This window comes from Cupriavidus sp. GW821-FHT07C08 (genome assembly GCF_059419025.1).
In genome coordinates this window covers 1-222,844 of sequence record NZ_JBWKQZ010000001.1, presented here as the reverse complement: position 1 = coordinate 222,844, position 222,844 = coordinate 1, and the positions used below count along the sequence as shown (strand labels likewise).

Sequence of the window (222,844 nt, the reverse complement as noted above, 5' to 3'; positions counted from 1 at the left end):
AGCGGTATCGCCTGTAGCGCGGACACGAAGGCGGCTTGATGCATGACAAATCCGGGGCGGGGTGGCGATATAGATTCAAGGAAAGCTCCGTCCGGGGCTGCCTGATGGAGTCAATCCATGGACTACGCAACGATCCTGGTTCATCTCGATGCCGGCCGCCGCGTTTACGACCGGCTGCACCTCGCCACCCAGCTGGCGCTGGAGTTTCATTCCACGCTGGTCGGCCTGCTTGCCGTCGGCAAGCCGGATCCCACCGCCGTGCGCTACCTGGTGGACGGTGACCGCTATCTTGCCTCTTACAACGAATGGCGGCATCAGGTCGGCGAGCGGGCCCACCATGCCCTGATGGGCGCAACGGACGAGGTAGCCATCATTACGGAATGGCGGGCGCCGGACTGGGCCACGGCGGCGACGGTCCAGGCGGAGGCGCATCGGGCGGACCTTGTCATTCTCGGACAGCACGATCCCACCGATGAAGCCGCCTACGCCGAGCCCGGCTTTGTTGAATCCATTGTGCTGGAATGCGGGCGGCCGGTGTTGGTGGTTCCGTATGCGGGCCGGTTCCCGAGCGTTGGCAAGAACATCATGGTGGCGTGGAACGGCAGCCGCGAGTCGGCGCGGGCCATCCGAGATGCGCTCCCGCTCCTGCAGCGCGCGGGCACTGTGGAAGTGGTCTCGTGGACACCGTCCGGGGTTTTGAAGGGAACATGGATTTCGCCGCCTCAGCATGCCGTGGACTGGCTGGGTCGGCATGGCGTGGCGGTGCAGCTGTGCACGTTCGGAGCGGAAGATGGCGAAGACGTCGGCCAGTTGTTGCTCTCACACGCCGCGGACCGAAATGCTGACCTGATCGTCATGGGGGCCTACGGGCACAGCCGGGTGCACGAGCTGGTCCTTGGCGGTGTCACCCGCACGCTGCTCGGGTCGATGACAGTGCCGGTCCTGATGTCGCACTGAGACCGACTGCACGTGCACTGGCACAGGACGTGACGGTGGCGCGGCCGTTGGCAAGGACAGGAAGAGGGGGGAAGGGAAGTCTCATGCAGCACATCACCATCGAACAGGTGCGGATCCATATCGGCGACATCGCGCTGCCAGGCGATCTAACCCTGCCGGAAGCGGCATCCGGCCTGGTCCTGTTCGCACATGGCAGCGGCAGTTCGCGCTACAGCGTACGCAGCCGCGGGGTCGCAGCGACGCTGAATCGGGTGGGCCTGGGCACGCTGCTGTTTGACCTGCTGGCGCCGGACGAGGACGTCGGGAGGTCGAAGCGATTCGACATCGCCCTGCTCGGGGAACGCCTCAAAGCTGCCACGGTCTCGGCCGCGCACCTGACGCGCGAGCGCCACCTGCGGCTCGGCTACTTCGCCGCCAGTATGGGTGCTGCCGCGGCCATCCGTGCCGCCGCTGAGCCGCCGCCGCGCATGCGGATCGACGCGGTGGTGGCGCGCGGCGGCCGCGTCGACCTGGCAGGCCACGAGGCGCTGTGCCAACTGCAGGCCCCGACGCTGATGATCGTAGGCGAAGCGGATCCGGTGGTGCTGAAGCTCAACGCGCGCGCCACCGCATGGATGCAATGCGAGAAGCGGCTGGAGGTGATTCCCGGCGCCACTCACCTGTTCGAGCAGCCGGGCGCGCTGGAACAGGTCGGCGAGCTCGCCGGCAAATGGTTCTGCCAGCATTTTGCAGCGGCTGGCGAGAACTTGTAGTTCGACAGGATTCCATGGTGCCGTGCGATGCACGGCGACGACTCAGTGAAAAGGAGGCTGACATGAACGATACTCGCGCCGCGCTCTTGCTGCACAAGGAAGCACTAGCCCGTGATGCCAACACGCTGCTGGCGGATGTACAGGCATTGTTGCGGGATGTTGCCGATGAAGCCGGCACAGAGACCACGCAGGCACGCGCGCAGCTGAGCGCACGCCTGCACGCGCTCCAGGGGCGCCTGGCCGAGCAACGTCAGGCGGCGCGGATGCGTGTCTCGCAATGGGCCGACACCACGGATCGCTACGTCCACGCGCATCCCTGGGAGAGCATGGGCTCCGTCGCCGCGGTCGCGGCCGTGGCTGGCGCCCTGGTCGCACTGGCCGTCACCCGCCGTCAGCGCGGGCACGGTAAGCCTGGATGCTAGCGTCAGCCGCAGCCGGGTGCGGCGGGGCCGATAAAGCTGCCCGGCGAGGCGACGCAGGCACGCTCGGCTTCTGTCAGCGGCTCCTGGACACGCATCTGCCACGCCAGCACGCCGTCGTCGGCATCCGACAGGTCCGCGCCCGCCCGTGCACGAGCGGCGATGCGGGCGCGCAGCGTCTCAGGGCTGGCTTCGCAGGTGACGATGGCGAAGGGCACGCCAAGGCGGCGCGCCTGGGCAGCAAAGCGTTCGCGCTCGGCGCGGACCAGGAAAGTCGCGTCGGCAATCATCGGGAACCCGGCGCAGCAGCCGAGCCGGCAGACGGCGAGCAGGCGTCGGTAGGTCCGTGCCGTTTCGCTCGCGGCATACCAGCCACCGGCGGGCATCACGCCGCGGTGCAGGCCCTTGCGTACCGCGTCGGAGCGCACGCGTACCATCGACCCGGTCTCGCTCAACTGTGCGGCAACCGTGGACTTGCCGCTGCCGGACAGGCCATGCATCAGCATCATCGGCCCGCGACGGCGGCTGAGGCATCGCCATGCCAACGCCAGCAGCCTGCCAGCCTCGGCCTGCGCCGGTGCCATGGGCGCGCCCGCGGCGTGCTTCTGGCAGGCGCACTCCAGCAGCACGCGCGCGCGCACCAGGGCCCGCATGGCGAGATAGAAGGGCAATACGGCCAGCGCGCCGTAGTCTCCCGATTGCTCCAGGTAGCCGTTGAGCAGCCGGTAGGCCAGCGCCGGTCGGCCATGGTGCAGCAGATCCATGACCGGGAAGGCCAGGTCGCTGATGGTGTCGGTCCAGCGCAGAGCGGCGTCGAACTCCAGGCAGTCGAATGGCGTCGGCACGCCGTTCAGCAGCACGATGTTGCTCAGGTGCAGGTCGCCATGGCACTCACGCACATGGCCGTTGCGCAGGCGTACCCGGAACGCGCCTGTTAGCCGCGTGGCCTCGCTGCGCGCCCGCAGCGCCACGCGGCTGGCCAGGTGGGAGGCCCACGCCAGCCGCCCGATGCCGCTCAGGCACTCCGCAAGGGTCGCGTCGATGCGGGCCGGCGTGCCAAAGCCATCGGCCTGGGACGCGGGCGGCTGCGCCTGGTGGAAGGCCGCAATGCTGCGCGCCAGCGCATCGATATGGCCCGGCTCCAGCCGGTCCGCAGCGATCCTTGCGCTGAGCAGGTCTTGTTGGTCGAAGCGCTGCATCCGGACCGCATGTTCGATCGGCATGCCGCTGCCGCAGACGCGCACCGAGCCGGGCGAGGGGCCTGCCACGATCGGCACCACATCCAGGTACAGGGCGGGGGCGAACCGGCGGTTCAGGCGCAGTTCGGTCTCACAGTCGTCGCGGCGCGCCTGCGCGGTGGAGAAGTCGACAAAGTCGAACCGCACCGGCTTGCGCACCTTGTAGGCAAAGTCCCCGGCCAGGAAGACACGGGAGATATGCGTCTCGATGACCTGTACTGCCGGCGCCGGGTGGGCGTAGGCATCCGGCTGCTGCAAGGCGGCCGTCAACGCCGCGTCGTCCCATTGGCTCTCCATGTCCCTTGCCGCCTGCTCCCTTCCGCTGTTGTGAGTGCCACCTCAACTGCAGCCTCGGCACGCAAACTCTGCCTGCCAGCTCGCCCCCGCTGCGCCCTAGGCCGTCACGCGTGCGGCCAGATCCTGGCCCAGGATGCTCGCCGCACTACAGAGTACGCCCATGATAGCCAGTAGCGCGCGCCACGGGTGGCTCAGCAGCGCCTCCACTTGCTCGCTGCGGCTCTCGCCAGACAGGCACCACATGCAGAAGTGCTCGCAGTTATTGGTAAGAAGGCGGTAATCGTCCTCTCCAAGCCGCGCAGTCGCGCGCCGTATGATCTCCGCCTCGATGTACCTGGCTTGCGTGCCCGGCTCGACGCGGAAGCCGTAGCCGTCGGCAAAGCCGGCGAGGGTGGTCTTTTCGACCGGGCCGCAACGCAGGAAGCCTTTGAACCCGACATAGTGCACCACCTCGCCGTTGCCGACATAGATGCCGTGATGGACATAGCCACGGCGGTCCGTCTTCAGATGCGCGCCAAGGGGGATCTTCGTGGTGATTGCCGCAAGGCGCTGTGCAGGTCCGATATGGTGATCGTCGCTCATCGCTTTCCCCTTGTTGCCCTTTTTGCCCTTGCTGCGCTGGTCGCTCCTGGTTCGGTCGGCCCCTGCTCCTCGCCTGCCGCTGGATCCGTGTGCCTCCGTTTATGCCTGCAGTATCGTTGTCGGCCGCCGATGCCGAAATCATCCAGCGCCGAAAAAGCTGTCGGCATGGCGCCATGCCGCTTGTACGTGCTTTGAGACGGCGCTTGTCCGTCATGCGCACCCGGCCTGTCAGCGGAATCTGACGGGGACGCGGCAGCATAACCCGGTATTTCCCGGCCATTGTTGTGAGAAGGAGCATTCCCCAACATCCGCAACTGGTCTCGCCCAACTTTGGTTCAGCCGGGGTATCGCGCACTGGGTAGGATGCGAGGTGCGGTCGCTGAAGCGCCATCCTCAATGAACCTGCTTAGCCAGGTCACATACGCACGGTGCCGTCGCGAGCTCACTCCATTGGTGCGTCTTCGCGCAGCGCATGGAACAGCTCGTCTTCCTGCGCGCAGTGCACCCGCAACACGGCGTCGAGCCCGTAGAGCAGCCGCTGGTACTCCCTGATGCGGCTTGCGTCCGGCCCGTCGGGCGGCGAATCGTCGGCCATGTGCTGCAGCAGCCGGATTACGCGGAAGAGCTCGCGGTGCATCGCGCTCATCGCGGCCAGCGGATCATCGCCTCCGACCAGCCGCGCAAGATGCGGATAGAGCTGCGCGTCATCGTGCTGTTCGTGCGGCAAAAGTGTCCCGCTGAGGGATGCGCACAAGCGGCGCAGTTCCGTGCCCGCGGCGTGGCGGGGCATGGCTGGCAACCTGTCCGCGAGGCTGCGGATCTGTTCCATCAGCGGCGCTAGCGCGGCGTGCTCCTGGTTCAGGCGCTCGGCGTCGGCCGTGGACAGGCGTTCTGCCGGCACTGACGGGTCGGCGCGCAGGGCGCGCAGCGCATTGGCAATGACCAGCACATCGATGACCTCCTGCAGCATGGCGCCGGCCAGTGGCCGCAGGTAGCCGAACGCGGCAACCGCCATCGCGACGAACGACAGGCCCATGCCGGCCATGGCGCTTTGCACGGCCAGCCGGCGCGACCGGCGGGCGATGCGCACCGCGTCCACCAGCCGGTCAAGCCGGTCCACCAGCAGCACGACATCGGCGGCTTCCGAGGATGCCGCGGCGCCGCGTGCGCCCATGGCCACGCCGACGTCCGCGGCGGCCAGCGCCGGTGCATCGTTCACGCCGTCGCCCACCATCAGCACGGTGCCGTCGTGGCGCGCCGCCTCGATCGCGGCAAGCTTCTGCGATGGGGTGAGGTTGGCATGGACCTCGGTCACGCCCAGCATCGCGCCGACCGTCTCGGCGACGTCGGGCCGGTCTCCCGTGAGCATGGCCAGCCGCCGTATGCCCGCCTTGCGCAGCAAGCGCAACGCGCGCGGGGTGTCCAGGCGAATCAGGTCCACGAACTGCAGTGCCCCGACCAGCACGCCGTCGACCGTGACCAGCGAGAGCGAGGCGCCCTCGTAGGCCGCGCGTTGCAGCATGGCCTGGCACCACGGTGGCCCGGCATCGCCGCCGCCGGCAAAGGCGGGCGATCCCACCGCCACCACGTGCTCGCCGACCCGCCCGGCAATGCCAGCACCGGCGGTCTCGGTCACGCCCGACGGTAGGTCCAGGGCCAGGCCTCGCTCGCGCGCCGCGGTCGTGATGGCTTCGGCGACAACATGCCCGGAGGCTTGGGACAGCGAAGCGGCGACGCGCAGCACGTCGGGCGCAGGCCATCCGGGCGCGCTCTCGATGGCCGCCAGGCGGGCCCTGCCGCCCGTCAGGGTTCCAGTCTTGTCGAAGAAGAGGATGCTCGCCTGCGACAACCTCTCAAGCGCGCCGCCGCCCTTGACCAGCACGCCGCGCCCGGCGCAACGCGACACCCCGGACACAATCGCCACCGGCACGGCCAGGATCAACGGACAGGGGGTGGCGACCACCAGCACCGCCAGCGCCCGTGCGAGCTCACCGCTGGCAAGCCAGGCAAGCCCGGCGACGAGCAGGGTGACAGGCACCAGCCACAGTGCATAACGGTCGGCCAGCCGCGCCGCGGGCGGGCGCTCCGCGCGGGCGGTGCGCACCAGCCTGGCGATGCCGGCGAAGGTGCTGTCCCCCGCGGTGGTTGCTGCCACCATCTCGAAGGGGGCGCCCGCGTTCAGCACACTGCTGCGCACGGTCTCGCCGGCGAGGCGCGGCCGTGGCAGCGACTCGCCAGTCAGGGCAGATTCGTCCAGCGTCGCCTGGCCCAGCAATGCGCCGTCGACGGGCACCACTTCGCCATGCCGGACCAACAGGCGATCCCCCGGACTGACCACATCGAGGGAAACCGCGCGCCATTCTCCGTCCTCGAAGCGGTTGGCGGACTGCGGGGCGCGGCTGAGCAGGGCGGACATCTCCCGCTCGGAACGGGCCTGCGCATAGTTCTCAATCGCCCTGCCGCTTTCGATCATCAGGGCCAACACGGCGGAAGCGAGGAATTCGCCAAGCGCCAGCGCCAGCCCGATAGCCAGCAGCGCCAGGACATCGACGCCCGCTTCCTTCCGGCGCAGCGACCGCACGATGGCGACGATCAGCGCGCCGGCGACGACCAGCGCGCCAACCGCCCATGCGAGCCTCGCGGCGACCGCTTCGCCGAAGGCAAAAAGCAGCAAGCCACCGCCCAGCGTGCCGGCCGCGACCGGCAGCAAACTGAGGTCAAACTTGCGTAATCCGATGTGCATGGCGAACCCGATCCCTGCGTAACTGGTGCCGGTTGCTGGGCGACTCCCGCAGACGCCTTCAGATGACCGCCGATCCTGCCGCGCTGGCGGCTGCGCAATCCCGGCTGCGCGCCGAATCAGGCCCTGTGTAATGGTGATGTTAGTCCAACAGGCACAGGGGCCGATAATAGCCTCGACAGCTGGCAGGCCGGGCCAGCCCTGGAGATGGTCGATGGCTGCAGCGGCCGCGGTTCGCGGTGCCGGCGGAGATGATTCTGTACGGCGCGGACCCGCAGTGGCTGTCGGCGGTACTGCGGCATTCGCTCACTCCTTGATGCACGCGGCGATTACGGCGCATTTTCGGATCAAATTGCGCTTTAGCGGTTGTCACCCTATATATTTGGGGGTCGAGAAGGATTCCCCGACAATCATTGTCCATTCCATGAGCAACCCTTTGGCGCCTGCGGGCAAGGTGCAGCCCTCGTCCGAACGTTCTCACGCCCTTGCCATGGCGATTGGCATTGTGACGGTTGTTCTCTTCCTCGCGGCGGGATGCTTTTTGATGGCTACCGTCGAATGGTATCGGCAGTTCCTGGCGCCGTTGGTGCTTTTGACGGGAGTGGGCATCGGGCTCGCCGCGGGACTTTACTGGAGCCGGCTGAAGAAGCTCACATGGAGTAGTGATATCCAACGTGTGGCGGATAGCGAAGCCCAATTGGCGGGGATCATCCGATCTTCGATGGAAGCGATCATCACCGTGGACAGTGATCAGCGCGTCGTACTGTTCAATCCCATGGCAGAAACGCTATTCGCCTGGCCGGCCGAACTCGCGATTGGCCGCCCCCTCAGCGACTTCATCCCCGAACGCTACCGGGCCGCTCATGAGGAGCACGTGCGTCAGTTTGGGATCACGGGCGTATCGGATCGTCAGATGGGGCGTCAACGGGCACTCTACGCTCTGCGTCGTGACGGCACTGAATTCCCAATCGAAGCATCCATCTCGCAAACGGCCCACGAAGGCACGAGGCTATTTACCGTGATGCTGCGTGATATCACGGAGCGGGCACGCGCGGAGGAGGCCCTGCGCCGCTCACGGGAAGAACTGCAACAGCTTTCAGATGGGATACTCGCTGCTCGCGAGGAGGAGAGGCGCCGCATTGCGCGCGAGCTGCACGATGACCTGGGCCAGCGTCTGAGCGCGCTTAAGATGGACATGGCTATGCTCGGCGCGGACGTTGACGAGGGCCGGGACACAGCAGGCCTGCTAGACGAGATTGGTGCCATAAACGGCGTCATCGACAATACTGTTGCCTCGGTCCGACGCATTGCGAGTGACCTACGGCCGGCCTTGCTGGACGAGTTGGGTATGATTCCTGCCATTGAGTGGTTGGCCGATGATTTTGCCAACCGGTACGGATTGGCGGTGAGCGTGGACGGTGCCGAGGCTGACGTCCCCGGGCAGACGGCAATCGCCATGTTCCGCATTGTCCAGGAGGCATTGAGCAATGTCGTCCGGCATGCCGACGCGACCACCGTGCATATTCAGCTCACCCAGTCAGAGGGCCAACTTGTGTTGCAGGTGCAAGACAATGGGGTGGGCTGGGACAAAGTCCCCTCCGCAAGCGGGCCACGCAAATCGCTGGGACTCCTTGGCATCCGGGAGCGGGCACGCCTTCTGGGTGGCAGCTTCACCATCGACAGCACTCCCGGCAAGGGCTTTTGCCTAATCGTGCAAATTCCCCACGAAAGGGTGGCCTGATGCGACATGCCTCATGATTGGGGATGGCATCGCAGTTGTCCGGAATCAGGCCCCCATGTGCCGGGGTAATTCTGGCGATTGTAATTGCGAACGCCGCGACCGGCTTCATTCAGGACGGCAAGGCGGAAAAAAGCCACGGACCGTTTCGGCACCGGCGACGCTACGCCGAAAGCTTTGCAGACACTCACTCCATTCTGCTGCTGCAGCGGAACTGCCGTCGCAAGCGCGCACGGCCGGACGGCAAGGGGCTGGCAGGTCTGCGGTCTGACGGGATTAGTCCGCACGAGGGCCAAACCTTACGGCTAGACCCATCATCCGCCTGGCGCCATCTTTCCACCCATGCCCGGACCCATCCCCGGCCCCATGCCCGGACCCATGCCCGGACCCATGCCCGGACCCATTCCCGGGCCCATTCCCGGGCCCATGCCCGGGCCCATGCCTTGGTCGTTGGCCATCGTCTGCATCATTTCCTGCATGAACGCCATGTGACTACCCGCCATGTCTTGGCACATCTGCATTTGATTTGATGGGGCGTTTCCCTTGGCGACTCTCTTGCCAGGAGCCATACGAGCAGGGCCGCCCATTTTCATCATGTCCTTTTGCATGATGGCCATTGCATCTTGCATGACCTGATGGCGTTCAGCCAAGAGGGCCTGACGCTCCTCCGGCGTTTTGGCACGCGAAAGCCGCTCTCTGATGGCACGCAGGTGGGCAACCTGGGCGTCCAGCTTTGCATCGCTGGAAACTCCGGGAGTTACGACCGGAGCCTTATCTTGCCGCTTTTCAGGATGGTGCTGCTCATGCTCAATGCCGGTAGCCGGCGACGCCGGGAAAGCTGCTGGCGCCCACGCTAGCACGGCGGCCGCAGTGATAAGGGTAGAGAGGCGATGATTGGTGGACATGGGAGATCCTCCTATGAAAACATGATAGTTCCTAGTCCAAGGTATGCGGCGGTCAGGGATTTGAGTTGATTGGGATCAACGAAGCGATGGGTGTACCGGGTGTTCAGTCCCATCGATGTGCTGGTCTGCGCAGGAGCAATCTGCGCAGACCATTTTGCGGATGCCCTCAGCAGCAATGCTCCGGTTGCCAGGAAACGGTTGGCCAGGAGCACATCCGGGGCGGAATACCTAGAATTTGACTTTGAGGGCGGCAAGTCAGGATGAATCGTGCAAAGCGCCACTTCGCCCGTCGGCGCCAGCCCTGCGGCGGATTGTTTGTTCCTCTGCCACGCCTCTATCCAACGGCACTTCGCTGCCAGTGCTGGCGTGTTTACGCCCGTTGCATGCTTGATTTGGCGCGCTCCGCGACCTCGAACACGAGCATGCCAGCCACCATTGCTGCCACAAAGCCAATGGCCTTCGGATGGCCAGCGCCCAGGGCAACCAGCGCGGGGCCGGGGCAGAAGCCGGCCAGACCCCAGCCGGTGCCGAAGGCGGCGCTGCCCAGTACCAGCCGCAGCGTTACGGCCGTGCTCGCCGGCAGTTGCACAGGCAGCCCCAGGAAGGAGCGCTTGCGGTGTTTGGCGATGAGGAAGGCGAGCGAGCCAATGGCAATGGCACCGGCCATCACAAAAGCGAGGGACGGGTCCCAGGTTCCTGCAAGGTCAAGAAAGCCCAGCACCTTGGCCGGGTTGGCCATGCCGGAGACCATCAGGCCAATGCCGAATAGCAGGCCTGCGACGAGTGCAGTCATGGCGGTCATATCAGCCTCCAATCAGGTGCCGTTGCACGAAGACAGTCAGGAATCCCGCCACCATGAAGGTGAGGGTGGCGACCAGCGAGCGGATGGAGCCGCGCGAGATGCCACACACGCCATGGCCGCTGGTGCAGCCGCTGGCGTAGCGGGTGCCAAGGCCGACCAGGAAGCCGGCGGCCAGGATTTCGCCCCAGCTTGCCTGGATATCCGCAATGGCGGGCTTGCCGAGCAGGCTCGCAATCACAGGAGCGCCAACCAGGCCAGCGAGGAAGGTCAGGCGCCAGGCCATGTCCTTTCGAGGCAGGCTGAGCAGGCCGCCGAAGATGCCGCTGATGCCGGCAATGCGGCCGTTGAGCAGCAGCAGCACGGCGGCCGCCGCACCGATGATGAGCCCTCCGACCAGTGACAGGCCGGGCGTGAAGTTAGCGAGGTCAATCAGCATGTCGCCTCCTGATCGGGGTTGGCACAGAACTGTTCATAAAGGACCGCCATGACGGCAAGCGCCTGGGGGCTCGCCACCGAATAGAAGATGTTCTTGCCGTCACGGCGCGTCGCCACCAGGCTGTTCTCGCGCAGCACACCGAGCTGTTGAGACAGCGTCGGCTGCCGGATGCCGAGCTGCTCCTCCAGCTCACCGACAGACAGCTCGCCTTGGGACAGGCGGCACATCAGCAGCAGGCGGTCCGGATTGGCAAGCACCTTGAGCAGGGTACAGGCCTGCGCCGCAGCAGCTTGCATGCTGGCGAGGTCGATGGCGGGCTGGGGCTGGTCCATAGGTCGTTTACATTTTGCTTGTTAATATTATATTGAAAAATAGAATGTTTGTGAATAGAATGTACTGCATCCAAGGAGGCGAGCATGCACCCGACTATCCAGCCGTTCTTCGACCCTGCGACCTGGACTGTGACGTACGTGGTCTTTCAGGTGGGGCGCCCCGAGTGCGCCATCATCGACTCGGTGCTGGACTACGACCCCAAGGCGGGTCGGACATCGACGGCAAGTGCTGATAAGGTTGTTGCGTTTGTGCGCGCGCATGGACTGAGAGTCGAGTGGATTCTCGAGACGCACGCGCATGCCGACCACCTGTCTGCCGCGCAGTACCTGAAGCGACACCTGGGTGGCCAGATAGCAATAGGCCAGAACATCCGCAACGTACAGGGGGTCTTCAAGACGCTCTTTAACCTGGAGCCTGAGTTCGGGCTCGACGGGTCGCAGTTCGACCACCTGTTTGACGACGGAGCGACGTTTGCCATCGGCGGCCTGACCGGCAGGGCGATTCATGTGCCAGGGCATACACCCGCCGACATGGCTTACCAGATTGGGGACGCGGTCTTTGTCGGCGATACGCTGTTCATGCCGGACGTCGGCACGGCTCGCTGCGATTTTCCGGGCGGCGACGCGCACGAGTTGTATCGCTCCATCCGCAAGCTGCTGGACCTGCCGAGCAATACACGGCTCTTTATGTGTCACGACTATCCGCCCGAGGGGCGCGGGCCTGCATGGGAAACGACGGTGCGCGCTCAGCGCGAAGGCAATATCCACGTGCATGACGGCGTGAGCGAGGGACAGTTCGTGGCCATGCGCCGGGCGCGCGATGCGACGCTGGCGATGCCCACGCTGCTTCTGCCGTCGGTGCAAGTCAATATACGAGCCGGGGAGTTGCCACCGCCCGATGCGAATGGCGTTCGCTATCTAAAAATCCCTCTGGACGTCATCTGAGGCAGGTTGTTTTCAATTGTTGTCTTGTATCAGCGTGCCAAGCGGTCCAGACCCAGCAGTGCCGAACAGCGGCCAGTGCGTTAAGAGGAAATTAGCGTGCCGGGTTGAGACGCGGATGCGTCTCCTCTCCCCAGTGATGCAGTACGAGGCCAGACAGTCCCATCGCGATGGCGACGAACCGGAATGCACTCTCGGCGCGGCCACCGAGCGCTGCAGCTGCGCCCAGGCAGAGCGCGCCGATGCCATACCCGAGGTCGCGCCAGAAGCGGTAGATGCCAATGGCGGACGCCCGCCAACTGGGGTGTGCGATGTCGGCTACCGCAGCGCTCAGATTGGGGTACAACATCGCCATGCCCAGCCCGGTCGGGCTTGTTACGGCTTCGTCATACTTCACCGTAGTGCTGCCAGCGACCCAATTAGCCTCCGCCCTAACGACGCCGGGTAGTCTGGCGAGGCGCTTCTCCACCGCGCGAGTGCTCAGAACGGACAGCAGGCCTCCAACTTCAATGATGCTGGTCTTCATCTCATCCATCCTCGCAGGTCACAAGTTCGTGCTGCGCTACTGACCTTGCCCCTGTTCCACGAATCCCATAACCGAGGGAATTAGGCAGCCCGGTGTTGCTGAGCTGCGGACCAGTTTTTCTCGAACGTCATGGGGCTGACGTAGCCCAGCGTCGAGTGGAGTCGGCTGGCATTATAAAAGCCAAGCCAGTCAATTACCTCGTCCATTGCGGCGCGGCGGGTAGCGAACTGGCGACCGTGCAGGCGAGCGACCTTCAACGACCCCCACAGACTCTCAGTCGGCGCGTTGTCCCAGCAATCGCCCCTGCGGCTCATTGACGAGCGCATGCCATACGCCTTCAGAGCGTCTTGAAACAGATGGCTGCAATACTGGGCGGATTCAACCGGTCGTCGCAACACTAGATTGTTGAACAGATTTTAGATATTCGTCCAGAGCTTCGGCAGGTGTCTTCCAACCAAGCGCTTTCCGGGGCCTGGTATTCAGGGCATTGGCAACGGCCTGGATCTCTCGAGCGCTCCAACGGGTTAGGTCTGTGCCCTTGGGAAAGTATTGTCGCAGAAGGCCGTTCGTATTCTCGTTCGTGCCGCGCTGCCATGGACTGTGCGGATCGGCGAAGAATACCTTTACCCCGGACTCGACGGTGAAGCGCGCGTGATCGGATAGTTCCTTGCCACGATCCCAAGTCAATGACCGCCACAACTGGGCAGGCATGTTGGTCACGGTCTTCTTGAGCGCATTGGCCATCGTGACAGCTCCGTAGCCAGCCAGCGCGGGGCCGTTCTTCGTCCGGGGAGTCAGCCCATAGCCTTTCTCCCGAGGCAGGTGTACGAGCATGGTGAAACGGCTTGATCTCTCCACCAGCGTCCCAATAGCAGATCGGTTCAGGCCGATGATCAGGTCACCCTCCCAATGCCCTGGCACAGCACGATCCTGCGCTTCTGCAGGCCGGCTAGATATCATCACATCCTCGCTAACGTGCGCCCAGGCCGTGGCTTGTGCCCTGGCCCTCGGTACGCGCAACGCCCGCCCAGTGCGCAGACAACTGACCAGCTCGCGCTTCAGAGCACCGCGGCCCTGGATATAGAGCGCTTGGTAAATGGCTTCGTGAGATATGCGCATGGATTCGTCATCCGGGAAGTCGATCTGCAGCCGGTTGGAAATCTGTTCGGGCGACCACCCATTAACCCATTTGCGGTCACCGCGATGCGGTTTGTTTCTTCCTTTGAATGGCGCTTGCCGAGGCCCAGAAATCTCGCGGCCATCAGCGTCGCGAATCTTGCCCTCCAAACGGTCTTGCACGTAGCGACCCAGCCGTGGGTTACTCACCAGTTTCGACGGTTTGGGTCTTTTGGCAACCAGCTCCGCCTTCCACTGCGCAACCGAAGCCCGATACACAAGCTGACCGCCACGAGTTGCAGCGTTACGTGTCAGTTCCCGCGAGACCGTTGACGGGCTGCGTCCGATACGGCGAGCGATCTCGCGTACTCCGACGCCTTGAAGCGAAAGTAGCCCAATCTCTTCTCGCTCCGCGAACGACAAGTACCTACCAGATATGGGGTTCGACATGAAAAGTGGCATGCCGCCACGATAGCGGAACCAGCGCGCGCCCACCGCTTGAGATACGCCAACCGCCTCTGCTGCTCTCTCGCTCGTGATACCGGTGGCGATCTGCTCCCAAAATAGACGCTCGATCTCACGCCGATGCGACGGCGCACCTGGCGAGCGCATCGCTCCTCGCCCTGTCAACTTCTGCATCCAACCTGCTGGTCGTCCCATAAACACCTCCTCGATTAAAGGTGTTGCGACGACCGGTTGAATCCGCCCTGGCTTCCCCGGTCGGTGTGCACAATCACACCGGCTTCCGGGCGGCGCCGGAACCAGGCCATGCGCAGCGCGTCCGTGACCAATTCGGCCTTCATGTGTGGTTGCATCGACCAGCCAACCACCTGCCGGCTGAACAGGTCGATGATGACCACCAGGTAGAGCCAGCCTTCGGCGGTCGCCACATAGGTTATGTCGCTCGTCCAGACTTGATTGGGTGCTGCTGGGCTAAAGTCGCGTTGCAGCAGATTGGGGGCCACCGGCAAATCGTGGTTCGAGTTGGTTGTCGCGATGTACTTGCGCTTGTGGCGGGCACGGATGCCGTGCAGCGCCATCAGCTTGCGAACACGCTCCTTGCCCACCCGCACCCCACGCGCCAGCAGTTCCTTCCACATGCGCGGCCAGCCGTACTCCCCCTTGACCCCGGCGTGAATCGCCCTGATGTGGGCCAACAAGGCATCGTCACTGAGTCGGCCTCTATCTGGCCTGTCGGTGCTTACTGTGCGTTGCTTGCGCTGGTGATAGCCGCTGGGGCTGACCCCTAACAGCTCACACAGGACCGAGACCGGCCAGTAACGTCGGTTTCGCTCGATGAACGCATACCTCACACCGACTCCTTCGCAAAGTATGCTGCGGCTTTTTTTAAAATATCGCGCTCCATCTTCAAGCGCGCCACCTCCGCCCGAAGCCGGGCCAGCTCCATCTGCTCCGGGCTGACCGGCTTCATACCCGCACCAGTCAGCTTGCCTTCCCGCTCCGCCTTGACCCAGTTATGCAGCGTCTGCGCTCTGATGCCCAGGGTCGCGCTAACCACTGCCATGCTCTGCCCGCTCTTCACCAGCCGTACCGCTTCCAGCTTGAATTCCAGCGTGTACTGCGCCCGCTTTGTCTTGCTTGTCATCACATCTCTCCTTGCTTCAGTTTAACCTCAGCAAGGGATTCGTTTTGCGGGGGCAAGCTCACTACCGTCTCACTTCGAAATCGCCCCGCTCAGAAGATGTTCCTCTGCATAAGGAAACACAACTTCCGGATTAGGGCGAATCAGCTCAGCGTCCTTGTGCGCATAGTGAAGGCGGGTCAGTAGATCCTTGATGACGCTGAGGCGTGCGACATGCTTGTCGTCGGCGCGCACGACGTTCCATGGCACGATGTCGCTGGTTCGAGCAAACATCTCGTTCCGTGCCTTACTGTATTTCTTCCAAAGCGATACCGCTTGTTCGTCAATGGGGCTGACTTTCCACTGTTTTAGCGGATCCCGGCGGCGCTCTTCGATGCGCTTCTTCTGTTCGGCCTTGCTGATGTCAAGGTAGTACTTGATAAGACGAATTCCGGAACGCACGAGCATCCGTTCGAACTCTGGGACACTTGCCATGAACTCCTCATGCTCGTCCTTGGTGCAGAAGCCCATCACATGTTCCACACCAGCCCGGTTGTACCAACTGCGATTGAAAAGGGTGAACTCGCCGGCCGCAGGCAGCTCGGCCGCATAGCGGCGGAAGTACCAGGAGCCTCGGTCACGGTCGGATGGCTTCCCCAGTGCGACGACGCGCGTTTCACGCGGACTGAGGTGTTCGACAATGCGCTTGATGGTCCCATCCTTCCCAGACGCATCCCTTCCCTCAAAAATCACCAGAATCCGGTCGCTGCAGGAAATGAAGTGCTTCTGTAGTTTGACCAGCTCGATTTGAAGCAGGTGGAGATTCTCCTCATAGCTGTCATGGGAGATGGCGCTTACCTCGGATGGAGCCGTCTTGCTACTTGCCTTCATTTTCATGGTTCACCTTCCTTGAGTCGGGCGCATCGGGCGGGAAAGGGTGGGGCTTGCCGGGTGAAAGCGGGGTAACTTTTTCGGAGAGCAACAGCTCCAGCGAAGGTCGGTCTACGACCTCCTGTTCGAGCAGTAGCTTTGCCAGCGCGTCTAGCTTGTGCCGGTTTGCCAGCAACGTTTGCTTCACCCGCTGACTGGCGTCGCCCAGAATCGTCCGCACTTCTGTATCAATGATTTGCGCAGTACTCTCGCTGTACTCTTTGCGTTGCCGAGGCATCAGTCCTGGCCCGGTAAAGAGCGGGTTCGGCATGTCCTCGTAAGCAGCAAGTCCAAGCTGCTCGCTCATGCCGAACTGCGTAATCATCTGGCGAGCCATGTCTGTTGCGCGTTGCAGGTCATTTTGCGCACCGGTCGAAACGTCTGCGTAGACAATCTGTTCGGCAATGCGACCTCCAAGCAATACATCAAGCCGGTCGAGCAGTTCGCTTTGCTTCAGGAGATAGCGGTCCTCTGTCGGGGTCTGCTGCGTGTACCCCAATGCTGCGACGCCTCTGGGAATGATGGAGATCTTGGAAACTCGGTCAGCATGTGGCCGCAATTCCGCCACGATGGCATGACCCGCCTCGTGGTAGGCGATGGTTTCCTTCTCCTGCTGATTCATCACGCGGCTCTTCTTCTCCAAGCCGCCTACGATGCGGTCCAGCGCCTCGTCAAAGTCTGGCATCTCTACCGCATCCTTGCCCTTGCGAGCCGCCAGCAGTGCGGCCTCGTTGACAAGGTTGGCGAGGTCGGCGCCCGCGAATCCGGGGGTGCGTCCGGCCAGCTTGGTCAGGTCGACGGTCGGGGCAAGAACGACATTTTTGACGTGTACCTTGAGAATCTGCTCGCGCCCTTTCAGGTCAGGGCGGTCCAGGGCGATATGGCGGTCGAAGCGGCCGGGGCGCAGTAGCGCTGGGTCCAGGATCTCGGGCCGGTTGGTGGCCGCCATAATGATGACCCCTTTGTTGGTGTCGAACCCGTCCATCTCAACCAACAACTGGTTCAGGGTCTGTTCGCGCTCGTCGTTGCCGGCTACGGCGTTGAGCGCGCGCGTCTTACCCAGCGCGTCCAGTTCGTCGATGAAGATGATGCAGGGCGCCTTGGTCTCGGCCTGGTCGAACAGGTCGCGCACCCGCGCCGCCCCCACGCCAACAAACATCTCAACGAACTCCGAGCCGCTCATGGTGAAGAACGGCACGCCGGCTTCCCCGGCTACTGCCTTTGCCAACAATGTCTTGCCGGTGCCAGGAGCCCCCAGGAGCAGTACGCCCTTGGGAATCTTGCCACCCAGACGCCGATAGCGCTGCGGGTCCTTCAGGAAGTTGACGATTTCGGCTAACTCCTCCTTTGCCTCATCGATGCCGGCGACGTCGGCAAACGTCACCCCCGTTTCTTTCTGCATGTAGACCTTTGCCTTGCTCTTGCCTATTTCCATCATCCCGCCGGCGGCGCTGCCCACCCGCTTGATGAGGAAGCTCCAGACGGCAAAGAAGAGCATTGCAGGAACAATCCACGACAGCAGCGTGCCAATCCACTTGCTGTCGGCCTGACCGACGAAGCGCACCTTGGCAGCTTCGAGGTCCTGGACCAGATTGGGGTCGTTGACTCGAAGCGTGGAGAAGGGGTGGTCTCCCTTTCCCTGGCGCAATATTTCTTCGACCTGTTGCTTGGGGAGCAGCGTCTCAATGCCAGTGGTGCTGAGCTTGCCGGTGATGGCTCCTTCTCCAAGCGTGATGTCCTTGAGCTTGCCGGCCTTGAGCAGGACCTTGAAGTCGCTGTACGGTAGCGTCTCGACATGGGACGAGAACAGGACGCTCTGAAGAATGAGCATCGCCGAGACTGCCAGGACCACATACCATAGGGAAAACTGCTGCTGACGCGGTTCCATAGAAACCTTTTAATCTTTCGGGTAAGCCAGGAAAATTCGACTGCCACCGCTATTCGAAGCCGGCCGCCGGTCTGGACAACACGAGCTCCCAAAGAGCTGTGGCGCTAAGCCTTGAAGTCATATCGGTAGGCGCCATTCTTGGTGTCAGGTCTCTCCCCGAAGGCTGTTGTATAACCATGCAAAGAAAGCTCCGGCAGCAAAGAACCACACTGCAAAAACGAAGGCCGGGTAGATGACCGACCACCAGGATATCGGTTCGCCCGTCTGAAGGCGCCGGAAATCGAGCCCGTGAAAGAGCGCGTTCATGAAATTCATGAAGGGCTCAGGAAGAACCATCCAGACGAGCGTGCATAGAACGTAGAACAGCACGACCGTGGCGGATAGAGTCACACCAGTCTTGAAGGGCTTCATGGCAGCCTCCAGGTGCAAGGAAGATACGGTTGAATTCAATGAGGATGCGTCCGCGGAACATCTCGGCCTGAGATGTGAGGAATGAATGCTGGCGTCTTTTGGCGATATTCCTCATAGGCCTGCCCGAACTCGGCCAGTGCGTCCTGCTCCTCTGCCTTGGCCAGCCGAACGTACATCCAGACCAAGATGGGGAACATCACCAGAGTGGCTATCGTCGGCCATTGCAGCAGGAAGCCGAACATAATCAGGACGAAAGCGACATACTGAGGATGCCTCATGCGCGCATAGAGACCAGTGGTCGCGAGGCGGTGCTGCCGCTGGGCCACATACAGAATGCGCCAGGCGGAAGACAGCATGATGAAGCCGCCAAAAATTAGAATATTGCTGGCGATGTGAAATGGCCCCAGGTGCGGGTTGCCGCTCCAACCGAAAATCATCTCGGGAAGATGACCGGCATCATGCGAGAGGAAGTCGATTCCCGGGAACTTCGCCGAAAGCCACGGCAGCAGGAGATAGATAGTCAGGGGGATGCCATACATCTCTGTAAAGAGCGCCACAATAAACGCGGAGAACGCGCCAAACGAGCGCCAGTCGCGCTGGGTCTTCGGCTTGGTGAAGCTGAAGGCGAAGATGATGAAGACAGCGGAGTTGATAATGACCAGCGACCAGAGGCCGTAGCTGGATGGTGTTTCGGGTTGCATCATCGCTCTCCTTTTGTGTTCGTGTCCTTTGTGGCGTCATCCGGTCCGTGACCGTGACCGTGACCGTGTCCACCGTGCATGAAGATGTGCATCAGGGGGCAGGCGGCCAGCAGAAGTAATGGCAGGAATTGAATGACGTGTGCCCGGTGTTCAGTCCATAGGAAGTAGGCAATCACCAGCAGAAAGCCAATCATGACCAGCTTGGACCTGGCCACGGCGCGCAGTGCGTCTCCAGGCCGCTCGTGACTGTTGTGGTCGTAGTTCATGTTTTCCTCCTATAAGGGGAAGACGGTATCGCCTGGCAGCAGCCGTGGTGCCGATGATGCCGGTGTAGCTGCCGCGAGTAGCATTGCAAGGGCAGCGCAAATCCATGCCACCGCGTGTTTCAGGCCCGTGGCGGCCGTTGGAACTGCCCGGGCGCCGGTGGCGCCGTAATTTCCCCCTTAGGGGTAATGGACCTGGTCGGCATTCCATCCTCTCCTTGGGGCGATTAGGAGAACCTGCAGCGCATAAACTACATTTTCATTTTGGGCGACCATTCGATTTGCTCTTTGATTTCAATCAAGCGTTCATGGGCGTTCATGGGCGCTCGCACTGGGTGCCGGTTCGGGATTGAATGTCGAACGCCACATGACGCACGTTCACGAACGTGCTGCTCCTGGGCGCTCGAGAGGCCGCGCTCGGCCACGACATCGATGGCAACCAGTCGGGGCTGGTCGATGGGGCGTCCAATTCCGGAGAGAAGCCGGACGATGACTTCATCCGCGTCATCCACGCTTGCCTGAATAGGAGTGGCTAACCGGTGGGCGAGCACGTTGCAGAGCTTGCCGACATGGGACGCCGGGTTCTTGCCCGCTGCGGCCTCCAGCGACATTGGCCGATAGGGGGTAATCAGCCCATTGACACGGTTTCAGCGGCCGACCTGGCCTTCATCACCATGCTCAGCGCTCAAGCCAGTGACCGTCAGGTAAATCCCGCTTTCGTCGCAGGCATCCCGGCTAGCGAGGGTATTGATTGCCATCTCACACTCCAATCACAGCCAATCCTATTACCCACGCGGGTTCAGACGGCTTGTTGATGATAGAGTGGGAGTGACGTGTAATTCGCTTTTAATCGAGAATACAGGGCGCCCTCGAGGCGCCTTGTCTTTTGGCTCCGCGTTTCGCGTAGCCGCGGCGGGGCTGGGCGATGGTGTCAACTCCCCCTCCGTTCCCGCTTTAGTTCCTCGGGCCTGTGTTGATTGCATTGCGATACGCAAACAACGCCGGCGCACCACCGGTATGCAGGAACAACACCGGGCCATCCGAAGCAAAACGCCCGCGCGCGACGCCATCGAGCAAACCAGCCATCGCCTTTCCCGTATAGACGGGATCGAGCAACACACCTTCGGTACCTGCCAGGATGCGGATGGCCTCCAGCCCCGCCTGGTTGGGTTCACCATAGCGAGGTGCGAAGTATTCGTCCCACAGCTCGATCTTCAGCCCTGCCGGCACCTCGACATCGAGCAGCGCAGCAGTCCCTTCGATCAGCCCGGCCACCTTCGGAACTTGCGCTGCGACGCTGCGCGACACGGTAACGCCGACGACCGGTGTATCCGGCATCGCGTGTGCGAGCGCCAACGCAAGCCCGCCGTGGGTTCCGGCACTGCCGGACGCCAGCACGACCGCCGAGAACGCAAGAGCCATCGCCTCGGCTTGCTGCGCCAGCTCCAGGCCGGCACGTACATACCCCAATGCCCCCAGCGGATTGGACCCGCCGATCGGGATGACATACGGCTTGTGCCCCTCGCCACGCAGTCGTTCCGCAAGGGCTTGCAACTGTGCGTCGGCGTTGTCGAGACTGGTAACCGGCTCGGCCTGTGCGTCGAACAAATCGAGCAGCAGGCGGTTGCCGCTGCGCAGGTAGTCGCCGTCTGCCGTGCCGGTCGGGTTTTCCAGCAACGCGCTGCAGCGTAGCCCAAGACGGGCCGCCAGCGCGGCCGTCTGCCGGACATGATTCGACTGTACGGCTCCGGCCGTTACCAGCGTATCGGCGCCCTGGCGCAAGGCGTCAGCCGCCAGGAACTCAAGCTTGCGCAGCTTGTTTCCGCCAAACGCAAGTGGCGTGGTGTCATCCCGCTTGACGTAGATATCGCGCCCGAGCATCCCGGACAGGCGATCCAGCTTTTGCAGGGGCGTGGCCGCGCCGACAAGATCGAGGCGGGAGAAAGCGGCAAGGCGATCCGAGATCTTCATGATTTCGATTTTTGGGGGAGGTAGACCAGGACGGGGCGGCGAAGGGCGTTGTCAGCGGGGACCTTGATCGCCCTCGGCTTCCCCCGCCTTCGTGCAAGCTGGTGTGAGTCAGTGCAGGATCTTTGCGAGGAATTCCTTCGCACGGGCCGACTTCGGGTCGCCGAAGAAGGCTTCCTTGCCGGCATCTTCGACGATGGCGCCGCCATCCATGAAAATTACGCGGCTGGCGACCTTCTTCGCGAACCCCATTTCATGGGTGACGCAGATCATCGTCATGCCCTCGCGTGCCAGTTCGATCATGACGTCCAGCACCTCATTGATCATTTCGGGATCGAGCGCTGATGTCGGTTCGTCGAACAGCATGGCGATCGGATCCATCGACAGCGCGCGTGCAATGGCAACGCGCTGTTGCTGCCCGCCCGAAAGCTGCCCGGGGTATTTCCGCGCATGCGCTTTCAGGCCGACGCGCTCGAGCAGCCGCATGCCGTTCTCCTGAGCTTCCTCTTTGCGGCGTTTCAACACTTTGACCTGCGCCAGGGACAGGTTGTCGAGAATGGACAGATGCGGGAACAGCTCAAAATGCTGAAACACCATGCCAACCCGCGCACGCAACTGGGCGAGCTTGATCTTCGGATCGCCGACCATCACCCCGTCCACACTGATCCGGCCCTGCTGAAACGGCTCAAGGCCGTTGACCGTTTTGATCAGCGTGGATTTTCCTGATCCGGAAGGGCCGCAGATGACCACGACCTCGCCTTTTTCTACCTGGGTGCTGCACGCATCAAGCACCTTGAACTGACCATACCACTTCGATACGCCTTCGAGCGCGATCATCGTTTTGTCTCCTGCTTGCAGATTGCTTTCTTCGGGTTTCCGACCCGTTGGATCAACGCGTCACAGGCAGTGTCAGACGCGCCTCGAGGCGACGCTGTGCCCATGACAATCCGGTGCTGAACAGCCAGTAGATCGCTGCTACCGACAGATACAAGGGAAGCGGCTGGAACGTTGATGCGATGATTTCCTGGGACGACCTGAGCAACTCGGTCACGGTGATGACTGACACCAGCGACGTATCCTTGATCAGGCTGATGAGCGTGTTGCCGAGGCTTGGCACGGCCAGCCGCAAGGCCTGCGGGCAGACGATGTAACGCAGCGTCTGCAGATGGCTCAGCCCGAGGCTGTGCGCGGCGCTCCATTGCCCTCTGCCGATACCGAGAATCGCGCCGCGCATGCTTTCCGACAGGTAAGCGCCGGCATTGGCCGTGAGGGTAAGAATGCCGGCGCTGGTGGGGTCCAGGGAAATGCCGAGGTCTGGCAGGCCATAGTAGACGACGAACATCTGCACCAGCAGCGGCGTGCCGCGCATGACGCTGACATAGGTGCGGGCAATGCCGCCGAGGATTGGGCTGGTGCTGATACCCATGATGGCGACCACGATCCCGACCAGCAGGCCGAACACCATCGACGCCAGGGCAAATTTCGCGGTGATCACCGCTCCGTGCAGGAGTACAGGCGATGCATGAATAACTAGATCAAGAGATTCCATGATTCGATCCGTAGAAGTGGCCGCGTGGCCGGCCAGGCCGATGCCTGCAGCGATGGCAGGAGCCGGCCGGCGTGGCAGCGATTACTGGGCGACGGCTCTGCTGGCGTCGGTACCCAACCACTGGATGGACAGCTTGCGCAACGTGCCATCCTGCTGCAACGCGTTCAGTGCGTCGTCAATGGCCTTGGCAAACTTGGGATTGCCCTTGCGGAAAGGGATGCCCATCTCAAGCTTCGTGCCGGCGAGTAGCGCGCCGGTGCGTAGCGGCATCTTGGAGTTCTTGATCAGGTATGGCAGCATCAGGCGGTCATTGAGGGCGGCATCGATGCGCCCGGCCGCCAGGTCACGCAGGTTTTCCGACGTACCCGGATAGGTCTGCACCAGGATACCCGGCACGGATTTCGCCAGTTCGGCATAGTTGCTGCCCAGCGTGACGCCGACGGATTTTCCCTTCAGCTCTTCAAGCGAATTGAACTCGCGCTTGTCATTGTTGCGCTGAAGTACCTGGACCGCGGAATAGACGTATGGCTGGGTAAAATCCAGAGCCTGGCGGCGCGCCGGCGTGATGCCCACCTGGTTGACGATGACGTCGAACTTGCCGGCTTGCAGGCCGGCAATGATGCCACTCCACTCGGTGGTGATGAACTGGACCTTGAGCCCCATCTTGTCGGCCACGGCTTTGGCTACGGCCACGTCAAAGCCGTCGAGCTGACCGTCGCCATTGCGATAGCCAAAGGGTGGGTAAGTGCCCTCCATGCCGACTTTCAGGACACCGCTGACTTTGACCGAATCCAGCAGATCTTCAGCGTGCACGGCGGGCGCCGTGAGATTCAGGAGGGTCGCGATGCACGCGCTTTGCAACTGCAACTTCAGGGATTTCATGTCTTGTCTCCAATGTAGGAATAGGTATTTTTTTTGAAGGGCAACGCTACTGCACGGCAAGTCCGCGGAACGCGGCTTCCAGATCGGCGATCAAATCTTCCTTGGCCTCAAGGCCCACGTGCAATCGAAATGCCTGGCCGGCATGCGGCCAGGCGGCTGCGGGGCGCTCCTCCCTGGGATCGAAGGGCATTACCAGACTCTCGAATCCGCCCCAGGAAAACCCCAGGCGGAACAGCTTCAGGTCGTCGATGAAGGCGCGGAACGCCTCACGCCCATATCCGGGCTTGAGTACGACGCTGAACAATCCTGAAGCCCCCGTGAAATCCCGGCGCCAGAGTGCGTGGCCCGGCGCACCAGGGAGCCCGGGGTGCAACACCTGGGCCACCTCCGGGCGGCCCGCGAGCCAATCGGCAATGGCCAGTCCGCTACGCTGATGCCGCTCAAGGCGCACGGCCATCGTGCGCAAGCCCCGCTGCGCGAGATAGACGTCGTCCGGGCCCGCGTGCTGGCCAGTGGCGAAGACATAGTCGCGCACGGTGTTCCATGACTCACGGTTGGTCGTGATCACACCCATCAAGGCGTCCGAATGCCCAACGATGTATTTCGTCCCCGCATGCACGGAGACGTCCACGCCGTGCTCGAATGGCTTGAAGAACAAGGGCGTGGCCCACGTGTTGTCGATGACGACGACCGCGCCATGCCGGTGTGCGACCTTCGCAATGGCTGGAATGTCCTGCATTTCGAACGTCTGCGAACCCGGTGACTCGGCGAACACGAGCGCCGTGGTCGGACGGAACAAGGCCGCGATGTCGGACCCAAGCGTGGGGTCGTAGAACGTCGCTGACACGTTGCAGCGGGCCAGTACCGTTTCGACGTAGTGGCGCGTCGGGCCATAGACACTGTCGCTCACCAGGATGTGATCGCCGGCTTTGACGAATGCCATGATGGCGCTCGTACACGCCGCCAGGCCGGACGACACCAACAGCGAACGGTGCCCGCCTTCGAGCTGCGCCAGGGCGTTCTGCAACGCGAAGGTGGTCGGCGTGCCTTTGCGGCCGTACCACATGACATCCGTGTCGGCGCCCGACATGGCGCGCCCGCGCGCTTCCATGTCGTCGAGATTGCGAAACGTCACGGTCGACGCATGGAAAACCGGCGGATTGACGACGCCGCCGAAATCGTCTGGATCGATCACGCCGTGCGAGAGATAGGTATCGGGAGACATCCGGATTACCCTCGCCTGGCGCTGTTGACCATGTCGCCCAGGCGCTCCAGTCCCATGCGGAGATTGGGCTCGGGCGGGCCGAAAGAAAAGCGCACCCAGCTTGCGTCGATGTATTCGGTCGCGCGCTGCTTGCCCGGATTGACGTCGAAGAACCTGCCGGGCACGGTCATGACCTTGCGCTTGAGACCCTCCGTAAAGAAGGTGTCCGCGGTGTTCAGCGGCGCGGGCAGCCGATGCACCCGGCCCCAGAGATAGAACGTGCCGTTGCCAGGGCATGGGATCTCGACACCCATGTCGGTCAGCGCGTCCAGCATGATGCGGCGCTTCCTGGCGAACATCTGCCGCAATGCGGACGTTTCCTGATCCGCACGATCGCTTTGCAGTGCTTGCACGGCAAGCCGTTGCACGATCGTCGGCGGGCCGCCGTCGATGGCGCTTGCGGCACGGCTGATCATGTCGATCACCTCGGTCGGCCCCACCACCCAGCCCACGCGCAGGCCGGGGTAACGGTGATTCTTCGTCAAGCCGTCGACGATGACGACCGGGTCCCTTTCCACGTCCTCGACGAACTCGGCGGCGGACACCGGCTTGTCCGCGGGGGCATGGCCATCTTCGAACACGAAGTGAGAATAGAACTCGTCGAGCAGCATCCAGCAGTCCGTGTTGCGCGCCGCCGCCACATACTGTGCCAGTGCTTCACCACGTACCACGGCGCCGGTGGGGTTGTTGGGATTGCTCCACAGCAGCGCGTCCAACTGTTCCCTTGCGATCAGTCCCTCAAGCGCCTGCGCCGGGATGGCAAAGCCGTCTTCGGGCCCCACGGGCAGCGTGACCGGCGTGAAGCGATGGCGATGGTAAGCGATCAGATCTTCGTAGGCGGTGTAGTCGGGCACGACGTGGCCCAGGCGAATTTCGCCCAGGGTGGCGAGCAGGCGCGACAGCGCAAGCCGCCCGCCGGACGCAATCGCGACATTGTCCCTCGTGTACTGCGATGCCTTGCCGCGACGATAGCGACGGTTGTAGTCGTCCGCGACCGCCTGACGCAGCGCATCGATGCCGCCGACCGGCCCGTAGGCGCAATCGGCCACGTCGAACTGCAGTGAAGCCAGCCGTTCCGGCGCGCCTGCCATGGGCCCGATTTCAGGCTGCCCCTGGCCGAGGTTGCACCAGTCGGGATGACCGTTGCGGAAGCCGAGCTTGACGGCTTCGTGAACGACGTGAATCACGCCCATATACGGAACCGGGCGTAGCAGGGAAGACGCTAGTGAGCTTGTCATGTTGTTGTCGAAGGGGGCTTGTTTATCGGTGACGCGACGCCACGCGGTTGCGATGGGTGACCATGCGCTCATGCAGCCGCGAGATCGTATTGCTGCCTGTGGCGACGAAGAGAAAAGGCAGCATGCCGTGCACGAGCGCCGCCATCGATGCGAACAGCATCGACGCGCCAAATGAAAACGACGACAACATATGCTGCAGATAGCTCTCGCCGACCGATGCCGGGTGCTCTTGGAAGAGCCGGAATATTGTTCTCATGGTGGGGGCGTAATCCGGTATCGCGCATCGTCCGATCCTGGATTGGAAAGCCGGCTTCGCGCTGTTTGTGAGAGAAATCATAGTGTTCGATTCCCGCAAAAGGCTTCCAAAAAGCACCCACCATCTCGCTTCTAATTAGAAGAATTTTCTACTGGGATGGTGCGATGTAGAAACTCAGGCTCCGGCGTACTTTCCAGATATCGCTGCGCGTCGAGCGCGGCCATGCAGCCCGTGCCGGCGCTGGTGATCGCCTGCCGATAGATGTGGTCCTGCACGTCGCCTGCCGCGAACACGCCCGGCACACTCGTGCCCGTGGCGTTGCCCGAGAGGCCGCCGTTGGTGACGATGTAGCCATTCTTCATCTCGAGCTGGCCCTTGAAGAGATCGGTGTTCGGCTTGTGGCCGATGGCGATGAAGACGCCTTGCAGTGCGAGTTCGGTGGTCTCGCCGGTTTGCGCATGCCTGATGCGCAGGCCGGTCACGCCGGCCCCGTCGCCATTCACTTGGTCGAGCACGTGGTTCCATTTGATCTCGACAACACCTTGCTTCGCCTTCTCGAGCAGACGGTCGACAAGAATCGGCTCGGCGCGGAACTTGTCGCGGCGGTGGATCACCGTGACCTTTTTCGCGATGCCAGCCAGATACAGCGCTTCCTCGACCGCCGTATTGCCGCCGCCAACCACGGCTACGTGCTGCTGCTGGTAGAAGAAGCCGTCGCAGGTCGCGCAGGCGGACACGCCGCGGCCCATGAAGGATTCCTCGGACAGCAGGCCGAGATACTGTGCGGACGCGCCTGTCGCGATGATCAGCGCGTCGCAGGTGTACTCGCCGGATTCGCCGATCAGGCGAATCGGCTTGCCGTCGAGCTTTGCCGTGTGGATGTGGTCGAACACGATCTCGGTGTTGAAGCGCTCCGCGTGGTCGAGAAAGCGCTGCATCAGCTCTGGACCCTGCACCCCCGTTGCATCCGCTGGCCAGTTTTCGACATCGGTCGTGGTCATCAGCTGGCCGCCTTGCGCCAGGCCCGTGACGAGCACCGGCGACAAGTTGGCGCGCGCTGCATAGACGGCGGCGGTATAGCCGGCAGGGCCGGAACCGAGAATCAGGACCTTGGCGTGCTTGGGCGAAGACATTGGAGAATCCATAGCTTATTCAAGAGACTTCAGGCGATTGCCTGAAGCGATTACTGAGCAGGTTCGAAGTCGAGGCCAGCCACGCATGGGCACCGCCAAAGTTGCGGCAGACGATGCCGCCAATCGCAATGGTCGCGATCGGCGCGCCGGGGCTGCATGGAAGGCCTCTTCACGCATGAGCCGGGTTGGCCTGTAGTCAGGAGGCGGGATGCGCCACACCGTACTGCGACGACAGGTATCGACGGATATGGTCGGGCGAATCGATAAAACGCGTCTGGCCGCTTACGTGAATCGCTACACCGTCATCGACCGGCGCGCGCCCGGCGCCGAGCACCAGGACGGGGGCGGACTGGTTCGCCTCGCCGATCAGTTCGACAATTGCCATGCGAGGGCGGGGCGCATCGATGTATTCGACATCCACTTCATTGCGCAACTGCGGGAAGAAGCCGAGCAGGCCTTCAACGGCAACGGAATCTCCACAATAGAACGGACCTTCCGAGCCTGAAAAAAAGCCGGGGCGAAGCATGAATAGTTTGTCTTTCACTTTCACTCTCTCTGCGGGTTGAAATTGCTGGCGGACGCGCGTCGCTTGCCGTATCGCGAACCACCGACCACAGGATATGCAGTGCAAATAGACCCCACCAGTGGCACGAACGACAATTTGCGTAAGGATCGTGCCAACTTGATGCGAGTGGCGGCGAGCAGGATCGCAGCACACGCAACAGACATGGGGGAGGGTCTTGCTAGACGCAGAGCAGATGGGGCAGAATCAATCGCTGGTGGCATCAATGCCAGCTTCCGTCCATATCGTGCCAAAGACCAAATCACAGTCGTCTGTCAATGCAGGACTGGTTGCCGTCGTCGTGTATGACGGCCTGAGCCTCTTTGAATATGGCTGCGCCGTTGAAGTGTTCGGTCTGCCAAGGCCTGAAATGGGCGACAGCTGGTATCGCTTCACGACCTGTTCCGCCGAATCGGGGAGGTTGCGCGGTTCGGGTGGGATCCAGGTACAGGCTGACGGTGGCCTCGAACTCCTGGCCAAGGCGAAGACCATCATCATTCCGGGGTGGCGCGGTATCGAAGCGGACGTCCCGCCGGAACTTTGCCGCGCGTTGAGGAAGGCGAACAAACGCGGGGCGCGCGTCATGTCGATCTGCACGGGCGCCTTTGTCCTGGCGGCAGCGGGGCTGCTCGACGGAAAGCGTGCGACTACGCACTGGCGCCATGCCGCAGCACTCGCGGCGCGATATCCGGACGTCCACGTGGAAGCGGACGTGCTCTACGTCGATGCCGGCGATGTCCTCACGTCCGCCGGCAGTGCGGCGGGAATCGACTTGTGCCTCCACCTGATTCGCCGGGACCTTGGCCCGCGCGCAGCCAATCAGGTCGCACGCCGACTGGTCATGCCACCCCACCGCGAAGGCGGGCAGGCCCAGTATATCGACGAGCCGGTCTCAAAGCGTAGCGGCTCTTCGCTGGCACCCTTGGTGGACGCGGTGCGTGCAACACTGGACGAGGGCTGGTCGATTGTCAGAATGGCAAAGCAAACGGCGATGAGTGCCCGAACCTTTCAGCGGCACTTTGTCAGTACGATGGGGATGCCGCCAGGGGAATGGCTGCTTACCGAGCGCCTGGGCCGGGCCAGGACGTTGCTCGAGGAGACCGATTTATCCGTGGATGAAATCGCGGTGCAAGTCGGCTTTGGTGCAGCAGCCACGTTGCGCAATCATTTCCGGACTCGGCTTGGAACCAGCCCGGGTTACTACAGGCGACGGTTCAGCGCATCCGAGGCACACTGATTACCCACGGGGCTTTGGACGACGCTTCCTGCGCCACGGTTGCCGACGGCCCTGGAAATGAACTCCCCGATCTGCGCTACCTTGCCGGCATCGATCCCGGTTTCGACGCCCAGGCTCTGCATCATCCGGAGAAGCGCTTCGGTGGCGACATTTCCGGTGGCGCCCTTGGCATAAGGGCAACCGCCAAGCCCGGCCACGGACGAATGGAAGATGCGAATGCCCACCTCAAGGCTGGCCCGGACATTGGAGAGGGCGTGGCCATAGGTGTCGTGGAAGTGTCCCGACAGCCGCTCTAATGGAAACTCCGTCGAAGCCGCTCGCATGACTTCCTGAACCTTGTCATGTGTACCCACGCCGATCGTATCGGCAATATCGATCTCGTCGCAGCCCAGCTCGCGCATGCGCCGCACCAGATCAACAACCGCTCCGACCGGCACGTCCCCTTGATAGGGACAGCCCAGCGAGCAAGACACGCTGGCACGCAGGCGTATGCCTCTCTCCTTCGCTGCAGCCGCGACAGGCTCAAAGCGGGCCATCGACTCGGCGATCGAGCAATTGATGTTCTTCTGCGAGAACGCTTCACTGGCAGCGCCGAAGATGACGACCTCATCGGCGCCGGCAGCCAGTGCCGCGTCCAGGCCCTTCATATTGGGGGTGAGTGCCGAGTAAAGCGTGCCAGGGCGCCGTCTGATACGCGCCATCACTTCCGCGCCGTCGGCCATCTGGGGTACCCACTTCGGCGACACAAATGATGCTGCCTCGATATTGGTGAAGCCTGCCTCGGTCAGCTGGTCGATCAATGCGACCTTGATCTCGGTCGGCACTAACGCCTTCTCGTTCTGGAGGCCATCGCGTGGGCCGACTTCCACGATCTTGACTTTGTCTGGTTGCATTGCCGGAAATCTCCCCACGATATCAGGCTTCAAACGCCAGGAGCTGCGACCCTTCAGCCACTTGCTCGCCAACCCCATAGAGCACTTCACTGACCACCCCATCCACCGGCGCGCTGATGGTGTGCTCCATCTTCATTGCCTCCATCACCAGCAGCGGGGCCCCGCGCGTCACGATGCTGCCCGCCTCGACCATCACGGCAATGACCTTGCCGGGCATCGGCGCGGTCAGCTTGCCGTCTTCGCTTTCAGCCTCGCCAGCGTGCGCCAGTGGGTCGAGCCAGGTCAGGCTTACGTGACGACCGGCATGGAAGGCATGAAACACCTCGCCGTCGGCATGCACTTGGCCGTGCGCGTGGCGCGTACCGAGGTCGACGCGGATCTCATCTCCCTGGCAGTTGCAGGCGAAGGACACAACCTGGTTTGCGTAGAGCAGCGTGCTGCCGCGTGCATCGGTGTTCAGCGTGACGTCGAGCACCTGCTCGCCATAGCCGAAGCGCAGCGTGCGCGACAGGCCGCCGTTCAGCCGCCACGCGCCGCCATGGGTCCACGGCGAATGCTGGTCGGCGGCGTCGACGCGGCGCTCGCGCGTCTCGCGGTCGAGCAGCGCGGCCACCGCCAGCGCAATGACTTCCAGGCCGACCGGCGCGGCGGGCGGGAACAGCGTGGCTTCGTTGCGCTCGATCAGCCCGGTATCGAGATCGGCCGTGCGGAACGCCTGCGACGACACCAGCCGCTGCAGGAAGGCCACGTTGGTCGACAGCCCCACCACGTGATACGACGCCAGCGCCTGGCGCATGCGCGCCAGCGCCTCGTCGCGGTCCTTGCCCCAGACGATCAGCTTGGCGATCATCGGGTCGTAGAACGGGCTGATGGTGTCGCCCTCGCGCACGCCGGCATCGATACGGATACCCGCCGGGCCGTGCGCATCCTCACCGCGCATGAACTGCACCGCCGGCGGCGTGCGCAGGTAGCGCAGCGTGCCGGTGGACGGCAGGAACTGCTTGTCGGGGTTCTCGGCGTAGATACGCGCTTCCAGCGCATGGCCGTCGATGCGCAGTTGCTCCTGCGTGAGCGGCAGCGGCTCGCCGGCGGCGACGCGCAGCTGCCATTCGACCAGGTCCTGCCCGGTGATCATTTCGGTGACGGGGTGCTCCACCTGCAGGCGCGTGTTCATCTCCATGAAGTAGAACGAACCGTCCTGGTTGGCGATGAACTCGACCGTGCCGGCGCCGACATAGCCGACCGCCTTGGCCGCGGCCACCGCCGCTTCGCCCATGGCGCGGCGGCGCGCCTCGGTCATGCCCGGCGCGGGGGCTTCTTCCAGCACCTTCTGGTGGCGGCGCTGCACCGAGCAGTCGCGCTCGAACAGGTAGATGCAGTTGCCGTGGGTATCGGCAAACACCTGGATCTCGATATGGCGCGGGCGGGTCAGGTACTTCTCCACCAGCACCTTGTCATCGCCAAAGCTGGCCGACGCCTCGCGCTTGACGGAGGTCAGCGCGGCCATGAAGCCGTCGCCCGACTCGACCACGCGCATGCCCTTGCCGCCGCCGCCGGCGCTGGCCTTGAGCAGCACCGGGTAGCCGATGCGGTCGGCCTCGTGGCGCAGCAGCACCGGATCCTGGTCCTCGCCGTGGTAGCCCGGCACCAGCGGCACCGCGGCCTTCTCCATCAATTGCTTGGCCGCGCTCTTGCTGCCCATCGCGTGGATGGCAGACGCCGGCGGGCCGATGAAGACCAGCCCCGCCGCGGCGCAGGCCCCGGCAAACGCCTCGTTCTCGGACAGGAAGCCGTAGCCCGGGTGGATGGCCTGGGCACCGGTCTCCTTCGCCATCTCGATGATGTGGTCCGCGCGCAGGTAGCTGTCGCGCGCAGCCGCGCCGCCGATATGCACGGCCTCGTCGCAGAAGGCGACGTGGCGTGCGTCGGCGTCGGCGTCCGAGTACACAGCAACGGTGCGGATGCCGAGCCGGCGGCAGGTGGCGGCGACGCGGCAGGCGATTTCACCGCGGTTGGCGATCAGGATCTTGTTGAACATCGGTCTTCCTTGTCGTGATTACATGCGGAACACGCCGAACTTCATGTTCTCGATCGGCGCATTCAGGCTCGCGGACAGTCCCAGGCCCAGCACGGTGCGGGTCTGCGCGGGATCGATCACGCCGTCGTCCCACAGGCGCGCACTGGCGTAGTACGGATGGCCCTGGTGCTCGTACTGGTCGCGGATCGGCTGCTTGAACGCCTCTTCCTCTTGCGCGCTCCACTTGCCGCCCTTGCCCTCGATGCCGTCGCGGCGCACCGTCGCCAGCACGCTCGCAGCCTGTTCGCCGCCCATCACCGAGATGCGCGCATTCGGCCACATCCACAGGAAGCGCGGCGAATACGCGCGCCCGCACATGCCGTAGTTGCCGGCGCCAAACGAGCCGCCGATGATCACGGTGAACTTGGGCACCTGCGCGGTGGCCACGGCGGTCACCATCTTGGCGCCGTTGCGGGCAATGCCTTCGTTCTCGTACTTGCGGCCCACCATGAAGCCGGTGATGTTCTGAAGGAACACCAGCGGGATCTTGCGCTGGCAGCACAGCTCGATAAAGTGCGCGCCCTTGAGGGCCGACTCGGAGAACAGGATGCCGTTGTTGGCGATGATGCCGACCGGGTAGCCCCAGATGCGCGCGAACCCGCACACCAGCGTGGTGCCGTAGCGCGCCTTGAACTCGTCGAACTCGGAGCCGTCGACCAGGCGCGCGATCACCTCGCGCACGTCATAGGGCTTGCGCGTGTCGGTGGGGATCACGCCGTACAGCTCTTGCACCGGGTACAGCGGCTCGACCGGCTCGTGCAGGCGGATCTGGTCCGGCTTGCGGCGGTTCAGGTGCTGCACGATATTGCGCGCCAGCGACAGTGCGTGATGGTCGTTCTGCGCAAAGTAGTCGGCCACGCCCGACAGGCGCGTATGCACGTCGGCGCCGCCCAGGTCCTCGGCGCTGACCTCCTCGCCGGTGGCGGCCTTCACCAGCGGCGGGCCGCCCAGGAAGATGGTGCCCTGGTTCTTGACGATGATGGACTCGTCGCTCATCGCGGGCACGTAGGCGCCGCCGGCGGTGCACGATCCCATCACCACCGCGATCTGCGGGATGCCCTGCTTGGACAGGTTGGCCTGGTTGTAGAAGATGCGGCCGAAGTGGTCGCGGTCGGGGAACACGTCGTCCTGGTTGGGCAGGTTGGCGCCACCGGAATCCACCAGGTAGATGCACGGCAGGTTGTTCTCCTCGGCGATCTCCTGCGCGCGCACATGCTTCTTGACCGTCATCGGGTAGTAGGTGCCGCCCTTGACGGTGGCGTCATTGCAGACGATCACGCACTCCTGCCCGGCCACGCGGCCGATGCCGGTGATGATGCCGGCGCCCGGCGCGGCATCGTCGTACATGTCGTAGGCCGCGAGCTGCGACAATTCCAGGAACGGCGTGCCCGGATCGAGCAGTTGCTGTACGCGGTCGCGCGGCAGCAGCTTGCCGCGCGACAGGTGCTTGTCGCGCGCGTCCTTGCCGCCGCCTTCGGCCAGCTTCGCGATCCTGGCCTCCAGGTCGGCTACCAGGGCCTGCATGGCTTCGGCGTTGGCCTTGAAGGACTCGGAGCGGGCGTTCAGTTTGGTTTCGATGATTGGCATATCGTGCTTCTGGGTGTGCCGCGAGATGGTGCTGTCGGTCGGCAGATGGCGAAGGTAGGCGCGCTTACATGGTTTCCGCGAACAGCTCGCGGCCGATCAGCATGCGGCGGATCTCCGAGGTGCCGGCGCCGATCTCGTACAGCTTGGCGTCGCGCCACAGGCGGCCGGCCGGGTATTCATTGATATAGCCGTTGCCGCCCAGGATCTGCACGGTCTCGCCCGCCATCCAGGTGGCCTTCTCGGCCGTGTACAGGATCACCGCGGCGCAGTCCTTGCGCACCTGGCGCACGTGGTCGCTGCCCAGCGCGTCCAGGTTCTTGCCGACCGTATACAGGTAGCTGCGCGCGGCCTGCAGCGTGGTGTACATGTCGGCCACCTTGCCCTGGATCAGCTGGAATTCGCCGATGCTCTGGCCGAACTGCTTGCGGTCGTGGATATACGGCGTGACCACGTCCATGCACGCCTGCATGATCCCGACCGGGCCGCCCGACAGTACCGCGCGCTCATAGTCCAGCCCGCTCATCAGCACCTTGGCGCCGCCGTTCTCGGCGCCGAGGATATTCTCGACCGGCACTTCCACGTCCTGGAACACCAGTTCGCCGGTGTGCGAGCCGCGCATGCCCAGCTTGTCCAGCTTCTGCGCCACCGAGAAGCCCTTCATGCCCTTCTCGACGATAAACGCGGTCATGCCGCGCGCGCCCAGCTCGGGCTCGGTCTTGGCGTAAACCACCAGCACGTCGCAATCCGGGCCGTTGGTGATCCACATCTTGGTGCCGTTGAGCACGTAGCGGTCGCCCTTGAGCTCCGCGCGCAGCTTCATGCTGACCACGTCGGAGCCGGCGTTGGGTTCGCTCATCGCCAGCGCGCCGATCCATTCGCCCGAGACCAGCTTGGGCAGGTACTTTGCCTTCTGCGCCGGCGTGCCGTTGCGATGGATCTGGTTCACGCACAGGTTGGAATGCGCGCCGTAAGACAGGCCCACCGAGGCCGAGGCGCGGCTGATTTCTTCCATCGCGATCATGTGCGCCAGGTAGCCCATGTTGGCGCCGCCGTATTCCTCGGCCACGGTGATGCCGAGCACGCCCAGGTCGCCCATCTTCTTCCAGGCGTCCATCGGGAACTGGTCGGTGCGGTCGATCTCGGCGGCGCGCGGGGCCAGTTCGGCCTGGGCCCAGTCGCGCACGGAATCGCGCAGCATTTCGATGTCTTCGCCAAGGTCGAACTTGAGGCCGGGGAGGGTGTTCATAGCGGTGTTGTCTCTGGTGTTGTCTGTGGGATCGGGGGAATGGCTGGCGCCGCGCACCGGCGCCGGCGCGTCAGGCCGTCCTGGATTCGCTGAGCTTCAGTTCCTGCGTCATATGCTCGCGCATCACGAATTTCTGTACCTTGCCGGTGATGGTCATGGGCATCTCGTCGACAAAGCGGATGTAGCGCGGGATCTTGTAGTGCGCGATCTGGTCGCGGCAGAAATCGCGGATTTCGTCCTCCGTGGCGCTCGCGCCAGGCTTGAGCACGATCCACGCGCAGACCTCTTCGCCGTACTTCTGGTCGGGAACGCCGAACACCTGGACCGCCTGGACTTTCGGGTGGCGGAACAGGAACTCCTCGATCTCGCGCGGGTAGATGTTCTCGCCGCCGCGAATCAGCATGTCCTTCACGCGGCCGACGATGTTGCAGTAGCCTTCTGCGTCGATGGTGGCGAGATCGCCGTTGTGCATCCAGCCGTCGCGGATGGCTTCGGCGGTACGCGCCTCGTCATCCCAGTAGCCCAGCATCACCGAATAGCCGCGGGTACACAGCTCGCCTGTTTCGCCTACCGGGACCATGGCACCTGTCGCGTCCACGATCCTGACTTCGAGGTGCGGCTGGATGCGGCCGACAGTGGTGGTGCGCTTGTCCAGCGGATCGGTGGTGCTGCTCTGGAAGGAAACCGGACTCGTCTCCGTCATGCCGTAGGCGATGGTCACCTCGGACATGTGCATCTGCGACACCACGCGCTTCATGGTTTCGATCGGGCAGGGTGACCCCGCCATGATGCCGGTGCGCAGGGAAGAGAAGTCGTAGCTCGCGAAGTTCGGGTGATCGAGTTGGGCAATGAACATGGTCGGCACGCCATGCAGTGCCGTGCAGCGCTCTTCGCTGACTGCCTGCATGGTGGCTTCCGGCTCGAAGGCCTGCCCGGGGAACACCATTGCCGCGCCGGAGGATACGCAGGCCAGCACCGCCAGGACCATGCCGAAGCAGTGATAGAAGGGCACCGGAATGCAGAGCTTGTCCTGCTCGGAGAAACGCATCGCCATGGCAATGAAGCGTGCGTTGTTGACGATATTGCGATGGGTCAGCGTGGCGCCCTTGGGCGCACCGGTAGTGCCGCTGGTGAACTGCACGTTGATCGGGTCATGGCGATCCAGCTGTGCCGTGATGGCATCCAGCGTCGACCGCGCCACGCCCGTGCCGCGCGCAATCACATCGGCATAGCGGAGCATCCCGGGCGTATGGTCGTCGCCCATCCGGATGACGCAGCGCAGTGCCGGCAGGCGCGCCGCCTGCAGTTCGCCCGGCGCGCAGGTGGCCAGTTCGGGGGCGAGTACCTGGAGCATCTCCAGGTACCGTGAGGTCTTGAAGGCTTCCGCCGCGACGATGGCCTTGACGCCCACCTTGTTCAGCGCGTATTCAAGCTCGGACAGGCGGTAGGCGGGATTGATGTTCACCAGCACCAGCCCCAGCCGCGCCGTGGCGAACTGGGTGACCAGCCACTCGACCCGGTTGGGAGACCAGATACCAACCCGGTCGCCTCTCTCCAGCCCCAGCGTGTGCAGGCCTGCCGCCAGCGCGTCCACGGCGTCGCAGAATTCGCGCCAGTTCCAGCGCACCCCTTGCTCGCGAAAGGCAACGGCTTCCCGCTCGGGGTAGCGCGCCACCGCTTGCGCCAGCAACTCCGGCACGGTCTGCTCCGACAGCGGAATGGTGGTGTCCCCCCTCACATGCGAAAGCCCGCCAATCGGCAGGATGGTGGGAGAGGACTCGGCCTGCATCGTCATACTTGTCTCCAAAGCCCGGTTGTGGTTCGTCACGTTGGATATTTGTGAGTGGTACTCAATAAACAGCGTATCGATGGATTCTGGGGTGGCGTCTCCGGGTTTTCCCGAATATTTGCGGCGTAGTTGCTTTATTTTGAGCTATTCCTTCGAGGCTCGCCTGACGCACCGTTGGTGCGATGATCGAAAAATACATGGTGCCAATCGAAATGGCAACCTAAAGTTGAGTAAAGCTCAAGTCAGGGTTGAGCCGGCCCTATAATCTCGCCTTCGGGCAAGCAAGGACTCAATCAAGATGGAAGACGTCACATCGCCCCGCCGTGTGCCGGCGGGCGCCAAGGCGGAACAACGCATCCGGGACATCCTGCGCGTCAGCCGCGAGGTATTCGCCGAGCTCGGCTATGAGCGGACCACGACCACCGAGATCGCCCAGCGCCTGGGCATCTCCGAGGGCACGGTGTTCACCTACTTCCATGGCAAGCGCGAGCTATGCGCACGCGTGATCGAGGACTGGTATGACGAGATCATCGGCACCGTGGAACAAGGCATGCCGCACGGGCAGAGCACAAAGGTGCAGCTGGAGTTCTATGTCAGGACACACCTGAGATTGTTCCTGATCCAGGGGACGGGCTTGTGTGCGCTGGTGTTGTCGGAGGGGCGTGCAAAAGGGCCGGGGCTGGGAGAGGTGTTCGTACCGCTGCAGCGCCGCTATACGGCACCGTTGATGGACTTGCTGGCGCGGGCGCGGGACAACGGCGAGATCCGGGATGACCTGCCGTTGAGCCTGCTGCGCTCGGCAATCCTCGGCCCGATGGAGCACATCCTGTGGGACGCGATCGCCCGGCAGCGGCAAGTGGATATCGAGAAGACGGCCAGGGATATGGTGGCGTTGTTGTGGCCCGCCTTGCTGCCTGTAGACGTCGAGGTGGAGAAATTGCGCGCATTCTATGGAGAAGTCGGCGCGGCATTGAGAAGGGCGGGCAACGGTTGACGTGCGGCGCGCCTTGAAGCACCGGTCCACTAATCCACTGATCTAGTTCTTGCGAGGGACCCTTGCCGGATTCATGCACCGCCATGCGCGATCGCCTGCTGGCGGCCCTGCACGTCTTCGAATAGGCCTTAATCTACCAGGGCGAACGTCCGTCGATTTCCATTGATGGCAGCCCCAGCAGCGCGCGCGCCTGGGCCACTGTCGCCACGGGGCGCCCATATTCCTCGCACAAGGCCGCTACCTGGCTGACCAGCGCGGCGTTGGAGGGCGCCAGTGTCTGCTTGTCAAGCCGCACATTGTCTTCCAGGCCGGTGCGGCAATGGCCGCCCAGTTCGAGCGACCAGCGCGCCATCGTCAGCTGGTCCCGGCCGATACCAGCGCCGGTCCAGGTCGCATCGGGTGCCAGGCGCCGCAGGGTGTGCACGTAGAAGGCGAGCACCTCGCGATCGACCGGCATCGCATTCTTGATCCCCATCACGAACTGGATATGCAGCGCGCCGTCGATCTTGCCGGCCTGTTGCATGGCCACCGCCTGGAAGATCATCGACAGGTCGAAGGCCTCTATCTCGGGCTTGATGGCGTAGGCCTTCATTTCCGCGGCGAGCCAGTCCACCAGGTCTGGCGGATTGTCATAGACGCGTGTCGGGAAATTGACCGATCCGGTGGCAAGCGACGCCATGTCCGGCCGCAGCGACAGCATCCCCCCTCGCTCCCTTCCCGCGCCTGAGCGGCCGCCGGTGGAGACCTGCGTGATGATGCCAGGCGCATGCTTGCGGATGCCCTCCAGCACGCGGGCAAAGCGGTCGGGCTCGGAGGAGGGCGTCTCGTCGTCATTGCGCACGTGCAGGTGGACGAGCGTGGCGCCCGCCTCGAAGGCGGCCTGAGTGGATTCGACCTGCTCGCTGACAGTGATCGGCACGGCAGGGTTGTCACGCTTGCGCGGCAGCGAGCCGGTGATGGCGACGGAGATGATGCAGGGCTGGGTCATGTCGGCTCCGGTAAGGATGTATGGCATCACGCCTGTGACAGGAAGCGGATCACCGCGTGCGAAAACGCCTCGGGCAACTCCCAGTTGGACAAATGCGCGGCGTTGAGCGCGAGGTATTCGGCGTCGGCAATGCCTTGCGCCAGCTCGCGGCCCTGTTCCGGCGTGGTGGCGGCATCCTGCACGCCCGCGATCACCAGCACGCGCGAGCGGATGCCTGGCAGCAGGCCGCGCAGGTCGGCATCGCGCACGGCGGCGCAGCTGGCGATATAGCCGTCGGCATCCGTGGTTGCGAGCATGTCGAGGACGGGTGCCATGCGCGCCGGATCGCCTGCCAGCGCGGCCGGCGTAAACCAGCGGGCCAGCACGCCCCCGGCAATCTCCGCCATGCCCTCGTTGCGGACGCGCTCGATACGCGTGTTCCAGCCGGACGCCGGGCCGATCAGCGCCGCGGTATTCGCCAGCACGAAGCGGCCGAAGCGCGCGGGATGATGGCGTGCCAGCCAGATGCCGGTCATTCCGCCCATCGACAGGCCGCAGAAGTGGGCCTGCTCGACAGCAGCATGGTCCATCACGGCCAGCACGTCGGCACCGAGCTCGGCCATGCCGAACGGCGCTGTCGGCACGCCTGAGGCGCCATGGCCGCGCGTGTCGTAGCGCAGCACGCGGAAGCGCTCCAGCAGCGCCGGCATCTGCGGATCCCACATCGACAGGGTGGTGCCCAGCGAGTTGGACAGGACCAGCACCGGCGCGCCGGCCGGACCGTTAAGTTCATAGTGAAGGCGAAGCCCGTCGCGGGTGGCAAAGCGCATGACGTGGGCTTCCTCAGCGGATCGATGAAGGATGCGGCGCCAGCGGCGTGACGGCGATCTTCATGTACGGGAACAGCGGCAGCCCCGATAGCAGCGTGTGCAGCGCCTCGTTGGACTCGACGTCGAACACGCTGTAGTTGGCATACTCGCCGACCACGCGGTAGAGCTGCTGCCACTTGCCCTGGCGCTGCAGGTCCTGCGCATAGGCTTTCTCGCGCGCCTTGATGTCCTCCGCCTGCGCGGCGGGCATGTCGTGCGGCAGGTTTACGTCCATTCGTACCAGATACAGCATTGGTGTCTCCTCGCTTCGATTCTGATGGGGTCTGATTGCAGGGATTCAGGCGCGGTCGCGCCGGTAGTGGGCGAGCTTGTCCTCGTCCAGCGCCATGCCCAGGCCGGGGCCCTGCGGCAGGTGCAACGCGAAGTCGCGGTAGACGGGGCGCTCGGCCACGATGTCGTCCTTCAGCAGCAGCGGGCCGAACAGTTCGGTGCCCCACGCCAGTTGCGGCAGGGTCGCAAAGCCGTGGGCGGCGGCAATGGTGCCGATGCTGCCTTCGAGCATGGTGCCGCCATACAGCGCAATGCCGGCCGCATCGCCCACCGCGGCAGTGCGCAGCATGCCGAAGATGCCGCCCGACTTGGCGATCTTCAGTGCGAACACGTCGGCGCCGCCGATGCGGGCCAGTTCCATTGCGTCCTCGGGCCCGCACACGGCTTCGTCGGCCATGATGGGCACGACGAAGCGCGCCGCCAGACGCGCCAGCGCGGCGCGTTGCTCGCGTGGCGTGGGCTGCTCGATTAGGTCGATGCCGGCGGCCTCCAGCATGGCAATGCCGGTGGCGGCATCCGCTTCGTTCCAGGCCTGGTTGACGTCCACCGTGACGCGCGCCCGCTCGCCCAGCGCGCGCTTGATCGCGGAGACGTGTGCCACGTCCTCGCGCACGCTGCGCCGGCCGATCTTGAGCTTGAAGGTGTCGTGGCGGCGCTCGGCAAGCAGGCGCTCGGCCTCGTCGATGTCCCGCGCCGTGTCGCCGCTGGCCAGCGTCCACAGCACCGGCAGGGTGTCGCGCACGGCGCCGCCCAGCAGTGTCGCCAGCGGCACGCCGAGACGCTTGCCCTGCGCGTCCAGCAGCGCGGTCTCAAGCGCCGACTTGGCGAAGCGGTTACCGCGTGCGACCTTGCCGAGGCGCGCCATGGCGCCATGCACGTTGGCCGCATCCTGGCCCAGCAGCGCGGGTGCAAGGTAGCTGTCGATGGTCAGCTTGATGCCCTCGGGGCTCTCGTCGCCATAGGAAAGACCGCCGATGGTGGTCGCCTCGCCGAGGCCTTCGATGCCGTCGGCACAGCGCAGGCGGACGATCACCAGCGTCTGCCGCTGCATGGTCGCCATGGCGAGCTGGTGCGGCCGGATGGTCGGAAGATCGACCAGGATGGCCTCGATGGACTCGATGGCCGTGATGCTTTGCTGCGTCGCCACTTTCATACCTTCCTGATGCAGTTGAACGTTGCACCGGAGTATGGAGGGCTATTTTTGGGGTGTCCAAGACCGTTGGCGTCTGATTCCATACCTACAGAGTATGAACCGCCTGTTGCGCCTTATTCCTTCGGCGGCGGCAGGTAGGCCATGCCCTCATCCTCGTAGAGCTGGTAGATCATGTCCCGCAGCGAGCGCAGGTCGGCCGACTCGTCCAGCATGCGCGTGCTCATGATAATGGGCGACACCAGCTTGGGATCGTCCAGTTCCTTGTAGGTCACGTCGCCCCGCTTGAGCCCGTAGACGCTGCTCGGGACCACCGAGATGCCTTCGCCCATCGCCACCAGCCCGAGCGCGATCTGCAGCTCGCGCACCTCGTGCAGGCGGCGCGGCTTCAGGGCGCGGTCGTGGAAGGCGGCCAGCACCTGGTCGGCAAAGCTCGGGCGCGGCGCCTTGGGGAAGATGATGAGCGGCTCGCCGACCAGGTCGTGCAGCGCGAGCTCGGGCTTGGCGTCAGCCAGCGGATGGCCGACCGGCAGCGCCACGATCATGCGCTCCTCACGCAGCACCACGCGCCGCACCGACGGGTCTTCGTGGCGAATGCGCCCGAAGCCCACATCGATGCGCCCCTCCTTGAGCGCCTTGATCTGGTCCATGGTCGACATCTCGTGCAGGCTCAGTTCGAGATCGGCGTGCATCTGCCGGAAGCGCCGGATGATCCGCGGCAGCATCCCATACAACGTGGAGCCGACAAAGCCGACCGACATCTTGTGCTCGATCTTGCCGACCCGCTTGGTCATCGCCTGCAGTTCCGCGGTCTGGGCCAGCAGTTGCAGCGCGTGGGTATAGAAGAAGCGCCCGGTGTCGGTCAGTTTCAGCGGGCGCGAGTGGCGCTCGAAGAGTTGCACACCCAGGTCGTCCTCCAGTTGCTGGATCTGGCGCGACAGCGGCGGCTGTGCGATATGCAGCCGCTCGGCCGCCCGGGTGAAGTTGCGTTCCTCTGCCACCGCCACGAAGTAACGCAGGTGCCGCAATTCCAAGACTATACCTCCTGAGTATCGAGGGGATACTAAATCAGTGTTGGACTGCCAAAACTGCCGTTGACTATGCTCCATCCGTGCCCGGAAGACAAGCTCGATACCTGCAAAGCATGAACCGGGACCCAACCACAACTATGGAGACCCCCATGACTCACTCGGAAATCGACGCCCTGGTCCACAGCTTTATCGTCGCCACCGGCACGCAAGGCACCCCCGACCCGCGCGTGCAGCAGGTGGTAGTCCGCCTGACCGCGGACCTGTTCAAGGCGATCGAGGACCTCGACCTGAGCGCCAGCGAAGTCTGGAAGGGCATCGAGTACTTCGCCGAGGCGGGCGCCACCCAGGAGTTGGGCCTGCTCGCCGCCGGCCTGGGGCTGGAGCGATTCCTCGACGTCCGCGCCGACGAGGCCGAAGCCCGCGCCGGCCTGACCGGCGGCACGCCGCGCACCATCGAAGGCCCGCTCTACGTGGCCGGCGCCCCGGAAAGCACCGGCTTTGCCCGGCTTGACGACGGTAGCGACGACGGCAAGGGCGAGGCCCTGTTCATGCAAGGCACGGTGTACGGTGCCGACGGCAAGCCGCTGCCCGGCGCCAGGGTCGAGGTGTGGCATGCCAACCTGATGGGCAACTACTCGTTCTTCGACAAGACCCAGTCGCACTTCAACCTGCGCCGCACCATCGTCACCGATGCCAATGGCCGCTACCAGTTCCGCAGCAACGTGCCCAACGGCTACGGCTGCCCGCCGCAAGGCACTACCCAGCGCCTGCTGGACCAGCTCGCGCGCCACGGCCGGCGCCCGGCCCACATCCACTTCTTCGTGTCGGCGGACGGCCACCGCAAGCTGACCACGCAGATCAACATCGACGGCGACGAATACCTTTGGGACGACTTCGCCTTCGCCAGCCGCGAGGGGCTGGTGCCGGCGGTGACCCGCGTCACCGAAGCCGCCGCGCTCGACAAACACGGCGTGGACAAGCCGTTCGCCTCGATCGACTTCGATTTCCGGCTGCTGCCGGAACAGGCCGGCGCCCCCGCCGCCGAGGTGGAGCGCCAGCGCGCCGCCGCCTGATTTTCCGCAATGCCGCCCGCCGCGCGGGCCGGCAGATCCAGTCCGGGCGGCAGCGCCATGCGCAGCGCCGTCCAGCAGACAAGACATCGGCAGGAGACAACTCCATGATCCCCATCTATCCGGAGGGCAAGGCCCCCGTTCGCCCCAGCGCCGGGCGCCTCGACCTCGATGCCTTCCTGGTGGAAGACAAGGCAAGCGGCGACTACCGGCTGCACCGCCAGGCCTTCACCGACGAAGACCTGTTCGAACTCGAGATGAAGCATATCTTCGAGGGCAACTGGATCTACCTGGCGCACGAAAGCCAGATCCCGAACAACAACGACTACTACACCACCCATATCGGCCGCCAGCCAGTGGTGATCGCGCGCAATCGCCAGGGCGAGCTGAACGCTTTCATCAACGCCTGCAGCCACCGCGGCGCCATGCTGTGCCGCCACAAGCGCGGCAACAAAGCCACCTACACCTGCCCGTTCCACGGCTGGACCTTCAACAACAGCGGCAAGCTGCTGAAGGTGAAGGATCCCGAGAACGCCGGCTACCCTGACTGCTTCAACAAGGAAGGCTCGCACGACCTGAAGAAGGTGGCGCGCTTCGAGAACTACCGCGGCTTCCTCTTCGGCAGCCTGAACGCAGACGTGCCGCCACTGAAGGATTTCCTCGGCGAAGCGGCGCGCGTCATCGACATGATCGTCGACCAGTCGGCCGACGGGCTCGAGGTGCTGCGCGGCTCATCCACCTACACATTCGAGGGCAACTGGAAGCTGCAGGCCGAGAACGGCGCTGACGGCTACCATGTGTCGGCGGTGCACTGGAACTACGCCGCGACCACCAGCCAGCGCAAGCAGAAGAACGCGCAGGAAGACAAGATCCGCGCCATGGACGCTGGCAAGTGGGGCCAGCAGGGCGGCGGCTTCTACGCCTTCGAGCATGGCCACATGCTGCTGTGGACGCGCTGGGCCAACCCGGAGGACCGCCCCAACTTCAGCCGCCGCGAGGAATTCGCCGAGCGTTGCGGCGCGGAGACCGCGGACTGGATGATCCAGAACTCGCGCAACCTGTGCCTCTATCCCAACGTCTACCTGATGGACCAGTTCGGCTCGCAGATCCGCCTGCTGCGTCCGCTGGCCGTCGACAAGACCGAGGTCACCATCTACTGCATCGCGCCGAAGGGCGAATCCGACGAGGCGCGCGCGCGCCGCATCCGCCAGTACGAGGACTTCTTCAACGTCAGCGGCATGGCCACCCCCGACGACCTCGAGGAGTTCCGCGCCTGCCAGCAGGGCTACGCCGGGCAGGCACTGGCCTGGAACGACATGTGCCGCGGCGCGAAGCACTGGATCGACGGTGCCGACGAGGCCGCGCAGCGCATCGGACTCAAGCCCGTGATGAGCGGGGTGCGTACCGAGGACGAGGGCCTGTACACGGTGCAGCACCGTTACTGGCTGGACGTGATGAAGAAGGCCGTGGCAGAGCAATCCGCCGAAGCCGCGAATGAAGCCACCGACGCCACCGACGCCACCGACGCCGCCGCAGGGAGCGCAGCATGAGCACCGCCGACATCACCCTCGACAAACCGGTCGACGTGGCCGCCATCCAGTCCTTCCTGTACCGCGAGGCACGGCTGCTGGATGACGAAGAGTGGGACGCATGGCTTGCGTGCTACCACCCCGACGCAAAGTTCTGGATGCCCTGCTGGGATGACGACGGCAAGCTGATTACCGACCCGCAGCGCGAGATCTCGCTGATCTATTACCCGACCCGCCAGGGCCTGGAGGATCGCGTGTTCCGCATCAAGACCGAGCGCTCCAGTGCCACCATTCCGGACACGCGCACCAGCCACAACCTGAGCAACGTCGAAGTGCTCGGTGTGGCGGGCGACACCTGCACCGTGCGTTTCAACTGGCACACGCTCAGCCATCGCTACCAGACCACTTACAGCTACTTCGGCATGTCGCGCTACACGCTCGACCTCTCCGGCGGGCAGCCGCGCATCCTGGACAAGTACGTCGTGCTCAAGAACGACTACATCAACCAGGTCATCGACATCTATCACATCTGATCCAGGCTGGAGGAACGCGCCATGGAACACACCATCGCCCTGCAATTCGAGGACGGCGTCACCAGGTTCATTACCTGCGGCGAGAACGAGACCCTGTCCGATGCCGCCTACCGGCAGCAGATCAATATCCCGCTGGACTGCCGTGACGGCGCCTGCGGCACCTGCCGCGGGCTGTGCGAGTCGGGCAGCTATGACCTGCCCGAATCCAGCTATATCGAAGATGCACTGACCGCGGAGGAAGCTGGCCAGGGCTACGTGCTGGCCTGCCAGACCCGCCCGCGTTCGGACTGCGTGATTCGCGTGCCCGCCTCGTCGGCCGCGTGCAAGACCGGCGTCACCACCTACCAGGGGACGCTGGCCGAGCTGGAACAGCTCTCCGATTCGACCATCGGCTTTTCCATCGACCTGGACGAGGCCGCCGGCCTGGACTTCCTGCCCGGCCAGTATGTCAATGTCGAGATCCCGGGCACCGGCCAGACGCGCTCATACTCCTTCAGCTCCGCGCCCGGCAGCGCGCGCACCGGCTTCGTGGTGCGCAACGTGCCGGAAGGCCGGATGAGCACGTGGCTGACCAGCCAGGCCAGATCAGGCGAGCGCGTGGCGTTTTCGGGTCCCTACGGCAGCTTCTACCTGCGCGAGGTGGCGCGGCCGGTGCTGTTCCTGGCCGGCGGCACCGGCATCGCCCCGTTCCTGTCGATGCTCGATGTGCTGGCCGCCAGCGGCTGTGCGCAGCCGGTGCGCATGGTCTACGGGGTTACCAACGACATCGACCTGGTGGCGCTGTCACGCATCGATGCGGCCCAGGGTGCCTTGCCCGGCTTCGAATACCGTACCTGCGTTGCTGACGCTGCCAGCAACCACGCCCGCAAGGGCTATGTCACAGCCCATGTGGAGCCGGAATGGCTCAACGGCGGCGATGTCGACATCTACCTGTGTGGCCCCGTGGCGATGGTGGAGGCCGTGCGCGGCTGGCTGCAGCAGAGCGGCATCACGCCCGCCGGCTTCTACTATGAGAAGTTCTCGGCCAGCAACGCGGCATGAGCAAGGAGCACGACAACATGAGAATTGCTACACGCTTTGCCGGCAAAGCCATGATCGTGACCGGGGCCGCGCAAGGCATCGGCCGCGGCGTCGCACTGGCCGCCGCCGCCGAGGGCGCCTCGGTGGCGCTGGTCGACCGCTCGGCGCTGGTCGATGAAGTCGCGGCGCAGATCGTTGCTACTGGCGGGCAGGCCATCGCAGTGCACGCCGACCTGGAGCGCTATGCCGGCGCCACGCAAATGGCGCAGGCGGCCGAAGCAGCCTTCGGCCGCATCGACATCCTCGTCAACAACGTGGGCGGCACAATCTGGGCCAAGCCCTTCCAGGCCTATGAGGAGGACCAGATCGAAGCCGAGATCCGGCGCTCGCTGTTCCCCACGCTGTGGTGCTGCCGGGCGGTGCTGCCCGGCATGGTCGCGCGCCGGCAGGGCGTCATCGTCAACGTGTCGTCGATTGCCACGCGCAGCATCCACCGCGTGCCCTACGCGGCGGCCAAGGGCGGCGTCAATGCACTGACGGCCAGCCTCGCCTTCGAGCATGCGCACGAAGGCGTGCGCGTCAACGCCGTGGCCACCGGCGGCACCGAGGCGCCGCCGCGCAGGATTCCGCGCAACATGGCCGCGCAGAGCGAGCAGGAGGCCATCTGGTACCAGGCCATTGTCGACCAGACCAGGGCCTCGAGCCTGATGCGCCGCTATGGCACGATCGACGAGCAGGTCCATGCCATCCTGTTTCTCGCATCGGACGAGGCTTCGTACATTACCGGCACGGTCCTGCCAGTTGGCGGCGGGGATCAGGGCTGATGAGCGAGCGTCTGGGTGGCATCGATTGGAGCGCAGTCCAACCGCCGAGGGACTGCAGCGTGTTGCATTGTTCGGCTTACAGCCTTCATTGGCAGATAGGAGTCAGATCATGAGCAAGCCCTCGATCATTCTGGTGCATGGCTTCTGGGGAGGTGCCGCGCATTGGGGAAAAGTCATCGTTGAACTGGCGCGAAAGGGGTATACGAGCGTCCGCGCCGTTGAAATGCCGCTGACATCACTTGCTGACGATGTCGAGCGTACCCGCAAGATGATTGCCCAGCAGAAGGGGCCGGTCCTCCTGGTGGGGCATTCGTACGGTGGTGCGGTGATTACCCAGGCGGGTGACCAGCCCAATGTGGTGGGGCTTGTGTATATCGCGGCGTTTGCGCCAGATGCGGGGGAGAGCCCCGGTGGCATTACGCAGCAGCATCTTCCGGTTGCGGCTCCCAATCTCGAACCCGACAGCGACGGCTACTTGTGGCTCAAGTCCGATAAGTTCCATGAGAGCTTCTGCCAGGATCTTTCGCCCGACGACACGCTGGTGATGGCGGTGACGCAGAAGGCGCCGCTTGCAAGCACCTTCGGCGACGTCATCACGACGCCGGCCTGGAAAAAGAAGCCGTCCTGGTACCAGATTTCCAGCGAAGACAGAATGATCGCCCCCGAAAACCAACTGAAGATGTCGGCCCGGCTCAATCCCCGGAAGGTCGTGACTCTGGCGGCAAGCCATGCTTCGCTGGCTTCGAAGCCAGCCGAGGTTGCAGCGTTGATCGACGAAGCCGCGACGGAGTCGGTCAAGGGATAGCGCCCTGAACGCCGGCGCCCGCCGGACCAGTGCGCCGAACAGCGGAAAGCTGCGCGGTCAAGGGGAGCCCCCCGGCTACAGCATCGCTGAATGCAAGTGATGCGGATTGTCGAGCGTTTCCGCGATGATCCGCAGCGACTCCTCGATCTCATCGCGCTCGCCCGGGCCGCCCAGGCAGACACGAATCGCATCGGGCGGGTTGCCGTCGGTCGAGAAGGCGGCGGCCGATACCGCGCTGATGCCGCGCGAGCGCAGGTGCAGCGCCAGTTCCGACGGGCTCCACGCTGAAGCCGCCGGGATCGGCAGCCACAGGTGAAAGCCTTCCGGGTCCGCGTCATAGGCCAGGCCCTCGAGCACATGGCGCGCAATCAACTGCCGCGCCGCGCTTTCGGCGCGGATGGCCTTGAGCATGTCGTCCACCGTTCCGTCCTTGATCCATGAAGTAGCGAGCAGTGTGTTGATGGGGCTCGCCATCACCGTCGTTGCCCGCAGGGTGCCAGCCAGGCGCTGCGCCTGCCGGGCGGTGGGGGCTTGCAGGAACGCTATGCGCAGCCCGGCGCCCAGGCATTTGGACAGGCCGGTGACGTAATACGTGAGTTCCGGGGCGAGCGCGGCAAACGTCTGCGGTGCCCGCAGCGGCAGCATGCCGTAGGCATCGTCCTCGATGATCGGCACGCTGTAGCGCAGCGCGACTTCGGCGAGCTGCTCGCGGCGTGCCTGCGGCATGGTGCGCGTGCTCGGGTTCTGGATGGTCGGATTGCAATAGAGCGCCGCTGGCTTCTGTGTCTTGCACATGGCTTCGAAGGCGTGGGCGAACGGGCCATCCTCGTCGCCGGGCAGCGCCTGTAGCTGGATATTGAGCTGCGCGGCGATGGCCTTGATGCCGGGGTAGGCCAGCGCGTCGGCACAGATGGTCTGCGCCGGGCGCGCGAGCTGCGACAGCAGCGCGACCAGCGCGCTGTGGATGCCGGGCGTGACCAGCACGGTGTCCGCGCTGCATGCCGGCACCCAGCGGCGCAGCCATTTCGCGGCGACCGAGCGATCGGCCGGGGTTCCGCCGAAGTCCTGGTAGCGCAGCAGCGTGTAGGGATCGGCAGCCTCCAGCAGTTGCGCCATGGCGGCACGAAGCCGCGCTGTCATCGCGCTCGGCTCCGGCGGCATGTTCATGGTCATCTCCGCACCGGTGCCGCCGCGCAACGGCATCGCGGGCGCACGTCCGCGCACGTAAGTGCCACTTCCTGTCTTGGTGTCGATCAATCCCCGCTTCCTCGCTTCGCTGTAGCCGCGCGCCACGGTGGTGTAGTTCAGTTGCAGCGCTTCGGCCAGGTCGCGCAGCGGCGGCAGCCGGTCGCGCGCGCGCAGCTGGCCGTCGGCCAGTGCCTCCTCGATCAGGTCCGGAATCAGCAAATAGGCCGGCTTGGCACTGCCGGCGATACGTTTTACCCAATGGCTGGTCAGGTTGGACACCGTGGTCTCCCGCTGCGCGATGCGATGGAATTCAGTGCCCTGAGGGTAGCACCCGAATGATCGCTTACCAAGCTGCACAAGCGATTGCATCAGAAGTTCTCAATGATGGTGCGATATCAGCGCGGATGCACCACGCGTGCGCACCAGGCGGCTGGTTCCCGTTCAAAAACGTGCATTGTGGCGAAGCCGTCATGGCGTGCGCTGTGCGCCTTTGGTGGCATCCATGGCCAAAGCCGTTGCAATCATTGGGCCGATCATTTGGTCGGCTTCGGCTTGATTGGAGATTGATCGCATGACTGCGGGCATTGCGTGGCACATCGGTTGCGGATGTTGGCGTGTTCGGCCTGGCGCCGAACGGTCGATCGGCAAGGGATCGGTCGGCCGCACTGCCCCATCAACGCAACGGAGAGAAGCATGCCTGCTGTCAGCAAACCGGCCCACAAGAAGGGCGATTTCCTGGTCGACTATGAAGAGAAGGTATTCGAGGACGTAAAGGCCGAAGCCGGCGAGAAGGCGCTGGTGACCTTCCACACCGTCGCTTTCGAAGGCTCGATCGGCTTCGTCAACATGCTGCAGGCCACACGCCTGCTGCGCAAGGGCTTCGAGACTTCGATCCTGCTGTACGGCCCCGGCGTCAACCTTGGCGTTCAGCGCGGCTTCCCGACGCTTGGCGACGAGGCATTCCCCGGGCATATGAACTTCAATAAGCAGCTCACCAAGTTCATGGAAGAGGGCGGCAAGGTCTACGCCTGCCGCTTCGCCCTGCAGGCCCTGTACGGCCATGGGGAGGCCTCGCTGATCGAGGGCATCCGCCCGATCAATCCGCTCGATGTGCTCGACCTCAAGCTGCTGCACCGCAAGGAGAACGCGCTGATCATCGATACCTGGACGGTCTGAGCAAAAGGGCAGGTGCCACCATGTCACAGAAACGCATTGTGCGCGCGGCCGCGGTCCAGATCGCGCCCGACCTCGAGAGCGGCGCAGGCACGCTGGCCAAGGTCTGCGAGGCGATCGACGAGGCCGCCGGAAAGGGCGTGCAGCTGATCGTCTTCCCGGAGACCTTCGTGCCGTACTACCCGTACTTCTCCTTCGTACGGCCGCCGGTGCACTCCGGCAGCGACCACATGCGGCTGTACGAGCAGGCCGTGGTGGTGCCCGGCCCGGTCACCGATGCCGTCGCCGGGCGCGCACGCCGGCACGGCATGGTCGTGGTGCTCGGCGTGAACGAGCGCGACCACGGCAGCCTGTACAACACGCAGCTTATCTTCGACACCGAGGGCAACCTCGCGGTCAAGCGCCGCAAGATCACGCCCACCTTCCACGAACGGATGATCTGGGGGCAGGGCGATGCGGCCGGCCTGAAGGTCGCGGACACGGCGATCGGCCGCGTCGGCGCGCTGGCGTGCTGGGAGCACTACAACCCGCTGGCCCGTTATGCGCTGATGACCCAGCACGAGGAAATCCACTGCAGCCAGTTCCCGGGCTCGCTGGTCGGGCCGATCTTTGCCGAGCAGATCGAAGTCACTATCCGGCATCACGCGCTGGAATCCGGCTGCTTCGTCGTCAACGCCACCGGCTGGCTGACTGAAGAGCAGATTGCCTCCGTGACCACCGATCCGGCGCTGCAGAAGGCGCTGCGCGGCGGCTGCAACACCGCAATCATCTCGCCGGAGGGCCAGCACCTGGCGCCGCCGTTGCGCGAGGGCGAGGGCATGGTCATTGCCGACCTCGACATGTCGCTCATCACCAAGCGCAAGCGAATGATGGATTCGGTGGGCCACTACGCGCGCCCGGAACTGCTAAGCCTGGCCATCAATGAGCGGCCGGCGGCGACGGCAGTGCCGATGGCAGGCGCCTTCTCCAACTTCCATGGGAGTATCCGCGATGACATCCAGCGCGACCGTGCCGGCTTCGAGCCGGCAATTGATGACTGAGTTGCAGTCCGTCGGGCTGCGCCTGGAAGACCCGAATGCCGGCGCGGCCAGCCGGCGCGGCGGGGCGGGTCCGTCCGACCACAAGGCGGTCACCATCGACGGCGTGACCATCATGGTGCCGGTGCATACCAGCACCGCGTGGCACTCGCCGTTCGTGGCGCAGGCGCCCGACGGAACGGGGCGCAGCGCGCTGATGCGCGGCACCATCCCGATTGCCAGCATCAGCTTTCCGAAGGCGCCGCGTTTCCATGCGCTGCAGACCCTGGAGGGCATCCCGTATTCGCATATCGCCACGCTGCATGGCGCCGATGTGCTGGCCACCACGGTGCTGCAGACTTGCATCCGCTACGAGAGCCGCAAGAAGACCTGCAAGTTCTGCTCGATCGGCCAGTCGCTGGCGGCGGGCCGCACGATCGCGCGCAAGACACCGGAGCAACTGGCCGAAGTGGCGCGCGCCGCGGTGCTGCTCGACGGCGTCCGGCATATGGTGCTGACCACCGGCACGCCGCCCACGCCGGACCGGGGCGCGGCCATTCTTTGCGAGAGCGCCTTCGCCATCAAGGCCGCGGTCGACCTGCCGATCCAGGCGCAGTGCGAGCCGCCCGACGACGACCGCTGGTTTGAGCGCATGAAGGCCGCCGGCATCGACACGCTCGGCATGCATCTCGAGGTCGTCACGCCGGCGGTGCGCGAACGCATCATGCCGGGCAAGGCGTCGGTGCCGCCGAGCCGCTACATGGAAGCCTTCAAGGCCGCCGTTACCGTGTTCGGCAGGGGGCAGGTCAGCACGTACATCCTCGCGGGACTCGGCGACACCGCGGAAGCCATCCTGTCGATCTCGCGCGAGTTGATCGAACTCGGGGTGTATCCGTTCGTGGTGCCTTTCGTGCCGATCTCCGGCACGCCGCTGGAGGACCACCCGGCACCCTCGCCGGCCTTCATGCAGTCGATCCTGCAACCGCTCGGCGCCATGCTGAGCGCCGCCGGCATGCGCTCGTCGGATATCAAGGCGGGTTGCGGCAAGTGCGGCGCGTGCTCGTCGCTGGCCACCTACGAGCGCGAGGCGGCACTGGCGACCGACGGAGCGACATCATGAAAAGCGATCTCTGCGTCGAGGTGCCGGGCAGCCCGATGTTCCGCATCCGCTGGGCGGAGCACGCCTGGGAGCCGGAGCAGGCCTATCGCCTGCGCCAGGCCGTGTTCTGCGAGGAGCAGGGCATCTTCGCGGGCGACGACCGGGACGCGGTGGACGACGTGGCGCAACTGCTGGTGGCGGTGCGCTTCGAGCCGGAGTTGCCGGGCCATCCCGGGACCGTGGTCGGCACCGTGCGCATCCATGAAAGCGAGCCGGGCGTGTGGTTCGGCTCGCGGCTTGCGGTGGATGCGGCATACCGAAGCCAGGGCAAGATCGGTGCGACGCTGATACGCCTGGCGGTGAGCAGCGCCCACGCGATCGGCTGCCAGCGCTTCCTTGCGCACGTGCAGAGCCAGAACGTGCCCTTGTTCAGGCGCTTGCATTGGCACGTCCTGGCAGAGGAGACGCTGCTCGGGCGGCCTCACCACCTGATGCAGGCAGACCTGAACCATTACCCGCCTTGCCACACCCCGCACGCGGGCCTGATTGCCGAAGGCAGGGCCGTGCGATGAACCTCGACGATCTCGTACGTACCCTGCGCAACAGCCGCGGTTTTGCGCATAAGACCGATATCCCGGCCATGCTGTCGCCACTCGGCGCCGCGGCCACCGGACGCAACGCGGCCATGGCTGTCGATGTCGGCGACGACTGCGCGGCATGGCGGGATGGCGACGGCTACCTTTTGTTCGCCATCGAAGGACTGGTCAGCGATTTCATCCGCACCATGCCGTGGTTCGCCGGCTACAGCGCGGTCATGGTGAACATCAGCGATATCTATGCGATGGGCGGCAGGCCGACGGCCGTGGTCGATGCGCTATGGAGCCATGGCGCCGCCGACGCCGCCGAAGTGCTCCAGGGCATGGCAGCGGCGTCTGCCGCTTATGGCGTGCCGATCGTCGGCGGTCACAGCAACGCGCGCAGCGAGGAAAGCCAGCTTGCCGTGGCGATCGTTGGCCGGGCGCGCAAGCTGCTGTCGAGTTTCGCGGCGCGTCCCGGGCAGCGCCTGTTGATGGCGGTGGACCTGCGCGGCGCGTTCGCGGAGCCGTACCCGTTCTGGAACGCATCGACGGGCGCACCGGGCGAACGACTGCGCGCGGATCTCGAACTCTTGCCGGTGCTGGCCGAAGACGGCCTTTGCACCGCGGCCAAGGACATCAGCATGGCGGGTGCGCTCGGCACCGCGCTGATGCTGCTCGAATGCTCCGGGGTGGGCGCCAGCATCGCGCTGGAGCGCATTCCGCGGCCCGATGGCGTGCCGCTGGAGCGATGGCTGACGGCATTCCCCAGCTATGGCTTCCTGCTGGCCGTCGATGACGACGATGCGCAGGCGGTCGAACGCCGCTTCCTCGATCGCGGCATTGCCTGCGCCCAGATCGGCGCCATCGACGATTCCCGTGTCGCCACGCTCACGCACGCCGGCGAACGGGCCACGTTGTGGGACTTCCGCGAGGCAGGGTTCATCCTGCCGACGCGCCTGGCCACGCCGATCGATTCCCCAACCTGAGACCTGCCATGCCGGTTACCCATTTCCGCATCCGCTGGCCTGACCAGACCGAGATGGCCTGCTATTCCCCATCCTCCGTCGTCACGGAGCACTTTGTCGAAGGCGCGGCGTATCCGCTGGACGAGTTCGTCGAGCGGGCGCGTACCGCGCTGGGCGCCGCTTCCGAGCGGGTGCGTGCCAGGTATGGCTACGCCTGTTCCTCCGCAATGGACCAGCTCCGCATCCTGGAAGTCGCCGCGCAGCGGTTCCAGGCTCGGGACGACGCCACCGTCCAGTTTCTCGGCTTTGGCAGCTAGCCGATTTCCAAACTCCTCGCCTTAAAGGATCCAACATGTCCCACGTCATCAACACCAATCCGGGCCAGGCCGCAGAACCCAGGCACTACGGCGTCATCATTGTCGGCGGCGGCCAGGCCGGACTATCGATGAGCTACTTCCTGAAGCAGGCCGGCATCGATCATCTCATGATCGAGAAGCACACCGTCACGCACACCTGGCGCACGCAACGCTGGGATGCGTTCTGCCTGGTGACGCCGAACTGGCAATGCGCGCTGCCGGGCTATCCCTACCGGGGTGACGATCCGCACGGCTTCATGAAGAAGGATGAAATCACGGCCTATCTCGATGGCTTTATCCGGACCGTCGGCGCGCCGGTGCTCGAGCATACCGAGGTGCGGCAAGTGAAGGCGCGCGCGCAGGGGGGATTTTCCGTGGTGACGAGCCAGGGTGCATTCACCGCGGACCAGGTGGTGGTGGCTTCGGGCGGTTATCACACGCCGATCGTGCCGCGCATGGCCGAGCGCCTGCCGGCGTCGATCCGGCAGCTGCAATCGTCCGAATACAGGAATCCCGAGTCGCTGCCCGACGGTGCGGTGCTTGTGGTCGGCTCGGGCCAGTCGGGCGCGCAGATTGCCGAAGACCTGCACCTGGCCGGGCGCAAGGTGTATCTGGCCGTCGGCGAGGCGCCGCGTTGCGCGCGCTTCTATCGCGGGCGGGACGTCGTGGACTGGCTCGCGGACATGAAGTACTACGACCTGCCGGTCACCGAGCATCCGCTGCGCGAGGGCGTTCGCGACAACACCAATCACTATGTCACCGGCCGCGACGGCGGGCGCGATATCGACCTGCGCAGGTTTGCCACTGAGGGCATGGAGCTCTACGGCTTGCTCGACGACTACCTCGACGGCCAACTGCGTTTTGCGCCGGACCTGCGTCGCAACCTGGACGATGCCGATGCGACCTACAACCGCATCAACGCGAGCATCGACAAGTTCATCGCGGAGCGAGGCATCGAGGCGCCGCCGCCGAGCGTCTATGCGCCTGTATGGACGCCGCCGGCCGAGCGCACCGAACTCGATCCCCAGGCAGCCGGCATTGGTTCGATCATCTGGTGCATCGGCTTCCGACCGGACTTCAGCTGGCTCGAAGTGCCGGTGTTCAACGGCCGCGGCTATCCGGGTCACGAACGCGGTGTGACCGCACACGCCGGCCTGTACTTCCTTGGCCTGCCGTGGTTGCACACGTGGGGATCTGGGCGATTCTCCGGCATCGCCCGCGACGCCGAGTACCTGGCCGCCCTGATCGCCGCAGGCCGGGGCGACACCGCGCTGGCCGCCTGACATGGAAGCCCTTGTCTCGCGCCATGTCGCCGGCATGCCCCAGTTGGCATACACCGGCCTGTCAGAGAACTGGCTGCTGAAGACCTGCGGCGACCTGCACTGGCGCCTGCTGGCCGCCGGCGTCGGCCTGGCGGTGCCGGACTTCCGCGATGCCGAGGGCAATCCGGTGTATGCGGCGTTCACCGCGATCCGCGTGCGCGATGCCGCGCCGCAAACGGTCGGCGAGCACGCCGAGTTCAGCATCGGTTCGCGCATCGTGCCAGCGGGTGGCGTGAAGCACCTCAGCGAACATGTGGTCGACATGCAGGGGGACCGCCGCGCCAGCGTGACGATGCTGTCCACCTTCATTCGCCGCACGCGTGAGCGGGACAACCGCTCGGTCGTGCGCACCATGCCGACCGTGGCCGCGCAGTGGGCCGGCGCCGGCCCGTCGGCGCCGGCGGCGGAACTGTCGCTGCTGGCACGGCGTTTTCGCTGCGGGGACTGGCGCACGCATCTCGGGCTCGACCAGGCCCGGCATCGCGTCTGCCACACCGCCGAATACCTGCCGTGCCCCTGCAACGACTTCAACGGCGCCGACCTGCTGTACTTCGCTAGCTTCCAGGCCATGGTCGATCGCGCGGAATGGCAATGGCGCCGCGACGCGGATCCGCCCACGGTGTTCGCGCGGGACCTGTTCTTCCATGGCAACGTCAATGTCGGAGAGTCGCTGGAGCTGACCTTCTCCGCGCTGCGCGAGGACGAGGAGGGATTGACGCACTGGTGTGAGATCCGGCGCAGCCGCGACGGCGAGAAGATCGCCGATGTGGTCACGCAGAAACGGTGGAGGCAACGATGAACGCGAAGCGGGACGACCCGGCAGGTGCCCTGGAGCTGAAGCCGGTCTATGGACCCGACGACCTGACTGGCCTTGGCCACCTGGGCGGCATGCCCGGCGAGGCCCCGTTCGTTCGTGGCCCCTATCCCTCCATGTACCGCGGCAGGCCATGGACCATCCGCCAGTACGGGGGATACGGCGACGCCGCAACCTCGAACCTCGCCTATCGCGAGGCCCTGAAGCAGGGCACTCAGGGCTTGTCGGTGGCCTTCGACCTGCCGACCCATCGCGGCTACGATTCCGATGACCCTCAGGCGCACGCCGATGTCGGCATGGCCGGCGTGGCCATCGACTCGGTCGACGATATGCGGCGCCTGTTCGATGGCATTGCGCTGGATCGTGTGTCGGTATCGATGACCATGAGTGGTGCGGTGCTCCCCGTACTGGCAGCGTTCCTGGTCGCGGCCGAGGAATCGGGCGTCCCGTTCGAACAGCTGCGCGGCACCATCCAGAACGACATCCTCAAGGAGTTCATGGTCCGGAACACCTGGATCCATGCGCCGCAGCCGTCGCTGCGCATCGCCACTGACGTGGTCGAATGGCTGGCCGCGCATGCGCCGAAGTTCAACGGCATGTCGATCTCGGGCTATCACTTCCAGGAAGCGGGCGCCGATCCGGTGCTGGAACTGGCGCTGACACTGGCCAATGCCAGGACCTATGTCGGCCTGCTGCGCGAGCGCGGCCTTGATGTCGACGCGTTCTGCGGCGGACTGAGCTTCTTCTTCGGCGTCGGCAAGCCATTCTTCGTCGAGATCGCCAAGCTGCGCGCCGCGCGGCTGCTGTGGCACGACATCGTGTGCGAGCTGGGTGGCACCAGCGCGCGCGCCACGGCGATGCGCATGCATTGCCAGACTTCGGGCTGGACGCTCGCCGCACAGCAGCCGCTCAACAATATCGCGCGCACCACGATCGAGGCGATGGCTGCGATCTTTGGCGGTACGCAGTCGCTGCATACCAACGGCTTTGACGAGGCATTGGCATTGCCGGGCGCGCAGGCCTCGCGGCTGGCTCGCGATACGCAACTGATCCTCCAGCATGAATTTGGCCTGTGCGAGGTGGCGGACCCGTGGGCGGGCTCCTACCTGATCGAGTCGCTGACCGGCCGCATGGTGACGGAGGTGCGCGCGGTGCTGGCGCACATCGATGCCCAGGGTGGCATTCTGGCAGCCCTCGAATCCGGCTGGGTGCAGCGGCGCATCCATCAGGCCGCGCTGCGGACGCAGGCTCGGCTCGATGCGCAGGAAGAGGTCGTGGTGGGTGTCAACCGCTACCAGGAGCCCGACGACAATGGCCAGGAATGCCTGGAGATTGACGGTACCCAGGTGCGCGTGCAACAGGCACGCCGCCTGGACGCGCTGCGCAGCCGCCGCGATGACGCCGCGGTCAGGCATGCGCTGGCGGCGCTGACCGAGGCCGCCACGCGCGGCGGCCCCAACCTGCTCGCCTGTGCGATCGACGCCATGCGTTGCCGCGCCACGGTCGGGGAATGTACCCGGGCGCTGCTCCAGGTCTGGCCGCGCCATACGGTTCGGGCGTCCTACGACGCAGCGCTGTATGGCACGGCTCGCGCCGGAAACACCGAATGGCTGGCGGCCTGCGAGTGCGTCAGTGCGCTGCACGAGCGGCTCGGCCGCGCGCCCCGGATCCTCGTGGCCAAGCTGGGCCAGGACGGCCACGACCGCGGTGCGAAAGCGGTGGCGGCCGGGCTTGCCGATGCCGGGTTCGTGGTCGAACTGACACCGCTGTTTCAGTCCGCCGAGGCGGTTGCGTCTTCTGCTTGCGATGGCGAGTTCGATGCCATCGGCATCTCCACGCTGGGCGGCGCGCATCTGGATCTGCTGCCGGTGCTGCTACACGCCTTGCGGCAGCGCGCGCTCGAAGTGCCGGTCTTCGTCGGCGGCATTGTTCCGGCAGACCACAGGCGCTTGCTGTGCCAGTGCGGCGTGCGCGAGATTTTCGGACCGGGCACGCCAATGGAGATCATCGTGAGCACCATCGTGGCTGCGCTCACGTTGTCGAGGATACCTACGGCGTAAGCGTGACGTCCTCGATCGCCACGTCGCCCACCAGCATGTAGCCGGGCGCATGCGTGATGCACAGCGGCAGCCGCGCCTGCACGGCCGCGGCCTGAGGCGTCACGCCGCAGCCCCAGAATACCGGGATCTCGCCTGGCAGGATGGCGGTGGGCTCGCCTTCGTCGGGACGGTTGACGTCTGCAATGCCGATCGCTGACGGATCGCCGGCGTGCACCGGTTTGCCATGCGCTGCCGGCAACGCGGCGCAGATCTCGCTGGCGCGCGCGGCCTGTGCCGGCGTATAGGGGCGCGTCGACACCACCATCGGTCCGCGGAATGGCCCCACCGGCGTGGTTTCGATGCTGGTGCGGTACATCGGCACCACCTTGCCTTCATCGACATGCCGCACCGCCAGCCCGGCGCGCTGGAGCGCATCTTCGAAGGACAGCGAGCAGCCCAGCACGAAGCCGACAAAGTCGTCGCGCCACAATGCGCCAATGTCGCCGCATTCTCCGGCCAGCTTGCCATCGCGCCAGACCCGGTAGCGCGGCAGGTCTGTGCGCAGGTCGATGTCCTCGCCCAGCGCCGGCACCAGCGGCGAGCCAGGCTCGGTCATGCCGATCAGCGGGCAGGGCACAGGGTTGGCACGGCAGTAGCCGAGAAAGTCGTCGGCCCACTGGCGTGGCAGGATCATGAGGTTGCCCTGCACGCGGCCGGGCGCCATGCCGGCAGTGTGCCCGCGCCAGGCGCCGCTGCGGATGGCGGCGCGCGCGGTGGCGGGGCTGGCCGCCCAGCCGGGCAGCGCAACGGTAGCGTCATTCATGTCGAGTAGCTCCAGGTCGGTGTCGCTTTAGCGCAGCGCCTCGCGCGCGGTTTCCCTGACGCTCAGCAGCCCGAGCAATGCGATGGCCGAGCCGCCCATCAGCAGGTACGCGGGCGAAAGCAGATTGCCGGTGGCGCCGATCAGCGCGGTAGCCACGTATGGCGTTACGCCGCCGCCGAGGATGGCGCCAAGGTTGAAGCTGAACGCCATGCCGGAATAGCGCACGCGGGTCGGGAACTGCTCGGCGTAGGTGGGATAGCCGACGGACTGCACGATCGGCATCGGCAGCGCCACGATCAGCATGGCGAGGAAGGCGAGGCCGATGCTCTGCTGGTCCATCAGCATCATCATCGGCACCACCAGCACGGTGTAGCCGACAAAGCCGATCGCGAGCACCTTGCGCCGGCCCAGGCGGTCGGAAAGGCCGCCCCAGAACGGCATCAGCACTGCCATGGTGAGGCTGACGAAGGCCATGATCCAGTAGACGCTGGCCTTGTCATACTTGAGGTAGGTGGTCATGTAGATGTTCATGAATACCAGGCCCACCCAGTAGCCCACGTTCTGCCCGAAGGACAGCACCAGCACCTTGAGCACCGCGGGCGTGTGCTGGCTGAACACTTCCTTCAGCGGTGCCTTGGGCGGTTCATTGTGTTGCTGGAAATGCTGGAACGCCACCGACTCTTCCACGCGCTTGCGCACCATGAACGAGATCATCACCATCGGGATGGCGCTCAGGAACGGGATGCGCCAGCCCCATGCCGTCATGGCTTCGCTGCCCAGCATGGAGGTGGTCAGGCCGCACACGGTTGCCGCCAGGGCGCCGCCGATGGCCACGCCCACTGGTGTGAACGCACCAAAGAAGCCGCGCCTGCCGGATGGTGCCGACTCGGCCACGTACGCCGCCGCGCCCGTGACTTCGCCGCCGGCGAAGAACCCTTGCACCAGCCGGATCAGCAGCAGCAACAGCGGGGCCGCAATGCCCGCGCTCGCGGCAATGGGCAGCACGCCGATGGCGGCGGTGGCAACGCCCATGCCGATCACGGTGACCAGCAGCACGGCTCGGCGGCCGATGCGGTCGCCGAGCCGGCCCAGCACGATGCCGCCGATCGGGCGCATCAGGAAGGCACTGCCGAACACCGCCAGGATTGCCAGCAGCGACGCGGTGGCGTTGTCGCCCGGAAAGAACAGCGGCCCGATGGTGGCGGCCAGGTAGCCATAGATGCCGAACTCGTAGTACTCAATGGCTGTGCCGGCGGCGGCGGCCACCGCGGCCTTGCGGGCCACGGCGACATCGCCGGTCTGTGAGGCCGAGGTGGGGGCCGAAGCAGAGGCATCCGCCAGCGGCAGCGTGGAAGTGGGGGCGTTGGACATATCACGTTTCCAGAAGCAGGGTGAACGAAGCCGCGCAGGCTGCCGGTGGCAGCCTGCGGGTCCCGGGGTCTGAGCATGAATACCGGTACGCTGCGCCGCTGTAATCGCGGCTGCCTACCTGTTGTTGTTAATGGACTGCCTGCTTTGTCAGGTCAATCCTTGCTGCATTCACAGCGTTAATGCACGCCTGCAAGCTCTGGTTTTTATTCAGCAACAAGCGTGCCAGTCAAAATCAACTGTGAAAATCCGTGGGAATAAGCGCGACTTGTCCTGGTCGGTGATGACCATGCATTTTTCTGTCTCCTTTTATTCGGCTGCGCCAGAATGAACTGACTGGGTGCATGCCGTGTTCCCTTGCGGGGCACGCCATGCACTACTGCCGTGTATTACTGCCTGTCCATCTCGCCAAAGCACGGGCAGCTCATTAATTGCCAGGTATTTCGCGGTCTTTGCCGCCGGCGATGATTGTGCCTTGGAATAATCACAAGCCATTGCCGGGCAAGGGCTTGTCTTGAAAATCAGCCTGCCGGAATGAAAGCGCCCAGTACCTGGCTTTCTTCGACCGGCTCGCCTTCATTGACCAGGTATTCGGCCACATAACCGTCGGCGGGCGCTTCCACGGGAATTTCCATTTTCATCGATTCAATAATCACCAGCGTGGCATCGCGCGCTTGCGCAACATTTGGCGCGGCCACGATCTTCCACAACGTACCGGTGGTCTCCGCGACGATGGGCAAGGCGTTCGGTTGGTCTGGCATGGGGGCTCTTGTCTTGTTGATCTGGATGGGGAGGCAGTCAGCGAACCGCCGTGGTACGCGGGGCGCGGACCGTGATGCCTTCGGCCTCGAGCGCGGCGCGAATATCGCGCGCGAAGCCGGCGGCGCCGGGCTGGTCGCCATGGATGCACAGCGTGTCGGCGCGCACCGGCACGTCGGTGCCCTGCTGCGAGCGCACCACGCGGTCGCGGACCATGCGCAGCACCTGCGCCACCGCGGTGCCGACGTCCGTGATCATGGCGCCGGGCTGTCCGCGCGGCGTCAGCGAGCCGTCCGCCTGGTAGCTGCGGTCGGCAAATACTTCCTCGGCGACCGCCAGGCCGGCCTCTCGCGCGGCGCGCACCAGCGCGGACCCGGCCAGGCCAAAGAACACCAGGGCAGGGTCCACGTCGCGCACGGCGTCAGCAAGGGCTCGTGCCATGCCGTCGTCGCGCGCCGCCATGTTGTACAGCGCGCCGTGCGGTTTGACATGGGCCAGGTGGCTGCCGGCGGCGCGGGCAAAGGCCTGCACCGCGCCGACCTGATAGACGGTCAGGTTGTAGATCTCGCCTGCCGACAGCGTCACGGCGCGGCGGCCGAAGCCCTGCAGGTCGGCAAAGCCGGGATGCGCGCCCACCGCCACGCCCCGGGCCACGGCAGCCCGCACCGTTGCGGCGATGGTCTGCGGGTCGCCGGCGTGCAGGCCGCAGGCGATGTTGGCGGAGCTGATATGGGGCAGCACCGCCGCGTCATCGCCAAGCCGGTAGATGCCAAAGCTCTCGCCAAGGTCGCTGTTGAAATCGATCTCAGCCATGGCCGCGCTCCAGCGCCGCGAAGGCCGCATCCTGCAACTGCGCGAGCCGTTGCGCTTCCTCCAGTTCGACCACGGTGAAGCGCACGCTCTCACCGGGCATGCGCTGCGCCAGCCGCGGCAGGTCCACGGCGCAGATGTGGGCGATCTTGGGATAGCCGCCCGTGGTCTGGCGGTCGGCCATCAGCACGATCGGCTGGCCGTCGGGCGGCACCTGGATCGTGCCGAATGCCACCGCCTCGGACCACATCTCGCGCGGCGAGGACAGGGCCAGCGCCGGCCCTTCGAGGCGGTAGCCCATCCGGTCGGACTGCGCGCCGATACGGAACGCCGCGCTGGTGAATGCCGCCTGCGCGGTGGCGCTGAAGGCATGCCACTCGCGCCCGCGCACAACCCGCAACGGCGCCTCGGGCACTGCCATGATGCCGGCGGCGAAGCGCGCCTGCGGCAGAACCTCGGGCAGCGCGGCGCGCGGGGCGCGCAAGCCGATCACATCGGCCTTGCGCAGCGGCTTGCCCTGCATGCCGCCATATCCGCCACGCACGAAGGTGCTGTGGCTGTTCATGACCGGATCCAGCGCAAAGCCGCCTGCCACCGCGAGGTAGGCGCGCAGCCCGCTCTTGCGCTTGCCGAAGCTCAGCGTCGCGCCAGCCGGCACCACGCATGCCTGCGCGGTGGGCAGCGGCGTGCCGTCGATGCTGGCGTCGAGATCGGCGCCGCAGACCGCCACGGCAGTGGCCGCGTCGAAGCGCAGCGTGGGGCCCATCAGTGTGATCTCCAGGGTCGCGGTGTCCTGCGTATTGCCGACCAGCGCATTGGCCAGCCGATGCGCACGCTCGTCCATCACGCCGTTGGCAGGCACGCCGAGCTGCTGGTAGCCGACGCGGCCGAGGTCCTGGAACGTGCTCAGCGCACCGGGCTTGATCACCTCGATGGCGGCGCCGATTGGTTGTACCGGTGTAGTGGTCATCGAATCGCTCCATGGGCCGGTGAGGGAGTGCCTTGCGACGCGGCAATGTCGTCGAACTGTGCGGCCGAGACCGGCACGAAGCGCACCTGGTCGCCTGCATTGAGCAGGCACGGCGCATCGCGGTGCGGATCGAACAAGGCCAGCGGCGTGCGTCCGATCAGGTTCCAGCCGCCGGGCAGCACCATCGGATAGATCACGGACTGGCAGTTGGCCAGCCCGATCGAGCCGGCGGGCACGGCGGTGCGCGGCGTGCTGCGCCGTGGCGGGGACAGGCGTGCGTCGAACTTGCCCACGTACGGGTGGCCGGGCGCGAAACCCAGCATCAGCACATCGACCGGCGCCGCACTATGCAGCGCGATCACAGCATCGGGCGCGAGCCCGCAGCTTGCGGCCACCTCCTCGAGATCAGGCCCGTGGTCGCCGCCATAGCAGACCGGGATGTCGACCACGCGAGCGGAGGCAGTCGAGGCGCCGAGTGGCTCGGCAAGCAGCGCGGACAGCGCTGCGCTCAGCGCCCGGAACGGTGCCGTGCCTGCCGCGGCGCCAACGGCGGACGGACGGTAGTGGATGCCCAAGGTCGCCAGCGCGGGCACGACATCGGTCACGCCCGGCAGTGCGGCGGCAGCAATTCGCACTGCCGCGGCGCAGGCTTGTCGGTTGGCAGCGCGCAAAGCGGTGGCATCACGGCCGACGTCGAATGCAACCACGAGCAGGCGGTCGCCCGACGGTTCGATGTGCCACGGGATGGCCGCGACGGGTGTGAGGTCGACAGGCAGCGCGGTCATGGTTGCACCTCGGGCTGCACCTCGCTGCCGACGGCAGGCGCAGCCGCGCGCGGCGCCGCGCTCGCGCCGATCAACTGGGCGATCTCGCGCGTGACGAAGCCGGTATCGACCTGGCCCGCGCGGAAGTCGTGGTGCGCCAGCACGTTGCCCAGGAACTCGACGTTATGGCGAATCCCTTCAATGCGCGTTTCCGCCAGCGCGTCCAGCATCGCCTGGCGCGCAGACTCGCGCCCGGCGCCATGCGTGATCAGCTTGGCGATCATCGGGTCGTAGTAGGGCGTGATGGTGTCGCCCGCGCGCACGCCGGTGTCGACGCGCAACGCCGGCATCACTGGCAGCGCGAAGGCCGACAGCTTGCCCGGCGACGGCATGAAATGGCGGGCCGGGTTTTCAGCATAGAGCCGGCACTCGATCGCCGCGCCCTGATGGCGGATGTCGGCTTGCGCCACACGCGCGAGGGTGCCGGCTGCAAGCCGGATCTGCGCCTGCACCAGGTCCCAGCCGGTGACCATCTCGGTGACACCGTGCTCGACCTGGATGCGGGTATTCATCTCGAGGAAGAAGAACTCGCCGCTGTCGGCGTCGAGGATGAACTCGACCGTGCCGGCGCCGCGGTAGCGTTGCGATTCGGCCAGCGCGACGGCCGCGGCAGTCATGCGTGCCAGGACCTCGGCCGGCAGGCCGGGTGCCGGGCTTTCTTCGATGATCTTCTGGAAGCGGCGCTGCACCGAGCATTCCCGCTCGAACAGATGCACGGCCGTGCCGTCACCATAACCAAATACCTGGACTTCGATATGACGCGCGCGCGCGACGTAGCGCTCCAGGTAAACGCTGCCATCGCCAAAGGCCTTGAGCGCGAGCGCCTGCGTGGAGGCCACGGTGGCGGCCAGTGTGTCGGGACCGTCGACGCATTTCATGCCGATGCCGCCGCCACCGCCTGCGGCCTTGACCAGCAGCGGATAGCCCACTTGCGCGGCAGCGTCTTCCAGCCCAGCCAGCTCACCGGGCAGGAAGCGGATGCTGCCCGGCAGAACCGGCACCCCGCAGGCGGCCGCGATTTCGCGCGCGCGGTTCTTGTCGCCCATGTTCTCGATCGATTCGACCGAAGGCCCGATCCAGCGCATGCCGGCGGCCTCGGCGGCCTGGGCAAAGGCAGTGTTCTCGGAGAGGAAGCCGTAGCCCGGATGCACGCCGTCGGCGCCATGCGCCAGCCCGGCTGCCAGGACGGCTTCGGTATTCAGATAGCTTTGTGCCGCGGGGGCGGGGCCGATGGACACGGCCACGTCGGCCATCTGGCAATGCAGGGCACCGGCGTCGGCCTCGGAATACACGGCCACGGTCTCGATGCCAAGCGCCTGCGCGGCGCGGATGATGCGACAGGCAATCTCGCCGCGATTGGCTACCAGGATTCTTCGCATGTCAGACTCTTGCTGCTTTGGGGGCGGACACGCGGCGCTGGCTTCGGCGCCGCGTGGAGTGCCGGCCTGCGGGCCGGTCGGGGCGCGGTGTGGCCGCGCGTTTTCAGACTTACTTGGCGAACAGCGAGGCGATATTGGCAAACGCCTTCAGCTCCAGCGCATTGCCCGACGGGTCAAGGAAGAACATGGTGGCCTGCTCGCCGACCTCGCCCTTGAAGCGGATATGCGGTTCGATGATGAACTGCATGCCGGCGGCCTTGAGCTTGTCGGCAGCCGCCTGCCAGTCGCTCAACGGCAGCACCACGCCGAAGTGGCGCACCGGCACGGCATCGCCGTCCACCGCGCTGGTCTTGCGGTGGCCGCATTCCTCCGGCGCCAGGTGGGCCACGATCTGATGGCCATAGAAATTGAAGTCGACCCAGTCTTCCGAGCTGCGGCCTTCGGGGCAGCCCAGCAGCTCGCCATAGAATTCTCGCGCGCTGGCGATGCTGTGGACTGGGAAGGCCAGGTGGAACGGGGGCAGGACTGCGGTGGATTCGCTCATGGTGTGGGGACTCTTGGCAATGGATGTGTGGTGGGGGGCGTACGGCACGCGCCAACGCACCGCCCTGGGGCCAAAGTCTATGCATGGCGAAAAATTAATAAAAGCGATATATTTTTGACCTTAGCTCCACGAAAAATGATGAATCGAAATGTTGCGAGAACTGCGCACCTTTATCGCCGTCGCCCGCCACGGCACCTTCGCCAACGCCGGGGCACATATTGGCCTGACGCAGTCGGCCGTCAGTGCGCAGATCCAGCGGCTGGAGTCAGAGCTTGGTTTCGCGCTGTTCGACCGCACCGGCCGTTCAGCGCGCCTGAACACCGCCGGGCGCGAAACGCTGGCGCTGGCCGAGGAGTTGGTGGTGCTGTACGAGCGGATCGGCCACCAGGGCCTCGACATCCAGGGCTCGGGCATGGTGCGCATCGGTGCCATCGCTTCGGCGCAAGCCACCTTCCTGGCCGATGCCATTGCCGCGTTCCGGGCAGAGCTGCCCGGCTGCCGTGTGCGCATGGTGCCCGGTGTCTCGCTCAACCTGCTCGGCCAGGTCGACGCCGGCGAGATCGACATCGCCGTCATGATCCGGCCGCCCTATGCGTTGCCCGCCGAACTGGAATGGCGCTCGCTGCTGGAGGAGCCTTTCGAGCTGCTGGCGCCCGCCGCGCAGGCCGGCATGGACTGGAGGGACGCAATCGCCACGGCACCCTTTATCCGCTATGACCGGGCTTCATTCGGTGGCAGGCTGGTCGACCAGTTCCTGCGCAAGCAACGGATCGTGCCGCAGGAAGCGATCGAGCTCGACGAACTCGAAGGCATCGTGCAACTGGTGGCGCGCGGGCTCGGCGTGGGCCTGCTGCCCCGCATGCTTGCAGGTGGCGCGCGGCCGCCGGGCGTGACGGCGCTGCCGCTTGGTGACGACACGTTCTATCGCGAGGTGGGACTCGTCGAGCGCGCGCGGCACAGCCGGCAGCCAGTCGCGAGCCGCCTTGCCGACCATATCGGCAAGGCGGCGCAGGCGATGGTGGCGTCGGATCGAAGCGATCGGCCTTGACCTGCGGCGCAGGTTCCATGTCTTCGGGCGCAGCGGCGCAATCTTCTATGGGCTGTCGGTGCTCGATATCGCCCTGCCGGATATCTGCGCGGGTTTTGTATTTCTCGGCTGCCCTAGCTCACAGAAACCCGATCGAGAACCAAGGCACCAGCGTCAGCAGCAGCAAGGCCACCAGCAGCGCCGCCATGTGCGGCCAGACCCGCGGCATGGCCACGTCAGGCGAAACGCGCCCGATGGCGCAAGCCGCGTAGAAGCCAACGCCGAACGGTGGCGCAAACAGGCCCAGGCCCATGGCGAAGATCACCACCATGGCGTAGTGGACTTCATGCACGCCGACGATCTTAGCGATCGGGAACAGCAGCGGGCCGAACAGCACGATGGCCGGGATGCCTTCAAGCAGGCTGCCGAGCAGTACGAATGCCAGCGCGGACACCAGCAGGAAACCGGTCTTGCCGCCCGGCACGGCGGACATGATCTTCACCAGGTCGTCGGCAAAGCCGGATTGCGTCAGCGCCCACGCCATGGTGGTGGCGCAGCCGACGATCAGCAGGATCGCGCCGGACAGCGCGGCGGTATCGACCAGCATCGGGTAGATGCTGCGCCAGTGGAAGCGCCGGTAGACAAGGATGCCGGCAAGCACGGCATAGAAAATGCCGATGGTCGATACCTCGGTCGCGGTCGCGACACCTTCGACCACGGCGGTGCGGATGATCACGGGCAAGGCCAGCGCCGGCAGGGCCACCAGCAGCGATTTCACGATCACGGCGCGCGTAGGGCGTACCACCGTGCTCATGTCTTCCTTGCGCGTCTGGAACCAGACCACGCAGGCCATCATGACCAGGCCCACGACTGCCGGCATCAGGCCGCCGATGAAGAGCGAGGTGATCGACACACCGGTGACCGATCCCACCGTGATCAGCACGATGCTGGGCGGGATCGTTTCGGACATCGCGCCGGACGCCGACAGCAGGCCGATCAGGTCGCCGTCCTTGGCGCCGCGCTGCTTCATTTCCGGGAACAGCGCGGGCGCGACCGCTGCCATGTCGGCTGCCTTTGCGCCCGAGATGCCCGAGACGATATACATGGCGCCGAGCAGCACGTACTGCAGGCCGCCACGCACATGCCCGATCAGGTTGGCCAGAAAACTGATCATGGCGCGCGCCAGTCCGGTCATCTCGATCAACGCGCCCAGGAAGACAAAGAGCGGCACGGCGAGCAGGATCAGGTGCGACATGCCTTCCTGCATGCGGTTCGGGACGATCGACAGCGGGGTGGTGGTGGTGAAGGCCAGGTAGCACATGGTGGCCAGGCCAAAGGCAAAGGCGATCGGCACGCCAATGGCCACGCATGCCACCAGCATCAGCAGGAAGAAGATGGCCAGGTTGATATTGCCGAGTTCTGCCAGCACCGGGGACAAGGCCCATAATATTGCCCCTATGACGCCCACCGCCACGCCGCTGACGAGAACCCGCTTCCAGTCAGCCTGCGCGACCAGCCGGATGACGGCCGTCGCCAGCATCAGCAGCGCGCCGGCGAGCACCGCCGCGGAGCGATAGCCTTCACTGATCTCCAGCGTTGGCGACGAGACGTCGATGTGTTCGCTCAGGTGCTCGTAGGCCGGCCAGACCAGCATCAGCAGGAACGCCACCACCAGCCACATGCCGAAGGCATCGAGCCACGCGCGCCTGGCCGGTGCCAGGTCCTTGATGAAGGTGGTCAGCTGCATATGCGCGCTGCGCTGCAGCGCAATGATGGCGCCCAGCATCGCCAGCCAGAGGAACAGCATGCTGGCCAGTTCATCGGTCCAGGGGATCGGCGCATGCAGGACATAGCGCGCGAACGCGCCACCGCCCAGGATGGCGATCTCCGCTAGCACGATCAGCGCAGCCGGAATCTCCACGACCCAGCGCATGGCGCGGCCCCAGAAGGCAAGGGTGGCGCCTGGTCCCTGCGGTGCGGCAGCGAAGGTTTCGGCAGTGTGCTCCATCGTCGTGTCTCCATGCGGCACGCGCTGATGCGCGGCTTCTCGTGCGGTCTGGTGGTATGGCGTCAGGCCAGGCGGCCTGCGTATTTCTCGAGCTTGGCCCAGGCTTCCTCGCCGTACTTTTTCTTCCACTCGGTGTAGAACCCTGCGCTTTGAAGCAACTGGCGGAAGGGCGTGGGATCGGGCCGGTTCAGCGTGATGCCCAGCTTGCCCAGTTCCGCCTGGGCATCGATATTCAGCCTGGCGATGTCTTCGCGCTGGCTCAGCGCCGCGCTGTTGAAATGGGTGGCGATGGAGGCCTGCACTTCCTTGGGCAGCGCCTGGAATTTCCTGGCGTTGCCGAAGATGAAGTGGCCATCCCAGGTATGCGCGGTGAGCGAGCAGAACTTCTGGACTTCATAGAGCTTGGCGCTGCGGATCAGGGCGAGCGGGTTTTCCTGGCCGTCCACCACTCGCGTCTGCAGCGCGGAGTAGAGCTCGCCGAACGGAATGGCGGTCGGCGAGGCGCCAAGCGCCTTGAACATCGAGATCCAGAGCGGGATGCCGGGCACGCGGATCTTGAAGCCCTTCAGGTCCGCAGGGGTCTGAACAGGCCGGCTGGCCGAGGTGATATTGCGGTAGCCATTGTCCAGGCACTTGTCGAACACGTGCAGGTTGACCTTCCCCAGCGCTGCCCGCACATGCGCGCCGACGTCGCCATCCATGGCCGCCCAGACCGTGGCGTAGTCCTTGAAGGCAAAGGCCACGCCGTTGATGCCGGCGGTCGGCACCAGCGTCTGCAGGTTGGTGCCGGCAGTGGACATGAAATCCATGGCCCCGGCGCGGGTCTGCGAGATCATGTCGGGCTCGCTGCCCAACTGGCTGGCGGGATACACCTGGAGGTCCACCTTGCCGCCGGTGTCCTTGCGGATGGCTTCCGCGGCTTCCTTGATGCGCAACGTGCCCGGGTGGTCCGCCGGAAATGCCGTGCCGTATTTGAGCCGGATGCTGGCCGCCTGGGCAAATCCATGGCGCACCGGCAATGCGAGCGCGAGACTGCCGGCGGCCAGGGCGCCGAACTGGCGGCGTGTCAGGGAGAAAGTCATGGTGATGTTTGCTCCTGTATCGGAAGGTTCGGCGCCTTATTGGCTTAGCGGCATGGACAGCAATGCGGCCGCGCCCCGGTGCCCCAATACCGCCAGGTAAGCGGCAAGCCGGGCGGCGAAGGGCGCCGGCCACGGCGTGGTGCCAAAGACGGCAGCGTGGCCCAGCGCCTGGTGGACGGCAGTGGCGTCGCAGCCTGCGCTGCGCAGGCGATCGGCCAATGCCGCGGCGCCGGGGTCGCTGATCGCAAGTGCCTCGCCCCGGTCGCTGCGGCCGGTTCGCAGGTAGTGCAGCCACATCGCCAGCGCACGCTCAAGGAATGGCCGTTCGATGCCTGCGCTGCAGCTTTCGCGCAAGGCGGGCAGCCAGCGCACGGGGATCTTCTGTGTGCCATCCGTAGCGATCTGCGCGGTCAGGTGGGCGAGGGCGGTATTCTCGAAGCGATGCAGCAGTTCGCGGCAGTAGCGGTCGACGTCATAGCCTGGCGGTGCCGCAACGGTGGCGCGCAAGTCTTGCATCACGCCCCGCGCGAATGCGGCGGCAGCGGGATACGCCATGACATCCGCGATGCTGGCGAGTCCACACAGCTGTCCGGCATAGGCCATTGCCGAATGGGTGCCGTTGAGCAGGCGCAGCTTCATCGCCTGGTAAGGCCGGACATCGGCCGTCAGCAGCGCGCCGCCGGCTTCCCATGCGGGCCGCGGCCCGGCGAAACGGTCTTCAATGACCCATTGCGTGAAGGGCTCGCAGACGATCGCCGCTTCGTCGCGCACGCCGAGATGCCGGCTGGCCAGGTCGATGGATGCTGCGCTGGCGGCCGGCACGATCCGGTCGACCATCGAATTGGGCAGTGCGATCTCGTCTTCGATGCGCCGTGCCAGGTTTGGGTCGGACAGCGCCGCGAACTGTGCAAGCAACCGACGCAGGGTGTCGCCATTGCCTGCCATGTTGTCGCAGCACACCACGCTGAGCGGGGCGCCGCGCGGCCGGCGGCGTATGCCCGCCGCAAGGATGCCGAGGGTGCTGCGGGGGCGCTCCGGGTTAGCCAGGTCGTGGCGGATGTCTTCATCGTCGAGGTCCAGCCCGGTCGTGGACGGGTGCTGGCTGTAGCCCTTTTCGGTCACGGTGCTGGTGACGACGCTGACCGCCGGGTCAGCGATGGCGTCGATCACCTGCTGCAGGGCCTGCGGCGCATACAGCGATGCAACCACGGCACCGACGATCCGCGTGTGGCTGGCATCGCCATGACGCTCGGTGACCGAATAGAGATGGTCCTGGGCTTGCAGCGTGTTGCCCGTGGCGGGGCTGCGCAAGCTGACGCCGATGATTCCCCACCGGGAATCGCCCTGCGCCAGGGCGGCTTCGGTGTACAGCGCCTGGTGGGCGCGGTGGAATGCACCCAGACCCAGATGCACGATGCCCCGGCCCAGGCCGGCGCGATCGTAGCAAGGACGCTCAACCCCCGCACGCACCTTGAGAAGGGCTTCTTGTGAGAGGCGCTGATGGCGTGTTGCCGTGGCGGAGGTGTGCTGCATATCGACAAAGAATCACATTTCTGTGTAACTGCCATGGTAGTGCGGCGGTGATGTGCACTGTAGCGGTGAGTATTTGACGAATCCATGCGGGTTTACGCCGAACCATCGAGAAAACATCGACGTGCTACCATGGCAGTAACACTCAGATAACCGACCCCAAATGCGCGCCTCCCGTATCTCGCTTGTCCGCGAAAATTCCCAGGAAGCCCTGAATGCCGAAGAGGTCCTGACCCGTGCGCTGGCTGGATTCCAGCTGGAAAAGGACCGCTCCTACACCGCCCAGGTCCATGCGATGTTGCAGCGAGCCATCGTGCGCGGCACGCTGCCCCCGCGCATGGCGCTGTCGGAGGCGGCGATCTCCCAGGCGATCGAAGTCAGCCGCACGCCGGTGCGTGAAGCGCTGGCCATGCTGGCAGAGGAGCAGCTGGTGCAGATCTACCGGCAAGTCGGCACCATCGTCGCGCCGGTGCGCACTTCGCTGATCGAAGAGGGGCGCTTCGTGCGCTGCACGCTGGAATGCGCCAATCACGTGCAACTGGCGCTGTCCATCACGAGCGAGCAACTGGCGGAGTTCGGCAGCATCGTCGAGCGCCAGCGCGCCGCCGTCGCCAGCAACCAGACCGATTTGTTCTCGGAGCTGGATGAGCTGATGCACCGCAGGCTGTTCGAGTTTGCGGGCCGGCACAACGTGTGGGCCATGCTCGAGCCCATCAAGCGGCATTTCGACCGGGTGCGCTGGCTGCTGCTGGGCCGGGTGGCCGACCACGCCAGCCGCGCGCTGCAGGAGCACGAGCAGATGCTGGCGCAGATGGCGGCGCGCGATGTCGCGGGCCTCGGGGCCAGCGTCGCCTCGCATATCAACCACATCACCGAGCATCTCCAGGCGCTGCGCAAGCAGGCGCCGGAGAGCTATTTCACTGACTGACCTCGCGGGGGGAACGCGACTTGAAGATCGAATCGGTACAAACCATTGTCACCTGTCCGGGGCGCAACTTTGTCACGGTCAAGGTGGTGACGGATGAAGGCGTCCATGGCCTGGGCGATGCCACGCTCAACGGGCGGGAACTGGCGGTCCAGGCCTATCTGGACGAGCACGTGATTCCGTGCCTGATCGGGCGCGATCCCCGCAACCTCGAAGACATCTGGCAATACCTGTATCGCGGCGCCTACTGGCGCCGCGGCCCGGTCACGATGACCGCCATCGCCGCCATCGACATGGCCTTGTGGGATATCAAGGGCAAGCTGGCCGGCATGCCGGTGTACCAGTTGCTGGGCGGCAGGAGCCGGCAGGGGCTGATGGTGTATGGCCATGCCAACGGGCGCGACCACGCCGAGGCCGTGGAGGCCGTGCAGCGTCATGTAGAGCAGGGCTACAAGGCCATCCGCGTGCAGTCCGGCGTACCCGGCCTGGGCAAGGTGTATGGCGTGGGCAAGGGTGGCGGGCATTACGAGCCCGCCGAGAAAGGCCTGCCGCCGGAAGAGCCCTGGGACACTTCGCTCTACCTGCGCCATACGCCTGAACTGTTCCGCAAGGTGCGCGACGCCGTGGGTTTCGGGCCCCACCTGCTGCACGACGCCCACCATCGCCTGACGCCGATCGAGGCCGCGCGGCTCGGCAAGGAACTTGAGCCGTTCAGCCTGTTCTGGCTGGAAGACGCCACGCCGGCAGAGAACCAGGAGGCGTTCCGGCTGATCCGCCAGCACACCACCACGCCGCTGGCCGTGGGGGAAGTCTTCAACTCGGTCTGGGACTGCAAGACGCTGATCAGCGAGCAACTGGTCGACTACATCCGCGCCACCATCGTGCATGCGGGCGGCATCACCCATGTGCGGCGCATCGCGGACTTCGCAGCCATGTACCAGGTGCGTACTGGGTTCCATGGGGCGACCGACCTGTCGCCGGTGTGCATGGCGGCCGCGGTCAACTTCGGGCTGTGGGCGCCCAACTTCGGCATCCAGGAGCTGATGCCGCACAGCGAACTGACTGATGCGGTCTTTCCGCACAACTACCGCTTCGAAGACGGCTACCTGGTCATGGATGAGGTGCCGGGTCTCGGGGTCGATATCGACGAAGCGCTGGCCGCAAAGTATCCCTACGAACGTGCCTATCTGCCGGTCGCACGGCTGGCGGATGGCTCGATGTGGCACTGGTAGCCGGAGTTTCCGATGCTTAGCATTGTTGTCGAAGAACCCAACAGCATGGCCGTGTGCGAGCGGCCAATGCCGGAGCCCGCTGCTGGCGAGGTGCGCGTACGCGTGCGCTATGCCGGCATCTGCGGTTCCGACCTGCATATCTTCCGCGGTCACAATCCGTTCGTGGCGTATCCGCGCGTCATCGGCCACGAGTTCGTCGGCACCATCGATGCCGTGGGCGTCGGGGTGGATGCGTCGCGCATCGGCCAGCGCGTGGTGGCGGATCCGGTCATCAGCTGCGGACAATGCCACGCATGCCGGATCGGCCGCCAGAACGTGTGCAGCCGGCTTCAGGTGATCGGGGTGCACCGCGACGGCGGCTTCAGCGAGTACGCCTGCGTGCCGGCCGGCAATGCCTATGTGATTCCGGATGGCATGCCCGATGCCAGCGCTTCGGTGATCGAGCCGTTTGCCGTGGCTGCCAATGTCACGCACCGCACCGGCGTGCTTGCGCAGGATGTGGCATTGATCTATGGCGCGGGGCCGGTCGGGCTCAACCTGATGCAGGTCCTCAAGCGCGTCCATGGCATCCGCGCCTTCATCACGGATCACCTCGACGAGCGCCTGGCGCTCGCGCGGCAATGCGGTGCCGGTGAGGACGAAGTCATCAACACCGCGCGCGAGCCCCTCGAACAGGCGCTGGCGGCGCGAGGCGTGGAAGGCGGTCCGACACTGATCTTCGATGCCGTATGCCATCCGGCCATCCTGGAGGAGGCCGTGCGCATTGCGGCACCGGCCGGGCGTATCGGGGTATTGGGCTTTTCGCCGACGCCATCGGCGATCCCGCAGCAGGAACTCACCAAGAAGGAATTGACGCTGTATGCCTCGCGGCTTAACTGCGCGATGTTCCCGACGGTGATTGACTGGATCGCGAAAGGCCTGGTCAATCCCGGGCAAATTGTCACGCACCACGTCGATTTTCGCGATGTTGCCGGCGCGTTTGCACTGGCCGAGGGCAATCCGGGCGAATGCTGCAAGGTGCTGCTTGATTTTGGCCATGGTGGCTGACAAGGCACAACGACACTGGTTTATAATTGTTGTAAAAAGAACACTAATAGTGCTCAAATTGGCATCGAGCTAAACCTTCCGTTGGCAGGGGTTTGTCAACCGTGTATTTTGAACACCATGAGTGATCAAAATCACGGAAAACTAAACCAGCTTCTGGCCAGGCTTGGTGATACCACCTTGGTATCCAGCCGATGGCTGCGCGCGCATGGGTATTCCAACAGCCTTGTCGCACGCTATGTGGCCAGTGGCTGGCTGGTTTCGCCAGCGCGTGGTGTCTACATGAGGCAGGGCGGGCGCCTGCAGTGGCAAGGCGTGGTCCATACCCTTCAGGCCAACGAGGCATTGGCTGTGCACGTCGGTGGGCGCTTTGCGCTGGCCATGCAGGGGCATGAGCACTACCTGCGCCTGGGCGAAGCGGGCACGATCACGCTTTACGGGCCACAACGGCTGCCAGGCTGGGTGGGCAAGCTGCCATTGAACGAACACTTCGAGTTTCACGGCAAGGGGCCTTTCGACCTGACTGCGTTGCACTTCATGCCCGAGCTGCCGGAAAAGGCGTTGCTCGATCAGGGATTGACATGGCACGAGGTCAGCCCAGGCACCGATGCCCTGGCCTGTTCCACGCCGGAGCGGGCCATGCTGGAACTGTGCGATGGCGTGGCAAATGCGGCCCTGGTCTATGAGGCCGATGCGCTGATGCAGGCGATGACGACGCTGCGGCCGCAACGGGTTGGCATGATGCTGCGCCATTGCCGCAGCGTCAAGGCCAAGCGCCTGTTCCTGGCGCTGGCCGAACGCCACCGGCATGCATGGCTGGCGCATGTGCCACTCGATGGCGTCGATCTGGGCCGGGGCAAGCGCGCGCTGGTGCCCGGTGGACGCCTGCATCCGACCTACCAGATTACTTTGCCTGGAGACCTGGATGAGCATCTGGGATAAGCGCTATACCGACCGGGTGCAATTGCTGGTCGAGATCCTGCCGGTCCTGGCGAAAGAGCCGCGCTTCGCACTTAAAGGGGGCACTGCGATCAACCTGTTCGAGCATGACCTTCCGCGGTTGTCGGTGGATATCGACCTGGCCTGGTTGCCCGTGCATGACTTCGCCGAGGATGCGGCCTCGATTGCTGCGGCATTGGAGCAACTGGCCGATGCACTGCGCGCCCGCCCGCTGCAACTGCAGGTGCAGTCGTCGGCGGGCGAGGGTACGCGGTCGGTGACGCGATTGGTGGCCAGCCGTGGCCGCGCGCGCGTGCAGGTCGAGACAACACCGGTCATGCGCGGCACAGTGCATCCGGTGCGCAGCATGGTGGTCAGGCCGAAGGTGGAGGAGGCTTTTGGCTTCGCCTCCGTGCAGGTGCTTGATTTCGCCGATCTTTATGCCGGCAAGCTGGCCGCAGCGTTGTCGAGGCAGCATCCGCGCGATCTGTTTGATGTCAGTCTGCTGCTGGAGGACGAACGTGCGGATGAGAGGCTTTGGCGGACTTTCCTGGTGTACCTGACTTGCAGCCCCAAACCTGCCTGGGAGATGCTGGCCCCTCGCGCGCCGGCGGATTTCGCGGCAACGTTCGACGCGCATTTCAAAGGGATGACTGCCGAGCCGGTCAGTGCGGAAGTGCTGCTGGAAGGCCGCGAGCGCCTGCTGGCGCGAGTGGCGGCGTGGCTGGATGAGCCATCCCGTGCGTTTCTTGGATCCGTGGAGGATGAGAAGCCGGATTTCGGGCTCATCGGGCTTCCTCACGCAGTTGAGTTGCCGGGCATACGGCGCAAGTTGCATAACCTGGCCCAGCGCTCGCCAGCCAAGCGGCAGGCGGATCGTCGCGAGCTGGAACAGACGTTGGCGCGGCTCACTGGGCGGGGTGCCTGAGGCAAAGGCCCCTCGTGCAATCAGCAGGTGGCGCTTGACGCGCATTCTCTCTTCGTTCACCTTATGTCCCCGGCATAGATGGCCAGGCGTCCCATTGCCGGCGCTAGGCCATTCGCGGCGATCTCGCCAGCGCAGCCCGCGAGCGAATAACAAAAGGTGACCAAAGGGAGACCATCTCAATGAGCAAGCTACTGCTCGGACCCGTGCTGTCGTTTCGTGGCCTCGGAGCGGATGGCTCATGGAAGGTGACGGCGCTCGTTGGCATAGAAGATCAAGCCAGAGTTCCTCAGGTCACCGTGGAAGGCCGCAAGGCCGGCAAGCCGGTGACCCTGCTGCAGCATGCGGGCCGCACCTATCTGCGCTACGACTTGTCCTGCAAGCTGCGCAAGAACGAACGGCGGGTACCATACAGCATCGAAGGTGTCGGAGAGGCGTGGCAATTTACCGTGCCCGGCAAGGGCTACGCGCCGCGCATGGCCTATGTTTCGTGCAACGGATTCTCCGACCCGGGCGGCATGCGCAAGCTGGTCAAGGCCGAGAATGCGGTATGGGCGGACTTGCTGTGCAACCACGACAAGGAAGTCCGTCCGGCAGGCTATGAGCTGGACAAGGAGCAGCTCTGGCACGAGGCGCGTACCCATGACCAGGGCAATCAGCGCTTCCATTTGATGCTGATGGGCGGCGACCAGATCTACTTCGATTCGATCTGGGAAGACATCAAGCTGCTGAAGCGCTGGATCGGGCTGACGCGAGAGGAGCAGCTGCAGTACCCGGTGGACGCTGACCTCGAGAAAGAAATCGAGGACTACTATTTCAGGCTCTACAGCGAGCGCTGGCTGCCTCATGCCAGATCAGGGTGGGGTAGTGCAGACAAGCCGCTCGACGCTGCCCAGGCCATGGCACGGATCCCCACGGTGATGATGTGGGATGACCATGACATCTTCGACGGCTGGGGTTCCTATAGCCCCGAGATGCAGCGCAGTCCGTTGTTCCAGCGGCTGTTCTTCCATGCGCGCCGGGCGTTCTGGGTCTTCCAGATGCAGCATGCTGTCGAACAGCTTCCCGACCTGGTGCCGCGCACTGACGTCAGGGTCCGGTCTGACGATCCATTGTTCGAACCGGTCAAGTGGACTCAGGTGCTGTCCGGCGACAAGCTTGCGCTGCCGTTGCTGGACGAGCAGCCGGGGTTCACGTTCACGCATTCGGCTGGCCCAGTCAGTCTGATCGTTGCTGACCTGAGGACCGAACGATCCCAGGAGCAGGTGCTTGGACCCGGTACCTGGGGCGCACTGCAGCGGTGGCTGTCGGGGATCGAATCGGGCCACGCCGCCAACCCTGGCGGCATCAACTGCCAGCATCTGCTGCTGCTGTCCTCCGTGCCGGTGGTCCATCCCAAGCTGTCGCTGGCTGAAGCCTTCCTGGACAACTTTGGCCAGGATCATGTGCTCGACAGCAGTGCCGATGACCTGAAGGACCACTGGACCCACGACGATCACGAGGGCGAGAGGAAGCGCCTGGTAGAGACGTTGCTCAAGACAGCCAGCCAGAAGCAGCTGCGCGTGACGATCATCTCTGGTGATGTCCATGTCGCGGCCTGGGGTGTCGCCTACAGGAAAGACGTGGGGCCGAAGGACAACTGGGCGCAGATACAGCAGCTGACCAGTACTGCCGTGGTGCATCCCTCGCTGGTCGGGGTCATGGAGCGTCTGTTCTTCCATGTGCTGAACAACGTTGCCCAGTCGAAGCAGGCGCTGGATGTCAACCTGTCTGCGGAAATGATGCTCTTTCCCGGATCCAACCGGTACGTGATGCCGGCCAGGAACTGGCTTGCCATCGAACTGGACCGGGGTACGGACAACCCGAACGGCTGCAAGCTGTGGGCGACGTGGCGGTGCGAGACCAAGGCAGCATTCACCAATCACCTGCTGGCTACCGATCCGGTGAACTTATAGTTTTAGCCGAGTCAGAGAGTAGGGCGGGGCGACGTGCTCAGGCATGCGTCCCCATGCCTCGCCGATTCAAACCCCATCCGCGGAGGATTCAAGCCATGCGCCATTGATGCCGCCGTCTGCATGACGGCCAGTCTCCACCGCCCCCAAGCAGGGGGAGTTCCTGGCATCCCTGGAATCTCGCATGTCAAATCCCAAGCTGACGCTGGAAAGCGTTTCCTATGTCCTGCCCGACGGCCGGACGCTCTTCTCTGAACTGTCCGAACAATTCGACGGTCGCCCCACCGGCCTGGTCGGGCGCAACGGTATCGGCAAGTCCGTGCTGGCACGCATCCTGGGCGGGGAGCTGGCGCCCTCCGCTGGGCGTTGCGTGCGGTCGGGCAGCGTGCATTACCTGTCCCAGCAGGCTGCACATGCCGTGCAGTCGGTGGCGGGGCTGGCTGGCGTGCAACCGGTGCTGGATGCGCTGCAGCGCATTGAGGCCGGCAGCACCTCGGCACAAGACTTCGATGACGTCGGCGAGCACTGGAACATGCCACAACGGCTGCGGCAGGAGCTGGAACGCAATGGCCTGGGCCACCTGCAGGCGGACACCCCGGCGAGCACCCTGAGCGGCGGCGAAGCCATGCGCGTGGCACTGATCGGCGCGATGCTGTCGGATGCCGATTACCTGATCCTCGACGAACCCAGCAATCATCTGGACCGGCCGAACCGGCTGGCGCTGATCGCGCAACTGCAACGCTGGCAGCGCGGCCTGCTGGTGGTCAGCCATGACCGGCAGTTGCTGGAGGGCATGGCGCGCATCGTCGAACTGTCGTCGCTCGGGTTGCGCAGCTATGGCGGCGGCTATTCGTTCTATGCGCAATGCAAGGCGCAGGAGCGAGAGAACGCCTTGCAGCAGCTGGATCAGCGCAAGCTCGAACGCAAGCGGGAAGAACAGTCGCTGCGTGCGCAGCGTGAACGCCAGGAGCGGCGGCAGGCCCGTGGCAACCGGCAGGCGAGCGATGCCAACCAGGCCAGGATCCTGCTGGGCCGGCAGAGGGAGCGCAGCCAGGCATCGGCAGGCAGGCTGCGCCTGCAGCAGGCCGCCACGCGCGAAGCGCTCGATGCGCGCGTGCGCGACGCCGCGCAACAGGTGGAGGACGATGCCGCGATCGTATTGCTCGCCTTGCCTGTCAGCCAGGCCGCGCAACGCCGCGTAGCTGAACTGGAGGAGGTCGATCTGCCGTTCGTGCCGGCCGCCACGCGCCGCATCAGCCTGGTGCTGACTGGCCAGCAGCGCGTGGGCGTCGTCGGCCCCAACGGTTGCGGCAAATCCACCTTGCTCAAGCTGCTGGCCGGCCAGTTGCAGCCGCGGGCTGGCCGCTGCGCGGTGCATGTCGAAAGCGCCTACCTCGACCAGCAGCTGGCCGGCCTGTTGCCGCAGCGCTCAGCCATCGAACAGTTGCTGTCCGCCAACCACACCGCCGGGGAGGCGACATTGCGCACGCGGCTGGCGCTGCTGGATCTCGATGCGCAGAAGGTCACCGCACCCAGCGGCCTGCTCAGTGGCGGCGAGCGCCTGAAGGCCGCGCTGGCTTGTACCTTGTATGCCGATCCGCCGGCACAGCTGCTGTTGTTCGATGAACCCAGCAACCACCTGGACCTGCCGTCCGTGCAGGCGGTGGAGACGATGCTGCGCGGCTATCAGGGCGCACTGGTGGTGGTGTCCCACGACGATGTGTTCATGGCCAGCCTGGGGCTGACCCATCGCCTGGCGGCAACGCCGGATGGGTGGGAGCTGGAACCCTGGTGACCCGAAAGCATGGTGGTTTTATTTATACCCGGATGATATTGACATCTTATTTTATCCGGGTAATATTCGGGGATCGTCTCTAAGGGGCAACCCCATGACCAACGCAACGCTTCACAACTACACCACCTTCGACGGCCACCGGCGTATCGCCACGGGTTCGCTGCAAGCCAATGCGCTGGCGCTCAAGCGCGCGCTGGAAGCCGGCGCAGGCGGACCCGTGCTGGTTTTCGACGACAGCACTGGGCGCTCGATCGACCTGGATACGAGCGGGACGGAGGCCGCCGTACTTGAGCGGACTGCCGAGCGCGCCGCGCAGCTCGAATCCCTACGGCAGCCAGCCGGCGACAACGACGAAGCAGCGGAGGTGGCCGAGCCCCGGGGCCGAGGGCGCCCGAAGCTTGGCGTGGTATCGCGCGAGGTGACGCTGCTGCCGCGCCATTGGGAATGGCTGGCCGCCCAGCCAGGCGGGGCATCCGTGGCCCTGCGCAAGCTGGTCGAGCAGGCGCGGCGGGACAACGCGGACAAGGACCGCGGCCGCCGCGCCAGCGAACGGGCCTACCACTTCATGGCGGCGATGGCGGGAGATCTGCCCGGCTTCGAGGAAGCCACGCGGGCTTTGTTCGCGGGCGATGTGGCGGGCTTTGCGCAGCGGCTCGAGGCATGGCCGGTGGATATCCGCGAACACGCGATGCGCCTTGCGGACAGCAACGCCTGAACGGCTGCGCGGTCCCGTTCAGATGCCGCCCAGCAGGTCCTGCGCATCCACGATCGCATAGGCGATCTCGGGATGCTCTTCCATGCTGCGGCGGATGGCGGCGGGGATCGACTGGCGGATCTTGCGGCACAGGCCGGGCTGCTCCTGCACCTGGATGCTGATGCCGCGCACCGTGCGCACGCCGCGGGCGCTGGGGGTGATGGTCAGCACGATGCCCAGCTGGGTCTGCATCAGGCTTTCCATGCGCTGCAATTCAGCCAGGCTGGTCAGGCGCTCAAGCCGTTCGACCAGCCGCTTTTCCTCGGCGCGGGTGAGCCGCAGCACGCGCAAGTCGGCGTTGGGGTCACTCAGCAAGGCTTCGCGCCCGCAGATGCAGGCGCCGGGCGGGCATTCCGTGCGAAGAGGGAGCGGCGCGTTCATGTGGGGCGCGGCCATAAGGCCGCAAGATAGCGGGGGCGATGACCGGATATGTTAATTCAGGTTGCCGGTCGCCGGTTGCCGCTGCGGGCGCGCCATCTTTCCCGCCGCCCCTCAGGTCTGCGGCCGCGGCACCTGGCCTGGCTGCGCGGGCATGGTTCAGTCCAGCTGCTCGATATGAGCCGAATTAATCAGGGCACGCCATTTGGCGGTCTCGGCATCGATCAGCTTCCGGAACTGCGCGGGCGAGCCGCCGGCCGGCTCGGCGCCCAGCGCCGCCAGGCCCTTGCGCACGTCCGGCGCCTGCAGCGCAGCTTGCAGCGCGGCGTTGATCTTGTCGATCACCGGCGCCGGCGTGCCGCGCGGTGCCACCACGCCGCCCCAGGCCACGGTCTCGTAGCCCTTCAGCCCGGACTCGTCGAGCGTCGGCACCTCGGGCAGCAGCGCAAGGCGTTGCAGGCTGCTGACTGCCAGCGGCCGCACCTTGCCGCCGCGGATCAGCGGCATGGCCTCGGAGGTATTGCTGAACATGAAGTCGAGCCGGCCGCCCATCAGGTCCTGCAGCGCGGCGGGCCCGCCGTTGTACGGGATAAAGGCGACATCGGCCTTCGCCATCGACTTGAACAACTCTCCGCCCATATGGCCGGTAGTGCCGACGCCCGATGCGCCGTACGACTGCTTGCCGGGCTGCGCATGCGCCCGCGCGATCAGGTCCTGCACGCTGTGCACCGGCGAGTTCACCGGCACGATCAGCACGTTGTACAGGCTGAGCAGGTGGATGACCGGCACCAGGTCGCGGTCCACGTCGTAGGGCAGCTTGCGGAACAGCGAGCGGTTGACCGCCAGCGTGTTGATATTGCCGAAGCCGATGGTGGTGCCGTCCGGCGCGCCGCGGCGGATTGCGGCGATGCCGAGGTTGCCGGCGGCGCCGGGCCGGTTGTCGATCACCATGGTGACGCCGCTGTCGCGCGATGCCTGGTTGACCACCAGCTGCGACAGCACGTCGGGCGAGCCGCCGGCCGCCGGCGGCACCACGAAGGTCACCGGCTTGTCGGTCCAGGGCTGGGGCGGCGCGGCGGCGCAGGGGAGAGTGATGGCGGCAAGGGCCAGGGCGAACCCGCTGGCGAGGGTGCGAAGCATGCGGTCTCCTGCATTGATGGGGTGCGGGCCAGACTAGCATCGGCATCCTTAGAACCCGTCATCGAATAATGTGCTGCCGCCATAAGCGGGCGTTATCGGTATGAGGGGTTTTCAGAGGATTGGTATGAAATGTGCTGCCGCCATAATCGGAGTTGTTGGTATACGGGGTTTTCGGAGGACTGGCATGAGGCAGCGCGGACGGTCGGACGCATTGGCAGGCACAGGCGAGCGCACGGGAGCAGGGGCGGCTGCGCCATCGGGCCGGCCGCTCAACCTGCGCCAGATCGAGGTGTTCCAGGCCATCATGCTGGCGGGCTCGGTCAGCGGGGCCGGACGCATGCTGCATGTGTCGCAGCCCGCGGTCAGCCGGGTGCTGGCGCTGACCGAAAGCCGGCTCGGCTACCCCTTGTTCGAGCGCGCGCGCGGCAAGCTGTTGCCGACACCTGAAGCGCGGCGCCTGTTTGCCGAGGTCGAGCAGGTCTACAGCGGCGTACAGCGCGTCAACGACCTGGCCGCGGCGTTGCGCCGCGAAGGCGCCGGCACGCTGCGCGTGGTGGCCAGCGCCGCCTTCGCGCAGCAGTTGGTGCCGCGTGCGCTGGCGCAGCAGTTGGTGCCGCGTGCGCTGGCGCAGCTGCGCGCGGGCGGCGTGCCCACGCGCGTCGACTACCGCAGCGTCACCTTCGACGAACTGGTCGGCATTTTCCTGAGCGGTCGGGCCGATGTCGGCGTGTCGATGGTGCCGGCGGGGCATCCGACGCTGTCGTCCACGCTGCTCGGGCGCCAGCCGATGCTGTGCGTCCTGCCGCCGGACCATCCGCTGGCAGGCCGCGAGGTGGTGACGCCGGAGGATTTCGCCGGCAGCGCGTGGATCGGCTATCCGCCCGACACGCCGCTGGGCCGCGCGCTGGCCGGCTTCTTCGGCGACAGCGGCGCGCCCGCCATCGAGGTGCATTCCCCGGTCACGGCATGCGCCTTTGTGCAGCAGGGCCTGGGGCTGGCGCTGGTGGATGCGTGGAGCGTGACGCCGGCCATGCGCGCGGCCCTGGCGGTGCGGCCGGTGTTGCCCGCGGTCGGCCTGGAAATCTGGGCGACCCATTCCAGCCTGGCGCCGCTGCCGTTGGCGGGGCGCCGCTTCCTGGCCTCGGTCGGCAAGGTGCTGCGCGACATCCAGCCGCCTGCCGCGTGCGCGCCGGGGTAGTCCGGCAGCAAATGCCGATCCGGTCTATGCTCGCGGCAGCGGTGCGGCCCGACGGCCCCCGACAACAAAAATTTCCAACCGAGGCCTGCACAGGAGATCCCCCATGTCACTCTCGATGTACGACGTTTCGATTCCCCCGTTCATCCGCGCACTCGCCAACCTGGCCGAGATCCTGGACAAGGGCGCGGCCCACGCCCAGGCGCAAGGCATGGACCCGGCCGACCTGATCCAGACCCGCCTGATCGCCGACATGGATGCGCTGCCGGCACAGGTGCAGCGCGCCAGCGATGCGGCCAAGGGATGCGCCGCGCGGCTGGCAGGCATCGAGGTGCCGTCGTTCGCCGATACCGAAACCACTTTTGCCGAACTGCAGGACCGCATCGCCCGCACCATCGTGTTCCTGGAGCAGATCTCGCCTGAGCAGCTGGAAGGCAGCGAGCAGCGCGCGATCGAGCTGAAGCTGCGCCAGGGGCCGATGACGTTCGACGGCAAGTCCTACCTGCTGGGCTTTGTGCTGCCCAATTTCTACTTCCACGTGACCACGGCCTACGACATCCTGCGCCACAAGGGTGTGCAGATCGGCAAGCGCGACTATCTTGGGCTGAAGTAAGAAGCCGAGCAGGGCCAGTAGGAAAAATGCCGGGCGCGAAGCCTCCCACGCGGCGGGGCTTGTGGAACAAACTCCATGACAGTGGAATAAAGCGCCGCCGCGGCGCGTTTACTCAGTTGACAGGCTCCGGCGGCAGCAACATCGCGCTGCCCGGGCGCGGCGTTCCCGACGTGGAGAATGCTGCGCCGCGGCCTGCCTCCTGGAGACTGAAATGAAAGTGCCCCATCTGATTTCTGGCCTGCTGCTTGCCATGGTGGCGGTGGCGGCGTGCTCCACCGACAGTGGCACGGATCCGGCGGACGGTTCGTCCTCATCTCGCAGTGGCAGTAGCCGGAGCTCTGGCGGCGCAATGTATCGCGGCGGCTACTAATTGGTCCTGGCCGCCAGCCCGAGGAGTGTCCATCCCGGTGAGCTTGCGCGACGACCTCGCCGCCTGCCTGCCGCAGCTGCGCCGTTACGCGCGCGCGCTGACGGGTGATGCCGCATGGGCGGACGACCTGGTGCAGGACACGCTCGAGCGCGCGCTCGCGCGCACCTCGATGCTGCGCGCCCACAGCAATACGCGCGCCTGGTTGATGACCATACTGCGTCACCTCTATATCGATCAGTTGCGCAAGCACCGCGAGCTAGCGCTTGATGCCGATGACCCTGTGTGGCAGAGGCTGGAAGCGCCGGTCGGGGAGGTCGGCGGGCTGCTGCTGCTCGATTTGCAGCGCGCGCTGTACCGCCTGCCGCTGGAGCAGCGCGACGTGCTACTGCTGGTGGCGCTGGAGCAACTGAGCTACCGGGAAGCCGCCGCCATCCTGCAGGTGCCGGTGGGGACGGTGATGTCGCGGCTGTCGCGGGCACGCGAGCACCTGCGCATGCTGCTCGGCAGCGATGCTGGAAGCCGGCCCGAGATTTTCAAAGTCGTGAGGCAGAGGCCATGACTGACGATCGAAGTTCCACCGCGCTGACGACAGGCCCGGAGTTGGAACGGCTCTCGGCGCTGGTCGATGGCGAGCTTGCGCCGCACGAGCAGGCCGAGGTCGCGGCCGCGCTGGCGCACGATGTACAGGCCTCCGCACGTGTGGAGGATTACCAGCGTCAGGGTGCCGCACTCAGGTCGTTGTTTCCGTTGCCGACGGATATGCGCTATGTACTGGTGCTGCCGCGCCGCGCGTGGTGGCGGCGCGTGTCGGCTGCGCTGGCCTGGGCCGGCGCGGGGATGATCCTCGGCACCGGCGGCATGTGGCTGTCTGCGCGCGAGGCCGATCCCTGGGCTTTCTCCCGCCATGCCGACCTTGCCTACGCGGTCTACGCGCCGGAGCAGCGCCACCCGGTAGAAGTGGCTGCCACCGATCAGGCGCACCTGGTGGAGTGGCTGTCGCGCCGGCTGGCGCGCACGCTGACGATTCCAGCGCTGGACGAATACGGCTACACGCTGATGGGGGGGCGGCTCTTGCCCGGCGCGGCCGGCCCGGCGGCACAGCTGATGTATCAGAACCAGGCGGGCGGGCGCCTCACGCTGTATATCACCGAGGCCGCGCCGCAGCACGCCTCCTTCCGATTGCTGCGCCAGGAGGACCGGCGCACGTTCTATTGGGCCAGCGCGGGTGTCGGTTACGCGCTCTCGGGCCAGCGCAGCGAGCCGCGCCTGCGCGAGATCGCGATGGACGTCTGCAGCAGCGTGGGCGGAGATCCGCAGGGATGGCAGCGAGGCGCAACCTCACCGCCTGTGGAATAAAACGTGCCGCTAATCCGTTTACTTCATGCAGTGCGGGCCGGCGGCAAACCGATGTGCCATGCGCTCCGCGAGGACATACGTCGGGACTTTGAGGTCAGGGTGACAATCATGGGCAAGGTTTTGGCGGCCGCAGCGGCCGTGTGCGCAGGCCTCGGCTTTGGCGTGGCGGCGCCGGCCGAGGAATTGGTGTCGGCGCCCTGCCAGCAAGTGGTTGGACAGGCCGAGATTGACGGCGTGCTGCAGGTGATCTCGGGGGTGGCTTGCTTGCAGCCGGACGGGACGTGGCAGTTGGTCGACGGAGCGAGCGGGTGGGTCACATATGCGGCCCCGGCCTATTACTATGATCCCTGGTACTGGGCGCCGGTCGGCGTGGGCTTTGGTGCCAGCGTGATCTTTGTTGACCGCTTCCATCACTTCCACCATATGCACCATGTGTTCGTCCGCAGGCCGGGCGTGATCGTTCGTGGTGGTTTCCATGGCGGCTTTCATTCCGGCTTCCATGGCGGTTTCCATAGGGGGTTCCACGGTGGGGGTGGAGGTGGCTCGCATGGTGGCTCGCATGGTGGCTTTCATGGTGGCGGCATGCACCACTGAGGCTTTCGGGGTGTTCGGGAAGAGTCGGTACAGGGGGCAGATCAGTGCGTCATGGCACCGGCCGGCACGCCGCCGCTGCGGGCATCGAAGCCCGCGGCGCGGTCCAGGCGCCCGCTCAGCTCGGTCAGGGCCAGTGCCACCAGCACCACCAGCGCGCCGATCCACGGGGTCTGCATCAGGCCCAGGTGGGTCACGATCAGCCCGCCGGCCCAGGCCGCGCCGGCAATGCCGAGATTGAAGGCGGCAATATTCAGGCCGGATGCGACATCCACGGCGTCAGGCGTGAAGCGTTCGGCCTGCTTGACCACGTAGACCTGCAGGCCGGGCACGTTGCCGAAGGCCACGGCACCCCAGGCCAGCACGGTCGCCACCACCAGCCAGCGATGCGGTGCGGTGAAGGTCAGCACGAACAGCACCAGGGCCAGCAGCAGGAACACCAGCTTCAGCGCCGGGATCGGGCCGTGGCGGTCGGCCAGGCGGCCGCCCCAGATGTTGCCGGCGGCGACTGAGACACCATACACCAGCATCACCAGGCCGACCGCGCCGGCGTCAAAGCCGGACACGTCCTGCAGGATCGGGGCGAGGAAGGTGAAAGGGATGAACGAGCCGCCGTAGCCGATCGCGGTCTTGGCGTAGACCAGCAGCAGCCGCGGCTCGGCCAGCACGCGCGCCTGCTGCAGCAGCGACGCCGGCGGCGTATGCGCGATGGTGCGCGGCACGAACAGCAGGCTGCCGACAAAGGCCACCGCGCCCAGCGCCGAGACGGCCAGGAAGGTCTCGCGCCAGCCGAAGTGCTGGCCGATAAAGGTACCCAGCGGCACGCCGGTCACCAGCGCCACGGTCAGACCGGTGAACATGATGGCGATGGCGCTGGCGGCCTTCTCGCGCGGGACCAGCCCGGTGGCGATGGTCGAACCGATCGAGAAGAACACGCCGTGCGCCAGGCCGGTCAGCACGCGCGCCAGCACCAGCGATTCATAGCCGGGCGCCTTCCACGCCAGCAGGTTGCCGAGCGTGAACAGTGCCATCAGCGACAATAGCAGCAGCTTGCGCGGCAGCCGGCCGGTCAGCGCGGTCAGCACCGGGGCGCCGATGGCTACGCCTAGCGCATACAGGCTGACCAGCAGCCCTGCCGATGGCAGGGAAACGTGCAGGTTGGCGGCAATGGTGGGAATCAGGCCAACGATCACGAACTCGGTCGTGCCGATGGCAAAGGCGCTGATGGTCAGCGCGAACAGGGCAATGGGCATGATGCAGCCTCCGGTAAGGGCAACAATGGCAAAAGGAGCCAGGAACAGGGCGGAGTGTGCCTGGGATGCCTTTGCAGAAAAACCCGGGGATCTGCAGAAGATATTTGACTAAAATTCAAGAATGAGGCTGACCCTGCCTGATCGAGCACCGCACCGATGTCGCCATCCGCATCGGCAGGCTGCGCGATTCAACGCTGCATGCGCTGCTGGGCTTTACCCAGCCGGAGGGGCTCAACCGCTGCCCTTGCGTACCGACGACGGCCTGGAGCTGCCGATCCGGCCACATCTGGCGGCACCCAGCGGCGAAACCCTGCGCCATCTGACCCTGGCCGGCGGCGGGCGCCGCGTCCCGCCAGCATCTAAGCGAAAACCCTGACCCCTCTGGTATACTTGCAATACGTCCGGACCGGCCGGACGCAGCCTGCGACAGGCCACAGGCGGTTCCTCCGGCAGTGCCCGGAGCCCTGCACGGAATACCCGGTGCACACCGCCCGCGCTGCCAGCCATGCGGCGCCGATCCGGGAGCCCGAGCCCGGATCCGTGATACTTGTGATCCGGCCTTTGCCCAATACCTGTTGAAACCCCGGCCAGCCCAAGGGCGGCCGAATGCCCGTTAACGGTCCCAAAACGGTCCCAGAGAGACCCCCACGCATGACTTACGCCGTCAAGGAAATCTTCTATACGCTGCAGGGCGAAGGCGCCAACGCCGGCCGCGCCGCGGTGTTCTGCCGCTTTGCCGGCTGCAACCTGTGGAGCGGCCGCGAAGACGACCGCGCCAGCGCGGTGTGCCAGTTCTGCGATACGGATTTCGTCGGCACCGATGGCACGCGCGGCGGCAAGTACCGCACGGCCGAAGAGCTGGCCGCGGTGGTCGCGTCGGAGTGGCCGCAGGGCGCCGGCGGCCAGCCGCTGGTGGTCTGCACCGGGGGTGAGCCGCTGCTGCAGCTCGACGCGCCGCTGATCGACGCGCTGCATGCGCAGGGCTTCGAGATCGCGATCGAAACCAACGGCACCATCGCCGTGCCGCCGGGGATCGACTGGGTCTGCGTCAGCCCCAAGATGGGCTCGGAACTGGTGGTCACGCGTGGTGACGAGCTCAAAGTCGTGATCCCGCAGGAAGGCCAGGACTTTGCCGCATACGAGCAGCTTGATTTCCGCCATTTCCTGGTGCAGGCCATGGACGGCCCGCTGGCGAGGGAAAATACCGCCGCCGCGGTGGCGTTCTGCCAGCGCCATCCGCGCTGGCGGCTGTCGCTGCAGACGCACAAGCTGCTGGGCATCCGCTGAGCGGCGCGGCATCGACGGTATCGACAGGTCGCCCAACGGGCGGCAAAACGTACACAATACAGGCTTCGGGCGCGCGCGCAGCGTCCGTTCCAACGCAGGCGGCCGGCACCGGCGCCGGTACACATGAGCAAACAAGTTTCCATTACCCGCCGGCTGGAGTTCGACTCCGGCCACCGCATCCCGAACCACTGCGGGCAGTGCCGCAATATCCACGGCCACCGCTACCGGCTCGACCTGACGCTGTCGGGCGAGGTCCTGCACCGCGAGGGCGCGTCGGATGACGGCATGATCCTGGACTTCGGCGACATCAAGGCGCTGGCCAACGAGCACCTGGTCAACAAGTGGGACCATGCCTTCCTGATCTACCGTGGCGACACCGCGCTGCTGAACTTCCTGCAATCGATGGAAGGGCACAAGACCGTGGTGCTGGATGCGATCCCGACGGTCGAGAACCTGGCCCAGGTCGCGTTCGACATCCTGGCGCCGGTGTTCAAGGACTGCTTCGGCCACCATCTGCAGCTGACCAGGCTGGTGCTGTTCGAAACGCCCAACTGCTGGGCGGAAGTGAGCGCGCCCGCCGTGCTGCCGGCGCAGGACTGAGCGGGGACGATGACAGAGACGCCACCGCTGCCGTTGCGCGCGCTGCGCGCCCTGCCTGAAGACCCGGCCGAGGCTGCCGAGCGCGATGCGCGCTACATGCGCGCCGCGCTAGAAGAAGCCCGCCTGGCCGAAGCCGCCGGCGAAGTGCCGGTGGGCGCGGTGGTGGTCTGGAACGACACCATCATCGCGCGCGGCCACAATCTGCCGATCCGCTCGGTGGACCCATCCGCCCATGCGGAGATGCAGGCGCTGCGCGCCGCCGCCCAGGTGATCGGCAACTACCGCATGCCAGAGTGCGAGCTGTACGTGACGCTGGAACCGTGCGTCATGTGCAGCGGCGCGATCCTGCACGCGCGGCTGCGTCACGTGGTGTTCGGTGCAACCGACCCCAAGACCGGCGCGGCCGGCAGCGTGCTCAACCTGTTCGAGCAGGCGCAGCTCAACCACCAGACCACCATTGCCGGCGGGGTGCTGGCCGACACCTGCGGCCAGATGCTGAAGGATTTCTTCGGCGCGCGCCGCCGGGCCCAGAAAGCCGCGCAAAAGGCGGCACAGCAGGACGCCGCCGCGCCTGTCACCGATCCCGACAAGAACAACGACACCGAAGCATGAGCACGCCGAACAGCAGGCCGCCGCATACCGAAGTCCGACTGATCGCCTCGTCCGGCTATCCGCACGACGTCGCCGTCGCCGCGCGCGGCTGTGCCTGGCTCAAGCATCATGGCTACCACATGACCAATCCTGACGTGCTGGCGCGGCGCTACCTGCGCTTTGGCGGCACGGATGCGGAGCGGCTGGCCGACCTGCATGCCATCGGCACTGGCGCGCCGCACGCGCTGACGCTGGCGGTGCGCGGCGGCTATGGCATCGCGCGGCTGCTGGCGCAAGTCGACTTTGCCCGCATCGCCGCGCAGGCCAGTGCCAGCGGCACGCCCATCGTCGGCCACAGCGACTTCACCGCGTTCCAGCTGGCCTACCTGGCGGCGACGGGTGGCGTCACCTTTGCCGGGCCGATGCTGCTGGCGGATTTTGGTGCCGAGGTGGTGGATCCCTTCATGTGGGAGCATTTCGAAGGCATCTTGCGCAACCCTGCGTACAGCGTCGACGTGGCAGCGCCGCAGCCGGGCGGCCAACCGTTCTCCGGCAGCGTGGAAGGCACGCTCTGGGGCGGCAACCTGGCCATGCTGTGCAGCCTGCTGGGCACGCCTTTCATGCCGCAGGTGGAGGGCGGGGTGCTGTTCCTGGAAGACATCAACGAGCCGCCGTACCGGGTGGAGCGCATGCTGATCCAGTTGCAGCAGGCCGGCGTGCTGGGCGCGCAGCGCGCCATCGTGCTGGGCGATTTTTCCAATTACCGCGTCACCGACTACGACAACGGCTACGACATGGACGCCGTGGTGGCCTACCTGCGCGACCAGCTGCCGGTGCCGGTGCTGACCGGGCTGCCGTTCGGCCACTGCGCGCGCAAGCTGACGCTGCCGGTCGGTGCCCAGGTGCGGCTGGCCGCACGTGCGGATGGCTTCAGCATGGCGTTTTCCGGCTATCCGGTGCTGCCGACACTGGCCTGACCGGCCGCATCGTCCGATGCCGCGCATCCGGGTCGCAAGGAATGCGTCCGGATGATAGAATGTACGGTTATTTCCTGACTTCCTGCCGGGTTCTCACATGAACCGGGCGCGGCCCGTGCCGCATCGCCAGCCATGGCCGCCGGAATACTCCGGGCCAGCGCGATGCATCTCCGGCAAGGCCCGTCCCTGAGCGGCATGGGGTGCGCCTCGTGTGCAAAACCGGCAAGCCGCGGCCAGCGCCGCGGCGCCACAATCTCCAGACAAGGTTCAAGACGTGCTTTCTACCGCAAACATCACCATGCAGTTCGGCCCCAAGCCGTTGTTCGAGAATATCTCGGTCAAGTTCGGCGAGGGCAACCGCTACGGCCTGATCGGCGCGAACGGTTGCGGCAAGTCCACCTTCATGAAGATCCTGGGCAGCGACCTGGAACCGTCGTCGGGCAACGTCATGCTGGAGCCGGGCGTGCGCCTGGGCAAGCTGCGCCAGGACCAGTTCGCCTATGAAGACATGCGCGTGCTGGACGTGGTGATGATGGGCCACACCGAGATGTGGGGTGCCGCGCAGGAGCGCGACGCCATCTACGCCAACCCGGAAGCGACCGACGAAGACTACATGAAGGCCGCCGAGCTGGAGGCCAAGTACGCCGAATACGACGGCTACACCGCCGAGGCCCGCGCTGGCGAGCTGCTGCTGGGCGTGGGCATCCCCACCAGCCAGCACCAGGGCAACATGAGCGACGTGGCCCCCGGCTGGAAGCTGCGCGTGCTGCTGGCACAGGCACTGTTCTCGAACCCGGACGTGCTGCTGCTGGACGAACCGACCAACAACCTGGACATCAACACGATCCGATGGCTGGAGACCGTGCTCAACGAGCGCAACTCCACCATGATCATCATCTCCCACGATCGCCACTTCCTGAACTCGGTCTGCACCCACATGGCCGACATGGACTACGGCACGCTCAAGGTCTACCCGGGCAACTACGACGACTACATGGAAGCGTCAATGCAGGCCCGCGAGCGCCAGGTCGCCGCCAACGCGCGCGCCAAGGAGCGCATCAGCGAGCTGCAGGACTTCGTGCGCCGCTTCTCGGCCAACAAGTCCAAGGCCCGCCAGGCCACCTCGCGCGCCAAGCAGATCGAGAAGATCAAGGTCGACGACATCAAGCCGTCGTCGCGCCAGAACCCGTTCATCCGCTTCGAGTTCGAGAAGAAGCTGCACAACCTGGCCGTTGAGGTGGAGAACATCACCAAGACCTACGACCGCAAGATCATCAACGGCCTGTCGCTGGCGATCCAGGCCGGCGAGCGCGTGGCGATCATCGGTGAAAACGGCGCCGGCAAGACCACGCTGCTGCGCAGCCTGCTCAACGGCGCGGTGCAGACCGGTGTGCAGCGCGGCGTGGAAGTGGACCGCGGCACGGTCAAGTGGGCCGAGAACGCCAACGTCGGCTACATGCCGCAGGATACCTACGAGGAATTCCCGGACAACCGCGACGTGATGGACTGGATGAGCCAGTGGACGCAGGCCGGCGACGACGAGACCTCGCTGCGCGGCACGCTGGGCCGCCTGCTGTTCTCGGCCGACGACATCAGGAAGTCGGTCAAGGTGCTGTCCGGCGGCGAGAAGGGCCGCATGATCTGGGGCAAGCTGATGCTGGGCCGCCACAACGTGCTGGCCATGGACGAGCCGACCAACCACATGGACATGGAGTCGATCGAATCGCTGCAGATCGCGCTGGACAAGTTCACGGGCACGCTGATCTTCGTTTCGCACGACCGCGAGCTGATCAGCGGGCTGGCGACGCGCGTGATTGAAGTGCGCACGGACGGCACGCTGACGGACTACCTCGGTACGTATGACGAGTATCTGCAGTCGCAGGGTATCGACGGCTGAGCGTCGGAACGTTGATGATGCAAGAAGGCCGCCTCCGGGCGGCCTTTTACATTGCTGCGCCGGAATGCCAGCCAGCGGCGATGCGATCGGCGATCTGGTCGAGCTGGCTCGTGATGGCACGCGCGGTGATGTCGCCCTTGGCCTTGAGCAGCGCCGCATGCAGCGGTTCGCGCAGCGCCAGCAGCGCGGGCAGGTCGGTGGCCTTTTCGACTTTCACCTGCAGCATGTAGCCGCGCAGGCCGAGATGCTGCCCGATCACGTCGGTATAGAAGTGATACAGGCTCTCGAAGGCCGCGATGTCCGCGGGTGAATAGGCCGCGGTATCGGCCGGTTGCGGCGCCTCCGGCACCTCGGTGACCGGTGCATGGCGCATTGCATACACGGAGAACATATTGGTGTCGGCAGCAGGCGTGACGCCACGCGCCGGCGCCTGCGCCACGGCAGCGGGCGGCCTTGCCGGCTCCGGGACGGCTTCTACCAGGCCTTGTGCCACCAGTGCATCCATGGCCTCGGGGGCCACTCCCATGCCGGCTACCTGCGCCAGCAATTCCTGCCCGCGGCGCTCGCCGTTGACCATCAGCAGCAGCGCGCGCAGCTTGTGGTCAAGCTTGCGTGCACGCGTCCGGATCTCGTCCTGTCCCGCATCCGTCTTGCGGTAGATCGGATCGACCATGTCTCACCCCTTGTTATGTCCGGCCGTCTTTGGCGGGAGTCCCCCGTCAGGTGGTGCGGCCGATTATCGCCACCTTCTTGCCCAGAGCGGTATGCGCGGCTTTCCGCGGCGCAAAAACATAGTCCCGAATCCGCTCTACAATGTGCGTGCACCATAAAAGTAACAAAAAAATTGCAATCGCCAATTCACCAAACCGAGAACTGTGGCCATGCAACAACGAGACAAACTCTTTATTAACGGCAAGTGGGTCGCTCCCCACGGCAATGGCAAGATCGACGTCATCCACTCTGCCACCGAGGCGGTGATGGGCACCATCCCCGAAGGCTCGGCGCGCGACGCCGAGGATGCCATCCAGGCGGCCCGCGCGGCCTTCGACAGCTGGTCGGCCACGCCGCCGGCAGTGCGTGCCGGCTATATCGCCAAGATCGCCGAAGGCCTGAAGGCGCGCAGCGAAGAGCTGGCCCAGCTGATCGCCGGCGAAGTCGGCATGCCGATCAAGCTGGCGCGCGCGATCCAGGTGGGCGGGCCGGTCTACAACTGGGGCCAGGCCGCCAAGCTGCTGGACGGTTTCCGCTTCGAGGAAGAGGTCGGCAACTCCCTGGTGGTGCGCGAGCCCGTGGGCGTGGTGGGTGCCATTACTCCGTGGAACTTCCCGCTCAACCAGATCACGCTGAAGGTGGCGCCGGCGCTGGCCGCCGGCTGCACCGTGGTGCTCAAGCCTTCCGAAGTGGCACCGCTCAATGCCTTCGTGCTGGCTGAGGTGATCGAGGCCGCCGGCCTGCCGCCGGGCGTGTTCAACCTGGTGACCGGCTATGGCCCGGTGGTGGGCGAGGTGCTGGCCAGCCACCCGGAAGTCGACATGGTGTCGTTCACGGGTTCGACCCGTGCCGGCAAGCGCGTGTCGGAACTGGCAGCGCAGACCGTCAAGCGCGTGGCGCTGGAGCTGGGCGGCAAGTCCGCTTCGGTAATCCTGGATGACGCCGACCTGCCGTCGGCGGTGAAGGGCACCATCAATGCCTGCTTCCTGAATTCCGGCCAGACCTGTTCGGCGCATACCCGCATGCTGGTGCCGCGGGCCCGTTACGAGGAAGTGAAGGCGATCGCGCAGAAGGTGGTCGCGGGCTTTACCGTGGGCGATCCGCTGCAGGAAACCAGCAAGCTGGGACCGCTGATTTCCGCGGTGCAGAAGGACCGTGTGACCGGCTATATCCGCCGGGGCCTGGACGAGGGTGCGGAGCTGGTGGCTGGCGGTCCGGAAACCCCGGAAGGGCTGGACAAGGGCTTCTACGTCAAGCCGACCGTGCTCGGCAACGTGGAGCCGCGTGCCACCGTGGCGCAGGAAGAGATCTTCGGGCCGGTGCTGTCGATCATCTGCTATGACACCGAGGAAGACGCGGTGCGCATCGCCAATGACAGCATCTATGGCCTGGGCGGCGGGGTCTGGTCCGGTGACGAGGCACGCGCGATCCGCGTGGCGCGCCGCATCCGCACCGGCCAGGTCGATATCAACGGCGGTCCGTTCAATATGCAGGCGCCGTTCGGCGGCTACAAGCAGTCCGGCAACGGGCGCGAAGCGGGCAAGTACGGCCTGGAGGAATTCCTGGAGTACAAGTCGCTGCAGCTGAAGAAGCCGGCAGCCTGATGCTGCGCTGAGCGCGTTGATGCAATATGGGAAATGCCCGGCTGGTCCGGGCATTTTTTCGTGCGGATAATGCGCGGAAAACACGTAAAACATAACGACAAAAGTCATTGGGGGAGCAACGATGCGCTGGTTTGGTCGGCTGGCCAGGTTTGTGGTGGGGCTGCTGGTGCTGGCGGTGGCCGGCGCCGCCGGGGCCCTGGTCTGGTATCGCCATGCGGCGCAGCCGCCGGCTTCCGGCCAGGAAGCGCTGGCGGGTTTGCGCGGCCAGGTCGCGGTCGTGCGCGACGGCCATGGCGTGCCCCATATCCGCGCCGCCAGCAAGGCGGACGCCTGGTTTGCGCTGGGCTACGTCCATGCACAGGACCGGCTGTGGCAGATGCAGATGAACAAGCGCGTCGTGGCAGGCCGGCTCGCGGAGATCCTGGGGCCGTCCGCGCTCGATACCGACAAGTTCCTGCGCACGCTGGGCGTGCGGCGCAATGCCGAGGCCATCCTGGCGCAGGCCTCGCCCGAGACCCGTGCCGCGCTGCAGGCCTATGCCGACGGCGTCAATGCCTGGATCGACCATCGCAAGGGCCCGCTGCCGCCTGAATTCCTGCTGCTGCGCGCGCAACCCGAGCGCTGGGAGCCGGCCGATACGCTGGGCTGGCAGACCATGATGGCCTGGGACCTGGGCGGTAACTGGACCCAGGAAACCCTGCGCATGCGGCTGGCGCAAGTGCTGCCGGTGGCCCGCATCAGCGAGTTGCTGGCGCCGTATCCGGGCGAGCAGCCGGTGCGCACCATGGATTACGGCCATCTGTACAGGCAACTGGCACCGCTGGCGAATGCCATGGCCAGCGTCGGCGACAAGGCGCCGCCAGGTTATGTCGAGGGCATGGGCTCGAACAACTGGGTGGTGTCGGGTGCGCATACGCAATCGGGCAAGCCGATGCTGGCCAATGACCCGCACCTGGGGCTGCAGGCGCCCGCGCTGTGGTACTTCGCCAGGATGACGGCGCCCGGCCTGGACGTGACCGGCGCCACGCTGCCCGGCATGCCGCTGGTGGTGCTGGGACACAACGACCGCATCGCCTGGGGGCTGACCAATACCGCGCCCGATGTGCAGGACCTGTATATCGAACGGCTGCGCCCCGGCAACGACACCCAGTACCAGACCCCGGACGGCTGGGCCGCATTCGAGACCCGCACCGAGACCATCCGCGTCAAGGGCGCCCCGGACGTGGTGCTGAAGGTCCGCGCCACGCGCCACGGCCCGGTGATTTCCGATGTGGCCGAGCCGCTTTCAGCTGCCGCGGGACCGCTGGGCGCACAGTATGTGGTGGCCTTCCAGTGGACCGCGCTGCGTCCGGACGACCGCACCTTCCAGGCCGGACTACGCATGAACGAAGCGCGCGACTGGGCCGGCTTCACCGCGGCGCTGCGCGACTTCCATTCGCCGCAGCAGAACATTGTCTATGCCGATGTCGACGGCAATATCGGCTTCTATGCGCCCGGACGCGTGCCGCTGCGCCGGGCCGACAACGACCTCAAGGGGCTGGCGCCTGCGCCCGGCTGGGACGCGCGCTACGACTGGACCGGTTTTATCCCGTTCGAGGCACTGCCGCACCGCTACAACCCGGCTGACGGCGTGATCGTGACGGCCAACCAGCGCATCGTTGCGCCGGACTACCCGTACTTCATCACCAGCGAATGGACCGTGCCGTATCGCTTCGACCGGATCCAGTCGCTGCTGGCGGCCACGCCCAGGCACAGCTTCGACAGCTTTGCGGCAATCCAGAAAGACGTGGTCTCGCTGGCCGTGCGCGATGCCTTGCCGCTGCTGCTGGCCGCGCCCGTCAGCCGGGATGCGGCGCGGCCCGAGCGCGAACGCGCCTTGCTGGAAGCGCTGCGCAAGTGGGATGGCACCATGGACCCGGCGCGCGCCGAGCCGCTGGTGGTCACCGCCTGGCTGCGCGAGCTGTCGCGGCGGCTGTTCGAGGAGAAAGCGGGCGAGGCAATCTTTGTCCGCCTGTGGGAGCAGCGTAACGTGCAGCAGCCCATGCTCAATATCCTGCGCGATCCGCGTACGCTGGGCGCGTTCTGGTGCGACCGGCAGCATACGCGCCCGGCCGAGACCTGCGACGACGCCATTGCAGACGCTTGGACCCAGGCCATGGCGGACCTGTCGCGCCGCTACGGCGACGACGCCGCCCGCTGGCGCTGGGGCGAGGCGCACACGGCGCGCTCCGAGCACAAGCCCTTCGGCAAGGTCGCGTACCTGTCGCCGCTGTTCAACCTGCGCGTGCCGACCGGCGGCGATACCTATACGGTCAATGTCGGCCGGCACAACCTGCGCGACGACAAGGCGCCGTTCGAAAACACCCACGCGGCCAGCGTGCGGGCGCTCTATGACCTGGCGGACCTGGAGGCGTCGCGGTTCATGGACTCCACCGGGCAGTCAGGCAACGCGCTGTTGCCGCGCTACCGCGACTGGACCGGCAAATGGGCGGCGGTCGAGTACGTGACCATCCCGCCCGTGCCATCGCCGCCGCAGCAGGTTGCGCCAGATACGCTGATCCTGGTGCCGGCTGCGGCCAAATAGCGCAGGGCATGACATGCCGTGCTGAGAATGCTCGCAAATTGGCGAGATCCTGCCATGGTCTTCGCGGGGCGCAGCAATTGACGCTACCATGGGGACCCCTTTCGACCGGCAGGAGTCCCCGATGGCAACGCGTACCACCCATGTGATCCAGCACGTCGCATTCGAGCATGCGGGCGTGATCGGCAATGCCTTGCGCGCGCGCGGGCATGCGTTGCAGGTGTTTCAGGCCGGTGTGGACGACCTGGCACCCATCGCGGAGAATCCGGCAGACCTGCTGCTGATCCTCGGCGGCCCCATCGGTGTCTATGAAACCGAAGCCTATCCCTGGCTGGAGGCCGAGATCGCCCTGATCCGCCAACGCCTGGCGGCTGGCGGCAAGATGATCGGGGTTTGCCTGGGCGCGCAGCTGATCGCGCGTGCTGCCGGCGCGCGCGTCTACGCGGGCACGCGCGAGATCGGCTGGGCGCCGATTTCGCCTACGCCGGCGGGACAGGATTCCGCGCTGGCCGAACTGGCCAGCGCCCACTGGGAGGTGCTGCACTGGCATGGCGATACCTTCGACCTGCCGCCCGGCGCGCAACTGCTGGCATCCACCGCCGCGGTACAGAACCAGGCCTATGCCATCGGCAACCAGGTGCTGGCGCTGCAATTCCACCCCGAGGTCATGCCGCGCGATATCGAGGCCTGGCTGATCGGCCATACCGTCGAACTGGCCAAGGCCGGCGTCGATCCGCGCACCATCCGCGCGCGTACTGCCGAAGTCGGCGCCACCGTGGCGGCCGCGGGCGAGCGCATGTTCGCGCGCTGGCTGGAGGAAGCGGGGCTATGAGCCAGCCGGCATCGCCAGTGCGCGCGGTGATCGGCGCCGTGTTGACGGGACAGGTGCGCCCGTTCGGGCCCAATGGCGTGCCCAGCGGCATCGCCAAGACCGCGGCTGGCGAGCGGATTCGCGTGACCGCGCTTGGACTTGAAGGCGATGGGCAGGGCGACCCGCGCCATCACGGTGGCCCGGAAAAGGCGCTGCACCACTACGCCTTCGATCATTACCCGGCGTGGCGCGAGGAACTGGCTGCGCAGGGTGCGCAAGGCAACGGTGTGCTCGACGTTGCGGGCGCCTTTGGCGAGAACCTGAGCACCACCGGGCTGACCGAGGCCGCCGTCTGCATCGGCGACCGCTTCCGCCTGGGCACGGCGCTGGTAGAGGTATCGCAGGCGCGCCAGCCATGCTGGAAGCTCAATCATCGATTCGGCTATGCAGGCATGTCGCGCGCCGTGCAGCAAAGCCTGCGCACCGGCTGGTACTACCGTGTACTGGAGACTGGCGACGTGGCGGCGGGCGATACGCTGGAACTGGTGGCGCGCCCCTGTCCGCGATGGTCGCTGCAGCGCCTGCTGCAGGTGCTGTATGTCGACCGGCTGGACTATGCTGCGCTCGCGGAAATGTCAGAGCTGGCACCGCTGGCCGAGAACTGGCGCAAGCTTGCCCGGCAGCGCGTGGAACAGCGCGAAATCGAAGATATGGAGCGGCGGCTGGCGGGCGGCTGAGCGCCGCAGCCTCAGCCCTGGCGGAACCGCTTCCCTGTGCCTTCGCGGGTAATGCGTTCCCAGACCACCTGCTTTTCCTCTTCAGTGAAGAACACCCAGTTGCTGACCTCGGCCGCAGTGCGGCCGCAGCCCTGGCAGATCTCGTCGAACAGCGTCGAGCAGATGCCGATGCAGGGGCTGTCCGGGCGCTCGGACAGCGTGGAATCCGTGGTGCCGTGGTCCGGTTCGGGGCGGAGCGGGGCGGATTCTGAGGGCGACGGCATGGTGGCGGGAGGGATTGGGGTGAAACGGGGGGACATTATACGGGGTCGGAACGGGGCGGCTCTTCCCATGCCCTCTGGTCCGTCAAATCGATCTCAACTAGTGTCCAGATGGCGCCCGCATATTCGGGATTGGCAAGCAATTCCTCCGTTGATGAAGCATGAAAGAGCGTCGCTTCACCAAGTTGGCGTCGGATTGCGATGTGGCTGCGGATCGCCTCTTCCGTGTTGCGGATGGCATCGTCTATGGACTCGCCCCAGGAATGGCAACCTGGAATGTCTGGCACCGTAACGCCGTAGGCCGCTCCATGCTCTTTATGGATTGCGATGGAAAATTGCATTGACAATCTCCTTTAGTCATTTCGATGGAGTTTCGGGGGGCGTTACTGCGCCCGCAATGTCCCGCCGTCTATGTGGTGAGAGCTGCCAACGGCTGGCGTGCATGGACGGACAACTACGTCTTACGTAATTGAGCGGGTTCCTCTCACTTGCTACGCTCCACCCTGAATCAGGAGCCCAGCCATGCCCCAAACCCTTGCCAGCTTCCCTCGCCAATATGATCGCCAAGCCTCCGTTGACCCCCGCATGCGCGCCATGGTCGACAACGTCCTGATCGGCTCCCCGGTGGCGCGCGCCCTCGGCGTGCCGCTGGCCAGCCTGGCGCCCGATCAGGTCGAGCTGGAGATGCCGTTCCTGCCGACCAATGTGACCCACGGCAGCATCGTGCACGGCGGCGTCATTGCCACGCTGATCGATATTGCCGGCGCCGCGGCAGCAGCTTCTGGCGCCAGTGCCGACGATGTGAAGGGCGGGGCGACCAGTTCGCTGTCTATCCAGTACCTGGCCCCGGCACAGGGTACGGCGCTGCGCGCGGTGGCTACGGTGGTGCGGCGTGGGCGCCGGCAGGTGGTCACCGACGTCTCGGTCTATGCGGAAGCGCCGGACGAGGGCGTACTGGTTGCAAAAGCATTGATGAGCAGCGCCATGTTCTGAATCCGGAGCGGACGCATCGTGCGTCCGTTTTTCAAATCCATAAAACGCAATTAACCGCCATATTTTTAAGTTCACACTCAGGCGCGCCAATACACTGGCGCGAACTGCTGGCAATGCGAAGGGCAGCTTCCCGGCTGATCGACCACCACCAGGAGGCCGGCATCCAGGCGGGCCTGATCGCCGGCCTGTCCGACCCGCGCCTGGCACGCGCGCTGGTGGCGCTGCACGAGGCGCCGGGCGAGCCGTGGGACCTGCCGCGCATGGCGGCCCGCGCAGGCATGTCGCGCAGCGCCTTTGCCGCGAGCTTCCGGCGCATCGTGGGGCAGCCGCCGGCCGACTACCTGACCGACTGGCGCCTGACGCTGGCGCAGGCGCAGTTGCGGCTGGGCCGCCCGGTGAAATCCGTGGCGCTGGAGCTGGGCTATGCCAATGCGTCGGCGCTGTCGCGCGCGTTTACGGCACGGCTGGGCCAATCGCCAAGGCAATGGCTGGAACGGAAAGAAGGGGGAAACGCAGGGGAGGAGGCGGGGAAGCTGGTGCCAGCCGATGCAGCCGCCGGTTTGCTCCCCTCTCCCGCGTACGGGAGAGGGGCCGGGGGAGAGGGCAGGAGCGTCTAGCGGCGATACCGCTTGCTCCACGACCCCATCAGTACTTCCAGAAGACCTGCTGCAGCGCCTTGGAGTCGTTGGTCTGCGTCAGCGCCAGCGCCATCAGGATGCGTGCCTTCTGCGGCAGCTGGTCGTCGGTGACGATCCAGTCGTACTTGTCGTCCGGCTGCTCTGCATTGCGCACCACCACGCCGCTGCCGGTGCGCGAGGCACGCACGACCTGCACGCCCTTGGCGCGTGCGGCCTTGAGCGAGTCGACCATGTAGTCGCCGACGCTGCCGTTGCCGGTGGCGGCATAGATGATGGCCTTGGCACCGCTCTTCACCGCGGCGTCGACCGCGGCCGGATTGGCGTTGCCGTAGGCGTAGAGCACTGCCACTTCAGGCAGCTTGTCGATCTTGTCGATGTCCCACTGCGTCTGCTGCGTGTGCGGACGCGCCGGCACGCGATAGAACAGCGTGCGGCCTTCGACCACGTAGCCCAGCGGGCCGAACGGCGAGCGGAAGGTCTCGGTCTTGAAGGTGTTGCTCTTGGTGACGTCGCGGCCGGTGTGGATCTCGTCGTTCAGCACGGCCAGCGTGCCCTTGCCCTTGGAGGCAGGGTTGGAGGCGACCAGCACGGCGTCGTACAGGTTGAGCGCGCCGTCGGCGCCGAGCGCGGTGCCCGGGCGCATCGAGCCCACCACCACCACCGGCTTGTCGCTCTTGAGCGTCAGGTTCAGGAAGTAAGCGGTTTCCTCGATGGTATCGGTGCCGTGCGTAATGACGATGCCGTCCACGTCTGGCTGCTTGAGCAGTTCCGATACGCGCTTGGCCAGCTTCAGCAGGCGTTCGTTGTTGAAGCTCTCCGAACCGATCTGGAAGATCTGCTCGCCCTTGACGTTGGCGACCTTGGAGATCTCGGGCACCGAGGCGATGATCTTGTCGACCGGCACCACGGCGGACTGGTAGGCCGCGGTGTTGGTCGCCGATGCGCCGGCTCCGGCAATGGTGCCGCCGGTGCCGATGATGACGATATTGGCCTTGCGGGCTTCGGCCTGGGCCGTGGCGGGTGCGACGCCGGGTTGTGCGGCGGGTGCGAGCTGCGCGTGGGCAGTGCCGGTGATCAGGCTCGCCGACAGCAGGGCGGCGGCCAGCGTGGTGACGCGGGCGAAGTGTTTCATGTTTCTCCTCGGTATCTATACGAACGTGTGGCCCGTACTGGAATCGGCGACATACCTTATGGGTGGAATGGTGCCGTCCGTGTTCAGTCGGTGGCTGCCGGCAGCGGGGCCTGTGGTGCAGGGCCCGTTCAGGCAGCGGCAGTGACTATACGTGAGGAGAATTTGGCGCGGGAGGGGCGCTGCAAGGGTTATGCCGATTCGGCATGAAGATGCCTGGGCGATAACTCAAATCGCATACATATCGAGGTACTCATTGACCGGGATGGCCTCCAGCCGCGCCTGGTCCAGCGACGCGGCCAGGATGGCCTGCTGCTGTTTCGGCGGGAAGCGGCGGGCGAGGTTGGTGCGGAATTTTTCCACCAGCAGCGGGATGCCCTCGGCGCGGCGGCGCTTGTGGCCGAGCGGGTATTCGACCAGCACCTCGTCCAGCACGGTGCCGTCAGCCAGCGTCACGGTCAGCGCATTGGCGATCGAGCGCTTGCCGGGGTCGTGGTAGTCGCGCGTCAGCGCGGGGTCTTCCACGCAGGTGATCTTGCCGCGCAGCGCGTCGATGCGCGGGTCGGCTGCAACCTTGTCTTCGTAGTCGGCGGCGGTCAGGCGGCCGAACAGCAGCGGCACCGCCACCATGTACTGGATGCAGTGGTCGCGATCCGCCGGATTGCTGAGCGGACCCTGCTTGTCGATGATGCGCAGGCAGGCCTCGTGGGTGCGGATGGTGATGGCGGAGATATCGGCCGCGCTGCGCCCCGCGAGCGCCAGCGCACCGTGCAGCTGCATCGCTGCCTCCACCGCGGTCTGCGCGTGGAATTCAGCCGGGTACGAGATCTTGAACAGGATGTTCTCCATCACATACGACCCGTAGGGCCGCTGGAAGCGGAACGGCTGCCCCTTGAACAGCACGTCGTAGAAGCCCCAGGTCTTTGCCGTCAGCACCGACGGATAGCCCATCTCGCCGGTGCGGGCGATCAGCGCCAGCCGCACCGCGCGGCTGGTGGCGTCGCCGGCGGCCCAGCTCTTGCGGCTGCCGGTGTTGGGGGCGTGGCGGTAGGTGCGCAGGCTCTGGCCGTCGACCCAGGCCAGCGACACGGCATTGAGGATCTCGTCGCGCGTGAGGCCGAGCATCTGCGCGACCACGGCGGTGGAAGCCACCTTGACCAGCACCACGTGGTCCAGCCCGACCTGGTTGAACGAATTCTCCAGCGCGATGCAGCCCTGGATCTCGTGCGCCTTGATCATCGCCGCCAGCACAGCCTTCATCGTCAGCGGCTTGCGCCCGGCGGCGATGTTGTTGCGCGAGATCCAGTCAGCGGTGGCCAGGATGCCGCCGAGATTGTCCGACGGATGACCCCATTCGGCCGCGAGCCAGGTGTCGTTGAAGTCCAGCCAGCGGATCATCGCGCCGATATTGAACGCGGCCTGGACCGGATCGAGCTGGAACTGGGTGCCCGGCACGCGCGCGCCGTTGGGCACGATCGTGCCCGGAACGATAGGACCCAGCAGCTTGGTGCAGGCCGGGTAGGAGAGGGCTTCGAGCCCGCAACCGAGCGTGTCGATCAGGCAGTTGCGGGCGGTGTCGTAGGCGAGGCCGCTTTTGATCTCGTACCGGGTGACATAGTCGACGATATCGACCAGCACCTGGTCCGGATCGGGGCGTTGCGCGGACGGTGTGTCGGTGGACATGAACGGCCTCGCGGGTGCGGCTCAGCTCAGAACGCGTCGCCGGGCACGCGCACCCAGCCTTCCATCAGCACGCGCGCGCTGCGGCTCATGATGGCCTTTTTGACCGCCCATTCGCCATCGACCTGCTGCGCCTCGGCGCCCACGCGCAGCGTGCCGGACGGATGCCCGAAACGCACCGCGTTGCGCTCGCCGCCGCCGGCGGCCAGGTTGACCAGCGTGCCGGGGATGGCCGCGGCGGTGCCGATCGCCACCGCTGCCGTGCCCATCATGGCGTGGTGCAGCTTGCCCATCGACAGCGCGCGCACCAGCAGGTCCACATCGGCCGCGGCCACCTTCTTGCCGCTGGAGGCGGCGTAGTCGACCGGCTTGGCGACAAAGGCCACCTTGGGCGTGTGCTGGCGCTTGGCGGCCTCGTCCACGTTCTTGATCAGGCCCATGCGCAGCGCGCCGTAGGCACGGATGGTCTCGAACATCGCCAGCGCCTTGGTGTCGCTGTTGATGGCGTCCTGCAGCTCGGTGCCGGTGTAGCCGATGCTCTCGGCGTTGACGAAGATGGTCGGGATGCCGGCGTTGATCATGGTGGCCTTGAGCGTGCCCACGCCCGGCACTTCGAGGTCGTCGACCACGTTGCCGGTGGGGAACATCGCGCCGCCGGCGCCTTCTTCCTCGGCGGCCGGGTCCATGAACTCAAGCTGCACTTCGGCGGCCGGGAAGGTCACGCCATCCAGCTCGAAATCGCCGGTCTCCTGCACTTCGCCGTTGGTGACGGGCACATGGCCGATGATGGTCTTGCCGATATTGGCCTGCCAGATGCGCACCACGGCCACGCCGTTGTGCGGGATGCGGCTGGCATCGACCAGGCCGGCGCTGATGGCAAAGGGACCGACCGCTGCCGACAGATTGCCGCAGTTGCCGCTCCAGTCGACAAAGGGCTGGTCGATCGAGACCTGGCCGAACAGGTAGTCGACATCGTGGTCGGGCCGGCTGCTCTTGGACACGATCACCGTCTTGCTGGTGCTGGACGTGGCCGCGCCCATGCCGTCGATCTGCTTGCCATAGGGATCGGGGCTGCCGATCACGCGCATCAGCAGCGCGTCGCGCGCCGGGCCGGGCACTTGTGCCGTTTCCGGCAAATCCTGCAGGCGGAAGAACACGCCTTTGCTGGTGCCGCCACGGATATAGGTGGCGGGAATCTTGATCTGGGGTACGTGAGCCATGGAAATCTTTGTCCTGGTTGGCCCGGGCGGCATCTATGCCGCCCGGGCCCATGTCACAGCTTATGCAGCCGAACGGGTCGACTCAAGGAAGTCCTGCGCGAAGCGCTGCAGCACGCCGCCGGCTTCGTAGATCGACACTTCCTCGTCGCTATCGAGGCGGCAGGTCACCGGCACCTCGACGCGCTCGCCGTTCTTGCGGTTCACCACCAGCGTCAGCGTGGCGCGCGGCTGGCGCTCGCCGATCACGTCATAGGTCTCGGTGCCGTCCAGGCCCAGCGTCAGGCGGTTCACGCCCGGCTTGAACTCCAGCGGCAGCACGCCCATGCCGATCAGGTTGGTGCGGTGGATGCGCTCGAAGCCCTCGGCGACGATGACTTCCACGCCGGCCAGGCGCACGCCCTTGGCGGCCCAGTCGCGCGACGAGCCCTGGCCATAGTCCGCGCCGGCGATGATGATCAGCGGCTGCTTGCGGTCCATATAGGTCTCGATGGCTTCCCACATGCGCACGACCTTGCCTTCCGGCTCGATGCGCGCCAGCGAACCCTTCTTGACCTGGCCGTCGACCACGGCCATCTCGTTGATCAGGGTCGGGTTGGCAAAGGTGGCGCGCTGCGCGGTCAGGTGGTCGCCGCGGTGGGTGGCGTACGAGTTGAAGTCCTCTTCCGGCAGGCCCATCTTGGCCAGGTATTCACCCGCGGCGCTGTTAAGCATGATGGCGTTGGACGGCGACAGGTGGTCGGTGGTGATGTTGTCGCCCAGCACCGCCAGCGGACGCAGCGCCTTGAGCGTACGCTCGCCGGCCAGCGCGCCTTCCCAGTAGGGCGGGCGGCGGATGTAGGTGCTCTGCGGGCGCCAGTCGTACAGCGGGCTGACGGACTCGCCGCTGGCCGCGGTGATGGCGAACATCGGCTCGTAGACCTTGCGGAACTGCTCGGGCTTGACGCTCTTTGCCACGATCGCGTCGATCTCTTCGTCGCTCGGCCAGATGTCCTTCAGGTAGACCGGCTTGCCGTCCTGGTCCGTGCCCAGCACGTCCTTTTCGATATCGAAGCGGATGGTGCCAGCGATGGCATAGGCCACCACCAGCGGCGGCGAGGCCAGGAAGGCCTGCTTGGCGTACGGGTGGATGCGGCCGTCGAAATTGCGGTTGCCGGACAGCACTGCCGTGGCATACAGGTCGCGGTCGATGATTTCCTGCTGGATCTTGGGATCCAACGCGCCCGACATGCCGTTGCACGTGGTGCAGGCAAAGGCGACGATGCCGAAGCCGAGCTTCTCCAGGTCCGGCAGCAGGTTCGCTTCTTCCAGGTACAGCTCGACCGCCTTGGAGCCGGGCGCCAGCGACGACTTGACCCACGGCTTGCGGGCCAGGCCGCGCGCATTGGCGTTGCGCGCCAGCAGCGCGGCGGCGATCACGTTGCGCGGGTTGCTGGTGTTGGTGCAGCTGGTGATGGCGGCGATGATGACCGCGCCGTCCGGCATCAGGCCTTCGGCTTCCTGCGCGCGGGCCTTGTCCAGGTCGACGGCGATGCCGCGCTCGGCCAGCGCGGAGGTCGGCAGGCGCTTGTGCGGGTTGGACGGGCCGGCCATGTTGCGCACCACGCTCGACAGGTCGAACTTCAGCACGCGCTCGTACTCGGCGTCCTTCAGCGAATCCGCCCACAGGCCGGCAGTCCTGGCGTACGTTTCGACCAGCTTGAGCTGCTCGTCGGTGCGGCCGGTCAGGCGCAGGTAGTCAATGGTCTGCTCGTCGATGAAGAACATCGCGGCAGTGGCGCCATATTCCGGGGCCATGTTGGAGATGGTGGCGCGGTCGCCGAGCGTCAGGCTGGATGCGCCTTCGCCACGGAACTCCAGATAGGCGCCGACCACCTTTTCCTTGCGCAGGAATTCAGTCAGGGCCAGCACGATGTCGGTGGCGGTGATGCCGGGCTGGCGCTTGCCGGTCAGCTCCACGCCGACGATGTCCGGCAGGCGCATCCACGAGGCGCGGCCGAGCATCACGTTCTCGGCTTCCAGGCCGCCAACGCCGATGGCGATCACGCCCAGCGCATCCACGTGCGGGGTGTGGCTGTCGGTGCCGACGCAGGTATCGGGGTAGGCCACGCCATTGTCGGCATGGATCACCGGCGACATCTTCTCCAGGTTGATCTGGTGCATGATGCCGTTGCCCGGCGGGATCACGTCGACGTTCTTGAACGCCTGCTTGGTCCAGTCGATGAAATGGAAACGGTCTTCGTTGCGGCGGTCTTCGATGGCGCGGTTCTTGGCGAAGGCATCGGGATCGAAGCCGCCGCACTCCACCGCCAGCGAGTGATCGACGATCAGCTGCACCGGCACTACCGGGTTGACCTTGGCGGGGTCGCCGCCCTGGTCGGCAATGGCGTCGCGCAGGCCGGCCAGGTCCACCAGCGCGGTCTGGCCCAGGATGTCATGGCACACCACGCGCGCGGGGAACCACGGGAAATCGAGGTCGCGCTTGCGCCCGATCAGCTGCTTCAGTGAATCCGTCAGCGTGGCGGGATCGCAGCGGCGCACCAGGTTTTCTGCCAGCACGCGCGACGTGTACGGCAGCTTGTCGTAGGCACCCGGCTGGATTGCCTCGACCGCGGCGCGCGCGTCAAAGTAATCCAGCTTGGTGCCCGGTAGCGGTTTGCGGTTTGCAGAATTCATGGTGTAGGGAAATCAATATAGGTATGAAAAAGGGGTAGTGGTCCCATGTCAGCGACCAACTACCCCCTTGCCCGCAGGCCCGGATCAATGCAACCCGACGCGGAGCAAACCGGCAGCCGGTCTTACTTGCGATCCTTCAGCGGCACGAACTTCAGGTTCTCCGGGCCGGTGTAGTTGGCACTCGGGCGGATGATCTTGTTGTCGATGCGCTGCTCGATGATGTGCGCGGCCCAACCGGACGTGCGCGCGATCACGAACAGCGGCGTGAACATCGCCGTCGGCACGCCCATCATGTGGTAGCTCACCGCGCTGAACCAGTCCAGGTTCGGGAACATCTTCTTGATGTCTCCCATCACCGTTTCCAGGCGCTCGGCGATGTCGAACATCTTCATCGAGCCGGCGTCCTTCGACAGCCTCTTCGCCACGTCCTTGATCACCTGGTTGCGCGGGTCGCTGATGGTGTACACCGGGTGGCCGAAGCCGATCACGACTTCCTTGTTCTCGACGCGGCGGGTGATGTCGGCCTGCGCCTCGTCCGGGTTGTCGTAGCGCTTCTGGATCTCGAACGCGACTTCATTGGCGCCGCCGTGCTTGGGGCCGCGCAGCGCGCCGATGGCGCCGCTGATCGACGAGAACATGTCCGAGCCCGTGCCGGCGATCACGCGGGCGGCGAAGGTCGAGGCGTTGAATTCATGCTCGGCGTACAGGTTGAGCGAGGTGTTCATGGCGCGCTCCCACAGTGCCGACGGCTTCTCGCCGTGCAGCAGGTGCAGGAAGTGGCCGCCGATGGAGTCATCGTCGGTTTCCACCTCGATACGGCGGCCGTTGTGGCTGTAGTGATACCAGTACAGCAGCATCGAGCCGAGGCTGGCCATCAGGCGGTCGGCGATGTCGCGCGCGCCCGGGGTGTTGTGGTCTTCCTTCTCCGGCAGCACGGTGCCCAGCACCGACACGCCGGTGCGCATCACGTCCATCGGGTGGGCGCTGGCGGGCACCCATTCGAGCGCGGCCTTCACATTGGCGGGCAGGCCGCGCAGGCTCTTGAGCTTGGCCTTGTAGGCGGCCAGTTCGGATTTGGTCGGCAGCTTGCCGTGCACCAGCAGGTGGGCGATTTCCTCGAACTCGCAGGTCTCGGCGATGTCGAGGATGTCGTAGCCGCGGTAGTGCAGGTCGTTGCCGGTGCGGCCAACGGTGCACAGCGCGGTATTGCCGGCGGTCACGCCCGACAGGGCGACGGATTTCTTGGGCTTGGGAGTGACGAGCGGTTGCGCTTCGGACATCTGGGTCTCCTTTGTTTGATGCCTGGTATTGCCTGTCTGTTGTCGTGCAAGCGGCCGGGACATAGCCCGGCCGTGCGTGAGTCTTGCTTACTTGCCCTTGCCTTGTGCGAAGAGCGCGTCCAGCTTCTGCTCGAAGTCATGGTAGCCGATGCTCTCGTAGAGCTCGGCGCGGGTCTGCATGGTATCGACCACGTTCTTCTGCGTGCCGTCGCGGCGGATGGCCGCGTAGACGTTCTCCGCCGCCTTGTTCATGGCGCGGAAGGCCGACAGCGGGTACAGCACCATCGACACGCCGGCGCCGCCGAGTTCTTCGGTGGTGAACAGGGGCGTGGCACCGAATTCGGTGATATTGGCCAGCACCGGCACCTTCACCGCATCGACAAACTTGCGGTACATGGCCAGGTCGGTCATGGCTTCCGGGAAGATGGCGTCGGCGCCGGCTTCCACGCACGCGACGGCGCGCTCGATGGCCTTGTCCAGGCCTTCGACGGCGAGCGCGTCGGTGCGGGCCATGATGACGAAGTTCTCGTCGGTGCGGGCGTCGACGGCGGCCCTGATGCGGTCGACCATTTCACCCTGCGTGACGATTTCCTTGTTGGGGCGGTGGCCGCAGCGCTTGGCGCCGACCTGGTCTTCGATGTGCATGGCCGCCGCGCCGAACTTGATCAGCGACTTGGTGGTGCGGGCCACGTTGAAGGCCGAGGCGCCGAAGCCGGTGTCGACGTCCACCAGCAGCGGCGTGTCGCACACGTCGGTGATGCGGCGGATATCGGTCAGCACGTCATCCAGGTTCGAGATGCCCAGGTCCGGCAAGCCCAGCGAGCCGGCCGCAACGCCGCCGCCCGACAGGTAGATGGCGCGGTAGCCGGCGCGCTTGGCCAGCAGGGCATGGTTGGCATTGATGGTGCCGACTACCTGCAGCGGATGCTCGTCGGCAAGCGCCTGGCGGAAGCGGGCGCCAGCGGAGCGCGCGAGGTCGGAAGCGGAGTAGGTCATGGCGTATGCGTTGGTGAACAGGACGGGCCTAATACTGCAAGGGGTGTGCCAAGCCTTTGGGCGGGCCCACGGAAAATCCGCCAGCCCTTGTCAGCGCTGGGCTGGCGGGTAGGGCGGCTGGCCTCGACGCCGATTTCATGTCATCTTTTCAGCACAATTGAATTTCAAAATCACAAGTTTGGAATTCAAAGTTGAAATCCGGGGCTGCGTGGCGGACAATGTGCCAGCACTGTACGCCTGTTCGTCCCGGGTTTCACCACGCATTCTTTCCGCATCGCACCATGGCTCCTCCCGTTTCCACGCAAGCCCGTCCGCGCATCTGGGCCATCGGCATCAGCCGCCTGGCACGCGCCTTCGCCGACCTGATTCCGGCCTACGCCGACCGGGCCGAATTTCGCATCGTCGGCAAGGGTTTCGAGGCCGCCGCCAGCGCCGTGGCGCGCGAGGCGCGCGAGGGCCGGCTCGACGTGGTGGTGGCGGGCGGCTCCAACGGCGCCTACCTGCGCCAGCACGTGGATGTGCCGGTGGTGCTGGTCAAGGTCACGGGCTTTGACGTGATGAGCGCGCTGGCCACCGCGCGGCGCATCTCGCCGCGGGTGGCGCTGGTCACGCACGCGTCGACGTATGCCGAGGTGGATGAATTCGTGCGCGCGTTCTCGCTGTCGGTCCCGGCCTATACCTACCTGACCGAGGACGACGCCGTAGCGCGCGTAAAGGCGCTCAAGCAGGAGGGCATCCAGGTCGTGGTCGGCCCCGGCCTGGTGACCGACCTGGCCGATCGCTATGGCCTGACCGGCGTGTTCCTGTACTCCGGCAACTCGGTGCGCATGGCGCTGGAGGACGCGATCGAGGCCGCGCGCCTGCGCCGCATCGAAGCCACCCGGCGCGACTACGTCAACACCATCCTGGCGCACCTGAACGAGGGCGTGGCGGCGGTGGATGCCGAAGGACGCATCCAGTCGTTCAACCCGGCGATGGAGCGTTTTCTCGGCACTTCCGTCGCCGCCGCGGTCGGGCGCAAGCTGCAGACGCTGGCGCCAAACCTGGCACTCGAAGGCGTGATGCAGAGCGGCGACAAGGAACTGGAAGCGATCCACAAGCTCGGCGACAAGATGGTGGTGGTCAACCGCATCCCCATCATCGGCGAGGCCGGCACCACCGGCGCGGTGCTGACCATCCAGGACGCCAGCGCGATCCAGCGCGTGGACCGCAACCTGCGCTCGCGCGCCCGCACGCGGCCGGCCGGGGTGCGCTACAGCCTGGACGACCTGGCCGGCACCTCCGCGGCCATGACCGAGCTGCGCGAGCTGGCGCGGCGCTACGCGGCGGTGGATTCCACCGTGCTGATCGGCGGCGAGAGCGGTACCGGCAAGGAGGTGCTGGCGCAGGGCATGCACGACGCCAGCCCGCGCCGCGCCTTCCCGTTCGTGGCGGTCAATTGCGCGGCCTTCCCCGAGGCGCTGCTGGAGAGCGAGCTGTTCGGCTACGAAGAGGGCGCTTTTACCGGCGCGCGCCGCGGCGGCAAGGCCGGTCTGTTCGAGTCGGCCCACAACGGCACGCTGTTCCTCGACGAGGTGGGCGACATGCCGTCCGCGCTGCAGACGCGCCTGCTGCGCGTGCTGCAGGAAAAGCAGGTGCTGCCGATCGGCGGCCTCGACGCCGTACCGGTCAACGTGCGCGTGATCGGCGCCACCCACCGCGACCTGGCCGCGATGGTGCGCGATGGCTCATTCCGGCAGGACCTGTACTACCGCCTCAATATCCTGCGCATCGAGATGCCGCCTCTGCGCGACCGCTCCGAAGACCTGCAGGAGCTGGCCGAGCTGCTGTACCGGCGCGCCCAGGAGCGCCTGGGCATGGACCGGCCGCAGCGCCTGCCCGCCGCGGCCCGCGCGCGGCTGGCGCGCTACCGCTGGCCGGGCAATATCCGCGAGCTGGAAAACGTGACCGAACGAATCGCCGTGCTGGTGGCCGGGCGCCGGCTGGACAGCGACGCGCTGCAGCGCGAGCTGCAGGCAGCCGTGCCGGAGCTGTTCGGCGATGGCATGCTGGCGCCGGCCGAGGCCGACGCTGAGCACGCCGCTCCGGCAACACGCCCACGCCGTTCCCTGGCTGGCGTGAAGCAGTCCAGCGAAGTCGAGCATATCCGGCGCGTGCTGGCCGAGTGCGGCGGCGACCGCGCCGCGGCCTGCCATGTTCTCGGCATCAGCCCGACCACGCTGTGGCGGCGGCTCAAGGCGGCGTGAGCCGCGCAGGCATTTACCCGGCGGGGCCGGCACGCCGGAACGGAATCGGCTGCAGCCCCTTGCCCTCCAGCCAGGCCTCATTGAACAGCCGTGCCATGTACAGGTCGCCGCGGTCACATAGCAGCGTGACGATGGTATGGCCCGGCCCCATCTCGCGCGCCAGCGCCACCGCGGCGCCGACGTTGATTCCCGACGACCCGCCCACGAACAACCCCTCCTCGCGCAGCAGGCGGTAGACCATGTCCACGCAGGTCTGGTCGTCGATGCGCACGGCATCGTCGATAGGCGTGTCCTGCAGGTTTGCGGTGACGCGGCTGGTGCCGATGCCCTCGGTGATCGAACTGCCCTCGGCCTTGAGCTCGCGGTGTTTGACGAAGTTATAGAGGGCGCTGCCGTGCGGGTCGGCCAGCACGATGCGCACGCCGGGCTTGTGCTCTTTCAGGCAGCGCGCGATGCCGGCCAGCGAGCCGCCGGTGCCGGTGGAGCAGGTAAAGGCATCGATATGCCCGCCGGTGGCGTGCCAGATCTCGGGTCCGGTGGTCTCGTAGTGGGCCTGGCGGTTGGCCAGGTTGTCGAACTGGTTGGCCCAGATCGCGTTGTCGGTCTCGTCGGCCAGCCGGCCGGCAATCTTCTGGTAGTTGTCCGGGTCGGCGTAAGGCTTGGCGGGCACCGCGCGGACCTCGGCGCCGAGCATGCGCAACCGCTCCATTTTCTCGGGCGACTGTGTGTCAGGTATCACGACGATGCAGCGGTAGCCACGCGCCGCGCACAGGTGGGCCAGGCCGATGCCGGTATTGCCAGCGGTGCCTTCGATGACCGTGCCGCCGGGCGTCAGCAGCCCGCGCCGTTCGGCATCACGGATGATGTAGAGGGCCGCGCGGTCCTTGACCGAGCCGCCTGGATTGAGGAATTCCGCCTTGCCGTAGATATCGCAGCCGGTTTCGGCGCTCAGGCCGGCCAGCCGGATCAGCGGGGTGTGGCCGATGGTGCCGGCAAATCCATCCCTGACTTCCATGGTGCACTCCTGCCGTGCCCGCTCCGGGCGTCACATTGAGTGATAGATCGGTGCGGCGGGAATGACAAGCAGGGGGACGGCCGGAAGTGACCGGGATTGCCCGTGGCCAGGCGGATCAGGCGGCGTTGAGCCAGCGGAAACTGAAATCGCCTTCGACGAAATCTGCGCGCGATGCGTGGAAATCGCGCATATAGGGCCGGTTCAGGTGCGATTCGAGCGCGCGCTTGGAGTCCCAGACCATATAGATCACAAAGACTCGCGCATCCTCGGCGTCTTGCCCGACGTGGTAGTCCAGGCAGCCGGGCTCGGTCAGCCCGCGCGAGCGCAGCGTGGTGAGCTGGGATACCAGCGCCTCGCGGCGGTGGGTCTTGGCACGGGCGATGCCGACTAGCGTGTACGTTCCGGACATGGGTGAACGGGGGCGACTGGCTGGCGTCTGTGAGCACTGGGCGGGCCATTGTAGCGCCGGCGGCACCGCCCCCGGCAATGCCCGAGGACGCCGTCCGGGCATTCGGGCGGCGCTTGACAAGGGCGGGCGGCACGGTTCCTCCCCCGCAATGGGGGCTAAAGTCCTGCCGGCGGCCGCCGATAACCGGATCGACAACAAGAAAACCATCATCCGAGGGGGTAACGCATGTTGAGACGCATACGGTCGGAACAACTGCAGGTCGGGATGTTTGTCGCCAGGCTTGGCGGCCCGTGGATCAACCATCCGTTCTGGCGCGCAAAGTTCCTGGTCGCCACTGAGGACCAGGTCCGGCAGATACAGTCGGCAGGGGTGCAGGAGGTCTGGATCGACATCCTGAAGGGCCGCAACGTACCGGCGCCGGACACGCCGGAAATACCCGGACCCGTCCCGGCCCCGGAGTCGACACCCGACCCCATGGATCCGGCCACCGTGCCGCCACCCGCCGCCACGCTTGATGCCGAGATCGTCCGCGCGCGCGAGCTGCTGCAATCCGGCAAGGCCGTGATCGGCTCGATGTTCGCCGACATCCGCATGGGCCGGGCGCTGGAGGTCAACGGCGCGCTGCTGCTGGTCGATTCCGCCTCGCGCTCGCTGTCGCGCCATGGGCAGGCGTTGCTGGCGCTGGCGCGGCTCAAGGCGCGGGGCGACGACAACTACCTGCACGCCTTCGCCGTCTGCGCGCTGATGATCGCCGTCGGCCGCACGCTGGGCCTGCCCGACGACGAGGTGCGCGAGCTCGGCCTGGCCGGCCTGGTCCACGACATCGGCAAGCTGACGTTGCCCGCGGCCCCGGTGCACAAGGCCAGCGAACGCACGCCCGAGGAAGAGGAGATCTACCGCCGGCATCCGTCGGCTGGCTACCGCATCCTGAACGAGGCCCGGCTCTATTCGAACATCCCGCTCGATGTCTGCGTCCACCATCACGAACGCGTGGACGGGCGTGGCTTCCCGTACGGCCTGGCGGGGAACGAACTGAGCGTGCACGCCAAGATCGGCGCGATCTGCGATGCCTATGATTCGCTCACTTCCAGCCGCCCGGGCCACCGGCCGTGGTCGCCGGCCCGCGCCATGGAATACATGGCCGTGCGTGTCGACACGCTGTTCGACCGGCGCGTGTTCAAGGCCTTCACCCGCACGGTCGGCATCTATCCGCTCGGCACCGTGCTGCGGCTGCGTTCGAACCGGCTGGCAGTGGTCTGCGCGCAGAACGAGGCCGATCCGCTGCGGCCGAAGGTGATGGCGTTCTATTCCGTATCGCAGTCCAGGCCCGTCCCCACCGAACTGATCGACCTGCGCCACAGCGACGAGACGGTGGTGGCGTTCGAGAATGCCGCTGACTGGGGGTATGCGGATGAGCAGCTGATGGAGATGTATGCGGCGGCGGCCTGAACCAGGGGGCAAGTCTTCAGCCCGCCACCCATTCCCCTTGTCTCAGCCGCTCATACAGGAAATCGCCCAACACCCGCACGCGCGCGCTGTGCCTGAGATCCGGATGCGTCAGCACCCACAAATCGGTATCCATGGCTTCATCGACTGGCGCCAGCCGCACCAGGTCTGCGTCAGCCCCGGCCAGCAGGCACAGCAGCATGCCGGCGCCCATGCCGTGCCATACGGCATCGGCCATGGCGACCAGGCTGTCGGCACTGACGGCGCGGCGGGGTTCCGGCACGTGGTCGCGTATCCAGCGCGCCTGGGCAAGGTGGGATAGCGCATCGTCCGGCACGACCCAGTCATAGGCCGACCAGTCCGCCAGCCGCGGATGGTCGGCTTCCGTTGGCAGGCCGAGTTGCTGCAGGTAGCGCCGCGCCGCGTATGGTGCCGTCTGCAGGCGCCCGATACGGCGGCCCACCAGGTACTCCGGCGGCGCATTCGCCGGCCGGATCGCCACATCGGCCTCGCGCCGGCTCAGGCTCAGGAAGCTGTTGTTGATGACGATCTGCAGCTGGATGCGCGGGTGCATCGACCGGAATTCCGCAAACAATGGCATCAGCAGTCCACCCAGCAGCGTGTCGGTGGTGGTCACGCGCAATGGTCCGCTCAGCTGGCTGTCGAGGCCGGACAGCTGGCGCTGGGCAGCATCGATCTGCTCGCCGACGCCGGCCAGCCGGTGCGCCAGGGCCTCGCCGGCGGCGGTCATGGCGTAGCCGGTTGCATGGCGTTCGAACAGCAGGGTGCCCAGGGTCTCTTCCAGCCGCGCCAGCCGGCGCAGGACCGTGGAATGGTTGACGTGCAGGGCGCGCGCGGCGCCGGCGAGCGAGCCGGACTGGCCCACGGCAAGGAAGTACTTCAGGTCGTCCCAGTCTGCTTCCTGCATGTTTGCATAGCCCCTTTGCAGATTTCGCCAGTTTTCGTGCTGATCTGCACAGCCTACAGTGGCGTGGCGTGCCCGGCAATGGGTGTCGGGCAGCAGACCTGGATGAAAGACATGGCAATGGCGTGGATGCTGCTGGTGCTGGCGGGCCTGATCGAGATCGTGATGGCGCTGGCGCTCAAACACACCGACGGCTGGACGCGGCCCGGGCCGACGGCACTGGGTATCGGGGCGGCGCTGGCCAGTATCTTCCTGCTCAGCGCGGCGCTGCGGCACCTGCCGGTCGGGACGGCTTACGCAATCTGGACCGGGATCGGGGCGATCGGGGTGACGGTGATCGGCATCCTGTTCCTGGGCGAAAGCGCGGCGCCGATGCGGCTGGTGTTGATCGGGCTGATCTTTGTGGGGATTGGCGGGTTGAAGTTGCTGCCGGCCTGAGCCCGGCCCTGGCCGTGCCGCGCTCAGGCGTGTTGCGCCCCAAGGTTGGCGCCCGGCCTGAGCACCTCGCGGGCGATGATCAGCTGCTGCACTACGGTGGCGCCTTCGTAGATGCGCAAGGCGCGGATGCCCATCGCTTGCCTTGCTCTTAAGCCGCCCCATTCTTAGGTGCAGGCCAGGGTGTCCTCAAGGAAATCGAGGCGATCCTGGCCCCAGAACACTTCTCCACGGTAGACGTATGCAGGCGAGCCGAAGACACCGGCTGAGATAGCGTTGTCGGTGTATTGTCTGTACTCCGCTTTGATTACTGGAGATGCGGCTTGGCAGAGAAGCGCCTCGCCATCCAAGTCCAGCGAGCGGGCGATGGATTGCAGCGTCTCTGGTGAGGAGATGTCCTGGTCCTCCAACCATTCGGCATGAAGAATCGCTTGGGCCAAGGTGCCTTCGCAAAGCCCCGCGTGCTTCGCAGAGATAACCATGCACGAAGCGAGATCACCGTTTGGGCACATGTATCTAGGCTGCGGATTGACCGGAATCCCTAGCCGCTTGCACCAACGGGCGAGTTCGGTGATCCGGTAAGCCTGCCTTTCCTGAGAGCGCTGCCCGAGCAAAATGCCCCCCGTCTGCGAATAAACGTACGGCAGGTCCACAGGCATATAGTTGATCGCGGCGCATTGGCGTTTGGCAAGTTCCACAAGACGGCCGTGTCCGAGATAGGCCCAGTCCGAATTGATCCAAAAGTAATAGTCAATTGCCTTGGTCATTACTCAGTTGCCTTCATGCGAGATACACAGAAGATCGACAAGCACCCCAGGGCAGTGAGGTAGCCAGCGAGATACAGCGGACTACCTTGGCCGAGCTTAAGCAGCCAGGTCGCCACCAGTGGGGCCAGTCCGCCACCGATAGCACCAGAGACTTGCACGGCAAGGGAAATACCACTGTAGCGAACTTCCGGGGGAAATTGCACAGAAAATAGGCTACCTTCGGGGCCGTACAGCATGGCGTAGATAAGGCCGATGGCGATCACCATGGCGAGATATACAGCGCCGGCGCTTCCCGAGCCAAGAAGCTTAAAAAACGCGAACCCGAAGAGGCAGATTCCGACCGATCCGACCACAAAGATCTTCCTATGCCCGATCTTATCCCCGAGCAAGCCGGTGAGAGGCATTGTGAACAGTGCGACGGCAGCGCCCGCGATCACGGCATTCAGCATCATCGTCTTGGGTAAACCAAGTGTTACCGTACCGTAGGTCAGGGCAAAGGTAGCGACCGTGTAGAACCACGTGACTTCCGCCATCCGCGCGCCGGATACCTTGAGCAACGACAACCAGTGGTGTTTGACGACATGGACCACCGGCACCTCGACCTCATGGCCTCTTTGCTTAACCTTTTCAAAGTCAGGGGACTCGGCGACGCGGATGCGGATGAACCATCCGACAGCCAGAAGCAACACACTGGCCAGGAACGGAATGCGCCAGCCCCAACTCAACATATCCGCCTCAGGCAGTCTCGCAACGCTTGCCATTGCCAACGATGAGAGGATAAGGCCAGGAGCGACGCCGGTTTGAGGAAGACTACCGAAGAAGCCTTTCTTGCCTTCGGGGGCATGTTCCACGGCCATGAGCACGGCGCCACCCCATTCGCCGCCGACGGCGAGCCCCTGGAGAAGACGCATCAATACGAGGATCACGGCGGCCCAGTAACCAATTTGCTCGTAGGTTGGAATGAGGCCGATGATGATGGTCGGGATACCCATCATCATCAACGTGATCAGCAGCATGGATTTTCGCCCAACCTTGTCACCAAAGTGGCCGAAGACAATGCCTCCAAGGGGCCGGGCGAAGAAGCCGACGGAGTAGGTCGCGAACGCAGCGAGGGTCCCACTGATCGGATCGAAGCTGGGAAAGAAGATCTTGTTGAAAATTAACGCGGCAGCAGTTCCATAAATGAAGAAGTCGTACCACTCGATGGTCGTGCCGAGCATGCTGGCAATGCCTGCGACGGTGTGCTGCTTGGCCGTCCCGGCATTTGCGCTGGCGATGCCTGCTTGTGAATTGGCGGGATACATAGAATGCCTCTGTGACTTGCTTGATGGGGGCGATGTGCTCGAGCGTGGTCACTCAAATGCACGCTTCTTTGCTGGGGGGATATGAACTGCGCTGGTGGTGGTCGATGTTTGCTTTACGGGGCTATTCATTGCGTCTCCAGTGGTGACTAGCGGCATCTGTGCGTGCCAATCTCGGTATGACCCTGTCCCCTTTCGAAAGACCAGCCGCTCGCTACCGAAAAGCGGGTTGGCTGGTGCCAGTCTCGCGGGCCAAGATGGCCATGGGAACACTTGCCGCCGTTTGCTAACGGGGCAAAATCATGCTGGAGGTCGTGGTTCGTCTTTTGGGGCCGAAGGCCGAAGGTGGTGCGACTCAACGCTCCGTCTGACGGCACCAGTAATCAAAGGTACCGTTGACGATCGAAGGCTTGAGCAGGTAGTCGTGAGCTTCACGGGCGAGATCGTCGGGTAGCGGGGTAAGCGGCCCGAAGGTGCGGGCGCGCACCTGCATGCGGGCAGCGCGCTCCATGTAGACAGAAAGATAGGTCGCTTCTTGCACGCTACATCCGGTGGTCAACTGACCGTGGCTGGCCAGCAGGATCGAGCGGTTGCTGCCCAGAGCGCCGGATATGATCACGCCCTCCTGGTCAGCGATGGGAACGCCAGGCCATTCCGCAAGGAACGCGCAATCGTTATGAAACGGCGTCATGTCCATTTGCGAGACGATTAGCGGTTGCTTGGCCGCGGCAAGTGCCGATACATACGGAGAATGCGTATGGATGATGCTATGGGTGTTGGGGCGATCGGCATAAACCCACAGATGGAACCGCGTTGCCGGATTCGCCATCCCAGTGCCGCTGAGGGTATTCAGGTCTTGGTCGACTTCGATAAAGTCGGCTTCGGTGGCTTCGTCAAAACCCAGGCCGAAACGCAGGGTCCAGTAGGCGCCTGGGCGCTCCGAGCGTGCGCTGATCTGGCCAGCCAAGCCAGCTTCCTGCCCGGTCATGGCCAGGATGCGGCAAGCATAGGCCAGCGTTTGCTGCAGCGTGCGCTCGCGAGGCTTGAGATGGGCACGCATCTCCTGCGTTGCGCGTTCGTCGAAGTATTCCTTAGAGCGAAGTTCCATTTTGTTTCCAGTCGTATTGGTTGCCGGGCATAGACTGGGCCCGGCGACTCCAGAACGCCTCTGTTGCCCCTCGTGGGGGGCACACTTCGGCACCATCCCGAGTTGGCCGGTGGGATGTCGTTACGACTGGATTATGGGAAGTCAGAAGGGACTGTGATAGCGCGGAGCGCTCATACTTCCTATGACTGGGCGTACTACCTCAGACCGTTTGAGCGATCTTCAGCATGTGTTTCACCAGCGCTGTTTTAGCTTTTTCTCGCTTGGTAATGGCGACAACGCGCCGACTGAGACGAGGATTTATTATGCGCACTCGTGACAGCCCATAGTTCTCGAGCAGTTGCGTCGGTACTCGGTCTGGTAAAACGCACTGACCGCCGGTTGATGCGACGAGCCTGAGCATCGCATCGACCGTGTCCACTTCCGCCACGACATTTGTGTCAAGTCCCTTCCTGTGCAGCATTCGTCTTAGCGCATAGTGCGCAGGAAAAGCGACAAGCGGTACTCTTTGTGCCTCTAGGTCGACCCCTTCGAGTGCGACCGAGGGCGAGTTTTGGCTGACGATCAACGTCATGACATCGTCGAATAGCGGCACGATTTCTACGGCATCCGAGGCTACCGCTACGTCGTAAACAAAGCCTATATCCGCTTTGCCCGCTTCCACCAGCTCAACAACTTCAGGTGAACTCCGCCCCATGAGCGAGACGTTGGCATTTGGGCGCTGGCTCATGAATCGGGAGACAACGTCTGGCATGAAGTAGTAGCTGAGGGTATGAATAACAGCCACTCGGAGACTGCCCTGGCTGACTCCTTGCTCCTCGCGCAACTGGAGAATCGTATTGTCGATAACGTCATATGCGGTCTGGGCGGCAGCCTGCAGTTTGTGGCCTGCGTCAGTAAGGGAGACCCCGCGCCCGTGGCGGTCGCACAACTTTTGACCTACTGCTGCCTCGAGTTGGGCCAGCTGACGGCTCAAGCCGGATTGGGTTAGACCAAGCGTCATTGCAGCGCCTGAAATGGAGCGGGCCTGCGCTATTGCCAGGAATAGCCTTATCTGAGCATCTAATGCCTTCATAATTTTTGGGGGGGCTCTTCAGCTAGTTATGACGTTCAACCGTTCCGCCATTTCGAACCGACGGCTTCAGCGCTTTCCCGGTCGGAGCCCGCCCTCCCTAGACTTTGGGCGTCAATGGATCCGTCGGTGGAGATGTTGCTGGATCCATCGCTCAACAGGCATCCGGCATTAACGCAAGTTCCGCACCATATGTGTATTGGTACTATGCCCGGTTTGATAGTCGACTTCGGCCAGCGCGCTCTGTTAGCCCAGCCGGTCGTACCGGCTTTTGGCGGTTGGCTCCTCGTTCGCATGACGCCTCTGCCTTGCCGGCCGTGCAGCAGCGCATGCAGGCCTACGGCGTGGAGCCGAGCAAGCCGACGGCAGAGGAATTCGCGCGCTTCAACCTTGTCGAGAGCGCGAAGTGGCTGGATGTCATGAAGCGGGCCCGCGTGGTGCCGAACTACGCGGGGGGCGGCGAGACACGCCGTGTGCCGGGCGATTCGCGGCCGGTAGAGGCGGAACGGGCAGGGTGTCAGGCGCGTTTTGTACACTATCAGGTCGATTCACCCGGCTGCAGACGCCCCCCTATGAGTTTCGATGCCCTGCTGGAGCTATTCCAGCAACGTATTCCGGCCCATCCATGGGCCCAGATTGCCTCGTACCTGCTCGTGCTGGTGCTGATCGCCGTGGTGGCGCAGTGGCTGTTCGGCCACGTGATGTCGCGTATCGCCCATCGCTTGCTGACGGTATGGGGCAAGGCCCCCTGGAGCAAGGCGCTGACGCGTTATCGTGCCTATCGGCGCTTCGGCTATGCGGTCGGGTTCGCGGTGATCACCGTTGGCATTGGCGAAGTGCCGCACATGGGCCGCTATGCGCTGGCCATCGAGCGCCTGGCCCATGCCGGCCTGTGGATCTGCTTTTTCCTGATGCTAGGCGGCGTGCTGAGCGCCTGGCAGGACGTATACGCCAGCAGCCGCGAGGCGCAGACGCGCTCGATCAAGGGCTATATCCAGGTGGGACGGCTCGGGCTGGGGCTGGTGTGCTCGGTGCTGGTGCTGTCGATCCTGATCAACCGCTCGCCGCTGTGGATGCTGTCTGGCCTGGGCGCATTGTCGGCGGTGCTGCTGCTGGTGTTCAAGGACACGCTGCTGTCGCTGGTGGCCAGTACCCAGCTGACCTCGAACGACATGCTGCGTATCGGCGACTGGATCGAGATGCCCCAGTGCAATGCCGACGGCTACGTCAAGGACATCGCCCTGCATACGGTCAAGGTGCAGAACTGGGACAACACCGTGACCACGGTGCCGACCTACAAGCTGTTCTCCGAGAGCTACCGCAACTACCGGCAGATGTTCGAATCCGGCGCGCGGCGCATCAAGCGCACGTTGCGGCTCGATGCGGGCAGCGTGCGCTTTCTGGAGGACCGGGAAGTGCAGGCGCTGATGCGCTTCCGGCTGCTGCACGACTACCTGGAAGAGAAGCAGGCCGAGGTCGACGAGGCCAACCGCCTGCTGATTGCCGCGGGCAATGACCCGGTCAACCGGCGCCGGCTGACCAATGTCGGCACCTTCCGCGCCTATGGCATTGCCTACCTGAAGGCGCACCCGGAGATCCACCACGACCTGCTGCTGAACGTGCGCATGATGGAGCCCGATTCGCAGGGCATCCCGGTGGAGATCTACTGCTTTACCGCGCTGACTGCGTGGATGGACTATGAGCGCATCCAGGGCGATGTCTTCGACCACCTGCTGGCGATCCTGCCCGAGCTGGGCCTGCGCCTGTACCAGGCGCCGTCAGGCGCGGATCTGACCGGCGTGCGCATCTCGCCGGTGCTGGCCGCGGCGCAGGTGGCGGCGGCACAGGCCACCGTCCATCATGCGCCTGCCCACGGCGCTGCCGCGGGCAACCATCCGATCTGAGCTGCGCCTGACGCTCAGCCGACCGCGCGCGGACGCACGCGGCTGGCGGCTTCCTTGGCGCGGGTGCGGGCGGTGTCGACATCGTCCGCGTAGGCCAGCGCCACGCCCATGCGGCGCTTGATGAAGCTCTCGGGCTTGCCGAACAGGCGCACCTCGGTCTGCGGCACGCTCAGTGCCTGGTCCACGCCATCGAAGACCACGCCCTGGGCATCCACGCCGCCGTAGATCACGGCGCTGGCGCCGGGGCTGCGCAGCGTGGTGTCGACCGGCAGGCCCAGGATGGCGCGGGCATGCAGTTCGAACTCGTTCTGCCATTGCGTGGCCATGGTGACCATGCCGGTGTCGTGCGGACGTGGGCTGACCTCGCTGAACCAGACTTGCTCGCCCTTGACGAACAGCTCCACGCCGAACAGGCCCATGCCGCCCAGGTCTGCCGTGACCGCTTGCGCAATGCGCTGGGCGGTTTCCAGCGCGGCGGGGTGCATCGGCTGCGGCTGCCAGCTCTCGACGTAGTCGCCGCTGACCTGGACGTGGCCGATCGGGGCGCAGAACTGCGTTTCCACCTGGCCGCTGGCGCCCATGGCGCGCACCGTCAGCAGCGTGATCTCGTAGTCGAAATCGATAAAGCCTTCCACGATCACGCGGCCGTGGCTGACGCGGCCGCCGGCCATGGCGTAGTCCCAGGCCGCCTTGACGCCATCGGGACCGTCGATCTTGCTCTGGCCCTTGCCGGAGCTGCTCATCACCGGCTTGACCACGCACGGGTAGCCGATGCCGCCGTCGATGGCAGCCTGCAGTTCATCCAGCGAGTCGCAGAACTTGTACGGGCTGGTCGGCAGGCCAAGCGATTCGGCGGCCAGGCGGCGGATGCCTTCGCGGTCCATGGTCAGGCGCGCGGCGCGGGCGGTGGGGATCACGCGCACGGTGCCGGCGGCTTCCAGCGTTTCCAGCATGGGCGTGGCGATGGCCTCGATCTCGGGCACGACCAGGTGCGGCTTCTCCGCCTCGATCAGCGCCTTGAGCTGGTCCGGGTCGCTCATGGCGATGGTGCGCGCGTGGTGGGCTACCTGCTGACCGGGGGCATTGTCATAGCGGTCGACGGCGATGGTTTCCACACCGAGGCGCTGCAGTGCAATCAGCACTTCCTTGCCCAGCTCGCCGGAGCCGAGCAGCATCACTTTGGTGGCAGAGGGGGAGAGAGGCGTTCCGAGGGTGGTCATGGCAGCGGGTGGGACGGGAAGGAAAGCGGAGATTGTACGTGTTGGGGGCTGTCTGTGGCGCCGGCGGGGGCGCATATTGGTATGGGGCCAGGGAAGGGCGCCTGGCGGGCGTGCCACCGAATTCAGCGAAGAGCCATAAAAAAACCCGCGCGGGGGCGGGCTTGAAAAGGCCTGAGGATCCAAGACCGGACCGCTCGGGATCCATGCTAGGTATTAAGCGCGCCCTCCGCATCCCCCGTTCGGGGCGGCCCGGCACAGTATTTCAGGAAGTGGCCATCAGCGGCGGCTGCCGCCGCGTCGCCACGGCAAATGCAATTTGCGCCAGCCCCGCGGCCAGCCCCAGCGTCACGCCGACCTGCCACGCCACGGTGTAGGAACCCAGCGCGTCGTAGACCAGCCCACCGCCGAAGGCGCCGAGAAAGCTGCCGATCTGGTGGCTGAAGAACGCCACGCCGCCCAGCATGGCCTGCCAGCGCAGGCCGAAGGTCTCGGCGATCCAGCCCGATACCAGCGGCGCCACGCCCAGCCACAGGAAGCCCATCACCGCGGCGAACACCAGCGTGCTCTGCGGCGTGGGCGCCGACGAGAAGTACCAGGTCAGCGCCAGCGAGCGAATCGTATAGATGCCGCCCAGCAGCATCAGCTTGTTGAAGCGGCCGCCGGCCCAGCCGAAGAAGATGCTGCCCAGCACGTTGAAGCCGCCGATCACGCCCAGCGCCTGCGCGCTGAGCATCGGGTCCATGCCGCATACGTCCAGATACGACGGCAGGTGCGTGGTCAGAAAGACCAGCTGCATGCCGCAGACGAAATACGCCAGCGCCATCACCACGAACGGCGCGTGCCGCAACGCGGTGCCCAGCGCTTCACGCGCGCTGTCCTGGCCGCGCCCTGCGGGCGACACCAGCGGCAGCCGGTCCACGCGGCCGGCAAACCACGCCGCGGGCAGCATCACCAGCGCCAGCAGCACGAACGCGGCCAGCCCGGTGCGCCAGCCGTAGGCCTGCGTCACCATCTGCCCGATCGGTGCCGCCAGCAGCGCGCCCAGCGAGCCCGCGCCAGACACCAGCCCCAGCACCGTGCTGCGCAGCGCCGCCGACACCGGCCGCGCCGCCACCGCCATCGCCAGGGCACTGCCGGTGCAGGCCATCGAGGCGCCAATGGCCACGCCCGCGCCCAGCGTGACGCCGATCATGCTGTGCGCCGTCGCCAGCAGCACCAGTCCGGTCACATAGAGCAGCGAGCCGGCCAGCATCAGCGGCCGGAAGCCGATCCGCGTGGCCCAGGCCCCGGCCAGCGGCTGCAGCAGGCCCCACGCCAGGTTCTGTACCGCGATGGCGATGGTGAAATCCGATACCGAGATGCCGAGGTCCCGCGTCAGCGGCGGCATGAAGATGCCAAGGCTCTGGCGCAGGCCCATGGCCAGGCTGAGCATCAGGGAGGCGCCGATCAGGATCGGCAATGCCGGGCGCAGGGCTTCGTAGCGGGAAGGCGCGGTGGGGGTGGGCACGGTGTGGTCTCGTCGCTTGTCGTTATCGTTGTGAGCCCCGGGGCGCTATCCATGTCTTTACATTTAAGCGTGCGCTGAATATACCGCAGGGTAGGGCGAGGGTATGCCCCAGGTCCCACCGTGTCAATTTGGCTTTGGGCGGGGCCACCTTCCGCTTTGCCAAAGGCGGCTAGTCCAGGCTGACCTTCGATGCCCGGATGGTCTCGCCCCAGCGCTTGATGTCGCCGCTGACCAGAGCGGCGAACTTCGGTTGCGGTTCGCCGCCCGAGATGCCGCCCATGTCGCGGAACCTGGCCACTACCTCGGGGTCGCGCATGGCCTTGCCCAGCGCTTCCTGCAGGGTGGCGGCAATGGCAGGCGGGGTCTTGGCCGGCGCAAAGAAGCCCAGCCAGCCCATCACCACGAAATCCTTCACGCCGGCCTGCGCCATCGTCGGCACGTCCGGCAGGGCAGGCAGGCGCTCGGCGCTGGTCACCGCAAGCGCGCGCAGCTTGCCGGCGCGGATCTGCGGCAGCGCCTGCGTCAGGTTGTCGAACATGAAGGTGGTTTCGCCCGCCAGCACCGAGGTCGTGGCTGGTGTCGACCCCTTGTACGGCACGTGAATCACTTCGGTGCCCGTGCGCAGCCGGAACAGCTCCGCCGTCAGGTGCGTGGTCTGCCCGATGCCGGCCGAGGCGTAGGAATACTTGCCCGGGGACTGCTTGAGCTGCGCCACCAGCTCGGCCAAGCTGCGCACCGGCGCCTGCGCGCCGACCACCAGCACGTTGGCGAAGGAAATCAGGTCCGTCAGCGGCAGGAAGTCCTGCGGCTGGTAGGACAACTGCTTGTAGGCACTGTAGTTGATCGCGTGTGAGCCGGTATTGCCGACCAGCAGCGTGTAGCCGTCCGGCGCCGCGCGCATGAAGGCCTGCGTGCCGATGATGCCGCCGCTGCCGGGCTTGTTGTCGACCACCACCGGCTGGCCCAGGATGGCCGACAGCTTCTGCGCCACCAGGCGCGTCGGGATGTCGGTGGTGCCGCCCGGCGCGCCGGGCACGATGATGGTGATGGGGCGCTCAGGCCAGGCGGCGGCGCTGGCCGCCAGCGGCAACGTGGCGGCGGCGGTCGCCAGCAGCAGGGCCGCGGACGTGTTGAACAGCGATTCGGGCAGCTTGTGTTTCATGGGTCTCCTCCATGTTCTGGTCTGTGTGCTGCTTGGAATGTGCGAACGGCCGGCTTGCGGCCGGCCGTTCACTAGCCCAGGGCGGATGACATCGATGCCCTCTGCCTGGCGTGGGCCATCACTTGCCCGTCCACACCGGCTTGCGCTTCTCGGCGAATGCGGCGGCACCCTCGCGGGCATCGGCCGAGGTGAACACCGGCGCCAGCAGCGGGCGCTGGCGCTCGAACATCTCCTCGGCGCTCCAGTCGGCGGACTCGGCCACGATCTGCTTGCTGACGGCAACCGCCAGCGGGCCGTTGGCGCCGATCTCGTCGGCCAGCGCCAGCGCGCCCGCCAGCGCCTGGCCCGCTTCGGTCAGGCGGTTGATCAGGCCATAGGCGTGGGCCTGCTCGGCGCCCAGCATATTGCCGGTCAGCGCGTATTCCATGGCGATGTGGTACGGCACCCGGCGCGGCAGGCGCATCAGGCCGCCGGCGCCCGCCACCAGCCCGCGCTTGACTTCAGGCAGGCCGAACTTGGCCGCCTTCGACGACACGATCAGGTCGCACGCCAGCGCCAGCTCGAAGCCGCCGGCCAGCGCATAGCCTTCCACCGCGGCGATCAGCACCTTGCGCGGCGGCTTCTCGGTCAGCCCGCCAAAGCCGCGGCCGGGCAGGCTGGGGCGCTTGCCTTCCAGGAAGCCCTTCAGGTCCATGCCCGAGCAGAAGGTGCCGCCCGCGCCGGTCAGGATGGCCACGCTCAGGTCGTCGCGGCTTTCCAGCTGGTCGATGGCGGCGGCCAGCGCGGTCGCGGTCTCGAAGTCCATGGCGTTTTTCGCCTGGGGCCGGTTCATGGTGATCAGCAGCGTATTGCCGCGGGTTTCCAGTTGCAGCGTGTCGCTCATGCGGGTTTCCTTGTCAGAAGTCGGTATCGGTGCTGCGCGCGGCTCAGCGCGGTGCCATGCGGATGGCGCCGTCCAGGCGGATGGTTTCGCCGTTGAGCATGGGGTTCTCCAGGATGTGCAGCGCGGTGGACGCGTATTCATCCGGTGCGCCCAGGCGGGGCGGGTGCGGCACCATGGCGCCGAGCGACGCGCGCACGTTCTCCGGCAGCTTGGCCAGCAGCGGGGTGTCGAACAGCCCCGGGGCGATGGTGCAAACGCGGATCGCGCGCTGTGCCAGGTCGCGCGCGGCCACCAGGGTCATGCCGACGATGCCGGCCTTGGCCGATGCGTAAGGGATCTGCCCGATCTGGCCCTCGTAGGCGGCCACCGACGCGGTCAGCACGCACGCGCCGCGCTCGCCGTCGATCAGTTCGTTCTTGGCCATGCGCGCAGCCCCCAGGCGTAGCGCGTTGAAGGTGCCGATCAGGTTGATGCGCACGATCGACTCGTACTTTTCCAGCGAACCCGGCGAGCCGTCCTTCTCGACCACGCGCACCGGGCCGCCCAGGCCCGCGCAATGGATCAGCGCGCGCAGCGGGGCAATGGCTTCGGCGGCGTCGTAGACGGCGTTCATCTGGTCGGTGTCGGTCACGTCGGCCTTGAGGAAGCGGACCTTGCCGCCGAACTCGTCGACCGCGGCATTGCCGCGCTCTTCCGACAGGTCGGCGATCACGACGTCGACGCCGCGTTCCACCAGGCGCCGCACGCAGGCCAGGCCCAGGCCGGAAGCGCCGCCGGTCACGACGGCGGACATATTGGTCAGTTTCATGCTGTGTCTCCTTGACTGGATGTTTGGTTCAGGGGCCGCTTACAGGCGCTCGATGATGGTGGCGTTGGCCATGCCGCCGGCCTCGCACATCGACTGCAGGCCATAGCGCTGGCCGCTGTCTTCCAGTGCATGCAGCATGGTGGTCATCAGCCGCACGCCGGAGGCGCCCAGCGGATGGCCCAGCGCAATGGCGCCGCCGCGCGGGTTCAGGCGTGCCGGGTCGGCGCCGAGCGCGCGCTGCCAGGCCAGCGGCACGCAGGCAAAGGCTTCATTGATCTCGTAGTGCTCGATCTGGTCGAGCTTCAGGCCGCTCTTCCTGATCGCGCGCTGGCTGGCGGGGATCGGGGCGGTCAGCATCATGACCGGATCGTCGCCGCACACATCGAAAGCGACAAAGCGGGCGCGCGGCTTCAGGCCCAGGCGCTGCGCCATCGATTCGCTCATCAGCAGCATGGCGGAGGCGCCGTCACTGATCTGCGAGGCATTGCCCGCGGTCACGTTCCAGCCGATCTGCGGGAAGCGCGCGCTGAGTTCGTCATTGCGGAACGAGGCCTGCAGCGTGCCTAGCTTCTCCACCGAGGTGCCCGGGCGGATGGTTTCATCCTGCTCGACCAGCCCATTGGGCGTGCTGATGCCCAGGATCTCGCGGCGGAAGGCGCCGCTCGCGCGCGCGGCGGCGGCCAGCTCGTGCGAGCGGGCCGAGTAGCTGTCCATGTCGTGGCGCGATAGTTCGTACTTGGCGGCCACCAACTCGGCCGCGACACCCTGCGAGACCAGCCCCGGCGCATAGCGCGCTTCCATCGACGGGCCGTACGGGTTCTGGCCGATGCGGGCCGAGCCCATCGGCACGCGGCTCATCGACTCGATGCCGCAGGCGATGACGATGTCATAGGCGCCGGCCATGATGCCCTGCGCGGCGAAATGCACCGCCTGCTGGCTGGAGCCGCACTTGCGGTCGATGGTGGTGGCCGGCACGTGGTCAGGAAAGCCTGCCGCCAGCCACGCCACCCGGCCCGGGCCGGCGGACTGCTCGCCCGCCTGGGTCACGCAGCCGGTGATGACGTCGTCGACCAAACCCGGATCCAGCTTGTTGCGCTCGACCAGGCCCTTGAGCACTTGCGCCAGCAGTTCGGTGGCATGGAGTTCGGTAAAGGCCGAGCCTGGCTTGGAGCGGCCCATCGGGCTGCGGATGGCGTCGACGATGACGGCTTGTTGCATGGGGTGTCTCCTGAAAAGGCTGAGCGTTGCGAGTCGTGGCTGGGATATTGAGACGTCCGTACCGAAATGTGATCGTCCAATACGATGAATTGGGATTCTGGCTTCGGAAAAGCGCCGTGTAAACCCAAATAACCAGGTTTGACTTTGGGAAAAACGAAGGGCAACATCCGGGTTTTGAGACGCTCGTATCAAAAAACCTTGAATTCAGGCAATAACATGACGAATGCACCACACGGCTCCCTGGCCCCGCCGCCCGCCGATGCCGACGGCGAAGCGCGCCTTGTCAGCGCGCTGGCGCGTGGCATTTCGATCCTCAACTGCTTTTCCCCAACGGTGCAGGAGTTGAGCAGCCGCGAGCTGATGGAGCGCACCGGCCTGGCCAAGCCGACCTTGTTCCGGCTGCTCGATACCCTGTGCGAGCTGGGCCTGCTGCACTATTCGGAGCGCCTGTCGCGCTACGTGCCCGGGGTTGGGCTGATCAACCTGGCCGCGCCCGCGCTGGCACGCATGACGATCCGCCAGCTGGCGCGGCCGGCCATGCAGGAGCTGGCCGACCATATCGCCGGGCAGGTCGAGCTGATCGTGGGCAGCGGCAATGCGCTGACCTACGTCGAGATCGCCCAGGGCGTGGGCAGCCATGTGTTCCGGCCCGAGGTCGGCACGCGCGTGTCGGTCTCGCGCACAGGGTCCGGACGCGGCTACCTGATGCTGTTGAGCGAGGCCGAGCGCGAGGCCTATCTCGCCCAGCTCCGCGCCGCCGATCCGCAGCGCGCTGACTGGCTGCAGGAGCGCCTGGCCGATGCCGCCCGTGACCTGCAAGACCACGGCTTCTGCCGCGGCCACCGCGACCTGCACCGCGAGGTGGAATCGGTTGCCGTGCCGATGCGCACCCGCCGCGACGGCGAGGCGTGGATCTTTGCCGCCTCGGTGCCCGTGTTCAGCCAGCAGAGCAAGCAGATGGAGGAGGACATCGGCCCGCGCCTGGTGAGCCTGGTGCGCAATGTAGAGGGGGCGCTGGGCGTGGCAGGCTGAGCGGCACAGCAGTCCACCTGACGCTCTGCTGCAGCTCAGTTCCCCGTGAAAACCGGCGTGCGCTTGTCCAGGAACGCTTGCACCGCCTCACGGTGGTCGGCAGTCTGGTGCGACAGCGCCTGGAAGCCGGCGGACAGTTCCAGCAGCGTATCCAGGCGGGTATGCATGGCCTCGCGCATCAGGCGCTTGGCCAGTCGCACCGCGTGCGGCGGGTTGGCGGCGATGCGGCCGGCCAGCTCATAGGCCGTGGGCAGCAGCGCCTCGGGCGCGACCACGCGCGACACCAGGTTCCATTCCAGCGCCAGCCTGGCATCGATCGGCTGGCCGGTGAAGGTCATCTCGGCCGCCCGCGACAGGCCGATCACGCGCGGCAGCAGCCACGCGCCGCCATCGCCGGGGATGATGCCGAGCTTGACGAAGGACTCGGCAAACTGCGCACGCTCCGAGGCAATGCGGATGTCGCACATGCAGGCCAGGTCCAGCCCAGCGCCCATGGCCGCGCCATTGACCGCGGCGATGACCGGCACTTCCAGGTTGAACAGCGCCAGCGGCAGCCGCTGGATGCCGCAGCGGTAGTCCTGGCGGATTTCCATGCCCGGCACTTCGCCGGAGGCCTGGCGTTCCATGTCCTTGATATTGCCGCCCGACGAGAACGCCGTGCCCGCGCCGGTGATGACCACCGCGCGCACGCTGCGGTCGCCGTGGATGCGGTCGATCGCGGCCAGGAACTCTGCCACGGCGGTATTTCCGGTCAGCGGGTTGCGGCGCTCGGGCTCGTTCATCGTCAGCGTGACGATATGGTCCTGCTGCTCGTAGAGAAGGAAGTTGCTCATGCTGGAGTCTCCGGACACGGGGGTGCGGGCTGGTTGCCTGCCTTGGCGCCAAGGCTAAGCGAGGCGTGCCTACACCGTCCAATATTCATTTCTTCATCAGTAATATCCGACACATATCGCTCGGCAGGCTCGGGATGCCCGCCGCCTTGCGCCGGGGGCACGACTTTCCGCGGGTAATCCCTGTACCCATAATCGGATCGCTCACCGATGATCTATAGGCCCCGGCCACGGCCCGGCATCGCGCAGTTCCGTAATCCTGCAGTCCCGAATTCCAACAAGAATGCCCTACAGGAGACGACATGAGCCATGCGTTGAAGCAGGCGACGGACCCCGTTGCCCCCGATGTTGCAATGCATACCCGCCGCCCCATGAGGCGCGCCACTGGCTTCCTGGCAGCGGCCCTGGCGCTGGTGGTGCAGGTCTTGCCCGCCAGCGCCGCGGCGCCGCGCAATGCGGCAGCCAGGGTTGACGGCGCCTTCATCAGTGCCAACGCCAGCACCGCCCGCGACTGGCCCAGCCACGGCCTGGACTATGCCGAGACCCGCTTCAGTCGGCTCAGGCAGATCGATGCCGCCAACGTGCGCGACCTGGGCCTGGTGTGGACCTACAACCTGGAGTCGACCCGCGGCGTGGAAGCAACCCCGCTGGTAGTGGACGGCGTGATGTACGTCACCGCGTCATGGAGCGTGGTGCATGCGGTTGATGCGCGCACCGGCAAGCGGCTCTGGACCTTCGACCCCAAGGTGGACCGCTCGCTCGGCTATCGCGGCTGCTGCGACGTGGTCAACCGTGGCGTGGCGCTGTACCAGGGCAAGGTGTTCGTGGCCGCCTACGATGGCCGGCTGATCGCGCTGGATGCCGCTAGTGGCCGCAAGCTGTGGGAGAAGGACACCATCATCGACCGCAAGTACTCGTACACCATCACCGGCGCGCCGCGCGTATTCAAGGGCAAGGTCATCATCGGCAACGGCGGCGCCGAATACGGCGTGCGCGGCTACATCACGGCCTATGACGCCGGCACCGGCGAGCAGAAGTGGCGCTGGTTCACGGTGCCGGGCGACCCCTCCAGGCCGTTCGAGGATGAGTCGATGGCCGCGGCGGCCAAGACCTGGGACCCCAGCGGCAAGTACTGGGAGGCGGGCGGCGGCGGCACGGCCTGGGACACGCTGGCCTTCGACCCCGAACTGAACCTGATGTACGTGGGCACCGGCAACGGCGCGCCGTGGTCGCACAGCAAGCGCAGTCCGGCCGGCGGCGACAACCTGTACCTGGCCTCGATCGTCGCGCTCAACCCGGATACCGGCAAGTATGTCTGGCACTACCAGGAGACCCCGGGCGACAACTGGGACTACACCTCGGCGCAGCCGATGATCCTGGCCGACCTGAAGCTCGACGGGCAGATGCGCAAGGTCATCCTGCACGCGCCCAAGAACGGCTTCTTCTTCGTCATCGACCGCACCAACGGCAAGTTCATCTCGGCAAAGAACTTTGTCGACGTGAACTGGGCCACCGGCTATGACGCCAATGGCCGCCCCATCGAGAGGCCCGAGGCGCGCGCCACCGACAAGCCCTATGACTCGGTCCCTGGGCCGTACGGCGCGCACAACTGGCATCCGATGTCGTTCAACCCGCAGACCGGGCTGGTCTACCTGCCGGCGCAGAACGTGCCGATCAACCTGATGGACGACAAGACCTGGAACTTCAATGAAGGCAAGCCCGGCACCCCGCATGGCAACGTGGGCTGGAACACTGCCAAGTTCCTGAATGCCGAGCCGCCCAAGAGCAAGCCCTTTGGCCGGCTGATCGCCTGGGATCCGGTGCAGCAGAAGGCGGCATGGACGCAGGAGCATGTGTCGCCGTGGAACGGCGGCACGCTGACCACCGCCGGCAACCTGGTGTTCCAGGGCACCGCCGACGGCCGCTTTGTCGCCTATGACGCGCGCAGCGGCGACAAGCTGTGGGAGTCGCCCACCGGCACCGGCGTGGTGGCGGCGCCGGTCAGCTTCGAGTTGAACGGCAAGCAGTATGTGTCGGTGGCCGTGGGTTGGGGCGGGGTCTACGGGCAGGCCCAGCGCGCCACCAACCGGCAGGGGCCGGGCACGGTCTACACCTTCGCCCTCGGCGGCAAGGCGCCGCTGCCGGCCTTTGCCGAGTACCGCGCCGCCAGGCTGCTGCAGGGTGTGAAATATGACCCGGCGCAGGTCAAGGCGGGCACCGGCCTGTACGTCAGCAACTGCGCCCTGTGCCACGGCGTGCCCGGCGTGGACCGCGGCGGCAATATCCCCAACCTGGGCTATATCGATGCCGCCTATATCGAGAACCTGGACAAGGTGGTCTTCAAGGGGCCGGCGATGGCGCGCGGCATGCCGGACTTCACCGGCAAGCTGACGCCGGACGATGTCGAGAAGATCAAGGCCTTCATCCAGGGGACCGCTGACGCGGTGCGGCCCAAGCCCTGAGGGCAGGGCAGGGCCGGACCGGGCCTCAGTCCTCGGCCTGGAAGCCGGTCGCCTCCACGATAGGCTTCCACGCGGCGCGCTCCAGCTGGATGCGGCGGCGGCCTTCCTGGCCAGGACGCGCCACCACTTCCAGGCCCAGCGCTTCCAGCTTGGCCACGGTGGCGGCGTTGGCCGAGGCGGCGAGGAACATCTTTTCCACCTGCGCCAGCACGTCAGGCTGCGTGCCAGCAGGCACGAACACGCCGTACCAGCTGGTGGCGTGGTCATACTGGCTGAAGCCCTGTTCCTTCATGGTGGGCACTTCGGGCAGCGCCTTGGCGCGGCGCGTGCCGCTCACTCCAAGGAAGCGCAGCTTGCCGCCCTTGTACAGCGGCATCATGCTGGCCACGGCATCCCAGCCGATCGACACATTGCCGCTGACCACATCCACCAGCATCGGCGATGCGCCGCGATACGGCGCGGGCGTGATGGCGATGCCTTCGGCCTTGCCCAGCGCCACCGTGCCCAGGTGACCGGCGCTGCCGATGGTGGCCAGGCCCAGGCTGGCACCGCCCGGGTTGCGCTTGGCCCAGCTCACGTATTCCTTCATGTTCTGGTAAGGCTGCTGCACGCCGGTCGCGACCGCGGTCGGCACATCGGTCAGCACCGCCGCGGGCACCAGGTCCTTGTCGGCATCGTATGACAGCTTCTTGTAGGTCAGCGGAAAGATCGTGAACAGGGGCGAGGGGCCGATGAACACGGTCTTGCCATCGGGCCTGGCGCGCTTCACGTAGTCGAGCGCCAGGCGCGCCGAGGCGCCGGGGCGGTTTTCGACCACCACGGTGCCGTGGCCGTCCTGGCGCAGTTGCTCGGCATACAGGCGCGCCAGGCTGTCGGCGGCGCCGCCGGGCGCGTAGCCGACGATGATATGCATCGGCTCGGCATCGGCCGCGCCGGCCGGCGCGGTCATGGCGAAGGTGGCGGCAGCGACAGCGGTCATGGCCAGCAGCCGGCGCGTCAATCGGACTTGATGAGTCATGGCAGTCAGGGAACGATGTTGAGAGGGTGTCAGGGCAGGGTGGGCCACTGGCCGGTCAGGTCATGGACCGATTCGTACAAGGCCGCCGCACGCAGCAGCTGCGCGTCGCCGCGGAACTGCCCGACCAGCTGCAGCCCGATCGGCAGCCCATCGCTGCCAAAGCCGCAGGGCAGGCTGATGGCCGGATGCCCCGTCATATTGAACGGCATGGTCCAGGGAAACCAGTTCGCGCGCACATCGGGATAGTCCTGGCCATCGATTTCGATCTGGCCGAACAGGTCTTGCTCCAGTGGCAGTGCGGTGCGTGTGATGGTGGGCATGGCGAGCAGGTCGGCGCGCCCCAGCAGCGCCTGCACGCGCAGGAACAGCTGCGAGCGCTCGAACATCGCCTGCTGGTATTCCACGGCGGTGAATGCGGCGGCCGATTCCACCTGGCGCACGAAGGTCGGACTCAGCGCCTCGCGGTGCTGCGCCACGATCGGCGCAAAGCGCGTGCGCCAGACCGTGTGGTTGATGGCACGCCAGACGGGTTCGACGTCGAACCCTTCGCCGCCGAAGGGCTCCAGTTCGGCGCCTAGCGCGCGCAGCTTGTCCAGGCTGGCCTCGAACGCGCGCGCCACGTCCGCCGAGACGGGGCGGCCAGGCGGCGCCGGGCAATACAGGATGCGCCGGCCACGCAGGTCGCCCTGCGCCCGCGCTGCGGCCACGTAGTCGGCGGCGGGCACGCCGATCGACCACGGGTCGCACGCATGCTCGCCGGCCATGGCCTGCAGCATCAGGCCGGTGTCGGCCACCGTGCGCGTAGTCGGCGTCACGTAGGTCTGGTTGCCGAACAGGTCCTGCGCCTGGCTGTGCGGAATCACCCCCTGGCTCTGCTTGATGCCCACCACGCCATTGCAGGCGGCAGGAATGCGCGTGGAGCCGCCGCCATCGGTCGCCACCGCCAGCGGCGCGATGCCGCTGGCCACCGCCACCGCGGCGCCGCCGCTGGAGCCGCCGCTGGTGCGCTCGGCGTGCCAGGCATTGCGGGTGCGCCCGAACAGCGGCGAATCGGTCAGGCACTTGGAGCCGAATTCCGGCGTAGTGGTCTTGCCGACCAGGATCGCGCCCTGCGCGCGCAGCCGCGCCACCGCCACGGCGTCTTCGGCCGGCACATTGTCGCGCATCGGCACGGCGCCAAAGGTGGTGCGCACGCCGCGCGTGTTGACGATGTCCTTGGCGGTGAAAGGAATGCCGTGCAGCGGGGGCAGCGGCCGGCCGGACATCACTTCCGCTTCCGCCGCGCGCGCCGCGGCCATGGCCTCGTCCGCGCACAGCGTGATAAAGCGCAGTTCAGCACCGGCTGCAGCCGCTCGGCGCGCGCCAGCACCGCGGCGGTCAGTTCCACCGGCGAGATTTCCTTGCGCCGGATGCTCTGCTGCAGCTCGGCGGCGCTGGCAAGACAAAGCGCTTCGCTCATTGGACGGGCGTCTCCTGAAGATGGCCGCGCGTGCCGGTTTCGGTGCGCGCAGGCGTGATGGCGATAAGCTGGAACAGACATCTTACAACCGGCCCGCGCACGCGGGGACTATCGCGACCAGGTGCCATCGGCGAGGAGGCGTTCGGCAAGCATCAGGGATGCACTGCCGTCGTCTCGCGGCGTGTCACCGTTCAGGGGTGCGCCGGGGATGCCAGGTACGCCTGCAGGCCGTCTGCCGGCAAGGCGCGTGAAAACAGCCACCCCTGGCCGAACTGCACGCCGCGCTCGCGCAGGAAGCGCGCCTGGTCTTCATGCTCGATGCCCTCGGCCACGACCTCGAAGCCCAGCGCCTCGGCCATGGCGATGATGTGCGGCGCCACGGCGCTGGAAGCTGCCTCGCGGCCGATGGCGGTCGCTGCTGCGCAGCACGCGCCATCGCCGCGCGTATTCAGATTCTTTTTGCAAAGCGATGAATTCTTTCGTGCGCCGCGCAATAAGGCGAGCATGACTTGCGCAATGCCGGCAGAATCCGGAAAGTAGGGGGGACGACTGCCCGCATGAATGCCCGCATAAAGGACCTGGCCCATGACCACCGCCCCATTTGCAACACAAGCACCATCGGCCCGGCTTGCCGCCCGGCGCGTCGGCGGCCGGCACACGCCGGCCGTGACCCCGGGCAACGGCTGAGGGGGGCGCATGGCGCTGGTGCTGCTGATCGCGCTGCCCCTGCTGGCCGCGGCGCTGGCGTGGTTGATCGGCATGCGGGCCGCGCGCTTGCTGGCGCCGGTCGTCATCGGTTTGCCGCTGGCCGCGCTGGTGCTGCTGCTGAGCCTGCGCGGCGCGGTCTTCGAACAGCCGGGGCATGCGCTGGGCTGGCGCGTGGCGTGGCTGCCGCAGCTCGGGCTGGACCTGTCGCTGCGGCTGGATGGCCTGTCGTTCCTGTTTGCGCTGCTGGTGCTGGGCGTGGGCCTGCTGGTGATCCTGTACGCGCGCTACTACCTCGCGCGCAATGAATCCGCGGTGCGCTTCTTCTGCCTGCTGCTGCTGTTCATGGCGGCCATGCTGGGCGTGGTGCTGGCCGGCAACCTGCTGATGCTGGTGGTGTTCTGGGAGCTGACCAGCATCCTGTCGTTCCTGCTGATCGGCTTCTGGTCATGGCGCACCGATGCGCGCCAGGGTGCGCGCATGGCGCTGGCGGTCACGGGCGGCGGCGGGCTGGCGCTGCTGGCAGGGGTGCTGCTGCTGGGCCATATCTGCGGCAGCTTCGAGCTGTCCGAGGTGCTGGCGCAGGCCGGCAAGGTGCAGCACCACCCGCTGTACCTGCCGATGCTGGTGCTGGTCCTGCTGGCGGTCTTCACCAAGTCAGCGCAGTTCCCGTTCAGCTTCTGGCTGCCCCATGCCATGGCCGCGCCCACGCCGGTCTCGGCCTACCTGCACTCGGCCACCATGGTCAAGGCCGGCGTGTTCCTGCTGGCGCGGCTCTATCCGGTGCTGGACGGCACCAACGGCTGGTTCTACCTGGTCAGCATGACGGGGCTGGCCACGCTGATCGTGGGCGCCGGCCTGGCGCTGCTGCAGCGGGACCTGAAAGGGCTGCTGGCTTATTCCACCATCAGCCACCTGGGCCTGATCACGCTGCTGTTCGGGCTCGATACCCAGCTCAGCACGGTGGCGGCCATCTTCCATATCATCAACCACGCGGTGTTCAAGGCGTCGCTGTTCATGGCGGCCGGCATCATCGACCATGAAACCGGCACGCGCGACCTGGACCGCCTGCACGGGCTGGCGCGCTACATGCCGCACACCGCGGTGCTGGCCATCGTGGCATCGCTGTCGATGGCGGGGGTGCCGTTGTTCAATGGCTTCCTCAGCAAGGAAATGTTCTTCGGCGAGACCCTGGCGCAAGGCCTGCTGGGCGACTTCAACTGGGTGATCCCGACCGCGGCGACGCTGGCGGGGGCGCTGACGATGGCCTATTCGTTGCGCTTTATCTACGGCGTGTTCTTCGGCGCCCGGCAGCCCGACGTGCCCAACTACCCGCCGCACGAGCCGCCTCGCTTCATGAAGGTGCCGGTGGAGTTCCTGGTGGTGACCTGCCTGGTGGTCGGGCTGGTGCCGGCCTATACGGTGGGCGACCTGCTGGCGGCGGCTTCGCTGGCCACGCTGCGCGTGCCCCTGCCGGAGTACAGCCTGAACCTGTGGCACGGGGTCAACCTGCCGCTGCTGATGAGCCTGGTGTCGATGGGCGGGGGCGCGGCGCTGTTCTTCCTGCGCCGCCACGCGCTGCGGCGCCTGCAACACGCGATCAGCCACCTGAGCGCGCGCCAGTCATTCGAGCATGGCATGCATGCGCTGGAACGCTTTGCCGCAGCCGTCACGCGCTGGCTGGAGAATGGCTCGCTGCAGACCTATGTCGCCTGGATGCTGCTGGCGCTGCTGGCTGTGCCGGCATACTTCCTGGCCGACCTGGAATGGCTCGGTGGCAGCATGCCGGCGGGCGCCATCGACCTGATCGGCGCCGCCACGCTGGCGCTGCTCGGGCTGTGCGCGGTGGGCGTGGTGGTGACGCACGGCCAGCGGCTGTTCGCGCTGGTGCTGCTGGGCGGCTGCGGGTTGATGGTGTCGATGGCGTTCCTGCGGTTCTCCGCGCCGGACCTGGCACTGACGCAGATCTCGGTGGAGGTGGTGACGATCCTGCTGCTGGTGCTGGCGCTGTTCTACCTGCCGCGCGAGACGCCGGAGCGCGCCGGGGCGGCGCGCCGCGGGCGGGATCTGGTGCTGGCGCTTGGCGGCGGCACCTTGCTGGCGATGGCGGCCTACGCCGTGATGACGCGGCCCTATGACCCGGTGTCTGCCTTCTATATCGACCAGTCCGTGCCGGGCGGCGGCGGGCACAACGTGGTCAACGTGCTGCTGGTGGATTTCCGGGGCTTCGACACCATGGGCGAGATCTGCGTGCTGCTGATTGCAGGGCTGGCGGTGCAGGCGCTGCTCAAGGGCATGCGGCTGGACACCCCGTCGGCAGCGCCCGATGGCCTGCCGTGGAGCAGCCAGGCGCATCCGCTGCTGCTGGCCATGCTGGCGCGGCTGATGCTGCCGCTGACGCTGCTGGTGGCGGTCTATATCCTGCTGCGCGGGCACAACCTGCCGGGCGGCGGCTTTGTCGCGGCGCTGATCACGTCGGTGGCGCTGCTGCTGCAGTACGTCGCCAGCGGCGTGCGCTGGACCGAAGCGCGCATTGCGCCGGACTATCGCGCCATTGCCGGCGCGGGCATCCTGCTGGCGGGCCTGACCGGGCTGGGCAGCCTGGCCTTCGGCTATCCATTCCTGACCACCGCCTTCGGGCATTTCCACATACCGGGCATCGGCGAGGTGGAGCTGGCCACGGCGATGATCTTTGACCTGGGAGTCTTCTGCACCGTGACGGGAACCACGCTGGTGATCGTATCGCACCTGGGTGTGCGCAACCTGCCGCCGGCACAGGCCGCGGAGGACGCCTGATGGCCGCGCTCTACGCCATCACCATCGGCATCCTGGCCGCGGGCGGCATCTACCTGCTGCTGCGCGAGCGCGTCTTCACCGTGGTGCTGGGGCTGACGCTGCTGTCGTATGCGGTCAGCCTGTTCCTGCTGGGCATGGGGCGCCTGTCGATCGGCCGGCCGCCGGTGATCGTGGCGGGCGCCAGCTACGCGGACCCGCTGCCCCAGGCGCTGGTGCTGACCGCCATCGTGATCGCGTTCGGCATGACGGCGTTCGCGGTGGTGCTGGCGCTGCGCTCGCTGGGGCTGACCGGCAGCGACCATGTCGACGCCGCCGGCCAGCCGGAGGGGCGCGATGCCGATGGCGGCAATCAGGAGCCGCGGCCATGAACCACGCCGTGCTGCTGCCCATCCTGATCCCCATGTTTGCCGGTGCGCTGCTGACCGCGATGCCGGCCCAGCGGCTGCGCGCGCAGCGCATCGTCTGCGCCGTGGCCACGCTCTTGCTGGCGCCAGTGGCGGTGCACCTGCTGCGCCAGGCGGCTGGCGGCGAGATTGCGGTCTATGCGATGGGCAACTGGTCCGCGCCGTTCGGCATCGTGCTGCAGCTGGACCGCACCGGCGCGATGATGCTGGCCCTGACCGTGGTGCTGGCCGTCGCCGCGCTGGCGGCGGCGGGAGAGGGCACGGCCCGGCAGGGCCGGCATTTCCATGCGCTGTTCCAGTTCCAGCTGATGGGCCTGAACGGCGCCTTCCTGGCGGGCGACCTGTTCAACCTGTTCGTCTTCTTCGAGATCCTGCTGATCGCGTCCTATGCACTGCTGGTGCATGGGGCGGGGCGGGCGCGCATCGGCGCCGGGCTGCACTACGTGATCCTGAACCTGGTGGCGTCGTCGTTCTTCCTGGTCGCGGTCGGCGTGCTGTACGGGCTGTCGGGCACGCTGAACATGGCGCACCTCGGCCTGCGCCTGGCCGGCCTGCCGGCCCAGGACCTGCCGCTGGCGGTGGCTGCCGGCGCCATGCTGATGCTGGTCTTTGCGCTGAAGGCGGCGTTGTTCCCGCTGTATTTCTGGCTGCCGCGCGCCTACGCCAGCGCCACCGGCCCGGTCGCGGCGCTGTTTGCCATCATGACCAAGGTCGGCATCTACGCGATGCTGCGTTGCGATGCGCTGATCTTCGGCGGCCCGCAGGGACTGCTGGGGCCATTCCTGCATGACTGGGTGTTCGTGCTGGCGCTGGTCACGCTGGCGGTCGGCGCGCTGGGCGCGGTCGCCGCCGGCACGCTGCGCGCGATGACCAGCTACCTGGTGGTGACATCGGTCGGGTTGCTGGCCGCCTGCGTAGCGATGCAGACGCAGGCCGGCTGGGCCGCGGCGATGTTCTACCTGCTCAGCACCACGCTGTGCACCGCCGCGCTGTTCCTGCTGGCCGACGCGCTGGAGCCGGAGCCGGCGCGCGAGGACGGGGCCCCGGTCAGTGCCTCGCGGCTGGCCGGGCTGCTGTACCTGGTGGGCGTGGTGGCAGCGGTGGGGCTGCCGCCGCTGTCGGGCTTCCTCGGCAAGCTCATGGTCCTGCGCGCGACCCCGGCGCCGTGGGTGCCGGCGCTGTGGCCCGCGGTGCTGGTGTCGGGCCTGCTGCTGCTGATTGCCGTGTCCCGCACCGGCACGCGGCTGCTGTGGCGGCTGCCGCATGAGGCGGAGCGCGTGCCGGAAGGGGATGAATACCTCGACGAAGACCATCCCGGCGCGGCACGCCTGCGCGTGCGGCCCGACGCGCGCAAGCTGGCCTGCTGCGCGCTGCTGCTGGCGGGCAATGTCGCGCTGACGGTATGCGCGCGGCCGGTCAGCGACTATGTGGCTGACGCGGCGGCGCAGCTGCTGGACCGCGCCGCCTATCTCCGGGCGGTGCTGCCCGGGCAGCCGGGGTAGGACATGCTGCGGCGCCTGTTTCCCCATCCCTGGCTGAGCCTGATCCTGATGATCATGTGGCTGCTGCTGACCAACAGCCTGGCCCCCGGGCACTGGCTGCTGGGGGCACTGCTCGGCTGGGCCATCGGCCGGCTGGCCGACCGCTGGCTGGTGCTGGGCGCGTTTCGCCTGTCGCGGCCCGACCTGATCCTGCGGCTCAGCATCCATGTGCTGTTCGATATCGTGAAAGCCAACGTGGAAGTGGCCATCATGGTGCTGGGCCCCACCGCGCGCCTGCGCCCCGCCTTTATCGTGGTGCCGCTCGATGTCGAACACGAGCTCGCCACCACCGCACTGATCAGCATCGTCTCGCTCAGCCCCGGCACGCTGTGCGCAGAGCTGAGCGACGACCGCCGCGCCTTGCTCGTGCACGTGCTGGACCTGGAGGAAGAGGCCGCGCTTGTCGAGCTGATCAAGACGCGCTATGAAACCCCGCTCAAGGAGATCTTCCAATGCTTGCCATCGTGATACCGGTCTGCCTGGTGATCCTGGGCCTGGCCTTCCTGCTGACCCTGGCCCGGTTGCTGCGCGGACCCAGCCTGCCGGACCGCATCGTGGCGCTGGACACGCTGAATATCAACGCCATCGCGCTGATCGTGGTGCTCGGCATCAGCCTGGATTCGGCACTGTTCTTCGAGGCCGCGCTGCTGATCGCGGTGATGGGCTTTGTCGGCACCGTGGCGCTGTCCAAGTACCTGCAGCGCGGCGACATCATCGAATACTAGGGCCTGCCAGATGCTGCATCCTGTTGCGGAATTCATCGTGTGCGCGCTGCTGCTGGTGGGCAGCGTGTTCATGCTGGTCGGGGCGATCGGGCTGTTCCGGCTGCCGGACTTCTTCATGCGGCTGCATGGGCCGACCAAGTCGACCACACTGGGCGTGGGCGGGGTGGTGCTGGCCTCGGTGGCGTACTTCAGCTTCCGGGGCGATGCCAGCCTGCATGAACTGCTGGTGACCGCCTTCCTGTTCCTGACCGCGCCGATCAGCGCCCACATGCTGGCCAAGGCCGCGCTGCAGCGCCAGCTGCCGGTGGATCCGCGCACGCGCGGCAGCGGCTGGATGCCGCGCATCCGCGATTAGGACGCGACGCGCAAACCCGATCAACCCAAAGGAGACCAAGCCATGCCAACCCCGCAAGATCCGCGCCTTGGTGCCTGCTGCTACCTGCTGCACATGCTGCTGCAGCGCACCGAGATGACCCGGCCCGGGTTCCTCGATCAACTCATCCGCGGCGTCACTGCCGACCGGGATGGCATGCCGCAGGACGCGCCAGGCCGCGAGGACGCGCTGCCGGTGTTCGAAGAGACACTGCGCATGCTGACCTCTGCCAGTGACCAGCTGAAGGAAGCCGCCTCCCGGGCATAAGACGTTCTGGCCGCCACGGTTTACTTTCGCTGCAATGTGTCCTACACCCAGTCAGGCGATGCCGGCACCTTTCACGCCAGGGCAGGGGGTTTCATGGACTTGCAACACTCGGACAAAGTCTTCGCGGGCGCGATTCCCGAAGTCTATGAGGCCTTGATGGTGCCGATGATCTTTGCGCCATACGCTGCCGACATGGCTGCCCGCATCGCCGCGCTGCAGCCGCGGCGGGTGCTGGAACTGGCCGCCGGCACCGGCGTGCTGACCCGGGAAATCGCCGGGCGGCTGCCGGCCGATACCCTGATCGTTGCCACCGACCTCAACGCGCCGATGCTGGCGCGGGCCGAGCAGGCCGGCACCAGCCGCCCGGTGCACTGGCGCGAGGCCGACGCCATGGCGCTGCCGTTCGCCGATGCCAGCTTCGACATGGTCGCCTGCCAGTTTGGCGTGATGTTCTTCCCGGACAAGGGCCGCGCCTTCGCCGAAGCCCGCCGCGTGCTGGTGCCGGGCGGCACGCTGATCTTCAATGTCTGGGACCAGCTGGAATTCAACGCCTTTGCCCGCGATGTCACTGCGGCACTCGCCACGCTGTTTCCCGACGCGCCGCCCGAATTCATGGCCCGCGTCCCGCACGGCTACCACAGCCAGGCCACCATCGAGCAGGATCTGCGCCTGGGCGGATTCCAGTCATCCCCGGTCTTTGAAACCGTCGCGGCAACCAGCCGCGCCAGCGCCGCCCGCATCCCGGCGGTGGCATTCTGCCAGGGCACGCCGTTGCGCGCCGACCTGGAGCGGCGCGGACCGGATGCGCTCGGCCGGGCAACCGACCATTGCGAACAGGCGTTCCTGGAGACTTACGGCGCCGGTCCGTTGGCGGGGCCGATGCAGGCGCACGTGGTGATGGTAACGGCGCCCGCCGGTTAAGGCTGCCCCGGCAGTTCGCCGCGGCGCCACCCGGGCGGTGGCCTGGCTGCAGCGGTTGGCTTGAGACTGCACGGATCGTCGGCTACCATCAGCGCGGCGCGGTCCGGATTCCCTGGCGCGCACTGTCGGACTTGACTACGATGCCCCTTGTACGACGCGTGCTCGCGATCGGTCTGCTCTTAGGTTCGCTGTCGGGATGCGATTTCCTGCGCGGCTACGCCGAAGGCGAATCCGCGGTCATGCGCGACTTCAGGGCCGGGGGTCGAGCCGCTGACCTCGGGGCGGCGCGCTTTGTCTTCGATGACTTCGGCGGCCTGAGCACCGATACTCTGGAAACCAATGCGCTGCCGTGGAAGCTGGCAACGACGGCGCTGCTGCTGGCCGGCGGCCCCGGCGTTCCGCTCACCCAGGACGCCTTGCGCCGGGCGCTGCGCGAGTTTGGCTTCATCTATCCCGATGCGGTCCGCAACTGGCCGCGCCAGCAACAGCCCCGGTTCGACAAGCCCCTGGGCGTGGTCAGCGGAATGATCCGCCGGGACATCCCGAAGATCCGCCTGGAGGTGTCCAACCTGGGATGCGCATCGTGCCATGCGGGCATCACCTACGGGAAGGACGGGCGCCCCACCAACGATGTCTGGCTGGGGCTGCCGAATACCTCGCTCAACCTCGACGCCTTCGTCGCTGCGGTCTATCAGGCGGTGAAGCGGGTGAAATCCGATCCGGAAACGCTCCTCTCAGCCATCCACCAGCTTTACCCCGACACCAGCAAGGAGGAAATGGATACCATCCGGAAATTCGTCTGGCCGCGGCTGGTGAAGCGGGTGGCGGAACTCGAAGCCAGCGGTGACGAGCCACTGCCGTTCAGCAACGGGGCGGCCGGCAGCACCAATGGTGTCGCGGCACTCAAGTTCCAGTTTCATCTTCTCTCAGCGGGCACGGCCGCCAGGGGTTCTACCTCGATTCCGGAACTGGGCTACCGCAGCCTGCGCTCTTCGCTGCTCTACGACGGCGTCTATACCAGCAAGGGCGCGCCGCGCTTTGCGCCGGTAGCGCCTGGTGCCGCCGATGATGCCGGGCGGCTGGCGCATATCGTGGCTTTCTTCACGGTGCCGACCATGGGCATGCCGCCGGATCGCGCCGGCCGCGCCATTCCGCAGGTGGAAGACGTCATGCGATTCATGGCGGGCTACACGCCGCCGCCGTTTCCGGGCCCGGTTGACCGCCCCCGCGCCGCGCGCGGCCGTGCCGTCTTTGATGCCCATTGTGCCCAGTGCCACGGCAGCTACAGCCAGGACACAGAGCGCCCGCGCCTTGTCAGCTTCCCCAACCGGTTGGTGGCACAGGCGGATATCGGGACTGACCCGACACGCTGGCAAGCGATCGATCCCGGCCTGCTGCAAGCCATCTCGCGCTCCGAGCTGGGCAAGCATATCGACGCGGCCAACACCGGGGGCTATGTCGCGCCCATCCTCTCCGGCGTGTGGGCGACGGCGCCGTACCTGCATAACGGCTCCGTGCCCACGCTCTGGCATCTCATGCATCCGCAGGCGCGGCCCAGGCGCTTCTGGGTCGGCGGTCATGCACTGGACTACGGCAAGCTGGGCATCGCCGGCAGGCTCGATGCGGACGGCACCTGGGCCTATCCGGCCAGCTACCAGCCGTGGTCGAAACCCGTGCTCTACGACACCGCGACAGCGGGGCGCGACAACCGCGGCCATGAACAGGCGTTCTCGACCCTTGCAGAAGGCGACAAGGATGCATTGCTGGAATTCCTGAAGCTGCTTTAGTCTTGTGGGCCCCTGTTCACGACGCCATCTTTTGGCAGCTTGACCCGGCTGAAGGCCCGGCAGTAGCATCAGTTCAGCGCAACCAGGATGGAGCGCAGAAGATGATTGTCGATCTCTCTCATGTGTTCCACGACGGGATGCCTGGCGTCCTCTTCAAGCGCGAAACCGGCGAAGCGGTCGAACTGACCGCGCATATCCGGCCGTTCATGACGCATGCGCAATCAGGCTGGCACTACGAGGGCAAAGCCTCGTTCGAGATTTCCGAGGTGGCGTTCCAGACGTCCGTCGGCACCAAGCTGGATGCACCCCGTCATCGCTTCGAAGGCGCGGAAGACATTGCTGCCCTCGATCTCAGCCGGCTGGTGCTTGACGGCGTTGTCATCGATGCCCGCCACGCAACCCCCGGACAACAACTGGCGTGGAATGACCTGCAGTTTCCCGAGCAACTCGCAGGCCGGGCTGTGTTGGTGAATTTCGACTGGGATCGCCATTGGGGAACGGAGATCTATCGATCGCACCCGTTTGTCTCACGCGACGTGATTGACCGGCTCTGCGATGCGGGCATTTCTTTGTTCGGGGTGGATTGCGCGAACGTCGACTCCACCCAGGACCCGGAACGCCCGGCGCACACCCGGTTTCTCGGACGAGGCATCCTGATCGTCGAGAACCTCACCGGACTGTCGCGCCTGCATGGCGTGCCGTTTCGCTTCTTTTCCATCCCCCTGAAGGCGCGGGACGCGGCGGCTTTCCCCGTCCGCGCTTTCGCCGAGGTGCGCGAACACGCATAGCCAGGACCGCGCCCCGGGTAAGGGCCGCAAGCGTCGTTGGTTCAGGATGCTTGCACCAACTCTGCAGCGGGGAGTCTTGCGCTTCGCGGGATGCCCCGGACCGGCACCGGCCCAAAGCGCATGATGTTCACAAGCCTGTTTCCGCGCGGCAAGCGCTGGCTTTCGGCAAGCATGGCGGCATGACCAGGTGAATCGGCCAGCGCCGACATCGGCACGCCGGCAAAACCCCTGGCGGTCATGGCCAGCCAGAACCGGTACCAGCGGCGCCCGATGTCAAAACTCGTGACGTCGGGTGGGGCATGAATCAGGACGATCCGGGCCGCGCTTTTCACTTTTGCGCTTTCCGATGTCAGCAGGCGGGTCAGCGAAAGCGCCGAGAGCAGCCGGACCACACGGGGTTTAAGCGCAATCGACGCGCCCCAGGCTTCCCAACGCGACAGTGCCATGCATTCGGCCGAAAGCCCGTCGCGCGGCCAGCCCGGATCGTGCGGTGACAAGCGCAGCCAGTGACAGAGCTCCTCGGCAAACCGTGGGTCCTTCAATCCCGCAGCAGCGGCATCGTCATACCAATTGGCGATTTGCGCCGTGCTGTCCTCGCTCGCCAGCGTGACGAACTCCGCGTGGGCCGCAGCGCATTCACTCAACGACTTGATCTGCGGCGGGGTCGCACGGAGAAACTTGCCTCGATAGGCGCGGCGCGTGTCCACGAAGGCGGCAAGGGGATCCGGGCTCGCACCTGATGTGATCAGGCCAGATGCGGCCGGGCGCAGGCCCTGGGTAGCGGGCGGGTAGGGCAGGCCGGACACCTCAGGCTGCGTAAGCCCCAACCCAAGCGTCGACAACGCCATGGCCATGCCTTCCCAGGCCATGCCCAGGGCGATCTGGTTGTCCCGCCCGGTGGGGTCGCCCACCGCTAGCCATCGCACAGGGTCTTCAAACAGTTCAACCTTGTCGCCGGCAAAGCGCCAGCGAGCGGGCTGGATATTGTGCGCGCTGGGAGCGCGGCCAGCCTGGGCGACGAGGGTGAGTTGCTGATCGCGCGTAAGCATATCGCTAGATGGCTTTCCTGAAGAGATGCAGTTGATGCAGCACCGTGGCCCCCATCTTCTCCATTTGCTTCAGGCTGGCGCCGTTCGAATCCGACACCCAGCTGATCCCCAGGTGCGAGTACCCGGCACCGCGCATCGCCTTGAGCAGATGGTGCAGCATGACGCCGTTGACGCCGCGGCTGTGGTAGTCCCTACGCACGGAAAAAAAGATGATCGCCGCACGCTTGCGGCTGGCGCGGAACCTGATCAGATGCCAGAGCGTGGACAGCTTCAGGCGGAAGCCGGTGGCACGCAGAAACGGATTGAGGTCCGGCACGCACAGCAGCACCCCGATCGGCTCCCTGTTGAAATAAGCGGTATAGGACAGGCGCTCGTCGATGATCCACATCATGCCGGCGCAGGGGAACAGGAATTCCTCCTCCGTCAGCGGCACGAACATCGGATTGCCGGCGAAACCATCGTTCAGGACAGCGCATGCTTCCAGCAGGCGCCGGTCAAAGCCGCGCCGCCGGATCGGCTCGAATTGCCAGGCGGGATCGTCCAGCAGCGCGCGTTGCTTGCTCCCGATCAACTGCTGCGGATCGTAGCTGCGCACGTCAAGCTCGAACGTGCGCATCGGAAAGAACGGCTCGAAGCCGCATGCCTGGAGCAGCCTGGCAATATGCGGCGGCGTGTATTCCTGGTAGGTGTATGGCGGATGCTCGAAGCCCTCGGTGACGATGCCGATCATCTGCGTGATCGTCAAATTAAAACTGCCAGCCAGTTCGTCACAGCCGTTGTGCTTCACCCAACCCGCCGCCGCGTCGAGCAGCGCTTGCGCGACCTCCACGTCATCGACGCAGTCGAACATGCCGAAGTAGCCGCGCTTCTCGCCGTATTGCTGATTGGATGCATCGTGGATATGGGCCAGGATACGGCCCACGATCTGTCCGTCCCGATGGGCAGTGAACCAGGTGCGGCGCGCAAACTGCCGGAACAGCGGGTTCTTCGCCGGATCCAGCGCGCGCGCAAGATCCCCCTTCATCGGCGAGACAAAATGGGTATCGCGGCCATAGCAGGCGAAGGGCGCCTCGAAGAACGCGTCGAAATCGCCTTCACGCAGCACGGTTGTCATGCGGCCTCCCGCTGCCCGAGATGGCGCGCCAGCCGCAGGATCACCGCGGCGCGCAGCTCGCCGATGGCCGCGTTGGCGCCTTGCGGCAGGTTCAGCAGCACCACCTGCGCGGGCTGGCGCGCGATCAGCAAGGCATGGGTCATTTCGTGGCGCTCGAGCAGGTCTACCAGCTGCTCCGCGGCCTCGACCCGATCGCCTTCGCGGATCCTGGCCCACGCCCTGGCGTCGCCGATCGACACGGGCTCACGCCGCTTGCCGGCCAGGTTGAACAGCCCGTCCAGCGCGTAGCCAGCAAGCTCCGCGTTGCCGAGCACCACATGGTCAGCGGTCTGCGGCAGGCGCCTGAGCGAATGCAGGAAGCCCTCCGGCGTATCCAGCCGGGCATGGAGCAGCCAGCGCAGGAATGCATTGCCATCGCCCGCCAGCGACATGGCGCGAATGCGGACAAAAATGGCCGTCAGCAGCACCCATGCGATGGCGACAGGCATGCCGCGCAGGCCAGCCTCGGCGAAGCCCGGGCCGGGCCCGCGCGAGGCCAGCGCCATCACGCTGGCCAGCACGACGGCGAAGAGCAGGGCGGCTGCGATATGCGCGAGCAGCCCGCGCACGACCCGCTGCGATTCCGACAGGTTGAGGAACACATAGACGAATGCCAGCGCCCCAAGCGCCCCCAGGCGAACCGGCACATGGCCGAGTTCCTCGCGGAAGTCGGTGGCCGCGAGCGGGACGGCCAGGGCCACGACCACCACCACCGCCCGGGCCAGGCGTTCCTCGTTGTCGGACAACTCGGCATCGCGCAGCCACAGCAGGAACCAGCCATTGCTTGCCGTGACCACGGCGAAGCAGCCAAGGAACGCCAGCAGCAGCAGCGTATTGCCCGGCAGATCGGTAAAGAGATTGATGACAAAGAACAGCACCGACACGCCCAGTGCCATCAGCTTCAGCCACAACGGGTGGTGGCGCCGCACCAGGTGCTCGGCAAACAGGGTCATGGCAATGGGCAGCAGGGTCGCCGCAGCAAACACCAGCTGCGCAAGCAGCGTGCCGCCAAACAGCCAGGAAAAGCCCCGGACCGCCAGCAGCGCCGTCAGCACCCCGAACAGGAAGAGGCCCGTGCCGGCCCCGGCCTCGCGCCGGGACCAAAGGAAATGCAGGTAGAGCCCGCAGCCCACCGCGCCGAGCCAGGTAACGGCCACATCGCTTGCCAGGGCGTCAATCACGCGTCAACCTTCATCTCGCATCAACCTCGCCATGAAGCGCCGTACCAGCGCGCGCACGGCCCATGCCGTCAGCGCATTGCGCGGCGTCTCGACACGCATGCTCCAGGGATTGAAGAAATAGCCGCGCACACCGGCCAGCCGCGGCCGGCCAAGCACCAGCTTGATCGCTTCGAACGCCATCAGATTGCCCGTGGTGATCACCATCGGCGCAAACGACATGCGCTTGCGCTTGCCGGTCAGCAGGTCCTTGGCGATGCCAAGCTCCACATGCCGGACGGAACTCGAGTTGACCATCACATATTCCAGTTCCTTGCCCAGGCATTCCTGCCTGACCTCCGGCGTCAGGGACTTCCAGTCCATGCCGGCCGTGGGATAGGAAAGACGCTCCTCGGGCCGGGGATCCTGCGGACGGACGACCGTGACGGAGGGCAGGGGAGCGGTATAGGCGTCGATGACGGTCGCACCATGCTCCCGCGCCTTGCGATAGAGCGCGATGCCCGCGGCCATGTCATCCATGCCGTTGACCACGATCTTGTAACGGCTCAGCAGGTCATCGAGCTTGTCGGTCCATTCCGCGCCGAAGGTCTCGATGGCGAGTTCCGGGTTGATGCGCCGGATCTGCGCCACGGTGGCCTCGACCTTGTTCACGCCAACGGTATCCAGGCTGGCAAACACCTGGCGGTTCAGGTTCGACACGTCGAACGCATCGAAGTCCGCCAGCGCGAAGCCGCCAATGCCCACCCGTGCCAGCGCCTGCAGGCAGGCGCCGCCCATGCCGCCGACACCGCAGATCAGCACCCGTGCATTGCGCAATTGCTGCTGTTCCGCGTCGGTCACGAAACCGATGTTGCGGGTGGTGAATTCCTCGTATGAAAACGGTGGAATCATTGGCTTTTCCTTGCGCGCAGGACTCCCATCGGCTCGCGCGGGTTCAGCCAGTGGAACAATGGCAGGACGATCCGACCGACAGCCAGGAACGCAATCTGATAAAGGATGGCGGGCAGGGAGTCCCGAGGGACTTCCCGCAACAGGTATTTCCGTGCGCTGGCCAGGTCCAGGCAAGCGATCTGCAGGAAATCGTCGCCGCGCTGGTAATCAAGTTCCCGCTGGCAGAGTTCGTTGGCGCGCTCGTCCCGATGCTTCGGTGCCTGGTCGAACGTCTTCTTGAGATTGTCCGAGCCGCCCGTATAGGCATCGGTAATCACGAACCGCGCCTCGTCAAATCCCGCCGCCCGGTCAACCCCAAAGACATGCCGGTGCGATTTCATGATCTCGCGGGCCACGCTCAGGTGTTCAAAGCTGCGCCGCGACGGCTCGAAGGGATTGGGATAGGCCGTGACAAAGACCTCGGCAACCTTGCCGATAATGGCCGGCACCTGGGTCACATTGCTGATCCAGATCGGGCGCAGGCCGCGGCGGAAGAAAAGCAGGATGCAGGTCAGCCCGTACAGCACCCAGGACAGTCCTTGCGTGCGATAGCCCGGATCGACCATCACCAGCCCAAGGTGAATCGCCTCGGCCGGCCGTCCCTTGATCTCGATCGGCATGACCGACAGCGCATTGAACGCAATCGCCTGGCCGCTGTCCCGGTCATAAAGCAGCGTGATCACGGCCCGCCGCAGCCTTTCAGGGTCGCCGGAAAGCACCCCGTAATCGAGGTCCTTGCCGATTCCCCGCTGCACGATGCCGCGCATCTCGGCCAGCATGGCTTCGAGCTGCTGTGCGTCCATCCACAAGCCGGGCCGCTCGACGACGCGGATCCGGACGGACCGGCTGGCCTTCAGGCTCAGGTCCAGGTAGCGCAGCCGCTGTCGAAAAGGCCCGATGAATTTGAACATGCAGGTTTGGCTGGTGCCTTGTTCTTGTGTGGCGGGACTGGTAGGCAAGTGTGGATTGGAGCATATAACAGCCAGTCCATGGTGTCACGGGCGTGGCCATGGGAAGAAGGCCGACAGCAGGCCAGTTTTGGCAACGGGGTACGACATTTCTATTTGGCTCAAGTACGACATTACTAATTAGCCCTGACATGCAATGATCGCATAATGTATATTACGTTAAATGGGAAAAGGTATGAGCACGACTTTCAACGAAGGCGACCGTTAATTTGCAGAAGTTTGTTACCCGTTTTTGCATAAATTTGTTACCCGCCCCCTAGGCGCTCACCTTTCGGATGCTGGCAGTTCCGATGACGCCTTGTTCGTCCGTACAGCCCGCTGTGGACGCCCTTGCGGGTGTCATTTGGCCCCAAATGCCTCTCCGATCTGCCGGGCCCGTTTGACTTCATCGCTATGCAGATAGACCGACGTCGTCGACACGGACGCATGCCGCAGGTTGTCTCGAACGATGGTCAGTTCCGCGCCGCTTCCTAGCGCGTGTGTGGCGTGCGTATGGCGCATCCAGTGTGGACTGGCGCGGCGCAGCTTGTCCGCGGCCGCGGGATGGTCCGCACCAATGACATCCGCAGCCAGCTTGAAGAACCGCTTCACCACATGCCATAGCCGCGTGCTCGAGATGCCGATCTCGGGCTCGCCGCCCAGATCACCGACCAGGCGAACCTCGGGACGCCACAAACGCCGACTGATGGGCAGTCCGCGTTCCGTCAGGTAGCGCTCCACCGCCCGTCGCGCCAACGGGGGCATTGCCACGTTGCCGCTGCGGCCGCCCTTGCCGGTCAGCTTGAGCCATTCGTCGCCTTGCGCGTCGGTCCAGACATCCCCGAGCGTGGCTCCTACCAGCTCGCTGGGGCGTAGCCCGGTCGCATAGGCAAAATCCAGCACGAAGCGCAGGCGCTGCGCCGCGGCGGCCTCCCAGCCGTGGGACCATTCGAGCCCGTCAGCAATGGTCCGCACTAACTTCCATTCACCGTCGGTAAAGGCGCGCGAATTGTCCAGCGCCGCGGTGCGGCCGCCGCCGCGCACCTTGATGCCGGCGAAGGGATTGGCCAGCACGTAGCGTTGCTCGACCAGCCAGCGGAACATCGCCCCAAGGATCGACAGCGCATGGGCGACCGAGCGTGCGGCCAGCGCACCGGTGAACGGCCGCCAGTCCGGCGACGAGCGCGGGCGTGGCGGCCCGACCCACCGCTCTCGCGGCATGGGCCGCCGCAGGAAGGTGCGGTAGGCCACGGCGTCTTCGGTGGTCAACGACGACAGCGGCCGCTGACGCTCGACGATGGCCCACAGCATCAGCCGTTCCGCTTCCTTGCGGTAGGTGCGATGAGTGGCCGGCGACTCGTGCAGTGCCAGCCAGGCCTGCACCGCCTCGTAGTCGTTGTCCGCGGTCAAGGTGCACGTCGCGCGCGGGGCGCGAAAGCGCCCTTCGGAGCCGTCGACCTGATGGGGCAAGCGTAGTTGCTCCCACGGCACGACGCTGCTGCGCCGCTCCTGCACGATCAGCGCGCGGGCCCGCTCGGTCAGCTCAGGATGCGCGGCGAAGAACGCCTCGATCTGTCTGGCACCGGTAGCGCCCAGCCCGGGGATGGTTGCCCACCAGCGTCGACGCCTGGGCACGCGCACCGTCAGCGCCGCCAGCGTCTCGATGCCGTGGGCGCGCAAGGCAGCGACGGCGCGAGCCGGCAGCCAGCGACTGATGTCGTCGGTGATCGCTGGCTGTGGCGTGGGCAGCGTGCGCAAGACCTCAATAGCACGGTCGGCCGCCCTGCCCTGCGCCACCCGCGCCGACGCCGGTATCTCGAACAACGCGGCCAGATCGTCGCGGCCGCGCTCGCGTGCCAGCGAGGCGAGCCGGCGGCGAATGCGGCCCAGCACGGCGCGCGAGGATTGGCCGCGCGCCCTCTCCTCTCCCAGGTATTGCGCCACGGCTTGCCGGGAGCTGAGGCCGGCATGCCAGGCACGCAGCGCGGCCAGGGAGGCGGCATCGGGGAATGCCGTGGAAGCATCGGCGGAGGCCGTATCCATACCCGTGCTGGCGGCAGATGCGGAGTTCGGTAGGGTCAGGCGCGATTTCATGGGCGCCAGTTTAGCGCACCGAAATGGCTATTATGATAAGCATACTGTGCCGTTCGTATTTTGGCGAGAATGGCTCGGAGCCCCGCTAGGCTCTACAAACCTTGACCGTCTTGTAGAACATTGATGACGCCCACCGGGGAACGTCTATCGAACTCGGCCATCGCAATGCGGCATTGGTAACGCCTGTAATGATCTCTACACAGTTGTAGAACACGCTACGAAGGCCTACGCTTGCAGCGATGACATACCTCGCTGCTCCCTGGCTCCTCCTTCTCGTTACGCTGCCCGCTGGCAGCACCACCGCTCGCATGCGGTTATGGCGCGCCGTGAATGCGCTTGGCTGCGCCACGCTGCGCGATGGCGCCTACTTGCTTCCTGCGTCCCCCGAACGCGCCGAGCGGCTGAACCTGTTGGCCACGGATGTGCGTCGTCACCAGGGAGAGGCTTGGCTCTTGGCTGTCAGCGCCGATGGGGAGCAGGAGCGCGCCTTTGCACTGTTGTTCGACCGCTCGCCGGACTACGCCCAGTTGCAGGCGGACATCGATCAAAGCGGCGCCGCTCTTGCGCAAAGCAATGCCGCCGAAGTCCGGCGCTTGCTTGACCGTTACCAACGCGCCATCAACGCCATTCGTGCCGTCGACTTTTTTCCCAACGACGCGTCCAACCGAGTGTCCGCGAGCTGGGACGCATTTCAGCGCGGGGCCGGTCGGGTTCTCTCGCCAGGTGAGCCGCACGCGGCGGACATGGGCATCGTTCCCAGGGATCCCGCCCAGTACCAGGGACGCCGCTGGGCAACACGGCGACATATTTGGATTGACCGCATCGCCTGCGCCTGGCTGATTCAGCGCTTCATTGATCCGCACGCGACATTCCTCTGGCTTGCTGATCCGCAGGCGTGTCCCGATGACGCGCTTGGATTCGATTTCGACGGTGCCGCTTTCACGCACGTGGGCCAGCGCGTCAGTTTCGAGGTGTTGTTGGCCAGCTTTGGGCTGGAGGAAGACCGCGCCCTTGCCCGCATCGCCGCGATCGTCCATGCCCTGGATGTCGGCGGGGACCCGCCCGCGGAGGCCGCCGGTCTCGAAGCGATGCTGTCAGGGCTGCGGCAGACCGCTCGGGACGACGACCAATTGCTCGCCGAAGGCATACCGGTTCTGAGCGCGTTGCATCGTCATTTCAGCACCCGGCCCAAGCGCTGATCTCTCACTTACCTATGCACCAATGAAAGCCGATCGCACTACCGTTCCGTCCCCCTCAGGGGGGTCTTACACCCTGTGGCAACTGGTGGCGTACATGCTGCGCCTGGGCACCCTGGGCTTTGGCGGCCCCGTGGCGTTGGCTGGCTATATGCATCGCGACCTTGTCGAGTCGCGCAACTGGTTCACCGAGGCCGACTACAAGGAAGGACTGGCCCTGGCCCAATTGGCGCCCGGCCCGCTGGCAGCACAGCTTGCCATCTATCTCGGTTTTGTCCACTACCGTATTGCCGGCGCGACCCTGGTCGGCATCGCCTTTGTGCTTCCGTCCTTCCTCATGGTGTTGGCGCTGGGTTGGGCATACGTGCGCTTTGGCGGCCTGACGTGGATGCAGTCGGTCTTCTACGGCGTGGGTGCCGCGGTGATCGGAATTATCGCGATCAGTGCGTACAAGCTGACGCGCAAGAGTGTTGGCGGTGACCCCTTGCTCTGGACCATCTATGCCGTCCTGGTCGCGGTCACCATCATCACGGAATCAGAGATCGCGTGGCTGTTCATTGCCGCCGGCGTCCTCGTGTGGTTCTGGCGCGCGCCGCCGAAGTGGTTCAAACAAGGTGGCATGCCGATCGCTGCTGCGTGGCAAATTGCGCCGGGCTCGGGAATTTTGACCAACTTCGATTTGCCGTTGCTGACGCAGATTGGGTTGTTCTTTGCCAAGGCTGGCGCCTTCGTCTTCGGCTCGGGCCTTGCCATCGTTCCGTTCCTGTACGGCGGCGTCGTGACCGAGCATCAATGGCTCAACGAAAAGCAGTTCGTCGATGCGGTAGCGGTGGCGATGATTACGCCGGGTCCCGTCGTCATCACGGTGGGCTTTATCGGCTATCTGGTGGCTGGGCTTCCCGGGGCCATCGTCGCTTCGTTGGCCACCTTCCTGCCGTGCTATCTGTTCACCGTGATTCCGGCGCCCTACTTCAAGAAGTACGGGAAGCTGCCTGCCATTGTCGCCTTCGTGGACGGCGTGACAGCCGCCGCAGTCGGGGCCATCACGGGCGCCGTCGTTGTGCTGGCTAAACGTTCCATTATCGATGCACCCACACTGGTGTTGGCGATCGTGACCGTGCTGCTGCTTTGGCGATTCAAGAAGTTGCCGGAACCGGCGATTGTCGCTGGCGCCGCGGCAGTGGGTCTCCTGGTGTATCCGCTGCTGCGGTCCTGAAACCCTGATGCGGGCGGCCAGGCACCCGTACCCATGAGGAGACGACCATGAAATGGGTCACCCGCGAAAGGCCAAAGATCGACCGCATTGCCTGTCCTTGGCTGATCGCCCGCTATATCGATGAGACGCCTGAGTTTTTGTATGTGCCGCCGGCCGACGTATTGGCTGTTGCACAAAGCACTGGCGCCGTTCCATATGATGTGCCCGATGTGGAGTTGTCGCATGTCGGCGACCATTGCAGCTTCGATGCCTTTCTCGATAAGTACGGATTAGCCGAGCCGGCCCTGCAGCAGCTTGCCGCCATCGTGCGTGGCGCGGACACATCGAGGCTGGACCTCACGCCACAGTCGGCGGGACTTTATGCCATCTCGCTCGGTTTATCGCGGCGCTTTGCCGACGATCACGAGATGCTTCGCCATGGCGTGGTTCTCTACGATGCGCTGTACGCCTGGTGCAGGGATTGCCAATCGGAGACGCACAACTGGCCACCAGCGCAACGCATCTGAACGCAGCAGCTGGCAGCCTGCTGCGAGATCAATGGCAATGTCGAATGCCAGTCTTGTGGTCCATATGGCAGCCATTTCGATCGGTGCCGCCGCTATGCGACCACGCCGCAGTAGACGCGAAACCGAGGACCGCAAAGATAAGAACAATGGCGCTGCGCAGCATGATGTCTCCGTCCGTCTAGTGTTGATTTGACGGTAAGGTAGCACCGAAGACGCATTTGGCCATCCCTTCGCAAGGAGGGATGGCCACCTCCTCAAGCGCGGAGGCTTACTTCACCGCGAACCTGACGGTTACGGTTTTGCCATCGGCAAAGGCGACATTTGCCACCACCTTCGCACCGGGAGCCACGGCGATTTGTTCGGCGCCCACCAGCACATTTCCTTCCGCGGGCTTGAGCGCCGTCTCGCTCTTCTTGCTGCCATTGAGCACCGTCAGCTTGCCGCTCGCGCCCGCGACCGACTTCTTCTGGTCATGGTCGTCCACGTACAGGCTGACGTTGCCGTCCTTTGCCACCAGTTCGAACTGCATATCGCTCGCCGTCTGCACGACGCCGCCGTACTGCGCCGGCTTAGCGCCGTGCGCCATCGCCGTGCCCGAGATCGAGATGCAGATTGCGGCCAGCGCCGCGGCAATGCGTTGGTTCATAGTCCACTCCAAAAAACAGTGGGCGGCTCGAGGGCGCCGCCCTGACCCATTTCAATAGGCGTGCGTGCCGGCTTGGCCGGCGAGTTCTTCGATGGATTCACGCCCGAACAGCCATACCGCCAGCGGCGTCAGCACGGTGTCCAGCAAGGTCGAGCTGACCAGCCCCCCGAAGATCACGACGGCCACCGGATGCAAGATCTCCTTGCCGGGCGCATCGGCCGCCACCAATAGCGGCGTCAGAGCGAATGCCGCCACGAGAGCGGTCATGAGCACCGGGGTCAGACGCTCCAGCGAGCCTCTGACGATCATCGGCATGCCGAACGACTCCCCTTCGAGCCGGCAAAGATTGATGTAATGGCTGACCTTGAGAATGCCATTGCGCGTCGCGATGCCGGTCAGCGTGATGAAACCGACCATCGATGCGACGGACAACGTCAGGCCCGCGGCCCACATCGCAATGACGCTGCCAATCAGCGCGAAAGGTATGTTGGCCATGATGATCAGCGTCAGCCGATGCGCGCGATATCGGGAATACAACACCAGGTAGATCAACGCCAATGACATGACGGCCAGGAGAGCAATCAGCTGCGTAGCCAGCTCCTGCGCCTGGAATTGCCCCTCGATGCTGACGAAGTACCCGCCCGGCAGACTGGACTGCGCGACCGCGCCCCGTACTCCGGCGATGATGCGGCCCATGTCGGAGCCGTCGGTATTGGCGTAGACGACGATTCGTCGCCGGCCATTTTCCCGGCCGATCTGATTGGGGCCATCGCCCTCTTCCACCGATGCGATGGCGGCCAGCGGCACGGGCCCGCGTGGCGACTGGATCATGATGCGCGCCAGATCCTGTGGCGTGCGCTGCGTTTCGGCCAGCCGCACAACGAGATCATGACGTCTCACGCCCTCGATAACCTGGGATGCCCGTGCGCCTTCGGAGAGCGTCTGCATGGCGCCCAGCGCATCGCCGGGCGTGATGCCATACTGCGCGGCCTTTCGATAATCCAGGCGCACGTTCACCTGTGGAATCAATACCTGTCTCTCGACCGTGATGTCGACCAGGCCGGGCACCTGCGCCAGGCGACCGCGGACGGATTCCGCCAAGCCCCGCAGGGTATCGAGGTCGTCGCCGTAGATCTTCAGGGCGATCTGCGCCCGCACGCCCGACAGCAGATGGTCCAGGCGATGAGAGATCGGCTGCCCGATGGCGACGGATGCAGGCAGCGAGGAGAGTTGTGCGCGGATGGCGGCCATGACTTCCTCGCGGCTGCGATCGGAACGCTTCAGGTCGACATCGATCTCGGACGAATGCACCCCTTCGGCATGCTCGTCGAGCTCCGCGCGGCCAGTACGGCGGCCCACCTGCGTGACTTCCGGTACCTGGCGAATCAGCGATTCGGCCAAGGCGCCCATGCGGTTCGCCTCCGTCAGCGATGTGCCCGGATTGAACATCAGGGACATGACCAGCGAGCCCTCGTTGAAAGCCGGCAGGAAGGCCCGCGGAAGCCACGGTATCGATGCCGCCGCGATAAGCGCGGCGATCCCGGCGCCAGCGAGAATGACCCGGGCACGCGGAAACGACCAGTTCAGCACGCGCGTATCGACCCGCTTGAGCCATCGCACCAAGGGACTATCGGGATGGTCCAGGCGCTTCATGCCGGGAAGCAGGTAGTAGGACAGCACCGGTGTGACGGTCATCGACACCAGCATCGACGCAAGGATGGACACGATATAGGCCACGCCCAATGGCGCGAACAACCGGCCCTCGATGCCTGGTAGCGCAAACAGCGGCACGAACACCAGGACGACGATCAACGTGGCATAGACGATGCCCGAGCGCACCTCCACGGACGCGCGCCAGATCGTCTCCAGTACCGCAGGCGCCTCCGTCATGGTCTTGCGCTGCTTGAGCCGGCGCAGGATGTTCTCCACATCGACCACCGCATCGTCGACCAATTCGCCAATGGCGATGGCCAAGCCCCCCAGCGTCATCACGTTGATCGACTGGCCCAACACGTGAAAGGCCAGCGCCGTCACGGCCAGGGACAGCGGAATGGCGATCAGAGAAATGGCGGTCGTGCGAGCACTGAGCAGGAAGGCAAAGAGGATGATCGCGACCATGATGGCGCCGTCGCGCAGTGCCTCAACCACATTACCGATGGAAGCCTCGATGAAATCCGCTTGCCGGAACAGCACGCGCGGCGCTTCCAGGCCCTTGGGCATGCCCTGCTTGAGCTCGGCCAGCGCCGCTTCCAGTTCGCGTGTCAGCTTGACGGTATCGGCGTCCGGTTGCTTTTGCACACTGACAATAACGGCCGGCTTGCCGTTGAACCCGGCGTCGCCGCGTTTGACCGCGGGGGCATGGCGCACACTGGCGACCTGCTGGAGCAGCACCGGGGCACCATCGCGATATGCGACGGCCAGCCCGCCGAGATCATCCAGGCGCGTCGTACGGCCCAGGTTGCGAATCAGATATTCCCGGCCGTTCAGGTCGATGAAGCCGCCACTGCTGTTGCTGGCGAAGTCCCGCAGCGCGTCGGACAACTGGCCGAGCGAGATACCGAACTGCGCCATCCGTGCAGTGTCCGGTTCAACCCGAAGCTGACGGACTTCGCCGCCAATGGGAATCACCTGTGATACGCCCGGCACCGACAGCAGCCGCGGGCGCAGAACGAAATCGGCGTACTCGCGTGCCACCATCGGGCTGACGCTCTGAGCGTCGATCGGCAAGGCGATGAGCATGATCTCGCCCATGATGGACGAAACCGGCCCCATGATGGGCGTCAGTCCACCGGGCAATTGTTCCCGCACCAGCGCCAGGCGCTCCGACACCAATTGCCGGTTGCGATAGACGTCGCTCCCCCAATCGAATTCGGCATAGACAATCGACAGTCCCACGCCGGAGACCGAACGCACTCGCGTCACGCCAGGCATGCCATTGAGCGCGGTTTCGATGGGAAAGGACACCAGCAACTCGACCTCCTGGGGCGCCATGCCGCCTGCCTCCGTGATCACCGTCACCAGGGGCTTGTTGAGGTCCGGAAACACATCCACGGGCGTACGCCAGGCCGTCATGGCCCCGAACGCCATCAAAATCGTAGCCAGGGCCAGCACCACCAGCCGGTTGCCGAGGCTGGCACGAACTATCCAGTTGAACATGCCCGCCCCTACCGAATCTGGTTGATCAACGAGGCACCGCTGACCACCACGCGGTTCTCGGGGGACAGACCGTCAACCACGACGACATTGCGCGCATCCAGGACACGTACCTGGACGGGCTGTGCGATAAAGCGCTGGGTCCCGGACTTGATCCAGACACTGGTCTCATTGTTCTGCCCGCGGACCACCGCTTCGCTTGGCAGCACAATTCCCTTCACCGTGTCGGTCAGGTGCGCAACGACGGTCACGGGTTGCCCGACCGCAAGAGGGAGCGACGTCTGGCCGGCAAGCCGGAACGTCAGCGGTACCGCGCCGTTGCGCAAGCTGCGGCCCGCGCCGACAAACTGCAACGCCCCGCCCTGCACGTTTGCCAGGGCTCCATCCCGGATCCGGCCAGCGAGCGAGGCGTCGGCGCTCTGGGCCTCCACCATCAAGCGGGTCGGGTCGACGATTTCATACAAGACGTCATCACTTGCGGCGACTTGACCTGCGACGACGTTGGCCGAGGCGACAATGCCGCTCGCCGGCGCGCGCAGCGCATCGGTCTGATGCAGGCTGGTTCCCACGGCGGCGCGCTGACCGGACAGGCTCTGGACTTCGGCGCGTGCAGCTTCGATGTCCTTGCGGGGGATGCTGTCCTGCAGCGACTCCAGCCGCTGCAGGCGCTGTTGCGCGAGCTTCAAATTCGCGCTCAGGTTTGCCAGTTGAGCTTGCTGATTGCCGATGTCGAAAGGTTCGTTCTTGTGCCGCAACACCGCCATGACGTCGCCCTTTCGCACACGCTGGCCCAGCACAGGGAATCCGCCCGGCGGCGCCTCAAGCCAGCCGGGGTGTCCGGCCTGCAAGCGGCCACCCGCGTTCGGGTCCATCACCACAGTCGCATTGAGCTCCAGCGACACAGGATGCTCGCCAGCTTGCGGCATGATGGTACGAATGGCCATCCGGCGCTGCGCCAGCTTGGGCACCTGCACGCTGCCATCAGGAAGCCGCGCGAGCCCGGCCGCTGCAGTTGGCGCGGGTCCGTCAAGATGCTCGCCGTCGGGACCATGGGCGCCCGGAGCGGCCCAGGCGGGAACGATGGCGCTGAATTGGGCCGCGGCGGCGGCCACCAGCAGCGCCCGGCAGAATGTCGTGTTTTTCATGTGATGTCGGCCTATCGGTTCATCGCGCCAGTCCGACGGCGATACCGGCGGATCATGACGAACAGCCCCAGTGCGAGGACCACTGCGATCGCAGCGCCGGCCCAGGGCTTCCAGGCAACGTGGTCGTGGCCGTGTTCGTCGCCACCAACGGTGATACGCCCCTCGATCAGATCGGATTCGGCGCCGGCAACCAGCGTAAAGACGAGCGCATGCTGCCCCGGTGCCTGCAGCGCCTTCAGCAGTGCCGCATCGGTGAAGGAAAAGTCCCCCAAATCGGCATGCAGCTTGGCCTGCGCCTTGATTTCCCCTAGCTCGACCTCTAGCGTGCCTGCTGTCACTGGCTCGTTGGTCGCATAGCGATCGACGAGTATGGATAACTCATCGTCGTAGAGCGTCCCGACTAGCTCGAACGCTTCGGTGTTTGCTTCGATGGTCGGCCTTGTGGTCCCGGCCGAAGTTGCGGCCGGGGCGTCAAGATGTTCGCCACTTGGGCCGTGCGCGCCGGGGGCTGCGTATCCAAGGCCGCATCCGAACAGCAGCACAAGCGCGATGAGGCAACGATTCATGGCAATACTCCCAGAGCCTGATTGAGATTGGCGATGGCAGCGCCGCGCCGCGCGCGCTGTCGCGCTGCGTCGGCTTCGGCTTCCAGCGCCTGGTTTTGTGCGCGCAATACCTCGGTCAGGCCGATTTCGCCTGCATCGAAGGTCTTGCGCAGGAGGACCGCGCGCTCGGCGAGCATCGCGCTGCGCTGCTCACTGAGCTTGAGCTGCTGCTCCACCAGCGTGAGAGCCTGTCGCGATGCCTCCGCTTCGGACTGCACCACGCGCTCCATGCGCTCCCGCTCCGCGCGTGCGGTCATGACTTCGGTCTGAGCGGCAGTTTCCCTTGGCAGATTGCGGGCGTCCGTCGCAAACGGAATCCGAATGAACACGCCCACGGTCTGGTCGGACGGCGCGCCGCCACCGGCCGCATCACGGCGATAGGAGACCCCTACCTCCGGAGCGTCCCGGCGGGACTTCTGCAGATACCCGAGTTGTCGTTGCGCGCGGAGCAGGCCTCCGGCGGCGGCTTCCAGCGATGGGTGGGCCGAGACGGCCTCGGGCATGGCAGGTCGCTCCTCGTAGCGCAGCGGCAGCGCGGAGGCACCGGTCAATTGGAACAGCCGTGTTGACAGTTCGGTCATCCGTGCCTGGCTGTCGGTCAACAACGCGCGCGTGGCGAGAAGATCCTGATCCGCTAGCAGCAGATCGGTCCGGGCAAGATCGCCGGCGGAAACCCGTCGTGCCACATCGTCGCGCAAAGATGTGGCGTTTAGCACGCGTCGGCGCAACACTTCCTGCTCGGCCGCAGCCGCCGCAAGCTGCCAGACCCGATCCCGCAATTCGCCGGCAACGGCCAGCCTGGCAAGTCTCGCTCTGGCATCCGCCTCCGCCAGCTGGGCGTCAGCGAGCTCGCCCCTCGCCGCTCGCTGACCCGGCAGCCAGATAGGCACGCCAAGCGCGACTTCGCTTTCTCGAACGCCCCGCCCGTCCGTGAACCGGTCCCCACGATGACGCAGGTCGGCGACGGGAGGTCCGGCGATCAGCGAATCCGCCTGAATACGACTTGCAGCGGCCTCCTGTCGCCGCCCCTCGGCCGTCTGGAGCGCGACCGAACGCTCCCATGCGACCTCGAACAGGGACTGCAGGTCCGCTGGCGCGGATCGCTCAGCGGGCGCTTGGGCGTATGTAAGGGGCGACAGCACGAGCGCTGCCACCAGAAGTAGAAATGATCTCTGCATGAAAAACCCCAACGCGAATGGCTTGAAGAAGCAATGCGACGGGGCGCGACCCGTAAAAAGGCGTCGCAGCAGACGAACAAACGAACGCTACCCCGTCGTCAGACAGGAGCGTGAGGTGGGCGTAATGGTGGTGTGCCGGTAGGATCCGGTATCACAGCGCCGTCAAACAGGGGCGTCTGGTAACGCGGCGGCAGGACGGGAAGCGAGTAAGCCAGGCTTACCGTTCCCAAGAGGTTCGAGGCGAGCTCGAAGTCCAACTGGTGTGACGCCGAGGCGCTGGAGTCGTCCTCGTGGATATCGCCATCGTCGTCATGATGATGCGGCACGTGCTCGGCGTGGACAACCATATGGTCCAGCACCGGGCCGGACGCATGCGCGAATTGCCGCTCCACTGCAGCGAGAGCCTGCAGCGGGAGCATCAGCATCAAAAGGATGGCAACAATTCGCGACATGCGCCGGATTCTACAGGAATATGCCGGCGTCATTGGCGCACCCCTGCCGCGTAAAGGGCCGCCCAATCACCTGGTCGCCTCAATTGTCGGATGCGCGCGACAATGCCATTCCGCTATGCCAACCGCAATACGCCATGTCACTACGCTTAGCATCCCCGGCGCTCGCTGCCGCGATACTTTTTGGAGCCAGCACTCCGCTGGCCAAGGCTTTGACCGGGGGAATATCGCCGCTGATGTTGGCGGGACTGCTTTACTTGGGCAGCGGAATCGGCCTGCTCATCGCAATTGGTGCCCGCCGACTCTTTGGTGCGCGTCAAAGCGCCGAAGGCGGCACGCTTGCCATTCCCCCCGCAGAGTGGCCGTGGCTGCTTGCCGCGATTATTGCCGGGGGCGTCGCCGGCCCGGCCCTATTGATGACGGGCCTGAACGAGACAAGCGCCGCGACCGCGTCGCTGCTGCTGAACGTTGAAGGAGTGTTGACCGCCGTGATTGCCTGGGTGGTCTTCAAGGAAAACGCCGATCGTCAGATCGTTCTAGGGATGGTCGCGATCGTGGCGGGCGGGCTCCTGCTCTCGTGGCAGCCGGGCGAAGTCAGATTCGCATCGGGGGCGATTCTGGTCGTGGCAGCGTGCCTTTGCTGGGCCGTCGACAACAACCTCACACGCAAGGTTTCCAACAACGACGCGCTGGTCATTGCCTGCCTGAAGGGACTGGTAGCCGGCGTCTGCAATACAAGCTTGGCATTTGCCACCGGCGCGGATCTGCCGCCGTTTGCGAGCACACTGGCTGCCATGGTCGTGGGCTTCGCGGGATACGGCGTCAGTCTCGCCCTGTTCGTCATAGCCTTGCGCTGGCTGGGCACTGCGCGGACCGGCGCCTATTTTTCGATTGCGCCGGTATTTGGCGTCGTCATATCGCTGGCGATATGGCCCGACGTGCCAGGCGTCACGTTCTGGCTTGCCGCAGCTTTGATGGCACTCGGCATCTGGTTGCACCTCCGGGAACGGCACGAGCATGAGCATACCCATGACCCGCTCGAGCACAGCCATGCCCACCGGCACGACGCGCACCATCAACATGAGCATGACTTTCCGTGGGAAGGGGCCGAACCGCACCGCCATTGGCATCGGCATGAGGTGCTGATCCATCGGCATCCGCATTATCCGGACACGCACCATAGGCACAGCCATTAGGACACGTTCGAACCCGCCGAAAAGTCGCTATGCGGCGCTGCGTGGATCAACGCCATATTGGCGCACGTGTGTGCGCCACCCCACAGAAGCGAACCGGCGCGGCTACATCGCGCCTGGGCCGCCTCGCCCAACCCGCACAGCCCCACTGTATGGGCGGATTCGGAACCAAGGTACCAGCCCACGGGGAACGGTGGGTGCAGCGTGACGGACCTGTAATACTATGGCTACCCTCACCGCTTAACTGGCATGACTAACTTCGTTTTCGCGCTGACGCCGGCGCAACAGGCTGCGGTGACGGCGCGCCGGATGGCGCTGCAGCTGTCCGCACGCCAAGCGAGGTTCTTGGCCGTGGCTGCTGACCCCGATGACCCGCTCGGCATTGTGCGCGTGTTAGGACTCGACATCTCGACGCTGCAACCCTTGGCACCGCGCCCCTGGCTCGACATGGCTGCCCGCACAGCTAGCGTCAGCTACCGCGGTTCTTTGCCGTCGGACGTGCTGGCCTCCATGCTGGCCGAAGGCCGCGTGGTGTCCGAGTGGTTCCCTCATCTCGGGCACCTGCTGGATGAGACGCCGCTTTCACTGCTGATTCTCGCCATCGAGCAGCTCGCTAACCAGCAACACCTCCCCTTCACAACGCTCTGGCGGAATCTCGGGCAACTAGCGCAGGCGTGTCAGTCCCATCGGCTCGCGGGCTGGCTGGAACTGTTCGCCGAGCATGACACCTGATCGCTGACGGCCTCGTCCAGTCAGCGCCGAAGTCGCTGTCGCACGGTAATTTGCAGCGGACCATCTTTGCCGCGCAATCGTTCGGGTAGCGCCCGTGCCACGACACCATGCGACAAATCGCCAGGCCGTATGTGCGCAGACCACTGACCCAGGTCACGCTCATTGAGGGTGAGAGACGCGTTAAACGCGGACATGGCCCGCCACACCAGTTGCCGAAGGCCACGCGCGCTATAGTGTGATGGTTGCGTAGCAGTCGCGACCATGTTGGTTCGTGGCGCGCGAACGCCCCGCAGATAACCCAACGCATAGCAGAGCGGGTCATCGCGATCGCGCCAGTGAGCGTGCAGCGCCGCAGATAGCCGCCGGCTCACCGGCACCGCCCGCTCGATTTCTGCACAGATTTGTTACAATTTTTAACTCGATGAGCCAGCCCTCTTTTCATTGTGAGCGGCAATGGGAAACCCCGACGAACTAAGCAGAGAAGACCTGTTGCTCCGCCTCATCGAGCGCTACGTCATGATTGGTGGCCGTTACTACCGTGACATACCGGCGGAACAACAGGCGCAATACCTACCCGACGTCTGCGAGAGCGAATCGTATCGATGTGAACGGTTGCGACAGCTGCTATATGAGCACGGCGCATTTCGAGGAGTGCCTTTCCGAAAGGGACCGATCGAGGTGATGGACGCCTTTATTGCTCAAGGTCCGCAGCGGCTTGCGGCAGAGCGCGAGAGACAGCGCGCCAGTGCCGAAGAAGACGAGCAAATGCGGAACCGACTTCTTGCACGGCAAAGAGAGCGGGAACCTGAGATTGACAGGACCGCAGACAAGCACCGCCGGCTGAGCTGGCTACCTTATGAGTCGGGGCCCGAAGGCCAGATTCTCGACCTCGTCAGTGCAAGCGTCAAGAAGTTGCACGCGGTCCAAATCGCCAAGCTGCTCGAGATGGAAGTAGCCGATGTCCTGGAAGGACTGGCGTCGCTGATCAGGTCAGAACGCATTATTGCGAGCGGCGACGGCACGTTTAAACTGGCAGACGAATAACCTGCCGGGGAGACACGCCCCTTCGCACGCTACCTGACAGACTGAAGATGTAACATGGCCGCCGTACATCCAAAGAACACTTTAAGTTGAACCGTTCAACGGAGTAACAATTTTCTGCAAAGTTTGTTCAACTAAATTTGTTACTAGGCAAGCGACAAGCAGCGTCACGCCGTCAGTGTGTGAGTAACAAAATTACGCAAAACAACGAAGGCGACATCGTCAAACTGAAATCTGGTGGCCCTGATATGACGATCAAGTCTGTTGAGGATAACGGGTACGTCAACTGCAACTGGTTCGCTGGAAGGAAGCGGGAGCAAGGCCGGTTCAAGGAGGCTCAAATTCTGCCCGTCGAGGCAGAGGCGCAGTGATGACTGCAAACGATGTCGCTCGCTGGATGCTTGAGCAGATGGGTCGAGATGGCTGCATCTACCAGGACGACGTGGTGGACCACCTTGTGAAGGCCAAGCGCGAGGATCTGTTGAAGGAAAATGCGGACGGCAATCAGGTCGTCGGCACAGAGGCGCTTACGGCCTTCCGCAAGCTGACTGAGGCGACCGTGGTTTGGGTCAAGCCAGATCGTTACTGGCGCTTTCGCGTGTCGGAGGACGAGCCGGGACGAGAAGCTCGGGGATAGTCGAGTCGCTCGCGGAGCTGTCCGAGCCCCCATGCTTCTGTGTGAGCGCAAGGCCGTCCCCACACCGGCAGCCGGCACTACGAGATCAAGCACGACGGCTATTGGATGCTCGCCGGCAATGGTTCGTGCAGGCGGCGGCCGTGATCAGGAAGGGCAACGATCTGGGGAGGGGTACGAAGCAGTAAGTGAGACTTTGCCGTGCGGCGCGCAGCTTCTTGCGATTGCCGCCGGCGGAGGACATGGATACGGAATCACCGGCACCTACGCGCTCGAGCGCGTCGCCCAAGATGCTTCTTATGACAAATAGCGTCACCGCGTGACGCCCCAGCCCACCCGTCGCGGTGGGCTTTTTTTTCGCCCGTGCCGCCGAGGCGCGAGCTGTGGCGGCCGCCGCCACAGGTTACGGCACGACTCGAATTGCTATCGCGTCACTACGATGTGTGCGTTGGAAACCCCCCCGGAGGAATCCCCCGGTGGGCTGCAGAAAGATGGCCGGGCATTAGAACGCCACACCTTGGATACCACGGCGACCCGCCTTTGTGGTTCCCATTCTGATACACACACCAGGAGAGTAACGCCATGCTGTTTCTTCAAATGCTGACTGAACTGTTGAAAGTTGCGGTGTATTTGCTCCGCGCGCTGGAGGTCATCCTGCGCCTGCTGGGCATGCAATGATGACTCGCGGTGTCGGACACAGCCGGATGGTGGCCACCGCCCTACCCGCCACAATGGATTCGCATCTTTACGGAGGCGATCATGGGAAAAAATATCCACGTAGTGCCCAAGGACGGCGGCTGGGACGTGAGCCGCGAAGGCGGCCAGCGCGCCAGCTCGCACCATGCGACGCAGGCCGAGGCCATCGAGGCGGCCACCGCCGCGGCCAAGCGCGACAAGGTCGAGCTGCTAGTGCATGGCAAGGATGGCCAAATCCGCCTGCGCAACAGCTTCGGCAACGATCCCACCCGCTCGAAAGGCTGAGGGCCAGGTGCCCATGCCGCCCGCCCAGGCCGCGCCGCTGGCGGCCTTCGAGCCCATGCTCCTATGCGATCGCAAGACGCTGCCGCGGACGGGCCAGTGGCACTATGAGCTGAAATACGATGGCTACCGCGCGCTGGCCGGCACGTCGCCGGCGGCGCTGAGAACCCGCAACGGCGCGGACGCATCCCGATGGTTCGCCGAGGTCGTCCAGAGCCTCAAGGCGCTGCCGCGCGGCGCGCACGTTCTGGACGGCGAGGTGGTGGTGCTGGACGAGTACGGCCGCCCGGACTTCGACCGGCTGCACCGGCGCGCCAGGCGGCGGGGCTATCAGCCCGGCGACGACCTGGTCGTGTACTGCGTGTTCGACCTGCTGGTCTACCGCGGCCGCGACCTACGCGCCGAGCCTATCGAGGTCCGCCGCGAAAAGCTTCAGCAGCTTCTGGCCGAGCCGCCGCGCGGCATGCTGTGCGTTGGCACTGTGGACGATGGCCACTGGCTCTACCAGCAGGCCGTCGCGCTGCAGCTGGAGGGCATCGTAGCGAAGCGCGCCCACAGCCCCTATGTCGGCGGCCGGTCGTCGGACTGGCTCAAGATCAAGCGGCCCGGCGCCATTCCGCCCGGCCGCTTTCATCGGGCCATCTGATGCACTGGTGTGCAGCACCGCGCGCGGGCCCCGCAAGTGCTTGCGACGAAGTGCGCTTCCGACTACGCTATCTCGCTCACGGCAATGACAATAAGATGTGTGAATGTCCCTTGATGATGTCCGCTCCGTGCGTACAGGACTCCCATGAGATCGCTTGAGCCTGCCCCTTGCCCACTTTGCGCCGCGTTGGCGGAGCGCGGCGAGTTGCCGAGCGGCAACGGGTTCTCGTACCGTTGCGCAACATGCGGAAATGGCGTTTTTGAGGTCGGCACGGGGGCGCTAGCTCGCATCCAGCGTGACGGCGTCCACCCAGACCTCCCCCCAACGATTCGACGGTGGCTGCAAGAGGGGCGACGGCCGCGGATCGAACTGAATGGGGGGAAGCTGAGTTCGTATTGCCTGCCTGTGGCCGGTGGCTGAGCCCGACGTACACCAAGACAGCCGGCATGAAAGCGGAAATCTCTGAAACTCGCCGCGCACTATCCGGACGGGCGACCCTTCACTTCACGAACTGACGGATTTCGATGGAAACAGCGATTGAAATAGGGATTGCAATTCTGGTCGGCGTAGGCTTCGCCGCGTTCCTGGTGGCTTCGTTCCGAGGCGTTCTTGGCGCCGACGACATGGAAGCAATGAAGCACGCAGACTTCGCCATCCAGGATGCAGCAAGGCGGCAAGGCGGCCAGCGCCGTGACAATCTCGGGAAACCATGACGTCGCGGCGCCGTGGCGCGTGCGCGGTTGCGGAACTATCACATGGATCGCGTGCAAATCATCACCGATAACGAAGGAAGACCCGCCTTTGCCGTCATCCCCTATGCCGACTATGTGGCGCTGCGCCACCACACTGACAAGGACTTGGTGCCGCATGCCGTGGTCACGCGTGTTCTAGTTGATGACGTGCCACCCATTCGTGCTTGGCGCGAGCACCTTGGCCTCACGCAACAGGAAGTGGCCGATCGCTTAAGCATCAGCCAGCCGGCTTTCGCCAAGCAGGAAAACGCCCCGCGGGTACGCAAGGCGACGCGCGAAAAGATCGCGGCCGCGCTGGGCATCCATGCGGCGCAGCTGGACATTACGTGAACGGCCCCGGCCGGCGAGGAGATACCATGGACGACCTGCATTCCCGCGAAGGCACGCAGGATCTGATCGCCCGGCTGCGCGCCAGCGAGGCGGGCGCCGAGAGCCCGCACTGGCGCCGCGTCCATGCCGCCAATGTGCAGGCCGCCATCGAGCTGCTGAACGCCTACACCGACCGGCATGCCCGCGCGGGCGCGTTGGATCTGGTTGCCGACCTTCGCGCCAGGATGGCCGGCGTCCCGTACTACGACTGGTGCCGCGTCGAAGTCGCGACGCTGCAGGCGGCCGGCGATCTGCTGGAAACGTATCTGAACGAAGCCGGCCCGCTGAAGCGCGGCCGATAGACAGAACGCCCCCAGGGCACCTGCGCCACCGCGCCCCGCACCGGCCGGCCGCCGGGACCAGAGAAAGCCCATGAACAAAGAAGAAGAAATCAGCCTAAAAATGCGCTTGGTGAACGAGCGCCTGCAACAGATATCCGTCCTGACTGGTCAGATGGCCATGGTAGGGACCGCAGAATCGGGAAATGAACGGTTCGCCGCCTTGATGCAGGACTTCGACCGGATGCTAGACCTCTCCGAAAACCTGATCCGACAGTGGGATGCATTGAAGGCGGGGTAGTCGCCTGAATCGATTCCGCCGGCCGCCCGATGGCGGCTTTTTCATGGGAGCCGCCGGTATGCGACCGGGCGGAGGAAAACGCCCCAATCGGGGAAATCGGGGTGGGGAATAACGGGATCAAAACCCACATGAAATGCCAATGCGACTGCTGCGACTACTTCACGTTGGACACTAAAGGCCATTGGGAAATCTGCCCGGTTTGCTTCTGGGAGGATGAGGCCTGGGGACTCAACAAACCGGACCACGAATCCGGTGCCAACCATGGCCTGACGTTGCGGCAGGCGCGCGAGAACTTTGCCCGCTTGGGGGCCTCCAGCGCGCGGTGGCTCCAGCATGTGCTGCCGGCAGAAGCTCGCGGCCGGTTCCCCCAGGCGGCGCGAACGCTATGACGCCGTAAAGCCGCCCGCGGGCGGCTTTTTTATGGGTGGCGCCTTTGCCGATAACTGTTGTTTTCGGCACGGCGGACAAAGCAACCTGGCCGAAGCCCGTGCGTCACCGCATGCCGGCGCCCCCCCAGGAACCGCACCGACGCAGCTATCAGATAGCTACTTAGTACCATACGGTGCTAGTTTAGGCACGTGTGTGTCTTATGGGCGAGATGATTACTGTACGGATATACAGTACACTGGCTAACAGGAACCCTGTCATGCCAGTTCTCGACCCTGAAACCATCCATCCAGCACTGTGGCGCGCCTCCCAGCTTGCCCGGAGCGCCGGCCGCACTGTCGCCGCGGCTGACAAGGCGCTCGCCGGAGAGTTGCCGGGCGGCGGCTGGCCCCTCGGCACGTTGGTCGAACTGCTGGTGCAGCAACCCGGTGTGGGGGAGCTTCGTTTGCTGCGCGACGCCCTGCTGGCGCTCGGGAAGCGCCCAATCGCGCTGCTCTCCCCGCCCCACCCGCCCCAGGCGCTGGCATGGGGAAATTGGGGTATCCCTGCTGAACGGCTGCTGTGGCTCCGCCCGCAACGCACGGCCGACCTGCTGTGGGCAGCCGAGCAGCTGCTGCGGGCCGGAACGTGCTCTGCGGTGCTGTGCTGGCAGCAACATGTCCGGGGCGAGTCATTGCGTCGTTTGCATCTAGCGGCGCAGGCGAGCGAGACACTGTTCTGTCTGATACGCCCGCTCGCTTGCGCACGCGACAGTTCACCAGCGCCTTTACGCGTGGCCATCGCACCGGCGCCCGGCGGCGTCGATCTGACCTTCGTCAAGCGACGAGGGCCGCAACAGGAGGTGCCGCTCCGGCTCGCCTTGGCGCCGTCACCGATTCTTTTGTCTCGTCATGCAGCACCTGTGGATTTGCCTTCGCCTACCGTCGCTACCCCTCGAAGTCTTCCGGCCGAATTGGTCAATTGAACTCCCGGCGGTTGTCCTGGAACAGGAAAAAGTGGTCCACGCCTCATCGAGCGCTCGAGCCGGCGGCGTGCGGTATCTGATGCGCCGCGGTGGCGTGCAGGCAATCGCGCCCGCTACCCTGCTCTTTGACCGCGCGCCAGCGAAGGAAACGGAGGCCCTGTATCGCGTCGCCATCGCGCTGCTGCAGTATTCCCCGAACGTGGTCCTTGCCGAGGAAGCGGCGGTGCTGGTCGATGTTTACGCAAGCCTTCGGCTTTTCGGCGGCATCCGTAAGCTCCGGGGACGCATGCGTCGAACGGTGGAGACCATGGGATTCTCCTGTTCGCTGGGCTGCGCCCCTACCGCTCAGGGCGCCTGGCTACTGGCGGCGGCCGGTGGCGGCGCGGCACTGTCCGATGCATCCTTGGCTCGGCAACTGACGTCGTTGCCGGCTGCCCTACTGCCCGCAGCACGCGCGCATCGTGACTGGTTCGATGGCTTGGGATGCCGAACACTCGGCCAGATTCGGCGCTTGCCACGCGCAGGCCTGCAGCGCCGTTGCGGCGACGCAATCAATGACGCGCTCGATCGCGCGCTGGGCGAGGCACCCGAAATCTTCGACTGGCTCCAGGCGCCGCCAGCCTTTTCGGCGCGCGTTGAGTTCCCAGACCGAATCGAACAGGCAGAGGCGACGCTCGCCTATGCCAACGGTCTGATCGCGCAGCTGCTCGGCTGGCTGACGGCGCGTCAGTTGGCGCTATCTGGCTTTGTCGTGTCGCTCGAGCACGAGCGCGGCCGAGAAGCGCAGCCGCCCACGAAAGTCGATATCGCACTTGCCGAGCCGGCGTGGCACGACGAGCACCTCACGCGATTGCTGCGCGAACGACTTGCGCGCTTGGAGATCACGGCGCCATTGATCGCGGTTCGGCTGTCGGTCACCGACGTGCAACCCATGGCGCCGCCGAGTGAGACGCTATTCCCCGAGCCCGGCGGCAAGCCGGAGGACCACGCGCGAGTGATGGAGTTGCTGGTCGCGCGGCTGGGCGCGGATCACGTCCTGAAGCCTGCGACGCGTGCCGACTACCGCCCGGAGCATGCGAACGCATGGGTGCCCATCACCGAAGCGGCGGAGCCGGCGCCGCCGCCGTCTGGTCTGCCTCGACCGGCCTGGCTCCTGGCCAAGCCGGGCGCCCTGCTCACTCGTAATAACCGGCCCTTCTATGGCTCCCAGCTACGGCTTGTCTCGCCGCCCGAGCGCATCGAGGCCGGCTGGTGGGATGGCCAGTTGCTGACCCGCGACTACTTTGTCGCGGAGGCCGAGGACCACAGCCACTATTGGATCTACCAGGAACGCCTGGGCAGCCGCGACGGCGACGCGGTGCGCTGGTATTTGCACGGCCTTTTCGGATAGGGATCGACCGTGCCAACCCCCACCACCGGCGAGCTGGGCACCCTGCCCGGCTACGCCGAGCTGCAATGCCGCTCGAATTTCAGTTTCCTCGAGGGCGCCTCTCGCGCCGAAGAGTTGGTCGAACGCGCCGCGGCACTGGGGTACCACGCGCTCGCGATCACGGACGAATGTTCGCTGGCCGGCATCGTTCGAGCGCACACCGAGGCAAAGACGCATGGCCTGAAACTGCTGGTCGGTGCCTCATTCCGGTTGGTGAACGCCGACGGTAGCCCTGCCCTATCCTTCGTTGCGCTAGCCCGCAACCGCGAGGGCTACGGCAACCTATGCGAACTCATTACGCTGGGGCGCACGCGCACCGCCAAGGGCACCTATTGGCTGACGCCACGCGACCTGGAGGCACCAGAAGGCGAGGCGGCGCACCTACGTGGCCTGCCCGACTGCTTGATCGTGTTCACCCCGGAGTACGGCACGGCGCCGGAGCGGTTGCACTCGCAGGCGGCGTGGGTTGCGCGGACCTTTGCCGGCCGCGCATGGATGGGTCTAAGTCTGCTGCATCGGCCACTAGACGATCTGCACCGTGCCGCCGTGTACGAGGCGGCCGCGGCGAATCACCTGCGGCTGGTGGCCACCGGAGACGTGGTGATGCACGTGCGCTCGCGCAAGCCGCTGCAGGATGTGCTTAGCGCGATCCGGATCGGCAAGCCAGTCGGCGATTGCGGCTACGCCCTGATGCCCAATGCGGAGCGCCATCTGCGCTCCCGACTGCGACTAGCGAACCTGTACCCCAGCCGGCTGCTGACCGAGTCAGTCCATATCGCAAATCTGTGCCAGTTCTCGCTGGACGAGCTGCGCTATGAGTATCCCGAAGAGGTGATTCCGGACGGCACCACGCCGACCGATTACCTGCGCCGAGAGACTTATATCGGTGCCCACCGTCGCTTCCCTTTGGGCATCCCGCACGCGGTGCAGGAACAGATCGAGCACGAGCTCGCGCTGATCCGGGACATGGCCTACGAGCCCTACTTCCTGACCGTCTACGATATCGTCCGCTTCGCCCGCTCCAACGGCATCCTGTGCCAGGGCCGTGGCTCGGCCGCCAACTCGGCGGTGTGCTACTGCCTGGGCGTGACGGAGGTCGATCCGGCGCGCGGCAACCTGCTGTTCGAGCGCTTTATTTCCAAGGAGCGCGGCGAGCCTCCCGATATCGACGTTGACTTTGAGCACCAGCGCCGCGAAGAGGTCATCCAGTACCTGTACCGCAAGTACGGGCGGGATCGCGCGGCGCTGGCGGCTGCAGTGTCCACCTACCGGCCGCGAGGGGCGCTGCGCGAAGCTGGCAAGGCGTTGGGTGTCGATCCGGCGATCGTCGACCTGGTGGCGAAGTCCCACCAGTGGTTCGATAGCCAAGCCGACCTGCTCAAGCGCTTTGCCGAGAGTGGCGTCGACATGGAAAGCGAACTGACCCAGCGCTGGGCCGCGATGGCCGTGCAGATGCTAGGCTTTCCGCGACATCTGTCGCAGCATTCTGGCGGCTTCGTGCTAGCGCGCGGCAAGCTGTCACGGCTTGTGCCGATAGAGAACGCGGCCATGCACGAACGCAGCGTCATCCAGTGGGACAAGGACGATCTCGACGCCGTGGGCTTGCTCAAGGTCGATGTGCTGGCGCTGGGCATGCTGTCGGCCATTCGGCGCGCGCTGGATCTTGTTGCTGCCCAGCGGGGTGAGGTTTTCGAACTGCAGGACATCCCCGCCGAGGATCCCGCAACGTATGAGATGCTGTGCCGCGCCGATTCGATGGGCGTGTTTCAGGTGGAATCCCGGGCGCAGATGTCCATGCTGCCGAGGCTGCGACCGCGCACCTTCTACGACCTGGTGATCGAGGTGGCCATCGTCCGCCCCGGGCCCGTGCAGGGCGGGATGGTGCATCCTTACCTGCGCCGGCGCCAAGGAAAGGAGCCGGTCACCTATCCCAGTCCGGCCATGGAGAAGGCGCTATCCCGGACGTTGGGCGTACCGATCTTCCAGGAACAGGTAATGCAGGTGGCCATGCTGGCTGCGGGCTTTTCCGCCGGCGAGGCGGACCAGCTGCGTAGGGCGATGGCAGCGTGGAAGCGCAAGGGCGGACTCGGCGGATACCATGAACGGATCGTGTCCGGCATGCTGGAGCGCGGCTATGACCGCGAGTTCGCCGAAAGCATCTTCCAGCAGATCCAGGGCTTCGGTGAATACGGTTTCCCCGAGAGCCATTCGGCGAGCTTTGCGCTACTGGTGTACGCGAGCGCCTGGCTGAAATGCCATGAACCCGCGGCCTTCCTCTGCGCGCTGCTAAACAGTCAACCGATGGGGTTCTACACACCCTCGCAGCTAGTCCAGGACGCACGACGTCACGGCGTCGAGGCGTTGCCGGCCGATGTCACGGTCAGCGCCTGGGACTCCGCGCTCGAGAGTGGCCCACCGGCGGCGGTGCGGCTGGGCTTGTCGTTGGTGAGAGGCATGCGCCAGGATGCCGCGCAACGGATCGCGGAGGCGCGCGCGGTGCAGCCATTCGTCTCCGTTGGTGACTTGGCGCGTCGTGCCCGGCTCGATCGGCACGACCTGCAGGTGTTGGCCGCGGCCAATGCACTGGAAGGACTGGCTGGCGATCGGCGCCAGGCGCTGTGGCAAGCGACTATCGCGGTGCCCGACAAGGATCTGCTGCGCCCGACGACGATTGCTGAAGATGCCCCTTCCCTCTCCGCCCCAACGGAAGCCGAGGCCATCATTGCAGACTATCGGACGATGGGGCTCACTCTGCGACGTCATCCCCTATCCCTGCTTCGCGGCAGGTTAGCCGCGCAGCGCTTTGAATCGGCGGCAACGCTTTCGGCCTATGGCGACAGGCAGTTCGCCCGCGGCGCCGGCCTGGTGACAGTGCGCCAGCGGCCGGGTACCGCAAATGGGGTCATGTTCATGACGCTCGAGGATGAAACCGGCACGGTCAACGTGATCATATGGCCGAGCATTCTCGAGAAATTCCGCAGGGAGTTCCTTGGGGCATCCCTCATTGGAATCTACGGCCAGTGGCAAGCCGATGGCGACGTGAAACATCTTGTCGCACAGAGGGCCATTGACCTGTCCACGATGTTGGGAGCGCTGGACACGCGCAGCAGAAACTTCTGCTGAAGCTCGCGACGATGTAATCTCGGCCGGAGAGGTTGGTCTAAGGTTCTATGCAAGGCCTGCTTCCGTCGCGACCTTGTGGCGGTAGTCAACACTATCGACAACATGCACGGTCACTGCATCACTCTCTATCGATAGGTGGAATGTTGGACGCCACTCGGGGCGATGAATATGCTCAGGCGCACCTCGATCAAAGAGCGCATAGTTGACTCCCCCCTTGCGCTGCACTGACTGGAATGCAATGCCGTCAAACGACCAATTTTTCTCGTAGCGGATGAACTCCGCTAGCGCCTGAGTCACCACATAGTCCGTGTCGTTGGCTCGGACCGGACGTGAGATTTCTTCGTGTAGATACCGAAGGAGCAGCCGATACTCGCTGCGCTTCTGATAGTTGGGGTCGAAAAGACTCAGAGGCTCGTGCTTTAGCCAACGATTCAGCGCTGTAAAGTCGAAGAACTTCAAAGGTTCCGTAGACTGGAACTGACCAACGACCACGGTGTCCCCGATGGACGGCCGTACTTCAGCGATACACGTATCAAGTTCGCGCGAAACATAAAGCAGTGGGATGCCGGCCGGGCTCATGCGATTGTTCGCGGCTCGTTCCTTAGGTGCTGCACCCAGCGCGACGTCAGGGCTGTCCGCAAACGACTTAGCTTCGTGAGCGCTGTCGGCGATGCGAGATCGGTAGAACCTTGTCCCAACGCCATGAATTGTGACCAAAGCCGGCGTCCCGGGTCGCTTTGGGTCCGTCGCGTTGAGGGCTTCGTCAATCAACCCCTCGAAAAAACTACGCGCCCCATCATTGAAGAAACGTTGGCCATGGGTGAGTTCATCAGCTATGCGGTGCCAGGCCCCCACTACATACCATCGTTCATGCTCTTCCGAATCGAAGGGGCTCCCTGTGCGGCGGTATTCTTGCCCTGGGCAATAAAAGTCCTCTTCAGCGGCACTCGCATCCTCCAGACACTCCGAGACTGCTCTCCTGATAAAGTCCGAACGGCAACCGATGGCCTCGCCCACCACCTCATCAAGTGTCCTTTCGTACCCAGGATAGAGCCCATAGTCTGGCTCAAAGTGGTTTGGCAGGTGTTTTCCGATAAATTCAGCGATGCGTTTTGGCGTCATCGCGTTTATCGTCGCACTATTGCATCCACTACAGACCCGCCTCTCAAATAGTTCCGACGCGAGCATTTTGACGATACGGTCATCTACACAATCTGCACACACCCACGTCGGTTCCGCGCGTTCCCCCTCCAACATGAATTCATGAAATAGGCCCTTCGTTCCTGAGCTCACCTTCGCAATTCCTCATACGGCTAAGCCTGCAGCAGCCTCGCCTATCCGCTGTCAGCGCTCTTCGTTACGCCCTATCACCGATCAAGCGACGGACCAGATCCGCTGCATCGTACATGCCGAGCCGGTCAGCGATTACAGCGAGATCGCGCAACTGATCGTTCGTCGCGTCTTGCCGTTGCGGCTGCTGTTTCAGGCTCGCCAGAATCGCTTTCAAATGCTCAGACATCGACGTCTCCTTGACGGACACCTCATTGAGCCGTAGGGATGCGAAAACGCTCCCTGTTCTTTCCGAGCCAGGACGGCGCGCGACCACGTCCGGACCAAGTCTTTCCGGTTTTCGGATCCTGATACATCGCGACCGACTCGGATCTTGCCTTAGTGCGTGGACGGCCCCGACCGCGCCGGCGGGCCAGGTCGTCGACCGTTAGACCATATTGATCCATCAAATCGTGGATCTGCTGAACCGCCGCGCCGACTTCCGCCTGGCGCGCTTCTTCCAGACGCGCCTCCAACGCTTCCCTTTGCGCCAATAGCTCTTTGTATGTCGTCATTTAATACTCCGAGAGAAAACGAGTTTAGCCACTAGCGAGTCTACGAGAAATCCACCGTGTTGACGGCACATTGCCCGGCCACCAACATCACGGCGGAAGCTGCGGTCCGACTGCCCCGATATTCGTTCGGCAGACTGGAAAGAAGAATGGAGAGCATCGCTCCGCCCTCTGGTGCTTGACATGCCCGCCGGGCCGATACGGCCGACCTTTCGCCCCGCCATCATTCTCCATTTAAGACACAGTCAAACTGCGCGGCTGCGTAAAGCGAGTTGCAACCCCACACTTCCCGACCGGCGCGATAAAAGACGCACCACTTACCATCGCTGACGCACTGAGCCTCGGGAAAGATCTCGCTATGACCGTTCGCTGTTGCCGAAAGAAGCGTGCCCTCCCGGGTCCGGACAAGGTACTTGCCGGCCGGCAATGGCGCTGGCTGTTCCAGTGTTCGTCGCATTCGAGTCCACTCCTACACAAGCTCGTACTTCGCCATCAGTTGGGCCTTTCGCAATTCTTTACGCTGTCGATCCGCAACGGCGCTTTCATGGGGCGCAATGCTACGGTCTGCCGCAAGCGTTGCGTCATATCGCTCCGTCTCGGCGACAATCTGGATCAACTCCCGAAGCTCACGGCGGGCATCGCTGAAGACCATGGTGTGTACTCCACTGAAAGGTTGAAGTGAATTCGAGGAAAGCGTGTTTCGCTGCTTCATAGAATACACGCCGTACCGTTAATTCCAGCTATCATCGCGTTCGGAAGTCAGCCGATAATCTAAGCGATTCACTTTCTAAAGACGGAAAGGTTTCAAAATCGCGTACCCCCTTGGCCGGCACGGCAATGTGTGCTTTCAATCTGTGCTATGGCGCCAGTCCCATCGACGTTGAACGTGCAGCCAGGCGCATTGCCGCCGTAGTCGCAGACACTGAGATGGTCCCGGCGATCCGCGGGTCGCTGGCCCGCAAAGCGCGGACCTGACCAAACCGCTGAACGCCTGCCTCGTAGGGTTGCCGTCGCGTGATGTAGCGGCGAAGCTGGACGATACCCTCGCAGACGACTTTACCGCGGACGAACTGCTATCACTCGCACAGTTCCTGGACACGCCGGCTGGGGCCCGGATCGCACAGGCTCATGCAGAGCGGCTGGGATCGGGAAAACTCGACTTCACACTGAGTCCCGACAGCGCATTCTCAACGCACACCTTGCAACGCTATGAGCCGACCTCGCATTTCGTTGGATCGATCGCGCAATTCTGCAATCTCGGGCTGAAGCAGCTTCTCCAAGGGCGTCGCCCCATCACCGCCGCGTGAGCCAAGATGCCGGGCAACAAAATCGAAGGCCGCCTCCGTCTCGGCTAGACGTCGACCATACACAGGCTCGTGATGCGCAATGCGGTTCCGGGATTGATAGATCGCCTCCAAATGGCGGGCGACCTCGGCCGGCTAATAGTCTTGTACGGAAAGACGCGTTTTAGCGCGGGCCTCCAGAGCGTCTGTTCGTAATCCGGCGAGAACAAGCGCTTCCAGAAATACATGGTGAGTTGCGCGACCACTTGCCCCATCGGAACTTGAATCGCGGCCTGCCGGGCTTTGACGAGGGCGTCATAAGGAAGAGCTGAAGGAGCCACACCACCGCGCTTCCTGAAGGCGATGGCGTCCAACGCGCGCTTCTGTTCCTGTGTGTGCTTCGCGTAGGCAGCTTGCCGGGCGCTCTTCTCAGCGCTGATGATCTTCTCGCGTTCCTCCCCGCCCCATGCAAACGGTGCGGGCGGGTTTCGCAGCCAATCCGCCGTACCGAAATGTTCGGTGAGCCGGTCACAGACGGCATTGCGCAGCGCGATCTCCACGACGGCGGTGACGGTCATCAGGGCGGCGGCCAGCCGCAGCATCTCCTGATGCAGCGCAATCGCGCCGCGGTTCGAACCTGCAAGGCGCTCGAACGTGCTGAGGCGCTCGCTGGACAGCAATGCTGCCACCGCAGCCAGTTCTTCGTCGTTGAGATGGTCCATTGACTTAGCGGCCCAAATTCCGTATATTAGGAAGCGAAAAGTCGGGATCAGTGTTGGCAGCCGCCTGCAAGGGTGGGCGGACCCCCGACTTCCTGCTTTGGGGGCGCTCTGCGGAGCGCCCTTTTCATTTGTGGCGCCCACGCGACCCCTAGCCCGCACGTGTGTCGCCAGGGAGGCGACTGAAGGGCCACATCCCTCAAGGGAGTTACCAGTTTCGTGAGATCACGCCACGAAAACCGCGCATGAATAGCTCAAGGCGCGGCCGCTGGCGCTTAGCGAAGCCAGAGTCTATCAGCTGGTCGCCCCAGTCCCCGGCTAGCTCATCGAGAATTGGCGCCGAGACTGACTCGCTCCATGACGAGCGCCCGACCGGGGTCCAGTTGTTCCCGCCCGTACTCAACCCCTGCTCGAGCGCCCCGTCCTCGTGCACATCCGTGTAGGCCAATGACGCGAGAATCTCGAAGCGGGCGAAGCACGGTTCGATGTCGGGTAGCACGCCCATAAAGGCCGGAGCCCACGCGCCCAGCGCCGTCAGGATGCGGTCGCTCGATGGTGTCTTGTGATTCTCCTTTCCGGGGAGATGCTTGAAATACTCCGCGCCTGCCCAAGCGAACCCGAACAGACGGTCGACCGTCCGGCGGCGGCCATGATGGTCGCGTTCCAACTCCGCCGTCAGAAACCGATGCAAGGTTTGCCACCGACCGGCCCTGGTGAGCCCAAGACCGTATGCTGCGAACATGAGCACCGCGGGATAGCTGCGGATCTCAAGATAGGGCAGATAGCCGGATTGAACTTCCCGGGCCTTCGCGTCCAAGGCGCGAAGGGCGTCCAGCACCAGCTCCAACTCCTCACCGTTTCCCCAACGCCCGAGCACGCCAGCAACGGTCGCCAGGCCCTCCATTACCGCCTCGTAGGTTTCAACGTACCGGCAAAACACATCCTTTTGATAGTCGCCTGCGGGTGGATTAGCACGGTGCTCATCCAGTGCGGCGGCTACTCTCGCGAGCTGGTCGCGCACCAGATCTTCCAATGGGATACGGAACTCCGACTTGGCCACGTAGCGCCGCGCACTTGCCACGGCCAACGCGACGCTGGCCGGATCCGGCGACTGGCTCTGCGCCAATGTTTCCACCGAGCGCTGCACGCCTTCCAGGAAGCCATCGGCATCGTCGATCGGAATCGTGACGCCCCGCCGATGATCCAGCAACTCCTGGCCGCGGGGCCGAAGCCGTCCGCCCTTTGCCGCCCAAAAGAGCGGGTACCGGCGGTTGGGGGACCGCAGGATAGCCGCGCGCAGCGCGTGATCCCACTCGCCGGACCAGCCGCACACGATCAATCCGTAGTCGTCGAAGACGCGATCGAGCAGCTGGTCGTATTCGGGGGGGTAGCCCGCCAGTTCGGCGTCGGTATTGAGGATGCGTGCATCCTTGTAGTCGCCGTGCAGCTTGACGAGGTAGCAGCCGGCATGCGACATCGGCACCGAGCCGGCCAGCCCGTCCACTGAAGCGACAACGACCGGCTCGACTCCTTCGTCGCGAAGCGCGTTCTCCATCAGCCGGTCGAAGTTCGTGGTCAGGATGACCTTGATAAAGCCGTCGCGGACCAGGCGTGCGATGGCGCGATGCGCCCGTGTCGGCAGCTTCTTACCGGCGTCCCGCTCCTCCGGCGTGGGCTCGATGTAGCGATCCAGGATGGCCCGTCGCTCGGCCGCGGTGTCAGCCAGTTGCCCCAGCAATCGCGAGTAATTCGGCTCGCCGCCAAACTTGGTTGCATACCAGCGCGCCCAATCCGGCTGCTCCGGCTCCCCTTGCATCAGTGCGACACGGCGCACCAAGTCTAGCGTGATTTCCCAGCCGGTTGGGATCGCGGCGGCGCGAGAGATGCCCGAGCCCAGCAGCACGGCGTGAACGCCGGGGTTCTCGTATAAGGAGAAGGCGAGCTTAGTGGTGGGGTCGATCTTCATGGCTGTCGGCTCGTGAGGGGCGAATTGGCGCCGATTCTAAGGGAAAAGCAAGGCGCCACCTCGAATGCTGCGCTTTTCTTGTTCTTGATAACTACGCTTATCACGAATATCAGGGTATACCTTGGTTGTCAGCGCCCCGGTGGTTGTGCGCAGAACTCATAGCGCCTCACTACAGAGCCTCCGAAAGTGCTCGTTTATACTCACGCATGGCCTACGACCTTACCGACAAGCTTGTTATCGGGATTTCATCTCGCGCGCTGTTCAACCTAGAGTTGGAGAATCGCCTGTTTCAAGAAGAAGGCGTGCTGGCTTACGCCGCTCACCAGCGCTGTCATGAGAACGAGCCACTTCGTCCAGGCACTGCATTTCCCCTTGTTCGCGCCTTGCTGGAGCTGAACAGCACCATTCCCGGGCGGCGACTGGTAGAGGTGGTGGTGATCTCGCGGAATTCGCCGGATACTGGCTTGCGCGCGTTCAATGCCATCGAGACGCACGGGCTCGATATCACGCGGGCGGCGTTCACCGGTGGGGCACCAATCGCGCCCTACTTGCAAGCTTTCAAGGTCGACTTGTTTCTGTCTCGCGACGCCGCGGATGTTCAAGCAGCGGTGGACGGAGGGGTCGCGGCCGCGCAGCTCTACGATGCGCCACCGGCCTATCAAGCCCCGGAGAAACAGATCCGCATCGCCTTCGATGGCGACGCCGTCTTGTTCTCCCCGGAGTCTGAGCGCATTTTTAAGACCGAGGGGTTGAACGCATTCATCGAGCACGAACGGCGCAATCGTCACGAAGCAATGGCGGAAGGGCCTTTCGCCAAGTTGCTGCTCCGCTTGGCAGAGATCCAGCAACATTTCCCGCCAGGGCGCTCACCTGTGAGGATCGCCATCGTGACCGCCCGCAACAGCCCGGCCCATACACGGGTTATCCATACGCTCCGCGCTTGGAACGTATCGATCGACGAAGCGTTTTTTCTTGGAGGACTTCCGAAAGATATGGTCCTACAAGCCTTCGGCGCCCATATGTTCTTCGATGACCAAGAATCGCACGTGGAGCGCGCTGCCGGCTTGGTTCCCGCCGGGCTTGTACCGTACAAAGGCGGTCAACTTCTGCCCGCTACACAAGCCGCGATCCCCGCTCCGACGGAAAGCTGATAGCGTTTCTCTACGATTTCTGTCGATTGTTCCCCCTGTCGGCCCACGCGTGGTGCACGCACCCGATTGGCCAAGGAGGAAAAGCGGGTCCGCTGCGGCGCTGTACCGCCGCCCTTGGCTGCTATGGGGAACACACCGCTATCGCGATAAGGATACTTATCGTAATAGTTGCGCCATGCTGCACGTCAAAACACGTTGGATCGCCTCCACGCATAAAGGGAGCATCACCACATTGCCTCGTTGCGCGCCCGCAAACCAGACGGTGGACACGAACGGGCGGCTTGGCTATTGCCTGGACGTCGTTGACCTCTTTATCGGCAGCGGATCGCGACAAAGACCGCGTCTTCTGTAAGGCCCTGAGACAGCACGGCTATGTCTTGCCGGGCACAGCGATTAGCCGCGTCAATGACATGCCGATAGAAAGAGCTGCACAGGGACGACTGCGTGCACGCATCAAGCGCTGGACAAAGTCCTTGCGGGATCAAGGGGGGCGGCCTCTCGCATGTCAGGCAGCCAGCTGGCGCATGCATGAGACTTCGCGCTCGCATGCAATCGCAAAAGAACTCCTCTGAAGAGCAAAAATGTTGTCTTCCCGACATGCCAGCAAGACTGCTTCCGGGAGATAGCAAATCTACTTAAGAAGAATCCCTACGGGCGGAAGCATCCTGGCAAAAGTAGGATGACGGGACGAACTTTGCATGAAGGAATATGTCATGCGTCCCCGCTATGCGACTGAGAAGGATTGGCCTGAGGTTGAGGCCCTCCTGCGTGCTTCCTCACTTTGCGTCGAAGGAGTACGCGAACATATCACCCATTACATGACGGTCCGCGACAATGCCGGGCTTCTCGGATGTGCCGGCCTGGAACGCTATGGGACAACAGGTCTTCTTCGAGGACTGGCTGTTGCGCAGCGCGCAAGGTCTGCAGGTCTCGGCGAGCTTCTGCTTTCCGCAGTCGTGGCAGACGTCCGGCAGCAAGGGGTCGCATCAATAGTGTTGCAGACCAAGACCGCATCCGGCTATTTCGCGCGCCTCGGCTTCGCGCCAATCAACCTTTCTGACCTGCCGCCCGCCGTAATGCACTCGCAGGAACTCAACCGTCCCCCAGCCGATGTCGGGACGCTGATGCAAATTGCCTTGTAGTAGCTCGCTCGCAAGTTCATTAGCCGGAGCTGGCAGCCAGGCGCGCTGCGGAGCCACGGAGCATTGCTCACAATGCACTAAACAATGCCATGCCGGCCGCTACATCGGGCGTCAAGCTGGAAGTCTGAAGAAGCACCGATGCCAGCAAGCCCAGCTGACCAGAGTAGCAATACTTAGAGGTCGGGTGCGCCCTACTCTCTCGCGCGAACGCACCCAATGACTTTCAGAAAGCGGTAGAGGCCAAGAGCTGTTGCCGTCTGCTGTGCCCTGCTGTACCCCTACTTCGGTACGAGTGGCATGTCGCCAGCGGCATGCCTCGGGAGGCGGCTTTGGCTGAAGCCTCCGAAGTCGCTCGACGGGTAGGCAACGTGCGCACGACCTACTATTGCTTCGTTGCGTCCTTCCCCATGGAATCCTTTCCCATCGCATCCTTGCTCATGCCTTCCTTCTTTTCGTGAGGCTTCTTGGCGTGACTCTTGCTCATTTTTTCCTTTTTCATGTCCATGTCGTCCTTCCCCATGGACTCTTTCGCCATGCTGCCGCTGGCACCCATGGCGCCCTTGCCCATCTCGTCCTTCTTCATCGCGTCCTGTGCCCATGCATGGCTGGCAAGCAACACCGCGGAGGAAAGCAGCAAAACCAGGCGTTTGTGCATGTTGTACTCCTTGATTGGATTGGTAGGGAGAAGCCGGCAGACTTGCCGGTCAGGTTTCGGGGGGTCAGGAGCCCCCAAACCAGTTGTATCCCTGGTCTTCCCAGTAGCCGCCGGGATACTTGTTTGTGACGTAAATCGCGACAATGTGCTTCGGGTTCTTGTACCCAAGCTTGGTGGGCATGCGCAGCTTCATCGGAAACCCATACTTCGGCGGCAGGCGTTCGCCATCGTAGGTGAAAGTAAGCAAGGTCTGTGGGTGCAGCGCAGTGGGCATGTCGATGCTGGTGTAGTAGTCATCGGCGCAGAGAAAGCCCACGTATTTTGCAGTGGTATCGGCACCGACGCGCTGGAGAAAGTCAGAGAAGCGCGTACCGCCCCACTTGCCGATGGCACTCCATCCCTCGACACAAATATGGCGAGTCACCTGCGCCGTCTGCGGCAACGCGTAGAGTTCTTCGAGGGTCCATGCCGTCTTGCGCGAGACCAAGCCACCGACTTCCAGTTGAAACGCGTTGGCATCGACCTCTGGTACTTCAGCGAGGGCGTAGTAGGCATTGAAAGGAAACGGCCGCGTCAGCCTTGACTCGGGATAGGTCGGCGCCAGCCGGTTAGGGTCGAACAGCCAGCCCTGCACGCGGTCGTTGAAGCGCGAAACTGCCATTAGAAAGGACTCAACCGACGGTTTGTCGGTAATGCTGCAGCCCGTCAGCAGTAGCAAGCCACCAAGCGTAATGGCACGCTTTCCGAACAGTCGGCGAGCTGGCATGCTCAGCTCGCGAGCTGCATCGTGCAATATCAGCTTGCGGTCGAGCCTGACGATTCGCTCAGCTTTGCTCATGACCATTCTCCCCATCGAAACCTAGCGTCCGCGCAGCATGATGATGAGGGTGCGTGGTACCAGCAACACCATCACCACATGAATGACAAGGAAGAGCGCAATCGCGCTCATGCCGATGAAGTGCACCCAACGCGCAGCGTCATAGCCTCCCATCAATACACGTAGCAAGGGAAATTGAACCGACTTCCAGATGGCAAGCCCAGACAGCACTGTCAGCACAATTATCACCACCACCCCCACGTAGAAAAGCTTCTGGGCAGCGTTGTATTCGGCCAGATTTTGGTGCATGAGCTTGCCTCGCATGGCTGCTGCAATGTCACGCAGCGCCGCTGGGACGGAAAGCGGGAAGAAGCGTCGCCGGAAACGGCCCGTGACGATATTCATCACCAAATAGAACAAGCCATTGGCGACAAGGAGCCACATCGCAGCAAAATGCCACTGCAGGCCCCCGGCAAGCCAGCCGCCCAGGGTGATTGCATTGGGAAAGTGGAAGCCGAACAGCGGCGATGCGTTGTAGATGCGCCAGCCGCTAAGCATCATGATGAGCACCGCGATGACATTCAGCCAGTGCGTGATGCGAACCCATGCGGGCTGGATGGACTGGCCGTGCAGCGCCAACTTATCGGGCGGCACATGGTGGGCATTGTTCACTTGCTTTCTCCGACGGCAGGCGGCACATCGGTGACCGCCTGCTTCACCACGTTCGTCGTCCCAGACGCCAAGACCTTACAAGGTCAACTCATTCTTTCCCTGTCACCCTGGTTCCGCTTCTGGAGAATGCGTCAAAGGCCACTTGTCAGCTCAGGAAATCCACGCCAGTTCGGCCTTTGAAATTAGAGCGACACGCGCATTCACGATAGGAGCAAATCCCGAAGGAGGCAAAGTAGGCCTTCGCTCCGGCTGGCCGTGCTTTCGATGTATCGACCGAGGACGCCAGCCCCATTCGGAGAAAGCAGAACCGACGTATTGGCGGTCCCAAACCTGAAGCCTCGGCCCGCCCGAGGACGGTTCCTCACCAACTACAATGACGCGCTTACCGGCCTGAGACTTGCTCGGAGCCGTGATAATCAGGTCGAGACGGGCGCTCCACGATGGGCCCCGATAGACTGCTCAGGAACGAGACAACGTCCCGCGTCTCCTCCTCCGTCAAGCGGATGGGCTTGCGCTCAGTGTGTCCCTGGCCGCCATGTGCCAGTTCGGAATGACCAACCGCCGCTGCCGGCGAACGCACGTAGTGCGTCACTACCTCGTCCAGGTTCGCAAGCTGGCCTGCGTGCATGTACGGAGCTCGTAGGGCCACGTTGCGCAAGCTCGGGGTCTTAAAGGCGCCTTCCATGCCCGGTTCGCCGGTCGCCATGAAGCTCAATTCCTGGCACGCTTGCGGGGGCGCGTCGCTGTAGCGGCTCAGGCAGTTGAACTCGTCCGCCAGAACCTTGGCTGTGGCGGGCGCGCGGCCACGGTCTGGGGGTGCGGGCTCTCTGGGTGGGATGCCGGTGTTGTGGAAGGCCTGGTCGGTCAGGAGCGGGCCGTTGTGGCACGTCGCGCATTGAGCCTTGCCGATGAACAGGCGAAGGCCTTTGACCTCCTGGGCAGACAGCGTTTGCTGGCCCCCGCGGTCACCTTTGAGAACCGCGTCAACATACCGGTCGAAGCGGGAGTCGCCGTAGCTCACGGTCCGCTCGTAGGCCGCAATCGCCTTCCCAAGGTTGGCGAAGACGCGATTTACGGCATCGCGTTGCTCGTTCGTCAGCCGAGACCAGGCCTCTCTTTCGTCAGCGCTGCCGAGCGGGCTCGCGTCGGCCGGCAGGCCCTGCAGGTTCGGGAAGGCGCCGAACAGGGACTCATATTCCCGCCGGTAGTGCGCGCGCACGACTCGGGCGAACTGGACGCGGTTGCCGCCGTCCTCGACGCCATCCTCCAACGGACCCAAGGCTTGCGACCACTGGCTGTCTTTGCGGCCATCCCAGAACGGGAAAGGGCTGTACGCTGTCGCTGCGACTGGCATGGTGCGGCGCTTTCCGACTCCGACGCCCCTTCCGACGGGCAGGCCGTCCTGGAACTGGCGGTCGGACGCATGGCAGCTGGCGCACGACACCGCCCCGTTGCGAGATAGGCGTGCATCCGTGAACAGCCGCTTGCCGAGCGCGACAGCTCTGGCTTGTCCGGAGTCCCCGACGATAACGTTGAACACGGCTCCGTCGGTCACATCGCCCGCTTGAATTGCCAGACGCATGTCCCACCAGCCGGTCATGCTGAACTTCATGCCTTCGAGTGAGTAGACGCCAGGCGCTATCTCGCGTGTGTGGACTGATTACGAAGGCGCCATCGTCCCCAGTGAATGCACGCACCAGTTCGAAGTTGATGGCTCCGCCATCATGGCACACCTCTTCGTGGAGCCCGAAAGCAGCGCCGGGCGCGCACTCACGGCACGCTTTAGTTCCAATGCCGTCGCTGAACTTCCGGCCGCAAGTGCCCACGCGGCTGCCAAGTTGCTGGTCGAAGCCTTGCAGTCGAGCCAGTTGGTCAAGGACATGGTCGAGGCTGCATCGTTGGCAGCCGCAGTGCTGTGTGGGACCGCGACTAGACCTGACAAAAACCTGGACCCGCGTCTTAGCCGGGCCCTGGACTATATCCGCTCAAATATTCGGAATCCCATCACACTGAGTGACGTGGCCTCAGCGGTCGCCCTGTCGGAAAGTCGTTTTCGGCATCTCTTCGCCGCCGAAACCGGCAGTTCCTTCAGAGCGTATGTCCTATGGCTGCGCATCAATCTGGCCATAGAGGCGGTCATGTCCGGCGCATCCTGGACGGAGGCCGCGCATGAGGCCGGATTTGCGGATTCGGCTCACCTTACGCGGACGCACAAGCGCATGTTCGGCATCGAACCGACAGCACTGCGCCATCAACCGTGAAGCGCCACGGCGCTACCGCCACTAGACGGCAAACGCGCTCAGCCGCAGCATTGCCTGCCCTCACAGGGGCATATGTTGCGCCGCCGCCAACGCCGCGCCGCTGCTTAGACTATGGCTATGGTCGCCAACTCTGACCGGACGCGCTTGCCGCTGTCCAAGTATCGGAAGAAGCGTGACTTTAATGTCACGCCCGAGCCCACGCCTCACGCCGGCGGTCCTCCAGCCGCAGGCCAACACTTGTCGTTCGTTGTGCAAAAGCACTGGGCCGGGCGGCTGCACTACGACTTTCGACTCGAACTCGATGGGGTGTTGCTGAGTTGGGCCGTCCCCAAGGGGCCGTGTTACGACCCTCAGGAGAAACGGATGGCCATCCATGTCGAAGATCATCCCATTGAGTATGCGGGTTTCCAAGGCATTATTCCCCCGAAGCAGTATGGAGCCGGAACAGTCATTGTGTGGGACCACGGCACCTGGGAGCCTGTCGGCGACCCTCGCGAAGGGATTCAAGCCGGAAAGCTCGTTTTCCAGCTGCACGGAGAAAAGCTCGCTGGCCGCTGGGAACTAGTGCGCATATCGAAACCCGACGACAGGCAAGACCAGTGGATGCTTTTCAAGAAGCGGGATGAGTGGGCTCAACCCCTTGCCGAGTACGACGTCATCAAAGCCCTTCCGGACAGTGTCGTCGACAAGCCCCTAGGTCTAATCGAGGAACGCGAGCCTAAAACTAGTCCCGATTCTTCCCTCGGCGAGGAAGCGGAAATTGACCTCACCCTTGGAGTGACCGCCGAGCTGCCTACTAAACTCGAGCCGCAACTCGCTACCCAAGCGGCGTCCCTACCCAAGGGAGACGGCTGGATTGTCGAGACAAAGTTCGACGGGTACCGCCTTCTTGCGCGGATAGACGCCGGCAGCGTCAGGCTCTTCACTCGAGGCGGACACGATTGGACAAGCAAGTTCAAAAGCCTTGCAGTTGAGTTGAAAGACCTGAGAGCTTCGAGCGCCTGGCTCGACGGTGAAATCGTTGTCCTCAAGGATGGCCTTCCAGATTTCAACGCTTTGCAGAATGCCGTCGACGCGGCTCAGGGCGAGAGCATCGTCTACTTTCTCTTTGACCTTATCTACCTGGACGGGAAAGACTTGCGCAAGGTGCCACTGAGCTCCCGCCGAGCCCGGCTGGCACAACTCGTCGGAGCGCCCGGCGAGCGAATTCGAATCAGCGAGCATTTCGATGCGCCGCCGACCCAAGTATTCAAGGCCGCATGCGAATTGGGGTTAGAGGGCCTGATGTTCAAACGGCGTGACGCGCCGTACGTTTCGAGCAGGACTCAGACCTGGCTAAAGGCGAAGTGCATCCTTCGCCAAGAGTTCGTCGTCTGCGGCTTCACCGACCGAAGCGCTGCGCCCCACGAGGTCGGTAGCCTTCTGCTGGGCTACCACGTAGATGGCAAGCTCCGTTCTGCCGGCAGCGTCGGCACAGGGTGGGATGCCAAGGCCGGCCGAGCATTGAGAGTCCAACTGGCAGCGCTGGAAGTGCCTTTTTCACCATTTGAGACCTATGCAGTCAAACCGGGGCGTTGGTCCGAGCGCACTGCGGGCGGCGAGCATTGGGTCCAGCCGTTGCTGGTAGCGGAGGTTGCCTTCGCCGAGTGGACGCCTGACGGTCACATCCGACAAGCCTCGTTCAAAGGATTGCGCGCGGACAAGCCAGCAAGCGACATCAGCCGCGAGGCCGCCAGGACATTAACTTCAATACCTTCACCACACTCCGTAAAGGTCACCAATCCGGACCGGGTAATCGACTCGTCAACCGGGCTGACCAAACTCGACCTGGTTCGCTACTACGAAAGCGTAGCCGACTGGATGCTGCCCCACCTGAAGGACCGCCCACTATCGATGCTGCGCGCGCCCAATGGCATCACCGAAGAACTGTTTTTCCAGAAGCACCCTGAGAGCAAGATGCCGAGGCTCAAAGAACACGACCCGAGCCTGTGGCCTGGGCACCCCGCCTTGCTATCAGTCGATACCCTTGATGCACTTGTGTCGGCAGCACAAATGAACGTCGTGGAGTTCCATACCTGGAATTCGTTGGCGCGGCTCCTCGACAAGCCCGACAGGGTCATCTTCGACCTTGACCCAGGCGAAGACTTGAAGTGGCCGCACATGCAGGAGGCGGCACTCCTTGTTCACACATTACTGACCGAACTCGGGCTCAAGGCTTGGTTGAAGACCAGTGGTGGCAAAGGCTTGCACGTCGTCGTCCCGCTGACGCCAAGGCTCGATTACGGCACCGTGAAGGGTTTCTCTCGAGCCTTCGTCCAGCACATCAGCAAAACTATCCCCCAGCGTTTCTCCGCAATGGCGGGGCCCGCGCACCGCAAGGGAAAAGTGTTCGTCGATTATCTTCGCAACGGCTTTGGCCAGACGACCGTCGCGGCGTTCTCGGCGCGGGCTCGTCCAGGCATGGGGGTGTCAATGCCAGTATCGTGGGAGCAACTGATGTCGCTCAAAAGTGGCGCGCAGTGGACAGTCACGACAGCACGCGAGTACCTCAGCTTCCAGACCGAGGACCCGTGGCATGAGTATTGGTCGACGCGGCAGTCATTGACGACGGCACTGAAGCGGCTAAGCTGACCTTAGCGCACGTGCGCTTGCCTCAGTCAACAGTGTCAAGGCGTGGAGGATAGTATGCCGGCCCGTTCCATCGCATCGTTGTCGCTTTCCTTCGGCTTGGTTTCCATACCGGTCAAGCTATACACCGCCACGGAGAGTGAGAGCGCCGTCAGGTTCAACTACATGTGCAAGGACGGTTCCCGCGCCAAGCAACAATACATCTCGGAGAAAAGCGGCCAAGTGGTGGAACGATCCGACTTGCAGAAGGGCTATGAATTCGAGAAAGACCGCTACGTCTTGTTTGCGCCTGAGGAACTTAAGGCTCTGGAGGATAGCGCAAGCCATGTCGTCGATATTGTGGCCTTCATCCCGGAAAGGTCTGTCGACCCGCTGTACTACGACAAGGCGTATTTCGTAGCGCCCGACAAGCGAGGCGGCAAGCCGTACAACCTGCTGAGAGAAGCCATGCGCAAGAGCGGCCGCTGCGCGCTGGCAAAGTGGGCGTCAAAAGGCAAGACGCATATGGTGCAGATTCGTCCGGCAGAGGACGGCTTGGTATTTCAGCAGTTGCTGTTCGCTGACGAAGTTCGGTCGATGAAAGACCTGCACATTGAACAGGTTGAGGTTTCCGACGCCGAGTTGAAACTAGCACTACAGATTATCGACCAGGCCGCTGAGGATAGCTACGACCCAGCACAATACGAAGACGAAGAGAAGAAGCGCATCCTTCAGGCCATAGACGCGAAGATTGCAGGCAAACAGATTGTTTCGCCCGAGCAGGTCGAGGTGTCGACCAGCGGCCAAGTTATTGACCTTATGGAAGCGCTGCGAGCAAGCCTGGCTAAGGGTGGCAGGAAAGCAAAGCCGCCAGCGGCCAAGGCCAAAGCGTCTACTGAGGACGTCGCGGACCTCACCACGAAGGAGCGCAAGGGCGTGAAGCGCGCGGAGAAAGTCACTGAAGCACCCTCGCGAGTACGAGCTCGGAAGTGACAGGCCACAATTCCGAGCATCACTACTCGCTGCGCAGTCTCCAGTTTTTGCTCGGTGTATCCCGTAGCGTGTTGGCTGGTCTGATTGAAGCCGGCTTCGTGAGCCCTACACGTGGCCGCCGGAACGAACTCCGCTTCACGTTTCAAGACGTTGTGCTGCTGCGTACAGCATATCAACTTCAAGCCGCAAATATCCCTTCGCGCAAGATTGTTCGCTCCTTGGCCAGTTTGCGAGCAAAGCTGCCCGAGGACTTGCCGCTGACGGGAATTCGTGTCTCAGCGGTCGGCAACACGATTACCGTGCGGTCTGGTCCTGACCAGTGGGAAGCCGATTCCGGACAATTGTTACTTGACTTCGAGGTGGCCCCGCTTCGAGGTGCTGTGACGTTTTTTGACAGCGCGCCGGCAAGTGCAGCGAGTCGGGAGCAGGGAGAGGAATGGTTTGCACTAGCCGAGCAACTGGCTGTGTCCGACCCACAAGGCTCAGAACATGCATACCGGAAGGCCCTGGAATTGTTGACCGTGCCGCATTACGCGGCTTACACAAACTTGGGGGTCCTGCTGGTTGAGAGCGGCCGGCATACGGAGGCGTTGACAGTATTCGACAAAGCTCTGGAACACTTTCCCGCCGATAGCCTGCTTCACTTCAACCGAGCTGTCGTATTAGAGGAACTTTCTCGCCATGAGGACGCTGCAACCAGCTACAGCAAATGCCTGGAATTAGAACCAGACTACGCCGACGCGCATTACAACTTGGCTCGTCTGAGTGAATTGCGCGGCGACAACCAAATTGCTTTGCGACACTACAACGCGTACCGCCGACTCTGCCCGTAGTTGATGGATGTGAGGACCATGTATGCCCTGAAACCATTCGCAATTGACACCGGTGTCGAAGTGTTGGCCGCCGACCGCCTCGAGGTGGAGGGCCGCGCCAGTTGCCTTGTTCTGCATGGCGGCGCAGCCACGAGCGAACGGTCCCACTGGCTTGGGCTCCGTCAAAATTTAGCTAGCCATGGACTTGGGACCCTCGCAGTGGATTTCTCCGGGCACGGCGAGAGTTCAGCGCGAACGCCCAATTCCCTGAGTAAGCGCTACGATGAAGCAATTGCAGCGTTGCAGTACCTTGATGAAGCGGAGCCGCGCGCTGTCATCGGCATCAGCATGAGCGCCGAAATCGCCGTGCGCATTGCCGCTGCCCCTAACAATCGCATCGGACGACTTGTCACACTGGTCGGTGCCGCCTACGATTCGGCCGCGTTCGCGGTTCCCTTCGGACCAGCCTTCACCAAGATTCTCCGCACGGCGCAAAGCTGGCGGCGCTCAGTTGTCTTCGAACAGATAGCGTCATTTCCTGGCCGCTTAACGGTGGTCCGCGCTACTGAAGACACCGTCGTTCCGGCCACCATCGGTGAGCTGCTCATTGCGAACGCCAGACGCGCCGAACACACGGAAATTGTCGACATCCCAAATACAGACCACGCTCTTGGCATGGCCTTGCGAGCACAGCCGAGGCTAGTCGACCGCCTCGGAAACGTCATCTGTCACGCCATCCTTGCCTGACACAGGGCAAGTTCCTACTTTGGCTTGGCGCCACGTGCAGCCCGATGCCGTTTTATCGGATATCGAAACTGAATGGCTAGAGTTTCGGTTGCAACGAAAGCGTCAAATTCCGCGTTAGTCGTCGTCTCCATGATGTCTATGGTATCCGTGGTGCCGGCGGCCCCAGTACCCGTACGGTCCATAGTATCCACCGCCATAGTACCCGCCATCGTACGGCACCACGACGCAACCGCCGAGCAGTGTAGATGTGGCAATTAGCAATGCGAGAAAGGCCTTCATGGCGCTTCCCTCATCTTGAGAAAGGCGGAGAGGCCAAGCTGGCGTTCCAGTCAACTGGCACTCTCCACAAGGCTCCTGCACTCGAGCATCGTTGCAATGGCTTTTGCCTTAGCAACCGACCTCCTGTTCGCTCGATGGGAGCAGCTTACTGCTTCTTCGTCTTGTCCATGCCGGGTGCGGGCTTCGCGGCTTCGGGCTGCGCCTCGGGCTTCGCCACATCCGCCTTGGCCTTCGCCTTGTCGGAATCATTCTTTGCGTCAGCCTTCGCCATACCAGCCTCTGTATGGGTGGCCTTCGTCTTGCTCGCCTTGTGGTGGGTGCCCTTGGCGGCGGGCTTACTGGCATCAGTCTTTACGTCAGCCTTCTCCTTGTTGGCGCTGGCCTGAGCCTTTACTTCATCGCCCTGCGCGCCGACACTCTTCTTGTTCTTGTCGGCCTTTGCCTGCGTGGCGCTCTTCTCCTTGACGATCTTTACCTGGTCTTTCCCCGCATCGCCCTGCGGCTGAGTCGCGGAAGCTGGCACACCAGTCTGCGCGAAAACGGTACCGACGAGGGCTGCGGAGGCGAGAGCAGCGAACAGCTTCTTCATGACGTGAACTCCTGGGAAATATTTAGCAGCTCGGCAATGCGCCTTGCTTACCGGAAAAACGGTACGGTTGGCGTCCGCGTTGACCCACAAGTCGTGACAATCCGTAAGGTTTGCAACTGCCAAACATAAGTCGCCAGCGCAGCCGGGCGCGCCTCCACGTGCAGCCCTGTTCAACATCATTTCGGACGTTCTTCGAATCCAGTCCCGCGAGAAAGCTCGTCAGTGAACGTTGTCGACCGAGTTCTCCGTTCGGCGGGACAGCGTGTGCTTTCATATCGCGTTACAAAAAGTAACCGCCGTGCGAATCCGCAAATACACCATCGAACCCCCCTTGCCTAGAGTATTTGTAAGAGGACAAGGAGTAAGCCATGCGGAAGTTCGCAGCACTTTGGCTTCTGGCCGGAGTTGTGGGACTCGCTTCCAACGTTCCCGAGGCGCGCGTTGATGTAGGTACCCCAATTGAGGTAGTCCGAATGGCCGAGGTTGCGACCATGTTGAGTTCATACTCTGCTACCGCCCCCGAGATGGGCCCAGCGCAAGGATTCGGTGCGGAGGGCGATGCTTAATGGTTTGCGCCACAGCACCACACCAGTAAGCCGAAGAACACGGGTGCGCACCGCCCTGGACTCGGGGTACTCCGAAATCAGTCGAGACGACGGCACATGTAATGCGTCCTTGCACCAAAGCGCCGAAGGAATTCCTTCGATAGCTGCATCTCCTGCGGCATGTCGTCCAACGCGGTGAGCGTGAACCCAAAGCGGGCAAAGAACGCGGGATGCTCGGCCGTGAGCACTGCAGCCCTGGTGCAGCCGCTGGCGCGGGCGCGCATCAGGATGGCCCTCACAAGATGCGTGGCGATCTGATGGCCCCGGTACTCGTCGAGAACCGCAGCGGCATGGACGATGACCGTCTCGCCATGCATTTCGCCGCTGGCGCAGCCTATTACCTTCTCACCTAGGACGGCCAGGCTGTAGAGGCGGGACGAGGGGTCTGTATTGCTGCCGGGCAAACCGCAGGAATGGAGCACCTGCGAGATTGCCTCCACGTCTGCCGACCCGGCTGCGCGAATTCGCACATCTTTTATCATTCTTTTTTATCCTGCACATGCAACACTTTGAGGCAGTATGTCGCAAGAGTACGAGGCATGCCATCGGCTAACTGAATGAGTTCCAATCACTTCAAACGCAATCTCCGCCTGCGCTACGCTTCGCCTCGTGCCCAACGCCAGTCAAAATCAAATCCACTTAATTCTGATGTGAATGATATTTAATTCATCCATGTAAAGTCCTGATTCCATCACAAGCTAGACGAGTACTCACACGCGCCAGTAGTGGCTGCCTTAGACCCAGCCTTCCAGGCTCGATCGCCTGCGTCATGTCCGGCATGAGGGCCGCAGGTTGCCCCATCATGTTATGACACATACTCGTTTGGACAGCCGTGACTTTGCTCGTTTCCTTGGACGGACACATTGCCGCCGACGGTGGAACATCGCGACTGCGACCCCAAACAGGGTTGTACCGCACGGTCTGGGCACGGGCAATCCAGCTTACTAAAGATGCTGCCCACCGTTGATGGCAATGTTCCCGCCGGTCAGGAAAGCGGCTTCCTTGGAACAAGGGTAGATGACCAGCGCCGCGAATTCCTTGGCCTCTGCGAGACGGCCATCACGAATATTCGGAAGGATTAAGCTGTCCAGAATTTCAGATACATTTCGTCGCAAACTTTTAGCGACGAAGTGGCCGCGCACCGTTGCCAGGAATGATTTCAAGCGGTAGCATCCCGCCCCACGCGATTGCGCGGAGAGATTCGTCGTGATTGTGAGCAACATATAAGATGTGTCGCGGGCTTCGTGGAGCCACGTCGAGCACTAGCAAGAGACAGCATCATGCCGCCGTACCTTCACCTCCGTTTGGCCTCCCTCGCCGATTTGCCTCAAATAGCCGCATTGCTCGAACAATGCCGCCTAACCACAGATGGCGTAGCGGAGATTATTGACAGCTTTCACGTCGCGCATAGCGACAGTCGCATCATTGGCTGCGCAGCGGCAGAGCGTCATGGAGAATCCATCGTCATCCGCTCGGTAGCCGTTGAACCCGCCTCTCGGGATAGAGGTGTCGCTACTCGCCTTGTCGACGCCCTCCTGATGCGTGCACGCGGCACCGATGTACGACATGCAGTATTGCTGTCGGAGTCGGCGCCCGCCTATTTCGCGCGGTGGGGCTTTTCGCTCATTCCTGCCGACAAGGCGCCCTCGGACGCTAGAGCGTCGTCGGAGTTTCAAGGCGCCCCGCCAACCTCAGCACTGTGCATGCATTGCGAATTGAGATAGCCCGGTCACTGTTCACACAGGCCGACGCTACCAGCGCGGAGGGGAACATCCTGCGGCCCAGCAGCCAGAGCGTGCGTGAGATTAATGGCCACGTGCGCCTCCGGCATGCACTTTGCGTCGGCGAATTGCAGAGAAAGGACTAATCTAAAAAAGCCCAATTCAGCGCGGCAACTTGCCCTAGGTAGTACCGATGAAACCCATAGTTCACTATTTTCATGCGCACCCGCCCCACCATGGGGCCCGCTATTACTGGGCTCTGGCAGCCGGCCTTCTAGCGGTAGGCCTCCTGTATCTCGCGTGGGCGGTGCTTTTGGCAGCGCGTTAGGGCGATGCTGACGCCCTAAGCGAATGGACGGTCGCTACTGCGCAGCGCTTGCTGGTGGCAGCAAGCTCAACTGCGGGTCAGGCGACGGCAGTTGAGGCTCCCATTCGCCCGCTAGCCCATGGGCGGCACCGAGTGCACGACCTCCTAATGCTTCGTGGTGTCCCTGCCGATTGACTCTTTGCTTATCGATTCCTTTCCCATCGTCTCTTTGCTCATGCCTTCCTTCTTCTCGTGGGGCTTCCTGGCGTAACTAGGGCTAAGCCGCCAGGCATGCCGCTCTGGCTCGGATGGACCATCAGGAGCCCCCAAACCAGTTGTATCCCTGGTCCTCCCAATAACCGCCGGGATACGGTGACAAATAGCAACTGGGCGCCAGAAGCGCGGCTACGCGGGCGACCTCGAACGTCGACATTCGCCCTCTTTTTCCGGCCCCGCAGCTGCTACCGCGCTGGCCGGCAGACTGTTCTCGCGTACGACTACGTCTTGCCGACCCCTGATTGACCGCCAGCAGCGCCTGATTGCCGGTCCAAACGTCGAAGACGCACAATCATTTCCTTTTCAGCCTGTTTGTCGCCGTGGGCATTCGCGGCTTCAATTCCCTTCTGAAACGCTACACGCGCCTTCGCATCCTGGCCGAGGTCCACATAGAGAACTCCGAGGGCTCGCCAAGCGCCCGAATAGTGCGGGTCTAACTCGGTGGCTTTGACCAGATGAGGAACAGCAGCGGCCAACTCTCCTTGTTGCTGGTACGCGAGTGCAAGCGTAACCCTGAGGAGAACGGAGTCCTGCCCAGCGGCGAGTCGTCCCTCTAGCGGTGCTATCGAGAACTTTGGCATGGTCATGACTTCCTCCGTCTACGCCCGACGCGTGTACACCGGACCTACAACCCGGACTAGCGACTTCGCTTCAACGTCTCAGCAAATGAAGAGAACGTCGTCAGCGAGAGTGCAAATGGTACGACCATGACCTCGACGCGAGGGCCACCGCCGGCATGACGGCCATCGCTGGCGACTTCACACCAACCACGCCTTGCCAGCGGAGTGCGGACAATGTGATTCAGTGGGTAACTGACACCACCTGCCCAGAAATGTCTTCCATAATGCACTTCTGGTAGGCCTGTGCGACCACGGCCGCCCGAACGCCCTTGGCCGGGTCACGTCCCATCGCTTCGAGCGTTTCCCACACCCATCCGGGGCTGACGACATTGACGCGAATCCTGCCCTGCAATTCGAGCGCAGCTCCCCGCCCGAACGCCTCGATGCCGGCGTTCACGGTGCTTACCGCTGCACCACCCGGCATTGGATGCTGCGCGAGGGTCCCGCTGGTAAGCGTGACCGACCCGCCCCGCGTGATGTACTGAACTCCATACCGGACAAGATTGACCTGCCCCATCAGCTTATTGGCCAGGCTGAACGCGAAATCATCATCGGTCAAATCGTCCAATGGGGCGAATTTCGCGGTGCCTCCTACACAGACCACGGCGTCGACCGTGCCCACTTGTTTGTACATCGCCAGAATCGACTGCTTGTCAGAGATGTCCACTGAGACCGGAGAGCTACGACTGGCTCCTATCAAGTCATGCTCTCCCGACAACAAGGCCATAATTTCTTTTCCAAGGAGCCCGGTGGCTCCAATGACAAGTACGCGCATACGCCCCCCTGATAACAGATGGTGGGTGGTAGTGAATGGCCCTCAGTACCCAGCCCGCCTTCAAGATGAAGTCGCCTTGCGAATAGCATACGCCTTGGTGCAGTTGCGTGCGGAAGGTCGGTGCTTGCGCATCAGGTTGCAAGGAAGGCGCCACGGCGCAAGCGGTTCCCAGCCGCATCCGAAAAGTCTTGCGCACCAGCAGTACGCCCGCCGTATCCATCGACAAACCGAGCGGCGAGTGCGGCGTGTGCCAGACAGGGTCTACACAGCCGGTAGCGAGCAGTGGAGAGCCTAGTGCCAAGCCTAGGAAGTGCGCTTTATCCATCAACGTGAGACGATCGTACGCACCGACTGGCTATCCACCACGCCCGCGCCAGCTCCGGCGGCAGAGGATATTTTGGAAAAGGACTGGCAGCGCCTACTTGCTGCCGTCGCGCGCGTCGCCGCCGAGCGGGTCGACAATGATCATGGTGCGATCCAGCACGCCGCGCTCGTCAAAGTAGGCGCTGAAGTGCGCCGGCTGGTAGGCGCCCGCGTAGAGCCGATAGGACCAGGCCTCGCGTTTCATCATGGGGTAGTACTCGATCGGCTCGCGGGGCCGGCCGAAGCGCTCGGCAACGTCCTGCTTGGTCCAGACGCCAGGGCGGGCCTCATAGATCTCCTTTTCGGTCAGCATCTGGCGGAAATTGGCCAGCTTGCCGCTTGCGTCGAAGTCCGCCGCGTAAACTTCGAAGCCGAGCGGCTGCTTCGAGTAGATCCATCGGCTGGTGCCGTCGGCGAGCTGGTAGGTCTCCGAGGGGGTGCCAAAGGTGTCGCGTACGGCGCTCTGCGGGCTGCCGAACATCTTCCGGGCGGTCTCCACCGGCTGGAGGGTGGCACAGGCGCACAGCAGGGTTGCCGCAGCGGCGGCTAGCCAGGCGGACACGCGATGGCGCATGATCGATCTCCGGTAAGGGGCGGCGGGCGCGATTCCATCCAGCATAGTGCACGCCATGCAGGGACTCTTGCCTGCACTGCTTGGTAAACACGCGAGCCGGGCCGAATATTCCAACCCGTTACGATAATCCTTGGACGGGTCCAAACCCGGATCTCGTACCGAGTGATATGAGCCACCGCAGTCGCAAAGCCGCTTGCGCCGGCTACTGGCGCGCTGTGCTAGAACGACACACAAACCTGGCTGCGAACCCGGAGCACTGCTTCCTGCTGAAAGCGGGTCTTGTACTCGTTGACGATTGCTCGCGCCTCGGCTTCGCTGCGCTCGTCCGCGGGGTACACCAGACTGAGGACGTATGAGGCCTCGCGAACCACGCGGCCACTGGCGCCGCGCCATTGTCCTGAAGCAGGCCAGGCCGTAAAACCCTGCGCAAAGCGCGGAGTCACCGAGCCTTGCAGGAAGGCGTCCCATTCAGACGCCGAGACCACCCCATCAGGCTTCGCCATGCCAAAGTACATCAGCTCGCTAACCGCGCGCTCCTCGCCGGCCGCGCACGTGGGGCCGGATACGGCTGCGCAGCCGGACAAGGCGAACGTCAGCGCCAACGGCAGCGCAACAGCGACGGCATCTCGGAAACAGCGCGGAGGCAGGAGCCGATCTTGCATCATTGCGGGGGATTTCGCGACCACGCTCAAAATACCCGGACTGCGTGGGCCCACTTCTCATTGTCAAACACGAATCCGCCGTCTCCCGATGCTCCCATTAGTGCTCCGTAAACCAGGCGATATGGGCATACTCCCACAATGGCGGGTTGATGCCCGGATCGTAGCGAACCCGCCATTGGGACGGCGACAAATCCTGCAGGAAGGCCCACGTGCGTCGATGCGCTTCGACGAACGCCTCATCCAGCCCGAACTTGTTTATCCTTCTCGCAGCAAGCCCTTCAGCGCTCATCGCCATGCACCCTCCAAAGGCCACAGTGGCAATTATCAGTCCGGCACTCCGGAAAGCCAATAACGGCAACTGGCAAACCGCCAGCCGCTGGTCCCGCTTCTTGCGCGCCGACTACGAAGTCCTGCGGCAGCGGAGTGGCCGTCGGACGGCGAGCGCGGCGCCCTGCCCGACTGAATGATCGCCTTGCACGCCCGGCGGTCGGCAGACAGTATCGCAAGGTTTGCCGCAGCCTGCCCGGATCGTCCGCTAGTAGCGGTGCTGACCGGGACCGACCTCTATCGCGACATCCACTGCAACGAATCCGCCCGGCACTCCCTCTAGCTCGCCACCCACCTGGTGGTGCTGCAGGACGAAGGGCCAGCGAGAGCCACCGCTCCACTTGTTTCGAAACCAACTCGGCCTGCTGCGACGGCCCCTCCGCGAGGGTCAGGTCCAGGTCCAGGTCCGCAAGACTACAGTCACGGCGCTCAGTCACGGCCAAAACTCCGTCAACCTCATGGCCAGTGTCGCTGCCCTCGTCGGCCAACCTGGCTTCGATGATCAACCGCATGGTTTGCTCCCACCGTTGCGATACCGATCGGCGTACTCCACACGGAGCCGGCGTGGCGCCCAGGTGCTCGAGCGGCCGTCTCTTCTACGTGTCCTTAAGGGGGCGATACAACGTTACCCGCCGATGCATAGCCGTCATCGGAGCGCATGCCGCGCCGCCGCGATGAACGGCTCGATGAAAGGGCTTTCCAGGTCGCGGCGCCGGCAGACCGCCACCTCGAACCCTTCCGCGACGTCCTTGAACTTCCGGAACACGACACCCGGAGGCCGGCCGACTTCCGCACACGCCGGCACGATCGCATACCCCTCGCCTGCAAGTACCAGGGCCAGTGCTGCGTGAACCGTTTCCACCCGTTCGACGATTTGCATGGTTACCTGGTTGCGCCGCAGCAGAGCGGCAACCAACGAAGTGTCTGCGCCCTCTTTCAGTGTGGGCAGCGCAATCAGTCTCTGCCCCTGCAGCCGTGCCACCGGTACCGACGAAAGCCGCGCGAGCTGTGCACGTGCAGGCAAGGCCAGTCGTAGCGGTTGCATGCCCACGATCGTCGTGGCCATGTCGGGCCGCTGAATCGGTGGCATGCACAAACCAAGCGTTACCTTGTGGTCGACAATCTGCGCTTCATACGTCGCGGTGCTCATCTCGACGAACTGCAGTTCCACGTCCGGGAGCAAGCGGCGCAACTGTGGCACGAGCTTCGGCAATACAGCGTAGCCGAGCGAAAACATGTAGCCGACAGACAGCCGCCCGAGCCGCCCGGACGCTACGGCGCGTGCCGCTTCGAACCCCTCGTTAGCCAACGCCAGGGCTTCCCGCGCGCGCGCGAAAAGCGCGCTTCCCGCGTCTGTCAGTCGCATTCCGGTGGATTCGCGCACAAAGAGCGGCGTGCCGAGTTGTGCCTCGAGGTTGCGAATCTGGACGGACAGCGGCGGTTGCGCCATATGAAGGCGCTCGGCGGCCTTGCCCACGCTGCGGGCCTCCGCTACGGCAACGAAATAACGCAGGCTCTTAAGGTCCATGGTCGATGGGTCATACGATTCTGATATGGCCTGATTGTGAACGGGTATTTGACCGGGTGGAGCGGTGGGTGTCAACTTGGATTCGTCGCCGGTCACTTGCGCCGGAATCTCCGAGGGTGTCTTGCATGAATGAGGAACTCTGCTTTTTGCCTGCCGTGCGGCTTCGCGAAGCGATAACTGCCCGCGAGGTTTCCCCGGTCGAAGTGACGCGCGCCGTGTTGGACCGTGCCACCCGGCTTCAATCGACGCTCAACTGCTTCATCACGCTCTGCCCGGACGAGGCCATGCGCGAGGCAAGAGCCGCGGAGCGAGCGCTCATGCGCGGGGAGCCGGCAGGATTGCTGCACGGCATTCCATACGCCTGCAAGGACCTGGTGAACACGCGCGGCGTGCGTACCACCTTTGGCTCGCTACTGTTCGCGGACAACGTCCCGACCGAGGACGCGGTAGCCGTCGCCCGACTGCGCAGCCAGGGCGCCATCCTCATCGGGAAAACGACCACATCGGAGTTCGGGGCGAAGTGCCTTACCGATGCACCGCTGTTCGGACGCACGCGCAATGCCTGGCACCCCGACCGCACCAGCGGTGGCTCCAGCGGCGGCGCGGCGGTGGCGGTGGCGGCTGGCCTCGCCCCGATCGGCATCGCCACGGACGGCGGCGGTTCCACCCGCATCCCGGCGGCCTGCAACGGTGTCGTAGGCCTGAAGCAAAGCATCGGGCTGGTTCCGCATTCTCAGGTGGAGGATGTCTTCGGCAATCTCACCTATGTCACCCCGATCTCGCGCACGGTGGCCGACACGGCCTTGATGCTCCAGGCAATGGCCGGCGAAGACGCGTCGGACCCATGGTCTGCCGGCGTGCGCGCCACCGATTACCTCGGTGCAATGCGCGCTGTCACTGACCTGCGGCGTAAGCGGATCCTGTTCGCAAGCGTGCCGCCAGGCCGGCCGCTGGCAGCAGATGTGGCCAAGTGCTTCGGGTCTGCTCTGGAGCGGCTGCAGGACCTGGGTGCGGAGCTCGCGGAAATGCCCGGCTCGGGCTTCAACATCGAGCCGCTCTGGCGCACCATCAACCACACGGTATGGCGAGCGCGCTTTGGCCAGATGGCCCGCGAGCAGCCTGAGCGGCTCAGCCCGTCGCTGTTGCAACAGTTGGCCCTTGCCAATGACTACAGCGCGGTCGACTACCAGCGGGCCAACTTCGAACGCACCCGGCTGTTCCGGCACGTGCAGGCGCTGCTTCGCGACCACGACTTCATCGCCGTTCCCACCATTGCGCGCACAGCGCTGCCGATTGACCAGGACCTGTTCGGGCAGATCGAGATCGACGGCCGGCTGTACGACGAGGTGCGATCCAACTGGTTCCCCTGGACCATGCCGTTCAACCTGACCGGCCACCCCGCCATCACCCTGCCCTGCGGTTTCGGCCGTGACGGACTGCCCATCGGGCTGCAGTTGGTCGGTCGTCTGCGCGGGGAGTCCGAGCTTCTCGGCGCGGCTGCGCTGCTCGAGGCTTCGCAGAATCTCTTGTCACGCTGGCCAGATGTGGAGGTGTCATGATGAAATCGATACGCCATTTGCTTGCGGTTGCCTCGCTGGCCACAATGGCCGCCCTGGCAGCGAACCCGGCTAGCGCGCAAACCCCTGCAACGAACGCAACGCCTTTGCGGCTTGTTGTCGGCTTCCCGCCCGGGGGCGCACTGGACACCCTCGCGCGCGCGCTGGCGGATCAACTTCGCCTGGCTGGCATGGGCACGGTGATCGTGGAAAACAGGCCGGGCGCATCGACGCGCATCTCCATCGACTCCGTCAAGCGGTCGCAGCCCGACGGCAGGACTGTGCTTCTTTCATCGAATGCGCCGATGGTGATCTTCCCGATGACCTACCGGCGGCTTGATTACGACGTCGATCGCGACTTCATTGCCGTAGCGCAGCTTGCAGAAGTCCCCACGGTGATCTCGGCGGGCGCAGATCGCCCCTACAAGACGCTGCAGGAGTACGTGAGCTGGGTCCGTGCTAACCCTTCGCAGGGCAGTATCGGCCTCACCTCGCTGGGCGGGACATTGCATTTCGCCATCCTCGGCATGGGCCGAACCGTAGGCGTACCGCTCAGGCCCGTGGCCTACAAAGGCGGCGCGCCGCTCGTAACGGACCTCGTGGGCGGGCACGTCCCGTTAGCCACCGACGCCCTGGCCAGCCAGTTGGAGCTTTATCGCGCAGGAAAGATTCGGATCCTGGCCGTGTCTGGCACCCATCGCAACCCGGCCCTCCCCGACGTGCCGACCGTGCGCGAGGCAGGCATCGACGCCTTCGATCACGCGAATGCATCTTACAGCGCCTTTGTGCCCGCGGGGACGCCGCCGGAGGTGGTGCAACGGTTGGAGCGGGCGTTCGTTGCCGCCATGCAGAAACCGCAGATGAAAGTCTTGTTGTCGCGTGTCGGTCTGGAAGCGACTGGTCTGCCTGGCGCGACCGTGACCCGCACGCTGCACGCCGAGCGCGAGTTCTGGCGTCCGCTCGTCCAGGCATCGGGGTTCCGCAACGAGGACTGAGCAGGCGTCGCGCAGACCACTATCAGAGATTACAAGGAGACAAAGCCATGAGAAGCGATACCGAGCAGCTTTCTTCCCCCGCAATGCCCGACGGCATGGATCTGGTCGAGTGGCGGCTGCGCTGCGACCTTGCCGCGTGCTATCAGCTCACCGACCTTTATGGCATGTCCGACCTCGCGTCGACGCACATCTCGGTCCTGCTGCCCGGGCCCGAACATCATTTCCTGGTCAACCCGCTGGGCACCCTTTTCGACGAGATGACGGCTTCGGCCCTGCTCAAGGTGGACCTGGCCGGCCGCGTCGTGGCGGGCGATCCGTCGCTGCTCAACCCCGCCGGCTTCATCATCCACAGCGCCATTCACATGTCGCAGTCTGATCTGCAATGCGTCATGCACAGCCACACGCGCGCCAACAACGCGATCGCGATGCAGGCCATGGGGCTGCGGCCTGTCAGCCAGAAGGCCTGTGTCATGCTTGACTTTCTCGGCTACCACGACTACGAAGGCGCGGCGCTCGATGAGGACGAACGGCAGCGACTGGTGCGCGACCTCGGCCCCGAGGGGCGCGTGCTGATCCTGCGCAACCACGGTGCGCTAACAGTTGGCCGCAGTGTGGGAGAGGCGTTCTGCTGGATGCTGCGCCTGGAGACGGCCTGTCAGTACCAGATCGATGGCCAGGCTGGTGGCGTACCGCTTCATGAATTGTCCGAGGCCACCATCCGGCATACCCGCGCCCAAGGGCGCAAGATGCTTGGTCCTGGCGGCTTCCTGGAGGTTGGCAAGGTGGAATGGCCTGGCCTGTTGCGCAAGCTCGAGCGGGAGCGCGGCACCTCGTACCGCACTTGAGAGCCTGCCCAGGCGGCTGCAGCCTGCGGTCTAGAAGATCGAGAAGGTAATCGTCTTCGCAACCGCGTCACGGATGTGCTGGATGCGCTCCCGGTTCAGCTGCTCCGCCGCAGCGCCATCGCCGCGACTGATGGCATCCAGCAACTTCTCGTGTTCCTCGATCGCGGCTTCCATCCGACCGGGCAGCACAGCGGTTCGATTGCCCATCAGGCGCAACTGATTCTCGATGGCGAGGACGTACTCGGCCAGCGTGTCGCTGCGGCAGCATTCAACGAGCACACGGCGAAACGCCAGCGCGTGGTCAAGATAGCCCGCGACATCTTCCTTCTTCGCGCAGGCAGTCAGTTGCTGGAGCAGCTTCTTCAGCTTCTGCAGGTGCGCGGCATCCATATGCCGCGTCGCCTGACGTGCCACCAGACCCTCGAGCACCTCGCGGATGTCCAGGAGCTCAAGCACCTCTTCCGGAGTCAGCTGCCTCACCGTGACACCGACGAAAGGCGTCCGGGTGACGAGCCGCTCGGTCTCGAGTTGGCGGATCGCCTCCCGGATGGGCGTGCGGCTCACTTCGAATTCCGCGGCGAGCTCCTGCTCTGTCAGTTTTGCGCCTGGCCGCAAGTCTCCGCGCAGGATGGCGGAGCGAATCCGCTCGCAGACCTGCTCCACGGACAGCGGCTGTGGATCCCGTTTTCGCAATGCGCTCGATTTTGCTGTGGTCATTCGTCCAGTATACAGAAGATGCGACGCCCTTCAACGGACGGGCAAGTACTCAGCAGCCATGACCGGCACCTGCAGCACGAGGAGGTGAAGGCCCTGCGGACCGGCGCTGCAGGCGCCGCCATGCTCACCCGTTGACAGGAACCGACTCTCCCACTGCTGCAACCGGCGTTCCGGGGTGTTCAGTTCACCGGCAAGGACGAGCTGGAATTGCCCCGAGCCGCGGGCAGCCGGGCCCCTCAATTCCGAGAACGGCGGCAGCTGCAATGCAAAGGCTTCGGGGCCGCCTGCATCGGCTTCAATCAGTACCGCACGCACAGGGGCCTTCAGGGCACGGAGCTGCTCGAGCGTTCGGGGTTCATGTGTTGGCCCGTGCGCGTGCCGCTTCGGTCCGCGGCGCAGCTTGTCCCGCGCCACCGGAAGAAAGTTCGCGCCCGTTTCGGACACCGCACGGATAGTGAAGTAACTCAGCCCCTGCGGCCCGGCCACCAAAGGCCCATACCCTGTGAACGCGCCGGCGTAGTGGACAGAGCCGGGCCCGACCGCACGAGATCCCAGGGATCCCGATCCCTGCTTGAAGACCTGGAATTGATTCTGCGTATGAAAGTGTGCAGGCAGCACCGAATGCGCAGGCTGCTCCACCAGAAAGACGGTGGGAGACAGCTGCGGGTCGGACCCGGTCTGCATCCACTCACTGCGATGGAAGCTGAATCCGTTCTCCAGGACCCGATGGTGCCGCGTGTCACGAGCGAGCGTGGCAGAGCCGACAGCAATCATGACATCACTCCACGCGGGCGCCGGACGCCTTGACGACGGCCGCCCACCGCCCCATTTCGCCCCGCAGGAAGGTCCTGAATTCCGCCGCGGTGCTGCTGCGGGGGCGGCCGCCCAGGGCGGCGATCCGTTGGGACAGTTCGGGAGACTGGACGATCCTGGCGAGCTCCGCGCTCACCTTGTCCACGACAGGCTTCGGGGTGCCGGCGGGCGCGAGCAGACCCACCCACGGGACCATGTCGAAGTCGTCCATGCCCACTCCGCTCTCAGCGACTGTCGGTACGGACGGCAGTGTCGTCAGGCGCTCCCGGGAACTCACCGCAATCGCACGCACCTTGCCGCTGGCGAGATAGGGCTGCGCGCCTGCAACGGCATCGAACGCAACCTGCACCTCACCTGCGGCAAGGTCGGTCAGCGACTTGGCGGAACCGGCATAGGGGACATGCGTCATTTCCATGCCGGTTCGCCGCAGGAGTTCCGACATCGCAAGATGGGACACCGAACCGTTGCCAGGGGAAGAATAGTTGACCTTTCCCGCATTCGCCTTCACGTAGGCAATCAGCTCCTTGAGAGAGTGAATGGGAAGCGCGCTATTGACCATCAGCAGCAGCGGCGCATCGTAGACCAGGCCGATCGGCTCGAAATCTTTGGCCGTGTCATAACGCAGGTTCCGATACAGGAAAGGATTGCCAGCCAGAGCCGCCGAGGCCGACAGCGTCATCACGCTGCCGTCGGCGGGCATCCGCGCAACCGCTGCCAGAGCCAGGCTGCCGGACTGCCCCGGCATATTCTCCACGATCAGCAACCGCCCGATCGCCGGACCGAGGCGGTGGGCCAGGATCCGGGCGACCACGTCGACAGACTGGCCCGAGGGATAACCCACGATCAACTTACCCGTTTCCTTCTGCGCGAAGGCTGCGCCGCTGGCGAACAGCGCCGCAACAACAGCCACCTGAAAGACGCGTCGGACGATTGCCATGGTTGGTCTCCTTGCTTCTCGATTTAGCTGCGGGCAGCCTATGCGCCGAGCATCTTGATGATGGAGGAAAAGTCGAGCCGGCCACGCCCGGCGGCACAATGCATGGCGTAGACTGAGGCGGCCGCCGCGCCTAGCAATGCTGGCGACTGGCTGGCAACTGCAGCCTGCTCCGCCAGGCGCAAGTCCTTCAACATCAGCTCGGAAGCGAATCCGCCTTCGTACCCACGATTGGCCGGCGCGGACGCCACCAGGCCGGGCTCAGGCGCATAGCTCGTGAGCGCCCAGCATTGGCCCGACGACGTCGAGGCAATTTCGTGGAACCTCTTTGGATCCAGCCCCAGCCGCTTGGCCAGATGCAGGGCCTCGGAGACGGCCACCATGGAAATGCCTGCCAGCATGTTGTTGCAGATCTTCGCCGCCTGGCCTGCGCCGGCCGCGCCCGCATGGAAGATATTCTTGCCCATCGCGCGCAGCAGTTCGAGCGCACGCGCGAAGGCTGATTCCGTACCGCCAACCATGAACGTGAGCGTCCCCGCCGCCGCGCCGCTTACGCCGCCGGAAACCGGAGCGTCAAGCGTGACCAGCCCCTTCTTCTGCAGCGCTTCGTGGAAAGCGGCGCAGGACGCGACATCGATCGTCGAGCAATCGATCACAAGCGCTCCAGGTGCGAGCGGCAGGGTGTCCGCCGTGAGCACGTCCAGCACGTGCCGGCCGCTGGGCAGCATGGTGACGACGACCTCCGCCCCGGATACCGTTTCCTCGACCGAAGCCCGCGGCCCGAGGCCCGCATCCAGGGCGCGCGCCATCGAGCCTGCGTTGAGATCGAAGCAGCGAACCTCATGCCCTGCCTCCTTCAGTCGGCACGCCATGGGAAATCCCATATTGCCCAACCCGATGAAACCGATCACAGCCATTTTTGTCTCCTCGTAACGAGCGTCACTTAGTTCATATTGAAGATCACGGTCTTCTTGTGCGTGAAGTGGTCCAGCATTGCCTCCAGCGACGCCTCGCGGCCAAGGCCGGATTGCTTCACGCCCCCGTAGGACAGTCCAGGCTGGACCACGATGTTCTGATTCACCTGCACGAAGCCTGCCTGCAGGCGCCGGGTGGCATCCAGCGCGGTCTTCAGGTTCTGCGTCCAGATGGTTGCAGCCAGTCCATAGTCGCTGTCGTTGGCTTGCGCCACGGCTTCTTCGTAAGTCGAGAAGCGGATCACGCACGTCACGGGTCCGAAGATTTCTTCGCGCGCCAGCCGCGATGCGTTGTCCAGGCCGGTAAAGATGACCGGCCGGACGAACAGACCTTGCCGAAGGGACTCGTCTGCGGGCAATTGGGAGCATTCGAGCGCGCGCGAATGCGGTTCGGACCGACCGCTTTCGATATAGCCGAGAACCTTGTCGAGCTGGGTGCGCGAGATCACCGTGCCGATATCCGTCGCTTCGTCCAACGGATCCCCCATCTTCAACGCGTCAACGCGCGCCTTGAGCAATGCGACGAACTCATCGTGCACCTTGTCGTGCACGAAAATGCGGCTGGCGGCCGTGCAGCTCTGTCCCTGGCGGGTGAAGCGCATGCCGCTCACCGCGCCGGCGACGGCCTTCGCGATGTCGGCGTCGTCCATCACGATCATCGGACTCTTGCCGCCAAGTTCCAGCGTGACGGGGATGAGCTTCTCCCCGGCCGTGCGCGCCACGATTCTCCCGGTCTCGACGGAGCCGGTGAACGTCACCTTGCCGACGGCGGGATGCGCGACCAGGGGCGCCCCGCATTCGGGGCCGAAGCCTGAGACGATGTTCAGCACCCCGGTTGGCAGCGCCTGGTTGAGGATCTGGCACAGCCTCAGGACCGCCAGTGGCGCCTCTTCCGCCGATTTCACCACGACCGTGTTGCCGGCCACCAGCGCCGGGGCGATCTTCAGCGCCATGAGCATCATGGGGGCATTCCAGGGAATGATGACGCCCACCACCCCAATTGGTTCGCGCTGCGTGAGTGTCAGCATGTCCGGGCTGAACGGCACGGTTTCACCCTTGAGTTCGGAAGCCAGGCCGCCGTAGAACTGCAAGGCGTCGGCAACGACGGAGGCTTCGACCCGGCTCTCGGTGCGCAGTGCCTTGCCGGTCTCGAGCGCCACCAGCCGCCCCAGCTCCTCCACGTGCTCGGCAATCAGGCGCGAGCAGTCGGCCAGCAGGGTGCCACGCTTGCGAGCGGACATCGCAGCCCAAGCGGGCTGCGCCCGGGCCGCTGCGCTTGCTGCGCGATCGACGTCGCTTGCGTCGCTTTGCGCCGCGTGCCCGATCTCGCGTCCGGTTGCAGGGTTGGTTACCGGGAACCTGTTGCCCGAACGGGCCTCCACCAGCTCGCCGCCAATCAGGTTGTAGCCGCTTATCGCGCGAGCCAGACGGTGCGGATCGACGTCCGCCGTGAGCTTGTTCTGAGTCATCATCGGGCTCCTTTCACTTGGCGACAGGCGCCACAGCCGGCCAGCGCTTTTTTACCTTGATCACACGAGCGCTACCCCGGCGCACAAACCGGCGCGTGTCGTCCGTGCCCGCCTGAAAGTCCCAGGTGGGCTGGATGCCCTCGGGCAGCGAGTTGATGAACTTGCGGCGCGCCTGGCTGGCAAGCACCTGCTGCGTGATGGCAGCGGGATCCCAGCGGGAGAGCACGCGTGCCTTGAGCTCGGCAAGCACCTGCGGCTGCTCTTGCGCGATGTTCACCAGCTCGCTCGGATCGGCCTCCATGTCGAAAAGCAGGTCTGGATGGCCATGGGTGTACACGTACTTGTATCGGCCACGTCGCAGCATGCAGCATGGACCGGTGACACCCTCGGCGGTGTACTCGACGAACGCTTCCGCCTCGCTGTTGTCATCGCCCGTTGCGACCAGCGGCGCGAGGCTGCGTCCGTCGATCGGCTCGACCCATGCCGGTGTGTTGCCATCCATCGCAAGATCCAGCAATGTGGGCAGCAGGTCCACGTGAGAAACCGGCTCCGCGATGCGCCGGGCGTTAGGCTTGCGCGGGTCATAGACGAGCAGCGGCACCTTGGCCGACCAGTCAAAGAACACCCGCTTGAACCACATGCCGCGTTCGCCCAGCATGTCACCGTGGTCGGAAGTGAACACGACGATGGTGTTGTCCTCGAAGCCCGCGCGCTTAAGCGTCTCCAGCAGGCGGCCCACTTTGTCGTCGACGTAGCTCACCATCGCATAGTAGGCGTGGCGCGCACGCCGCACTTGTTCGTCGGTCGCCCCCTGCTTGTCCAACCCGTGGGAATACTGCACCCACTGGCTGAGCTTGTCGCGCGCCTCCATCGGCATGTCACCGACGAGAGGCAGGTTGATCTCCTCCGGCGAGTAACGATCCAGGTACTCGGGAAGTATGTGATACGGCGGATGGGGGTGCGTATAGGAAACGCACATGAAAAACGGTTGCTCGTCTTCCCTCGCAAGGTCGTACAGGCGCTGGATCGCCTTCGCCTCGACCTCCTCGTCGTAATCGAGTTGCAGGCTGCGGAAGCAAGAGCCGCTCTCATCCACAGTGCTCAGGTTGTGCCCGGGTGAATAGAAGCTGAACTCGCCCTCCGCCCAGTCCGCCGCCCAGCCGAAGTCCGCCGGGTAGATGTCGGTGGTAAGGCGCTCCTGGAAGCCATGCTTCTGGTCAGGCCCCACGAAATGCATCTTCCCGCCGAGGATGGTCTTGTAGCCCTGCTGCGCGAGGTAATAAGGCAGCGTGGGCGTGGCGGCCTGGAACTCACACGCGTTGTCGAACGCGCCGATGCGCGTGGCGAACTGGCCGGCAAGCAGCGAGAACCTGGCGGGTGCGCACAAGGGGAAGTTGCAGTAGGCGTTGTCAAAAACCGCCGAGCGTGCGGCGAGCGCCTCGAGGTGCGGCGCCTTCACGGCGGTGTTGCCGTGGAATGGCAACACCGGTGCCGAGAGTTGATCGGCCATGACGAAAAGAATGTTGGGCTTGCGCATGTGTCTCCTCTTTTGGATAACGGTTGCATTTCCGTTGTATGCAATATAGAGTGAGGCATGCGATCTTACAAGGGGAGAAAGCATGACCGACCCAACTTCCTCGCCGCTTTCGGGGATTCGTGTCCTGGATCTCACCAGGGCGCTTGCGGGCCCGTTCTGCACGATGGTCCTGGGCGACCTGGGCGCCGACGTGATCAAGGTCGAGCCCGCGGGCGGGGACATGATCCGCCACTGGGGGCCTTTCGACCGCGGCACCAGCGCTTACTACCTGAGCGGCAACCGCAACAAGCGCGGCATCGCCGTCAACTTCCGCGATCCTCGCGCGCTTGGCCTGCTGCGCGAACTCGCCGGCCAGTACGACGTGATCGTGGAGAACTTCCGAGCCGGCGCCATGGAATCCATGGGTCTTGGCTACGAAGCGCTTGCCGAAGCGAACCCCCGGCTTATCTATGCGAGCGTCACCGGCTTCGGCCGTACGGGACCAGCGAGTCAACGCCCCGGGTTCGACCAGATTGCCCAGGGATACTCCGGACTCATGAGCGTGACGGGCATGCCGGAAACGGGACCGGTCAGGGTGGGTGTGGCGATCGGCGACCAGACTGCCGGCATGTGGTGTGCCATCGGCATCCTGGCTGCCATAGCGCAGCGCCATGCAACCGGGCGCGGTCGCCGGGTGGAGACATCACTGCTGGCAGGACTGGTCGGACTCATGAGCGTCCAGGCCCAGCGTTACCTGAGTCTTGGGGAGATTCCCAGTCTTGCCGGGAATACGCACCCTGTGATTGCACCATACGGCGTGTTCCAGACCGCGGATGGGCCATTGAACATCGCGCCGGCGACAGCCGAGATGTGGAAGCGCCTCTGCGAAGTGGTTGGGCTCCGGGACCTGGTCGATGATCCGCGCTACGCGACGAATGCAGCGCGGATTGAGCGGCGTGCCGAGCTCAAGGAGATCATCGAGGCCAGGCTGAAGGCGCACGGCCGCAACGAGTGGACGCAACGACTGCTGGAGGCGGATATTCCGGCTGGCCCGATCTACAACGTCGCGGATGTCTTCGCTGACGAACAGGTCATTCACTCCCGACTTGTGGAGCAAGTCCAGCATGCAGAGCTGGGTTCCATCCGGCAGGTCGGCAGCCCGATCGCCTTCGACGGCCGCCACGGGGAATCCATTCGCCGCGCGCCGCCCTTGCTCGGCGAGCACACGTTCGACGTCCTGCGGGAGCATGGGTTCATCACGTCTGACCTGGAAGCCCTGGCGCGCGAAGGCGTCATCCTGCAGCATGGCCACGCAATCGATGAAATCAAGCCATGACATCCACACAGCCTGCCCTTCAAATCGCCGGCGCGACGGCGACGATCACACTGCGACGCCCTGCCGAGCACAACCGGCTTGACCCTGACGATATCGGGGTCCTGCTGCGGCTCGTGGAACAAGTGAGGCGGGACCCGACCTTGCGGCTGCTCGTGCTGACGGGCGAAGGCGAGAAGACCTTCTGTTCAGGCTATACACTGAGCCAGATCGGCACCCGTCTGGACCGATCGCTCGAAGACATGATCGACGCCCTGGAAACCCTCGAGCTTCCGACTTTATGCGCGATGAACGGTAGCGCCTACGGTGGTGGCACGGACCTCGCGCTGGCCTGCGATTTTCGGATTGGCGTTCACGGTTGCAAGCTGTTCATGCCCGCCGCGAAGTTTGGGCTGCACTACTATCCAGGGGGGCTGCGGCGCTTCGTTTCGCGCCTGGGCCCTACCGCAACCAAGAAAATCTTCCTGACCTCCATGACGCTCGAAAGCGAGGAATTGCTCCGGATCGGCTTTCTCACTGACCTTGTTCGCCGTGAGGACCTCCCCGCTGCCATCGACAAGTATGCAGAAAGCATCGGGCGTTGCGACGCTGGCGCTGTTCGTTCCATGAAGCGGCACATCGACGCGATTGCCGGCGGTGCATGGAACGAAGGCATCGGCAGGTCGGCCTATGAAGCCTCGCTGCGCTCAGAGGAGACGGTGCGACGCCTTGCCAAACTCGCGACCAGGTAGACGTCGCCGCGATGAAGACTTCGAGCGCGACTAGCGCGGCGGATCGTTTCCTTCCTTGACGCACGGCCGAGCCGGCATGCAGAACGACAGGATTGCGGCCGCGACAAGCCCCAGACCGCCGATCAGGTACAGGGCCGGAGTCGTGCTGCCGGTGAGATCCTTGATCCGGCCGACCACGGCCGGACTCACGATGTCCCCCATCTGGCCGAGCGTATTGATCAGCGCAATATCCGCAGCCGTACCGGCGCCGGTGACCAGCTTGGGAGAAAGGGCCCAGAAGGCCGGGGATGGCTCCCGGCCGGGAGCCATGCAGCACTGGCCTCAGTATTTCCCCGAGATTGTGTTGACATTATCTTCGCTGAATAATCGCGCCCTCAGCCACCATCACGCACATGCAGAAAGGGGTTGTTGTCTAGTGAATGAAAGGAGATCACATGTTTTGCTTCGAGTATGGAACCAGCAATGTCTATGCGCAGCTTGGCTTCGCCGACGCCGAAGAGATCCCGCTGAAGGCAAACATCGTGAAAGACATCACCCACCGCATTCAGGTCAGTGGGCTGAGGTTGTCGGAAGCCGCCACCCTGCTTGAGACCTCGCAATCGGATCTCGTTCTGGCACTTTGCGGCAAGTTCCAGTCCTTCCGCGCAGCCGAACTGCACAACTGGCGGGATAGGCTAAGCATATTCTTGCGGTGATACCCGACACGGGGCGTGCCGGGAGAAAGCCCCACACATATTTCCATAAGTAATAAAGAGCGTGGCTTTTATGCGTGCCACTGTCAGTTGCTCGAGCGCGCTTGGCGCAGCTAGCCGTACTGTCCCGGCTGCTGGAGCAATCGGAGTGACAGCGAGGGGCGCTCGGCATCCATCAACGGATACTCACCCCTTTGAGGCATGCGATCATCTCCACAGACCAACTGGTATTTGGTGCTGGTGCTGACCGCTCCGCAGGGCGCCCAATAGAGAAGGCGATTGATGGCCGTCATCGGGCAGCGGCGACGTCGTCAAAGGTGCCGGTCGGGGCCCTCGGCCAATCCGCATCCGTCCGATCCGGCATAATGCCCGGCGCACCATGGCGCTACGGGATTGAACTGGGTAATGAAAATGAAGCCGGACATCTCTCGCGAAGAGACCTCACAAAGCACGGACGGTGGCGACGACTGCCCCTTGCGCTGGTTCGACGCGGATCTGGGTGCATTCGAATCGCTCGAGCGATTGATCGCCGAGCATCCGGCGGATTTCTTTGCGGGCGCGCGTTTTGATCCGATTGGCGCGTGCGCCACACGCGAGGCGGTGTTCGCGTCGGTTGAACTGCCCGAGACTCCGACATCGCCGCAAGCGCATGCCGATCATTTGCTCAACGACGTGTTTCGGCACGTGATGCCCGTGGCATCGCCTACTTTCGTCGGACACATGACGTCGTCGCTGCCGTCGTTCATGCCCTCGCTGGCCAAGGTGGTGGCAGCGCTGAACCAGAACGTTGTGAAGCTCGAGACGTCGGGCGCGCTGACAGGACTCGAGCGCCAGGTCGTCGGCATGCTGCACAAGCTGGTGTTTGCCCAGGACAGCGCGTTCTATGCGAGATGGCTGCACGATGCCGACCACGCGCTCGGCGCGATCTGTTCTGGCGGCACGGTCGCCAACCTCACCGCGCTATGGGCGAGCCGCAACAAGTTGCTGGGCGCGCGTGATGGCTTCGCCGGCATCCATCGCGCCGGACTGGTGGCTGCGCTGCGCCATTACGGCCATGACGGGCTTGCGATCGTCGTCTCGGAGCGCGGGCACTACTCGTTGCGAAAGGCAGCCGATGTCCTTGGCATCGGGCGCGACAATCTCGTGCCGGTCGGGGTCGATGCAGACGGTCGCATGCGCATCGACTTGCTGCGCGACACCCTGCGTGACCTGCAGCAGCGCAATATCCGGCCGATGGCGATCGTCGGCATAGCGGGGACGACGGAGACGGGCGCGGTCGATCCGCTAGACGCGATTGCGGATGTTGCTCATGAGGCCGGCTGCCATTTCCACGTGGATGCCGCATGGGGCGGCGCAACACTGCTGTCGGAGCGCGAGCGCTGGCGCTTCGCGGGCATCGAGCGTGCCGATTCCGTCGTCATCGATGCGCACAAACAGTTCTACGTGCCGATGGGTGCCGGCATGGTGCTGTTCCGGAGCCCGGCGTGGACGCAGGAAATCATCCAGCATGCGAACTACATCGTGCGCAAGGGCTCGGTGGACCTGGGGCGCCATACGCTCGAAGGATCGCGCGGCGCGGCGGCAGTCATGCTCTATGCGAACCTTCATCTGCTCGGTCGCAAGGGGTTGGCGCAGTTGATCGATCGTAGCATCGATAACGCTCAATACTTTGCATCCCTGATTGCGCAGCAGCCGGATTTCGAGCTCGATAGCCACCCGCAGCTTTGCATCCTGACCTATCGCCATGTGCCCGGGACTGTGCGTGCCGCGCTGGCAACGGCTTCGGCCGACAGGCGCGAGAAGATCCTGGACGCGCTGGATGCGCTGACCATCAGCATTCAGGAAATGCAGCGAGATGCCGGCCGCTCGTTCGTATCGCGCACGCAGTTGATGTCGACACAGTGGGGTGGCCGCCCGATTGCCGTTTTCCGCGTGGTGCTGGCCAACCCGGATACGACGCATGCCATCCTGCAGGACATCCTCGACGAACAGCGCGCGCTGGCGGCGGCCAGCCCATGCATGGCGCCGCTAATGGCGCTGGCGCCGGACGCCGCGTGAGGCATTTGCGGCTGACCGATCCGCTGCATCGGAATCATGTCGTCAAGCAGATGCACATCGCCATTGGTCGAGCGCATGTAGTTTGGCGTCTGCGTCGCACCTGGGCACACCGCGTTGATGCGGATACCCTGGCCGGCATACTCCTTTGTGACGGCCACTGTGAGACCGACAACCGCGTGCTTGCTCGCCACGTAATGGGCGATTCCGTTCATTCCGCGTAGCCCAAAAATCGAAGCGTTGTTGACATGGTGCCGCCGCCGTGGCGTAGCATTGCTTCGACCTGGTACACCTCGCTTGGGGCCTCCCAACATTTGCACGCTCTCGCACGCCCCCTCCTGGCATTCCCGGGGGCCATGTCAAGTCCGCGATGCGACACTTGAACGGCCGTGCCCGCCATGGTCCATATCAGCTCGGCTGCACCCGTACCGCAGATTCTGCGTTCTCGACAGCGCAGTTCGCAATTCGATGTGGGCCGGAGTGGCAAGATCGGCGTGAGGCACGGCAACGTTGCACTTATGCTCGATAGCATGAGTACGACCGTTGCATCCTCTCAACCGCAGATCGCCGGCCCCACGGCGGACGGCCACGCTCATCCCCGCCTGGGCGCCGCGCTCGCCTATATTCACCAGCACCTAAGCGAACCGCTGCCGCTGCCGCTGCTTGCCGAGCTCGTCCAGCTCAGCGTCGGGCGCTTCGTGACCGTGTTCCGGCAGACGGTGGGAATGACGCCGCACCGCTACATCAGCCTGAAGCGCGTCCGGCACGCACAGTGGTTGCTCAGGCACGGCCACTCTCCGGCGCTGACGGCGCACGAGTGCGGCTTCTATGACCAGAGCCACCTGACGCGCTGCCTGAAGAGCGTCTGCGGCATGACGCCCCGGCAGTTCCAGACGGCAAGTGCCCCGCTCCCCGCCGATATGGGCCGCAGCCCGCCAATGCCCAGGGCTCAGGTTGCCGATGGAAACAGGCGTTCGATCGGATAGTGCGTCTTGATGAAAGGCGACTTGATCACGATGAAGCTGAAGTACTTCTCGATCCCGATATTGCGCTCCAGCAGGCTTTCCATCAGTTCCTGGTAGTGGTTGACCCCACGGGTGATGAACTTGAGCAGGTAGTCATAGCCGCCGCTGACAAGGTGGCATTCGACGATCTCGTCCACCGCGCACACTGCCTTCTCGAAGCGCGCAAAGTCCTCGCGATGGTGGTCCTCCAGCGTGATCTCGGTGAACACCGTGAGAATATCGCCCAGCTTGTCCATCCGGATCTGGGCGCTGTATCCGCCGATATAGCCGGCCTGCTCCAGCCGCTTGACGCGAATCAGGCACGGGCTTGCAGAAAGACCCACTGCATCGGCGAGGTCCACGTTTGTCATGCGGCCGTTCTTTTGCAGCTGGGCAAGGATGCGGAGGTCGAGTCGGTCGAGTTTGATGGGGGCGGACATGGGCTTTCAAGACTGGAATGACTGGATCACATTGTCCCCGCATGGTTCAGCGGGGGCAATCGGGGCACGCCCGGAAAGTGAGGTTTCGCATCGCCTTTCAGTACCCTTTCGCACGGTCCACCAGCCCGATCAGGGGCTCGCCGCGCTGCAGGCGGCGCAGATTGTCGAGCACGACCCGCGCCGCGGTGCCCGGCTGCGTCATGCTGGCAATATGGGGCGTGAGCCATACCCTGGGGTGGCGCCACAACGGGTGGCCGGCAGGCAGCGGCTCGGGGTGCGTGACGTCGAGAATGGCCTCGCCGATCTGCCCCGCATCCAGCGCGCCCAGCAGGTCGGCATCGTTCAGGTGCTGCCCGCGCCCGACATGCACCAGCCCTGCCCCATGTGGCAGGGCGTCAAACACGCGAGCGCTCAATACTCCACTTGTTTCATCCGTCAATGGCAGCAGGCAAACCAGGATATCGGTGCGGGCCAGGAACGCGTCCAGGGTCTGCGGGCCGGCATAGCACTGCACCTCTTCCAGGCTGTGCGGCGACCTTGCCCAGCCGGCACAGTCGAACCCGAACAGCCGCAGCCGCTCCAGCACGGCCTGGCCCAGCGAGCCCAGACCAAGCACGCCGACGCGGCACTCGTGTGCCGCGCGCACCTGCAGGGGCCTCCAGGCTTCCTGCGCCTGCTGCCGCCGGTACGCCGGCATGTCGCGATGCAGCGCAAGGACCGAGAACACAACGTACTCCACCATCCCATCGACGATGCCGGGCTCGATCATCCGCACCAGCGGTACGTGCGCAGGCAGCGCGTTCAGGTCGAACTGGTCGATGCCGGCTCCGGTCGAAAAGAGTACCTGCAGGTTCGGGAACCGCTCTGCGATGCGGTCCGGCGCCTCCCAGGCTGCCAGGTAGCGGACCTTGTCGGGATCCCCGATATCAGGCCAGATGCGGAAATCGATGCCAGGCGCCTCGCGCGCAAAGACCTTGGCCCAGTCCCGGCCGCGCACGGGATCCGCCTTGTACAGAAATGTCGTGTCTTGATGCATTGTTTTTATCCGAGGGCCTTGTCGGCCAGCGCAAAGGGAAGAAATGGTGCCGTTGGCGAAGCCGGGGTGCCGCGGGCCAGCACCGTCGCGTCAGCGACGTGCGCCAGCCCAAGGCAGCCGAGCCAGTCCTCGAGTTCGCCATCGGCGTGGACGTCCAGGCGCAGCACGCGCCCGGTCACCAGGCCGGCCAGGTGCGCGATCATGGCCTTGGCCGACATCGCGCAGGGTGCGACCACGGGGCCGACCATCGCGCCGCGGCCAAAGCGCCGCAGGATCGCGAAGCCGCGGGGCCCGTCGGCGTGATCGATCACCACTGTGCCGATCGACTGGCGCAGCCAGGCCTGGATCAGGGACGGCCGTGCAACACCGCGGGCCCCCTGCTCCATCTCGACCAGAAGTTGCAGGTCATTGCGCCCGCCAGGCCGCAGGCGGCAGCCTTCAGGCAGCGCCATCAACGGTGCCGGCAACGCTTTACCCTCGTATTGATGCACCTCGCCGATGCGCTCGAACCCCATGCGCGCGTAGAAGCGATGCAGCTTCCCGGGGGCGTGAAGCAGCACCGTGCGGCCTTCCAGGCCGGCACACAGCGCCTCCAGCAACACGCTGCCAATGCCCCGCTCGCGGAAGGCCGGGGCGACGATAAGCAGTCCGACCGATGCGCCGCGCTCGTCCCATAGCCAGCGCATGCCGACACCGACAACCGCGCCGCCGACTTCGGCGACGCGGCCCTCGCCCATCTGGAACAGCCGCTTCCAGTCGCTGGGGCGATGCGGCCAGCGTACATCTTCGGAAAGCGAAAGCGCGACGGGCAGATCGGACTGTGCCATCACGCGGATGGCTGGAAGCTGCGCGGAGTTCATTGCAGTAAGTGTCAGCGCCGGACGAAGCCAGAGAGCCCTGATGATGCGATGAACAGGCAAGGCCCGGATAGGAAAAATTTGCTGCGTCGGACGGTGCACCGACGCAGTGCCATGCCTAGGGTAATCCCGAGGATTGTTGCGGTGCACATGCACGTACGCAGTGCGCATGGCAGGCAATGCCAAACCGCCCTCGCGAAACCGCAGGTTTTACTGCCACGGCCTGCAATACCCCACAAAGCCATCGGTCCCACATGCTTCAATGGCAGGGGATGACACATTGCGCGCCGGTGCTGCGAAAGCAAGAGCTTGCCCAGCCGCATGGTCGTGCGCTTTCACTTTCGCGATCCCCCGAACTCCGGCCCCCCCAGGAGCTATTGCCATGTCAGACAAGAAGCCGCTTGACGGCCTCATCGGCCCTGCCGAATCCACGCGGGTCATAGCCGCCCTGCGCCATGGCGCCAGCCGGCGCGACATCCAGAGGTTCCGTATCTGGCTTGCCGCCTGATCCGGACTGGAAAGGAGAGACACCATGAACCTGTTCATCTTGCGTCTGCTGGCGCGGCGCGTCGGACTGGCGCTGATCTCATTGCTGGCCGTCTCGGCCATCGTCTTCGCCATCACCGCGGTATTGCCCGGCGATGCCGCACAGGAACAGCT

General features: G+C 64.7%; 210 protein-coding genes and 12 pseudogenes. 101 read left to right on the top strand and 121 right to left on the bottom strand.

Translation table 11 applies throughout. From position 1 onward, the window contains the following. Positions 1 to 117: 117 nt before the first annotated feature. From AC07UK_RS01110 to AC07UK_RS01100, 3 genes are all read left to right on the top strand, one after another. Positions 118 to 957, top strand: a complete 840-nt coding sequence (locus AC07UK_RS01110) for a universal stress protein (RefSeq protein ID WP_436221852.1) — start codon at positions 118 to 120, stop codon at positions 955 to 957. An 83-nt stretch (positions 958 to 1,040) separates the two neighbouring features. After that, positions 1,041 to 1,709 (top strand): dienelactone hydrolase family protein, encoded by a 669-nt coding sequence (locus tag AC07UK_RS01105; RefSeq protein ID WP_436221851.1) that lies wholly within the window; start codon positions 1,041 to 1,043, stop codon positions 1,707 to 1,709. A 62-nt stretch (positions 1,710 to 1,771) separates the two neighbouring features. Then, complete coding sequence (locus tag AC07UK_RS01100; RefSeq protein ID WP_436221850.1) at positions 1,772 to 2,131, top strand: ElaB/YgaM/YqjD family protein; 360 nt, start codon at positions 1,772 to 1,774, stop codon at positions 2,129 to 2,131. Positions 2,132 to 2,133: 2 nt separating this feature from the next. On the opposite strand, the gene AC07UK_RS01095 is transcribed toward AC07UK_RS01100, so the two are convergent. From AC07UK_RS01095 to AC07UK_RS01085, 3 genes are all read right to left on the bottom strand, one after another. Continuing rightward, positions 2,134 to 3,663, bottom strand: a complete 1,530-nt coding sequence (locus tag AC07UK_RS01095) for a bifunctional aminoglycoside phosphotransferase/ATP-binding protein (RefSeq protein ID WP_494685406.1) — start codon at positions 3,661 to 3,663, stop codon at positions 2,134 to 2,136. Between the two features lie 96 nt (positions 3,664 to 3,759). Further along, complete coding sequence (locus AC07UK_RS01090; RefSeq protein WP_494685407.1) at positions 3,760 to 4,245, bottom strand: lecithin retinol acyltransferase family protein; 486 nt, start codon at positions 4,243 to 4,245, stop codon at positions 3,760 to 3,762. A 442-nt stretch (positions 4,246 to 4,687) separates the two neighbouring features. After that, positions 4,688 to 6,988, bottom strand: a complete 2,301-nt coding sequence (locus AC07UK_RS01085; protein WP_494685408.1) for a heavy metal translocating P-type ATPase — start codon at positions 6,986 to 6,988, stop codon at positions 4,688 to 4,690. A 211-nt stretch (positions 6,989 to 7,199) separates the two neighbouring features. Between AC07UK_RS01085 and AC07UK_RS01080 the strand changes: the two genes are divergently transcribed. Further along, complete coding sequence (locus AC07UK_RS01080) at positions 7,200 to 8,726, top strand: PAS domain-containing sensor histidine kinase (RefSeq protein ID WP_494685409.1); 1,527 nt, start codon at positions 7,200 to 7,202, stop codon at positions 8,724 to 8,726. Positions 8,727 to 9,037: 311 nt separating this feature from the next. Here the strand turns inward: AC07UK_RS01080 and AC07UK_RS01075 are convergent, their stop codons facing one another. From AC07UK_RS01075 to AC07UK_RS01060, 4 genes are all read right to left on the bottom strand, one after another. Continuing rightward, the gene (locus AC07UK_RS01075; protein ID WP_494685410.1) at positions 9,038 to 9,628 is read right to left on the bottom strand and encodes a hypothetical protein; all 591 of its coding nucleotides are present in this window, start codon (positions 9,626 to 9,628) and stop codon (positions 9,038 to 9,040) included. A 370-nt stretch (positions 9,629 to 9,998) separates the two neighbouring features. Continuing rightward, the gene (locus tag AC07UK_RS01070) at positions 9,999 to 10,430 is read right to left on the bottom strand and encodes a DUF6691 family protein (protein ID WP_436221844.1); all 432 of its coding nucleotides are present in this window, start codon (positions 10,428 to 10,430) and stop codon (positions 9,999 to 10,001) included. Position 10,431: 1 nt separating this feature from the next. Beyond that, positions 10,432 to 10,866, bottom strand: coding sequence for a YeeE/YedE family protein (locus AC07UK_RS01065; RefSeq protein WP_436221843.1), 435 nt, complete (start codon positions 10,864 to 10,866; stop codon positions 10,432 to 10,434). Beyond that, positions 10,860 to 11,198: a metalloregulator ArsR/SmtB family transcription factor gene (locus AC07UK_RS01060; protein ID WP_436221842.1), complete on the bottom strand. Its 339-nt coding sequence runs from the start codon at positions 11,196 to 11,198 to the stop codon at positions 10,860 to 10,862. Before AC07UK_RS01060 ends, AC07UK_RS01065 begins: the two co-directional genes overlap by 7 nt. 84 nt (positions 11,199 to 11,282) lie before the next feature. Between AC07UK_RS01060 and AC07UK_RS01055 the strand changes: the two genes are divergently transcribed. Next, on the top strand, positions 11,283 to 12,143 hold the full coding sequence (locus AC07UK_RS01055; protein ID WP_436221841.1) for an MBL fold metallo-hydrolase: 861 nt from the start codon (positions 11,283 to 11,285) through the stop codon (positions 12,141 to 12,143). A gap of 91 nt (positions 12,144 to 12,234) precedes the next feature. On the opposite strand, the pseudogene AC07UK_RS01050 reads toward AC07UK_RS01055, so the two are convergent. The 19 genes and pseudogenes from AC07UK_RS01050 to AC07UK_RS00960 form a co-directional block, all read right to left on the bottom strand. Continuing rightward, a pseudogene (locus AC07UK_RS01050) lies at positions 12,235 to 12,504 on the bottom strand (MFS transporter); the annotation flags it as partial. A 242-nt stretch (positions 12,505 to 12,746) separates the two neighbouring features. After that, positions 12,747 to 13,040: pseudogene (locus AC07UK_RS01045) on the bottom strand (integrase core domain-containing protein); the annotation flags it as partial. 4 nt (positions 13,041 to 13,044) lie between these two features. Then, positions 13,045 to 14,421 (bottom strand): IS30 family transposase, encoded by a 1,377-nt coding sequence (locus AC07UK_RS01040; RefSeq protein WP_494685411.1) that lies wholly within the window; start codon positions 14,419 to 14,421, stop codon positions 13,045 to 13,047. Between the two features lie 68 nt (positions 14,422 to 14,489). Continuing rightward, positions 14,490 to 15,388 (bottom strand): annotated as a pseudogene (locus AC07UK_RS01035) (IS3-like element ISRme13 family transposase); the annotation flags it as partial. A 69-nt stretch (positions 15,389 to 15,457) separates the two neighbouring features. Beyond that, positions 15,458 to 16,255 (bottom strand): polyphosphate kinase 2, encoded by a 798-nt coding sequence (gene ppk2, locus AC07UK_RS01030; RefSeq protein ID WP_436223077.1) that lies wholly within the window; start codon positions 16,253 to 16,255, stop codon positions 15,458 to 15,460. Then, positions 16,242 to 18,182, bottom strand: a complete 1,941-nt coding sequence (gene ftsH, locus AC07UK_RS01025; protein WP_436221840.1) for an ATP-dependent zinc metalloprotease FtsH — start codon at positions 18,180 to 18,182, stop codon at positions 16,242 to 16,244. Before ftsH ends, ppk2 begins: the two co-directional genes overlap by 14 nt. Positions 18,183 to 18,326: 144 nt before the next feature. Next, the gene (locus AC07UK_RS01020) at positions 18,327 to 18,593 is read right to left on the bottom strand and encodes a DUF5676 family membrane protein (protein WP_436221839.1); all 267 of its coding nucleotides are present in this window, start codon (positions 18,591 to 18,593) and stop codon (positions 18,327 to 18,329) included. Between the two features lie 35 nt (positions 18,594 to 18,628). After that, positions 18,629 to 19,294 (bottom strand): methyltransferase family protein, encoded by a 666-nt coding sequence (locus tag AC07UK_RS01015; protein WP_494685483.1) that lies wholly within the window; start codon positions 19,292 to 19,294, stop codon positions 18,629 to 18,631. Then, complete coding sequence (locus AC07UK_RS01010; protein WP_494685412.1) at positions 19,294 to 19,560, bottom strand: DUF2933 domain-containing protein; 267 nt, start codon at positions 19,558 to 19,560, stop codon at positions 19,294 to 19,296. Before AC07UK_RS01010 ends, AC07UK_RS01015 begins: the two co-directional genes overlap by 1 nt. A gap of 248 nt (positions 19,561 to 19,808) precedes the next feature. Next, positions 19,809 to 20,321 (bottom strand): annotated as a pseudogene (locus tag AC07UK_RS01005) (methionine adenosyltransferase); the annotation flags it as partial. A gap of 190 nt (positions 20,322 to 20,511) precedes the next feature. Continuing rightward, entirely contained in the window at positions 20,512 to 21,528 is a 1,017-nt protein-coding gene (locus tag AC07UK_RS01000; protein ID WP_494685413.1) for a D-cysteine desulfhydrase, read from the bottom strand. 108 nt (positions 21,529 to 21,636) lie between these two features. Then, positions 21,637 to 22,362 carry an amino acid ABC transporter ATP-binding protein gene (locus tag AC07UK_RS00995; RefSeq protein ID WP_494685414.1) on the bottom strand — a complete coding sequence of 242 codons (726 nt, stop codon included), beginning with the start codon at positions 22,360 to 22,362 and terminating at the stop codon, positions 21,637 to 21,639. 52 nt (positions 22,363 to 22,414) lie between these two features. Continuing rightward, a complete protein-coding gene (locus tag AC07UK_RS00990) occupies positions 22,415 to 23,074 on the bottom strand; it encodes an amino acid ABC transporter permease (RefSeq protein ID WP_436221835.1) in 660 nt (219 codons plus the stop codon). A gap of 81 nt (positions 23,075 to 23,155) precedes the next feature. Beyond that, entirely contained in the window at positions 23,156 to 23,956 is an 801-nt protein-coding gene (locus AC07UK_RS00985) for a transporter substrate-binding domain-containing protein (RefSeq protein ID WP_494685415.1), read from the bottom strand. 46 nt (positions 23,957 to 24,002) lie between these two features. After that, positions 24,003 to 25,181, bottom strand: a complete 1,179-nt coding sequence (metC, locus tag AC07UK_RS00980) for a cystathionine beta-lyase (protein WP_494685416.1) — start codon at positions 25,179 to 25,181, stop codon at positions 24,003 to 24,005. A 5-nt stretch (positions 25,182 to 25,186) separates the two neighbouring features. Further along, positions 25,187 to 26,413, bottom strand: a complete 1,227-nt coding sequence (locus AC07UK_RS00975; protein WP_436221832.1) for a pyridoxal phosphate-dependent aminotransferase — start codon at positions 26,411 to 26,413, stop codon at positions 25,187 to 25,189. A 67-nt stretch (positions 26,414 to 26,480) separates the two neighbouring features. Then, positions 26,481 to 26,795: a DUF6356 family protein gene (locus AC07UK_RS00970; protein WP_436221831.1), complete on the bottom strand. Its 315-nt coding sequence runs from the start codon at positions 26,793 to 26,795 to the stop codon at positions 26,481 to 26,483. 50 nt (positions 26,796 to 26,845) lie between these two features. Continuing rightward, a complete protein-coding gene (gene trxB, locus AC07UK_RS00965; protein ID WP_494685417.1) occupies positions 26,846 to 27,847 on the bottom strand; it encodes a thioredoxin-disulfide reductase in 1,002 nt (333 codons plus the stop codon). A 196-nt stretch (positions 27,848 to 28,043) separates the two neighbouring features. Beyond that, positions 28,044 to 28,391 carry a DUF3088 domain-containing protein gene (locus AC07UK_RS00960; RefSeq protein ID WP_436223075.1) on the bottom strand — a complete coding sequence of 116 codons (348 nt, stop codon included), beginning with the start codon at positions 28,389 to 28,391 and terminating at the stop codon, positions 28,044 to 28,046. 244 nt (positions 28,392 to 28,635) lie between these two features. On the opposite strand from AC07UK_RS00960, the gene ftrA reads away from it, so the two are divergent. Next, positions 28,636 to 29,646 carry a transcriptional regulator FtrA gene (gene ftrA, locus AC07UK_RS00955; RefSeq protein ID WP_436223074.1) on the top strand — a complete coding sequence of 337 codons (1,011 nt, stop codon included), beginning with the start codon at positions 28,636 to 28,638 and terminating at the stop codon, positions 29,644 to 29,646. On the opposite strand, the gene AC07UK_RS00950 is transcribed toward ftrA, so the two are convergent. The 5 genes from AC07UK_RS00950 to AC07UK_RS00930 all read right to left on the bottom strand — a co-directional run bounded on the left by AC07UK_RS00950 (position 29,610) and on the right by AC07UK_RS00930 (position 37,244). Further along, entirely contained in the window at positions 29,610 to 30,539 is a 930-nt protein-coding gene (locus AC07UK_RS00950; RefSeq protein WP_494685418.1) for a hydroxymethylglutaryl-CoA lyase, read from the bottom strand. The genes ftrA and AC07UK_RS00950 overlap by 37 nt on opposite strands. A gap of 22 nt (positions 30,540 to 30,561) precedes the next feature. Continuing rightward, positions 30,562 to 32,577, bottom strand: coding sequence for an acetyl/propionyl/methylcrotonyl-CoA carboxylase subunit alpha (locus tag AC07UK_RS00945; protein WP_494685419.1), 2,016 nt, complete (start codon positions 32,575 to 32,577; stop codon positions 30,562 to 30,564). 18 nt (positions 32,578 to 32,595) lie between these two features. Further along, the gene (locus AC07UK_RS00940) at positions 32,596 to 34,203 is read right to left on the bottom strand and encodes a carboxyl transferase domain-containing protein (protein ID WP_494685420.1); all 1,608 of its coding nucleotides are present in this window, start codon (positions 34,201 to 34,203) and stop codon (positions 32,596 to 32,598) included. Between the two features lie 64 nt (positions 34,204 to 34,267). Continuing rightward, positions 34,268 to 35,449 (bottom strand): isovaleryl-CoA dehydrogenase, encoded by a 1,182-nt coding sequence (locus AC07UK_RS00935; RefSeq protein WP_494685421.1) that lies wholly within the window; start codon positions 35,447 to 35,449, stop codon positions 34,268 to 34,270. Between the two features lie 70 nt (positions 35,450 to 35,519). Continuing rightward, positions 35,520 to 37,244, bottom strand: coding sequence for an AMP-binding protein (locus AC07UK_RS00930; RefSeq protein ID WP_494685422.1), 1,725 nt, complete (start codon positions 37,242 to 37,244; stop codon positions 35,520 to 35,522). Positions 37,245 to 37,536: 292 nt separating this feature from the next. Here AC07UK_RS00930 and AC07UK_RS00925 point away from each other — a divergent pair, with 292 nt between their 5' ends. Then, positions 37,537 to 38,232, top strand: coding sequence for a TetR/AcrR family transcriptional regulator (locus AC07UK_RS00925; RefSeq protein ID WP_013956909.1), 696 nt, complete (start codon positions 37,537 to 37,539; stop codon positions 38,230 to 38,232). 133 nt (positions 38,233 to 38,365) lie between these two features. Here the strand turns inward: AC07UK_RS00925 and AC07UK_RS00920 are convergent, their stop codons facing one another. The 5 genes from AC07UK_RS00920 to AC07UK_RS00900 all read right to left on the bottom strand — a co-directional run bounded on the left by AC07UK_RS00920 (position 38,366) and on the right by AC07UK_RS00900 (position 42,543). Further along, positions 38,366 to 39,220: a 3-oxoadipate:acetyl-CoA acetyltransferase gene (locus tag AC07UK_RS00920; protein ID WP_010811730.1), complete on the bottom strand. Its 855-nt coding sequence runs from the start codon at positions 39,218 to 39,220 to the stop codon at positions 38,366 to 38,368. A gap of 26 nt (positions 39,221 to 39,246) precedes the next feature. Then, positions 39,247 to 40,029, bottom strand: coding sequence for a 3-oxoadipate enol-lactonase (pcaD, locus tag AC07UK_RS00915; RefSeq protein ID WP_436221824.1), 783 nt, complete (start codon positions 40,027 to 40,029; stop codon positions 39,247 to 39,249). A 13-nt stretch (positions 40,030 to 40,042) separates the two neighbouring features. Then, on the bottom strand, positions 40,043 to 40,321 hold the full coding sequence (gene catC, locus AC07UK_RS00910; protein ID WP_013956906.1) for a muconolactone Delta-isomerase: 279 nt from the start codon (positions 40,319 to 40,321) through the stop codon (positions 40,043 to 40,045). A gap of 45 nt (positions 40,322 to 40,366) precedes the next feature. Further along, positions 40,367 to 41,512 (bottom strand): muconate/chloromuconate family cycloisomerase, encoded by a 1,146-nt coding sequence (locus tag AC07UK_RS00905; RefSeq protein ID WP_114132746.1) that lies wholly within the window; start codon positions 41,510 to 41,512, stop codon positions 40,367 to 40,369. A gap of 113 nt (positions 41,513 to 41,625) precedes the next feature. Then, positions 41,626 to 42,543 (bottom strand): LysR family transcriptional regulator, encoded by a 918-nt coding sequence (locus AC07UK_RS00900; protein WP_010811734.1) that lies wholly within the window; start codon positions 42,541 to 42,543, stop codon positions 41,626 to 41,628. A gap of 146 nt (positions 42,544 to 42,689) precedes the next feature. Here AC07UK_RS00900 and catA point away from each other — a divergent pair, with 146 nt between their 5' ends. The 6 genes from catA to AC07UK_RS00870 all read left to right on the top strand — a co-directional run bounded on the left by catA (position 42,690) and on the right by AC07UK_RS00870 (position 48,321). Beyond that, complete coding sequence (catA, locus tag AC07UK_RS00895) at positions 42,690 to 43,613, top strand: catechol 1,2-dioxygenase (protein ID WP_494685423.1); 924 nt, start codon at positions 42,690 to 42,692, stop codon at positions 43,611 to 43,613. A 104-nt stretch (positions 43,614 to 43,717) separates the two neighbouring features. Further along, the gene (benA, locus tag AC07UK_RS00890; protein WP_494685424.1) at positions 43,718 to 45,160 is read left to right on the top strand and encodes a benzoate 1,2-dioxygenase large subunit; all 1,443 of its coding nucleotides are present in this window, start codon (positions 43,718 to 43,720) and stop codon (positions 45,158 to 45,160) included. Beyond that, positions 45,157 to 45,672, top strand: a complete 516-nt coding sequence (benB, locus tag AC07UK_RS00885) for a benzoate 1,2-dioxygenase small subunit (RefSeq protein WP_114132749.1) — start codon at positions 45,157 to 45,159, stop codon at positions 45,670 to 45,672. The genes benA and benB overlap by 4 nt, the downstream gene beginning before the upstream one ends. Before the next feature lie 21 nt (positions 45,673 to 45,693). Beyond that, positions 45,694 to 46,713, top strand: coding sequence for a benzoate 1,2-dioxygenase electron transfer component BenC (gene benC, locus AC07UK_RS00880; RefSeq protein ID WP_494685425.1), 1,020 nt, complete (start codon positions 45,694 to 45,696; stop codon positions 46,711 to 46,713). Positions 46,714 to 46,730: 17 nt separating this feature from the next. Continuing rightward, positions 46,731 to 47,516: a 1,6-dihydroxycyclohexa-2,4-diene-1-carboxylate dehydrogenase gene (locus AC07UK_RS00875; RefSeq protein ID WP_494685426.1), complete on the top strand. Its 786-nt coding sequence runs from the start codon at positions 46,731 to 46,733 to the stop codon at positions 47,514 to 47,516. A 109-nt stretch (positions 47,517 to 47,625) separates the two neighbouring features. Beyond that, positions 47,626 to 48,321 carry an alpha/beta hydrolase gene (locus AC07UK_RS00870; protein ID WP_494685427.1) on the top strand — a complete coding sequence of 232 codons (696 nt, stop codon included), beginning with the start codon at positions 47,626 to 47,628 and terminating at the stop codon, positions 48,319 to 48,321. Positions 48,322 to 48,396: 75 nt separating this feature from the next. Here AC07UK_RS00870 and AC07UK_RS00865 read toward each other — a convergent pair whose 3' ends face one another. After that, positions 48,397 to 49,788: an aminotransferase-like domain-containing protein gene (locus AC07UK_RS00865; RefSeq protein WP_494685484.1), complete on the bottom strand. Its 1,392-nt coding sequence runs from the start codon at positions 49,786 to 49,788 to the stop codon at positions 48,397 to 48,399. A gap of 414 nt (positions 49,789 to 50,202) precedes the next feature. Between AC07UK_RS00865 and AC07UK_RS00860 the strand changes: the two genes are divergently transcribed. The 9 genes from AC07UK_RS00860 to scpA are packed head-to-tail and all read left to right on the top strand — an operon-like array spanning position 50,203 to position 58,892. Next, positions 50,203 to 50,685, top strand: coding sequence for an MSMEG_0572/Sll0783 family nitrogen starvation response protein (locus AC07UK_RS00860; RefSeq protein WP_022537350.1), 483 nt, complete (start codon positions 50,203 to 50,205; stop codon positions 50,683 to 50,685). 20 nt (positions 50,686 to 50,705) lie between these two features. Further along, positions 50,706 to 51,722 (top strand): Nit6803 family nitrilase, encoded by a 1,017-nt coding sequence (locus AC07UK_RS00855; RefSeq protein ID WP_436221817.1) that lies wholly within the window; start codon positions 50,706 to 50,708, stop codon positions 51,720 to 51,722. Next, positions 51,715 to 52,818 carry an MSMEG_0568 family radical SAM protein gene (locus tag AC07UK_RS00850; RefSeq protein ID WP_436221816.1) on the top strand — a complete coding sequence of 368 codons (1,104 nt, stop codon included), beginning with the start codon at positions 51,715 to 51,717 and terminating at the stop codon, positions 52,816 to 52,818. Before AC07UK_RS00855 ends, AC07UK_RS00850 begins: the two co-directional genes overlap by 8 nt. Further along, positions 52,815 to 53,369 carry an MSMEG_0567/Sll0786 family nitrogen starvation N-acetyltransferase gene (locus tag AC07UK_RS00845; RefSeq protein ID WP_494685428.1) on the top strand — a complete coding sequence of 185 codons (555 nt, stop codon included), beginning with the start codon at positions 52,815 to 52,817 and terminating at the stop codon, positions 53,367 to 53,369. Before AC07UK_RS00850 ends, AC07UK_RS00845 begins: the two co-directional genes overlap by 4 nt. Continuing rightward, complete coding sequence (locus AC07UK_RS00840; protein WP_494685429.1) at positions 53,366 to 54,361, top strand: sll0787 family AIR synthase-like protein; 996 nt, start codon at positions 53,366 to 53,368, stop codon at positions 54,359 to 54,361. The genes AC07UK_RS00845 and AC07UK_RS00840 overlap by 4 nt, the downstream gene beginning before the upstream one ends. Positions 54,362 to 54,369: 8 nt before the next feature. Then, a complete protein-coding gene (locus tag AC07UK_RS00835; protein WP_436221813.1) occupies positions 54,370 to 54,657 on the top strand; it encodes an MSMEG_0570 family nitrogen starvation response protein in 288 nt (95 codons plus the stop codon). 35 nt (positions 54,658 to 54,692) lie between these two features. Continuing rightward, positions 54,693 to 55,979 (top strand): MSMEG_0569 family flavin-dependent oxidoreductase, encoded by a 1,287-nt coding sequence (locus AC07UK_RS00830; protein WP_436221812.1) that lies wholly within the window; start codon positions 54,693 to 54,695, stop codon positions 55,977 to 55,979. A 1-nt stretch (position 55,980) separates the two neighbouring features. Continuing rightward, complete coding sequence (locus AC07UK_RS00825) at positions 55,981 to 56,817, top strand: Pnap_2097 family protein (protein WP_494685430.1); 837 nt, start codon at positions 55,981 to 55,983, stop codon at positions 56,815 to 56,817. Then, a complete protein-coding gene (gene scpA / locus AC07UK_RS00820; protein ID WP_494685431.1) occupies positions 56,814 to 58,892 on the top strand; it encodes a methylmalonyl-CoA mutase in 2,079 nt (692 codons plus the stop codon). Before AC07UK_RS00825 ends, scpA begins: the two co-directional genes overlap by 4 nt. On the opposite strand, the gene AC07UK_RS00815 is transcribed toward scpA, so the two are convergent. The 8 genes from AC07UK_RS00815 to AC07UK_RS00780 form a co-directional block, all read right to left on the bottom strand. Next, positions 58,882 to 59,694 (bottom strand): putative hydro-lyase, encoded by an 813-nt coding sequence (locus tag AC07UK_RS00815; RefSeq protein ID WP_494685432.1) that lies wholly within the window; start codon positions 59,692 to 59,694, stop codon positions 58,882 to 58,884. The genes scpA and AC07UK_RS00815 overlap by 11 nt on opposite strands. Before the next feature lie 27 nt (positions 59,695 to 59,721). After that, positions 59,722 to 61,065 (bottom strand): MFS transporter, encoded by a 1,344-nt coding sequence (locus AC07UK_RS00810; protein WP_494685433.1) that lies wholly within the window; start codon positions 61,063 to 61,065, stop codon positions 59,722 to 59,724. A gap of 518 nt (positions 61,066 to 61,583) precedes the next feature. Beyond that, complete coding sequence (locus AC07UK_RS00805) at positions 61,584 to 61,823, bottom strand: acyl-CoA carboxylase biotin carboxyl carrier protein subunit (protein WP_494685434.1); 240 nt, start codon at positions 61,821 to 61,823, stop codon at positions 61,584 to 61,586. 37 nt (positions 61,824 to 61,860) lie between these two features. Next, entirely contained in the window at positions 61,861 to 62,634 is a 774-nt protein-coding gene (locus AC07UK_RS00800) for a LamB/YcsF family protein (RefSeq protein WP_494685435.1), read from the bottom strand. After that, positions 62,627 to 63,601 (bottom strand): 5-oxoprolinase subunit C family protein, encoded by a 975-nt coding sequence (locus AC07UK_RS00795; RefSeq protein WP_494685436.1) that lies wholly within the window; start codon positions 63,599 to 63,601, stop codon positions 62,627 to 62,629. Before AC07UK_RS00795 ends, AC07UK_RS00800 begins: the two co-directional genes overlap by 8 nt. After that, positions 63,598 to 64,386, bottom strand: a complete 789-nt coding sequence (gene pxpB, locus AC07UK_RS00790; RefSeq protein ID WP_436221804.1) for a 5-oxoprolinase subunit PxpB — start codon at positions 64,384 to 64,386, stop codon at positions 63,598 to 63,600. Before pxpB ends, AC07UK_RS00795 begins: the two co-directional genes overlap by 4 nt. After that, the gene (locus AC07UK_RS00785) at positions 64,383 to 65,804 is read right to left on the bottom strand and encodes an acetyl-CoA carboxylase biotin carboxylase subunit (protein WP_494685437.1); all 1,422 of its coding nucleotides are present in this window, start codon (positions 65,802 to 65,804) and stop codon (positions 64,383 to 64,385) included. Before AC07UK_RS00785 ends, pxpB begins: the two co-directional genes overlap by 4 nt. A 109-nt stretch (positions 65,805 to 65,913) precedes the next feature. Beyond that, positions 65,914 to 66,348, bottom strand: coding sequence for a VOC family protein (locus AC07UK_RS00780; RefSeq protein ID WP_436221802.1), 435 nt, complete (start codon positions 66,346 to 66,348; stop codon positions 65,914 to 65,916). Between the two features lie 148 nt (positions 66,349 to 66,496). Between AC07UK_RS00780 and AC07UK_RS00775 the strand changes: the two genes are divergently transcribed. Next, on the top strand, positions 66,497 to 67,396 hold the full coding sequence (locus AC07UK_RS00775) for a LysR family transcriptional regulator (RefSeq protein WP_494685438.1): 900 nt from the start codon (positions 66,497 to 66,499) through the stop codon (positions 67,394 to 67,396). Positions 67,397 to 67,514: 118 nt separating this feature from the next. On the opposite strand, the gene AC07UK_RS00770 is transcribed toward AC07UK_RS00775, so the two are convergent. The 3 genes from AC07UK_RS00770 to AC07UK_RS00760 all read right to left on the bottom strand — a co-directional run bounded on the left by AC07UK_RS00770 (position 67,515) and on the right by AC07UK_RS00760 (position 71,998). Continuing rightward, on the bottom strand, positions 67,515 to 69,383 hold the full coding sequence (locus AC07UK_RS00770) for a TRAP transporter large permease (protein WP_436221800.1): 1,869 nt from the start codon (positions 69,381 to 69,383) through the stop codon (positions 67,515 to 67,517). 62 nt (positions 69,384 to 69,445) lie between these two features. After that, entirely contained in the window at positions 69,446 to 70,465 is a 1,020-nt protein-coding gene (locus tag AC07UK_RS00765) for a TRAP transporter substrate-binding protein (protein WP_494685439.1), read from the bottom strand. Between the two features lie 36 nt (positions 70,466 to 70,501). Further along, positions 70,502 to 71,998 carry a mannitol dehydrogenase family protein gene (locus tag AC07UK_RS00760; RefSeq protein ID WP_494685440.1) on the bottom strand — a complete coding sequence of 499 codons (1,497 nt, stop codon included), beginning with the start codon at positions 71,996 to 71,998 and terminating at the stop codon, positions 70,502 to 70,504. Between the two features lie 160 nt (positions 71,999 to 72,158). Here AC07UK_RS00760 and AC07UK_RS00755 point away from each other — a divergent pair, with 160 nt between their 5' ends. From AC07UK_RS00755 to AC07UK_RS00720, 8 genes are all read left to right on the top strand, one after another. Beyond that, positions 72,159 to 72,923 carry a GntR family transcriptional regulator gene (locus AC07UK_RS00755; protein WP_436221797.1) on the top strand — a complete coding sequence of 255 codons (765 nt, stop codon included), beginning with the start codon at positions 72,159 to 72,161 and terminating at the stop codon, positions 72,921 to 72,923. A 20-nt stretch (positions 72,924 to 72,943) separates the two neighbouring features. Next, a complete protein-coding gene (gene manD / locus AC07UK_RS00750; protein ID WP_436221796.1) occupies positions 72,944 to 74,152 on the top strand; it encodes a D-mannonate dehydratase ManD in 1,209 nt (402 codons plus the stop codon). A 12-nt stretch (positions 74,153 to 74,164) separates the two neighbouring features. Beyond that, entirely contained in the window at positions 74,165 to 75,199 is a 1,035-nt protein-coding gene (locus AC07UK_RS00745; protein WP_494685441.1) for a Zn-dependent oxidoreductase, read from the top strand. A 117-nt stretch (positions 75,200 to 75,316) separates the two neighbouring features. Next, positions 75,317 to 76,138: a type IV toxin-antitoxin system AbiEi family antitoxin domain-containing protein gene (locus AC07UK_RS00740; protein ID WP_494685442.1), complete on the top strand. Its 822-nt coding sequence runs from the start codon at positions 75,317 to 75,319 to the stop codon at positions 76,136 to 76,138. After that, positions 76,122 to 77,063: a nucleotidyl transferase AbiEii/AbiGii toxin family protein gene (locus AC07UK_RS00735; protein WP_494685443.1), complete on the top strand. Its 942-nt coding sequence runs from the start codon at positions 76,122 to 76,124 to the stop codon at positions 77,061 to 77,063. Before AC07UK_RS00740 ends, AC07UK_RS00735 begins: the two co-directional genes overlap by 17 nt. Before the next feature lie 173 nt (positions 77,064 to 77,236). Next, positions 77,237 to 79,015 (top strand): alkaline phosphatase D family protein, encoded by a 1,779-nt coding sequence (locus AC07UK_RS00730; RefSeq protein WP_494685485.1) that lies wholly within the window; start codon positions 77,237 to 77,239, stop codon positions 79,013 to 79,015. A gap of 181 nt (positions 79,016 to 79,196) precedes the next feature. After that, on the top strand, positions 79,197 to 80,807 hold the full coding sequence (locus tag AC07UK_RS00725) for an ABC-F family ATP-binding cassette domain-containing protein (RefSeq protein ID WP_494685444.1): 1,611 nt from the start codon (positions 79,197 to 79,199) through the stop codon (positions 80,805 to 80,807). 94 nt (positions 80,808 to 80,901) lie between these two features. Next, positions 80,902 to 81,522 carry a DUF2239 family protein gene (locus AC07UK_RS00720; RefSeq protein WP_494685445.1) on the top strand — a complete coding sequence of 207 codons (621 nt, stop codon included), beginning with the start codon at positions 80,902 to 80,904 and terminating at the stop codon, positions 81,520 to 81,522. An 18-nt stretch (positions 81,523 to 81,540) separates the two neighbouring features. Here AC07UK_RS00720 and AC07UK_RS00715 read toward each other — a convergent pair whose 3' ends face one another. Further along, positions 81,541 to 81,942 carry a hypothetical protein gene (locus tag AC07UK_RS00715; RefSeq protein WP_436221791.1) on the bottom strand — a complete coding sequence of 134 codons (402 nt, stop codon included), beginning with the start codon at positions 81,940 to 81,942 and terminating at the stop codon, positions 81,541 to 81,543. Between the two features lie 156 nt (positions 81,943 to 82,098). Continuing rightward, positions 82,099 to 83,079 carry a Bug family tripartite tricarboxylate transporter substrate binding protein gene (locus tag AC07UK_RS00710; protein WP_436221790.1) on the bottom strand — a complete coding sequence of 327 codons (981 nt, stop codon included), beginning with the start codon at positions 83,077 to 83,079 and terminating at the stop codon, positions 82,099 to 82,101. 184 nt (positions 83,080 to 83,263) lie between these two features. Between AC07UK_RS00710 and AC07UK_RS00705 the strand changes: the two genes are divergently transcribed. The 6 genes from AC07UK_RS00705 (at position 83,264) to AC07UK_RS00680 (ending at position 87,207) form a co-directional block, all read left to right on the top strand. Next, positions 83,264 to 84,277 carry a LysR substrate-binding domain-containing protein gene (locus AC07UK_RS00705; protein ID WP_494685446.1) on the top strand — a complete coding sequence of 338 codons (1,014 nt, stop codon included), beginning with the start codon at positions 83,264 to 83,266 and terminating at the stop codon, positions 84,275 to 84,277. A gap of 103 nt (positions 84,278 to 84,380) precedes the next feature. After that, positions 84,381 to 84,887 carry a DUF1993 domain-containing protein gene (locus AC07UK_RS00700; RefSeq protein WP_494685447.1) on the top strand — a complete coding sequence of 169 codons (507 nt, stop codon included), beginning with the start codon at positions 84,381 to 84,383 and terminating at the stop codon, positions 84,885 to 84,887. 211 nt (positions 84,888 to 85,098) lie between these two features. Next, positions 85,099 to 85,257: a hypothetical protein gene (locus AC07UK_RS00695; protein ID WP_494685448.1), complete on the top strand. Its 159-nt coding sequence runs from the start codon at positions 85,099 to 85,101 to the stop codon at positions 85,255 to 85,257. 37 nt (positions 85,258 to 85,294) lie between these two features. Continuing rightward, positions 85,295 to 85,816, top strand: coding sequence for a sigma-70 family RNA polymerase sigma factor (locus AC07UK_RS00690; RefSeq protein ID WP_436221788.1), 522 nt, complete (start codon positions 85,295 to 85,297; stop codon positions 85,814 to 85,816). Continuing rightward, on the top strand, positions 85,813 to 86,613 hold the full coding sequence (locus AC07UK_RS00685; protein ID WP_494685449.1) for an anti-sigma factor family protein: 801 nt from the start codon (positions 85,813 to 85,815) through the stop codon (positions 86,611 to 86,613). Before AC07UK_RS00690 ends, AC07UK_RS00685 begins: the two co-directional genes overlap by 4 nt. 108 nt (positions 86,614 to 86,721) lie before the next feature. Then, positions 86,722 to 87,207, top strand: a complete 486-nt coding sequence (locus AC07UK_RS00680; protein ID WP_494685450.1) for a hypothetical protein — start codon at positions 86,722 to 86,724, stop codon at positions 87,205 to 87,207. A 41-nt stretch (positions 87,208 to 87,248) separates the two neighbouring features. Here the strand turns inward: AC07UK_RS00680 and AC07UK_RS00675 are convergent, their stop codons facing one another. Further along, the gene (locus tag AC07UK_RS00675) at positions 87,249 to 88,457 is read right to left on the bottom strand and encodes an MFS transporter (protein ID WP_494685451.1); all 1,209 of its coding nucleotides are present in this window, start codon (positions 88,455 to 88,457) and stop codon (positions 87,249 to 87,251) included. Between the two features lie 137 nt (positions 88,458 to 88,594). Between AC07UK_RS00675 and AC07UK_RS00670 the strand changes: the two are divergent. The 6 genes and pseudogenes from AC07UK_RS00670 to AC07UK_RS00645 form a co-directional block, all read left to right on the top strand. Continuing rightward, positions 88,595 to 88,797: pseudogene (locus tag AC07UK_RS00670) on the top strand (LysR family transcriptional regulator); the annotation flags it as partial. Between the two features lie 311 nt (positions 88,798 to 89,108). Beyond that, positions 89,109 to 89,744 carry a 7-carboxy-7-deazaguanine synthase gene (queE, locus tag AC07UK_RS00665; RefSeq protein WP_035816887.1) on the top strand — a complete coding sequence of 212 codons (636 nt, stop codon included), beginning with the start codon at positions 89,109 to 89,111 and terminating at the stop codon, positions 89,742 to 89,744. 123 nt (positions 89,745 to 89,867) lie between these two features. Beyond that, entirely contained in the window at positions 89,868 to 90,344 is a 477-nt protein-coding gene (locus AC07UK_RS00660) for a 6-pyruvoyl trahydropterin synthase family protein (RefSeq protein ID WP_010809539.1), read from the top strand. A 9-nt stretch (positions 90,345 to 90,353) separates the two neighbouring features. Then, a complete protein-coding gene (tadA, locus tag AC07UK_RS00655; protein ID WP_114132777.1) occupies positions 90,354 to 90,956 on the top strand; it encodes a tRNA adenosine(34) deaminase TadA in 603 nt (200 codons plus the stop codon). Further along, positions 90,953 to 91,912, top strand: coding sequence for a muramoyltetrapeptide carboxypeptidase (ldcA, locus tag AC07UK_RS00650; protein WP_494685452.1), 960 nt, complete (start codon positions 90,953 to 90,955; stop codon positions 91,910 to 91,912). Before tadA ends, ldcA begins: the two co-directional genes overlap by 4 nt. A 274-nt stretch (positions 91,913 to 92,186) precedes the next feature. After that, positions 92,187 to 93,809: an ABC-F family ATPase gene (locus tag AC07UK_RS00645; protein ID WP_436221783.1), complete on the top strand. Its 1,623-nt coding sequence runs from the start codon at positions 92,187 to 92,189 to the stop codon at positions 93,807 to 93,809. A 46-nt stretch (positions 93,810 to 93,855) separates the two neighbouring features. Here the strand turns inward: AC07UK_RS00645 and AC07UK_RS00640 are convergent, their stop codons facing one another. Then, positions 93,856 to 94,482 carry a hypothetical protein gene (locus tag AC07UK_RS00640; RefSeq protein WP_436221782.1) on the bottom strand — a complete coding sequence of 209 codons (627 nt, stop codon included), beginning with the start codon at positions 94,480 to 94,482 and terminating at the stop codon, positions 93,856 to 93,858. Positions 94,483 to 94,690: 208 nt separating this feature from the next. Here AC07UK_RS00640 and AC07UK_RS00635 point away from each other — a divergent pair, with 208 nt between their 5' ends. The 4 genes from AC07UK_RS00635 (at position 94,691) to AC07UK_RS00620 (ending at position 100,253) form a co-directional block, all read left to right on the top strand. Beyond that, positions 94,691 to 96,124 (top strand): aldehyde dehydrogenase family protein, encoded by a 1,434-nt coding sequence (locus tag AC07UK_RS00635; RefSeq protein WP_436221781.1) that lies wholly within the window; start codon positions 94,691 to 94,693, stop codon positions 96,122 to 96,124. 121 nt (positions 96,125 to 96,245) lie between these two features. After that, positions 96,246 to 98,708: a penicillin acylase family protein gene (locus tag AC07UK_RS00630; protein WP_494685453.1), complete on the top strand. Its 2,463-nt coding sequence runs from the start codon at positions 96,246 to 96,248 to the stop codon at positions 98,706 to 98,708. 121 nt (positions 98,709 to 98,829) lie between these two features. After that, positions 98,830 to 99,537, top strand: coding sequence for a glutamine amidotransferase (locus AC07UK_RS00625; RefSeq protein WP_494685454.1), 708 nt, complete (start codon positions 98,830 to 98,832; stop codon positions 99,535 to 99,537). Then, positions 99,534 to 100,253: an MOSC domain-containing protein gene (locus AC07UK_RS00620; RefSeq protein WP_494685455.1), complete on the top strand. Its 720-nt coding sequence runs from the start codon at positions 99,534 to 99,536 to the stop codon at positions 100,251 to 100,253. The genes AC07UK_RS00625 and AC07UK_RS00620 overlap by 4 nt, the downstream gene beginning before the upstream one ends. 11 nt (positions 100,254 to 100,264) lie before the next feature. Here AC07UK_RS00620 and AC07UK_RS00615 read toward each other — a convergent pair whose 3' ends face one another. Then, complete coding sequence (locus AC07UK_RS00615; RefSeq protein ID WP_114132785.1) at positions 100,265 to 100,516, bottom strand: DUF1289 domain-containing protein; 252 nt, start codon at positions 100,514 to 100,516, stop codon at positions 100,265 to 100,267. Between the two features lie 35 nt (positions 100,517 to 100,551). After that, the gene (locus AC07UK_RS00610) at positions 100,552 to 100,854 is read right to left on the bottom strand and encodes a type II toxin-antitoxin system HicB family antitoxin (protein WP_436221777.1); all 303 of its coding nucleotides are present in this window, start codon (positions 100,852 to 100,854) and stop codon (positions 100,552 to 100,554) included. Positions 100,855 to 101,035: 181 nt separating this feature from the next. On the opposite strand from AC07UK_RS00610, the gene AC07UK_RS00605 reads away from it, so the two are divergent. Together AC07UK_RS00605 and AC07UK_RS00600 are read left to right on the top strand one after the other, a co-directional pair. Continuing rightward, the gene (locus tag AC07UK_RS00605) at positions 101,036 to 101,506 is read left to right on the top strand and encodes a PaaI family thioesterase (RefSeq protein WP_494685456.1); all 471 of its coding nucleotides are present in this window, start codon (positions 101,036 to 101,038) and stop codon (positions 101,504 to 101,506) included. A 134-nt stretch (positions 101,507 to 101,640) separates the two neighbouring features. Then, a pseudogene (locus AC07UK_RS00600) lies at positions 101,641 to 102,123 on the top strand (helix-turn-helix transcriptional regulator); the annotation flags it as partial. A 28-nt stretch (positions 102,124 to 102,151) separates the two neighbouring features. Here the strand turns inward: AC07UK_RS00600 and AC07UK_RS00595 are convergent. The 6 genes from AC07UK_RS00595 to prpB form a co-directional block, all read right to left on the bottom strand. Next, positions 102,152 to 103,276, bottom strand: coding sequence for an asparaginase (locus AC07UK_RS00595; protein ID WP_494685457.1), 1,125 nt, complete (start codon positions 103,274 to 103,276; stop codon positions 102,152 to 102,154). A gap of 225 nt (positions 103,277 to 103,501) precedes the next feature. Beyond that, entirely contained in the window at positions 103,502 to 104,956 is a 1,455-nt protein-coding gene (locus AC07UK_RS00590; RefSeq protein WP_494685458.1) for a bifunctional 2-methylcitrate dehydratase/aconitate hydratase, read from the bottom strand. A gap of 26 nt (positions 104,957 to 104,982) precedes the next feature. Beyond that, positions 104,983 to 106,173 carry a 2-methylaconitate cis-trans isomerase PrpF gene (prpF, locus tag AC07UK_RS00585; RefSeq protein ID WP_494685459.1) on the bottom strand — a complete coding sequence of 397 codons (1,191 nt, stop codon included), beginning with the start codon at positions 106,171 to 106,173 and terminating at the stop codon, positions 104,983 to 104,985. Between the two features lie 60 nt (positions 106,174 to 106,233). Further along, positions 106,234 to 108,846, bottom strand: a complete 2,613-nt coding sequence (acnD, locus tag AC07UK_RS00580) for a Fe/S-dependent 2-methylisocitrate dehydratase AcnD (protein WP_494685460.1) — start codon at positions 108,844 to 108,846, stop codon at positions 106,234 to 106,236. Between the two features lie 122 nt (positions 108,847 to 108,968). After that, entirely contained in the window at positions 108,969 to 110,126 is a 1,158-nt protein-coding gene (gene prpC, locus AC07UK_RS00575) for a bifunctional 2-methylcitrate synthase/citrate synthase (protein ID WP_494685461.1), read from the bottom strand. A gap of 87 nt (positions 110,127 to 110,213) precedes the next feature. Further along, positions 110,214 to 111,122 carry a methylisocitrate lyase gene (gene prpB, locus AC07UK_RS00570; protein WP_013956854.1) on the bottom strand — a complete coding sequence of 303 codons (909 nt, stop codon included), beginning with the start codon at positions 111,120 to 111,122 and terminating at the stop codon, positions 110,214 to 110,216. Positions 111,123 to 111,403: 281 nt separating this feature from the next. Between prpB and prpR the strand changes: the two genes are divergently transcribed. Beyond that, on the top strand, positions 111,404 to 113,368 hold the full coding sequence (prpR, locus tag AC07UK_RS00565) for a propionate catabolism operon regulatory protein PrpR (protein ID WP_436221769.1): 1,965 nt from the start codon (positions 111,404 to 111,406) through the stop codon (positions 113,366 to 113,368). A 13-nt stretch (positions 113,369 to 113,381) separates the two neighbouring features. Here prpR and AC07UK_RS00560 read toward each other — a convergent pair whose 3' ends face one another. Next, positions 113,382 to 114,383: a cysteine synthase A gene (locus AC07UK_RS00560; RefSeq protein ID WP_494685462.1), complete on the bottom strand. Its 1,002-nt coding sequence runs from the start codon at positions 114,381 to 114,383 to the stop codon at positions 113,382 to 113,384. A gap of 115 nt (positions 114,384 to 114,498) precedes the next feature. Next, positions 114,499 to 114,792, bottom strand: a complete 294-nt coding sequence (locus tag AC07UK_RS00555; protein WP_010812104.1) for a putative quinol monooxygenase — start codon at positions 114,790 to 114,792, stop codon at positions 114,499 to 114,501. Between the two features lie 225 nt (positions 114,793 to 115,017). On the opposite strand from AC07UK_RS00555, the gene AC07UK_RS00550 reads away from it, so the two are divergent. Further along, positions 115,018 to 116,241, top strand: coding sequence for a cyclic di-GMP phosphodiesterase (locus AC07UK_RS00550; protein WP_494685463.1), 1,224 nt, complete (start codon positions 115,018 to 115,020; stop codon positions 116,239 to 116,241). 16 nt (positions 116,242 to 116,257) lie between these two features. Here AC07UK_RS00550 and AC07UK_RS00545 read toward each other — a convergent pair whose 3' ends face one another. Then, a complete protein-coding gene (locus AC07UK_RS00545; RefSeq protein ID WP_494685464.1) occupies positions 116,258 to 117,166 on the bottom strand; it encodes a LysR family transcriptional regulator in 909 nt (302 codons plus the stop codon). A gap of 117 nt (positions 117,167 to 117,283) precedes the next feature. On the opposite strand from AC07UK_RS00545, the gene AC07UK_RS00540 reads away from it, so the two are divergent. After that, positions 117,284 to 117,601, top strand: a complete 318-nt coding sequence (locus AC07UK_RS00540) for a DMT family transporter (RefSeq protein WP_018313582.1) — start codon at positions 117,284 to 117,286, stop codon at positions 117,599 to 117,601. 23 nt (positions 117,602 to 117,624) lie between these two features. On the opposite strand, the pseudogene AC07UK_RS00535 reads toward AC07UK_RS00540, so the two are convergent. The 5 genes and pseudogenes from AC07UK_RS00535 to AC07UK_RS00515 all read right to left on the bottom strand — a co-directional run. Then, a pseudogene (locus tag AC07UK_RS00535) lies at positions 117,625 to 117,762 on the bottom strand (acyl-CoA dehydrogenase family protein); the annotation flags it as partial. Between the two features lie 3 nt (positions 117,763 to 117,765). Beyond that, a complete protein-coding gene (locus AC07UK_RS00530; RefSeq protein WP_494685465.1) occupies positions 117,766 to 118,365 on the bottom strand; it encodes a 2-hydroxychromene-2-carboxylate isomerase in 600 nt (199 codons plus the stop codon). Then, positions 118,365 to 119,669 carry an MFS transporter gene (locus AC07UK_RS00525; RefSeq protein WP_436221765.1) on the bottom strand — a complete coding sequence of 435 codons (1,305 nt, stop codon included), beginning with the start codon at positions 119,667 to 119,669 and terminating at the stop codon, positions 118,365 to 118,367. The genes AC07UK_RS00530 and AC07UK_RS00525 overlap by 1 nt, the downstream gene beginning before the upstream one ends. Before the next feature lie 352 nt (positions 119,670 to 120,021). Further along, a complete protein-coding gene (locus tag AC07UK_RS00520; protein ID WP_436221764.1) occupies positions 120,022 to 120,774 on the bottom strand; it encodes an aldolase in 753 nt (250 codons plus the stop codon). A 199-nt stretch (positions 120,775 to 120,973) separates the two neighbouring features. Next, a complete protein-coding gene (locus AC07UK_RS00515) occupies positions 120,974 to 121,846 on the bottom strand; it encodes a LysR family transcriptional regulator (RefSeq protein WP_436221763.1) in 873 nt (290 codons plus the stop codon). Between the two features lie 569 nt (positions 121,847 to 122,415). On the opposite strand from AC07UK_RS00515, the gene AC07UK_RS00510 reads away from it, so the two are divergent. After that, a complete protein-coding gene (locus AC07UK_RS00510; RefSeq protein WP_494685466.1) occupies positions 122,416 to 123,747 on the top strand; it encodes a mechanosensitive ion channel family protein in 1,332 nt (443 codons plus the stop codon). A gap of 14 nt (positions 123,748 to 123,761) precedes the next feature. On the opposite strand, the gene purT is transcribed toward AC07UK_RS00510, so the two are convergent. The 6 genes from purT to AC07UK_RS00480 form a co-directional block, all read right to left on the bottom strand. Then, positions 123,762 to 124,967 carry a formate-dependent phosphoribosylglycinamide formyltransferase gene (purT, locus tag AC07UK_RS00505; RefSeq protein ID WP_080569540.1) on the bottom strand — a complete coding sequence of 402 codons (1,206 nt, stop codon included), beginning with the start codon at positions 124,965 to 124,967 and terminating at the stop codon, positions 123,762 to 123,764. A 262-nt stretch (positions 124,968 to 125,229) separates the two neighbouring features. Then, entirely contained in the window at positions 125,230 to 126,474 is a 1,245-nt protein-coding gene (locus tag AC07UK_RS00500; protein ID WP_436221761.1) for an MFS transporter, read from the bottom strand. A gap of 169 nt (positions 126,475 to 126,643) precedes the next feature. After that, on the bottom strand, positions 126,644 to 127,636 hold the full coding sequence (locus AC07UK_RS00495) for a Bug family tripartite tricarboxylate transporter substrate binding protein (protein WP_494685467.1): 993 nt from the start codon (positions 127,634 to 127,636) through the stop codon (positions 126,644 to 126,646). 118 nt (positions 127,637 to 127,754) lie between these two features. Beyond that, complete coding sequence (locus tag AC07UK_RS00490) at positions 127,755 to 128,519, bottom strand: crotonase/enoyl-CoA hydratase family protein (protein WP_114135305.1); 765 nt, start codon at positions 128,517 to 128,519, stop codon at positions 127,755 to 127,757. 43 nt (positions 128,520 to 128,562) lie between these two features. Then, positions 128,563 to 129,327 (bottom strand): SDR family NAD(P)-dependent oxidoreductase, encoded by a 765-nt coding sequence (locus tag AC07UK_RS00485; RefSeq protein ID WP_013956840.1) that lies wholly within the window; start codon positions 129,325 to 129,327, stop codon positions 128,563 to 128,565. A 39-nt stretch (positions 129,328 to 129,366) separates the two neighbouring features. Next, on the bottom strand, positions 129,367 to 130,545 hold the full coding sequence (locus AC07UK_RS00480; RefSeq protein WP_494685468.1) for a thiolase family protein: 1,179 nt from the start codon (positions 130,543 to 130,545) through the stop codon (positions 129,367 to 129,369). A gap of 216 nt (positions 130,546 to 130,761) precedes the next feature. Here AC07UK_RS00480 and AC07UK_RS00475 point away from each other — a divergent pair, with 216 nt between their 5' ends. Then, the gene (locus tag AC07UK_RS00475; protein ID WP_494685469.1) at positions 130,762 to 131,577 is read left to right on the top strand and encodes an IclR family transcriptional regulator; all 816 of its coding nucleotides are present in this window, start codon (positions 130,762 to 130,764) and stop codon (positions 131,575 to 131,577) included. Positions 131,578 to 131,612: 35 nt separating this feature from the next. On the opposite strand, the gene AC07UK_RS00470 is transcribed toward AC07UK_RS00475, so the two are convergent. After that, on the bottom strand, positions 131,613 to 132,410 hold the full coding sequence (locus tag AC07UK_RS00470) for a crotonase/enoyl-CoA hydratase family protein (protein ID WP_436221757.1): 798 nt from the start codon (positions 132,408 to 132,410) through the stop codon (positions 131,613 to 131,615). A 299-nt stretch (positions 132,411 to 132,709) separates the two neighbouring features. Here AC07UK_RS00470 and AC07UK_RS00465 point away from each other — a divergent pair, with 299 nt between their 5' ends. After that, positions 132,710 to 134,869 (top strand): PQQ-dependent dehydrogenase, methanol/ethanol family, encoded by a 2,160-nt coding sequence (locus AC07UK_RS00465; protein WP_436221756.1) that lies wholly within the window; start codon positions 132,710 to 132,712, stop codon positions 134,867 to 134,869. A gap of 25 nt (positions 134,870 to 134,894) precedes the next feature. On the opposite strand, the gene AC07UK_RS00460 is transcribed toward AC07UK_RS00465, so the two are convergent. The 3 genes and pseudogenes from AC07UK_RS00460 to AC07UK_RS00450 all read right to left on the bottom strand — a co-directional run bounded on the left by AC07UK_RS00460 (position 134,895) and on the right by AC07UK_RS00450 (position 137,933). Then, positions 134,895 to 135,848 (bottom strand): Bug family tripartite tricarboxylate transporter substrate binding protein, encoded by a 954-nt coding sequence (locus AC07UK_RS00460; protein ID WP_436223070.1) that lies wholly within the window; start codon positions 135,846 to 135,848, stop codon positions 134,895 to 134,897. 68 nt (positions 135,849 to 135,916) lie between these two features. Next, positions 135,917 to 137,346: pseudogene (locus AC07UK_RS00455) on the bottom strand (amidase). Positions 137,347 to 137,537: 191 nt separating this feature from the next. Then, positions 137,538 to 137,933: an EAL domain-containing protein gene (locus AC07UK_RS00450; RefSeq protein ID WP_494685486.1), complete on the bottom strand. Its 396-nt coding sequence runs from the start codon at positions 137,931 to 137,933 to the stop codon at positions 137,538 to 137,540. Between the two features lie 109 nt (positions 137,934 to 138,042). Here AC07UK_RS00450 and AC07UK_RS00445 point away from each other — a divergent pair, with 109 nt between their 5' ends. From AC07UK_RS00445 to AC07UK_RS00400, 10 genes are all read left to right on the top strand, one after another. After that, positions 138,043 to 140,847: a monovalent cation/H+ antiporter subunit A gene (locus AC07UK_RS00445; protein WP_494685470.1), complete on the top strand. Its 2,805-nt coding sequence runs from the start codon at positions 138,043 to 138,045 to the stop codon at positions 140,845 to 140,847. Further along, positions 140,847 to 141,215: a Na+/H+ antiporter subunit C gene (locus AC07UK_RS00440; protein WP_114135312.1), complete on the top strand. Its 369-nt coding sequence runs from the start codon at positions 140,847 to 140,849 to the stop codon at positions 141,213 to 141,215. Before AC07UK_RS00445 ends, AC07UK_RS00440 begins: the two co-directional genes overlap by 1 nt. Beyond that, positions 141,212 to 142,753 carry a monovalent cation/H+ antiporter subunit D gene (locus tag AC07UK_RS00435; RefSeq protein ID WP_436221752.1) on the top strand — a complete coding sequence of 514 codons (1,542 nt, stop codon included), beginning with the start codon at positions 141,212 to 141,214 and terminating at the stop codon, positions 142,751 to 142,753. Before AC07UK_RS00440 ends, AC07UK_RS00435 begins: the two co-directional genes overlap by 4 nt. 3 nt (positions 142,754 to 142,756) lie before the next feature. Next, positions 142,757 to 143,260: a Na+/H+ antiporter subunit E gene (locus AC07UK_RS00430; RefSeq protein ID WP_436221751.1), complete on the top strand. Its 504-nt coding sequence runs from the start codon at positions 142,757 to 142,759 to the stop codon at positions 143,258 to 143,260. After that, complete coding sequence (locus tag AC07UK_RS00425; RefSeq protein ID WP_013956829.1) at positions 143,245 to 143,517, top strand: K+/H+ antiporter subunit F; 273 nt, start codon at positions 143,245 to 143,247, stop codon at positions 143,515 to 143,517. The genes AC07UK_RS00430 and AC07UK_RS00425 overlap by 16 nt, the downstream gene beginning before the upstream one ends. Before the next feature lie 10 nt (positions 143,518 to 143,527). Then, the gene (locus tag AC07UK_RS00420; protein WP_013956828.1) at positions 143,528 to 143,872 is read left to right on the top strand and encodes a Na+/H+ antiporter subunit G; all 345 of its coding nucleotides are present in this window, start codon (positions 143,528 to 143,530) and stop codon (positions 143,870 to 143,872) included. Between the two features lie 42 nt (positions 143,873 to 143,914). Next, positions 143,915 to 144,157: a hypothetical protein gene (locus AC07UK_RS00415; RefSeq protein ID WP_013956827.1), complete on the top strand. Its 243-nt coding sequence runs from the start codon at positions 143,915 to 143,917 to the stop codon at positions 144,155 to 144,157. A 93-nt stretch (positions 144,158 to 144,250) separates the two neighbouring features. After that, entirely contained in the window at positions 144,251 to 145,078 is an 828-nt protein-coding gene (locus AC07UK_RS00410) for a class I SAM-dependent methyltransferase (protein WP_436221750.1), read from the top strand. A 140-nt stretch (positions 145,079 to 145,218) separates the two neighbouring features. Continuing rightward, complete coding sequence (locus AC07UK_RS00405; protein ID WP_436221749.1) at positions 145,219 to 146,865, top strand: c-type cytochrome; 1,647 nt, start codon at positions 145,219 to 145,221, stop codon at positions 146,863 to 146,865. A gap of 101 nt (positions 146,866 to 146,966) precedes the next feature. After that, complete coding sequence (locus tag AC07UK_RS00400; RefSeq protein ID WP_436221748.1) at positions 146,967 to 147,653, top strand: cyclase family protein; 687 nt, start codon at positions 146,967 to 146,969, stop codon at positions 147,651 to 147,653. Between the two features lie 41 nt (positions 147,654 to 147,694). On the opposite strand, the gene AC07UK_RS00395 is transcribed toward AC07UK_RS00400, so the two are convergent. From AC07UK_RS00395 to AC07UK_RS00370, 6 genes are all read right to left on the bottom strand, one after another. After that, positions 147,695 to 148,702 (bottom strand): nitroreductase family protein, encoded by a 1,008-nt coding sequence (locus AC07UK_RS00395; protein ID WP_494685471.1) that lies wholly within the window; start codon positions 148,700 to 148,702, stop codon positions 147,695 to 147,697. Between the two features lie 4 nt (positions 148,703 to 148,706). After that, the gene (locus AC07UK_RS00390; RefSeq protein WP_494685472.1) at positions 148,707 to 149,816 is read right to left on the bottom strand and encodes a GNAT family N-acetyltransferase; all 1,110 of its coding nucleotides are present in this window, start codon (positions 149,814 to 149,816) and stop codon (positions 148,707 to 148,709) included. After that, positions 149,813 to 151,036, bottom strand: a complete 1,224-nt coding sequence (locus AC07UK_RS00385; RefSeq protein WP_494685473.1) for a hypothetical protein — start codon at positions 151,034 to 151,036, stop codon at positions 149,813 to 149,815. Before AC07UK_RS00385 ends, AC07UK_RS00390 begins: the two co-directional genes overlap by 4 nt. Positions 151,037 to 151,039: 3 nt before the next feature. Beyond that, on the bottom strand, positions 151,040 to 151,924 hold the full coding sequence (locus AC07UK_RS00380; RefSeq protein WP_114135323.1) for a HesA/MoeB/ThiF family protein: 885 nt from the start codon (positions 151,922 to 151,924) through the stop codon (positions 151,040 to 151,042). Next, a complete protein-coding gene (locus tag AC07UK_RS00375; protein ID WP_494685474.1) occupies positions 151,921 to 152,874 on the bottom strand; it encodes a hypothetical protein in 954 nt (317 codons plus the stop codon). The genes AC07UK_RS00380 and AC07UK_RS00375 overlap by 4 nt, the downstream gene beginning before the upstream one ends. 396 nt (positions 152,875 to 153,270) lie before the next feature. Then, a complete protein-coding gene (locus tag AC07UK_RS00370) occupies positions 153,271 to 155,004 on the bottom strand; it encodes a site-specific integrase (RefSeq protein ID WP_081311600.1) in 1,734 nt (577 codons plus the stop codon). Between the two features lie 239 nt (positions 155,005 to 155,243). On the opposite strand from AC07UK_RS00370, the gene AC07UK_RS00365 reads away from it, so the two are divergent. The 3 genes from AC07UK_RS00365 to AC07UK_RS00355 are packed head-to-tail and all read left to right on the top strand — an operon-like array spanning position 155,244 to position 157,922. After that, positions 155,244 to 156,203 (top strand): chromate resistance protein ChrB domain-containing protein, encoded by a 960-nt coding sequence (locus AC07UK_RS00365; RefSeq protein WP_053821819.1) that lies wholly within the window; start codon positions 155,244 to 155,246, stop codon positions 156,201 to 156,203. 22 nt (positions 156,204 to 156,225) lie between these two features. Then, positions 156,226 to 157,416 carry a chromate transporter gene (locus AC07UK_RS00360; RefSeq protein ID WP_053821818.1) on the top strand — a complete coding sequence of 397 codons (1,191 nt, stop codon included), beginning with the start codon at positions 156,226 to 156,228 and terminating at the stop codon, positions 157,414 to 157,416. 47 nt (positions 157,417 to 157,463) lie between these two features. Continuing rightward, the gene (locus AC07UK_RS00355) at positions 157,464 to 157,922 is read left to right on the top strand and encodes a chromate resistance protein ChrB domain-containing protein (protein WP_115737187.1); all 459 of its coding nucleotides are present in this window, start codon (positions 157,464 to 157,466) and stop codon (positions 157,920 to 157,922) included. 28 nt (positions 157,923 to 157,950) lie between these two features. Here the strand turns inward: AC07UK_RS00355 and AC07UK_RS00350 are convergent, their stop codons facing one another. From AC07UK_RS00350 to AC07UK_RS00320, 7 genes are all read right to left on the bottom strand, one after another. Next, entirely contained in the window at positions 157,951 to 158,085 is a 135-nt protein-coding gene (locus tag AC07UK_RS00350) for a YHYH domain-containing protein (RefSeq protein WP_099047658.1), read from the bottom strand. 105 nt (positions 158,086 to 158,190) lie between these two features. Next, positions 158,191 to 158,568, bottom strand: coding sequence for a hypothetical protein (locus tag AC07UK_RS00345; protein ID WP_053821816.1), 378 nt, complete (start codon positions 158,566 to 158,568; stop codon positions 158,191 to 158,193). 51 nt (positions 158,569 to 158,619) lie between these two features. Further along, entirely contained in the window at positions 158,620 to 161,724 is a 3,105-nt protein-coding gene (locus AC07UK_RS00340; RefSeq protein WP_053821815.1) for an efflux RND transporter permease subunit, read from the bottom strand. Between the two features lie 8 nt (positions 161,725 to 161,732). Continuing rightward, positions 161,733 to 162,866 carry an efflux RND transporter periplasmic adaptor subunit gene (locus AC07UK_RS00335; protein ID WP_053821814.1) on the bottom strand — a complete coding sequence of 378 codons (1,134 nt, stop codon included), beginning with the start codon at positions 162,864 to 162,866 and terminating at the stop codon, positions 161,733 to 161,735. A gap of 11 nt (positions 162,867 to 162,877) precedes the next feature. Continuing rightward, on the bottom strand, positions 162,878 to 163,432 hold the full coding sequence (locus AC07UK_RS00330) for a hypothetical protein (protein ID WP_053821813.1): 555 nt from the start codon (positions 163,430 to 163,432) through the stop codon (positions 162,878 to 162,880). After that, positions 163,429 to 164,649 carry a TolC family protein gene (locus AC07UK_RS00325; RefSeq protein ID WP_061959896.1) on the bottom strand — a complete coding sequence of 407 codons (1,221 nt, stop codon included), beginning with the start codon at positions 164,647 to 164,649 and terminating at the stop codon, positions 163,429 to 163,431. Before AC07UK_RS00325 ends, AC07UK_RS00330 begins: the two co-directional genes overlap by 4 nt. 98 nt (positions 164,650 to 164,747) lie before the next feature. Next, positions 164,748 to 165,101 carry a hypothetical protein gene (locus tag AC07UK_RS00320; protein WP_053821811.1) on the bottom strand — a complete coding sequence of 118 codons (354 nt, stop codon included), beginning with the start codon at positions 165,099 to 165,101 and terminating at the stop codon, positions 164,748 to 164,750. A gap of 134 nt (positions 165,102 to 165,235) precedes the next feature. Here AC07UK_RS00320 and AC07UK_RS00315 point away from each other — a divergent pair, with 134 nt between their 5' ends. From AC07UK_RS00315 to AC07UK_RS00245, 15 genes are all read left to right on the top strand, one after another. After that, on the top strand, positions 165,236 to 166,294 hold the full coding sequence (locus AC07UK_RS00315) for a DMT family transporter (RefSeq protein ID WP_053821810.1): 1,059 nt from the start codon (positions 165,236 to 165,238) through the stop codon (positions 166,292 to 166,294). Between the two features lie 246 nt (positions 166,295 to 166,540). Continuing rightward, entirely contained in the window at positions 166,541 to 167,023 is a 483-nt protein-coding gene (locus AC07UK_RS00310) for a hypothetical protein (RefSeq protein WP_053821809.1), read from the top strand. Between the two features lie 453 nt (positions 167,024 to 167,476). Continuing rightward, positions 167,477 to 168,067 carry a hypothetical protein gene (locus AC07UK_RS00305; protein WP_053821808.1) on the top strand — a complete coding sequence of 197 codons (591 nt, stop codon included), beginning with the start codon at positions 167,477 to 167,479 and terminating at the stop codon, positions 168,065 to 168,067. 179 nt (positions 168,068 to 168,246) lie between these two features. Beyond that, complete coding sequence (locus AC07UK_RS00300; protein WP_197717929.1) at positions 168,247 to 168,435, top strand: YodC family protein; 189 nt, start codon at positions 168,247 to 168,249, stop codon at positions 168,433 to 168,435. Beyond that, on the top strand, positions 168,435 to 168,701 hold the full coding sequence (locus AC07UK_RS00295; protein WP_061959895.1) for a DUF6953 family protein: 267 nt from the start codon (positions 168,435 to 168,437) through the stop codon (positions 168,699 to 168,701). Before AC07UK_RS00300 ends, AC07UK_RS00295 begins: the two co-directional genes overlap by 1 nt. A 756-nt stretch (positions 168,702 to 169,457) precedes the next feature. Beyond that, positions 169,458 to 169,679 carry a DUF2188 domain-containing protein gene (locus AC07UK_RS00290; RefSeq protein WP_061959894.1) on the top strand — a complete coding sequence of 74 codons (222 nt, stop codon included), beginning with the start codon at positions 169,458 to 169,460 and terminating at the stop codon, positions 169,677 to 169,679. Positions 169,680 to 169,692: 13 nt separating this feature from the next. Continuing rightward, positions 169,693 to 170,322: an ATP-dependent DNA ligase gene (locus tag AC07UK_RS00285; protein ID WP_061959893.1), complete on the top strand. Its 630-nt coding sequence runs from the start codon at positions 169,693 to 169,695 to the stop codon at positions 170,320 to 170,322. Positions 170,323 to 170,846: 524 nt separating this feature from the next. After that, on the top strand, positions 170,847 to 171,035 hold the full coding sequence (locus tag AC07UK_RS00280) for a hypothetical protein (protein WP_061959892.1): 189 nt from the start codon (positions 170,847 to 170,849) through the stop codon (positions 171,033 to 171,035). A 42-nt stretch (positions 171,036 to 171,077) separates the two neighbouring features. Further along, on the top strand, positions 171,078 to 171,404 hold the full coding sequence (locus AC07UK_RS00275) for a helix-turn-helix domain-containing protein (protein ID WP_061959891.1): 327 nt from the start codon (positions 171,078 to 171,080) through the stop codon (positions 171,402 to 171,404). 26 nt (positions 171,405 to 171,430) lie between these two features. Next, complete coding sequence (locus AC07UK_RS00270) at positions 171,431 to 171,745, top strand: hypothetical protein (RefSeq protein ID WP_061959890.1); 315 nt, start codon at positions 171,431 to 171,433, stop codon at positions 171,743 to 171,745. Positions 171,746 to 171,815: 70 nt separating this feature from the next. After that, the gene (locus tag AC07UK_RS00265; RefSeq protein ID WP_116328429.1) at positions 171,816 to 172,022 is read left to right on the top strand and encodes a hypothetical protein; all 207 of its coding nucleotides are present in this window, start codon (positions 171,816 to 171,818) and stop codon (positions 172,020 to 172,022) included. Between the two features lie 29 nt (positions 172,023 to 172,051). After that, positions 172,052 to 172,411, top strand: a complete 360-nt coding sequence (locus tag AC07UK_RS00260; protein ID WP_197717930.1) for a CPCC family cysteine-rich protein — start codon at positions 172,052 to 172,054, stop codon at positions 172,409 to 172,411. 257 nt (positions 172,412 to 172,668) lie between these two features. After that, entirely contained in the window at positions 172,669 to 173,373 is a 705-nt protein-coding gene (gene imuA / locus AC07UK_RS00255; protein WP_061960020.1) for a translesion DNA synthesis-associated protein ImuA, read from the top strand. Further along, complete coding sequence (locus AC07UK_RS00250) at positions 173,300 to 174,763, top strand: Y-family DNA polymerase (RefSeq protein WP_061960019.1); 1,464 nt, start codon at positions 173,300 to 173,302, stop codon at positions 174,761 to 174,763. Before imuA ends, AC07UK_RS00250 begins: the two co-directional genes overlap by 74 nt. Positions 174,764 to 174,772: 9 nt before the next feature. Next, positions 174,773 to 177,925: an error-prone DNA polymerase gene (locus AC07UK_RS00245; RefSeq protein WP_061960018.1), complete on the top strand. Its 3,153-nt coding sequence runs from the start codon at positions 174,773 to 174,775 to the stop codon at positions 177,923 to 177,925. Positions 177,926 to 177,970: 45 nt separating this feature from the next. Here AC07UK_RS00245 and AC07UK_RS00240 read toward each other — a convergent pair whose 3' ends face one another. The 6 genes from AC07UK_RS00240 to AC07UK_RS00215 form a co-directional block, all read right to left on the bottom strand. Beyond that, a complete protein-coding gene (locus AC07UK_RS00240) occupies positions 177,971 to 179,047 on the bottom strand; it encodes an RES family NAD+ phosphorylase (RefSeq protein ID WP_157779644.1) in 1,077 nt (358 codons plus the stop codon). A 235-nt stretch (positions 179,048 to 179,282) separates the two neighbouring features. After that, positions 179,283 to 179,444, bottom strand: coding sequence for a hypothetical protein (locus tag AC07UK_RS00235; protein WP_157779643.1), 162 nt, complete (start codon positions 179,442 to 179,444; stop codon positions 179,283 to 179,285). A 22-nt stretch (positions 179,445 to 179,466) separates the two neighbouring features. After that, positions 179,467 to 179,769 carry an H-NS histone family protein gene (locus AC07UK_RS00230; RefSeq protein WP_061960015.1) on the bottom strand — a complete coding sequence of 101 codons (303 nt, stop codon included), beginning with the start codon at positions 179,767 to 179,769 and terminating at the stop codon, positions 179,467 to 179,469. Between the two features lie 466 nt (positions 179,770 to 180,235). Continuing rightward, entirely contained in the window at positions 180,236 to 180,418 is a 183-nt protein-coding gene (locus AC07UK_RS00225; protein ID WP_061960014.1) for a hypothetical protein, read from the bottom strand. A 699-nt stretch (positions 180,419 to 181,117) separates the two neighbouring features. After that, the gene (locus tag AC07UK_RS00220; protein WP_232348072.1) at positions 181,118 to 181,771 is read right to left on the bottom strand and encodes a hypothetical protein; all 654 of its coding nucleotides are present in this window, start codon (positions 181,769 to 181,771) and stop codon (positions 181,118 to 181,120) included. A 205-nt stretch (positions 181,772 to 181,976) separates the two neighbouring features. Next, the gene (locus AC07UK_RS00215) at positions 181,977 to 183,734 is read right to left on the bottom strand and encodes an SIR2 family protein (protein ID WP_115737189.1); all 1,758 of its coding nucleotides are present in this window, start codon (positions 183,732 to 183,734) and stop codon (positions 181,977 to 181,979) included. A gap of 206 nt (positions 183,735 to 183,940) precedes the next feature. Here AC07UK_RS00215 and AC07UK_RS00210 point away from each other — a divergent pair, with 206 nt between their 5' ends. Together AC07UK_RS00210 and AC07UK_RS00205 are read left to right on the top strand one after the other, a co-directional pair. Then, positions 183,941 to 184,885, top strand: a complete 945-nt coding sequence (locus AC07UK_RS00210; protein WP_115737190.1) for a 5'-nucleotidase — start codon at positions 183,941 to 183,943, stop codon at positions 184,883 to 184,885. A gap of 698 nt (positions 184,886 to 185,583) precedes the next feature. Further along, complete coding sequence (locus tag AC07UK_RS00205) at positions 185,584 to 186,027, top strand: GNAT family N-acetyltransferase (RefSeq protein WP_436221737.1); 444 nt, start codon at positions 185,584 to 185,586, stop codon at positions 186,025 to 186,027. Positions 186,028 to 186,409: 382 nt separating this feature from the next. Here the strand turns inward: AC07UK_RS00205 and AC07UK_RS00200 are convergent, their stop codons facing one another. The 4 genes from AC07UK_RS00200 to AC07UK_RS00185 form a co-directional block, all read right to left on the bottom strand. Then, entirely contained in the window at positions 186,410 to 186,682 is a 273-nt protein-coding gene (locus AC07UK_RS00200) for a pentapeptide MXKDX repeat protein (protein ID WP_436221736.1), read from the bottom strand. A gap of 64 nt (positions 186,683 to 186,746) precedes the next feature. Further along, positions 186,747 to 187,520: a molybdopterin-dependent oxidoreductase gene (locus AC07UK_RS00195; protein ID WP_436221735.1), complete on the bottom strand. Its 774-nt coding sequence runs from the start codon at positions 187,518 to 187,520 to the stop codon at positions 186,747 to 186,749. A 21-nt stretch (positions 187,521 to 187,541) separates the two neighbouring features. After that, positions 187,542 to 188,171: a cytochrome b/b6 domain-containing protein gene (locus AC07UK_RS00190; RefSeq protein ID WP_436221734.1), complete on the bottom strand. Its 630-nt coding sequence runs from the start codon at positions 188,169 to 188,171 to the stop codon at positions 187,542 to 187,544. A 382-nt stretch (positions 188,172 to 188,553) separates the two neighbouring features. Beyond that, positions 188,554 to 189,783: a cytochrome-c peroxidase gene (locus tag AC07UK_RS00185; protein ID WP_494688073.1), complete on the bottom strand. Its 1,230-nt coding sequence runs from the start codon at positions 189,781 to 189,783 to the stop codon at positions 188,554 to 188,556. A gap of 37 nt (positions 189,784 to 189,820) precedes the next feature. Between AC07UK_RS00185 and AC07UK_RS00180 the strand changes: the two genes are divergently transcribed. From AC07UK_RS00180 to AC07UK_RS00160, 5 genes are all read left to right on the top strand, one after another. Further along, positions 189,821 to 190,432 (top strand): helix-turn-helix transcriptional regulator, encoded by a 612-nt coding sequence (locus AC07UK_RS00180; protein WP_494688074.1) that lies wholly within the window; start codon positions 189,821 to 189,823, stop codon positions 190,430 to 190,432. 111 nt (positions 190,433 to 190,543) lie between these two features. Continuing rightward, positions 190,544 to 193,063, top strand: coding sequence for a DNA ligase D (gene ligD / locus AC07UK_RS00175; protein WP_494688075.1), 2,520 nt, complete (start codon positions 190,544 to 190,546; stop codon positions 193,061 to 193,063). 54 nt (positions 193,064 to 193,117) lie between these two features. Beyond that, positions 193,118 to 194,032, top strand: a complete 915-nt coding sequence (ku, locus tag AC07UK_RS00170) for a non-homologous end joining protein Ku (protein WP_436221730.1) — start codon at positions 193,118 to 193,120, stop codon at positions 194,030 to 194,032. Beyond that, the gene (locus AC07UK_RS00165) at positions 194,029 to 194,865 is read left to right on the top strand and encodes a tetratricopeptide repeat protein (protein WP_436221729.1); all 837 of its coding nucleotides are present in this window, start codon (positions 194,029 to 194,031) and stop codon (positions 194,863 to 194,865) included. Before ku ends, AC07UK_RS00165 begins: the two co-directional genes overlap by 4 nt. A gap of 18 nt (positions 194,866 to 194,883) precedes the next feature. Beyond that, a complete protein-coding gene (locus tag AC07UK_RS00160; RefSeq protein ID WP_494688076.1) occupies positions 194,884 to 195,591 on the top strand; it encodes an alpha/beta hydrolase in 708 nt (235 codons plus the stop codon). A gap of 424 nt (positions 195,592 to 196,015) precedes the next feature. Here AC07UK_RS00160 and AC07UK_RS00155 read toward each other — a convergent pair whose 3' ends face one another. The 3 genes and pseudogenes from AC07UK_RS00155 to AC07UK_RS00145 all read right to left on the bottom strand — a co-directional run. Further along, entirely contained in the window at positions 196,016 to 196,459 is a 444-nt protein-coding gene (locus AC07UK_RS00155) for a hypothetical protein (protein ID WP_494688077.1), read from the bottom strand. Between the two features lie 643 nt (positions 196,460 to 197,102). Continuing rightward, the gene (locus AC07UK_RS00150; protein ID WP_436221726.1) at positions 197,103 to 197,546 is read right to left on the bottom strand and encodes a GNAT family N-acetyltransferase; all 444 of its coding nucleotides are present in this window, start codon (positions 197,544 to 197,546) and stop codon (positions 197,103 to 197,105) included. A 462-nt stretch (positions 197,547 to 198,008) separates the two neighbouring features. Further along, positions 198,009 to 198,161, bottom strand: a pseudogene (locus AC07UK_RS00145) (beta-ketoacyl-ACP reductase); the annotation flags it as partial. Positions 198,162 to 198,344: 183 nt separating this feature from the next. Here AC07UK_RS00145 and AC07UK_RS00140 point away from each other — a divergent pair. Further along, positions 198,345 to 198,788 (top strand): GNAT family N-acetyltransferase, encoded by a 444-nt coding sequence (locus AC07UK_RS00140; RefSeq protein ID WP_436221725.1) that lies wholly within the window; start codon positions 198,345 to 198,347, stop codon positions 198,786 to 198,788. A gap of 801 nt (positions 198,789 to 199,589) precedes the next feature. On the opposite strand, the gene AC07UK_RS00135 is transcribed toward AC07UK_RS00140, so the two are convergent. The 6 genes from AC07UK_RS00135 to AC07UK_RS00110 form a co-directional block, all read right to left on the bottom strand. Further along, complete coding sequence (locus tag AC07UK_RS00135; RefSeq protein ID WP_436221724.1) at positions 199,590 to 199,955, bottom strand: tetratricopeptide repeat protein; 366 nt, start codon at positions 199,953 to 199,955, stop codon at positions 199,590 to 199,592. Positions 199,956 to 200,169: 214 nt separating this feature from the next. Continuing rightward, a complete protein-coding gene (locus AC07UK_RS00130; protein ID WP_494688078.1) occupies positions 200,170 to 200,763 on the bottom strand; it encodes a short chain dehydrogenase in 594 nt (197 codons plus the stop codon). Between the two features lie 418 nt (positions 200,764 to 201,181). After that, complete coding sequence (locus AC07UK_RS00125; protein ID WP_494688079.1) at positions 201,182 to 201,700, bottom strand: hypothetical protein; 519 nt, start codon at positions 201,698 to 201,700, stop codon at positions 201,182 to 201,184. 218 nt (positions 201,701 to 201,918) lie between these two features. Next, positions 201,919 to 202,365 (bottom strand): DUF3574 domain-containing protein, encoded by a 447-nt coding sequence (locus AC07UK_RS00120; protein ID WP_494688080.1) that lies wholly within the window; start codon positions 202,363 to 202,365, stop codon positions 201,919 to 201,921. Positions 202,366 to 202,459: 94 nt separating this feature from the next. Continuing rightward, positions 202,460 to 202,657, bottom strand: a complete 198-nt coding sequence (locus tag AC07UK_RS00115; RefSeq protein WP_436221721.1) for a DinB family protein — start codon at positions 202,655 to 202,657, stop codon at positions 202,460 to 202,462. 678 nt (positions 202,658 to 203,335) lie between these two features. Continuing rightward, positions 203,336 to 204,217 (bottom strand): LysR family transcriptional regulator, encoded by an 882-nt coding sequence (locus tag AC07UK_RS00110; protein ID WP_436221720.1) that lies wholly within the window; start codon positions 204,215 to 204,217, stop codon positions 203,336 to 203,338. Between the two features lie 125 nt (positions 204,218 to 204,342). Between AC07UK_RS00110 and AC07UK_RS00105 the strand changes: the two genes are divergently transcribed. From AC07UK_RS00105 to AC07UK_RS00095, 3 genes are read left to right on the top strand one after another with little or no spacing between them, the layout of a single operon-like run. Next, a complete protein-coding gene (locus AC07UK_RS00105; protein WP_494688081.1) occupies positions 204,343 to 205,776 on the top strand; it encodes an amidase in 1,434 nt (477 codons plus the stop codon). Beyond that, complete coding sequence (locus tag AC07UK_RS00100; RefSeq protein ID WP_494688082.1) at positions 205,773 to 206,768, top strand: tripartite tricarboxylate transporter substrate-binding protein; 996 nt, start codon at positions 205,773 to 205,775, stop codon at positions 206,766 to 206,768. Before AC07UK_RS00105 ends, AC07UK_RS00100 begins: the two co-directional genes overlap by 4 nt. 47 nt (positions 206,769 to 206,815) lie before the next feature. Then, a complete protein-coding gene (locus tag AC07UK_RS00095) occupies positions 206,816 to 207,613 on the top strand; it encodes a class II aldolase/adducin family protein (RefSeq protein ID WP_494688083.1) in 798 nt (265 codons plus the stop codon). Positions 207,614 to 207,643: 30 nt separating this feature from the next. Here the strand turns inward: AC07UK_RS00095 and AC07UK_RS00090 are convergent, their stop codons facing one another. From AC07UK_RS00090 to betC, 6 genes are read right to left on the bottom strand one after another with little or no spacing between them, the layout of a single operon-like run. After that, entirely contained in the window at positions 207,644 to 208,330 is a 687-nt protein-coding gene (locus AC07UK_RS00090; RefSeq protein WP_436221716.1) for a GntR family transcriptional regulator, read from the bottom strand. Between the two features lie 30 nt (positions 208,331 to 208,360). Beyond that, positions 208,361 to 209,104 carry a hypothetical protein gene (locus AC07UK_RS00085; RefSeq protein WP_436221715.1) on the bottom strand — a complete coding sequence of 248 codons (744 nt, stop codon included), beginning with the start codon at positions 209,102 to 209,104 and terminating at the stop codon, positions 208,361 to 208,363. 4 nt (positions 209,105 to 209,108) lie between these two features. Then, positions 209,109 to 210,080 carry a Bug family tripartite tricarboxylate transporter substrate binding protein gene (locus AC07UK_RS00080; protein WP_114132390.1) on the bottom strand — a complete coding sequence of 324 codons (972 nt, stop codon included), beginning with the start codon at positions 210,078 to 210,080 and terminating at the stop codon, positions 209,109 to 209,111. 38 nt (positions 210,081 to 210,118) lie between these two features. Continuing rightward, the gene (mmsB, locus tag AC07UK_RS00075; RefSeq protein ID WP_494688092.1) at positions 210,119 to 211,105 is read right to left on the bottom strand and encodes a 3-hydroxyisobutyrate dehydrogenase; all 987 of its coding nucleotides are present in this window, start codon (positions 211,103 to 211,105) and stop codon (positions 210,119 to 210,121) included. Continuing rightward, the gene (locus AC07UK_RS00070; RefSeq protein ID WP_494688084.1) at positions 211,021 to 212,523 is read right to left on the bottom strand and encodes an aldehyde dehydrogenase family protein; all 1,503 of its coding nucleotides are present in this window, start codon (positions 212,521 to 212,523) and stop codon (positions 211,021 to 211,023) included. Before AC07UK_RS00070 ends, mmsB begins: the two co-directional genes overlap by 85 nt. 10 nt (positions 212,524 to 212,533) lie before the next feature. Then, positions 212,534 to 214,057 carry a choline-sulfatase gene (betC, locus tag AC07UK_RS00065; RefSeq protein WP_494688085.1) on the bottom strand — a complete coding sequence of 508 codons (1,524 nt, stop codon included), beginning with the start codon at positions 214,055 to 214,057 and terminating at the stop codon, positions 212,534 to 212,536. Positions 214,058 to 214,139: 82 nt separating this feature from the next. Between betC and AC07UK_RS00060 the strand changes: the two genes are divergently transcribed. Further along, positions 214,140 to 215,372 carry a CaiB/BaiF CoA transferase family protein gene (locus AC07UK_RS00060; RefSeq protein ID WP_494688086.1) on the top strand — a complete coding sequence of 411 codons (1,233 nt, stop codon included), beginning with the start codon at positions 214,140 to 214,142 and terminating at the stop codon, positions 215,370 to 215,372. After that, complete coding sequence (locus tag AC07UK_RS00055) at positions 215,369 to 216,100, top strand: enoyl-CoA hydratase/isomerase family protein (RefSeq protein WP_494688087.1); 732 nt, start codon at positions 215,369 to 215,371, stop codon at positions 216,098 to 216,100. The genes AC07UK_RS00060 and AC07UK_RS00055 overlap by 4 nt, the downstream gene beginning before the upstream one ends. A gap of 30 nt (positions 216,101 to 216,130) precedes the next feature. Here AC07UK_RS00055 and AC07UK_RS00050 read toward each other — a convergent pair. Then, positions 216,131 to 216,385, bottom strand: a pseudogene (locus AC07UK_RS00050) (MFS transporter); the annotation flags it as partial. Between the two features lie 149 nt (positions 216,386 to 216,534). Here AC07UK_RS00050 and AC07UK_RS00045 point away from each other — a divergent pair. Beyond that, positions 216,535 to 216,795, top strand: a complete 261-nt coding sequence (locus AC07UK_RS00045) for an XRE family transcriptional regulator (RefSeq protein ID WP_494688088.1) — start codon at positions 216,535 to 216,537, stop codon at positions 216,793 to 216,795. Between the two features lie 402 nt (positions 216,796 to 217,197). Next, positions 217,198 to 218,850 carry a pyridoxal-dependent aspartate 1-decarboxylase PanP gene (gene panP, locus AC07UK_RS00040; RefSeq protein ID WP_494688089.1) on the top strand — a complete coding sequence of 551 codons (1,653 nt, stop codon included), beginning with the start codon at positions 217,198 to 217,200 and terminating at the stop codon, positions 218,848 to 218,850. Between the two features lie 65 nt (positions 218,851 to 218,915). On the opposite strand, the pseudogene AC07UK_RS00035 reads toward panP, so the two are convergent. Further along, positions 218,916 to 219,062 (bottom strand): annotated as a pseudogene (locus AC07UK_RS00035) (SDR family NAD(P)-dependent oxidoreductase); the annotation flags it as partial. Between the two features lie 183 nt (positions 219,063 to 219,245). Between AC07UK_RS00035 and AC07UK_RS00030 the strand changes: the two are divergent. Next, the gene (locus tag AC07UK_RS00030) at positions 219,246 to 219,833 is read left to right on the top strand and encodes a helix-turn-helix domain-containing protein (RefSeq protein ID WP_494688090.1); all 588 of its coding nucleotides are present in this window, start codon (positions 219,246 to 219,248) and stop codon (positions 219,831 to 219,833) included. Here the strand turns inward: AC07UK_RS00030 and AC07UK_RS00025 are convergent. From AC07UK_RS00025 to AC07UK_RS00015, 3 genes are all read right to left on the bottom strand, one after another. Further along, positions 219,797 to 220,291, bottom strand: coding sequence for an Lrp/AsnC family transcriptional regulator (locus AC07UK_RS00025; RefSeq protein WP_013956719.1), 495 nt, complete (start codon positions 220,289 to 220,291; stop codon positions 219,797 to 219,799). The genes AC07UK_RS00030 and AC07UK_RS00025 overlap by 37 nt on opposite strands. A 97-nt stretch (positions 220,292 to 220,388) precedes the next feature. Then, the gene (locus AC07UK_RS00020) at positions 220,389 to 221,327 is read right to left on the bottom strand and encodes a 2-hydroxyacid dehydrogenase (protein WP_436221707.1); all 939 of its coding nucleotides are present in this window, start codon (positions 221,325 to 221,327) and stop codon (positions 220,389 to 220,391) included. Positions 221,328 to 221,332: 5 nt separating this feature from the next. Continuing rightward, on the bottom strand, positions 221,333 to 222,370 hold the full coding sequence (locus AC07UK_RS00015) for a GNAT family N-acetyltransferase (protein WP_494688091.1): 1,038 nt from the start codon (positions 222,368 to 222,370) through the stop codon (positions 221,333 to 221,335). A gap of 196 nt (positions 222,371 to 222,566) precedes the next feature. Here AC07UK_RS00015 and AC07UK_RS00010 point away from each other — a divergent pair, with 196 nt between their 5' ends. Next, entirely contained in the window at positions 222,567 to 222,692 is a 126-nt protein-coding gene (locus tag AC07UK_RS00010) for a hypothetical protein (RefSeq protein ID WP_269148712.1), read from the top strand. 24 nt (positions 222,693 to 222,716) lie between these two features. Further along, a pseudogene (locus tag AC07UK_RS00005) lies at positions 222,717 to 222,844 on the top strand (ABC transporter permease); the annotation flags it as partial.

What these genes read in the sequence shown, in the direction of transcription:
- AC07UK_RS01110 (WP_436221852.1), top strand. Translation starts at nt 118, where the DNA reads ATGGACTACGCAACGATCCTGGTTCATCTCGATGCCGGCCGCCGCGTT.
- AC07UK_RS01105 (WP_436221851.1), top strand. Translation starts at nt 1,041, where the DNA reads ATGCAGCACATCACCATCGAACAGGTGCGGATCCATATCGGCGACATC.
- AC07UK_RS01100 (WP_436221850.1), top strand. Translation starts at nt 1,772, where the DNA reads ATGAACGATACTCGCGCCGCGCTCTTGCTGCACAAGGAAGCACTAGCC.
- AC07UK_RS01095 (WP_494685406.1), bottom strand. Translation starts at nt 3,663, where the DNA reads ATGGAGAGCCAATGGGACGACGCGGCGTTGACGGCCGCCTTGCAGCAG.
- AC07UK_RS01090 (WP_494685407.1), bottom strand. Translation starts at nt 4,245, where the DNA reads ATGAGCGACGATCACCATATCGGACCTGCACAGCGCCTTGCGGCAATC.
- AC07UK_RS01085 (WP_494685408.1), bottom strand. Translation starts at nt 6,988, where the DNA reads ATGCACATCGGATTACGCAAGTTTGACCTCAGTTTGCTGCCGGTCGCG.
- AC07UK_RS01080 (WP_494685409.1), top strand. Translation starts at nt 7,200, where the DNA reads ATGGCTGCAGCGGCCGCGGTTCGCGGTGCCGGCGGAGATGATTCTGTA.
- AC07UK_RS01075 (WP_494685410.1), bottom strand. Translation starts at nt 9,628, where the DNA reads ATGTCCACCAATCATCGCCTCTCTACCCTTATCACTGCGGCCGCCGTG.
- AC07UK_RS01070 (WP_436221844.1), bottom strand. Translation starts at nt 10,430, where the DNA reads ATGACCGCCATGACTGCACTCGTCGCAGGCCTGCTATTCGGCATTGGC.
- AC07UK_RS01065 (WP_436221843.1), bottom strand. Translation starts at nt 10,866, where the DNA reads ATGCTGATTGACCTCGCTAACTTCACGCCCGGCCTGTCACTGGTCGGA.
- AC07UK_RS01060 (WP_436221842.1), bottom strand. Translation starts at nt 11,198, where the DNA reads ATGGACCAGCCCCAGCCCGCCATCGACCTCGCCAGCATGCAAGCTGCT.
- AC07UK_RS01055 (WP_436221841.1), top strand. Translation starts at nt 11,283, where the DNA reads ATGCACCCGACTATCCAGCCGTTCTTCGACCCTGCGACCTGGACTGTG.
- AC07UK_RS01040 (WP_494685411.1), bottom strand. Translation starts at nt 14,421, where the DNA reads ATGCAGAAGTTGACAGGGCGAGGAGCGATGCGCTCGCCAGGTGCGCCG.
- ppk2 (WP_436223077.1), bottom strand. Translation starts at nt 16,255, where the DNA reads ATGAAGGCAAGTAGCAAGACGGCTCCATCCGAGGTAAGCGCCATCTCC.
- ftsH (WP_436221840.1), bottom strand. Translation starts at nt 18,182, where the DNA reads ATGGAACCGCGTCAGCAGCAGTTTTCCCTATGGTATGTGGTCCTGGCA.
- AC07UK_RS01020 (WP_436221839.1), bottom strand. Translation starts at nt 18,593, where the DNA reads ATGAAGCCCTTCAAGACTGGTGTGACTCTATCCGCCACGGTCGTGCTG.
- AC07UK_RS01015 (WP_494685483.1), bottom strand. Translation starts at nt 19,294, where the DNA reads ATGCAACCCGAAACACCATCCAGCTACGGCCTCTGGTCGCTGGTCATT.
- AC07UK_RS01010 (WP_494685412.1), bottom strand. Translation starts at nt 19,560, where the DNA reads ATGAACTACGACCACAACAGTCACGAGCGGCCTGGAGACGCACTGCGC.
- AC07UK_RS01000 (WP_494685413.1), bottom strand. Translation starts at nt 21,528, where the DNA reads ATGAAGATCTCGGATCGCCTTGCCGCTTTCTCCCGCCTCGATCTTGTC.
- AC07UK_RS00995 (WP_494685414.1), bottom strand. Translation starts at nt 22,362, where the DNA reads ATGATCGCGCTCGAAGGCGTATCGAAGTGGTATGGTCAGTTCAAGGTG.
- AC07UK_RS00990 (WP_436221835.1), bottom strand. Translation starts at nt 23,074, where the DNA reads ATGGAATCTCTTGATCTAGTTATTCATGCATCGCCTGTACTCCTGCAC.
- AC07UK_RS00985 (WP_494685415.1), bottom strand. Translation starts at nt 23,956, where the DNA reads ATGAAATCCCTGAAGTTGCAGTTGCAAAGCGCGTGCATCGCGACCCTC.
- metC (WP_494685416.1), bottom strand. Translation starts at nt 25,181, where the DNA reads ATGTCTCCCGATACCTATCTCTCGCACGGCGTGATCGATCCAGACGAT.
- AC07UK_RS00975 (WP_436221832.1), bottom strand. Translation starts at nt 26,413, where the DNA reads ATGGGCGTGATTCACGTCGTTCACGAAGCCGTCAAGCTCGGCTTCCGC.
- AC07UK_RS00970 (WP_436221831.1), bottom strand. Translation starts at nt 26,795, where the DNA reads ATGATTTCTCTCACAAACAGCGCGAAGCCGGCTTTCCAATCCAGGATC.
- trxB (WP_494685417.1), bottom strand. Translation starts at nt 27,847, where the DNA reads ATGTCTTCGCCCAAGCACGCCAAGGTCCTGATTCTCGGTTCCGGCCCT.
- ftrA (WP_436223074.1), top strand. Translation starts at nt 28,636, where the DNA reads ATGCCAGCTTCCGTCCATATCGTGCCAAAGACCAAATCACAGTCGTCT.
- AC07UK_RS00950 (WP_494685418.1), bottom strand. Translation starts at nt 30,539, where the DNA reads ATGCAACCAGACAAAGTCAAGATCGTGGAAGTCGGCCCACGCGATGGC.
- AC07UK_RS00945 (WP_494685419.1), bottom strand. Translation starts at nt 32,577, where the DNA reads ATGTTCAACAAGATCCTGATCGCCAACCGCGGTGAAATCGCCTGCCGC.
- AC07UK_RS00940 (WP_494685420.1), bottom strand. Translation starts at nt 34,203, where the DNA reads ATGCCAATCATCGAAACCAAACTGAACGCCCGCTCCGAGTCCTTCAAG.
- AC07UK_RS00935 (WP_494685421.1), bottom strand. Translation starts at nt 35,449, where the DNA reads ATGAACACCCTCCCCGGCCTCAAGTTCGACCTTGGCGAAGACATCGAA.
- AC07UK_RS00930 (WP_494685422.1), bottom strand. Translation starts at nt 37,244, where the DNA reads ATGACGATGCAGGCCGAGTCCTCTCCCACCATCCTGCCGATTGGCGGG.
- AC07UK_RS00925 (WP_013956909.1), top strand. Translation starts at nt 37,537, where the DNA reads ATGGAAGACGTCACATCGCCCCGCCGTGTGCCGGCGGGCGCCAAGGCG.
- AC07UK_RS00920 (WP_010811730.1), bottom strand. Translation starts at nt 39,220, where the DNA reads ATGACCCAGCCCTGCATCATCTCCGTCGCCATCACCGGCTCGCTGCCG.
- pcaD (WP_436221824.1), bottom strand. Translation starts at nt 40,029, where the DNA reads ATGCGCTTTGCCACCCGCGACGGGCTTCGCCTTCACTATGAACTTAAC.
- catC (WP_013956906.1), bottom strand. Translation starts at nt 40,321, where the DNA reads ATGCTGTATCTGGTACGAATGGACGTAAACCTGCCGCACGACATGCCC.
- AC07UK_RS00905 (WP_114132746.1), bottom strand. Translation starts at nt 41,512, where the DNA reads ATGAAAGTGGCGACGCAGCAAAGCATCACGGCCATCGAGTCCATCGAG.
- catA (WP_494685423.1), top strand. Translation starts at nt 42,690, where the DNA reads ATGACTCACTCGGAAATCGACGCCCTGGTCCACAGCTTTATCGTCGCC.
- benA (WP_494685424.1), top strand. Translation starts at nt 43,718, where the DNA reads ATGATCCCCATCTATCCGGAGGGCAAGGCCCCCGTTCGCCCCAGCGCC.
- benB (WP_114132749.1), top strand. Translation starts at nt 45,157, where the DNA reads ATGAGCACCGCCGACATCACCCTCGACAAACCGGTCGACGTGGCCGCC.
- benC (WP_494685425.1), top strand. Translation starts at nt 45,694, where the DNA reads ATGGAACACACCATCGCCCTGCAATTCGAGGACGGCGTCACCAGGTTC.
- AC07UK_RS00875 (WP_494685426.1), top strand. Translation starts at nt 46,731, where the DNA reads ATGAGAATTGCTACACGCTTTGCCGGCAAAGCCATGATCGTGACCGGG.
- AC07UK_RS00870 (WP_494685427.1), top strand. Translation starts at nt 47,626, where the DNA reads ATGAGCAAGCCCTCGATCATTCTGGTGCATGGCTTCTGGGGAGGTGCC.
- AC07UK_RS00860 (WP_022537350.1), top strand. Translation starts at nt 50,203, where the DNA reads ATGCCTGCTGTCAGCAAACCGGCCCACAAGAAGGGCGATTTCCTGGTC.
- AC07UK_RS00855 (WP_436221817.1), top strand. Translation starts at nt 50,706, where the DNA reads ATGTCACAGAAACGCATTGTGCGCGCGGCCGCGGTCCAGATCGCGCCC.
- AC07UK_RS00850 (WP_436221816.1), top strand. Translation starts at nt 51,715, where the DNA reads ATGACTGAGTTGCAGTCCGTCGGGCTGCGCCTGGAAGACCCGAATGCC.
- AC07UK_RS00845 (WP_494685428.1), top strand. Translation starts at nt 52,815, where the DNA reads ATGAAAAGCGATCTCTGCGTCGAGGTGCCGGGCAGCCCGATGTTCCGC.
- AC07UK_RS00840 (WP_494685429.1), top strand. Translation starts at nt 53,366, where the DNA reads ATGAACCTCGACGATCTCGTACGTACCCTGCGCAACAGCCGCGGTTTT.
- AC07UK_RS00835 (WP_436221813.1), top strand. Translation starts at nt 54,370, where the DNA reads ATGCCGGTTACCCATTTCCGCATCCGCTGGCCTGACCAGACCGAGATG.
- AC07UK_RS00830 (WP_436221812.1), top strand. Translation starts at nt 54,693, where the DNA reads ATGTCCCACGTCATCAACACCAATCCGGGCCAGGCCGCAGAACCCAGG.
- AC07UK_RS00825 (WP_494685430.1), top strand. Translation starts at nt 55,981, where the DNA reads ATGGAAGCCCTTGTCTCGCGCCATGTCGCCGGCATGCCCCAGTTGGCA.
- scpA (WP_494685431.1), top strand. Translation starts at nt 56,814, where the DNA reads ATGAACGCGAAGCGGGACGACCCGGCAGGTGCCCTGGAGCTGAAGCCG.
- AC07UK_RS00815 (WP_494685432.1), bottom strand. Translation starts at nt 59,694, where the DNA reads ATGAATGACGCTACCGTTGCGCTGCCCGGCTGGGCGGCCAGCCCCGCC.
- AC07UK_RS00810 (WP_494685433.1), bottom strand. Translation starts at nt 61,065, where the DNA reads ATGTCCAACGCCCCCACTTCCACGCTGCCGCTGGCGGATGCCTCTGCT.
- AC07UK_RS00805 (WP_494685434.1), bottom strand. Translation starts at nt 61,823, where the DNA reads ATGCCAGACCAACCGAACGCCTTGCCCATCGTCGCGGAGACCACCGGT.
- AC07UK_RS00800 (WP_494685435.1), bottom strand. Translation starts at nt 62,634, where the DNA reads ATGGCTGAGATCGATTTCAACAGCGACCTTGGCGAGAGCTTTGGCATC.
- AC07UK_RS00795 (WP_494685436.1), bottom strand. Translation starts at nt 63,601, where the DNA reads ATGACCACTACACCGGTACAACCAATCGGCGCCGCCATCGAGGTGATC.
- pxpB (WP_436221804.1), bottom strand. Translation starts at nt 64,386, where the DNA reads ATGACCGCGCTGCCTGTCGACCTCACACCCGTCGCGGCCATCCCGTGG.
- AC07UK_RS00785 (WP_494685437.1), bottom strand. Translation starts at nt 65,804, where the DNA reads ATGCGAAGAATCCTGGTAGCCAATCGCGGCGAGATTGCCTGTCGCATC.
- AC07UK_RS00780 (WP_436221802.1), bottom strand. Translation starts at nt 66,348, where the DNA reads ATGAGCGAATCCACCGCAGTCCTGCCCCCGTTCCACCTGGCCTTCCCA.
- AC07UK_RS00775 (WP_494685438.1), top strand. Translation starts at nt 66,497, where the DNA reads ATGTTGCGAGAACTGCGCACCTTTATCGCCGTCGCCCGCCACGGCACC.
- AC07UK_RS00770 (WP_436221800.1), bottom strand. Translation starts at nt 69,383, where the DNA reads ATGGAGCACACTGCCGAAACCTTCGCTGCCGCACCGCAGGGACCAGGC.
- AC07UK_RS00765 (WP_494685439.1), bottom strand. Translation starts at nt 70,465, where the DNA reads ATGACTTTCTCCCTGACACGCCGCCAGTTCGGCGCCCTGGCCGCCGGC.
- AC07UK_RS00760 (WP_494685440.1), bottom strand. Translation starts at nt 71,998, where the DNA reads ATGCAGCACACCTCCGCCACGGCAACACGCCATCAGCGCCTCTCACAA.
- AC07UK_RS00755 (WP_436221797.1), top strand. Translation starts at nt 72,159, where the DNA reads ATGCGCGCCTCCCGTATCTCGCTTGTCCGCGAAAATTCCCAGGAAGCC.
- AC07UK_RS00745 (WP_494685441.1), top strand. Translation starts at nt 74,165, where the DNA reads ATGCTTAGCATTGTTGTCGAAGAACCCAACAGCATGGCCGTGTGCGAG.
- AC07UK_RS00740 (WP_494685442.1), top strand. Translation starts at nt 75,317, where the DNA reads ATGAGTGATCAAAATCACGGAAAACTAAACCAGCTTCTGGCCAGGCTT.
- AC07UK_RS00735 (WP_494685443.1), top strand. Translation starts at nt 76,122, where the DNA reads ATGAGCATCTGGGATAAGCGCTATACCGACCGGGTGCAATTGCTGGTC.
- AC07UK_RS00725 (WP_494685444.1), top strand. Translation starts at nt 79,197, where the DNA reads ATGTCAAATCCCAAGCTGACGCTGGAAAGCGTTTCCTATGTCCTGCCC.
- AC07UK_RS00720 (WP_494685445.1), top strand. Translation starts at nt 80,902, where the DNA reads ATGACCAACGCAACGCTTCACAACTACACCACCTTCGACGGCCACCGG.
- AC07UK_RS00715 (WP_436221791.1), bottom strand. Translation starts at nt 81,942, where the DNA reads ATGAACGCGCCGCTCCCTCTTCGCACGGAATGCCCGCCCGGCGCCTGC.
- AC07UK_RS00710 (WP_436221790.1), bottom strand. Translation starts at nt 83,079, where the DNA reads ATGCTTCGCACCCTCGCCAGCGGGTTCGCCCTGGCCCTTGCCGCCATC.
- AC07UK_RS00705 (WP_494685446.1), top strand. Translation starts at nt 83,264, where the DNA reads ATGAGGCAGCGCGGACGGTCGGACGCATTGGCAGGCACAGGCGAGCGC.
- AC07UK_RS00700 (WP_494685447.1), top strand. Translation starts at nt 84,381, where the DNA reads ATGTCACTCTCGATGTACGACGTTTCGATTCCCCCGTTCATCCGCGCA.
- AC07UK_RS00695 (WP_494685448.1), top strand. Translation starts at nt 85,099, where the DNA reads ATGAAAGTGCCCCATCTGATTTCTGGCCTGCTGCTTGCCATGGTGGCG.
- AC07UK_RS00685 (WP_494685449.1), top strand. Translation starts at nt 85,813, where the DNA reads ATGACTGACGATCGAAGTTCCACCGCGCTGACGACAGGCCCGGAGTTG.
- AC07UK_RS00680 (WP_494685450.1), top strand. Translation starts at nt 86,722, where the DNA reads ATGGGCAAGGTTTTGGCGGCCGCAGCGGCCGTGTGCGCAGGCCTCGGC.
- AC07UK_RS00675 (WP_494685451.1), bottom strand. Translation starts at nt 88,457, where the DNA reads ATGCCCATTGCCCTGTTCGCGCTGACCATCAGCGCCTTTGCCATCGGC.
- queE (WP_035816887.1), top strand. Translation starts at nt 89,109, where the DNA reads ATGACTTACGCCGTCAAGGAAATCTTCTATACGCTGCAGGGCGAAGGC.
- AC07UK_RS00660 (WP_010809539.1), top strand. Translation starts at nt 89,868, where the DNA reads ATGAGCAAACAAGTTTCCATTACCCGCCGGCTGGAGTTCGACTCCGGC.
- tadA (WP_114132777.1), top strand. Translation starts at nt 90,354, where the DNA reads ATGACAGAGACGCCACCGCTGCCGTTGCGCGCGCTGCGCGCCCTGCCT.
- ldcA (WP_494685452.1), top strand. Translation starts at nt 90,953, where the DNA reads ATGAGCACGCCGAACAGCAGGCCGCCGCATACCGAAGTCCGACTGATC.
- AC07UK_RS00640 (WP_436221782.1), bottom strand. Translation starts at nt 94,482, where the DNA reads ATGGTCGATCCGATCTACCGCAAGACGGATGCGGGACAGGACGAGATC.
- AC07UK_RS00635 (WP_436221781.1), top strand. Translation starts at nt 94,691, where the DNA reads ATGCAACAACGAGACAAACTCTTTATTAACGGCAAGTGGGTCGCTCCC.
- AC07UK_RS00630 (WP_494685453.1), top strand. Translation starts at nt 96,246, where the DNA reads ATGCGCTGGTTTGGTCGGCTGGCCAGGTTTGTGGTGGGGCTGCTGGTG.
- AC07UK_RS00625 (WP_494685454.1), top strand. Translation starts at nt 98,830, where the DNA reads ATGGCAACGCGTACCACCCATGTGATCCAGCACGTCGCATTCGAGCAT.
- AC07UK_RS00620 (WP_494685455.1), top strand. Translation starts at nt 99,534, where the DNA reads ATGAGCCAGCCGGCATCGCCAGTGCGCGCGGTGATCGGCGCCGTGTTG.
- AC07UK_RS00615 (WP_114132785.1), bottom strand. Translation starts at nt 100,516, where the DNA reads ATGCCGTCGCCCTCAGAATCCGCCCCGCTCCGCCCCGAACCGGACCAC.
- AC07UK_RS00610 (WP_436221777.1), bottom strand. Translation starts at nt 100,854, where the DNA reads ATGCAATTTTCCATCGCAATCCATAAAGAGCATGGAGCGGCCTACGGC.
- AC07UK_RS00605 (WP_494685456.1), top strand. Translation starts at nt 101,036, where the DNA reads ATGCCCCAAACCCTTGCCAGCTTCCCTCGCCAATATGATCGCCAAGCC.
- AC07UK_RS00595 (WP_494685457.1), bottom strand. Translation starts at nt 103,276, where the DNA reads ATGAAACACTTCGCCCGCGTCACCACGCTGGCCGCCGCCCTGCTGTCG.
- AC07UK_RS00590 (WP_494685458.1), bottom strand. Translation starts at nt 104,956, where the DNA reads ATGTCCACCGACACACCGTCCGCGCAACGCCCCGATCCGGACCAGGTG.
- prpF (WP_494685459.1), bottom strand. Translation starts at nt 106,173, where the DNA reads ATGGCTCACGTACCCCAGATCAAGATTCCCGCCACCTATATCCGTGGC.
- acnD (WP_494685460.1), bottom strand. Translation starts at nt 108,846, where the DNA reads ATGAATTCTGCAAACCGCAAACCGCTACCGGGCACCAAGCTGGATTAC.
- prpC (WP_494685461.1), bottom strand. Translation starts at nt 110,126, where the DNA reads ATGTCCGAAGCGCAACCGCTCGTCACTCCCAAGCCCAAGAAATCCGTC.
- prpB (WP_013956854.1), bottom strand. Translation starts at nt 111,122, where the DNA reads ATGACCTACTCCGCTTCCGACCTCGCGCGCTCCGCTGGCGCCCGCTTC.
- prpR (WP_436221769.1), top strand. Translation starts at nt 111,404, where the DNA reads ATGGCTCCTCCCGTTTCCACGCAAGCCCGTCCGCGCATCTGGGCCATC.
- AC07UK_RS00560 (WP_494685462.1), bottom strand. Translation starts at nt 114,383, where the DNA reads ATGGAAGTCAGGGATGGATTTGCCGGCACCATCGGCCACACCCCGCTG.
- AC07UK_RS00555 (WP_010812104.1), bottom strand. Translation starts at nt 114,792, where the DNA reads ATGTCCGGAACGTACACGCTAGTCGGCATCGCCCGTGCCAAGACCCAC.
- AC07UK_RS00550 (WP_494685463.1), top strand. Translation starts at nt 115,018, where the DNA reads ATGTTGAGACGCATACGGTCGGAACAACTGCAGGTCGGGATGTTTGTC.
- AC07UK_RS00545 (WP_494685464.1), bottom strand. Translation starts at nt 117,166, where the DNA reads ATGCAGGAAGCAGACTGGGACGACCTGAAGTACTTCCTTGCCGTGGGC.
- AC07UK_RS00540 (WP_018313582.1), top strand. Translation starts at nt 117,284, where the DNA reads ATGGCGTGGATGCTGCTGGTGCTGGCGGGCCTGATCGAGATCGTGATG.
- AC07UK_RS00530 (WP_494685465.1), bottom strand. Translation starts at nt 118,365, where the DNA reads ATGACCAAGGCAATTGACTATTACTTTTGGATCAATTCGGACTGGGCC.
- AC07UK_RS00525 (WP_436221765.1), bottom strand. Translation starts at nt 119,669, where the DNA reads ATGTATCCCGCCAATTCACAAGCAGGCATCGCCAGCGCAAATGCCGGG.
- AC07UK_RS00520 (WP_436221764.1), bottom strand. Translation starts at nt 120,774, where the DNA reads ATGGAACTTCGCTCTAAGGAATACTTCGACGAACGCGCAACGCAGGAG.
- AC07UK_RS00515 (WP_436221763.1), bottom strand. Translation starts at nt 121,846, where the DNA reads ATGAAGGCATTAGATGCTCAGATAAGGCTATTCCTGGCAATAGCGCAG.
- AC07UK_RS00510 (WP_494685466.1), top strand. Translation starts at nt 122,416, where the DNA reads ATGAGTTTCGATGCCCTGCTGGAGCTATTCCAGCAACGTATTCCGGCC.
- purT (WP_080569540.1), bottom strand. Translation starts at nt 124,967, where the DNA reads ATGACCACCCTCGGAACGCCTCTCTCCCCCTCTGCCACCAAAGTGATG.
- AC07UK_RS00495 (WP_494685467.1), bottom strand. Translation starts at nt 127,636, where the DNA reads ATGAAACACAAGCTGCCCGAATCGCTGTTCAACACGTCCGCGGCCCTG.
- AC07UK_RS00490 (WP_114135305.1), bottom strand. Translation starts at nt 128,519, where the DNA reads ATGAGCGACACGCTGCAACTGGAAACCCGCGGCAATACGCTGCTGATC.
- AC07UK_RS00485 (WP_013956840.1), bottom strand. Translation starts at nt 129,327, where the DNA reads ATGAAACTGACCAATATGTCCGCCGTCGTGACCGGCGGCGCTTCCGGC.
- AC07UK_RS00480 (WP_494685468.1), bottom strand. Translation starts at nt 130,545, where the DNA reads ATGCAACAAGCCGTCATCGTCGACGCCATCCGCAGCCCGATGGGCCGC.
- AC07UK_RS00475 (WP_494685469.1), top strand. Translation starts at nt 130,762, where the DNA reads ATGACGAATGCACCACACGGCTCCCTGGCCCCGCCGCCCGCCGATGCC.
- AC07UK_RS00470 (WP_436221757.1), bottom strand. Translation starts at nt 132,410, where the DNA reads ATGAGCAACTTCCTTCTCTACGAGCAGCAGGACCATATCGTCACGCTG.
- AC07UK_RS00465 (WP_436221756.1), top strand. Translation starts at nt 132,710, where the DNA reads ATGAGCCATGCGTTGAAGCAGGCGACGGACCCCGTTGCCCCCGATGTT.
- AC07UK_RS00460 (WP_436223070.1), bottom strand. Translation starts at nt 135,848, where the DNA reads ATGACCGCTGTCGCTGCCGCCACCTTCGCCATGACCGCGCCGGCCGGC.
- AC07UK_RS00450 (WP_494685486.1), bottom strand. Translation starts at nt 137,933, where the DNA reads ATGGGCCAGGTCCTTTATGCGGGCATTCATGCGGGCAGTCGTCCCCCC.
- AC07UK_RS00445 (WP_494685470.1), top strand. Translation starts at nt 138,043, where the DNA reads ATGGCGCTGGTGCTGCTGATCGCGCTGCCCCTGCTGGCCGCGGCGCTG.
- AC07UK_RS00440 (WP_114135312.1), top strand. Translation starts at nt 140,847, where the DNA reads ATGGCCGCGCTCTACGCCATCACCATCGGCATCCTGGCCGCGGGCGGC.
- AC07UK_RS00435 (WP_436221752.1), top strand. Translation starts at nt 141,212, where the DNA reads ATGAACCACGCCGTGCTGCTGCCCATCCTGATCCCCATGTTTGCCGGT.
- AC07UK_RS00430 (WP_436221751.1), top strand. Translation starts at nt 142,757, where the DNA reads ATGCTGCGGCGCCTGTTTCCCCATCCCTGGCTGAGCCTGATCCTGATG.
- AC07UK_RS00425 (WP_013956829.1), top strand. Translation starts at nt 143,245, where the DNA reads ATGCTTGCCATCGTGATACCGGTCTGCCTGGTGATCCTGGGCCTGGCC.
- AC07UK_RS00420 (WP_013956828.1), top strand. Translation starts at nt 143,528, where the DNA reads ATGCTGCATCCTGTTGCGGAATTCATCGTGTGCGCGCTGCTGCTGGTG.
- AC07UK_RS00415 (WP_013956827.1), top strand. Translation starts at nt 143,915, where the DNA reads ATGCCAACCCCGCAAGATCCGCGCCTTGGTGCCTGCTGCTACCTGCTG.
- AC07UK_RS00410 (WP_436221750.1), top strand. Translation starts at nt 144,251, where the DNA reads ATGGACTTGCAACACTCGGACAAAGTCTTCGCGGGCGCGATTCCCGAA.
- AC07UK_RS00405 (WP_436221749.1), top strand. Translation starts at nt 145,219, where the DNA reads ATGCCCCTTGTACGACGCGTGCTCGCGATCGGTCTGCTCTTAGGTTCG.
- AC07UK_RS00400 (WP_436221748.1), top strand. Translation starts at nt 146,967, where the DNA reads ATGATTGTCGATCTCTCTCATGTGTTCCACGACGGGATGCCTGGCGTC.
- AC07UK_RS00395 (WP_494685471.1), bottom strand. Translation starts at nt 148,702, where the DNA reads ATGCTTACGCGCGATCAGCAACTCACCCTCGTCGCCCAGGCTGGCCGC.
- AC07UK_RS00390 (WP_494685472.1), bottom strand. Translation starts at nt 149,816, where the DNA reads ATGACAACCGTGCTGCGTGAAGGCGATTTCGACGCGTTCTTCGAGGCG.
- AC07UK_RS00380 (WP_114135323.1), bottom strand. Translation starts at nt 151,924, where the DNA reads ATGATTCCACCGTTTTCATACGAGGAATTCACCACCCGCAACATCGGT.
- AC07UK_RS00375 (WP_494685474.1), bottom strand. Translation starts at nt 152,874, where the DNA reads ATGTTCAAATTCATCGGGCCTTTTCGACAGCGGCTGCGCTACCTGGAC.
- AC07UK_RS00370 (WP_081311600.1), bottom strand. Translation starts at nt 155,004, where the DNA reads ATGAAATCGCGCCTGACCCTACCGAACTCCGCATCTGCCGCCAGCACG.
- AC07UK_RS00365 (WP_053821819.1), top strand. Translation starts at nt 155,244, where the DNA reads ATGACATACCTCGCTGCTCCCTGGCTCCTCCTTCTCGTTACGCTGCCC.
- AC07UK_RS00360 (WP_053821818.1), top strand. Translation starts at nt 156,226, where the DNA reads ATGAAAGCCGATCGCACTACCGTTCCGTCCCCCTCAGGGGGGTCTTAC.
- AC07UK_RS00355 (WP_115737187.1), top strand. Translation starts at nt 157,464, where the DNA reads ATGAAATGGGTCACCCGCGAAAGGCCAAAGATCGACCGCATTGCCTGT.
- AC07UK_RS00350 (WP_099047658.1), bottom strand. Translation starts at nt 158,085, where the DNA reads ATGCTGCGCAGCGCCATTGTTCTTATCTTTGCGGTCCTCGGTTTCGCG.
- AC07UK_RS00345 (WP_053821816.1), bottom strand. Translation starts at nt 158,568, where the DNA reads ATGAACCAACGCATTGCCGCGGCGCTGGCCGCAATCTGCATCTCGATC.
- AC07UK_RS00340 (WP_053821815.1), bottom strand. Translation starts at nt 161,724, where the DNA reads ATGTTCAACTGGATAGTTCGTGCCAGCCTCGGCAACCGGCTGGTGGTG.
- AC07UK_RS00335 (WP_053821814.1), bottom strand. Translation starts at nt 162,866, where the DNA reads ATGAAAAACACGACATTCTGCCGGGCGCTGCTGGTGGCCGCCGCCGCG.
- AC07UK_RS00330 (WP_053821813.1), bottom strand. Translation starts at nt 163,432, where the DNA reads ATGAATCGTTGCCTCATCGCGCTTGTGCTGCTGTTCGGATGCGGCCTT.
- AC07UK_RS00325 (WP_061959896.1), bottom strand. Translation starts at nt 164,649, where the DNA reads ATGCAGAGATCATTTCTACTTCTGGTGGCAGCGCTCGTGCTGTCGCCC.
- AC07UK_RS00320 (WP_053821811.1), bottom strand. Translation starts at nt 165,101, where the DNA reads ATGTCGCGAATTGTTGCCATCCTTTTGATGCTGATGCTCCCGCTGCAG.
- AC07UK_RS00315 (WP_053821810.1), top strand. Translation starts at nt 165,236, where the DNA reads ATGTCACTACGCTTAGCATCCCCGGCGCTCGCTGCCGCGATACTTTTT.
- AC07UK_RS00310 (WP_053821809.1), top strand. Translation starts at nt 166,541, where the DNA reads ATGACTAACTTCGTTTTCGCGCTGACGCCGGCGCAACAGGCTGCGGTG.
- AC07UK_RS00305 (WP_053821808.1), top strand. Translation starts at nt 167,477, where the DNA reads ATGGGAAACCCCGACGAACTAAGCAGAGAAGACCTGTTGCTCCGCCTC.
- AC07UK_RS00295 (WP_061959895.1), top strand. Translation starts at nt 168,435, where the DNA reads ATGACTGCAAACGATGTCGCTCGCTGGATGCTTGAGCAGATGGGTCGA.
- AC07UK_RS00290 (WP_061959894.1), top strand. Translation starts at nt 169,458, where the DNA reads ATGGGAAAAAATATCCACGTAGTGCCCAAGGACGGCGGCTGGGACGTG.
- AC07UK_RS00285 (WP_061959893.1), top strand. Translation starts at nt 169,693, where the DNA reads ATGCCGCCCGCCCAGGCCGCGCCGCTGGCGGCCTTCGAGCCCATGCTC.
- AC07UK_RS00280 (WP_061959892.1), top strand. Translation starts at nt 170,847, where the DNA reads ATGGAAACAGCGATTGAAATAGGGATTGCAATTCTGGTCGGCGTAGGC.
- AC07UK_RS00275 (WP_061959891.1), top strand. Translation starts at nt 171,078, where the DNA reads ATGGATCGCGTGCAAATCATCACCGATAACGAAGGAAGACCCGCCTTT.
- AC07UK_RS00270 (WP_061959890.1), top strand. Translation starts at nt 171,431, where the DNA reads ATGGACGACCTGCATTCCCGCGAAGGCACGCAGGATCTGATCGCCCGG.
- AC07UK_RS00265 (WP_116328429.1), top strand. Translation starts at nt 171,816, where the DNA reads ATGAACAAAGAAGAAGAAATCAGCCTAAAAATGCGCTTGGTGAACGAG.
- AC07UK_RS00260 (WP_197717930.1), top strand. Translation starts at nt 172,052, where the DNA reads ATGGCGGCTTTTTCATGGGAGCCGCCGGTATGCGACCGGGCGGAGGAA.
- imuA (WP_061960020.1), top strand. Translation starts at nt 172,669, where the DNA reads ATGCCAGTTCTCGACCCTGAAACCATCCATCCAGCACTGTGGCGCGCC.
- AC07UK_RS00250 (WP_061960019.1), top strand. Translation starts at nt 173,300, where the DNA reads ATGCAGCACCTGTGGATTTGCCTTCGCCTACCGTCGCTACCCCTCGAA.
- AC07UK_RS00240 (WP_157779644.1), bottom strand. Translation starts at nt 179,047, where the DNA reads ATGACGCCAAAACGCATCGCTGAATTTATCGGAAAACACCTGCCAAAC.
- AC07UK_RS00235 (WP_157779643.1), bottom strand. Translation starts at nt 179,444, where the DNA reads ATGTCTGAGCATTTGAAAGCGATTCTGGCGAGCCTGAAACAGCAGCCG.
- AC07UK_RS00230 (WP_061960015.1), bottom strand. Translation starts at nt 179,769, where the DNA reads ATGACGACATACAAAGAGCTATTGGCGCAAAGGGAAGCGTTGGAGGCG.
- AC07UK_RS00225 (WP_061960014.1), bottom strand. Translation starts at nt 180,418, where the DNA reads ATGGTCTTCAGCGATGCCCGCCGTGAGCTTCGGGAGTTGATCCAGATT.
- AC07UK_RS00220 (WP_232348072.1), bottom strand. Translation starts at nt 181,771, where the DNA reads ATGGACCATCTCAACGACGAAGAACTGGCTGCGGTGGCAGCATTGCTG.
- AC07UK_RS00215 (WP_115737189.1), bottom strand. Translation starts at nt 183,734, where the DNA reads ATGAAGATCGACCCCACCACTAAGCTCGCCTTCTCCTTATACGAGAAC.
- AC07UK_RS00210 (WP_115737190.1), top strand. Translation starts at nt 183,941, where the DNA reads ATGGCCTACGACCTTACCGACAAGCTTGTTATCGGGATTTCATCTCGC.
- AC07UK_RS00205 (WP_436221737.1), top strand. Translation starts at nt 185,584, where the DNA reads ATGAAGGAATATGTCATGCGTCCCCGCTATGCGACTGAGAAGGATTGG.
- AC07UK_RS00200 (WP_436221736.1), bottom strand. Translation starts at nt 186,682, where the DNA reads ATGCACAAACGCCTGGTTTTGCTGCTTTCCTCCGCGGTGTTGCTTGCC.
- AC07UK_RS00195 (WP_436221735.1), bottom strand. Translation starts at nt 187,520, where the DNA reads ATGAGCAAAGCTGAGCGAATCGTCAGGCTCGACCGCAAGCTGATATTG.
- AC07UK_RS00185 (WP_494688073.1), bottom strand. Translation starts at nt 189,783, where the DNA reads ATGAAGTTCAGCATGACCGGCTGGTGGGACATGCGTCTGGCAATTCAA.
- ligD (WP_494688075.1), top strand. Translation starts at nt 190,544, where the DNA reads ATGGCTATGGTCGCCAACTCTGACCGGACGCGCTTGCCGCTGTCCAAG.
- ku (WP_436221730.1), top strand. Translation starts at nt 193,118, where the DNA reads ATGCCGGCCCGTTCCATCGCATCGTTGTCGCTTTCCTTCGGCTTGGTT.
- AC07UK_RS00160 (WP_494688076.1), top strand. Translation starts at nt 194,884, where the DNA reads ATGTATGCCCTGAAACCATTCGCAATTGACACCGGTGTCGAAGTGTTG.
- AC07UK_RS00155 (WP_494688077.1), bottom strand. Translation starts at nt 196,459, where the DNA reads ATGAAGAAGCTGTTCGCTGCTCTCGCCTCCGCAGCCCTCGTCGGTACC.
- AC07UK_RS00150 (WP_436221726.1), bottom strand. Translation starts at nt 197,546, where the DNA reads ATGATAAAAGATGTGCGAATTCGCGCAGCCGGGTCGGCAGACGTGGAG.
- AC07UK_RS00140 (WP_436221725.1), top strand. Translation starts at nt 198,345, where the DNA reads ATGCCGCCGTACCTTCACCTCCGTTTGGCCTCCCTCGCCGATTTGCCT.
- AC07UK_RS00135 (WP_436221724.1), bottom strand. Translation starts at nt 199,955, where the DNA reads ATGACCATGCCAAAGTTCTCGATAGCACCGCTAGAGGGACGACTCGCC.
- AC07UK_RS00130 (WP_494688078.1), bottom strand. Translation starts at nt 200,763, where the DNA reads ATGCGCGTACTTGTCATTGGAGCCACCGGGCTCCTTGGAAAAGAAATT.
- AC07UK_RS00125 (WP_494688079.1), bottom strand. Translation starts at nt 201,700, where the DNA reads ATGCGCCATCGCGTGTCCGCCTGGCTAGCCGCCGCTGCGGCAACCCTG.
- AC07UK_RS00120 (WP_494688080.1), bottom strand. Translation starts at nt 202,365, where the DNA reads ATGATGCAAGATCGGCTCCTGCCTCCGCGCTGTTTCCGAGATGCCGTC.
- AC07UK_RS00115 (WP_436221721.1), bottom strand. Translation starts at nt 202,657, where the DNA reads ATGGCGATGAGCGCTGAAGGGCTTGCTGCGAGAAGGATAAACAAGTTC.
- AC07UK_RS00110 (WP_436221720.1), bottom strand. Translation starts at nt 204,217, where the DNA reads ATGGACCTTAAGAGCCTGCGTTATTTCGTTGCCGTAGCGGAGGCCCGC.
- AC07UK_RS00105 (WP_494688081.1), top strand. Translation starts at nt 204,343, where the DNA reads ATGAATGAGGAACTCTGCTTTTTGCCTGCCGTGCGGCTTCGCGAAGCG.
- AC07UK_RS00100 (WP_494688082.1), top strand. Translation starts at nt 205,773, where the DNA reads ATGATGAAATCGATACGCCATTTGCTTGCGGTTGCCTCGCTGGCCACA.
- AC07UK_RS00095 (WP_494688083.1), top strand. Translation starts at nt 206,816, where the DNA reads ATGAGAAGCGATACCGAGCAGCTTTCTTCCCCCGCAATGCCCGACGGC.
- AC07UK_RS00090 (WP_436221716.1), bottom strand. Translation starts at nt 208,330, where the DNA reads ATGACCACAGCAAAATCGAGCGCATTGCGAAAACGGGATCCACAGCCG.
- AC07UK_RS00085 (WP_436221715.1), bottom strand. Translation starts at nt 209,104, where the DNA reads ATGATTGCTGTCGGCTCTGCCACGCTCGCTCGTGACACGCGGCACCAT.
- AC07UK_RS00080 (WP_114132390.1), bottom strand. Translation starts at nt 210,080, where the DNA reads ATGGCAATCGTCCGACGCGTCTTTCAGGTGGCTGTTGTTGCGGCGCTG.
- AC07UK_RS00070 (WP_494688084.1), bottom strand. Translation starts at nt 212,523, where the DNA reads ATGATGACTCAGAACAAGCTCACGGCGGACGTCGATCCGCACCGTCTG.
- betC (WP_494688085.1), bottom strand. Translation starts at nt 214,057, where the DNA reads ATGCGCAAGCCCAACATTCTTTTCGTCATGGCCGATCAACTCTCGGCA.
- AC07UK_RS00060 (WP_494688086.1), top strand. Translation starts at nt 214,140, where the DNA reads ATGACCGACCCAACTTCCTCGCCGCTTTCGGGGATTCGTGTCCTGGAT.
- AC07UK_RS00055 (WP_494688087.1), top strand. Translation starts at nt 215,369, where the DNA reads ATGACATCCACACAGCCTGCCCTTCAAATCGCCGGCGCGACGGCGACG.
- AC07UK_RS00045 (WP_494688088.1), top strand. Translation starts at nt 216,535, where the DNA reads ATGTTTTGCTTCGAGTATGGAACCAGCAATGTCTATGCGCAGCTTGGC.
- panP (WP_494688089.1), top strand. Translation starts at nt 217,198, where the DNA reads ATGAAAATGAAGCCGGACATCTCTCGCGAAGAGACCTCACAAAGCACG.
- AC07UK_RS00030 (WP_494688090.1), top strand. Translation starts at nt 219,246, where the DNA reads ATGGTCCATATCAGCTCGGCTGCACCCGTACCGCAGATTCTGCGTTCT.
- AC07UK_RS00025 (WP_013956719.1), bottom strand. Translation starts at nt 220,291, where the DNA reads ATGTCCGCCCCCATCAAACTCGACCGACTCGACCTCCGCATCCTTGCC.
- AC07UK_RS00020 (WP_436221707.1), bottom strand. Translation starts at nt 221,327, where the DNA reads ATGCATCAAGACACGACATTTCTGTACAAGGCGGATCCCGTGCGCGGC.
- AC07UK_RS00010 (WP_269148712.1), top strand. Translation starts at nt 222,567, where the DNA reads ATGTCAGACAAGAAGCCGCTTGACGGCCTCATCGGCCCTGCCGAATCC.